The 220,466-nt window shown below is 72.0% G+C and carries 215 protein-coding genes, 1 pseudogene and 1 riboswitch (2 of these 217 only partly in view); of the genes and pseudogenes, 116 read left to right on the top strand and 100 right to left on the bottom strand.

Features of this window, described 5'->3' with window-relative positions:
* The 4 genes from ABUW04_RS05675 to ABUW04_RS05660 form a co-directional block, all read right to left on the bottom strand.
* Positions 1-101, bottom strand: partial view of a beta-ketoacyl-ACP synthase III gene (locus ABUW04_RS05675; RefSeq protein WP_380563294.1) — the 5' portion only. 967 nt of this gene lie to the left of the window's left edge; the window shows 101 of its 1,068 coding nt (coding positions 1-101); the start codon lies at positions 99-101; its stop codon lies off the left edge, out of view.
* 40 nt (positions 102-141) lie between these two features.
* Positions 142-1,302, bottom strand: coding sequence for an SDR family oxidoreductase (locus ABUW04_RS05670; RefSeq protein WP_380563292.1), 1,161 nt, complete (start codon positions 1,300-1,302; stop codon positions 142-144).
* Positions 1,299-7,913, bottom strand: coding sequence for an SDR family NAD(P)-dependent oxidoreductase (locus ABUW04_RS05665; protein ID WP_380563290.1), 6,615 nt, complete (start codon positions 7,911-7,913; stop codon positions 1,299-1,301). Before ABUW04_RS05665 ends, ABUW04_RS05670 begins: the two co-directional genes overlap by 4 nt.
* 222 nt (positions 7,914-8,135) lie before the next feature.
* On the bottom strand, positions 8,136-8,510 hold the full coding sequence (locus ABUW04_RS05660; RefSeq protein WP_380563288.1) for a MerR family transcriptional regulator: 375 nt from the start codon (positions 8,508-8,510) through the stop codon (positions 8,136-8,138).
* 54 nt (positions 8,511-8,564) lie between these two features.
* On the opposite strand from ABUW04_RS05660, the gene ABUW04_RS05655 reads away from it, so the two are divergent.
* On the top strand, positions 8,565-9,689 hold the full coding sequence (locus ABUW04_RS05655; protein WP_380563286.1) for an alkene reductase: 1,125 nt from the start codon (positions 8,565-8,567) through the stop codon (positions 9,687-9,689).
* An 11-nt stretch (positions 9,690-9,700) separates the two neighbouring features.
* On the opposite strand, the gene ABUW04_RS05650 is transcribed toward ABUW04_RS05655, so the two are convergent.
* A complete protein-coding gene (locus ABUW04_RS05650) occupies positions 9,701-10,822 on the bottom strand; it encodes an SRPBCC family protein (RefSeq protein WP_380563284.1) in 1,122 nt (373 codons plus the stop codon).
* A 124-nt stretch (positions 10,823-10,946) separates the two neighbouring features.
* On the opposite strand from ABUW04_RS05650, the gene ABUW04_RS05645 reads away from it, so the two are divergent.
* Together ABUW04_RS05645 and ABUW04_RS05640 are read left to right on the top strand one after the other, a co-directional pair.
* On the top strand, positions 10,947-11,621 hold the full coding sequence (locus ABUW04_RS05645) for a TetR/AcrR family transcriptional regulator (protein ID WP_380563282.1): 675 nt from the start codon (positions 10,947-10,949) through the stop codon (positions 11,619-11,621).
* A 2-nt stretch (positions 11,622-11,623) separates the two neighbouring features.
* The gene (locus ABUW04_RS05640) at positions 11,624-12,385 is read left to right on the top strand and encodes an SDR family NAD(P)-dependent oxidoreductase (RefSeq protein WP_380563280.1); all 762 of its coding nucleotides are present in this window, start codon (positions 11,624-11,626) and stop codon (positions 12,383-12,385) included.
* Between the two features lie 23 nt (positions 12,386-12,408).
* On the opposite strand, the gene ABUW04_RS05635 is transcribed toward ABUW04_RS05640, so the two are convergent.
* Genes ABUW04_RS05635 through ABUW04_RS05620 form a run of 4 tightly spaced genes read right to left on the bottom strand, consistent with a single transcriptional unit; the run spans position 12,409 to position 16,476 of the window.
* A complete protein-coding gene (locus ABUW04_RS05635; RefSeq protein ID WP_380563278.1) occupies positions 12,409-13,176 on the bottom strand; it encodes an enoyl-CoA hydratase/isomerase family protein in 768 nt (255 codons plus the stop codon).
* On the bottom strand, positions 13,176-14,447 hold the full coding sequence (locus tag ABUW04_RS05630; RefSeq protein WP_380563276.1) for an acetyl-CoA hydrolase/transferase family protein: 1,272 nt from the start codon (positions 14,445-14,447) through the stop codon (positions 13,176-13,178). Before ABUW04_RS05630 ends, ABUW04_RS05635 begins: the two co-directional genes overlap by 1 nt.
* Entirely contained in the window at positions 14,444-15,337 is an 894-nt protein-coding gene (locus tag ABUW04_RS05625) for an HpcH/HpaI aldolase/citrate lyase family protein (RefSeq protein ID WP_380563274.1), read from the bottom strand. The genes ABUW04_RS05630 and ABUW04_RS05625 overlap by 4 nt, the downstream gene beginning before the upstream one ends.
* Positions 15,334-16,476: a CaiB/BaiF CoA transferase family protein gene (locus ABUW04_RS05620; protein ID WP_380563272.1), complete on the bottom strand. Its 1,143-nt coding sequence runs from the start codon at positions 16,474-16,476 to the stop codon at positions 15,334-15,336. The genes ABUW04_RS05625 and ABUW04_RS05620 overlap by 4 nt, the downstream gene beginning before the upstream one ends.
* A gap of 70 nt (positions 16,477-16,546) precedes the next feature.
* Here ABUW04_RS05620 and ABUW04_RS05615 point away from each other — a divergent pair, with 70 nt between their 5' ends.
* The 3 genes from ABUW04_RS05615 to ABUW04_RS05605 are packed head-to-tail and all read left to right on the top strand — an operon-like array spanning position 16,547 to position 18,978.
* On the top strand, positions 16,547-17,722 hold the full coding sequence (locus tag ABUW04_RS05615) for an acyl-CoA dehydrogenase family protein (protein ID WP_380563270.1): 1,176 nt from the start codon (positions 16,547-16,549) through the stop codon (positions 17,720-17,722).
* Positions 17,712-18,680: an acyl-CoA dehydrogenase family protein gene (locus tag ABUW04_RS05610; RefSeq protein ID WP_380563268.1), complete on the top strand. Its 969-nt coding sequence runs from the start codon at positions 17,712-17,714 to the stop codon at positions 18,678-18,680. Before ABUW04_RS05615 ends, ABUW04_RS05610 begins: the two co-directional genes overlap by 11 nt.
* A gap of 31 nt (positions 18,681-18,711) precedes the next feature.
* The gene (locus ABUW04_RS05605) at positions 18,712-18,978 is read left to right on the top strand and encodes an XRE family transcriptional regulator (protein ID WP_380563266.1); all 267 of its coding nucleotides are present in this window, start codon (positions 18,712-18,714) and stop codon (positions 18,976-18,978) included.
* A 35-nt stretch (positions 18,979-19,013) separates the two neighbouring features.
* Here the strand turns inward: ABUW04_RS05605 and ABUW04_RS05600 are convergent, their stop codons facing one another.
* Genes ABUW04_RS05600 through ABUW04_RS05590 form a run of 3 tightly spaced genes read right to left on the bottom strand, consistent with a single transcriptional unit; the run spans position 19,014 to position 20,841 of the window.
* A complete protein-coding gene (locus ABUW04_RS05600; RefSeq protein WP_030253334.1) occupies positions 19,014-19,334 on the bottom strand; it encodes a DUF1330 domain-containing protein in 321 nt (106 codons plus the stop codon).
* A gap of 20 nt (positions 19,335-19,354) precedes the next feature.
* Positions 19,355-19,543: a ferredoxin gene (locus ABUW04_RS05595; protein ID WP_380563264.1), complete on the bottom strand. Its 189-nt coding sequence runs from the start codon at positions 19,541-19,543 to the stop codon at positions 19,355-19,357.
* A complete protein-coding gene (locus ABUW04_RS05590) occupies positions 19,540-20,841 on the bottom strand; it encodes a cytochrome P450 (RefSeq protein WP_380563262.1) in 1,302 nt (433 codons plus the stop codon). The genes ABUW04_RS05595 and ABUW04_RS05590 overlap by 4 nt, the downstream gene beginning before the upstream one ends.
* 155 nt (positions 20,842-20,996) lie before the next feature.
* Between ABUW04_RS05590 and ABUW04_RS05585 the strand changes: the two genes are divergently transcribed.
* Genes ABUW04_RS05585 through ABUW04_RS05575 form a run of 3 tightly spaced genes read left to right on the top strand, consistent with a single transcriptional unit; the run spans position 20,997 to position 24,170 of the window.
* Positions 20,997-22,493 carry a class I adenylate-forming enzyme family protein gene (locus ABUW04_RS05585; protein ID WP_380563260.1) on the top strand — a complete coding sequence of 499 codons (1,497 nt, stop codon included), beginning with the start codon at positions 20,997-20,999 and terminating at the stop codon, positions 22,491-22,493.
* Positions 22,494-22,528: 35 nt separating this feature from the next.
* Positions 22,529-23,338 carry a FadR/GntR family transcriptional regulator gene (locus tag ABUW04_RS05580; protein WP_380563258.1) on the top strand — a complete coding sequence of 270 codons (810 nt, stop codon included), beginning with the start codon at positions 22,529-22,531 and terminating at the stop codon, positions 23,336-23,338.
* Positions 23,339-23,393: 55 nt separating this feature from the next.
* Positions 23,394-24,170 (top strand): SDR family NAD(P)-dependent oxidoreductase, encoded by a 777-nt coding sequence (locus tag ABUW04_RS05575; protein ID WP_198037418.1) that lies wholly within the window; start codon positions 23,394-23,396, stop codon positions 24,168-24,170.
* Positions 24,171-24,314: 144 nt separating this feature from the next.
* Here the strand turns inward: ABUW04_RS05575 and ABUW04_RS05570 are convergent, their stop codons facing one another.
* Complete coding sequence (locus ABUW04_RS05570; protein WP_380563256.1) at positions 24,315-25,454, bottom strand: thiolase family protein; 1,140 nt, start codon at positions 25,452-25,454, stop codon at positions 24,315-24,317.
* Complete coding sequence (locus ABUW04_RS05565) at positions 25,447-26,859, bottom strand: class I adenylate-forming enzyme family protein (RefSeq protein ID WP_380563254.1); 1,413 nt, start codon at positions 26,857-26,859, stop codon at positions 25,447-25,449. Before ABUW04_RS05565 ends, ABUW04_RS05570 begins: the two co-directional genes overlap by 8 nt.
* A gap of 78 nt (positions 26,860-26,937) precedes the next feature.
* Between ABUW04_RS05565 and ABUW04_RS05560 the strand changes: the two genes are divergently transcribed.
* Entirely contained in the window at positions 26,938-27,702 is a 765-nt protein-coding gene (locus ABUW04_RS05560; RefSeq protein WP_380563252.1) for an SDR family oxidoreductase, read from the top strand.
* On the top strand, positions 27,699-28,475 hold the full coding sequence (locus ABUW04_RS05555; protein WP_380563250.1) for an SDR family NAD(P)-dependent oxidoreductase: 777 nt from the start codon (positions 27,699-27,701) through the stop codon (positions 28,473-28,475). Before ABUW04_RS05560 ends, ABUW04_RS05555 begins: the two co-directional genes overlap by 4 nt.
* Positions 28,476-28,524: 49 nt before the next feature.
* Here ABUW04_RS05555 and ABUW04_RS05550 read toward each other — a convergent pair whose 3' ends face one another.
* From ABUW04_RS05550 to ABUW04_RS05530, 5 genes are read right to left on the bottom strand one after another with little or no spacing between them, the layout of a single operon-like run.
* Positions 28,525-29,217, bottom strand: coding sequence for a GntR family transcriptional regulator (locus ABUW04_RS05550; protein WP_030253318.1), 693 nt, complete (start codon positions 29,215-29,217; stop codon positions 28,525-28,527).
* A gap of 54 nt (positions 29,218-29,271) precedes the next feature.
* Positions 29,272-30,234, bottom strand: coding sequence for a catechol 2,3-dioxygenase (locus ABUW04_RS05545; RefSeq protein ID WP_380563248.1), 963 nt, complete (start codon positions 30,232-30,234; stop codon positions 29,272-29,274).
* Positions 30,235-30,267: 33 nt separating this feature from the next.
* Positions 30,268-31,368 (bottom strand): 4-oxalomesaconate tautomerase, encoded by a 1,101-nt coding sequence (locus ABUW04_RS05540; RefSeq protein ID WP_380563246.1) that lies wholly within the window; start codon positions 31,366-31,368, stop codon positions 30,268-30,270.
* Between the two features lie 47 nt (positions 31,369-31,415).
* The gene (locus ABUW04_RS05535) at positions 31,416-32,147 is read right to left on the bottom strand and encodes a 4-carboxy-4-hydroxy-2-oxoadipate aldolase/oxaloacetate decarboxylase (RefSeq protein WP_030253312.1); all 732 of its coding nucleotides are present in this window, start codon (positions 32,145-32,147) and stop codon (positions 31,416-31,418) included.
* On the bottom strand, positions 32,144-32,905 hold the full coding sequence (locus ABUW04_RS05530; protein WP_380563244.1) for a PIG-L deacetylase family protein: 762 nt from the start codon (positions 32,903-32,905) through the stop codon (positions 32,144-32,146). Before ABUW04_RS05530 ends, ABUW04_RS05535 begins: the two co-directional genes overlap by 4 nt.
* A gap of 202 nt (positions 32,906-33,107) precedes the next feature.
* Here ABUW04_RS05530 and ABUW04_RS05525 point away from each other — a divergent pair, with 202 nt between their 5' ends.
* Together ABUW04_RS05525 and ABUW04_RS05520 are read left to right on the top strand one after the other, a co-directional pair.
* On the top strand, positions 33,108-34,718 hold the full coding sequence (locus ABUW04_RS05525; protein WP_380563242.1) for an MFS transporter: 1,611 nt from the start codon (positions 33,108-33,110) through the stop codon (positions 34,716-34,718).
* Between the two features lie 205 nt (positions 34,719-34,923).
* Positions 34,924-36,738 carry a tannase/feruloyl esterase family alpha/beta hydrolase gene (locus ABUW04_RS05520; RefSeq protein ID WP_380563240.1) on the top strand — a complete coding sequence of 605 codons (1,815 nt, stop codon included), beginning with the start codon at positions 34,924-34,926 and terminating at the stop codon, positions 36,736-36,738.
* Between the two features lie 151 nt (positions 36,739-36,889).
* On the opposite strand, the gene ABUW04_RS05515 is transcribed toward ABUW04_RS05520, so the two are convergent.
* Together ABUW04_RS05515 and ABUW04_RS05510 are read right to left on the bottom strand one after the other, a co-directional pair.
* Positions 36,890-37,810 (bottom strand): SGNH/GDSL hydrolase family protein, encoded by a 921-nt coding sequence (locus ABUW04_RS05515; protein WP_380563238.1) that lies wholly within the window; start codon positions 37,808-37,810, stop codon positions 36,890-36,892.
* Between the two features lie 151 nt (positions 37,811-37,961).
* Positions 37,962-38,624, bottom strand: coding sequence for a MerR family transcriptional regulator (locus tag ABUW04_RS05510; protein ID WP_380563235.1), 663 nt, complete (start codon positions 38,622-38,624; stop codon positions 37,962-37,964).
* 103 nt (positions 38,625-38,727) lie between these two features.
* Between ABUW04_RS05510 and ABUW04_RS05505 the strand changes: the two genes are divergently transcribed.
* The 9 genes from ABUW04_RS05505 (at position 38,728) to ABUW04_RS05465 (ending at position 43,436) form a co-directional block, all read left to right on the top strand.
* On the top strand, positions 38,728-39,246 hold the full coding sequence (locus tag ABUW04_RS05505) for a DUF4188 domain-containing protein (RefSeq protein ID WP_380563233.1): 519 nt from the start codon (positions 38,728-38,730) through the stop codon (positions 39,244-39,246).
* Between the two features lie 236 nt (positions 39,247-39,482).
* Positions 39,483-39,710: a hypothetical protein gene (locus ABUW04_RS05500; protein ID WP_380563231.1), complete on the top strand. Its 228-nt coding sequence runs from the start codon at positions 39,483-39,485 to the stop codon at positions 39,708-39,710.
* Positions 39,694-40,233: a DUF6879 family protein gene (locus ABUW04_RS05495; protein ID WP_380563229.1), complete on the top strand. Its 540-nt coding sequence runs from the start codon at positions 39,694-39,696 to the stop codon at positions 40,231-40,233. Before ABUW04_RS05500 ends, ABUW04_RS05495 begins: the two co-directional genes overlap by 17 nt.
* 3 nt (positions 40,234-40,236) lie before the next feature.
* Positions 40,237-41,085: a helix-turn-helix domain-containing protein gene (locus ABUW04_RS05490; RefSeq protein ID WP_380563227.1), complete on the top strand. Its 849-nt coding sequence runs from the start codon at positions 40,237-40,239 to the stop codon at positions 41,083-41,085.
* Between the two features lie 298 nt (positions 41,086-41,383).
* A complete protein-coding gene (locus ABUW04_RS05485; RefSeq protein WP_380563225.1) occupies positions 41,384-41,620 on the top strand; it encodes a hypothetical protein in 237 nt (78 codons plus the stop codon).
* Positions 41,617-41,865: a hypothetical protein gene (locus tag ABUW04_RS05480; RefSeq protein WP_380563223.1), complete on the top strand. Its 249-nt coding sequence runs from the start codon at positions 41,617-41,619 to the stop codon at positions 41,863-41,865. The genes ABUW04_RS05485 and ABUW04_RS05480 overlap by 4 nt, the downstream gene beginning before the upstream one ends.
* 157 nt (positions 41,866-42,022) lie before the next feature.
* On the top strand, positions 42,023-42,169 hold the full coding sequence (locus ABUW04_RS05475; RefSeq protein ID WP_380563221.1) for a hypothetical protein: 147 nt from the start codon (positions 42,023-42,025) through the stop codon (positions 42,167-42,169).
* The gene (locus ABUW04_RS05470) at positions 42,166-42,699 is read left to right on the top strand and encodes an AAA family ATPase (RefSeq protein ID WP_380563219.1); all 534 of its coding nucleotides are present in this window, start codon (positions 42,166-42,168) and stop codon (positions 42,697-42,699) included. Before ABUW04_RS05475 ends, ABUW04_RS05470 begins: the two co-directional genes overlap by 4 nt.
* An 86-nt stretch (positions 42,700-42,785) precedes the next feature.
* Entirely contained in the window at positions 42,786-43,436 is a 651-nt protein-coding gene (locus ABUW04_RS05465) for a class I SAM-dependent methyltransferase (RefSeq protein WP_380563217.1), read from the top strand.
* A gap of 32 nt (positions 43,437-43,468) precedes the next feature.
* Here the strand turns inward: ABUW04_RS05465 and ABUW04_RS05460 are convergent, their stop codons facing one another.
* Both ABUW04_RS05460 and ABUW04_RS05455 read right to left on the bottom strand, forming a co-directional pair.
* Entirely contained in the window at positions 43,469-44,335 is an 867-nt protein-coding gene (locus ABUW04_RS05460) for a hypothetical protein (protein WP_380563215.1), read from the bottom strand.
* A gap of 45 nt (positions 44,336-44,380) precedes the next feature.
* On the bottom strand, positions 44,381-46,687 hold the full coding sequence (locus ABUW04_RS05455) for an MMPL family transporter (RefSeq protein WP_380563213.1): 2,307 nt from the start codon (positions 46,685-46,687) through the stop codon (positions 44,381-44,383).
* Positions 46,688-46,902: 215 nt separating this feature from the next.
* On the opposite strand from ABUW04_RS05455, the gene ABUW04_RS05450 reads away from it, so the two are divergent.
* Positions 46,903-47,355, top strand: coding sequence for a MarR family winged helix-turn-helix transcriptional regulator (locus tag ABUW04_RS05450; RefSeq protein ID WP_030253291.1), 453 nt, complete (start codon positions 46,903-46,905; stop codon positions 47,353-47,355).
* A 35-nt stretch (positions 47,356-47,390) separates the two neighbouring features.
* Here ABUW04_RS05450 and ABUW04_RS05445 read toward each other — a convergent pair whose 3' ends face one another.
* The 5 genes from ABUW04_RS05445 to ABUW04_RS05425 all read right to left on the bottom strand — a co-directional run bounded on the left by ABUW04_RS05445 (position 47,391) and on the right by ABUW04_RS05425 (position 52,716).
* Complete coding sequence (locus ABUW04_RS05445) at positions 47,391-48,428, bottom strand: zinc-dependent alcohol dehydrogenase (protein WP_380563211.1); 1,038 nt, start codon at positions 48,426-48,428, stop codon at positions 47,391-47,393.
* A 143-nt stretch (positions 48,429-48,571) separates the two neighbouring features.
* Positions 48,572-49,846: a COG4705 family protein gene (locus ABUW04_RS05440; RefSeq protein ID WP_380563209.1), complete on the bottom strand. Its 1,275-nt coding sequence runs from the start codon at positions 49,844-49,846 to the stop codon at positions 48,572-48,574.
* 51 nt (positions 49,847-49,897) lie between these two features.
* Complete coding sequence (locus ABUW04_RS05435; protein ID WP_380563207.1) at positions 49,898-51,166, bottom strand: sensor histidine kinase; 1,269 nt, start codon at positions 51,164-51,166, stop codon at positions 49,898-49,900.
* Entirely contained in the window at positions 51,157-51,810 is a 654-nt protein-coding gene (locus ABUW04_RS05430; protein WP_380563205.1) for a response regulator transcription factor, read from the bottom strand. The genes ABUW04_RS05435 and ABUW04_RS05430 overlap by 10 nt, the downstream gene beginning before the upstream one ends.
* Before the next feature lie 138 nt (positions 51,811-51,948).
* Entirely contained in the window at positions 51,949-52,716 is a 768-nt protein-coding gene (locus tag ABUW04_RS05425; protein WP_380563203.1) for an SDR family NAD(P)-dependent oxidoreductase, read from the bottom strand.
* Between the two features lie 104 nt (positions 52,717-52,820).
* On the opposite strand from ABUW04_RS05425, the gene ABUW04_RS05420 reads away from it, so the two are divergent.
* The 3 genes and pseudogenes from ABUW04_RS05420 to ABUW04_RS05410 all read left to right on the top strand — a co-directional run bounded on the left by ABUW04_RS05420 (position 52,821) and on the right by ABUW04_RS05410 (position 55,082).
* Positions 52,821-53,447 carry a TetR/AcrR family transcriptional regulator gene (locus tag ABUW04_RS05420; RefSeq protein ID WP_030253280.1) on the top strand — a complete coding sequence of 209 codons (627 nt, stop codon included), beginning with the start codon at positions 52,821-52,823 and terminating at the stop codon, positions 53,445-53,447.
* 343 nt (positions 53,448-53,790) lie between these two features.
* A pseudogene (locus ABUW04_RS05415) lies at positions 53,791-53,988 on the top strand (MMPL family transporter); the annotation flags it as partial.
* On the top strand, positions 53,988-55,082 hold the full coding sequence (locus ABUW04_RS05410; RefSeq protein WP_084714015.1) for a PP2C family protein-serine/threonine phosphatase: 1,095 nt from the start codon (positions 53,988-53,990) through the stop codon (positions 55,080-55,082). The pseudogene ABUW04_RS05415 and the gene ABUW04_RS05410, both read left to right, overlap by 1 nt.
* A 30-nt stretch (positions 55,083-55,112) precedes the next feature.
* Here the strand turns inward: ABUW04_RS05410 and ABUW04_RS05405 are convergent, their stop codons facing one another.
* On the bottom strand, positions 55,113-55,955 hold the full coding sequence (locus ABUW04_RS05405) for a helix-turn-helix transcriptional regulator (protein ID WP_380563201.1): 843 nt from the start codon (positions 55,953-55,955) through the stop codon (positions 55,113-55,115).
* A gap of 26 nt (positions 55,956-55,981) precedes the next feature.
* On the opposite strand from ABUW04_RS05405, the gene ABUW04_RS05400 reads away from it, so the two are divergent.
* Complete coding sequence (locus ABUW04_RS05400) at positions 55,982-56,548, top strand: class I SAM-dependent methyltransferase (RefSeq protein WP_380563199.1); 567 nt, start codon at positions 55,982-55,984, stop codon at positions 56,546-56,548.
* Between the two features lie 103 nt (positions 56,549-56,651).
* Here ABUW04_RS05400 and ABUW04_RS05395 read toward each other — a convergent pair whose 3' ends face one another.
* The 5 genes from ABUW04_RS05395 to acuI form a co-directional block, all read right to left on the bottom strand.
* Positions 56,652-57,683: an SGNH/GDSL hydrolase family protein gene (locus ABUW04_RS05395; RefSeq protein ID WP_380563197.1), complete on the bottom strand. Its 1,032-nt coding sequence runs from the start codon at positions 57,681-57,683 to the stop codon at positions 56,652-56,654.
* 113 nt (positions 57,684-57,796) lie between these two features.
* Positions 57,797-58,735, bottom strand: coding sequence for an alpha/beta hydrolase fold domain-containing protein (locus tag ABUW04_RS05390; protein ID WP_380563195.1), 939 nt, complete (start codon positions 58,733-58,735; stop codon positions 57,797-57,799).
* Positions 58,736-58,759: 24 nt separating this feature from the next.
* Positions 58,760-60,454, bottom strand: a complete 1,695-nt coding sequence (locus tag ABUW04_RS05385; RefSeq protein WP_380563193.1) for a class I adenylate-forming enzyme family protein — start codon at positions 60,452-60,454, stop codon at positions 58,760-58,762.
* A gap of 48 nt (positions 60,455-60,502) precedes the next feature.
* Positions 60,503-61,681: a MaoC family dehydratase gene (locus ABUW04_RS05380; RefSeq protein WP_380563191.1), complete on the bottom strand. Its 1,179-nt coding sequence runs from the start codon at positions 61,679-61,681 to the stop codon at positions 60,503-60,505.
* Between the two features lie 12 nt (positions 61,682-61,693).
* Complete coding sequence (acuI, locus tag ABUW04_RS05375) at positions 61,694-62,677, bottom strand: acrylyl-CoA reductase (NADPH) (RefSeq protein ID WP_380563189.1); 984 nt, start codon at positions 62,675-62,677, stop codon at positions 61,694-61,696.
* A 404-nt stretch (positions 62,678-63,081) separates the two neighbouring features.
* Here acuI and ABUW04_RS05370 point away from each other — a divergent pair, with 404 nt between their 5' ends.
* From ABUW04_RS05370 to ABUW04_RS05340, 7 genes are all read left to right on the top strand, one after another.
* The gene (locus ABUW04_RS05370) at positions 63,082-65,595 is read left to right on the top strand and encodes a sensor histidine kinase (protein WP_380563187.1); all 2,514 of its coding nucleotides are present in this window, start codon (positions 63,082-63,084) and stop codon (positions 65,593-65,595) included.
* Positions 65,592-66,026 (top strand): roadblock/LC7 domain-containing protein, encoded by a 435-nt coding sequence (locus tag ABUW04_RS05365; protein WP_030253253.1) that lies wholly within the window; start codon positions 65,592-65,594, stop codon positions 66,024-66,026. The genes ABUW04_RS05370 and ABUW04_RS05365 overlap by 4 nt, the downstream gene beginning before the upstream one ends.
* Positions 66,023-66,412 carry a DUF742 domain-containing protein gene (locus tag ABUW04_RS05360; RefSeq protein ID WP_030253251.1) on the top strand — a complete coding sequence of 130 codons (390 nt, stop codon included), beginning with the start codon at positions 66,023-66,025 and terminating at the stop codon, positions 66,410-66,412. The genes ABUW04_RS05365 and ABUW04_RS05360 overlap by 4 nt, the downstream gene beginning before the upstream one ends.
* The gene (locus tag ABUW04_RS05355) at positions 66,393-66,992 is read left to right on the top strand and encodes a GTP-binding protein (RefSeq protein WP_030253249.1); all 600 of its coding nucleotides are present in this window, start codon (positions 66,393-66,395) and stop codon (positions 66,990-66,992) included. Before ABUW04_RS05360 ends, ABUW04_RS05355 begins: the two co-directional genes overlap by 20 nt.
* 169 nt (positions 66,993-67,161) lie before the next feature.
* A complete protein-coding gene (locus ABUW04_RS05350; RefSeq protein ID WP_380563185.1) occupies positions 67,162-68,328 on the top strand; it encodes a substrate-binding domain-containing protein in 1,167 nt (388 codons plus the stop codon).
* A gap of 20 nt (positions 68,329-68,348) precedes the next feature.
* Positions 68,349-69,335 (top strand): ABC transporter permease, encoded by a 987-nt coding sequence (locus ABUW04_RS05345; RefSeq protein ID WP_051725207.1) that lies wholly within the window; start codon positions 68,349-68,351, stop codon positions 69,333-69,335.
* Complete coding sequence (locus tag ABUW04_RS05340; protein WP_051725206.1) at positions 69,332-70,123, top strand: ATP-binding cassette domain-containing protein; 792 nt, start codon at positions 69,332-69,334, stop codon at positions 70,121-70,123. The genes ABUW04_RS05345 and ABUW04_RS05340 overlap by 4 nt, the downstream gene beginning before the upstream one ends.
* Before the next feature lie 27 nt (positions 70,124-70,150).
* On the opposite strand, the gene ABUW04_RS05335 is transcribed toward ABUW04_RS05340, so the two are convergent.
* Positions 70,151-71,371: a saccharopine dehydrogenase family protein gene (locus ABUW04_RS05335; protein ID WP_380563183.1), complete on the bottom strand. Its 1,221-nt coding sequence runs from the start codon at positions 71,369-71,371 to the stop codon at positions 70,151-70,153.
* 121 nt (positions 71,372-71,492) lie between these two features.
* On the opposite strand from ABUW04_RS05335, the gene ABUW04_RS05330 reads away from it, so the two are divergent.
* The gene (locus ABUW04_RS05330; protein ID WP_030253239.1) at positions 71,493-72,203 is read left to right on the top strand and encodes a TetR/AcrR family transcriptional regulator; all 711 of its coding nucleotides are present in this window, start codon (positions 71,493-71,495) and stop codon (positions 72,201-72,203) included.
* Positions 72,204-72,210: 7 nt separating this feature from the next.
* Here ABUW04_RS05330 and ABUW04_RS05325 read toward each other — a convergent pair whose 3' ends face one another.
* Complete coding sequence (locus ABUW04_RS05325) at positions 72,211-73,194, bottom strand: aromatase/cyclase (RefSeq protein ID WP_380563181.1); 984 nt, start codon at positions 73,192-73,194, stop codon at positions 72,211-72,213.
* A gap of 78 nt (positions 73,195-73,272) precedes the next feature.
* Complete coding sequence (locus ABUW04_RS05320) at positions 73,273-74,001, bottom strand: SDR family NAD(P)-dependent oxidoreductase (RefSeq protein ID WP_380563179.1); 729 nt, start codon at positions 73,999-74,001, stop codon at positions 73,273-73,275.
* A gap of 327 nt (positions 74,002-74,328) precedes the next feature.
* On the opposite strand from ABUW04_RS05320, the gene ABUW04_RS05315 reads away from it, so the two are divergent.
* Both ABUW04_RS05315 and ABUW04_RS05310 read left to right on the top strand, forming a co-directional pair.
* Positions 74,329-75,177, top strand: a complete 849-nt coding sequence (locus ABUW04_RS05315; protein WP_232242114.1) for an AfsR/SARP family transcriptional regulator — start codon at positions 74,329-74,331, stop codon at positions 75,175-75,177.
* Complete coding sequence (locus ABUW04_RS05310; RefSeq protein WP_380563177.1) at positions 75,174-76,022, top strand: SDR family oxidoreductase; 849 nt, start codon at positions 75,174-75,176, stop codon at positions 76,020-76,022. The genes ABUW04_RS05315 and ABUW04_RS05310 overlap by 4 nt, the downstream gene beginning before the upstream one ends.
* 70 nt (positions 76,023-76,092) lie before the next feature.
* On the opposite strand, the gene ABUW04_RS05305 is transcribed toward ABUW04_RS05310, so the two are convergent.
* From ABUW04_RS05305 to ABUW04_RS05290, 4 genes are all read right to left on the bottom strand, one after another.
* Positions 76,093-77,049, bottom strand: coding sequence for a glutathione S-transferase C-terminal domain-containing protein (locus ABUW04_RS05305; protein ID WP_380563175.1), 957 nt, complete (start codon positions 77,047-77,049; stop codon positions 76,093-76,095).
* A gap of 25 nt (positions 77,050-77,074) precedes the next feature.
* The gene (locus tag ABUW04_RS05300; protein WP_030253228.1) at positions 77,075-77,992 is read right to left on the bottom strand and encodes an ABC transporter permease; all 918 of its coding nucleotides are present in this window, start codon (positions 77,990-77,992) and stop codon (positions 77,075-77,077) included.
* Positions 77,968-78,957: an ABC transporter permease gene (locus tag ABUW04_RS05295; RefSeq protein ID WP_380563173.1), complete on the bottom strand. Its 990-nt coding sequence runs from the start codon at positions 78,955-78,957 to the stop codon at positions 77,968-77,970. Before ABUW04_RS05295 ends, ABUW04_RS05300 begins: the two co-directional genes overlap by 25 nt.
* Before the next feature lie 64 nt (positions 78,958-79,021).
* Positions 79,022-80,644, bottom strand: coding sequence for an ABC transporter substrate-binding protein (locus tag ABUW04_RS05290; protein ID WP_380563171.1), 1,623 nt, complete (start codon positions 80,642-80,644; stop codon positions 79,022-79,024).
* A gap of 514 nt (positions 80,645-81,158) precedes the next feature.
* Between ABUW04_RS05290 and ABUW04_RS05285 the strand changes: the two genes are divergently transcribed.
* A complete protein-coding gene (locus tag ABUW04_RS05285) occupies positions 81,159-82,334 on the top strand; it encodes a transposase domain-containing protein (RefSeq protein ID WP_380563169.1) in 1,176 nt (391 codons plus the stop codon).
* A 49-nt stretch (positions 82,335-82,383) separates the two neighbouring features.
* On the opposite strand, the gene ABUW04_RS05280 is transcribed toward ABUW04_RS05285, so the two are convergent.
* The 7 genes from ABUW04_RS05280 to ABUW04_RS05250 form a co-directional block, all read right to left on the bottom strand.
* Entirely contained in the window at positions 82,384-82,608 is a 225-nt protein-coding gene (locus tag ABUW04_RS05280) for a ferredoxin (protein WP_380563167.1), read from the bottom strand.
* A complete protein-coding gene (locus ABUW04_RS05275) occupies positions 82,605-83,810 on the bottom strand; it encodes a cytochrome P450 (protein WP_198037413.1) in 1,206 nt (401 codons plus the stop codon). The genes ABUW04_RS05280 and ABUW04_RS05275 overlap by 4 nt, the downstream gene beginning before the upstream one ends.
* 2 nt (positions 83,811-83,812) lie before the next feature.
* On the bottom strand, positions 83,813-84,772 hold the full coding sequence (locus tag ABUW04_RS05270) for an SRPBCC family protein (RefSeq protein ID WP_380563165.1): 960 nt from the start codon (positions 84,770-84,772) through the stop codon (positions 83,813-83,815).
* 127 nt (positions 84,773-84,899) lie between these two features.
* On the bottom strand, positions 84,900-86,462 hold the full coding sequence (locus ABUW04_RS05265; RefSeq protein ID WP_380563163.1) for an MFS transporter: 1,563 nt from the start codon (positions 86,460-86,462) through the stop codon (positions 84,900-84,902).
* Positions 86,459-86,929 (bottom strand): MarR family winged helix-turn-helix transcriptional regulator, encoded by a 471-nt coding sequence (locus ABUW04_RS05260; RefSeq protein WP_051725203.1) that lies wholly within the window; start codon positions 86,927-86,929, stop codon positions 86,459-86,461. The genes ABUW04_RS05265 and ABUW04_RS05260 overlap by 4 nt, the downstream gene beginning before the upstream one ends.
* 50 nt (positions 86,930-86,979) lie before the next feature.
* Positions 86,980-87,237: an acyl carrier protein gene (locus tag ABUW04_RS05255; RefSeq protein ID WP_030253210.1), complete on the bottom strand. Its 258-nt coding sequence runs from the start codon at positions 87,235-87,237 to the stop codon at positions 86,980-86,982.
* A gap of 32 nt (positions 87,238-87,269) precedes the next feature.
* Positions 87,270-88,382, bottom strand: a complete 1,113-nt coding sequence (locus tag ABUW04_RS05250; RefSeq protein WP_380563161.1) for an acyltransferase domain-containing protein — start codon at positions 88,380-88,382, stop codon at positions 87,270-87,272.
* A gap of 150 nt (positions 88,383-88,532) precedes the next feature.
* Here ABUW04_RS05250 and ABUW04_RS05245 point away from each other — a divergent pair, with 150 nt between their 5' ends.
* The 6 genes from ABUW04_RS05245 to ABUW04_RS05220 all read left to right on the top strand — a co-directional run bounded on the left by ABUW04_RS05245 (position 88,533) and on the right by ABUW04_RS05220 (position 96,112).
* Positions 88,533-89,540 (top strand): ketoacyl-ACP synthase III family protein, encoded by a 1,008-nt coding sequence (locus ABUW04_RS05245; protein ID WP_380563159.1) that lies wholly within the window; start codon positions 88,533-88,535, stop codon positions 89,538-89,540.
* A 36-nt stretch (positions 89,541-89,576) separates the two neighbouring features.
* A complete protein-coding gene (locus ABUW04_RS05240; RefSeq protein WP_380563158.1) occupies positions 89,577-91,226 on the top strand; it encodes an FAD-binding oxidoreductase in 1,650 nt (549 codons plus the stop codon).
* 147 nt (positions 91,227-91,373) lie between these two features.
* Positions 91,374-92,645, top strand: coding sequence for a beta-ketoacyl-[acyl-carrier-protein] synthase family protein (locus ABUW04_RS05235; protein WP_380563156.1), 1,272 nt, complete (start codon positions 91,374-91,376; stop codon positions 92,643-92,645).
* Positions 92,642-93,850, top strand: a complete 1,209-nt coding sequence (locus ABUW04_RS05230) for a ketosynthase chain-length factor (RefSeq protein WP_380563154.1) — start codon at positions 92,642-92,644, stop codon at positions 93,848-93,850. The genes ABUW04_RS05235 and ABUW04_RS05230 overlap by 4 nt, the downstream gene beginning before the upstream one ends.
* 79 nt (positions 93,851-93,929) lie before the next feature.
* Complete coding sequence (locus tag ABUW04_RS05225; protein ID WP_380563152.1) at positions 93,930-95,003, top strand: LLM class flavin-dependent oxidoreductase; 1,074 nt, start codon at positions 93,930-93,932, stop codon at positions 95,001-95,003.
* A complete protein-coding gene (locus ABUW04_RS05220) occupies positions 95,000-96,112 on the top strand; it encodes a Glu/Leu/Phe/Val family dehydrogenase (protein ID WP_380563150.1) in 1,113 nt (370 codons plus the stop codon). Before ABUW04_RS05225 ends, ABUW04_RS05220 begins: the two co-directional genes overlap by 4 nt.
* A gap of 82 nt (positions 96,113-96,194) precedes the next feature.
* On the opposite strand, the gene ABUW04_RS05215 is transcribed toward ABUW04_RS05220, so the two are convergent.
* Complete coding sequence (locus tag ABUW04_RS05215) at positions 96,195-96,995, bottom strand: SDR family NAD(P)-dependent oxidoreductase (protein WP_380563148.1); 801 nt, start codon at positions 96,993-96,995, stop codon at positions 96,195-96,197.
* A 222-nt stretch (positions 96,996-97,217) separates the two neighbouring features.
* Here ABUW04_RS05215 and ABUW04_RS05210 point away from each other — a divergent pair, with 222 nt between their 5' ends.
* Positions 97,218-98,894, top strand: coding sequence for a dipeptide ABC transporter ATP-binding protein (locus tag ABUW04_RS05210; protein WP_380563146.1), 1,677 nt, complete (start codon positions 97,218-97,220; stop codon positions 98,892-98,894).
* A 27-nt stretch (positions 98,895-98,921) separates the two neighbouring features.
* Here ABUW04_RS05210 and ABUW04_RS05205 read toward each other — a convergent pair whose 3' ends face one another.
* Entirely contained in the window at positions 98,922-99,371 is a 450-nt protein-coding gene (locus ABUW04_RS05205; protein WP_380563144.1) for a nuclear transport factor 2 family protein, read from the bottom strand.
* A gap of 211 nt (positions 99,372-99,582) precedes the next feature.
* On the opposite strand from ABUW04_RS05205, the gene ABUW04_RS05200 reads away from it, so the two are divergent.
* Positions 99,583-100,539, top strand: a complete 957-nt coding sequence (locus ABUW04_RS05200) for an MBL fold metallo-hydrolase (RefSeq protein WP_380563142.1) — start codon at positions 99,583-99,585, stop codon at positions 100,537-100,539.
* Between the two features lie 69 nt (positions 100,540-100,608).
* Entirely contained in the window at positions 100,609-101,574 is a 966-nt protein-coding gene (locus ABUW04_RS05195; protein WP_380563141.1) for a TauD/TfdA dioxygenase family protein, read from the top strand.
* Between the two features lie 83 nt (positions 101,575-101,657).
* Here ABUW04_RS05195 and ABUW04_RS05190 read toward each other — a convergent pair whose 3' ends face one another.
* The gene (locus ABUW04_RS05190) at positions 101,658-102,506 is read right to left on the bottom strand and encodes a patatin-like phospholipase family protein (protein WP_380563139.1); all 849 of its coding nucleotides are present in this window, start codon (positions 102,504-102,506) and stop codon (positions 101,658-101,660) included.
* 84 nt (positions 102,507-102,590) lie between these two features.
* Here ABUW04_RS05190 and ABUW04_RS05185 point away from each other — a divergent pair, with 84 nt between their 5' ends.
* The 5 genes from ABUW04_RS05185 (at position 102,591) to argG (ending at position 108,483) form a co-directional block, all read left to right on the top strand.
* Positions 102,591-103,151 carry a TetR/AcrR family transcriptional regulator gene (locus tag ABUW04_RS05185; protein ID WP_380563137.1) on the top strand — a complete coding sequence of 187 codons (561 nt, stop codon included), beginning with the start codon at positions 102,591-102,593 and terminating at the stop codon, positions 103,149-103,151.
* Positions 103,152-103,293: 142 nt separating this feature from the next.
* Positions 103,294-105,078, top strand: a complete 1,785-nt coding sequence (locus ABUW04_RS05180) for an IS200/IS605 family accessory protein TnpB-related protein (RefSeq protein WP_380563135.1) — start codon at positions 103,294-103,296, stop codon at positions 105,076-105,078.
* A gap of 51 nt (positions 105,079-105,129) precedes the next feature.
* Positions 105,130-106,029: a PhzF family phenazine biosynthesis protein gene (locus ABUW04_RS05175; protein ID WP_380563133.1), complete on the top strand. Its 900-nt coding sequence runs from the start codon at positions 105,130-105,132 to the stop codon at positions 106,027-106,029.
* Positions 106,030-106,073: 44 nt separating this feature from the next.
* A complete protein-coding gene (locus ABUW04_RS05170; RefSeq protein WP_030253184.1) occupies positions 106,074-106,982 on the top strand; it encodes an acetamidase/formamidase family protein in 909 nt (302 codons plus the stop codon).
* A gap of 55 nt (positions 106,983-107,037) precedes the next feature.
* Complete coding sequence (gene argG, locus ABUW04_RS05165; protein ID WP_380563131.1) at positions 107,038-108,483, top strand: argininosuccinate synthase; 1,446 nt, start codon at positions 107,038-107,040, stop codon at positions 108,481-108,483.
* 93 nt (positions 108,484-108,576) lie between these two features.
* On the opposite strand, the gene ABUW04_RS05160 is transcribed toward argG, so the two are convergent.
* A complete protein-coding gene (locus tag ABUW04_RS05160; protein WP_380563129.1) occupies positions 108,577-110,190 on the bottom strand; it encodes an APC family permease in 1,614 nt (537 codons plus the stop codon).
* Positions 110,191-110,426: 236 nt separating this feature from the next.
* Here ABUW04_RS05160 and ABUW04_RS05155 point away from each other — a divergent pair, with 236 nt between their 5' ends.
* From ABUW04_RS05155 to ABUW04_RS05140, 4 genes are all read left to right on the top strand, one after another.
* Positions 110,427-111,236, top strand: a complete 810-nt coding sequence (locus tag ABUW04_RS05155; RefSeq protein ID WP_380563127.1) for an NRDE family protein — start codon at positions 110,427-110,429, stop codon at positions 111,234-111,236.
* Between the two features lie 48 nt (positions 111,237-111,284).
* Positions 111,285-113,591 (top strand): protein kinase domain-containing protein, encoded by a 2,307-nt coding sequence (locus ABUW04_RS05150; RefSeq protein WP_380563125.1) that lies wholly within the window; start codon positions 111,285-111,287, stop codon positions 113,589-113,591.
* Between the two features lie 76 nt (positions 113,592-113,667).
* Complete coding sequence (locus ABUW04_RS05145) at positions 113,668-114,072, top strand: hypothetical protein (protein WP_380563123.1); 405 nt, start codon at positions 113,668-113,670, stop codon at positions 114,070-114,072.
* Positions 114,073-114,157: 85 nt separating this feature from the next.
* Positions 114,158-114,754, top strand: coding sequence for a TetR/AcrR family transcriptional regulator (locus ABUW04_RS05140; RefSeq protein WP_051725198.1), 597 nt, complete (start codon positions 114,158-114,160; stop codon positions 114,752-114,754).
* Between the two features lie 35 nt (positions 114,755-114,789).
* Here ABUW04_RS05140 and ABUW04_RS05135 read toward each other — a convergent pair whose 3' ends face one another.
* Positions 114,790-115,425 (bottom strand): FMN-dependent NADH-azoreductase, encoded by a 636-nt coding sequence (locus tag ABUW04_RS05135; RefSeq protein WP_380563121.1) that lies wholly within the window; start codon positions 115,423-115,425, stop codon positions 114,790-114,792.
* Between the two features lie 534 nt (positions 115,426-115,959).
* Here ABUW04_RS05135 and ABUW04_RS05130 point away from each other — a divergent pair.
* The 3 genes from ABUW04_RS05130 to ABUW04_RS05120 all read left to right on the top strand — a co-directional run bounded on the left by ABUW04_RS05130 (position 115,960) and on the right by ABUW04_RS05120 (position 118,613).
* A complete protein-coding gene (locus ABUW04_RS05130; protein WP_380563119.1) occupies positions 115,960-116,460 on the top strand; it encodes a hypothetical protein in 501 nt (166 codons plus the stop codon).
* 367 nt (positions 116,461-116,827) lie between these two features.
* Positions 116,828-117,655 carry an SAM-dependent methyltransferase gene (locus tag ABUW04_RS05125; RefSeq protein WP_380563462.1) on the top strand — a complete coding sequence of 276 codons (828 nt, stop codon included), beginning with the start codon at positions 116,828-116,830 and terminating at the stop codon, positions 117,653-117,655.
* Positions 117,656-117,713: 58 nt separating this feature from the next.
* Positions 117,714-118,613 carry an aminoglycoside phosphotransferase family protein gene (locus tag ABUW04_RS05120; RefSeq protein WP_380563117.1) on the top strand — a complete coding sequence of 300 codons (900 nt, stop codon included), beginning with the start codon at positions 117,714-117,716 and terminating at the stop codon, positions 118,611-118,613.
* Positions 118,614-118,776: 163 nt separating this feature from the next.
* On the opposite strand, the gene ABUW04_RS05115 is transcribed toward ABUW04_RS05120, so the two are convergent.
* Positions 118,777-119,301 (bottom strand): DUF6879 family protein, encoded by a 525-nt coding sequence (locus ABUW04_RS05115; RefSeq protein ID WP_380563115.1) that lies wholly within the window; start codon positions 119,299-119,301, stop codon positions 118,777-118,779.
* Between the two features lie 277 nt (positions 119,302-119,578).
* On the opposite strand from ABUW04_RS05115, the gene ABUW04_RS05110 reads away from it, so the two are divergent.
* The gene (locus tag ABUW04_RS05110) at positions 119,579-120,304 is read left to right on the top strand and encodes a hypothetical protein (RefSeq protein WP_380563113.1); all 726 of its coding nucleotides are present in this window, start codon (positions 119,579-119,581) and stop codon (positions 120,302-120,304) included.
* 59 nt (positions 120,305-120,363) lie between these two features.
* Here the strand turns inward: ABUW04_RS05110 and ABUW04_RS05105 are convergent, their stop codons facing one another.
* The 3 genes from ABUW04_RS05105 to ABUW04_RS05095 are packed head-to-tail and all read right to left on the bottom strand — an operon-like array spanning position 120,364 to position 121,066.
* Complete coding sequence (locus ABUW04_RS05105; protein WP_380563111.1) at positions 120,364-120,615, bottom strand: hypothetical protein; 252 nt, start codon at positions 120,613-120,615, stop codon at positions 120,364-120,366.
* Positions 120,612-120,827, bottom strand: a complete 216-nt coding sequence (locus tag ABUW04_RS05100; RefSeq protein ID WP_380563109.1) for a hypothetical protein — start codon at positions 120,825-120,827, stop codon at positions 120,612-120,614. Before ABUW04_RS05100 ends, ABUW04_RS05105 begins: the two co-directional genes overlap by 4 nt.
* Positions 120,824-121,066, bottom strand: a complete 243-nt coding sequence (locus tag ABUW04_RS05095) for a hypothetical protein (RefSeq protein WP_380563107.1) — start codon at positions 121,064-121,066, stop codon at positions 120,824-120,826. The genes ABUW04_RS05100 and ABUW04_RS05095 overlap by 4 nt, the downstream gene beginning before the upstream one ends.
* Before the next feature lie 93 nt (positions 121,067-121,159).
* On the opposite strand from ABUW04_RS05095, the gene ABUW04_RS05090 reads away from it, so the two are divergent.
* A complete protein-coding gene (locus ABUW04_RS05090; RefSeq protein WP_380563105.1) occupies positions 121,160-121,924 on the top strand; it encodes a GntR family transcriptional regulator in 765 nt (254 codons plus the stop codon).
* Positions 121,925-121,955: 31 nt separating this feature from the next.
* Here the strand turns inward: ABUW04_RS05090 and ABUW04_RS05085 are convergent, their stop codons facing one another.
* Positions 121,956-122,315 (bottom strand): antibiotic biosynthesis monooxygenase family protein, encoded by a 360-nt coding sequence (locus ABUW04_RS05085; RefSeq protein ID WP_380563103.1) that lies wholly within the window; start codon positions 122,313-122,315, stop codon positions 121,956-121,958.
* Between the two features lie 462 nt (positions 122,316-122,777).
* On the opposite strand from ABUW04_RS05085, the gene ABUW04_RS05080 reads away from it, so the two are divergent.
* The 5 genes from ABUW04_RS05080 (at position 122,778) to ABUW04_RS05060 (ending at position 129,653) form a co-directional block, all read left to right on the top strand.
* Positions 122,778-124,166 carry an MFS transporter gene (locus tag ABUW04_RS05080; RefSeq protein ID WP_380563101.1) on the top strand — a complete coding sequence of 463 codons (1,389 nt, stop codon included), beginning with the start codon at positions 122,778-122,780 and terminating at the stop codon, positions 124,164-124,166.
* A gap of 74 nt (positions 124,167-124,240) precedes the next feature.
* A complete protein-coding gene (locus tag ABUW04_RS05075) occupies positions 124,241-125,488 on the top strand; it encodes an ROK family protein (RefSeq protein WP_051725197.1) in 1,248 nt (415 codons plus the stop codon).
* Positions 125,485-126,672: an enolase C-terminal domain-like protein gene (locus tag ABUW04_RS05070; protein WP_380563099.1), complete on the top strand. Its 1,188-nt coding sequence runs from the start codon at positions 125,485-125,487 to the stop codon at positions 126,670-126,672. The genes ABUW04_RS05075 and ABUW04_RS05070 overlap by 4 nt, the downstream gene beginning before the upstream one ends.
* On the top strand, positions 126,648-127,442 hold the full coding sequence (locus ABUW04_RS05065; RefSeq protein WP_380563097.1) for an SDR family NAD(P)-dependent oxidoreductase: 795 nt from the start codon (positions 126,648-126,650) through the stop codon (positions 127,440-127,442). Before ABUW04_RS05070 ends, ABUW04_RS05065 begins: the two co-directional genes overlap by 25 nt.
* Before the next feature lie 39 nt (positions 127,443-127,481).
* Positions 127,482-129,653: a hypothetical protein gene (locus tag ABUW04_RS05060; protein WP_380563095.1), complete on the top strand. Its 2,172-nt coding sequence runs from the start codon at positions 127,482-127,484 to the stop codon at positions 129,651-129,653.
* 94 nt (positions 129,654-129,747) lie between these two features.
* Here ABUW04_RS05060 and ABUW04_RS05055 read toward each other — a convergent pair whose 3' ends face one another.
* Genes ABUW04_RS05055 through ABUW04_RS05045 form a run of 3 tightly spaced genes read right to left on the bottom strand, consistent with a single transcriptional unit; the run spans position 129,748 to position 132,703 of the window.
* The gene (locus ABUW04_RS05055; protein WP_380563093.1) at positions 129,748-130,425 is read right to left on the bottom strand and encodes a hypothetical protein; all 678 of its coding nucleotides are present in this window, start codon (positions 130,423-130,425) and stop codon (positions 129,748-129,750) included.
* The gene (locus ABUW04_RS05050; protein WP_380563091.1) at positions 130,422-131,963 is read right to left on the bottom strand and encodes a hypothetical protein; all 1,542 of its coding nucleotides are present in this window, start codon (positions 131,961-131,963) and stop codon (positions 130,422-130,424) included. Before ABUW04_RS05050 ends, ABUW04_RS05055 begins: the two co-directional genes overlap by 4 nt.
* Positions 131,960-132,703, bottom strand: a complete 744-nt coding sequence (locus ABUW04_RS05045; RefSeq protein ID WP_380563089.1) for an ABC transporter ATP-binding protein — start codon at positions 132,701-132,703, stop codon at positions 131,960-131,962. The genes ABUW04_RS05050 and ABUW04_RS05045 overlap by 4 nt, the downstream gene beginning before the upstream one ends.
* 193 nt (positions 132,704-132,896) lie before the next feature.
* Here ABUW04_RS05045 and ABUW04_RS05040 point away from each other — a divergent pair, with 193 nt between their 5' ends.
* The 6 genes from ABUW04_RS05040 (at position 132,897) to ABUW04_RS05015 (ending at position 141,070) form a co-directional block, all read left to right on the top strand.
* Positions 132,897-134,207: a sensor histidine kinase gene (locus ABUW04_RS05040; protein WP_380563087.1), complete on the top strand. Its 1,311-nt coding sequence runs from the start codon at positions 132,897-132,899 to the stop codon at positions 134,205-134,207.
* Complete coding sequence (locus tag ABUW04_RS05035; protein ID WP_380563085.1) at positions 134,204-134,908, top strand: response regulator; 705 nt, start codon at positions 134,204-134,206, stop codon at positions 134,906-134,908. The genes ABUW04_RS05040 and ABUW04_RS05035 overlap by 4 nt, the downstream gene beginning before the upstream one ends.
* A 296-nt stretch (positions 134,909-135,204) precedes the next feature.
* Positions 135,205-137,049 (top strand): peptide ABC transporter substrate-binding protein, encoded by a 1,845-nt coding sequence (locus ABUW04_RS05030; protein WP_380563083.1) that lies wholly within the window; start codon positions 135,205-135,207, stop codon positions 137,047-137,049.
* 10 nt (positions 137,050-137,059) lie between these two features.
* Complete coding sequence (locus tag ABUW04_RS05025) at positions 137,060-138,013, top strand: ABC transporter permease (RefSeq protein ID WP_030253154.1); 954 nt, start codon at positions 137,060-137,062, stop codon at positions 138,011-138,013.
* Entirely contained in the window at positions 138,000-138,920 is a 921-nt protein-coding gene (locus tag ABUW04_RS05020; protein WP_380563081.1) for an ABC transporter permease, read from the top strand. Before ABUW04_RS05025 ends, ABUW04_RS05020 begins: the two co-directional genes overlap by 14 nt.
* 68 nt (positions 138,921-138,988) lie before the next feature.
* A complete protein-coding gene (locus tag ABUW04_RS05015) occupies positions 138,989-141,070 on the top strand; it encodes an ABC transporter ATP-binding protein (RefSeq protein WP_380563079.1) in 2,082 nt (693 codons plus the stop codon).
* Here ABUW04_RS05015 and ABUW04_RS05010 read toward each other — a convergent pair.
* Positions 141,030-141,617, bottom strand: coding sequence for a TetR/AcrR family transcriptional regulator (locus ABUW04_RS05010; RefSeq protein ID WP_380563077.1), 588 nt, complete (start codon positions 141,615-141,617; stop codon positions 141,030-141,032). The two genes, ABUW04_RS05015 and ABUW04_RS05010, sit on opposite strands and share 41 nt — an antisense overlap.
* Positions 141,618-141,676: 59 nt before the next feature.
* On the opposite strand from ABUW04_RS05010, the gene ABUW04_RS05005 reads away from it, so the two are divergent.
* On the top strand, positions 141,677-142,198 hold the full coding sequence (locus tag ABUW04_RS05005) for a GNAT family N-acetyltransferase (RefSeq protein ID WP_380563075.1): 522 nt from the start codon (positions 141,677-141,679) through the stop codon (positions 142,196-142,198).
* Between the two features lie 10 nt (positions 142,199-142,208).
* Here the strand turns inward: ABUW04_RS05005 and ABUW04_RS05000 are convergent, their stop codons facing one another.
* Together ABUW04_RS05000 and ABUW04_RS04995 are read right to left on the bottom strand one after the other, a co-directional pair.
* Positions 142,209-142,508 carry a DUF4190 domain-containing protein gene (locus ABUW04_RS05000; RefSeq protein ID WP_380563073.1) on the bottom strand — a complete coding sequence of 100 codons (300 nt, stop codon included), beginning with the start codon at positions 142,506-142,508 and terminating at the stop codon, positions 142,209-142,211.
* Between the two features lie 3 nt (positions 142,509-142,511).
* The gene (locus tag ABUW04_RS04995; protein ID WP_380563071.1) at positions 142,512-142,685 is read right to left on the bottom strand and encodes a hypothetical protein; all 174 of its coding nucleotides are present in this window, start codon (positions 142,683-142,685) and stop codon (positions 142,512-142,514) included.
* Between the two features lie 105 nt (positions 142,686-142,790).
* On the opposite strand from ABUW04_RS04995, the gene ABUW04_RS04990 reads away from it, so the two are divergent.
* Positions 142,791-143,417: a TetR family transcriptional regulator gene (locus ABUW04_RS04990; protein ID WP_030253142.1), complete on the top strand. Its 627-nt coding sequence runs from the start codon at positions 142,791-142,793 to the stop codon at positions 143,415-143,417.
* A gap of 1 nt (position 143,418) precedes the next feature.
* Here ABUW04_RS04990 and ABUW04_RS04985 read toward each other — a convergent pair whose 3' ends face one another.
* Positions 143,419-144,459: a sigma-70 family RNA polymerase sigma factor gene (locus tag ABUW04_RS04985; protein WP_380563069.1), complete on the bottom strand. Its 1,041-nt coding sequence runs from the start codon at positions 144,457-144,459 to the stop codon at positions 143,419-143,421.
* A 67-nt stretch (positions 144,460-144,526) separates the two neighbouring features.
* On the bottom strand, positions 144,527-145,999 hold the full coding sequence (locus ABUW04_RS04980) for an MFS transporter (protein WP_380563067.1): 1,473 nt from the start codon (positions 145,997-145,999) through the stop codon (positions 144,527-144,529).
* 284 nt (positions 146,000-146,283) lie between these two features.
* Here ABUW04_RS04980 and ABUW04_RS04975 point away from each other — a divergent pair, with 284 nt between their 5' ends.
* Both ABUW04_RS04975 and ABUW04_RS04970 read left to right on the top strand, forming a co-directional pair.
* Positions 146,284-146,619, top strand: a complete 336-nt coding sequence (locus tag ABUW04_RS04975; protein WP_084713949.1) for an RNA polymerase-binding protein RbpA — start codon at positions 146,284-146,286, stop codon at positions 146,617-146,619.
* A gap of 150 nt (positions 146,620-146,769) precedes the next feature.
* The gene (locus tag ABUW04_RS04970; RefSeq protein ID WP_380563065.1) at positions 146,770-147,762 is read left to right on the top strand and encodes a sigma-70 family RNA polymerase sigma factor; all 993 of its coding nucleotides are present in this window, start codon (positions 146,770-146,772) and stop codon (positions 147,760-147,762) included.
* Here the strand turns inward: ABUW04_RS04970 and ABUW04_RS04965 are convergent.
* Both ABUW04_RS04965 and ABUW04_RS04960 read right to left on the bottom strand, forming a co-directional pair.
* Positions 147,749-149,620, bottom strand: a complete 1,872-nt coding sequence (locus ABUW04_RS04965; protein ID WP_380563461.1) for a protein kinase — start codon at positions 149,618-149,620, stop codon at positions 147,749-147,751. The two genes, ABUW04_RS04970 and ABUW04_RS04965, sit on opposite strands and share 14 nt — an antisense overlap.
* Positions 149,621-150,239: 619 nt before the next feature.
* A complete protein-coding gene (locus ABUW04_RS04960) occupies positions 150,240-151,034 on the bottom strand; it encodes a sigma 54 modulation/S30EA ribosomal C-terminal domain-containing protein (protein ID WP_380563063.1) in 795 nt (264 codons plus the stop codon).
* Between the two features lie 264 nt (positions 151,035-151,298).
* Between ABUW04_RS04960 and ABUW04_RS04955 the strand changes: the two genes are divergently transcribed.
* From ABUW04_RS04955 to efeB (ABUW04_RS04945), 3 genes are all read left to right on the top strand, one after another.
* Positions 151,299-151,880 carry an NADPH-dependent FMN reductase gene (locus ABUW04_RS04955; RefSeq protein WP_030253132.1) on the top strand — a complete coding sequence of 194 codons (582 nt, stop codon included), beginning with the start codon at positions 151,299-151,301 and terminating at the stop codon, positions 151,878-151,880.
* 145 nt (positions 151,881-152,025) lie between these two features.
* Positions 152,026-154,443, top strand: coding sequence for an iron uptake transporter permease EfeU (gene efeU, locus ABUW04_RS04950; RefSeq protein ID WP_380563061.1), 2,418 nt, complete (start codon positions 152,026-152,028; stop codon positions 154,441-154,443).
* The gene (gene efeB, locus ABUW04_RS04945) at positions 154,443-155,807 is read left to right on the top strand and encodes an iron uptake transporter deferrochelatase/peroxidase subunit (protein WP_380563059.1); all 1,365 of its coding nucleotides are present in this window, start codon (positions 154,443-154,445) and stop codon (positions 155,805-155,807) included. Before efeU (ABUW04_RS04950) ends, efeB (ABUW04_RS04945) begins: the two co-directional genes overlap by 1 nt.
* Positions 155,808-155,827: 20 nt before the next feature.
* Here the strand turns inward: efeB (ABUW04_RS04945) and ABUW04_RS04940 are convergent, their stop codons facing one another.
* Together ABUW04_RS04940 and ABUW04_RS04935 are read right to left on the bottom strand one after the other, a co-directional pair.
* Positions 155,828-157,252: an amidohydrolase family protein gene (locus ABUW04_RS04940; RefSeq protein ID WP_380563057.1), complete on the bottom strand. Its 1,425-nt coding sequence runs from the start codon at positions 157,250-157,252 to the stop codon at positions 155,828-155,830.
* Positions 157,249-158,478 carry a CoA transferase gene (locus ABUW04_RS04935; RefSeq protein WP_380563055.1) on the bottom strand — a complete coding sequence of 410 codons (1,230 nt, stop codon included), beginning with the start codon at positions 158,476-158,478 and terminating at the stop codon, positions 157,249-157,251. Before ABUW04_RS04935 ends, ABUW04_RS04940 begins: the two co-directional genes overlap by 4 nt.
* Before the next feature lie 85 nt (positions 158,479-158,563).
* On the opposite strand from ABUW04_RS04935, the gene ABUW04_RS04930 reads away from it, so the two are divergent.
* Positions 158,564-159,553 carry a phosphotransferase family protein gene (locus ABUW04_RS04930; RefSeq protein ID WP_380563053.1) on the top strand — a complete coding sequence of 330 codons (990 nt, stop codon included), beginning with the start codon at positions 158,564-158,566 and terminating at the stop codon, positions 159,551-159,553.
* Here ABUW04_RS04930 and ABUW04_RS04925 read toward each other — a convergent pair.
* Positions 159,535-160,443, bottom strand: coding sequence for a TauD/TfdA dioxygenase family protein (locus tag ABUW04_RS04925; protein WP_380563460.1), 909 nt, complete (start codon positions 160,441-160,443; stop codon positions 159,535-159,537). The two genes, ABUW04_RS04930 and ABUW04_RS04925, sit on opposite strands and share 19 nt — an antisense overlap.
* A 391-nt stretch (positions 160,444-160,834) precedes the next feature.
* Here ABUW04_RS04925 and ABUW04_RS04920 point away from each other — a divergent pair, with 391 nt between their 5' ends.
* From ABUW04_RS04920 to ABUW04_RS04910, 3 genes are read left to right on the top strand one after another with little or no spacing between them, the layout of a single operon-like run.
* Positions 160,835-161,296 carry an SRPBCC family protein gene (locus tag ABUW04_RS04920; RefSeq protein WP_380563051.1) on the top strand — a complete coding sequence of 154 codons (462 nt, stop codon included), beginning with the start codon at positions 160,835-160,837 and terminating at the stop codon, positions 161,294-161,296.
* A complete protein-coding gene (locus ABUW04_RS04915; RefSeq protein ID WP_380563049.1) occupies positions 161,293-161,652 on the top strand; it encodes an ArsR/SmtB family transcription factor in 360 nt (119 codons plus the stop codon). The genes ABUW04_RS04920 and ABUW04_RS04915 overlap by 4 nt, the downstream gene beginning before the upstream one ends.
* 56 nt (positions 161,653-161,708) lie before the next feature.
* Complete coding sequence (locus tag ABUW04_RS04910) at positions 161,709-162,158, top strand: SRPBCC family protein (RefSeq protein ID WP_380563047.1); 450 nt, start codon at positions 161,709-161,711, stop codon at positions 162,156-162,158.
* On the opposite strand, the gene ABUW04_RS04905 is transcribed toward ABUW04_RS04910, so the two are convergent.
* On the bottom strand, positions 162,142-163,446 hold the full coding sequence (locus ABUW04_RS04905; protein WP_380563045.1) for an MFS transporter: 1,305 nt from the start codon (positions 163,444-163,446) through the stop codon (positions 162,142-162,144). The two genes, ABUW04_RS04910 and ABUW04_RS04905, sit on opposite strands and share 17 nt — an antisense overlap.
* Positions 163,447-163,591: 145 nt before the next feature.
* Positions 163,592-165,388: an alkaline phosphatase family protein gene (locus ABUW04_RS04900; RefSeq protein ID WP_380563043.1), complete on the bottom strand. Its 1,797-nt coding sequence runs from the start codon at positions 165,386-165,388 to the stop codon at positions 163,592-163,594.
* 162 nt (positions 165,389-165,550) lie between these two features.
* Here ABUW04_RS04900 and ABUW04_RS04895 point away from each other — a divergent pair, with 162 nt between their 5' ends.
* Positions 165,551-166,516 (top strand): DUF1152 domain-containing protein, encoded by a 966-nt coding sequence (locus tag ABUW04_RS04895; RefSeq protein ID WP_380563041.1) that lies wholly within the window; start codon positions 165,551-165,553, stop codon positions 166,514-166,516.
* Between the two features lie 24 nt (positions 166,517-166,540).
* Here ABUW04_RS04895 and ABUW04_RS04890 read toward each other — a convergent pair whose 3' ends face one another.
* The 3 genes from ABUW04_RS04890 to ABUW04_RS04880 all read right to left on the bottom strand — a co-directional run bounded on the left by ABUW04_RS04890 (position 166,541) and on the right by ABUW04_RS04880 (position 168,219).
* Positions 166,541-167,083, bottom strand: a complete 543-nt coding sequence (locus tag ABUW04_RS04890; protein WP_380563459.1) for a sugar O-acetyltransferase — start codon at positions 167,081-167,083, stop codon at positions 166,541-166,543.
* 195 nt (positions 167,084-167,278) lie between these two features.
* On the bottom strand, positions 167,279-167,554 hold the full coding sequence (locus ABUW04_RS04885) for a DUF3303 family protein (RefSeq protein ID WP_232242109.1): 276 nt from the start codon (positions 167,552-167,554) through the stop codon (positions 167,279-167,281).
* Between the two features lie 164 nt (positions 167,555-167,718).
* A complete protein-coding gene (locus tag ABUW04_RS04880; protein ID WP_380563039.1) occupies positions 167,719-168,219 on the bottom strand; it encodes a MarR family winged helix-turn-helix transcriptional regulator in 501 nt (166 codons plus the stop codon).
* A gap of 100 nt (positions 168,220-168,319) precedes the next feature.
* On the opposite strand from ABUW04_RS04880, the gene ABUW04_RS04875 reads away from it, so the two are divergent.
* Both ABUW04_RS04875 and ABUW04_RS04870 read left to right on the top strand, forming a co-directional pair.
* On the top strand, positions 168,320-169,291 hold the full coding sequence (locus ABUW04_RS04875; protein WP_380563037.1) for a zinc-binding dehydrogenase: 972 nt from the start codon (positions 168,320-168,322) through the stop codon (positions 169,289-169,291).
* A gap of 99 nt (positions 169,292-169,390) precedes the next feature.
* The gene (locus tag ABUW04_RS04870; protein ID WP_380563035.1) at positions 169,391-169,627 is read left to right on the top strand and encodes a hypothetical protein; all 237 of its coding nucleotides are present in this window, start codon (positions 169,391-169,393) and stop codon (positions 169,625-169,627) included.
* Positions 169,628-169,669: 42 nt separating this feature from the next.
* Here the strand turns inward: ABUW04_RS04870 and ABUW04_RS04865 are convergent, their stop codons facing one another.
* The 5 genes from ABUW04_RS04865 to ABUW04_RS04845 form a co-directional block, all read right to left on the bottom strand.
* Positions 169,670-170,551 (bottom strand): hypothetical protein, encoded by an 882-nt coding sequence (locus tag ABUW04_RS04865; protein ID WP_380563033.1) that lies wholly within the window; start codon positions 170,549-170,551, stop codon positions 169,670-169,672.
* 151 nt (positions 170,552-170,702) lie between these two features.
* Entirely contained in the window at positions 170,703-171,743 is a 1,041-nt protein-coding gene (locus tag ABUW04_RS04860; protein ID WP_380563031.1) for an LLM class flavin-dependent oxidoreductase, read from the bottom strand.
* On the bottom strand, positions 171,743-172,663 hold the full coding sequence (locus tag ABUW04_RS04855) for an ATP-grasp domain-containing protein (RefSeq protein ID WP_380563029.1): 921 nt from the start codon (positions 172,661-172,663) through the stop codon (positions 171,743-171,745). The genes ABUW04_RS04860 and ABUW04_RS04855 overlap by 1 nt, the downstream gene beginning before the upstream one ends.
* Before the next feature lie 75 nt (positions 172,664-172,738).
* Positions 172,739-173,911, bottom strand: a complete 1,173-nt coding sequence (metX, locus tag ABUW04_RS04850; RefSeq protein WP_380563458.1) for a homoserine O-acetyltransferase MetX — start codon at positions 173,909-173,911, stop codon at positions 172,739-172,741.
* 68 nt (positions 173,912-173,979) lie between these two features.
* Positions 173,980-175,386: a bifunctional o-acetylhomoserine/o-acetylserine sulfhydrylase gene (locus tag ABUW04_RS04845; protein ID WP_380563457.1), complete on the bottom strand. Its 1,407-nt coding sequence runs from the start codon at positions 175,384-175,386 to the stop codon at positions 173,980-173,982.
* Positions 175,387-175,858: 472 nt separating this feature from the next.
* A riboswitch (SAM riboswitch) is annotated at positions 175,859-175,967 on the top strand.
* Between the two features lie 25 nt (positions 175,968-175,992).
* Between ABUW04_RS04845 and ABUW04_RS04840 the strand changes: the two genes are divergently transcribed.
* The 9 genes from ABUW04_RS04840 (at position 175,993) to ABUW04_RS04800 (ending at position 181,917) form a co-directional block, all read left to right on the top strand.
* A complete protein-coding gene (locus ABUW04_RS04840; protein ID WP_380563027.1) occupies positions 175,993-176,136 on the top strand; it encodes a putative leader peptide in 144 nt (47 codons plus the stop codon).
* Between the two features lie 180 nt (positions 176,137-176,316).
* Positions 176,317-177,486: an FAD-dependent oxidoreductase gene (locus tag ABUW04_RS04835; protein WP_380563025.1), complete on the top strand. Its 1,170-nt coding sequence runs from the start codon at positions 176,317-176,319 to the stop codon at positions 177,484-177,486.
* Positions 177,483-178,601, top strand: a complete 1,119-nt coding sequence (locus ABUW04_RS04830) for an LLM class flavin-dependent oxidoreductase (RefSeq protein WP_380563023.1) — start codon at positions 177,483-177,485, stop codon at positions 178,599-178,601. Before ABUW04_RS04835 ends, ABUW04_RS04830 begins: the two co-directional genes overlap by 4 nt.
* 52 nt (positions 178,602-178,653) lie before the next feature.
* Positions 178,654-178,914, top strand: coding sequence for a DUF6059 family protein (locus tag ABUW04_RS04825; protein ID WP_380563021.1), 261 nt, complete (start codon positions 178,654-178,656; stop codon positions 178,912-178,914).
* A gap of 48 nt (positions 178,915-178,962) precedes the next feature.
* Positions 178,963-180,102: an LLM class flavin-dependent oxidoreductase gene (locus tag ABUW04_RS04820; RefSeq protein ID WP_380563019.1), complete on the top strand. Its 1,140-nt coding sequence runs from the start codon at positions 178,963-178,965 to the stop codon at positions 180,100-180,102.
* Complete coding sequence (locus ABUW04_RS04815) at positions 180,099-180,686, top strand: GNAT family N-acetyltransferase (protein ID WP_380563017.1); 588 nt, start codon at positions 180,099-180,101, stop codon at positions 180,684-180,686. The genes ABUW04_RS04820 and ABUW04_RS04815 overlap by 4 nt, the downstream gene beginning before the upstream one ends.
* A 2-nt stretch (positions 180,687-180,688) precedes the next feature.
* Entirely contained in the window at positions 180,689-181,060 is a 372-nt protein-coding gene (locus ABUW04_RS04810) for a hypothetical protein (protein WP_380563015.1), read from the top strand.
* Positions 181,061-181,080: 20 nt separating this feature from the next.
* Positions 181,081-181,530 (top strand): TIGR03618 family F420-dependent PPOX class oxidoreductase, encoded by a 450-nt coding sequence (locus ABUW04_RS04805; RefSeq protein ID WP_380563013.1) that lies wholly within the window; start codon positions 181,081-181,083, stop codon positions 181,528-181,530.
* A gap of 132 nt (positions 181,531-181,662) precedes the next feature.
* The gene (locus tag ABUW04_RS04800) at positions 181,663-181,917 is read left to right on the top strand and encodes a Smr/MutS family protein (RefSeq protein ID WP_380563011.1); all 255 of its coding nucleotides are present in this window, start codon (positions 181,663-181,665) and stop codon (positions 181,915-181,917) included.
* 10 nt (positions 181,918-181,927) lie between these two features.
* Here ABUW04_RS04800 and ABUW04_RS04795 read toward each other — a convergent pair whose 3' ends face one another.
* A complete protein-coding gene (locus ABUW04_RS04795; RefSeq protein ID WP_380563009.1) occupies positions 181,928-182,440 on the bottom strand; it encodes an NADPH-dependent FMN reductase in 513 nt (170 codons plus the stop codon).
* A 147-nt stretch (positions 182,441-182,587) separates the two neighbouring features.
* On the bottom strand, positions 182,588-183,100 hold the full coding sequence (locus ABUW04_RS04790) for a nucleoside deaminase (RefSeq protein ID WP_380563007.1): 513 nt from the start codon (positions 183,098-183,100) through the stop codon (positions 182,588-182,590).
* Between the two features lie 288 nt (positions 183,101-183,388).
* Here ABUW04_RS04790 and ABUW04_RS04785 point away from each other — a divergent pair, with 288 nt between their 5' ends.
* The 3 genes from ABUW04_RS04785 to ABUW04_RS04775 all read left to right on the top strand — a co-directional run bounded on the left by ABUW04_RS04785 (position 183,389) and on the right by ABUW04_RS04775 (position 185,829).
* Complete coding sequence (locus ABUW04_RS04785) at positions 183,389-183,964, top strand: flavin reductase family protein (RefSeq protein ID WP_380563005.1); 576 nt, start codon at positions 183,389-183,391, stop codon at positions 183,962-183,964.
* Positions 183,961-185,307: an LLM class flavin-dependent oxidoreductase gene (locus ABUW04_RS04780; protein ID WP_380563003.1), complete on the top strand. Its 1,347-nt coding sequence runs from the start codon at positions 183,961-183,963 to the stop codon at positions 185,305-185,307. Before ABUW04_RS04785 ends, ABUW04_RS04780 begins: the two co-directional genes overlap by 4 nt.
* 66 nt (positions 185,308-185,373) lie before the next feature.
* Positions 185,374-185,829: a cupin domain-containing protein gene (locus tag ABUW04_RS04775; protein ID WP_380563001.1), complete on the top strand. Its 456-nt coding sequence runs from the start codon at positions 185,374-185,376 to the stop codon at positions 185,827-185,829.
* A 45-nt stretch (positions 185,830-185,874) separates the two neighbouring features.
* On the opposite strand, the gene ABUW04_RS04770 is transcribed toward ABUW04_RS04775, so the two are convergent.
* A complete protein-coding gene (locus tag ABUW04_RS04770) occupies positions 185,875-186,531 on the bottom strand; it encodes a hypothetical protein (protein WP_380562999.1) in 657 nt (218 codons plus the stop codon).
* A 217-nt stretch (positions 186,532-186,748) separates the two neighbouring features.
* On the opposite strand from ABUW04_RS04770, the gene ABUW04_RS04765 reads away from it, so the two are divergent.
* Positions 186,749-187,936, top strand: coding sequence for a UDP-N-acetylglucosamine--N-acetylmuramyl-(pentapeptide) pyrophosphoryl-undecaprenol N-acetylglucosamine transferase (locus ABUW04_RS04765; protein WP_380562997.1), 1,188 nt, complete (start codon positions 186,749-186,751; stop codon positions 187,934-187,936).
* A gap of 15 nt (positions 187,937-187,951) precedes the next feature.
* Here the strand turns inward: ABUW04_RS04765 and ABUW04_RS04760 are convergent, their stop codons facing one another.
* The 6 genes from ABUW04_RS04760 to ABUW04_RS04735 all read right to left on the bottom strand — a co-directional run bounded on the left by ABUW04_RS04760 (position 187,952) and on the right by ABUW04_RS04735 (position 193,143).
* Positions 187,952-188,593 (bottom strand): formyltransferase family protein, encoded by a 642-nt coding sequence (locus ABUW04_RS04760; RefSeq protein WP_380562995.1) that lies wholly within the window; start codon positions 188,591-188,593, stop codon positions 187,952-187,954.
* On the bottom strand, positions 188,590-189,726 hold the full coding sequence (locus ABUW04_RS04755; protein ID WP_380562993.1) for a DegT/DnrJ/EryC1/StrS family aminotransferase: 1,137 nt from the start codon (positions 189,724-189,726) through the stop codon (positions 188,590-188,592). Before ABUW04_RS04755 ends, ABUW04_RS04760 begins: the two co-directional genes overlap by 4 nt.
* Positions 189,727-189,752: 26 nt before the next feature.
* A complete protein-coding gene (rfbB, locus tag ABUW04_RS04750; RefSeq protein ID WP_380563455.1) occupies positions 189,753-190,793 on the bottom strand; it encodes a dTDP-glucose 4,6-dehydratase in 1,041 nt (346 codons plus the stop codon).
* 123 nt (positions 190,794-190,916) lie between these two features.
* Positions 190,917-191,657: a GntR family transcriptional regulator gene (locus tag ABUW04_RS04745; RefSeq protein ID WP_030253053.1), complete on the bottom strand. Its 741-nt coding sequence runs from the start codon at positions 191,655-191,657 to the stop codon at positions 190,917-190,919.
* Positions 191,658-191,934: 277 nt separating this feature from the next.
* Positions 191,935-192,399: a type II toxin-antitoxin system PemK/MazF family toxin gene (locus ABUW04_RS04740; protein WP_030253051.1), complete on the bottom strand. Its 465-nt coding sequence runs from the start codon at positions 192,397-192,399 to the stop codon at positions 191,935-191,937.
* A gap of 66 nt (positions 192,400-192,465) precedes the next feature.
* Positions 192,466-193,143, bottom strand: a complete 678-nt coding sequence (locus ABUW04_RS04735; protein WP_051725190.1) for a GntR family transcriptional regulator — start codon at positions 193,141-193,143, stop codon at positions 192,466-192,468.
* A gap of 130 nt (positions 193,144-193,273) precedes the next feature.
* On the opposite strand from ABUW04_RS04735, the gene ABUW04_RS04730 reads away from it, so the two are divergent.
* Entirely contained in the window at positions 193,274-194,389 is a 1,116-nt protein-coding gene (locus ABUW04_RS04730) for a bile acid:sodium symporter family protein (protein WP_380562991.1), read from the top strand.
* Between the two features lie 134 nt (positions 194,390-194,523).
* Here ABUW04_RS04730 and ABUW04_RS04725 read toward each other — a convergent pair whose 3' ends face one another.
* Both ABUW04_RS04725 and ABUW04_RS04720 read right to left on the bottom strand, forming a co-directional pair.
* Positions 194,524-195,438: a hypothetical protein gene (locus ABUW04_RS04725; RefSeq protein WP_380562989.1), complete on the bottom strand. Its 915-nt coding sequence runs from the start codon at positions 195,436-195,438 to the stop codon at positions 194,524-194,526.
* Positions 195,439-195,751: 313 nt separating this feature from the next.
* Positions 195,752-198,064, bottom strand: coding sequence for an FdhF/YdeP family oxidoreductase (locus tag ABUW04_RS04720; protein WP_380562987.1), 2,313 nt, complete (start codon positions 198,062-198,064; stop codon positions 195,752-195,754).
* 236 nt (positions 198,065-198,300) lie between these two features.
* Between ABUW04_RS04720 and ABUW04_RS04715 the strand changes: the two genes are divergently transcribed.
* Positions 198,301-198,591 carry a hypothetical protein gene (locus ABUW04_RS04715; RefSeq protein WP_380562984.1) on the top strand — a complete coding sequence of 97 codons (291 nt, stop codon included), beginning with the start codon at positions 198,301-198,303 and terminating at the stop codon, positions 198,589-198,591.
* Positions 198,592-198,614: 23 nt separating this feature from the next.
* Positions 198,615-199,109 (top strand): GreA/GreB family elongation factor, encoded by a 495-nt coding sequence (locus ABUW04_RS04710; protein WP_380562982.1) that lies wholly within the window; start codon positions 198,615-198,617, stop codon positions 199,107-199,109.
* A gap of 50 nt (positions 199,110-199,159) precedes the next feature.
* Here the strand turns inward: ABUW04_RS04710 and pip are convergent, their stop codons facing one another.
* Positions 199,160-200,119, bottom strand: coding sequence for a prolyl aminopeptidase (pip, locus tag ABUW04_RS04705; RefSeq protein ID WP_380562980.1), 960 nt, complete (start codon positions 200,117-200,119; stop codon positions 199,160-199,162).
* Between the two features lie 45 nt (positions 200,120-200,164).
* Between pip and ABUW04_RS04700 the strand changes: the two genes are divergently transcribed.
* The 8 genes from ABUW04_RS04700 (at position 200,165) to ABUW04_RS04665 (ending at position 209,916) form a co-directional block, all read left to right on the top strand.
* Entirely contained in the window at positions 200,165-200,641 is a 477-nt protein-coding gene (locus tag ABUW04_RS04700; protein WP_380562978.1) for a MarR family winged helix-turn-helix transcriptional regulator, read from the top strand.
* A 158-nt stretch (positions 200,642-200,799) separates the two neighbouring features.
* A complete protein-coding gene (gene efeU, locus ABUW04_RS04695; RefSeq protein WP_380562976.1) occupies positions 200,800-202,416 on the top strand; it encodes an iron uptake transporter permease EfeU in 1,617 nt (538 codons plus the stop codon).
* 78 nt (positions 202,417-202,494) lie between these two features.
* Positions 202,495-203,721 (top strand): iron uptake system protein EfeO, encoded by a 1,227-nt coding sequence (gene efeO, locus ABUW04_RS04690; protein ID WP_380562974.1) that lies wholly within the window; start codon positions 202,495-202,497, stop codon positions 203,719-203,721.
* 119 nt (positions 203,722-203,840) lie between these two features.
* Positions 203,841-205,130 carry an iron uptake transporter deferrochelatase/peroxidase subunit gene (gene efeB, locus ABUW04_RS04685; protein WP_380562972.1) on the top strand — a complete coding sequence of 430 codons (1,290 nt, stop codon included), beginning with the start codon at positions 203,841-203,843 and terminating at the stop codon, positions 205,128-205,130.
* Between the two features lie 113 nt (positions 205,131-205,243).
* On the top strand, positions 205,244-207,394 hold the full coding sequence (locus tag ABUW04_RS04680; protein ID WP_380562969.1) for a SpoIIE family protein phosphatase: 2,151 nt from the start codon (positions 205,244-205,246) through the stop codon (positions 207,392-207,394).
* 118 nt (positions 207,395-207,512) lie between these two features.
* Entirely contained in the window at positions 207,513-207,944 is a 432-nt protein-coding gene (locus tag ABUW04_RS04675) for a GntR family transcriptional regulator (RefSeq protein WP_030253019.1), read from the top strand.
* Positions 207,941-208,921 (top strand): ABC transporter ATP-binding protein, encoded by a 981-nt coding sequence (locus ABUW04_RS04670; RefSeq protein ID WP_380562967.1) that lies wholly within the window; start codon positions 207,941-207,943, stop codon positions 208,919-208,921. The genes ABUW04_RS04675 and ABUW04_RS04670 overlap by 4 nt, the downstream gene beginning before the upstream one ends.
* Positions 208,918-209,916: an ABC transporter gene (locus tag ABUW04_RS04665; RefSeq protein WP_380562965.1), complete on the top strand. Its 999-nt coding sequence runs from the start codon at positions 208,918-208,920 to the stop codon at positions 209,914-209,916. Before ABUW04_RS04670 ends, ABUW04_RS04665 begins: the two co-directional genes overlap by 4 nt.
* A gap of 74 nt (positions 209,917-209,990) precedes the next feature.
* Here the strand turns inward: ABUW04_RS04665 and ABUW04_RS04660 are convergent, their stop codons facing one another.
* Positions 209,991-210,938, bottom strand: a complete 948-nt coding sequence (locus ABUW04_RS04660; protein WP_380562963.1) for an SDR family NAD(P)-dependent oxidoreductase — start codon at positions 210,936-210,938, stop codon at positions 209,991-209,993.
* Between the two features lie 32 nt (positions 210,939-210,970).
* Positions 210,971-211,858 carry an SDR family NAD(P)-dependent oxidoreductase gene (locus ABUW04_RS04655; protein ID WP_380562961.1) on the bottom strand — a complete coding sequence of 296 codons (888 nt, stop codon included), beginning with the start codon at positions 211,856-211,858 and terminating at the stop codon, positions 210,971-210,973.
* Between the two features lie 71 nt (positions 211,859-211,929).
* Here ABUW04_RS04655 and ABUW04_RS04650 point away from each other — a divergent pair, with 71 nt between their 5' ends.
* The gene (locus ABUW04_RS04650; protein WP_380562959.1) at positions 211,930-212,853 is read left to right on the top strand and encodes a LysR family transcriptional regulator; all 924 of its coding nucleotides are present in this window, start codon (positions 211,930-211,932) and stop codon (positions 212,851-212,853) included.
* A 75-nt stretch (positions 212,854-212,928) separates the two neighbouring features.
* Positions 212,929-214,344, top strand: a complete 1,416-nt coding sequence (locus ABUW04_RS04645; RefSeq protein WP_380562957.1) for a hypothetical protein — start codon at positions 212,929-212,931, stop codon at positions 214,342-214,344.
* Here the strand turns inward: ABUW04_RS04645 and ABUW04_RS04640 are convergent.
* Together ABUW04_RS04640 and ABUW04_RS04635 are read right to left on the bottom strand one after the other, a co-directional pair.
* A complete protein-coding gene (locus ABUW04_RS04640; protein ID WP_380563453.1) occupies positions 214,271-214,990 on the bottom strand; it encodes an MFS transporter in 720 nt (239 codons plus the stop codon). The two genes, ABUW04_RS04645 and ABUW04_RS04640, sit on opposite strands and share 74 nt — an antisense overlap.
* Complete coding sequence (locus tag ABUW04_RS04635; protein ID WP_380562955.1) at positions 214,990-215,676, bottom strand: MFS transporter; 687 nt, start codon at positions 215,674-215,676, stop codon at positions 214,990-214,992. The genes ABUW04_RS04640 and ABUW04_RS04635 overlap by 1 nt, the downstream gene beginning before the upstream one ends.
* Positions 215,677-215,813: 137 nt before the next feature.
* Here ABUW04_RS04635 and ABUW04_RS04630 point away from each other — a divergent pair, with 137 nt between their 5' ends.
* Positions 215,814-216,182 (top strand): gamma-glutamylcyclotransferase family protein, encoded by a 369-nt coding sequence (locus ABUW04_RS04630; protein WP_380562952.1) that lies wholly within the window; start codon positions 215,814-215,816, stop codon positions 216,180-216,182.
* An 11-nt stretch (positions 216,183-216,193) separates the two neighbouring features.
* On the opposite strand, the gene ABUW04_RS04625 is transcribed toward ABUW04_RS04630, so the two are convergent.
* Both ABUW04_RS04625 and ABUW04_RS04620 read right to left on the bottom strand, forming a co-directional pair.
* Positions 216,194-217,015: a DUF1684 domain-containing protein gene (locus tag ABUW04_RS04625; RefSeq protein WP_380562950.1), complete on the bottom strand. Its 822-nt coding sequence runs from the start codon at positions 217,013-217,015 to the stop codon at positions 216,194-216,196.
* A 1-nt stretch (position 217,016) separates the two neighbouring features.
* Positions 217,017-217,865 carry a helix-turn-helix domain-containing protein gene (locus ABUW04_RS04620; RefSeq protein ID WP_380562948.1) on the bottom strand — a complete coding sequence of 283 codons (849 nt, stop codon included), beginning with the start codon at positions 217,863-217,865 and terminating at the stop codon, positions 217,017-217,019.
* 137 nt (positions 217,866-218,002) lie between these two features.
* Between ABUW04_RS04620 and ABUW04_RS04615 the strand changes: the two genes are divergently transcribed.
* From ABUW04_RS04615 to ABUW04_RS04605, 3 genes are all read left to right on the top strand, one after another.
* Positions 218,003-218,746, top strand: a complete 744-nt coding sequence (locus ABUW04_RS04615; RefSeq protein ID WP_380562946.1) for an SDR family oxidoreductase — start codon at positions 218,003-218,005, stop codon at positions 218,744-218,746.
* Between the two features lie 17 nt (positions 218,747-218,763).
* Complete coding sequence (locus tag ABUW04_RS04610) at positions 218,764-219,120, top strand: nuclear transport factor 2 family protein (RefSeq protein ID WP_380562944.1); 357 nt, start codon at positions 218,764-218,766, stop codon at positions 219,118-219,120.
* 78 nt (positions 219,121-219,198) lie between these two features.
* Entirely contained in the window at positions 219,199-220,284 is a 1,086-nt protein-coding gene (locus ABUW04_RS04605) for a medium chain dehydrogenase/reductase family protein (RefSeq protein WP_380562942.1), read from the top strand.
* 7 nt (positions 220,285-220,291) lie between these two features.
* Here the strand turns inward: ABUW04_RS04605 and ABUW04_RS04600 are convergent, their stop codons facing one another.
* On the bottom strand, positions 220,292-220,466 hold the 3' end of the coding sequence (locus tag ABUW04_RS04600) for a TetR/AcrR family transcriptional regulator (protein ID WP_380562940.1). The gene runs 533 nt beyond the window's last position; the window shows 175 of its 708 coding nt (coding positions 534-708); its start codon lies off the right edge, out of view; the stop codon is at positions 220,292-220,294.

The following is a 220,466-nucleotide window of genomic DNA, read 5'->3' as shown; positions in this document are numbered from 1 at the left end:
TCGTGGTTGGTGACCACGGGTTCGGGGAGGTGTCCGCCGAATCCGCACAGGACCGGGCTGGGCCCGCACGGCTCCACGATGCGAGGGGGGCTGGGCTGCACTGACCGTTCCTCTCCTGGTCGTTGTGGTGGGGGAGGGGCCTCAGGTCGCGGGCGGGGGCAGGGCCAGGCCGGTCACCAGGCGGTCGAGGAAGGTGTCGTCGAAGGGGATCGGCTCCATTCCGCAGGCGGCCAGTGTCCGCCAGGTGGCGCTGGAGTCGTAGCCGGGCGGGAGGTGCGAGTCGTCGACGGGGACGAGGTAGCGACCGACCCCGTGCAGTGCGGCCAGTGGGGCCACCCCGGGGTCGTCCGCGTGCTTTGTGACGCGGCGCCACCACTCGTCGGGCTGCACCGTTTCCAGGGCGTGTCCGGCTCGGCGGAGCGCGTCGAACAGTGCGTCCAGGCTGAGGGGTTGGGGGTGCGCGAGGTGGTGGGCGCGAGCCGTCCCGGGGACCGGGGCGTCCTGGTCCAGGAGGCGGACGAAGGCCCGGGCGACCACGTCCACCCGTTCCGCCGGAACACCGGGGCAGCCGGCGGGTGCGGCGCCGAGCGCCGTGGCGGCCCACAGGAGCGGGATGAACAGGTCCGAGGTGAAGGTGCGGCCGGTGCGGGAGTGGCCGGTGACGAAGGCAGGGCGGTGGATCGCGACGGGCAGTCCCAGTTCCGTGGCCGCGCGGGTCCAGGCGACCTCGGCCGCTGCCTTGCTGCGCGGGTAGCCGAGGGGGCCCGAGGTCTGCTCGCTGGCGCGGGTGTGCTCGTCGACCGTGGACAGCCCGAGGCGGCGGGCATCGAGCAGGGCGCCGGCTGTGGACATGTGGTGGACGACGGGTGGCCGACCCGTCAGTTGGATGCGGCGCCGGGCCAGGGCGATCAACTGCTGCACTCCGCCCACGTTGCTGGGGGCGAGAACGTCGTACGGTGCGGTGAGGTCGATGTGGGCGGCGAAGTGCACGATCACTTCCGCGTTCTCGGCGAGTGCGTCGAATTCAGGCCCGCTGAGGCCGAGACGGGGCCGGGTGACATCGGCCGGCAGTGCGGTGAGCCGTGCCCCGGTGTGCGGGGGCGGGTCGTCCAGGCGTGCGAGCCTGCGCACCGCCCGGGTTCGGGCCGCGACCTGGGTGTCGGCCCGCACCAGGCAGTGAACGGTGGCGGCGGTGTGCGTGAGCAGTTCGGCACAGGTGTGGCTGCCGAGGCTGCCGGTCACCCCGGTCAGGAGGACGGATCTGATGCCGTGCGGTCGGCCGGCCCCCGGGGTGCCGGTCATGCCGCCGGGTCCAGGGCAGTTGCAGTTCGGGCGGTGAGCTGCGCGGCCAGGGCGCGCAGCCCGTCCGCCTTGAGGAACTGCGGCACGGTGGCGGCGTATCCGAACTCCCTGCGCAACCTGGCTCCGAGTTCGGCGGCCAGCAGCGAGTCGACGCCGATCTGGTTGAGCGGGGTGTCGGGGTCCACCTCGGACTCGGGCAGGCCGAGGACCCGGGCCAACTGTCCCACCAGCCACGCCTCCAGGACGGCCGGTTCCGGGCCCCGGGGTGTGGCGGCGGCTTCGGGCCGGGGCTCCTCGTCCCTTGGACTCGGTACGGGTACGGGTACGTCGTGCGCCCGTACTGCCCGGGCGGTTCTGGCGTGTCCGGAGAGCAGTTCGCGCAGCAGCGGCGCCTCCGCATCCCGGGGGGAGGAGGCCACGTAGGCGTCCCAGTCCGCCGGGAAGTGCAGCAGGGGGCCGTCGGTGGCGTTCAGCATGCGGTCGAACAGGGCGGGGGCATCGGCGGGGCGCAGCGGCCGGAAGCTCTCCGGGCGCACGTCGTGGCCGGAGCGTTCGCTGAGCCGGTGGGCCATGCCGGTCTCGGACCAGTAGCCCCAGTTGACGACGGTGGCAGGCAGTCCGGCGCCGTTCCGGTGGGCGGCGAGGGCGTCCAGGAAGGCGTTCCCCGCGGCGTAGGCGCCGAGTCGGCTGCCGAGGCCGAGGCCGCTGAGCAGTGACATGGCGGACGAGAACAGGATGAAGAAGTCGAGGTCCCGGGCGCGGTCGGGGTCGGCGAACAGCCGGTGCAGGACCCATCCGCCGGCCACCTTCGGAGCCATGGCGCGGGCGAGGTCCTGTTCGGTCATGGTGAGCAGCGATGCCGGCTCCAGGACGAGCGCGGAGTGCACGACGCCCGCGATCGGCGGGGCGCCGCGCTCGGTCCGACGGTCCATCAGTTCGGTCATGGCCCGTTCGTCGGCGACGTCGACGGTCGCGTACTCCACCTGGGCGCCGGCCTGCCGCAGCCGGTCGAGGACCGCCTGCCGTTCGCTGCCGGGCCGGGCCGGGGTGCGGCCGGTGAGCAGCAGGTGGCGGGCGCCGCGGGCGATGAGCCAGCCGGCGACCAGCGCGCCGACGCCGGACAGGCCGCCGACGACCAGATAGCCGGCGTCGGAGCGGATGCCTGCGGGGCGCACCGGTGCCGCGAGGGGTGTGCCGGTGCTGTCCGCGGTGTCGGCAGTGTCCGCAGTGTCCGCGGATCGGGGAAGGGCGAGGACGAGCTTGCCCACATGCCCGGACCTGGCCATGAGCTCCATGGCCTGGGCGACGTCCTGCGCCGGGAACACCTGGACCCGTGGCGGTCCCAGCTCCCCGCGGTCCAGCAGGTCGACCACCTCGCGCAGCACGTTGCCCAGGTAGCCGGGGCTCTGCGCATGGGCGGCGTCGATGTTCACCTGGTGGTAGGAGCGGCAGGGAGCGAAGACGTCCATCGGCAGCGGACGGCCCTTGAGCACGTCGGTCACTGCGACGTCGACGTAGCGCCCGAATGCCGACAGGAGACGGAAGTTCGCCTCGACGGCCGCTCCGGCCAGGGTGTTCACGATGACGTCCACGCCTTCTCCGCCGGGCCCGCGGAGTTCTTCGGCGAAGGCGGTGGTACGTGAGTCGGCGACCTTCGTGGCGCCGAGCTTGAGCAGCAGATCCCGCTTGGCCTCGGTGCCTGCGGTGGCGTACACCGTGGCACCGCGCCACAGGGCGATCTCCAGGGCGGCGAGGCCGAAGCCGCCTGAAGCGGTGTGGATGAGTACGGTCTCGCCCGCCTCGATCCGGGCGGCGTGGACCAGCGCCAGGTACGCGGTGGCGTAGCCGGCACCGACGGCGGCGGCCTCGGCGCGGCTGAGCCCGGCGGGCCGGGGCACCACACAGCTCGCGGCGGTGACCACGGTCGAGCGCATGGCCGGCCGCGCGAAGGCGAGCACCTCGTCGCCCGGTGCCAGGCCGTGCACTTCCGATCCGACCCGGGTGATGGTGCCCGCGCAGTCTCCCAGCAGCGCCATGTCCTCCGCATCTGCAGCTGCCGGGTCCGCCTCCGGCGGGTCCAGCGCGCCCATCGTTCCGAGCACGTCGTGGAAGTTCAGGCTGGCGTGGCTCACCGCGATCTCCACCTCACCGGGGCCCGGCGCGGGCAGTGGCGGCACCGGTGCGAGCCGGGCCGAGCCGATGACGTCCCTGGCGATCACGGCGAACTGTGCCCTCAGGGGCGGCGTGGGCGCGGCGGGGACGGTGAGCCGGGGCGCGTAGCGGCGCCCCGCACGCAGGGCGATCCGGTCCTCCGGCCCCGGGGCCGGCAGCAGCGCGGACAGGTCCGCGGCCTGCGCGGCATCCGGGGCAGTGGAGTCCAGGTCCACCAGTACCAGCGGACAGCTTGCGACCTCCCGCCGCAGTGCGGGGGCCAACCCCCACAGGGCGGCCTGCCAGGGCGCGGGGACCGGCTCCGCCGCGTGCACCGCCTGGGCGCCCCGGGTCAGGGCGAACATCTTGGGTGTCACCGGAAGCTGCACGGCCTTCAGCGCCCGGGCCAGTGGCAGCAGCGCGGCGCAGGCATCGGCGGCGACCCACTGGATCTCGCGCGATGAGGCCCGGGTGTCGGTGCTGCTGCCAAGGGCTCCCAGGTGCACGATCCCTGCGAGCGGCGCGGTGCGCGAAGCCTCCTTCAGGACGCGGGTCAGCTGGTCCCCGTCGTTCAGGTCCGCGCGGAAACGACCTGGCCGCTCCAAGGCGTAGCCGGTGGCGGTGCGAACCGTGGACACGGTGGCACCGGCCTCGGACAGCCTGCGTTCCAGCGCGCGGTCCAGTGCCGTGCCGCCGTGCACGAGCAGCCAGTGCCCGGGAGCCGCCGGGCCCGGGACCGGCGGAACCCCGGCTTCCAGCTCCCGCCACACCAGGCTCAGCCCACGGTCGGCAGCTGCCCTGGGTTCGACTGCCGGGACGGCAGGCTCCAGGCGTGCCGCGCGTACCCCGTCCACCTCGGCGACGACCACGAGCTCGCCGCCCTCCGAACTGCGGGCCAGCAGGACGACGTCCGCGCACAGCGGGCCGTCGTGACGGTCCGTGGGGTCGGCGGACCGTGCCCAGGCCCAGAGTTCGCCCTGGGGTACCGGGCGCAGCAGGTGCAGGCGGTCGACACCGAGCAGCACGAAGCCGCGACCTGGCCGACCGTCGGACCGGTCGGCGGCGGCCGTCGCGGCCGCCAGTTGGAAACAGCCGTCCAGGGTGGCGGGGTGGATGGCGAAGCCGTCCGCCGCGGGGGAGGCGTGCAGCCGGGCCAGCACCTCACCGTCGCCGCGCCACAGTTCGGCCAGGCAGCGGAAGGCGCCTTGCCAGTCGTTGCCCGCCCGGCTGTGTTCGCGGTAGAAGGCAGAGCCCGCCTGCCAGTCGGGGCAGCGGTCCTGTACCTCCTGCAGTGACTTCGGAGCGGCGGTTCCGGGAGCGGAGGCCGGTGCCAGGTGCAGGTCGGCTGCGACGGTCCAGCCGCTCGCTCCGCCCGCCCGGCTCTCGATCTCCAGCCGGTCACCCGCTACCGCGGGCCGGGCCCGGAGCTGGAGATCCCAGGGGCCGTCGTCGTCGAGGACCAGCAGCTCCCGCAACTGCACATCGTGCAGGGCCCGACCTCCGGCGGTGGCGAGCGCGAGTTCGAGGAAGGCGGCTGCCGGAACCACGGGGCGGTCGGCGACCCGGTGGTCGAGCAGGAATCCGTAGCGTTCCTCGTCCAGCGGGACGGTCCGGACATCGGAGCCGGCGGTCACGTTCATGGCAGGTTCCTCCGTGGCGCTGGCGGCCTTCCGAGCAGCCTCGGGTTCGAGGGTTCGTGGTGCATCGGCGGGTGTCTCGCCCACCGGTGGCCACGGGTAGTCGGCGGCCTGGTGCCAGTGGTGGGACCGTTGCCACGGGTAGTGCGGCAGCGCGGGGCGCGGGCCGAGAGCCGCTCCGGTCACCCGCCCCCAGTCCGGGTCGTACCCGGCGGCGTACAGACTGCCCAACGACCGGTACAGATGCGTGAGTTCATCGCGGTCACGGCGCAGCGACCCCAGGACCAGGCGTCCCTCGGCCCGCAGGGCCTGGGCGAGCACCGGGTGCGCGGACACCTGCAGGAAGACCGTCCGGTCCGCCTGCTCGCCCCCGCCGAGGCAGGCCACTGCGGCCGACAGCCGCACGGGTTCACGCAGATTGCGCCACCAGTAGTCCCGGTCGAGGTCGGTGCCGGGCAGCGCTGTTGCGGTGACCGTGGAGACGAACGGGACCCGGGTCTCCGTAGGAGCCAGGTCGGCCAGCTCCTTCATGAGCGGCTTGCGCACCGGGTCGACGCTGGCGCTGTGGGCTGCGTACCCGACCGGAACCCGCAGACAGGAGATCCCCAGCCGCTCGCAGCCCGCCACGATCCGCTCGATCTGCGCCGGCCCGCCCGCCAGCACGCACGATCCGTCGCTCTCCTCGACTGCGACCTGCGCCCGGGCCCCCAGTTTCTCCAGCAGCCACGGCACGTCGGTGTGCGGCCGGGCGAGCCAGCACAGGGCGCCGGGCCGGGCCAGACCGTCGACGAGCCGGGCGCGTACGCAGCTGATCCGGCCCGACTGCTCCAGGGTCAGGGCCCCGGCGGCGTAGGCGGCGCACAGCTCGCCCTGACTCTGACCGAGTACCGCGTCGGGCTCGACGCCCCAGGAGCGCCACAACTCGGTGAGCGAGACACCCATCGCCCACAGAGCGGGCTGGACCTTCGTGGTCCGTGTCAGCCAACTGCCGTCCTCGTCGCGCAACGCGTCGAGCAGCGACCAGCCGCCGTGCTCACGGATGACCTGATGGCACGCCTCCAGGGTCTCGCCGAACACGGCCTCCTGCCCGAGGAGTCGGCGTCCCATGCCGGGCCACTGAGTGCCCTGGCCGGGAAAGACGAATGCGATGCGCGGCGCGGACCGGCTGCCGCCGGGTGGTGAGCAGAACGAACCCGGTGCCTCCTCCGCACTGTTGTCCTCGCCTTGCGCGTACCGGCGCAGGGCGGTGGCCAGACCGGTCGTCGAGGAGGCCGTCACGGCGAGCCGGTGCCGCCCGTGGTCGCGCCCGGTCGCAGCGGCAGCGCACACTTCGGCAGTCCCGGGTGCGTCGGACCCTTCGAGCGCCTGCGCGTAGCGCGCGGCCAGGTCGGTGACGGCCTGCTGCGAGCGGGCCGCCAGTGGCAGGAGGAACGGGCCCTGCTCCCGGTCGACCGTCGGTCCGTCCGGTGCGGGAGGGGCTTCGGCCAGCACCAGGTGGACGGTGGTGCCGGACACTCCGAAGCTGCTCACCCCCGCCAGGAGCGGCCGTTCCGTCCGGGCCGGGAGGGGCGTCGGGGAGGTGGGGATCAGCAGCGGACCGGAGGCCCAGTCGATCTCCGGATTCGGCTGGTCCAACCGCAGGACCCCGGGGAACATGCGCCGCTCCAGGCAGAGGACGGCCTTGATCAGGCCGACCACCCCGGCAGCGGCCTCGGCATGACCGACCCAGGTCTTCGCCGATCCGACCAGGCACCGCTCACGCTCACCTCGGCCCGGCCCCAACACCTTTTCCAGAGCCAGCAGTTCGATCGGATCGCCGACCAGGGTCCCGGTTCCGTGCGCCTCCACGAATGCCACGTCGGCGGGAGTGACTCCGGCCGCCCGGTAGGCGTTGCGCAGCATCGCCTCCTGGCTGTCCACGGTGGGGGTCGCCATGCCGGCCGCGCTGCTCAGCCCGCCGCTGCCCACCGCGCCGCCCAGGATCACCGCCCGCACCCGATCGCCGTCGGCCACGGCCCGGGCCAGTGGTTTCAGGAGTACGACGCCCACTGCTTCGGACCGGACGAATCCGTCGGCGTCCGCGTCACCGAACTTGCACCGCCCGTCCGGGCTCAGCGCGCCGGAGCGGCCGAAGGCGACCGAAGTGAACGGGGAGAGCAGAAGGTTGCTTCCGCCGGCGAAGGCACTGTCGCACTCGCCCAGACGCAGCGACTGGCAGGCGAGATGGATCGCGGCAAGCGAGGAGGCACAGGCCGCGTCCACGACCAGTGACGGTCCGCGCAGGTCGAAGGCGTAGCTGATCCTGCCGTGCGCCGCATAGTGCGCGGTGCCCAGTTCGGCGTGCAGGTCGAGGCTCTCCAGGTCCCGCTCCTGACGGAGCCGGTACTCGTTGTCGCTGGTGCTGACGAACACTCCGGTGCTGCTGCCCGCGAGCGTGCCCATCGGTACACCGGCGTCCTCTGCGGCCTCGTACGCGACCTCCAGGAGCAGCCGCTGCTGCGGGTCCATGCGCTGGGCCTCGCGTGGCGAGATGCCGAAGAACCGCGCGTCGAACAGGTCGATCCGGTCGAGGAACCCGCCCCGTCGGGTGGGGACCCTTCCCGGCGTCTGCGGCACCGGGTGGTGCAGTTCGCGCAGCCAGGGCCGGTCGGACGGCGCCTCGGTCACCGCGTCCCGGCCCTCGACGAGCAACTGCCAGAACCCGCTCACACCGAGGGCACCCGGGAATCGGCCACTCATGCCGATGACGGCGACGGCGGTGGCGGGGTAGTCGGTGCGGGGATGATGGAGAGGGGAGTCGGCAGTAGGGCGGGGGCTGTCCACGATGGGACTCCACTTCGTCGTACACCGGCGGAACCGGCCCAGTGCTGTGCAGGAGTGCCTGAGCCACCTCGACGTCCGTGCGTCCAGCTGAGGCGTTCCCGATCAGGCTGCCGCCCCAGGTCCTGACCTAGGCTCAGTTCACGCCGACACAACCCGTGTTCACTCCCGCGCGACCCCTGAGCACTCAGATACTGCCGCGGGGTTCTCCGTGAAACGCTGCGGTCAGCGCGAAGCTTCCAGGCCGGTCATCGCCGTGTCGATGACGTCACTCAGGACCTCTCGGGAGCGGATCAGGTCACCGATCATCCGGTCGATGCGGTCGCGCTCTGCGGCGAGCTCGTCCACCAGCTGAGCTGTGGCGATCTCGCTGGGGCCACCGTCGGCGTCGCGCATGCACGGAAGCAGGTGAGCGATCTTCTTGCTGTTCAGCCCTGCGGCGTACAGGGCTTGGATGCGGATGACCCGGTCCACGGCCCACTCGCCGAAGTCCCGCTGACCACCCGGAGTGCGTTCCGCGCGCAGCAGTCCCTGGGTCTCGTAGTAGCGCAGTGACCGCTCGCTGACTCCGCTGCGCCGGGCCAGTTCACCGATCCGCATCGCTCACCTCTCGGGCTTGAACTTCACACCTGTGTCAGGTTCTACCGTACCGGCATGACAAACACACCAGCGGAATCCCGACTCTTCGAGCCCACCTCCCTGGGCGCCCTGTACCTGCCCAACCGGCTGGTGATGGCGCCGATGACCCGCAACAGGGCCGACGTCGACGGCGTCCCGCAAGCGGTCATGGCAACCTACTACGCCCAGCGGGCCTCCGCAGGCCTGATCATCGCCGAGGCCTCCACGCCGAACGCGATCGGGCAGACCTACCCCAACATCACCGCGATCTACAACCAGGCTCATGTCGCCGGATGGCGGCGCGTCACCGACACGGTGTCTGCCGCGGGAGGCCGGATGTTCCTGCAGCTGCAACACGGTGGCCGGGTCGGCCACCCCGACACCAGCGGCCTGACGCCGGTCGCGCCCTCGCCCGTCCCATTGCCGGAAACCATCTTCACCCCGGCAGGACACCAGAACGCGGTCGTCCCGCGGGAGATGACGATCGACGAGATCCGCACCACCGTGGCCGACTTCGCCGCCGCCGCCCGTTACGCCGTCGACGCGGGCTTTGCCGGCGTCGAGGTGCACGCCGCCAACGGCTACCTCCTGCACCAGTTCCTGGCGCAGGGCACCAACCACCGCACCGACGCCTACGGCGGCTCCGCTGCCGACCGCATCCGGTTCCCGGTCGAGGTCGTCCAGGCCGTAGCCGACGCGATCGGCCCGGAGCGCGTCGGCGTGCGGATCGCGCCCGGGATCACCGTCAACGGCATCCAGGAAGGCGACACCGAGGAGATCTACCCCGCGCTCATTGCTGCCCTGACCGACGCTGGACTCGCTTACCTGCACGTGGTCTTCGCCGATCCGGACCTGCCCCTCTTCCAGGAGATCCGAAAGACCTGGTCGGGCACACTGATCGCCAACCCGGTCCTCGGCTGGGGCCAGCCCCTGCCCGCTGACGGCGGAAGGAGCGAAGGCGAGCGACTCCTCGCCGCAGGAGCCGACCTGATCTCCCTGGGCCGCTCCTTCCTTGCCAACCCCGACCTGGTGGAACGACTGCGCATCGGTGCGCCTGTCAACCAGGTCAGGGACGAAGGCCTGATGTACTCGGGCGGCGAGACCGGCTACACCGACTATCCGGCGCTGGCCCCAACTGAACACGCGGCACGGACGGCGTGAGCGGTCCTGCCTCAGGCGGGCGTGGCCGGCTGCCGGTCCGCGGAGGCGGCCACGTACCGGGCGGCGGTGCGGTGCAGGTGGCGGAGGAGGATCTCCTGGTCGTTGAGGGGGAAGTGGGTGACCACGCGTGACTGGAGCATGGTCTGGGTGGCTTCGAGGGTGTTGCAGTCCTGGAGGGCGAACTCCTTGAAGGTGACCGCGGCCAGCTCCTGGCGCACGCGGTCGCGGGCGGTGCGGGCCGGGACGAAGTAGAGGGTGCCCTCGAAGGTGTGGCGGTTGTAGGCGGTCGGCCAGTAGTGGTAGGTGAGGTACCAGCCGGGGGCCCAGACCACCATCATGAAGTTGGGGAAGAAGACGAACGAGTCGATGCCCCAGGCCTTGTGGCCGGAGGGGTTCAGCCCCGGCGGCAGCGGGTCGAGGCCGGGGATGTCGGGGCGGTCCCAGGGGCCGAAGTTGCCGCTGCGCAGGACCCGTTCGATGGGCTTGACCATGTTCAGGTCCTTCGGCGGTGCCATGCCGCCCCAGGACGACACCATGCCGTGCGGGCCGTCGAGTTGGTAGTGGAGGGCCTCGAATCCGTAGCTGGAGAGCTTGCGTGACTCATTGCCCACGTACTGCTTCGCGTGCAGCACGGGCGCGTGGTAGAACTCCGCGAAGGCGTCCATGTACAGCTTCCAGTTGCTGCCGATGTCGGCCCGGTACCGGAAGACCTCCGTCATCCGGTCGAACGGATAGCCCTCCAGGCCGGCGGCGAGCGTGCCGAGGTACGTGGCCAGGGGTTCGGCGTCGTCGTCGAGGTTGACGAAGACGAAGCCCTCCCAGACCTCGCAGCGGATCGGGACGGGGCCGGTCGGGCCGCCCCCGCGGAACGCGCGAAGTGTGCCGTCCGCCGCGTCGCGGAGGAGCTCCGCCGAGGTGCCGACGGCAGCGATCTCCTTGGTGAAGTGGCCGCCGCCCGGCTCCGGTACCTGCTCGACGCGGCCGACGTTCAGCCAGGTCCGCTCGAAGACCGCCTTGCGTTCGAGTTCGTAGTACTCGGGCGAGATGGAGTCCTCGTAGGACATCGGGGCTGTGCCGAGCTCGGGGTAGTGCTCGGTCCAGCTGCCCTCGGCAGGCTTCGCGAAATGAGGCATCGTCAAATCCCTTCTCCACCCGCTCTGATGGCTCATCAAAAACCATACGATGGCGTCTGGTTACGGTCAATCGGTCTGACCTGCTGTCTTGACCGGAACCAGACGGGACCGTACATTTTTGGGAATGGAGTCCAAGGCGGGCAGTGAGCGTTCCCGGGCCGGGCGACCGACGTCGGTGGAGGCCGCCCAACTGACCGAGCGGCTCCGACGGGCCGCCGTCGACACCTTCCTGCAGTACGGGTACGACGGCACCACCATGGAGGCGGTGGCGCAGGCCGCAGGCGTCACCAAGAGCACCCTGTACGGCCGTTACGCCGACAAGCGGACGCTCTTCCTGGCGGTGAGCGCCTGGGCGCTGACCCGCCAGGAGCGCGACGAGCGGGTGCTGGAGCCGTTGCCCGAGGACCTCGCCGGCAGCCTGACCGTGATCGCGCGGTCGATCCTGGCGCGCTCGGTCGACCCCGACATCGTGCGGCTGAGCCGGATGGCGATCGCCGAGTCGGAGCGCTTCCCCGAGTTCGCGGCGAGCTCACAGGCCGTCACCTGGTCCCCGCGGATCCAGGTGATCATGGATCTGCTGGACCGTCATGAGCGTGCAGGGGCAGTGGTCGTCGGCGACGTCGAGATGGCGGCCGAGCAGTTCTTCGCCATGGTCGGCGCCATGCCGGCCTGGCTGGCGGCCTACGGCATCTACCGCACGCCCGAGGTCGAGGAACAGCACATCCAGCATGCCGTCGGACTGTTCCTGAACGGCGTGCTGGCCCGGAAGGACTCGGACCGACGTCCGGAGAAGGGGTGAAGATGGCCGGGACACTGGTCGGCAGGGTCGCCGTGGTCACGGGCGGAGCATCGGGAATCGGGCGGGCCTGTGCGCAGCGCCTGGCCCGTGACGGTGCCGACGTGGCGGTACTGGACCTCGACGCGGACGCCGCCGAGGGTGTGGCCGCGGAGATCGTGGCCGAGGGCGGCTCGGCACTGGCCCTCGGCGTCGACGTGGCGGACCGTCAGAGCATCGACCGCGCGGTCAAGGAGGTGCACGAGCGGTTCGGCCCGGTCGCCGTGCTGGTGAACTCGGCGGGCAAGGAGGGCGCCAAGCGCTTCCTCGACATCACCGAGGAGGCCTGGAACAACCTGCTGGCGGTCAATCTGACCGGCACCTTCCACTGCTGCCAGGCGGTGGTGCCGGACATGGTCGAGGCGGGCTGGGGCCGGATCGTCAACATCTCCTCGTCCAGCGCGCACAGCGGCCAGCCGTTCATGACCCACTACGTCGCCTCCAAGGCGGGCGTCATCGGCTTCACCAAGGCCCTCGCGCTCGAACTCGGCCCGTCCGGCATCACCGTCAACACCATCCCGCCCGGCTTCGTCGACACACCGATGCTGCGCCGCAACGAGAAGCTGGGCCGTTTCGTCCAGAGCATGGACCACCACATCGCGCAGACCCCGGTGCGGCGGCCCGGCCGCCCCGAGGACATCGCCGCCGCCTGCGCCTTCCTCGCCTCGGAGGAGGCCGGCTACATCACCGGACAGGTCTTCGGAGTCAATGGCGGCCGCAACACCTGACGTATCGCCGAGTCGAGGGGCCGTCAGCGGCCCTTCCACTGCGGGGGGCGCTTCTCGGCGAAGGCCCTGGGACCCTCCTGGGCGTCCTCGCTGTTGTAGCAGAGCTCGGAGGCGTGCCTGGCCGCCTTCAGGGCCGCCGAGCGGCCCATCTCGGTGGCGAGCATCACCGTCTCCCGGGCGGCGCGCACCGACAGCGGTGCGCCCGCCAGGATGTCGCGAGCGAGGTCGAGGGCGGTGTCCATAAGTGTCTCCGGATCGGAGACACGATTGACCAGACCGATCTCGTAGGCCCGCTGGGCGGTGATCGGCCTACCGGTGAGCAGGATCTCCATCATGATCCGCTGCGGGATCATATGGATCAGCGGCGAGGCCCACGGTGAGCTCCGGCCGACCTTGACCTCGGAGACGGCGAAGGTCGCACTGGTGCTGGCCACGCACAGGTCGCAGGCCTGGGCCAGCATCCAGCCGCCGGCGAACGCGGCGCCGTTGACGGCCGCGATGGTGGGCTTGGACAACTCGACGGTGTCGTAGGGGAGCGGGAACATGTCGCGGGGCGGCTCGCGCAGTCCGGTCTCCACCATCTCCTTGAGATCCCCGCCGGCGCAGAACGCCCGGTCCCCCGCTCCGGTGAGGACGGCGACGCGCAGCCGGTCGTCGCGCTCGAAGCGGTCCCAGGCGGCGAACAGGCCCTCGCGGACGTCCCGGGCCAGGCAGTTGCGGGTCTCCGGCCGGTTCAGGGTGATGACGGCGATGCCGTCGTCACGGGCATCGAAGAGTACGGCGTCGCTCATCAGAAACCCCTCTGCTGAATGGTGTGGGCCTCGCGCGCCAACTCCTCCTGGAAGGCGGGGTGGGCGATGGAGATCAGCCGGCGGGTGCGCTCGGCCAGGGTCCGGCCCTTGAGCTCGGCCGAGCCGAACTCGGTGACGATGACGTCGACGTCACTGCGTGCGGTGGTGACCGGCCCCGACAGTCGGGCGGTGATCCGGCTGATCGTGCCGCCCTTGGCGGTGGCGGGCAGGGCGATGACGGCGTGCCCGCCCGGCGAGCGGGCGCCGGCGCGGACGAAGTCCACCTGGCCGCCGGTGCCGCCGAGGTAGGCCGAACCGCTCTGCTCGGCGTTCACCTGGCCGGTCAGGTCCACCTCCAGCGCCGAGTTGACGGTGACCAGGCGGTCCAGCTGCGCGAGCACAGCCGCGTCGTGGGTGTAGCCGGTGGTGCACATGCGCAGCTGCGGATTGCGGTGGGCGAAGTCGTACAGCCGCCTGGTGCCGATCAGGGCGCCGCTGATCGCGATCCCGGTGTCGATGCGTTTGCGGGCGTTGGTGACCACCCCGGCCCGGACCAGATCGACCAGGGCGTCGCCGACCATGCCCGAGTGCACGCCGAGGTCCCTGCGGTCGTGCAGGAGCCGGAGGACGGCGTCCGGCACCGCGCCGATCCCGGTCTGCAGGACCGAGCCGTCCTCGATGTAGGCCGCAACGTGCTTGGCTATCGCCTCGTCGGTCGCGCCGATCCTCGCGGGCGTCACCTCGGTCGGCGGGCGGGAGACCAGCACGGCGCAGTCGATCCTGGCCGCAGGCAGCAGTTCTCCGTAGGTGAAGGGCACTTGGTCGTTCACCTCGGCGACCACGACACGTGCCTTGGCGACGGCCGCCTGCACATGGTCGCTGGTGAGGCCGAAGCTGTGGTCGCCGTCCGCATTGGCCGGGCTGACCTGCACGAACGCCGCATCGCAGCCGAGCGTCCCGGCTTCGATCATCGGTCCGATCTGACTCACATGACAGGGGATCACCCCGAGCCGGTGCTCCTTGGCCAGTGCGCGCAACGCGCCGATCGCGCCCATGCTGTACACGCTGATGCCGTCCATGGCCGACGGGGTGAGCAGTCCGGAGAAGCTGGTGGCGATGAAGGCGGCGAGTCCGCCGATGTCGCGGCCCTGCTCGCTCAACGCCTGGACCAGCGTGGTCGGTTCACCGCAGGCCTGACCCATGACGATGCGGTCGCCGGGACGCAGGAACTCGCCGAGATCCAGGTCGCGGGCATCGGCGACGACCCTCATCCGCGTCCCGCCGATGCCAACAGCGCCTGGGCCCGGGCCAGATGGGGACGGTCGAGCATGGCGCCCCGGTGCCCGATAGCCCCGACGCCGGGATGGGCGGCGAAGAGATCGACGATCTCCTGGGCCGCGGCCAGTTCCTCCTCGTCGGGGGTGAAGGCCGCGTTGATCACGTCGACCTGGGCGGGGTGGATGGCCAGCATGCCGCGGAAGCCGTCGCGGCGTACCTTCTCGGCGCGCCGGCGCAGTCCCTCCAGATCCCGGAAGTCGCCTTGGATGGTGTCCACGGCCGCCACCCCGGCCGCTGCCGCACCCAACAGGCAGAGGGTTCGGGCCAGTTCGTAGGTGAAGCCGTAGCTGCCGTCGGCATTGCGGTTCTCGGCGGCACCCACGGCGTCGGCGAGGTCCTCCGCGCCCCAGGTCATGGCGACCACCCGGGGTGCACCCCGGTAGCTGCCGGTGGTGAACATGGCTTCGGCAGTCTCGGTGACCAGGACGACGACCTTGGTCGATCCCTGCTCGATGCCGGCGGAGACCTCCAGCGCGGAGAGGTAGTGGTCCAGGAGTTCGACGTCGGTGCGACCGCGTGACTTGGGGAGCATGATGCCCCCGGGGCGTGCCGGGATCACCGCTGCCAGGTCCGCCAGTGTGTGCGGGCCGTCCAGGGGATTGACCCGCACCCACAGCCGGCTTCGGTCGGCTGGCGGCTGCCCCGCGAGGAAGGCCGCGATCATCGCCCGGGCCTTGGGCTTCCCGTCCTCGGTCACCGCGTCCTCCAGGTCGAGGACGACGATGTCCGCCGTGCCTGCGGCGGCCTTCTCCATCTTCCGCTCGCTGTCGCCGGGGGCGAACAGCCAGGAGCGCGCACTGAAGGGCGCATTGGTGCTGGTCATCGTTGCTCCATCTCCGCCGCGATCTCCTCGGTGTGGGCGCCCAGTCCGGGTGCGGGGCCGGCGACCCGTCCGGGGGTGCGTGAGAACCAGGTCGGGATACCGGGGAAGCGCACCGGTCCGTTCGGGCTGTCGACCGTCTCGAAGAATCCGACGTCGTTCAGGTGCGGATTGTCGAACAGTTCGTCAAGTGTGCGGACCGGGGCGGCGGGTATGTCCAACGACCGCAGCAGGTCCAGCCAGTCCTTGGTCGTACGCTCCAGGAAGGTCTCCGCCAGCAGGGCGTAGACGGTGTCGATCCGGCGGGCCCGCAGTTCGAGGGTGGCGAAGTGCTCGCCGGCCCAGGCCGGTCGGACGGCGTCGACGAACGCGGTCCACTGCTTGTCGTTGTAGACCAGCGCGGCGACCAGACCGTCCTTGGTCCGGTAGGGCCTGCGGTTGGGCGCCACCGCGCGGGGGTAGACCGCGGGGCCCAGGGGCGGGCTGAACATCGCGCCGTTGGCGTGTTCGACCAGCATGAACGAGGCCATCGTCTCGAACATGGCGACCTCGACCTCCTGCCCCTCGCCGGTCCGCTCGCGGTGGAAGAGCGCCATCGCGGTGGCGTACACGGCCGTCAGTCCGGCCACCTTGTCCGCCATGATGGTGCCGACATAGCCGGGCTCACCGGTCAACTGCCGCTGTACGGAAGGCAGTCCGCACTCCGCCTGGATGGTGTCGTCGTAGGCGGTGAGGTCGGCGTCCCGGCCCCGGCGGCCGTAGCCGTAGCAGTTGGTGTAGACGACCGACGGGTTGACGGCGGCCACTTCGTCGTAGGCGAAGCCGAGTTCGGCGATCGCCCGGGCGCGCATGGAGTGGATGAAGACGTCGCAGCCCCTGATGAGTCCCCGCAGTGTCTCCTTGCCATCCTCGGAGCGCAGATCCAGGACGGCACTGCGCTTGCCCCGGTTCACATTGACGAAGACACCGCTCATGCCCGGTTCCGGCCCCACCGAGATGTGACGGGTGTTGTCGCCGGCCGGGGGCTCGATCTTGATCACGTCCGCCCCCATGTCGGCCAGGATCTGGGTGCAGTACGGACCCATGACCATGGCCGTCAGATCGACGACGCGCACCCCGGTGAGCGGACCTGTGTGTTCCATGCGGCTGGGCCTCTTGCTATCCTCTATATCTTAGTAATCTTTAGGATGACTATGCGAGGGGCGTGCGCCGATGTCAACGGCCCAGGCAGGTCCGGAAGTTGATCTCGATCTCGGTCCCGGGGCGGCCGCGCTCCGTATCCGCCTGCGTGCCCTGCTCGCCCAGGAGCTGCCCCCCGACTGGGTCGCGCCGTTCTCCCTCGCGCCGGACGTCCGGGCCGTCGTCGCCCGGGTCTGCCGGCGCCTCGCGGACGAGGGCCTGCTCACGCTGAGCTGGCCGGTCGAGTACGGCGGCGGGGGAGCGGACCTGTGGCAGCAGACCGTGCTGCGCGAGGAGATGTGGGCCCACTTCGAGCCGCGCGGTCCGCAGTACATGGGACTCAACTGGGTCGGCCCGGTGCTGATGGAGGTCGGCACCGCCGAGCAGCGCGCCAGGCACCTGCCCGGGATCTCCTCGGGCACGGCCGTCTGGTGCCAGGGGTTCAGCGAACCGGAGGCGGGCACCGACCTCGGCTCGCTGAAGCTCGCCGCACGCCGCGACGGCGAGGCGTGGGTGCTCGACGGCCAGAAGATCTGGACCTCCTACGCCGGCCTGGCGCAGTGGTGCTTTCTGGCCGCCAGGACGTCGCGGACGGAGAACAAGCACGACGGCATCACCATCTTCCTGGTGCCGATGGACAGTCCGGGGATCACCGTGGTCCCGATCGACTCGATGATGGGCGAACAGCACCTCAACGAGGTCTTCTTCGACTCCGTGCGGGTGGGCGACGAGGCGGTGCTCGGCGAGGTCGGGCGGGGCTGGGACGTGATGGGCCTGGTGCTCAAACACGAACGCATCGGCATCCCGAGATACGCGCGCGACGACCGGGTGCTCTGCGAACTGGCCGGCCATCAAGGGCTCGACGAAGCGACGGCCGCCGCCGAATACGTCCGCGCGCTGGTTCACACCCGGGTGGCCCGACTGCTCAGCTATCGCGCCGTCGCCCTCAGCGAGGCCGGCCGGCTGACCCAGCAGGTGGCCTCGCTGGCCCGGCTGGCCTCGATCCAACTGGACCAGGAGGTGGCCGAGTTGGCGGCCGACGTTTGCGGGGCCGAGGGGCTGACGCCCGATCCGGGACGGGGACTGCTCGGCCAGGTCGAGGACGTGCTGCGCTACTCGCGGTCGGCGACCATCGCGTCCGGAACGATCGAGGTGCAGCGCCTGGTGGTCGCTCGCGCCGCGCTGGAGGGGGCGGACCGTGCGTCGTGAGTGGCCGAAGAGCGCCAGGGCCTATGCGGAGACCGTGTCCGACGTGCTCGGCTCCCTGGGCGGGGTCGAGGCGGCCCGACGGGCCGAGGCCGAACCCACCTACCGGGTGGAGACGGTCCGCCCTCGGCTGGACGCTATCGGTGCGCTCGCGCTCGACCCCTGGGGGGACGAGGAGGAGTCGGCGGCCGCTGCCCTGGCCGTGCGCGAGGTCGGCCGGGTGGTCCTGCCCTGGCCGCTGGTGCACGTCCTGGCCGTGCCGCCGTCCGCCCGCGCGGACTGCGGCGGGGTCCACCTGGTGCTGGGGGAGTGCACCGCGCTGGACCATGCCGATGTGCTGCCGGACGCGATCGCCGTGGACCTGCGCGAACAGCGGGTGTTCTCGGTCACCGTGGAGCGGCGCAGGCAGGCCCCGCTCGACCCGTTCGGGTGCGAGGTACGCCTCGTCGACAGCGGGCTGGGCCCGTTGGCGACCGACGCGTCCGCAATGCACCTGCTGCTCGACGCGTTCTGGGTCGGCGGCGCCCTGGCCGGGGCCGCCGACCTGGCGCTGCGTCATGCCCGGGAGCGGCGCCAGTTCGGCGTGCCCATCGGACGGTTCGGCGAGATCCGCTGGCGGATCGCCGACCTGGTCCTGGCCCGGGACAGCCTGGACGAGCTGGCCCGCTACACCTGGTGGCTGCTGCGGGTCGGCCGCGCCGGCCCCGCCGACCTGCTGGCGCTGCGGCTGCAGATGCTGGAGTCGGCCCGGACCGTCCTCGCCAACGCCCACCAGATCCTCGGCGCGATGGGACTGTGCGAGGAACACGACCTCGCCGTCATCGACCGCCACCTGCAACCCACGCTGCGTCGACCGGTCGGACAACTCGGAACCACGACCCTGCTCGCCGACCGGATCCGACGCGACGGCTTCGACGCTCTGTTCCCGGTACCGCCGAGCCCGATCCGGCCGAGATGCTGACGGAGCGTTCGTGATGCGGAATGCTGGGGCCATGAGCGAAGACTCCGAGCGGCTGGCGAAAGCTCTTATCGAGCTCCGGGAGGCCGAGGGCCTCTCGGTGACGGAGCTCGCACTCCGCACCACGTTGAGCGTGGCGACCATCAAGGTCCACGAGAGTGACCTCGGACGCCTTCCCACCCCCTTTGCGGCCCGCCGTTTCGAGGAAGTCCTTGACTGGGCACCGGGCAGCATCCCAACCCTGCCGCAGGAGCCGACGGATCCCGAGCCTCCGCCGGACTCCGGCGCTGTCACGGGATAGACCACCGCGCCATCCCGGAAGACGGTCTTCCGAGGTCAGTCGCGCCGGGGCGGGCGTGGGGGCATCTCGAAGCCGGTGACGATGACGGCGTTGGTGTCGGCTGCGGCCTGCCGCAGTGGTCTGGCCTTCGCGTACTCGGGCGACTCGTACCAGGCGCGGGCCGCCTCCACCGAGTCGAATTCGAGGACGACCGTCCGGTCGCCGTGCCAGCTGCCTTCGAGCAGCTGGGGCTGTCCGTCGGCGGCCAGGACGGATGCGCCGCCGCTGGCCATGGAGGGTCCGGCGGCCCGTGCGTAGGCGTCGATGCCGGCCTGGTCCCTGACCGCTTCGGTCAGGATGACGTAACCCTTGGGCATGGATCTCCTCGGACGTGGTGTCAGTTCACGGTGATGGCGTGCTCGGGGCAGGTGCCCACGGCGCTGCGGACCGCCGCCTCGTGCTCGGCCGGGACCTCCGACGGCTGCACCACGGCGTAGCCGTCGTCGGAGAGGTCGAAGACCTCGGGGCAGATCGTCCAGCAGACCCCGTGGCCCCGGCAGCGGTCCTCGTCGACGGTGACCTTCATCGGGCGCTCTCCTCGGCGGGCGTGAAGTCCAGATTCAGATGGGTCAGGCCGCGGAGGATGAAGGTCGGGATGTACTGGTAGCGGCGGGCGTCGGCCGGGCCGTGCACCCGCTCCGAGATGCGGATGTCGGCGGTGCGGTCGAGCAGTCGCTCGATGCCCACCCGGCCCTCGGCCCGGGCCAGCGGCGCGCCGGGGCAGGCGTGGATTCCGCGTCCGAACGCCAGGTGCTGACGGGCGTTGGGGCGGGCGGGGTCGAAGGTGCCCGGGTCCTCGAAGCGGCGCGGATCGCGGTTCGCGGCACCGTTGACCACCATCAGCGTGGTGCCGGCCGGGACGTCGACGCCGCCCACCGTGGTCGGCACCCGGGACAGCCGGAAGTCGCCCTTGATCGGGCTCTCCATCCGCAGGGTCTCCTCGACGAAGTTGGGGATGCGGGTGCGGTCGTCGCGCAGCAGCCGCTGCAGGTCCGGGTCCTCGGCGATCAGCTTGAACGCGGAGCTGAGCAGCCGGACGGTGGTCTCCTGGCCCGCCGAGAAGAGGTTGGCGGCGACCCGCACCACGTCCCCGACCTCGGGCATCGAACCGTCGGGGAAGGTCGCGGTGGCCAGGCCGGTGAGCACGTCGCCGCGCGGCTCGCGGCGGCGGTCCTCGATGTAGGCGGCGAACCGCTCGTAGAGGAACTCCATCGGGGAGTGGGCCAGGGTGTCGTCGCCGGTGCTGCCGAGGCCGCCGGCCGACTGCGGTCGTTGCTGCATCCGCTCCAGGAACTCACCCAGGTCCTCCTCGGGCACGCCGAGCAGGTCGGCGATGACGAGCAGGGTGAAGGGGCCGGCGAAGCCGCTGATGAACTCGCCCTGGCCGTCGGCCAGGAAGCCGTCCAGTACGCGGTCGGCCAGCCGTCCCATGGCCTCCTCGTTCTCCTTGAGGCGCTTGGGTGTGATCAGCCGCATCAGCAGTGCGCGGTGGTCGGTGTGGGTGGGCGGGTCCATCGTGGGGAGCTGGTCGCTCATCGGGAGTTCGTCGCGGTGCTGCTCGATCAGCTCGGTCAGGTCGTCGCCCACGAGCGGGACCGGGAACCCGGGGAAGGGGCCGGTCACCGCGATGCAGGAGGAGAAGGTCTTGGCGTCGTGGAACACCTCGACGGCCTCGTCGTAGCCGGTGACCATCAGCACGTCGTGATGGGGTTCGCGCCGTACCGGGCACTGCTGGCGCAGGGCGTCCAGATAGGGGTACGGGTCCGCGACGAGCGCGTCGTCGCGGAAGTAGTCCATCGCCTCGAAGTCGTCCACTGTCGGCACACCTCTCCGTCACTGCCTTGCCGGAGCCTGTGAGAAGTTTATTCTCATATGCGAGGATCACATTTTCATGGCATGGCTGCGACGTCAACGGTCGGTGCGCGCACACTGCGGGCTATGCCTTTAATCCTTACAAGGATAGTGATATCAAGGATGCCATGAGCAGCGTCGCCCTCCCGGGCTCGATCGCGCAGGTGCTGGACGCCCAACTCGCCTCGCGCCCGGGCGCGGAGGCGGTCGAGGCGGCCTCCGGTGTCTGGTCCTACGCCGAGCTCGACGACCGGGCACGCCGGGCGGCCGGAGCGCTGTGGTCACTCGGCGTACGCCCCGGCGACCGGGTCGCGGCCTGCCTGCCCAACGATCTGGACATCGTTGCGGCCTTCCACGGCGCCCAGCGGATCGGCGCCGTCTGGGCGGGGATCGGTGAGGCGCTGTCGGCCGCGGAACAGCAGGAGCTGCGCGACGTCTGCGACCCCGCTGTGGTGCTGGCCGGCGCCCGCTATCGGCTCAGCTCCGCGGAGCGGGTCGAGCCCGATCGCTGGACGGAACTGACGGCCCGTGACGAACGGGCCCCCCGCGTCGACCTGGACCTGGACGGGCCGGCCGGGATCGCCTTCACCAGTGGGACCTCGGGCCGCCCCAAGGCGATCGTGCACAGCCAGCGCAACCTGCTGCTGCCCGGCGCCGTCCTGGTCGCCTCCCGGGGCTGGGGACCCGAGCTGCGCAAGGGCGACAGCTTCCCGCTGACCATTCTCAACCTCATGGTGCTGTCCACCCTGCTCACCGCGCAGGCCGGCGGATGTGCGGTGGTGATGGACCGGCGCGATGCCGAGGGGGTCGCCCAGTGGATCTCCTCGCGCCGGGTCACGGTGTGGAACGGTGCGCCCGCACAGCTCTACGACCTGGCCGGACGGCCGGACTTCGACCTCGGCCCGCTGCAGGAGGTGTGGAGCGGCGGCAGTGACACCCCGGACTCGCTGCGCCAGGCCTTCGCCGCCGCGCACGGCCTGGTGCCCCGGGTCACCTACGGACTGACCGAGGCGCCGACGGTGGTGTCCATCGACCCGCCGGGCGACGCCTGGCGCCCGGGTACCAGTGGGCAGGTGCTGCCGCACTACGACGTCGCCGCCTACGACGACGAGGGGCGCCGCCTCCCGGCCGGCGAGCTCGGCGAGCTGCGGCTGAGTGGGGCCGCAACCGGTTCGTGGGCGGGCAGTTGGCGGCCGATGCTCGGCGTCCGGGAGGACGGCGCCATCCGTCCGCCGGAACCGGGGCCGGTCAGCACCGGCGACATCGGCACCGTCGACGCCGACGGCTGGCTGACCGTGCTGGACCGCAAGAAGCTGGTCATCATCCGGGGAGGGGCCAATGTCTACCCGCTGGAGGTGGAACGGGTCATCGCGTCGCACCCGGACGTCGCCGTGGTCGCCGTGTACGCGGTGCCCGACGAGCGTCTGGGGCAGCGGGTGGCCGCCGTGGTCCAGAGCGCCGGCCCGCCGCTGGACTTCGAGGCCCTGAGCGAACTGTGCCGGCGCCAACTCGCCCCCTACAAGGTCCCGGAGACCTGGTCCCAGGTCGACGTCCTGCCGGTGAACGCGATGGGCAAGGTGCAGCGTGCCCGGCTGCCCGAGCTGCTCGCCGAACGCCTCGCCTGAGGGGGTGACGGACCATCACTGCTAACCTTGTAATCATGGAACGAACAGGGTCCGAGCACGTCAAGATCGGGCAGATGCGGATGGCGGAGCAGGTCGCCGCGGCGCTGCGCGACCGGATCCTGGCAGGCGGCATCGTCGACGGCTCGACGCTGCCCAAGCAGGAGGAGCTGGTCGCTGAGTTCGGCGTCAGCCATCCCTCGGTGCGCGAGGCGCTGCGGATCCTGGAGACCGAGGGCTTCATCACCGTGCTGCGCGGCAACCGCGGCGGCGCCACCGTGCACGCTCCCGACATCGGGACCGCCGGCTACGCCCTGGGCCTGACGCTGCAGGCGATGCAGGTCGGGGTGCCGGACCTCGGCGCCGCGTTGGCCACCCTGGAACCGCTGTGCGCGGCGCACTGCGCCCAGCGCTCGGACCGCGACCGCAAGCGGGTGCTGGTGCCGCGGCTGCGCGAGCTGCTGGCCGAGAGCGAGGGTTGCATCGAGGACGGTGCGGCGTTCACCCGGGCCTCGCGCGCCTTCCACGACACCGTGGTCGGATTCGATCCCAATGTCACGCTGCGCGTGGTGGTGAAGAGCCTGACCTCGCTCTGGTCGGTCCAGGAGGAGGCCTGGGCGGACGCCCAGGTGTCGCGCGGCTCCTACCCCTCGCGCGCCGACCGCGCCGTCGCCCAGCGGGCGCACCAACGCCTGGTCGAGAGCATCGAGCAGGGCGACGCCGACGAAGCCGCGAGGATCGCGGGCGAGCATCTGACGGCGACCCAGCGCTGGGTGTGCCGCACCCTCAAGGACCGGGTGATCGACGCCGCCTCCGCCCGGAGCCGGATGCGCTTCCGCCGCGGCTGACGGACCGTGCTGACGGACTGTACGACAGGAACCCTGCGGAGTCGGAGAGGCCCACGTGTCGGACCCGGATGCAGCAGCACTACGGATGTTCGGCCTCGACGGCCGGGTCGCGATCGTGACCGGTGCCTCCTCCGGGCTGGGGGCCTCGGTCGCCCGGGCCCTGGCCGCGTTCGGCGCCCGGGTCGCCGTGGTGGCGCGCCGTCAGGACCGGCTGGACGGGCTCGCCGAGGAGATCGGCGGGCTCGCCGTCGCCTGCGACCTGTCGGATTCCGATCGGATCGGCTCGGTCGTCCCCGCCGTGGTCGAGGGGCTGGGACCGCCGGAGATCCTGGTCAACGCCGCTGGCACGATGGTCAACAGCGAGCGCGCGGAGTCCGAGCCGCTGGAGGGCGTGCGCCGGACCCTGGACCTGAACCTGCTGGCTCCGCTGCTGCTCGCGCAGGCGGCCTTCCCGCACATGTGCGCCGTCGGCCGGGGGAGCGTCGTCAATGTCTCGTCCATCAGCGGCCGGGTCGGCATCCCCGGGATACCGCAGGCCTCCTACGCGGCGAGCAAGGCTGGCCTGTCCGGGCTGACCGCGGAGCTGGCGGTGCAGTGGGCGCGGCACTCGATCCGGGTGAACACGGTGGCCCCCGGCTTCTTCCGCAGCGAGATCACCGGCCCGCTGTACGCGAGCGAACGCGCCACCGAGTACCTGCGCCGCAACACCCCGCTGCCGCGGGAGGGCAGCCCCGACGACATCGTCGGCGCGGTGCTCTGGCTGGCCGGCGACGCCGGGAGCTATGTCACCGGTCAGACGGTCGTGGTCGACGGCGGCTGGACCGCGCGCTGATCCCCGACTGCGGACCGTAGCTGGCTTGTCGCGCAGTTCCCCGCGCCCCTAGGGGGCTGCAACTGGCTCAGTTGCACATGCTAGGGGCGCGGGGAACTGCGCTGCCAACCATGCAGAGGCCGCAGTCAAGAACGAACCGTCAAGTCACGGCGCCGGTACCTCCACCACCGTTGCCGAGCCCATCCCCCCGCCCGCGCACATCGCCGCAACCCCCACGCCACCCCCGCGCCGCCGCAACTCGTGCACCAGGGTGACCAGCATCCGCGCCCCCGTGGCGGCGATCGGGTGGCCCAGCGAGCAGCCGCTGCCGTTGACGTTCACCAGCTCCGGGTCGATGTCCAGCAGCCGGCAGGCCGCCACCGGCACCACCGCGAAGGCCTCGTTGATCTCGAACAGGTCGACGTCGGAGGCCGAAAGGCCCGCTCGGGCCAGTGCCTTGTTGATCGCCGGGACCGAGGCCAGACCGGTCTCGGCGGGGTCCACGCCGACCGAGGCCCAGGCCCGGACCGTGGCCAGCGAGGGCAGCCCCAACTGGTCGCTGGCCACGACCAGAGCGGCGGCGCCGTCGTTGACCCCGGCGGCGTTGCCGGCGGTGATGCTGAAGCCCTCGATCTCCGGGTGCAGCGGCTTCAGCGCGGCCAGCTTCTCGGCGCTGGTCTCCCGGCGCGGGTGCTCGTCGACCGAGAACAGCCCGTACGCGGTCTCGATCGGGACGATCTCCTCCTTGAAGTGGCCCGCGTCGATGGAGCGCACGGCGTTGCGGTGCGAGCGCAGCGCCCAGGCGTCCATCTTGGTGCGGGTGATCCCGGCGCGCACCGCGGTGTTCCAGCCCACGGTGATCGACATGTCCAGGTTGGGGGCGTCGGGACGGTCCGGGTGGGTGGGCGGGTTCCAGTCGACCAGCTCCCCGTCCACCTTGATCCGGGAACGGGGGCCAGTCGAGGAGGAGTTCACCCCGCCGGCGATGACCAGCCGGTCCATGCCCGCCCGGATGCTCGCGGCCGCGCTCTGGACCGAGGCCAGGCTCGCGGCGCAGTGCCGGTTGTGGGCCAGTCCGGGGACGGCGGTCAGGCCGGCGGTCAGCGCGGCGTGCCGGGCGATGACCCCGCCGCCGTACAGGCCCTCGGCCAGGATCACGTCGTCGATCAGGGCCGGGTCCAGGCCCTCCGCCGCGGCGCTGACGATGTGGTGGCCCAGGTCGAAGGCGTTGGTGTCGCGCAGGGTTCCCTTGAAGGAGGTGCCGACGGGGGTGCGCAGGGCGGACACGAGCACTGCTTCAGGCATGGGTGGTCTCCAGTTCGGCCAGTAGGGTGCGGCGCAGCAGTTTTCCGGTGTCGGTCTTGGGCAGTTCGGGGCGGAAGACGACGGCGTCGGGCGTCCTGGAGGACCGCAGCCGGTCCCTGACCCACTGTCGGATCTCCTCCGCGTCCCCGGTGCCGACCAGGACGGCGACGATCCGCTGTCCCCACTCGGGGTCGGGCACTCCGAGCACGGCCGCCTCGGTGATCCCGGGGAAGGAGAGCAGGACGTCCTCGATCTCGGCGGGGGCGATGTTCTCGCCGCCGCGGATGATGGTGTCGTCGGCCCGCCCCTCGATGAAGAGGTAGCCGTCGGTGTCCAGTCGGCCGCGGTCCCGGGTGGCGAACCAGCCCTCCGGGTCCAGGACGCTGCGTCCGCCGTACTCGCCGGAGATCTGGTCGCCGCGGACGAAGACCAGCCCGGTGGTCCCGTCCTCGGCCGGCTGGTCGTCCTCGGTGCGGATCTGGATCTCGATGCCGGGTAGCGCCCGGCCGACCGATCCGAGCCGGTCCCGTACCGCGGGGTCGTCGGAGGCCAGGGCCTCGCGGTGGTCCTCGGGGCCGAGCACCGCGATCGAGGAGGCGGTCTCGGTCAGTCCGTACGCGTTGGCGAAGCCGGTGCCGGGGAACTTGCGCAGGGCCTGCTCCACGACGGGCAGCGGGGCCCGGGCGCCGCCGTAGGCCAGGCTGCGCAGCGTGGGGGTGTCGGCGTCCTCCCCCTGGACCTGGGCGACGATGCGGGCGAGCATGGTCGGCACCACCATGGCATGGCTGACCCGCTCCTGACGGACCGTCCGCAGCCAGGCCTCCGGGTCGAAGGCGTCGAGGTAGACCACCCGGCGGCCGGAGTAGAGGTTGGTCATCAGGTTCATCAGCCCGGCGACATGGTAGGGCGGCACCGCCACCAGCGCGGCGTCCTCCTCGCCGGAGGACTGGAACTCCTGGGTGTTGAGCACATAGGCGAGCAGGTGCCGGTGGCGCAGCCCGGCGGCCTTGGGAGCCGCGGTGGTCCCGCTGGTGTAGAGCAGGACCGCGACGGCGTCCGCTTCTTCGGGCGTTGGGTCCACCGGGTCCGGCGAGGCCGGCTCGGGTGCGTCGAGCAGGGCGTCCAGGTCCGCCGGACGCAGCACCAGGGCGCCGGGGTGGCGGGACAGCAGGCTGATCAACTGCACGTCCCCGAGCCGGTAGTTGAGCGGGACGAAGGGGACGCCGGCCACGGCCGCGCCGAACAGGGCGACCGGGTAGGCGGCGTGGTTGGCACCCAGGTAGAGCACGGCTCTGTAGTGCCGGAACCGGTGGGCGGCGGCATGGGCGAGCCGCAGCAGTTCCGCGGCGGTCAGTGAACGGCCGCCTGCCGTCACCGCCGTCCGATCGCCTGCCGAAGCCGCCATCTCAAGGACCATGGTGATATTCATGAGAATGCTATTCTCCTACTTCAAGAGTACTGTTCGCAAGAGAGGGAAGCCTTCATGCAGATCAGTGGGAGTTCCGCGGTCGTGGTCGGCGGCGCGGGAGGCCTGGGCGAAGCCACCGTCCGTCGCCTGCACGCGGCGGGGGCCAAGGTGGTCGTCGCCGACCTCGCCGACGAGAAGGGCAAGGTGCTGGAGCAGGAGCTGGGCGTGCGCTACGTGCGCACCGACGCCACCTCCGAGGAGGACGTCAGGGCGGCGATGGAGGAGGCGGCGGCGCAGGGACCGCTGCGGATCTCGGTGGACGCCCACGGCGGACCGGCCAGCGGCGGACGGCTGGTCGGCAAGACCGGCGAACCCCTGGACCTCGCGGGCTTCCGGACCACCATCGAGGTCTACCTCACCGGCGTCTTCAACGTGCTGCGGCTGGCCGCGGCCGCCATCGCCAAGCAGGAGCCGGCCGACGGCGGCGACCGGGGCGTGATCGTCAACACCGCCTCGATCGCTGCCTACGAGGGCCAGATCGGCCAACTCCCCTACGCCGCAGCCAAGGGCGGCGTGGTGAGCATGACCCTGGTGGCCGCCCGCGACCTCTCCCCGCTCGGCATCCGGGTGGTCACCATCGCCCCGGGTACCTTCCTGACCCCGGCCTACGGCAAGGCCGGCGACCAGTTGGAGGCCTACTGGGGCCCCCAGGTGCCGCACCCCAAGCGGATGGGACAGTCGCCCGAGTACGCGGCGCTGGTCCAGCACATCTGCGAGAACGGCTACCTCAACGGCGAGGTCGTCCGCCTCGACGGCGGCCTCAGGTTCCCGCCCAAGTGACCGGCCCGGTGCAGGGGAAGCCGCCGGAGGGTAAGCCGCTGGCGGGCAAGGTCGCCTTCGTCGCCGGGGCCAGCCGCGGCATCGGCCGCACGGTCGCGCTGGCCCTTGCGGAGGCGGGGGCCTCGGTCGCCGTCGCCGCCCGCTCCGAGCAGGAGGGGCGGGTGCCCGGCACCATCCATGCGGTCGCCCAACGGATCACCGACGCGGGCGGCCGGGCTCTGGCGGTCCCCTGCGACGTCACCGCCGAGGAGTCGGTCGAGGCGGCCGTGGCCGCCACGGTCAAGGAGTTCGGCGGGATCGACATCCTGATCGCCAACGCCGGGGTGCTCTGGCTCGGCCCGGTCGAGTCCACACCGCTCAAGCGCTGGCAGCTGTGCCTGGACGTCAACCTGACCGGGGTGTTCCTGGTGACCCGGGCGGTGATCCCGCACCTCAGGGCGCGCGGCGGCGGCTCGCTGGTGGCGGTGACCACCGGCGGGGTGGGCATGACCGACCGGGGCGCCAACGCCTACTGGGTCTCCAAGGCGGCCGTCGAGCGGCTCTACCTGGGGCTCGCGGTCGATCTGAGGCCCGACAACATCGCGGTCAACTGCCTGGCCCCGTCCCGGGTGGTGCTCACCGAGGGCTGGGCCGCGAGCGGCGCCGGCCGGGAGATCCCGCCGGAGGCGGTGGAACCACCGGAAGCGATGGCCGCTGCCGCGGTCCTGCTGGCGGGGCAGGACGCGAGTGGCATCACCGGCACCGTCCAGCGCTCGGAGTCGATCGGCCGGTGAAGCGGTGTTGGGGCTTGACAGACCGTCAGGCCCCAACCCCACAAAGGGTTCAGGCTCCGGCAGGGGCCCTACGGGTGCGGTCCTTGTCGACCTCGGGCAGGGTCTCGATGACGCTGCGTAGATGGGTGCGCATGGCGGCCTCCGCGGCCTCGGCGTCGCCCGAGCACACCGCCTCGATCACGGCCAGGTGCTGCGGCAGCGAGACATTGGGCCGCCCGGGGTGCATGGCCAGCTTGAACTGGTGCCGGACGTTCTGCCCGTGCAGGCGTTCCAGCACGGCGCAGGCCGTGGTCTGGCCGCTGACGGACAGGATCCGGGCGTGCAGCTGCCGGTTGAGGTCGGAGTAGCCGAGCACGTCTCCGGTGGCCACGGCCGCCTGCATCAGGGAGCCGATCTCCCGCAGCCGCTCCCGGTCGGCCTCGGTGGCGTGCTCGGCCGCCTTGGCCGCGCACAGGCCCTCCAGGACCATGCGGACCTCGGTGATCTCGATGGCCTCGTCCAGGGAGACCGCGCGGACCCGGGCGCCGCGGTTCTGGATCCGCTCGACCAGGCCCTCGGTGGCCAGCTGCACCAGCGCGTTGCGCACCGCGGCCCGGCTGGTGTCGAACTGCTGCGACAGCTCGGCCTCCACCAGCCGCTGGTTGGGACCGAAGTCCCCGCTGATGATGGCCTCCCGGATCGCGTCGGCCGCGTTCAGCCGGAGCGGTTCGGTCGGTTCGGCCTTCTCAGCGGTTGCACCCATGCCCCACACCCCACACACATTGGCGACAATATTGTTCGTCCATGTTAGCCGGTGTCAGCCCTGTTCAGGCGACGGAACCGGCGGGGTGCCGTGGGTGTGGAAGGACTCGATCGTTTTCAGTCCCCAGGCCTGGCCCTTGGCGCGTTCGGCCTCGGTCCAGGTGATCGTCTTCCAGTCCGGCGCCAGCACCAGCCGGGTCAGCGGGTTGCACAGCTCGATCCGGTTGCCGCCGGGCTCGTAGACGTACAGGAAGAAGGTCTGCTGGATGGCGTGCTTGTGCGGGCCGGTCTCGATGTGGACGCCGTTCTCCAGGAAGATGTCGGCAGCCCGCAGGATGTCCTCGCGGGTGTCGGTGGCGAAGGCGAGATGGTGCAGCCGGCCCAGGCTGCCGGTCCAGTCCCGGGTGTAGACCAGGTCGTAGGACTTGTTGGTGAAGGTCAGCCAGCGTCCGCCGATGTTGCCGTTGTCCAGCAGGATCTGCTCGGTGGTGTGGGCGCCCAGCACGTCGCGGACGAACTCGGAGGAGGACTCGACCTCCGCGGCCAGGTAGTTGATGTGGTCCAGGCGGCGCACGCAGACCCCGCGGCCCGGGTAGGCCTGCGGCTGGTTCTTCAGCGCCGGGGCCAGCTCCGGCGGCGCCTGGTACCACTCGCTCTCCCAGTAGAGCTCGAACTCGTGGCCGTCCGGGTCGCGGAACAGGTAGGTCGGGCCCAGGCCCGGGTCGCCGTCCTGCCAGCCGATGCCCAGGCCCGCCTCGTCGATGGCCTTCACCCGGCGCTCCAGCGCCTCCTGGCTGCCGGCCCGCAGGCCGGTGCGGCGGATGCCGGAGGTGTGATGGGCCGTCAGCTTCAGCGAGTGGTGCTCGTAGTCGTCCCAGGTGCGCAGGTAGACCGAGTCGCCGTCGGAGCCGTTCTCGGTCAGGCCCATCACCCGGGTGAAGAAGTCCAGGCTCTTCTCGGGCTCGGGGGTGAGCAGCTCGGCGTGGGCGAGGTGGGCGATCTCGTGCTTGGGTGCCATGGCGGGGGCCTTCTTACTGGGGGCTACTGGGCTCTACGGGAGCGGGCGGGGAAAGACGGTGCCGTCGAACAGCTTGCGCGCGGTGCGCACCAGACTGGAGCGGCGCACCCGGGGCGGAGCGATACCGGTGTCCGGTTCGAGGTCCAGTTCGAGCTCGACCTCGACGTCCAGCCGGCCGGTGGGGTGCTCGATGCCCAGGGCGGTGCCGGGGGCGGGCAGCCGGGCCAGGTCGTGCCCGACGGCTCCCTCCAGCAGCACCGCGGTGGCCACGGTGACGGCGCCGAGCACGCCGATGGAGGCGTGCGGGCGCAGCGGTATGAAGGTTCGGGTGCTCACCGTACCCCCGTCCCTGGGCGGCGCGACCAGGGTGGTCTTCGGGACGGGGGCGTCGGTGACGTCGCCCAGACCCATCAGCTGGCCCGCCTTGAGGCGCAGCGACTGGATCCGTTCGACGAGCTCGGTGTCGGCGGCGAGTTCTGCGGGCGTCTCGTAGCCGGTGACGCCCAGGTCGCGGGCGGCCGCGACGACCACCGGCATGCCGTTGTCGATGCAGGTGACCTCGATGCCGTCGATCTGGTCGCGGAGCCTGCCGGTGGGCAGCAGGCCGTGGCCGGCCGAGCCCTCGGTGTCGGCGAAGTCCAGCAGGACGGCAGCCGCGGTGCCCGGGACCCCGCTGATGGCGGTGGTGCCCTCGTAGTCGACGGTGCCGCCGGGGGTGGGGAAGGTGGCGGTGGCCAGCGAGCCGGAGTTGACCATCCGGATCCGGACCCGGGTGTGCCCGTCGGCCGCGGCGACCAGGCCGCGCTCGACCGCGAAGGGCCCGACGCCGGCCAGCAGGTTTCCGCAGTTCTGCCGGTCCGAGACGGTCGGCGCCTCCACCCCCACCTGCAGGAACAGGTAGTCGACGTCGGCGTCGGGGTCGGCCGAGCGGGAGACCACCGCGACCTTGCTGGTGAGCGGGTGGGCCCCGCCGATGCCGTCGATCTGGCGCGGGTCGGGGGTGCCCATGACCCGCAGCAGCAGCCCGTCGCGCTGCTGCGGGTCGGCCGGCAGGTCCTCGGCCAGGAAGTAGGCGCCCTTGGAGGTGCCGCCACGCATCAGCATGCACGGCAGGCCGGTCGAGCTGGGAGGCATGACGCCGCCTTAGGGGTCTCAGGGGTCTCAGGAGCAGGGGTCAGGAGTCAGGAGTCGCCGCTGAGGCGGGCGTACTCGTCGGCGCTGAGGTACTCGATGCCCAGGGCCTTGACCTGCTCGCGCAGCCCGTAGCGGTCCAGGCCGAGCTGGCCCTCGCGGAAGGCGGCGCGGGTGGCGTCCTCCTTGTCGGTGCGGGCCCTGGCCGCGACCACGGCCGCTGCCGCGTCCAGCCGGGGGACGACCAGGACGCCGTCGTCGTCGGCGACGACCACGTCGCCGGGCCGGACGGTCTGCCCGCCGATGGTCACCGGTACGTTGACCGAGCCGGGGGTGGCCTTGACCGTGCCCTGGGCGCTGACCGCGGCGGACCACACCGGGAAGCCCATGGCGTGCAGGTCGGCGACGTCGCGCACCCCGGCGTTGATGACCAGGCCGCGCACGCCTCGGTGCTGCAGCGCGGTGGCGAACAGGTCGCCGAACATGCCGTCGGTGGACGGCGAGGTGGTGGTGACCACCAGGACGTCGCCGGGGCGGCACTGCTCGACCGCGACATGGATCATCAGGTTGTCGCCGGGCCAGGACAGCACCGTCACCGCGGTTCCGGCGATGCGGGAGCCGAGGTGCACCGGGCGCAGCCCGGGGCCGAGGTAGCCGGTGCGGCCCATCGCCTCGTGCACGGTGGCCACGCCGTACTCGGCCAGCGCGTCCACCTGCTCGGCGTCGGCCCGCGGCGGGTCGGTGACCACGACGTTCCTGGGGAGGTTCGTGGGGATGCTCATGCGAGGACTCCGGTGGTCTGCGGGTAGAGCCGGACGAAGGCCTCGGCCATGCAGGTGTGCGGCAGGCCGAGGTTGGGGCCGGCGTTGCGCTTGAGCTGCACGCCGCGGCGCTTGGCCAGGTCGGTGTAGTAGTCCCACATGTGCTGCTGGGCGGGCAGGCACTCCATGGCCTTGCGCTTGCGGTCGAAGACCGGGGTGATGTCCAGCAGGGTGTCGGGCTTGAAGTCGCACTGCTCCGGCTGGTGTGGTTCGAAGTGGAAGACCGGCGGTGCTCCGAGCGGTTCCCCGGGGGCGTCGTAGCCGATCGCCTGGGCCAGGATCCTGGCCTGGATCGCCATCCGCGCCGCGGCGGGGTGGTCGCCGTTGTAGGGGTCGGCCAGGGTGTGGGTGAGCACCACGGCGGGTTCGAACTCGCGGTAGACGTGCACCAGACGGTCCGTCAGCTCCTGGGTCTCCAGCAGTGGGTAGTCGCCGGCGTCGAGGAACTCGATCTCGGCGCCCAGCGCCTGCGCGGCCTGCTCGGCCTCGGCTCGGCGCTCGGCCTTGATCTCCTCCAGGTTCTTGCCCTCGCGCCAGGCGCGGGCGGACTCGCCGCGCTCGCCGTAGCTGAGGCACACCACCTTGGCGCGCTCCCCGGCGGCTGCGGTCAGCGCGATGGCCCCGCCGGCCCGCCAGACGAAGTCGCCCGCGTGGGCGCTGATCACCAGCAGCGGTCCCGTGGCCGACTGGGCGCCGGTGGTGGTGCTCGTTGTCTTCATAGTGCCTCTCCGCGTGCCAACTCCTGTGCGACTGACGGTTACGCTAAGAGATGGCAACAACATTGTCAACAATTTCTGTCGCAACTCTTGCGCCACTATCGGCCGCGGTCTACAGTCGCCGGAACGCGTCGCCGTTACCGCACCGCCCCGCACCGCCCCACCTGAGAAAACAACGAAGTTCTCCATGAACTAAGGGGTCATCTTGTCCATCCCGCTCTCCGCGTCGGGGGCCTCGAGCACCGAAACGCGCCGTTCGGTCTCGCACACCACGCTCAACACGGCCACCATCGTCGCCGTCGGGTTGGCGGTCTGTCTGGCCCAGATAGGTCTGGCCGTACCGGCCACTCTCAACGGGACCTTCCAGACCGTCCTGCATCCCACCGGAGCGTCCCAGCTCGACTGGATCTCCGACTGCACCCTGCTCCCGATCGCCGCACTGGAGCTCACCTTCGGCGTCCTCGGCGACCTGTTCGGCCGCAAGAAGCTGCTGGTCGGCGGCGCCGTGCTGCTGTTCATCGGCGAGATCATCTCCGGCTCCTCCACCGGCGTCGCGCAGATGTACGTCGGACAGTTCATCGCCGGCCTCGGCTCGGCGGCGCTGTTCCCGACCACCCTGGCGATCATCGCCTCCGGCAGCCACACCCACGCCGGCCGGGCCCGCATGATCGCGCTGTGGGCGGCGCTGCTCTCCACCGGCAACTTCATCGCCCCGATGCTCGGCGGTCTGACCGCCACCTACGGCAGCTGGCGCACCGCGTTCTGGATCATCTCGGCGCTCTCCGCCGCGGTGGCCGTGTTCTGCTGGTTCTTCACCACCGACTCGCGCTCCCCGGAAGGCCGTTCGCTGGACGTGCCCGGCCAGACCGCGGTCGGCCTGGGACTGTTCGCCCTGCTCTACGCGGTGATCGAGGGACCGACCGCCGGCTGGGGCAGCGCCACGGTCATCGGCTGCTTCATCGCCGCCGCGGTGCTGCTCATCGCCTTCGTGGTGATCGAGACCAGGGTCGAGAACCCGCTGCTGCGCATGGACCTGTTCCGCAACCGGGCATTCTCGCTGGCGGCCGCGGTGACGGTGCTGGGAATGTTCTCCTTCCTCGGCACCGCCTATTCCATCAGCATCCGGATGGAGGTCATCCAGCACCAGAGCGCGATGCGCTGCGCATTCGCCTTCATCCTGCTGAGCGGTCTGACCATCTTCCTGCTGCCGCTGACCTCCTTCATGATGGCCCGCTACCAGCCGCGCTGGATCCTCGGCGGCGGATTCCTGCTGATGGCCGTCGGACAGCTGCTGGCCTCCCAGCTGCCGATCACCGAGACCTCGCTGCCGTCGATCATCCTGCCGATGGGGCTGGTCGGCGTCGGCTTCTCCTTCGCGGTGTCCTCGGTCACCGCGACCGTGGTCAACACGGTGCCGAGCAAGCTGGCCGGCATGGCCGCTGCCACCACCAGCATGGTGCGCGACTTCGGCTTCGCCATGGGCCCGGCCCTGATCGGCGCCGTCGCCCTGAGCAAGGCGGCGACCAACTTCAACGCCGCGCTGGCGGGGGACTCCTCGCTCTCCGCGGTCAGGGCCGCGGCCGAGGGGGCCGGTGCGGTCGCGACCAACTCGGTCCCCGCCGACGTCCCGTTCAGCAAGGCCGCCCCGCTCGCGGTCAAGGCCCTGGACAGCGGCTACTCGCTCGGCTTCCTGATCTGCGCCATCGCCGCACTGGTCTGCTGCGTGGTGACGGTCGCCCTGCTGGGCGGCAAGAAGGAGCAGGAGGCGGAGATCGCGATGATCGAGGCGGAATCGGCGGAATCCGCCGCAGCCTGACCTCCGTTTCCTTTCCTTCCCCTCCCTTCCTTCCGGGTGTCCGGGTCGCACTTTCCGCGATCCGGGCACCCGGTTTTTTGTCATCCAAATCGTCAACAATTTATGCGAAGACTGTTGCGCCAATATGAGCGCCAAGATACGTTCTGGTCTGCACACGGCACACCCTCAGCTGCTCCCCACCCACCTGCCGATCAGGAGTCGCACCATGTCGCCGCATTTCTTGGAACGTTGGAGCCTCGAACGAAGGAGCCCCCGGCGCAGAAGCCGGTCGACGATCTCCACATCCGTCCTGGCCTTCGTCCTCGCCATCGGCCTGAGCCTGTCGGCCTCCGGCGGACAGGGCAGCGCGCAGGCCGCCACGGCCACCACCGCGACCACCGCGACTGCGGCGAGCGCGACCGTCCAGCCGGTCCTCAGCTGTGCGAGCGTCGCCGGCAACATCAACCTGCTGGCCCTCTCCGGCGCCAACACCTCGATCACCTCCGCGACTTCGGTCGCGGCCGCGTCCAACCCGGTGGGCAGCTGGGCCGCCTGCGAGGTGCAGGGCATCATCGCCCCGGAGACGCACTTCACCCTCTACCTGCCCACCAGCACCTACGCGGGGGAGTACCTGCAGGAGGGCTGCGGCGGCTACTGCGGCAACGTGAACGTCAACACGCCCACCGCCGCGGTCGGTTGCGCCCAGTCGACGGCCGGCAACTTCGCCGTGGCCGCGGACGACGAGGGCCACGAGGGCGGCGGCTTCACCGCCCCCGCCTTCCAGGACCCGGAGTTGAAGGCGGTGTTCGGCTACACCTCCGAGCACCAGCTCGCCCTGGTCTCCAAGGCGATCATCAAGGGCTTCTACGGCAGTGCCCCGGCGCAGTCCTACTTCGACGGCTGCTCGGACGGCGGCCGCGAGGCGCTGATCGAGGCCCAGCGCTACCCGACCGACTTCAACGGCATCATCGCCGGTTCGCCCGCCTCCATCCAGACCGAGTTGAACGCCTTCGAGGAGGCCTGGAACGCCCAGGCCAACACCGCCGCCGACGGCGTCAGCGCCGTGCTGACCAACGCCGACCTCACCCCGTTGCACAACGCGGTGCTGGCGGCCTGCGGCGGCACCGCGACCGGCTACCTGGCCGACCCGCTGGCCTGCACCTGGCAGCCGAGCAGCATCGCCTGCAAGGCCGGCCAGACCTCCACCGCCGCCGACTACTGCCTGACGCCGGCTCAGGTCACCACGGTGAACAAGCTCTACAACGGGGTGCGGGACGCCGACGGCAAGCTGCTCTACCCCGGCTACGAGACCCGCGGGTCCGAGCTCAACTGGTCCGGCTGGATCGTCCCCAGGAGCGGGACCGTGGAGGCCACCACCACCGACGCCGGGATCGGCACCGGTGCCTGGCAGAGCCTGGTCTCCCCGACCGGCACCTTCGACGGCACCGCGTCCTACATGGACGTCAAGTTCACCGCGGCCGAGTTCGCCAAGGTGACCAAGGCCAACGACGGTGAACTCGACGCCACCGACCCGGACCTGACGGCCTTCAAGGCGGCCGGCGGCAAGCTGATCCTCTGGGCCGGCTACGCCGACCCGGCGATCAACCCGGTCGGCACCATCTCCTACTACCAGGCCGTGCAGAAGTACATGGGCGGCGCCACCGCCACCGCCGACTTCGCCCGGCTGTTCCTGCTGCCGGGTGTCGCCCACTGCGGCGGCGGCCAGGGGCCGTCCAGCTTCGACGCGCTGACGGCGATCACCTCCTGGGTCACCGCGGACCAGGCCCCGTCCAGCCTGCTGGCCTCGACGCTCGACCCCACCGGCGCCACCACGGCCAGCCTGCCGATCTACGCCTACCCGAACATCGCCGTCGACACCACTGGCGGCCCGGTCACCGAGGCGAGCAGCTACACCCCGAAGGTCTCCACCGCGGAGAAGAACCTCCAGGTGACCTGGCTCGGCTCGTTCCACCCCGGCTACGAGACGGTCAGCAGCTGGATCAACGGCCAATGGGTCACCCGCCCGGCGACCAAGCACTGACCTAGCAAGCCTCCCCGCGCCCCCGGCGCGCAACTAGCCCTCACCGGCCCAGTTGCACTCACCCCAGGGGCGCGGGGCTGTGCTGATTTAACAGCGCGCGCGACAAGCCAACCACAGCCCGCAGCCGAACAACCGTCAGAACCATCGCTACTCACCCTTGGACGCTGCTCAGGACGGCCTCAGCCATCCCCCGTTCCCCCGCCGCATTGGGATGCACCGCCGCCGCCGGCGAAGCCGGCACCAGCGGCTCGATCCACCGGCTGGACGCCGCCGAGCAGGCATCGTGCCCCACCGATGGCTTGTAGGTGTCCACGTACCCCGCGCCGGCGGCCTTCGCCTCGCGCTGGAGCATGGTGTTGAGGTCCTGCTCCTTCTCCCGCAGATAGCTGACGTCGCCGGGCGCCAGCCCCATCGCCCGGAAGCAGTCCGTGTCTCCGTCCGGAAGGATCGCCGGGTAACCGACCACGTACACCCGGGCCTTGGGCGAGCGCTTCTTGATCTCGTCCAGCGCGGCGGACACCCGCGCCGCGGCGGCGTCGATCTTCTGCTGCACCTTGTCGGTTCCGCCGGTGACGTACTGGGTGCGGCAGGGGGTGTCGTCGCCGGTGTTCACCCCGAGCCGGATCGCGTAGTAGAGCACGCCGGTCTCCACGCAACGGGTGATCAACGAGCTGAAGCCGATGTCGTTGCCGCCGATGCCCAGGGTCACCAGCCGGGTGTCGGAGGTGAGCGCGGAGAACTGGGCCGGATTGGTGCCGTCCCCGGTGGACTGCTGCCCGCTGAGGTCCGCGGTGGTGGCGCCGCTGCAGGAGCGGTCGGTGATCTGGGCCGGCTGCAGCTTCAACGCCGCAGCGACCAGCGCCGGGTAGTTCTGGCTGGAGCGGTCGCAGCCCAGCGGCGTGCCGTTCTGGTCCGGTATGTCGGGGCCGGCGGTGTAGGAGTCACCGAGTGCGACATAGGGCCCCACCGGGGCCGTACCGCCGTCGTGGCCGTGCTGGGTCAGGCCGACCGCGGCCACCAGCACACCGCAGGCCAGCACGGCGACCGCCCCGGTCCTCAGGTGGTTCCTCATCTGCGACCTGCTTTCGGAGTCTGTCTCGGACACCTTTGAATGCTGTCCGAGCAGGCCCGGTGCCGTCGTCGTGCGGCTGCTGGCCGTCGGCTACTGAGACCGCAGTACCGCCGGGCCGCGGGCGCAGGGCGGACTGAGTACGGCCTCCGGGCTAGGACGCACCCCCGGCCCAGCCGAACCGCCGTGTGGTCTCCTCCTCCTGCGCGAGCCGGTGCAGCGCCAGCAAAGCCGGTTCGAACAGGACAGCTCCCAGCACCGCGACCTCGACCTGCTCCACCTCCGAGGGATGGGTCTCCATGAAGTCGAGGTCCAGGACCGCCCACCGGTGCATCGTCTCGGCGTACTGCGTCAGCAGCTCGACCCCCTCGCCGTAGCCGAGCCGTCGGAACGCGGCCAGTGCCACCACCAGCGAACGGTAGGACGGGGAGATGGTGCGCAGCGCCAGGGCGTTGGTCCAGCCGAGCTGCTCCAGGACCGAGTCCACCTCCTCTCGGACGCCGCGGAGGTGCTCGTCCTCCTCCTCTCCGTCCGGTTCCGGCACCTGCGGCAGCGCCCACAGGGCGGCGCCGAGCCGGATCGTGTGGCCCAGGGAGTCGTCGTCCACGTGCCCCAGCACCTCCCGGACGGTCGCCACCGGGATCCGGCCGATGTGGATCATCGCCCGTACCAGCCTCAGCCGGCGCAGGTGCTCCTCGTCGTACTCCGAGGTCCTGGCGTTGACCTGCCGGCCCGGCGGCAGCAGCCCTTCCCGCAGGTAGTACTTGATCGTTGCGGCGGACACCCCGCTGCGCTCGCTCAACTCCGCCAACCGCATCTCGCGCGCCCTTCCTGGAGCCTCTTGCGCCTTCCATTGGAAAGTGCCACTATCTAACCACTGCACAGGAGGATAGTGCCGCTATCCGAGAGGGGGGATCGCCGTGTTCGCCAAACCGACTCGCGGTCGCACGACCGCGGACGCTGAGGGTGATGTGGTGGTGCTGCTGATCGGGATGCGGGTGAACCACTTCTGGGCGGTGCACCAGTGGCTGCCGGTCATGCTGGCGATGCTGCGCATGCTCAGCGAGCTCGCCCGGGACAGCGGCCGGGGACTGCTCGGGCGGGTGCTGCTGACCGCCTCGCCGCGAACGTACTACGTGGTGCAGTACTGGGAGTCCAAGGAGCAGCTCTACGCCTACGCGACCTCGCCGGACATGTTCCACCACCGGGCCTGGGGGATCATCAACCGCAAGGAACACGCGGAGAAGGTACGCGGGCACGTCGGGCTGTGGCACGAGACCTACGTCGTCCCCGAGGGGTCCTACGAGTCGATCTACTTCGACATGCCGGCCTTCGGCCTGGCGGCGGCCCACGGACAGGTCCCACTGGAGCAGCGCGGCCGACGCGCGAAGGACCGCTTCGCGCACCGGCCGACGAAGACGGCCGAACAGGCCGGCTAGGGGGAACGGGGGATCGGGGGAGGAGCCTCGGCTCCTCCCCCGATGGCGGTGCAGCGAGCCACGGCGCATCCACGGCAGCGTCCACCGGCTCGCACCAGCGCTCGTCCCCGTCCCGGATCGGCATGTCCATCGACCAGCCGAATCGGTGCCGCAAGTTGCCGCATACTCATAGCGATCTCGACTCCGGAGCGTGCAAGCTCAGTCACAGAGCACCTCCGACCGAGAAAGGCACAGCTATGACACTGCACAAGCTCGGCAAGGACCCCGACAGCAAGGTCAACAACTCGCCGACCGTGTACTTCGACGACGTCAGCGGGAACTACCTGCTGCAGGGCTGGCGCGTGACCGATGCCGAGCGCCTGGCCCAGCTCGACATCCCCGACCACGAGACTGTGATCGAATTCCCCCGGCGGATGATGCAGTTCTTCCCGGAGGTGAACGGTGGCGGTGGAACCACGGATTGAGACCCTCACACCAGAGCGGTGGACCGACCTGTTCCAGACCGCCGAACGGCTGGTCGCACATCTGGAGATGCGGGACTCCTACGCCGTCGACGAGGCGGAGTTCGCCGACTGGAAAGCCGGCCGAGCAGTCGACCCGGGCGACCGCGAGGCCTGGTGGGAACCGTGGTGGCACGGTGCCATTGCTGCCGCAGTGGCCCGCGGGGTATCGGTCCGGCGGGCCCGGATCGTCTCCGAGCCGGTCACCGAGTACATCCGCTTCGAGCACGCGGTGACTTACACCAACGTCGAGGCCGGGGAGGAGGTCCGGTGGTTGCCGCGGCGCCTGGCGTCCGACCTGGTTCTGCCGGGCAATGACTTCTGGATCTTTGACGACCGCCTGGTCGTCTTCAACCACTTCACCGGTGACGGCGACGCCCTCGGCAACGAACTGCGCGACGAGGAGGCCGTTGTCGAGCTGTGCTCGGCAGCTTTCGCCCAGGTATGGGAGCGGGCCATGGCACACGAGAAGTACCGGCTCACCTGATCCATGACCACCTCGCCGTCGTCGAGCATGCAGCAGGCCCGGGACGCCCTGGGCCTGCGCCTGCGCGAGCTGCGCCTGGACGCTGGGCTGACGGCCCGGGAGCTTGCTCGGCGCTGTGGCTGGCACGAGTCGAAGTGCTCCCGGATCGAGCACGGCAGGATGACCCCGTCCGACGCGGACCTCAGAGCCTGGGCGGAGGAGTGCGACGCCCTGGACCAGGTGGTCGATCTCGTTGCTGTGGCACGGGGCATCGCGGGCATGTACATCGAGTGGCGGCGCAGCACCCGCAACGGGCTCCGGTACCTGCAGGAAGCCGGGATGCCGCTGTACGACCGCACCCGTCACTTCCAGGTCTACGAGCCCGGCACGATCCCTGGGCTGTTCCAGACTCGGGAGTACGCGAGCGCCTTGATGGGATCCGTGATCGCGTTCCACGGCATGCCGGATGATCTGGACGCGGCCGTCGCTGCCCGAATGGTCCGTCAGCGGGTGGTCAGCGAGGGCGACCACCGCATCGCCGTACTGCTGGAGGAATCCGCGCTGCGCGCCCGGATCGGCGGCGAGGCGGCCATGGTCGGGCAACTGGCGTACCTGCTCACCGTCGGCATGCTGACGCGCGTGAGTCTGGGCATCATCCCGGCCGCCGCCGACCGGACCATGTGGCCGACGGAAGGGTTCTGGATCTTCGACGACGAGCGGGTGTTGGTCGAGCTCGTCTCGGCCGAGATCACTGTGACCCAGCCGCGCGAGATCCTGCTCTACCAGCGGACGTTCGCGGAGCTCGCGCAGATCGCGGTCTATGGCGCACCCGCACGCCAGCTGATCACCGCAGCCATTGATGCGCTCGGGTGACTCGGCGCAAGTCGCAGCAAGTTCGTTGAGGTCGGTTCCCGGCCATCCCTAACGTCCATGACATGGCGAAACTCGCGGCTCTGGCGGTGCCGCAGCCTGAGGTTCGGCTGCTGCCTGTGGACGACGACACCTTGACCCGGCTGCACGCCCTGGCGTGCTTGCACTGCGGCGGCACCACCGGGCCGCTGGTTCCCGCTGGTCACGTCTACACCGGCGACGGGGAAGACGGGGGCCGGTACGGAGGGTCGGTCGTGGTCTGCCCCCGGCACCTCGGCGAGTCGGCACGTGCGGACCAGTCATGACCGCCACGTCCGCCGCCGGGACCACACCGCTGCCCCGGGTGCTGCCGCACCCCTGGGACCTGCACATCGATCAGTGCCGAGGCCTGCGCTGCGTGTGGTGCAGAACCACCCTCGGCGATGACTGGATGCCGGCCGGGGCCACGGAGAGTGTGCACCAGTACGGCACCTACCGGCGCGTGGTGACGTTCCGTCTCTTCTCCTGCCTGGCCTGCTCCGAGGAGCCAGCGCCATGAACGATCCGCACCCCGACGACGCGGCGTTCCTCGACACCATCACGTTCTCCTCAACGTACCTGCGCCGCTACTGCGACCGCTGCAAGAAGGAACGCCACACCGTCATCGTCGGCGGCATTGAGACCGGTACGGGCCCGGGCTGGGACATCCGCTTCTGCCGACCGTGCCTCACGCTGGTCCTCGCCAACACCCGCAAGCTGGCCGGCAACGGTGACCACGTCCCTGCGCTGCCCTCGTACTTCTGATTTCTTACTGGCTGGCCTCCACGGTGATGTTCAGTTGGGGACGTGAACGGGGTACAGGGACGGAACTGGCGCAGCGGTGGGGGAGTTGGGCCGGGGTTGGTGGGGAGTACGCTGCGGATGCTGCGCTGGTAGATGATCTCTTCGGAGAGGGGCGAGCATGGCGATGCAGCAGGACAAGGACGCGCGGTGTGACGCGCCGGTGGTCTCGCTGAGCAGAGGCGACACATGCGTGTTCCGGTTCGGGAACACCGAGACGCGCGGGGAGCCGTCGCGGTTCGTCAGCTACGGGGTGCCGAAGAGATGACGGTGATTCTGGTGACCGGGGTGATGGCCTCGGGGAAGTCGACCGTCGCGCAGGCGCTGGCGGAGCGGCTGCCGCGCAGTGTGCACCTGCGTGGGGACATTTTCCGCCGGATGGTGGTGAACGGGCGCGAGGTGGCTCGGCCGGGGGCGGGCGAGGAGGCGGGGCGGCAGCTCACCCTGCGGTACCGGGCCGCCGCGGCCACCGCTGACCTGTACGCGGCGGAGGGGTGGACCGTGGTGGTCCAGGACGTGGCGGTGGGTGAGAAGCTCGACGTCTTCCTCGGTCTGGTGCGGACCCGGCCGCTGCACGTGGTGGTGCTCGCGCCGAGGGCGGAGGTAGTCGCGGAGCGGGAGGCGGCGCGGGCGAAGAGCGCCTACGGGGGCGGGTGGACCGTCGAGGCGATGGACGCTGTCCTGCGCGAACAGACTCCCCGCCGCGGACTGTGGCTGGACAGCAGCGAGTTGACGGTGGCCCAGACCGTGGACCAGGTGCTCGCAGCCATGGCATCCGGTCAGACCGCGGTCGTCTGACAGGGGGTGTCTGAACCTGTCCCGATTTTCGGGACAGGTTCGCCGGGCGCGCCAGCGATGTCAGTGGCACCCGCTACATTCCCGGAATGGTCGAACTGGACTCCCTCCCCGCCACCCGTGACGCCTACGACGCCGTCGCAACTCGTTACGCACAGCAGTTCACCGACACCCTGCACGACCGGCCGCTGGAGCGTGCGCTGCTCGCCGCGTTCGCCGAGACGGTGCGCGCCGGTGGTGACGGCGAAGTCGCGGATCTGGGCTGCGGACCCGGGCACATCACCGCTCATCTGCGGCGGTTGGGGCTGCGTGCCTTCGGTGTGGACGCGTCGCCCGCGATGATCGGGCTGGCTCAGCAGGCCAACCCGGAACTGCGGTTCGAGGTGGGCTCCATGGCAGCGCTCGACATCGCGGACGGCGCGCTGGGCGGGGTGATCTCGCGGTTCTCGATCATCCACACCCCGCCGCAGAACCTCCCGGCCGTGGTCGCGGAGCTCGCCCGGGTTCTCGCCCCCGGCGGCCACCTGCTGATCAGCTGCTACGCCACCGACGACGCCGCGATCCCCACCCAGTCCTTCGACCACTCGGTGGTGACGGCCTACCGCTGGTCGCCCGACCACCTGGCGGGGCTGCTGTGCGACGTCGGCGTGAGCGAGGTCGCCCGGGTGCTGTGCCGGCCGAAGCCCACCGACAAGCGGCAGTTCCAGGAGCTGCAACTGCTGGCGGCCAAGAACGAGTGACCCGACCACGTGGCGCTGCCGCAGCCGCGCGCTTACGGAGACCGCAGTACGGCCAGGCCGTTGGCCCCGGCCGGATTGGTGATCCCGGTACGGGTGCCGGCGCGGGTGAGCAGGACGACCCCGTACGAGGCCAGTGCGGCGCCGACGGCGGCGAGGGCCGCGATGAGCGGGCCGCCGTGCAGGCGTTCGCCGAGGAGGGTGAGACCGATGGCCGCCGCGGCGACGGGATCGGCGAGGGTGAGCACGGCGAGCGGAGCGCCCAGGCCGCCCGTGTAGGCGGCCTGCGCCAGGAGCAGGCCGGCGACTGCCAGGACCAGGGTGAGCAGTGTGGTCAGCATCGATCCGGGGGAGAACAGGTCGTCCGCGTGCACCAGGGTCTGGGCGAGCGCCGATGCGGTCCCCGAGGTGACCCCTGAGGCGATCGCCAGGCCCAGCATGCGCGGCCGACCGCTGCGCAGCGCCAGGGCGACCGGGACGAACAGGCAGGCCACGGCCGCCACCGCCGTTGCACCGGCTGCGTCCGGGCCGCTGCCCGGCACCGAGGCGCTGGCGGTGACCGGCAGCAGCGCGGCGCAGCCGACCACGGTGAGGGCGGCACCCCGCCACTCGGCGCGGCCGACCGGCCGACCGGCGGTGCGGGCGCCCAGCGGGAGGGCGGCGACCAGGGTCAGTGCGCCCAGGGGTTCGACCAGGGTCAGCGGGCCGTACACCAGGGCGGCCACGTGGACGGCGGCCCCCAGTGCGTTCAGGGTGACGGCCAACCACCAGGCTCCCCGGGTCAGCAGGGAGAACGGTCCGGGGCGGGCCGGCGCGACGGCGATGCGGTGCTGCACCGCCGCCGCGCCGGCATAGGCGACGACCGAGGCGAGTGACAGTGCCACAGCAATCAGGGTGTTCACCGTGGCTCTCCTCTCGCGACGGGTGTGGACCGGACGGTGTTGTTGCTAGTGGATGCGCGCCGGACTCCCGTGGTCCGCGCGCTCCCCGTCCTCCCAGCCCTCCCCGTCCTCACGGCCCTTCCCGTCCTCAGAGGCGTCGCGGTGCTCCGCCGCGGCGGCGCGGCGGGCCAGGCCCTCGCCCTCGATGTCCACCTTGGGCAGCATCCGGTCCAGCCAGCGCGGGATCCACCAGGCCTTCTGTCCGAGCAGCGCGAAGGCGGCGGGGACGATGGCCAGCCGGACCACGAAGGCGTCGAACAGGACGGCGATGGCCAGCCCGAACCCGATCATCTTGATCATGGCTTCGTCGGCGCCGATGAAGCCCGAGAACACCGCGATCATGATCAGTGCGGCGGCGACCACCACCCGGGTGCTGGTGCGCAGTCCGGCGACCACCGCGTCCTTGGGCTGTGCGCCGTGGACGTACGCCTCGCGCATCCGGGAGACCAGGAAGACCTCGTAGTCCATGGCCAGTCCGAAGACGATGCCCACCATGAAGATCGGCATCAGGCTCATGATCGGCCCGGTCTGATGGACCCCCAGCAGCTCGGCCAGCCAGCCCCACTGGAAGACCGCGACCACGGAGCCGAGCGCGGCCAGCACCGAGAGCAGGAAGCCGAGCGCGGCCTTGAGCGGTACCAGTACGGACCGGAAGACGATCATCAGCAGCAGGAAGGCCAGGCCCACCACGATGCCGAGGTAGGGGATCAGCGCGCCCTGGACCTTCTGGGCGCTGTCGATGTTGATGGCGGTGGTCCCGGTGACCTGGTAGGTCGCGCCGGTGCCGGTGGTGATCGAGGAGCGCTCGTCGCGCAGGGTGTGCACCAGGTTGGTGGTCCTGGTGTCGTTGGGGGCGGTGGCCGGGACGGCGGAGAAGACCGCGGTGTCACCGGCCTTGTTGAACCGCGCCGCCGAGACGGAGACGACGCCGTCGGTGGCGCTGATCTTCTGGGTGATGCCGGTGACGGCGGCCTTGGGGTCGGCGGCGCCCTTGGCGTCGACGACGATGGTCAGCGGGCCGTTGAAGCCGGCCCCGAAGGCCTTGGCCAGGTCGTCGTAGGCGCGGCGTTCGGTGGTCGAGGTCGGCTTGGCCTCGTCCCCGGAGGTGCCCAGGTGCAGCTGGGTCACCGGCACGGCGATCACGCCCAGGCCGACGACCGCCAGCAGCAGCACCGGCAGCGGCCGGCGCAGCACGAACGCACCCCAGCGGGCGCCGCCGTTGCGCCGCTGGGCGGGGTTCGTCGCACTATGCGCCGCGGGCACGCCCCGGCGCTTGGCCTTGCGTTCGGCCTTGCGAACGGCGCGCGGCTGGACCGCACGCTGCCAGAATCCCAGCAGCGCCGGGACCAGCGTCAGCGCGACCAGCACCGCGATGATCACCGTACCGGCGGCGGCCAGGCCCATCTTGGTCAGCGTCGGCACGCCGACCACCGACAGTCCGGCCAGCCCGATGACGACCGTCAGCCCGGCGAAGACCACCGACGATCCGGCGGTACCGACCGCCCGGGCCGTCGCCTCCTGCGGGGTGTGTCCGTTGCCGCGCTCCTCGCGGTAGCGGGAGATGATCAGGACGGCGTAGTCGATGCCGACGGCCAGGCCCAGCATCATGGCCAGGGTGGTGGTCGTGCTGGCCAGACCCAGCGTGCTGCCCAGGGCGGTGATCGCGGCGACGCCGACGCCCACGCTCACGATCGCGGTCAGCAGCGGCAGCCCGGCGGCCGCGACCGAGCCGAAGGTGACCAGCAGCACCACGGCCGCGACCATGATGCCGATCCCCTCGCTGGCACCGCCCGCGGCGGGCTGCGTGGCCAGTGCGGTGCCGCCGATCTCCACCGTCAGCCCGGCGTTGCGGGCCTGCTGGGCGGCGTCGGTCAGGGTGTTCTTGGTGCTGTCGGTGAGGTTCTTGGCGACCGCCTGGTAGGACACGGTCGAGTACGCCGTGGTGCCGTCCTTGCTCACCGCCTTGGCCTGGAAGGGGTTCACCGCGGTGGCGACCTGCGTGCCGCCGGCCACCTCGGCCACGGCCTTCTCGACCGCCGCCTTGTTGGCGCTCGCGGTGACCTTCTGCCCGGACGGGGCGACGAAGACGACCATGGCCGACGCACCGTCAGCCGTCGTTCCCGGGTAGCGCTGCGCCAGCAGGTCGAAGGCCTTCTGGGACTCGGTTCCGGGCATGGAGAAGCTGCTGTCGGGTGCGGCCGGCGCCAGGGCCGCACCGGCGCCGACAGCGCCGAGAACGGCCACCCAGAGCAGTGCGACGCACCAGCGCCAGCGGAAGGCCAGCCGGCCCAGTAGGTACAGGAAGGACGCCATGACAGGGTCTCCACATCTCTCTCGGATACCCGTCAAGGCTTCCGGGGGAGCACCCCCGTCGTCGTCGTGCGGCTGCCGACTGTTAGGCGTGGTTTGAATGCAGTACGGCGGCGGGTCGGTGCGGTGCGTCCGCAGGTGTGCGGAAGTGCGACATACGGCAGCGAGGGTCCGCCGACCGGCTCGGCGGACCCTCGGGGACATGCATACTGGCGGCCATGGAAAAGCCCACGGACCTGGTCGAGTACGAGACGATGCTGATGGGACGGCACGTCCACATGAGCAACCGGTCCAAGACCACCAGTGCCAACCTGGACCGCAGCGCCTACATCCTGCTCAGCCGCCTCCACATGGAGGGCCCGATGAGCATCGGCCAACTGAGTGAGGCCTTCGGCCTGGACGCCTCCACGCTCAACCGGCAGACCGCGGCGATGCTGCGCAACGGCCTGGTGGAGCGCATCCCGGACGCGGACGGGGGCATCGCCCGCAAGTTCAAGGTCACCGAGGAGGGCGCGCTGCGGCTGGAACTGGCACGCACCGAACTGGTGAGCGGCCTGGAGAAGGTCCTTGAAGGCTGGTCAGCCGCTGACGTGGCCGAGTTCGCCGCCTTCCTGAAGCGGTTCAACACGGACATCGAACGCCTGGACGGCCGGGTCTGGCCCCGGCCCTGACGCGGCGGTCGGCTCGGTGACGGCAACGAGCCGGATCAGTCCTCGAAGGTCACCACCACCTTCTCCGCCGCCCCCGGCGTCATGGTGAGCCGGAAGGCCTCCTCGACCTCGGCGAAGGGCACGCGGTGGCTGATCAGCTGGGCGAAGCGGTCCTGGTGCGCCACGATCTCCGCGGTGACCTCGAAGATCTCGGTGGGATAGCCCTGGGAGGCGATCAGGGTCAGCTCGCTCCTGAGCATCCCGCCGAGGTCGATGTCGTCGGACTTCTTCTGGACGGCGACCATGACCAGCTTCGCCTTCCACTTGGCCGAGGCCAGCACGGTGTTGAAGACGGCGGCGGCGCCGGCCGCGTCGATGTAGACGTCGGTGCCCGGGCGGGGCTGGCCCAGCGCGTTGGCGCTCTGGCCGTGCAGCTCGGTCAGCCGGGCGGTGACGTCCTCCTGGGAGGAGTCGATGACGGCGTCCGCGCCCACCGCGAGCGCCGTCTTCAACCGGTCGGGGATCACGTCGACGACGGTCACCTGGGCGACGCCGCGCAGCTTCAGCCAGATGGTGGCGCCGAGACCGATCGGCCCGGCCCCGAAGACCACGACCTTGTCGGTGGGCAGCGCCTCGGAGCGGTTGACGCAGTGGCGGGCCACCGCCATCGGCTCGTTGAGCGCGGCCACGTCGAAGGGCAGCGTGTCCGGGAACACCGCGACGCTCTCGCCGACCTCGGCGTTCTCGATCAGCAGGTACTCGCTCATGCCGCCCAGCGCGCCGCCGCAGCCGATGATCCCGCTGGGGGCGCCCTGCGGGTTGACCACCACCCGGTCGCCCACCGCCAGCCCGGTGACCTCGGCACCCACCTCGACCACCTCGCCGGCCGGCTCGTGCCCCAGGTGCAGCGACCGCATCTCGCCGTCCTGACCCGTCGGCATGCCGCCCATATGCAGGAAGAAGACATCGGTGCCGCAGATCCCGCAGGCGCGGATCCGCACCAGCGCGTCCGCCGGGCCGGGCACGGGCCGCTCGATCTCGACGACCTCGACGGCGCCGGCTGCGGCGGTCTGAACGGACTTCATTGTCGGCATGCGCTGACTCTCCTTCTGGACTGCTGGGATCCGTTTCCGGATACGGACCAGTCTCACCCGACGGAGCGGCTTCGGCGTCGTGCACCCGCCGCTACTTCCGCTACTGCGCACGCAGTACGTCCGGGGCAGCGCTGCCCGGTCGGTCAGCCCAGGTCGGTCAGCAGGGTGGTGAGTGCGGCCTCCTGTTTGGCGGCGGGCAGCGGCTTGTTGGGGTGGTCGATGCCGAAGGTCTTCAGGACCTGGTCCATCTGGGCGTCCAGAGAGGTCCAGCCGGTGTCGTCCAGTGACTGCAGCATGGGCTGGTCGGCGTCCCACAGGTCGCGCAGCGACTGGGCGGCGGTGTGGGCGCCGGCCGCGTTGCCCGCCTGGGCGTCGTGCAGCGAGGTGGACGCGAGGGCCTTGAGTGCGTCGACCTTTGAACCCGGGAAGTCCTTGACCGCCTGTCCGGGCGCCAGCTGCACCGTGGTGGTGGTGTCGGCTTCCGGGGCGGGGCCGGTGTGCGGCTGGTTGTGCGCCCACACCAGCAGGACGGTGGTGGCGGCGGCCAGCAGGCCGAAGCCCCCCAGTGCGAGGCGCTGCCTGCACAGGCCGGCCGCGGTGTGCGGGGCGTGGGCGGCCTCGTAGGTCTCGGTGACGTCCGAGCGGGTGACGGTCAGGTAGATCACGGTGGCCAGGATCAGGCCGAGGAAGATCAGGCTGGTGACGAAGGTGCCCAGGTCCAGGCCGGTCGGGTCGCCGGGGTTCTGTGCGGTCTTCGGCGAGGCCAGCCAGTCGCCGATGTTGGCGCCCAGTGGGCGGGTCAGGATGTAGGCGAGCCAGAACGACAGCACCGGGTTGGCCCCGGCCTTCCACAGCAGCGTGATCGCCGCGATCAGGCCCAGCGGCAGCAGCACCGACGCCCCGGGGCTCCAGCCGGTCAGCTCCAGGGTCCAGTCGCCGGTCGCGGTGCCCAGCGCGAAGGTGACCAGCACCGTGAGCCAGTAGAAGGCCTCGCGCGAGGACGTGGTGACCGAGTGGATCGACAAGGTGCGCTCGCGCAACCACCACACGCCGAACACCACGGCCAGCAGCACCGAGAACACCGCGGAGCTGATCCAAAGGGGCACGTTCAGCTGGTCGGTCAGGATGTCGGTGTACAGCGTGCCGGTGACGCTGACGACGACCACGGTGAGCCAGTACGGCAGCGGCACGTACCGCTTGAGCCGCAGCTGCACGGCCAGCACCACGGCCAGGACCACGGTGAAGATCCAGGCGGTGTTCACCAGGCCGACGCCCAGCGTCATGTTGATCCAGTCGGCGAAGCTCTCGCCCACCGTCGTGCAGAGGATCTTGATCACCCAGAACCAGATGGTGACCTCGGGAACCTTGTTGAGCAGGAGGCGCCCGCTGCGCGTGCGGGTCGGAGTTGTCGTTGTCATGGCAGGAGACTGCTGGGGCGAACCTGCACACAACCTGACTACGTCACCTGACTACGTCGCGGCCCGGGGCGCGGGGAAGAGCACCTCGACCCGGCCGTGGCCGACCGCGACCGCGCGGATCTCCACCCCCGCCGAGGCCGCGACGCGACGCGCCACGGCCAGGCCCAGGCCGTGTCCCGTGCCTGCGCTGACACCCGCTTCAAAGACCCGTTCGACCTCCTCCGCCGCGAATCCCGGGCCGTCGTCGAGGACCTCGGCCAGCACCACCCCGGCCTCGGTGCGGGCGGTGACGCGCACTCTCGCTCTGGCATGGCGCAGTCCGTTGTCCAGCAGCGGCGCCAGTACCGCCGTCACCACCTCCGCGGGCACCGCGACCTCGACGCCGGCGGCGACGTCGAGCTCCACGCCGCGGCCCGCGATCACCGCCCGCGCCGCGGCTGCCAGGTCGCAGCGGTCCCCGCCGCCGACGCGACGGCGGGCCGCACCGAGGATGGTGGTGATGGCCGAGTTGAGGCGCTCGACCTCGCGCAGCACCGCACCGGGGGGCAGCTGCTGCCCGGACAGCTGTGCCAGCTGCGCCTCGCCGCGCAGCACCGTCAGCGGGGTCCGCAGCTCGTGGGCGATCTCGTCGCTCAGCCGACGCTCCTCCTCCAGGACGTGGTCTATGCGGTCGAGCAGGCGGTCCAGGGTGCCGCCCAGCTCGCCGAACTCGTCGCGCGGCACGCCGAGGTCGAACCGCCGCCCGGGCTCGTGGTCGCCCCAGTCGTCGGCGAGTGCGGCCATCTCGTGCACCACCCGCAGCGAACGGCGCACCGCGAAGTCCGCCACCAGAGCCGCGAGCAGCACCGCGAGGGCGCCCAGTATCAGCGACGCCGTCAGGCTGTGCCGCTCCGACGTCTCATAGGGCATCAGGTCCACTCCCACGACCACCGTCGTCCGGTGGCCCGCTGTCGGGACCGGCCGAGCCAGCAGCAGGTGGCCCTGGACCACGGCGGTCCGCTCGGCCGGGGAGCCGGACAGCGCCTGGACCTGGTCGAGGAGCGCGGTCGGCACGAACCCGTCGACCAGTTGCCCGTCGGCGTACACCCATGCCACCGAGTCCAGCGCCTCGCTGCCGTTCTCCGTCATCACCACCCGGCCGCCCTCGACCGCGATGTTGGCGGCGGCGGCCTCCGCGCGGGTGCGCGCCATCGCGTGCGCGTCCGCGTCGGTGACCCGGCTGAGCAGGACGTGGGAGAGCACCACCAGGACCGCGACCACCGTGGTGGCGACCAGCACGGTGAGCGCCACGACCCTGGAGCGGAAGCTGGTCACTGCCACCGGTAGCCCACCCCGCGCACCGTCGCCAGCCGCTGCTCGGCGTCCAGGGCCGCGAGCTTGGTCCGCAGCCGGCGCACGAAGGAGTCCAGGGTGTTGTCACTGACTTGTGCGCCGTGCGGCCAGCCGGCGGCGACCAGCGCGTGACGGCGGACCGCGTCGCCACGCGCGGCCATCAGCCTGCCGAGCAGCCGGAACTCGGTGGGGGTGAGGTCCTCGCTGCCGGCGCCGCAGGTCACGGTGTGCTTGGCGGGGTCCAGCACCACGTCCTCGGTCGCGGCCGCGGTGGTGGTGCGGCGCAGCAACGCGCGCACCCGGACCAGTAGTTCGGGCAGGTCGAACGGCTTGGTGAGGTAGTCGTCGGCGCCGGCCTCGAAGCCGCCGACCTTGTGGTGCATGCCGTCCAGGGCGGTGAGCATCAGCACCGGTGCGTCGACGCCGCGCGCCCGCAGTGCCAGGCAGACGTCGCGCCCGTCGGCGTCGGGCAGGCCGAGGTCCAGGACGATCAGGTGCGGCGCCGGGTCCAGCTGCCGCAGCAGGCTCTCGGCGGTGGCCGCGGCCGCGATGGTGTGGCCGTCGTGTTCCAGGGCCCGCCTGAGCAGGTCGCGGACCGCCGCGTCGTCCTCGCACACCGCAATGAGAGCCATCCGCACAGCGTAGGTACTCACGCGTCGGCGAACCCAATCGCCGCCCCGGGGGTCGCACCGGGAGTGCGGCCGGAGGCGGTGGTCCCGGGGTCCCGGGCAGGGCGGTCGTGCGCGGCCCGGCCCGGGATCCGGCTGCGGTCAGACCGCGGACCAGCCGTTGTCGACCGGGAGGATGACGCCGTTGATGTTGCTGGCGGCGTCCGAGGCGAGGAAGAGGATGGCGGCGGCCTGCTCGGCGGCGTCCGCCGGCCGGCCGACGTTGCCCATGTAGGAGCCGAGGACGGCCGGGCCCTGGGCGCCGGCCTCGACGTCGACCTGGATGTTGGTGATGGTCCCGCCGGGGGCGATGGCGTTGGCGCGGATGCCCTTGTCCCGGTACATCACGGCGAGGGACTTGGTCAGCCCGGCGACCGCGTGCTTGGACGCGGTGTAGGCGGCGCCCGCCGCGCTGCCGCGCAGCGACGCCTCGGACGCGGTGTTGACGATGGCACCCCGGCCCGCGGCGAGCATGTGCGGGAGCGCGGCGCGGGTCAGCAGGAACGGCGCGGTCAGGTTGATCCGGATCACCCGCTCCCACTCGGCGTCGCTGGTCTCGCCGGCCGCCGACATCCGGTCCATGATCCCCGCGTTGTTGACCAGGACGTCCAGGCCGCCGAAGGCCGAAACGGCGGTGGCGACCACCTCGTCCACCACGCTCTGCTCGCTCAGGTCGCCGACCACCGCGCGGGCGGTGCCGCCGGCGGCCTCGATCTCGCTGACGACGGCCTTGGCGCCCTCTGCGTTGAGGTCGGCCACCAGGACCGAGGCCCCCTCGGCGGCGAACTTCAGGGCGGTGGCGCGGCCGATGCCCGAGCCCGCGCCGGTGACGACGACGCTCTTGCCGGTGAGGCCGGTGGTGCTGCTCATGGGTGCTCCCTGCTTCCTTGCTGGTGTGCTGCCTGCGACGTTATAGCTTTATGGCAGAAAGTGCCAGAAAGTCATTGCGTGACGAAAACCGCTAAGCTGAGCGGATGGATCAGCAGCCGGAGAAGCCGGCGGTACGGATGGGTCGGCCGCCGCTGACCGAGCGGCGCAAGGCCGCCACCCGGCTGGAGATCGCCCAGGAGGCCGTGCGGCTGTTCACGGCGAAGGGCGTCGCGGCCACCTCCGCCGAGGAGATCGCCCAGGCCGTCGGCATCTCCCAGCGCACGCTGTGGCGCTACTTCCCCACCAAGGAGCAGTTCGTCCAGCCGCTGCTCGCGGCCGGAATCGAGCAGACGGCGCAGCGGCTGCGGGAGTGGCGCCCCGGCACCCCGGTGCTCACCGGCGCGGACGCCGAACGTGCGGCCACGGCCACGCCCGAAGCGACTGCCGCGCTGCGTGGCCTGGTGCGGCTGACCAGGCACGAGGACGGGCTGCGCGCCGTCTGGCTGCAGGTGCACCACCAGGCCGAGGCCGTGTTCGCCGAGGCCGTCGCCGAGCGCGCCGGCCGCAGTCCGCAGGACCTGGAGTCCCGGGTGCAGGCCGCGATGATCAACTCCGCGCTGCGGGTCGCGGTGGAGGACTGGGCCTGGAACGGAACCGACGCCGGCCCCGAGGCACTGGTCGAAGCGACCGAGCGGGCCGTGCGGGTGGCGGCAGCGGGCTTCCCGCGCTGATCGGCCCCGGGGCGCCCGCGCTGAGCGGACCGGTCCGCGCGCCCGCCCGCCCGCCGACTGCCGCCGGTCGGGAATCCGGATGGCCCAGCGCCGACGAACCGCGATCCTCCTCGAACGCGACCCCCTGCACCCGCACCTGCGAACCTCCGTCCGCCTGCGGGGGACCTCGCGGAGGGACATCTGCGCAGGCGACAGGCTCAGCCCTGAACTTACGGTGCTCTTGATCAGTCGGAGTGCCGCCAGGGGCATGACGACAGGGGCGGTGTCCTGACGGTCCTGGTGAGGTAACCGAGCTCGGACAGGAGCCCGCTGTGGCCACGTTCCTCTATCGACTGGGTTGTGGGCCGCGCTGGGCTGCGTGGTCGCCGTGTTCCAGAAGGGCTGGGGTGCCAGTCTGCTCGGGGTCACCACGACCGGTCCGATCATGAGCCTGATGCCGATCTTCCTGGTGGGGATCGTCTTCGGGCTCGCCATGGACTACGAGGTGTTCCTGGTCTCCCGGATCCGCGAGGCCTACGTCCAACCGGACCCGGACCGGGCATGACCGAACGCACAGGGAGTGTGTCCAACCGGGCCTCGTTGCTGTGGACGGCCGGGATCACCGTACTCGTCCTGGGCACGGGCCCGCTGCTGTCCAGCGCACCGGAGCTGGCGGGCTTCCTGGTGTTCCTCCCCGCGACGATCGCGGCCGTGGGCACGGTACGGCAGACCGTGTGGGTGTCCGCCTGGATCGTGCTGGCTACGGCAGGGGCACTCCTGCAGCAGCCGGCCTCGCATCTGGCCGTGGACATCGCGCTGGTGGTGTTCAGCGTCGCCTTCGGCGCCCTGGCCGTCTACCTCTGCCACTGGCGGATCTCGCGCACCGAGCAGACCACCAGGCTCCGGTCCGCCGCGACCGCGATGCAGCGGCAGCTGCTGCGGCCGCTTCCGCAGGTCACCCATGAGGTGCTGGTGGCCGGCGTCTACGATCCGCTCCAGGAGGAGAGCCTGGTCGGCGGTGACATCTACGACGTGATCGAGACCGCCTACGGCACCCGGGTGCTGCTGGCGGACGTGCAGGGCAAGGGCCTGCCCGCGTTGGGCACCGCCTTCGCCGTCATCGGTGCGTTCCGGGAGGCGGCACACCGCGAACCGACGCTCACCGGCGTCGTCGAAGCGCTGGAACACGCCGTCGTGCGGCAGAACCACTACGCCGGCGAGGCCGGCGAGCCCGAGCGCTTCGTCACGGCACTCGTCCTGGGCCTGGACGCGGATCCTGAGGCCCAGGTGGTCAACTGCGGCCACCCACTGCCCTACATCCTCGGCCCCCGAGGCGTCAGCCGCCTGCAACTGCAGGGCGCGCACGTTCCCTTGGGGCTGGGAGCGCTGGTTGCCGACGTGCGCACAGTGGACTGGTTCGACCTCGCCGCCGACGAGACACTCCTGCTCTACACCGACGGCCTGATCGAGAGCCGCGACCGGGAAGGATCCTTCTTCCCGCTGGAGGAACGACTACAGGAGATCGGTGAGGTGACCCCTAGTCAACTCGCCGACCTGCTACGGGTGCAGGTCCGAGCATTCACCGGAGGCCGGCAGCAGGACGACATCGCGGTGCTGGCACTGCGCCGGGCATCACTCGCACAACGAACCGCATGAGCAGACCGCAAGGACGGCCTGCGATCTCCCTTACACGCGATCGTGGCGGAAGGCGGTCGGCGTCTGTCCGGTGTAGGCGTGGAAGGCCCGACTGAATGCGCTGGCGCTGTCGAAGCCGACGGCTGTGGCGACCGCGAGGACGGTGCTGTCCTGCCGGACCAGCAGCGTCATGGCGTGCAACAGTCGGCTGTGCAGCAGGTACTGGCGCCACGTCATGCCGGTTGCGGCGCCGAAGCGGCGGCGCAGGGTGCGCTCGGAGGTGGCGACCGCGCGGCAGACCGCGGCGATCGAGACATCGGCCAGGTGGGTGTCGGTGTAGCGCATGACGTCCGTGATCAGCGGGTCGTGACTGACCGGCAGGTGGAACGGCAGCTCGCGGTCCAGCCGTTCCAGGACCAGGTCGGCCAGTGCGCCGAAGTAGGAGTCGGCCACGGCGTCGCTGTCCGGCCGGCCGATCGGCCAGCGCGCGGCGTAGATGATCATCTCGCGCAGGACCGGTTCCACCGGCAGGACCCGGACGCGGCTCGCGCTGTCGCGCACCAGGGCGGGATCGAAGAACACCGAGACGGTCCTCGCCCTGTCGAAGGTACTCACATGGGCCAGCCCGGCCGGGATCCACGCGGCCTGCAGCGACGGCAGCCGGTAGCGGGCCGCAGCGGTCCGTACCTCGACGACGCCCTCGAAGGCGTACTCGAGCTGGTGCAGGTCATGGCGGTGCCAAGGGGCGACCGGATGGGTGCCCTCATAGCTGTACGACCCGGCGACGATACCGGGCGCGCCCGCTCCGGGCACTCCCGCCTGGCCGCGCAGGACCACCATCCGGGCATTGGCCGCTGACGGCGGTTCATCGGCCGTTCGCGCAAAGCCGGTCATGCACAAGGACAGTACTAATGGGACCCATGAATCAGCCTCATCTGACCCATCTCGCCAGCCCTGCTTGGGCCCTGACGCTGCGTACCGAACTGCTGCCCTGGCTGGAGCAGGCGGCCGACCTCGGCGAGGACGTGCTGGAGATCGGCCCCGGCCCCGGACTCACCACGGACCTGCTGCTGGAACTGACCACCCGGGTCACCGCGATCGAGATCGATCCGGACCTGGCCGCCCAGCTGCGCACCCGACTGGCCGACAGCCGCGCCGAGGTCATCCACGGCGACGTCACCGCACTGGAGTTGGCAGCGAACCGGTTCTCCGCGGCGACCTGCTTCTCGATGCTGCACCATATGGACTCGCCGCAGGCGCAGGACCAGCTGTTCGCACGGTTGCACCACCTCCTCCGTCCTGGGGCGCCACTGCTGGGAATCGACTCGGTCGACAGTGAGCGGATCCGGCGCGCCCACATCGACGACACCTACGTCCTGGTGGACCCGGCCACCCTTGACCAGCGCCTGCGGACGGCGGGATTCACGGACATCACCGTGGCCGGGCACAACGACTACCTGTTCCGCTTCAGCGCGAGGAAGCCCTAGGGCTACTCGTCCGTCGGAAGACCGGTGAGCGCGGCGGATCGCTCCCACCGGCGGCGGGCCAGGTCGGGGTCGGTGTTCGGCGCGAACGGCCCGACCGCCGCTGTCAGCCGTCGACCGCGCGGAGGACGGCTTCGGCCATGCCGCGTTCGCCGCGCTCGTTGGGGTGGACCGGGGCGGCAGGGGCGAGCGGGAGGAAGGGCTCGATCCAGCGGCTCTTCGGTGCGGAGCAGGCGTCGTGGCCGACAGAGGGGGTGTAGGTGTCGACGTATCCGGCTCCGACGGCTTGTGCGCGCTGCTTGAGTGTGGTGTTGAGCTGCTGCACCTCCTGGTTCAGGAAGGTGACGTCGCCGGGGGCGAGGCCCATGTCGAGGCCGCAGTCGCTGCCCTGCGACGGCAGGATCGCCGGGTAGCCCACGATGTAGACCCGGGCCTGCGGGGCACGCTGCTTGACCTCCTTGAGCGCGTCGGCGAGCCGTGCGCCTGCGGTCAGGATCCGCTGCTGTATCTGGTCCGTGCCGCCCGAGACGTATTTTCCGCGGCAGGGTGCCTTACTCCCGGTGTACTTGCCGCTGCCGGTGGCGTAGTAGACGATCCCCGACTTGGTGCACTGCTCGACCAGATCGCTGAAGCCGATGTCGTTGCCGCCGATGCCGATGGTCACCAGGCGGGTGCCGGAGGACAGCGCGGACAGCTGCGCGGGGTTGGTCCCGTCGTCGGTGGACTGGGCGCCGGAGAGGTCGCCGATGGTGGCGCCGCTGCAGCTCATGTCGCGGAAGTCGGTGGCCTTGATGCCCAGGCTCTCAGCGACCAGCGACGGGTAGTTGCGGTCGGAGCGCTGGCATCCGGTGGGTGTGCCGGTCCGGTCGGGGATTCCCGGGCCGGACGTGTAGGAGTCGCCCAGCGCGACGTAGCCGCCCTTGGCGGACGGCGGGGCGGATGGACTGCCCACCGACCCGGCGGCCGCAGTCGCGTTGACGGTCACTGTCGTCGGGCTCGATGCATAGTCCCCGCCCCGCCCGCAGGCGACCGCGGTGACCAGGACGCCGCCTGCGGTCACCACGGCCAGGCCGGCTCGTGCGTAAGCCTTCAGGAAGAGGAACCGGAGCACGGGCCTGGACGAGGGCAGGGACTGCATGAGGGGTCATCCTTCTGACGGTGCGACGGGTATGGCGAACTTCCGAGGTCCACGATCCCTTCGCCCGCCCGCCGCCACGAGGTGGCCCACCCCCCGAACGGTGGTGTAGCTCGCTACACCACGCGCCCCGCGTCAGACGGTCCCGCCCCGGGGGCGATCCGCCGGAGTTGAGTGGCGATCAGGGTGTAGATCTCTCTGGCTCTCTCGTCGTTTCTGACGTCGTAGCCGTGGTCGGCTCCGGTCACGTTGTGGAGTTGGAGCAGTGCCCCGGCCGTGCGTAGGCGTTCGGCGTAGCGTTCGGCTTCCGGGCGGAGCAGGTCGAGTTCGGCGGTGATGACCAGGGCCGGGGCGATGCCGGTGAGGTCGGCGGTGTCTGTCGGGTGGGCGGGGGAGGCCAGGCGGTCGGTGCGGTGCTGCGGGTTCGGGATGTAGGAGTTGTTGAAGATCTCGGCCATCCACGGCCGCAGTTCGGAGCCCTTGATCGGTGTGCCCTTGTCCTTGAAGCCGGTGGCCAGGTCGAGCGGTGGGTAGTGCAGGACCTGGAGGGCGATGGCGGGGCCGCCCTGCTCCAGGGCCTGCCGGGCCACGGCCGCGGCGAGGCCGCCGCCCGCGCTCTGGCCGCCGATGGAGAGCCTGGCGCCGTCCCAGCCGTGCTCGGCACCGTGCTCGGCGACCCACCGCACCACCTCGAAGGCCTGGCGGGGCGGTGCGGGGAAGCGGTGCTGCGGGGCGAGCACGTAGTCGACATTGACCACGACGACTCCCGCCTCGGCGGCGAGGCAGCGGCAGAGCGGGTCGTCGAGCTGTGTCAGCGGCAGGACGTAGCCGCCGCCGTGGAAGTTGACGTGCACCGGGGGCAGCTCGTCGCCGTCCGCGGGGGAGTAGACCACGGCGCGCGCGGGTCCGATCGAGGTGGGGATCGTCAGCTCGCGGGTGTTGCCCGGGAACTCCGGGAAGCGCACCGGTGAGCTGCGGCGCTCGCTCAGCCGGACCAGACGCTGAAAGCCCTTCGCGGCCAGGGCGGCGACCGCGGGCCTTGCCAGAACGGACATACGGCGGCTCCCTCTTGCCTCTGCCTACTTCTTCAGGCGTTCCGCGGCCAGTTGCCGCAGCTCGCTGGACTTGATCTTGGCGTTTCCGGTGAGCGCTATCTCGTCCTCGCGGAAGAACAGGACGTGGCGGGGCACCTTGTAGCTCGCCAGCCGCTCCCGCAGGAAGGTACGGATCGTCTCGGCATCGAGGTCCACGCCCTGCTGCGGCACGATACAGGCGACCACGACCTCGCCGAGGGTCTCGTGCGGCACGCCGACGGTCTGCGCCACCCTGACCCCGGGACAGCCGGTCAGCGCCTCGTCCACCTCCAGCGGGGAGACGTTGGCGCCGCCGGTCTTGATGATGTCGGTGAGCCGGCCCTCCCAGTGCAGCAGGCCGCCGTCGTCGAGACGGCCGCCGTCACCCGTGCGGAAGAAGCCCTCGGCGTCGAGCGTCTCGTCCAGCGGGGTGCCGAGGTAGCCCAGCATCAGCGTGGGGCCCTTGACGCAGATCTCGCCGCGTTCGCCCCGTGGCAGGACGCTACCGGTGAGCGGGTCGACGATCTTGACGGTCACTCCCGGCAGCGCCTCGCCGCTGCTGCCGCGGTGCACCTCGGGCGGGGTGTTGGCGGGGAAGCAGGTGGTGATGGTGAAGGTCTCGGTGTTGCCGTAGGCGTGGCCGGGCTCGAACCACCTGGCCGACACCGTGGGGTGGCCCGCGATCGGGGTGTTGAAGTCCACGAACCGCATGCTGCTCAGATCCGTCTCGGACCACCGGGGCGAGCCTTCCAACTGCGCCCACTGGTGCGGCCAGGCGAACGGGAAGGTGACCCGTTCCGCCTGCATCAGCTCCAGTGCCCCGGCGGCGGCGAAGGTCGGTTGCAGGATTAGGGCGCCGCCGGCGGCGAGGGTCGCGCCGAGCGCCATGGCGAAGTTGCCGGACCAGAACAGGCCGTTGGCCGTCCAGCAGCGGACCCGGTCCTGCGGACCGAAGCCGTACATCCGCCGGCAGCGCCACATCTGGATGGTGACGCCACGGTGCGCGCTGAGGATGCCCTTGGGCCTGCTGGTGGAGCCGGAGGAGAAGAACAGCACGGCCGGGTCGCTGGGCCGCACCGCGGTCGCGGTCGCCTCGACCAGCTCGCGCGGCTCCTGCTGACCGTGCGTCAGGAAGCCGTCCCAGGGCTCCAGTGCGCCGCCGGGCACCGGCTCTCCGAGCACGGCGAGACGGCGCAGGAACGGGAAGCGCACCGACCGGAGCGTGCCGGGCGCGGACCGGCCGATCGCGGGCTCCAGCTCGGTCAGCACGGCGGCGAAGTCCTTGGTCAGCACTGTGCGCTCGAACAGCAGCACCGAGATGCCGGAGGCCTGCAGCATGTGGTCCAGCTCCGGGCCGGTGGAGAAGGTGCTGAGGGTGACCGCCACGCCTCCGGCGAGCGAGATCCCGAAGACCGCCGCGATCCATTCGGGCCGGTTGGTCATCAGCACGCCGACCCGGCCGCCCCGGTCAAGTCCGCCCGCGCGCAGCGCCCGGGCCACCTCGACCGAGCGCTCCCGGAGGTCGGCGTAGGTCCACCGGGTGACGCCGTCAGGCGTGCGCAGCACCACCGCCTCGCGCTCGCCGTAGAGCGCGGTGACCTGGTCCAGGAAGCCGGGCAGCGTCAGCGCGCCGAGGCCCGGTTCGGCGTCGAGCGGCGGGCCCGACACCAGTGAGAGGGAACGTTCGGATCCGGCGCCCATCGCCGACCACCTCCTTCGCGTCTCGCGGCCGGGGTGTCCCCGGCCGGGCTAGAGCGGCAGCTCGACCTCGGCCGCGCAGTCCACCACCACGTCGCCGTTCTGGTTGGTGAGCCGCAGCTTGACCTGGACCAGCGGCACGCCCCAGACCGACTCCCGCTCCTTGCCGACCACCTCGGCGTCGAAGTAGGTGGCGTCGCCCTCGAAGGCGGGCCCGCGGAAGCTGGACCTGGAGTGGCGCACCATGCCGTCGTGGCCGGCCCAGTAGGCGAGGTAGTCGGTGCACCAGGCGCCCATCGTGGCGCCGTAGCCGTAGGCGCGGGCCATGCCGACCTGGCCGGCCCTGGCCGCGTCGATGTGGCCGCGTGAGGGGCCGACGTACAGTCCGTCGCGCTTGCGCGGGTCGATCCTGGCGTCCTCCTCGTCGAAGGCGAAGCCCTCGGTCCAGCCCGGGTCCTGGTAGACCCAGGGATCCTCGACGCCGGGCGGGGAGACCCAGCGGAAGGTGCCCCAGATGTTGAAGACGAAGGCGCGGTACTCGGTGGTGAAGCTGGCGATGCTGTGCGGGCCGAGCACCCGCCGCGGCAGCCGGTCGCCGACCTTGACCTCGTCGAAGCGCGGCGAGACGCCGGTGCGGTTGGACATCAGCCAGTCGCGGCGCAGCTGCTCCAGCTCGACCAGTTCGGCCTCGGTCCACTGCTTCACGGCGCCGAGCTGGCTCTGGTACATCCCGCGCTTCTCGGCCTCGGCGGAGAGGTAGCGGATCGCGGTGGACCGCTCGCGCGCCACCAGGGTGCCGTGCTGGTTGGTGTGGGTGGTGTCGCCGCGCGCGAACATGGTGGGTCCGGCGAACTTGGTCTCGGTCACCTTGTAGTCGTGGAACCGCCGTTCCTGGAACAGCTGGTCGCCCACCCGCACCGGGCAGCCGTAGAACCACCACTCCTCGCCGCCGAAGATCAGGTGGCTGTCGGGGATGTGGCCGACGCAGGCGGGCGCGGCGCCGTGTCCGTAGTCCAGGCCCACCGCGATCGACTGCGGCGCGATCAGGCCGCCGAACCTGGAGTCTCGGGCGAACTCCTGGTCCCAGTGCAGCGGGTTGGGGTAGTCCATCGCCATCACCCAGCGGCGGATGTCGGTGGAGCTGCACGGGTCCCACAGCTGCCCGCCGCCGACCGGCTTGCCCACGCGGTGGTCGACGTCGGAGAGGTCGAGTTCGACAGACTTGCTCACAGGTGCTCCTGACTACCGGTTGACGTCGACGAGGATGCGGCCCCGCACCTTGCCGTCCATGAGTTGACCCGCTGCGGCCACGGCCTCGCCCAGGGCGACCTCCTGGGCGATCACCTCCAGGGCGATCGCGTCCAGATCGCGTGCCAGCCGGGCCCAGGCCGCCGTGCGCGGCCCGGCCGGCGCCATCACGCTGTCGATGCCCAGCAGCGACACCCCGCGCAGGATGAAGGGGGCCACCGACGCGGGGAAGTCCATGCCCTGGGCCAGGCCGCAGGCGGCGACCGCGCCGCCGTACCGGGTCTGGGCGCAGGCGTTCGCCAGGGTGTGGCTGCCAACGGCATCGACGACGCCGGCCCAGCGCTCCTTCTGCAGCGGCTTTCCGGCCCCGGCCAGCTCGGCGCGGTCCAGTACCGTCGCGGCGCCGAGCTGCTGGAGGTACTCGGCCTCGGCGGCCTTGCCGGTCGCCGCGGCCACCGTGAAGCCGGCCGCGGTCAGCAGGGTGATCGCGACGCTGCCGACGCCGCCGGTGGCTCCGGTCACCAGGATCTCGCCCTGGTCCGGGCGCACTCCGTGGTCCAGCAGGGAGTCCACGCACAGGGCCGCCGTGTAGCCGGCGGTGCCGATGGCCATCGCCTGACGGGCGGTGAAGTCGGCGGGCAGCGGCACCAGCCAGTCCCCGTTGACGCGGGCGCGCTGGGCCAGGCCGCCCCAGTGGCTCTCGCCGACGCCCCAGCCGTTGAGCACCACCCGGTCGCCCTGCCGCCAGGCCGGGTGGGTGCTGGCGGTGACCACCCCGGCGAGGTCGATGCCGGGCACCATCGGGAACCGGCGTACCACCGGGGAGGCGCCGGTGATGGCGAGGCCGTCCTTGTAATTGAGCGTCGAATAGGCGACGTCGATGCTGACGTCGCCGTCCGGAAGCTCGGCCTCGGCCAGGTTCGCGAGCGCAGCCGACTGCCCCGCCTCGCCTTTCTCGATCAGAATTGCCGAAAACATTCGGAGAGCCTGTCCCTTCTCGGCTTCGCGCATGGTAAGGGCAGTCTCGATCCTGGAGAGTCGGGGTATCCAGTTGATCTTCACAACCGAGCGCGGCCCGCATCTGCGGCAGTGGCGCCTCCCGCCGAGGGCATGATCACCGGCCGCCATTGGCACCGACGGGCCGTCAGATGTGGGAAGTAGCTCAATCTCGATATCAAGAATCACATTCTCTCTAGCGAGCATGATGCTTCCATAGGCGAGGACGGACCGTCAACCCACGTGTCACTACGGTGCTGGAGAACGATCGGTGCCGATCGGATAGCAAACCGTATTGAAAAGGGTTGATCTACTAGTAGGCTCCGCTGACACGGCGCGGACCCCAATCGGAGTAGTCCGCCATTGCTGACATGCCGGGGACTTCTGTGGCACTCCATGCAAGAGCGGCGACACGACAGGCCGAAGAGGATTCGACGGACGGGGCGGGGACCGGCGACGAAGCGCCGGCGGCCGCGGCGCCGCGGCGCGGGCCGGCCCGGCAGCTCTCGCTGCGGACCGTCCTGCTGATCCTGGCCCTGGTGCCCACCATCGCGGTCGTCGTCCTGTGGGCGATGAACTCGGTGCAGCTGTACGACAACTGGCACACCGCCAACGACCGCAACACGGTCGGCAAGGCCGGCGCCGCCCCGATCTACGCGGTCTTCTACAACCTGCAGGCGGAGCGGCAGCTGAGCGCCGCCGCGATCGCCGACCCGAACGCCTACCGGAAGCAGCTGGCGACCCAGCGGCAGGCCACCGACGCGGCCGTGGCCAGCGTGCAGGCCGTGTCCGCCACCAATCCCAGCAGCATGATCACCAACTTCCTGACGGCCAGTCCGGGGGTGAACCAACTGGCCGGATTCCGCAGCGCGATGGACAAGGGAACCGCCGGCCAGCAGCAGACCTTCGACAACTACACCGCGGTCATCGCCCACGACCTGGGGCTGTTCAACACCTACTTCGACGTGAACATCGCCGACCTGGCCACCATCGGCCGACCGGTGATGCCGGCCCAGTGGGCCCTGGAGATGATCTCCCGGGAGAGCGCGATCTTCACCGCCGGGACGGTGAGCGGCCACTTCTCCAGCAGCCAGCGCATCCAGATCGCCCAACTGGTCGGCGCCCAGCAGGACCTGTACAACAACCAGGTCATCCCGCTGCTGCCGGCCCAGTTCGCCACGCTGTACCAGGGCGTGCTGTCCGGGTCGGGCTGGAAGCAGAAGACCGCGGTGGAGAACGCGGTGCTGACCGCCCCGGTCGACGGCAGCGGACGCTCCGACGTGCCCGCCCAGATCGGCAAGCAGTGGCAGGCGGCCCTCGGCGGAGTAGCCCCCCGACTGAACGACCTCGGCAGCCAGTTCGGCGCCTACAACATCAGCATCTCCGCCAACCGGCTCGACGGCCTGCTGTCCACGCTGGTCACCAACAGCGCGGTCGGCGGCGGCGCCGTGCTCCTGGTGATGCTGATCTCCATCCGGCTCACCTGGGTGCTGCGCCGCCGGATCTTCGCGTTGCGCGACGCCGCCGGCGACATGCAGACCCGGCTGCCGGACCTGGTGGACCGGCTGGGCCGCGGCGAGACGGTGGACCTGGACGCCGAGCTGCCCGAGATCGACCACGGCAGCGACGAACTCGGCACCCTCGGCCAGGCCCTCAACCAGGCCAGGACCACCTCCCTGGAGACCGCGGTGCGCCAGGCCGAGCAGTACCGCGGCTTCGAACGACTGCTGCAACGCATCGCCCGGCGCACCCAGCTGCTGATCGGCATGCAGATGAAACGGCTCGGCGAGATGGAGCGGCGGCACGAGGACGCCGAGGTGCTGGAGGGCCTGTTCGACCTCGACCACCTGGCGGCCCGGCTGCGGCGCTACGAGGAGAACCTGGTGATCCTGGGCGGGGGGCAGCCGCAACGGCGCTGGCGCAAACCGGTGATGCTGCTCGACGTGCTGCGTTCGGCGCAGGGCGAGGTGCAGGACTACCGCCGGATCCGGATCGAGACCGAGGGCCAGTCGCTGCTGTCCGAGCGCGCGGTCGGACCGATGGTGCACGTGCTGGCCGAGCTGATGGAGAACGCCGTCACCTTCTCCAAGCCGCCCTCCCCGGTGGAGGTCTCCGCCGCCCGGGTGGGACGCGGTCTGGCCATCGAGATCGAGGACCGCGGCATGGGCATGGACCCCGAGCAGTACGCCGAGGCCAACCAGCTGATGGTGGCCCCGCCCCGGATGGACGTGATCTCCCGGGCCGACGACGCCCGGCTGGGCCTGTACGTGGTAGCCCGGCTCGCCGCCAACCTGGGCCTCAAGGTGGAGCTGCGGCCCTCCTCCTTCGGCGGCACCCGGGTGGTGGTGCTGATCCCGCCGGAGCTGATCGCCGAGGAGCGGCGCCCGGTCCAGGAGGCGCCGAACGGCTATCCGCCGCCCCCGGCCCAGCTCTCGGTGATCGAGGACCCCGGCTCCGGGCCCGCAGGCTCCGACTACCTGGACGACCCGTACGGCGGCCCCGGCTCCACCGGCCGCGGCGAACCCGTCGGTCCGCACGCCTACCCCGCCGAGCACGAGGAGGTGTTCGCCCGTCCGCTGATCGGCCCCTGGATCGAGCCGTCCGCCCCAGCGGCCGCGGCCGCGGCGCCCAAGCGGCTGGAGCCGCTGCCCAAACGGGTGCGTCAGGCCAGCCTGGCCGCCGGACTCCAGGAGCCGCCGCCCCGGTACGACGACGACGGACCCTACGCCGCGTCCGCCGCGCAGCCCCTGCCGCGGCGCGGCGAACCGCGCCGCTCCGGGGCCGCCGTCGGCGCCTTCCAGCGCCAGTCCCGGCTGGCCCGGCTGGCCACCGACCCCGACCACCACCCCACCCACCCCTCACCGGGTCACGACCGCACCCGGAAGGAAGACGGAAGATGACACAGCGCACCACAGCCACCAACGAGGACCTCGACTGGTTGCTCGACCGGCTGGTCGACCAGGTACCCGGCACCAGGAACGCCATCGTGCTGTCCGACGACGGACTGGTGGTCAGCCAGTCCGCCGGCGTCGCCCGCGCCGACGCCGAGCGGCTGGCCGCCATCGCCACCGGCCAGCAGAGCCTGGCCCGCGGGGTGGGCGAGGTGTTCGGCGGCGGACCGGTCCAGCAGGTCATCGTCGAACTCGCCGACCTCTGGCTGTTCATCAGCGCCGCCGGCCGGGGCACCCATCTGGCGGTGGTGGCCGGCCAGGAGGTCGACGCCGAAGTGATGGCCGTGGCCATGCACACCCTGGTGCTCCAGGTAGGACAGCGACTGGGCACCGAGGTACGGGTCACCGGGATGAACGCGGAGGGCGGTGTTCGTGGGTGAACCACTGGACCGAGGAGAACGACGACCAGGACCCGGAGCAGACCCTGGTCCGGCCGTACACCATCACCCATGGGCGGACGACCTCGGCACGCGACGACCTGACCCTGATCACGGTGATCGCCACCGTGCCCTGGCCGGCCGAGCAGCCGGTCACCCGGGGGCTGCAACCCGAGCACCGGCTGATCCTGCAGCAGTGCGGCAGGCCGGTGGCGCTGGCCGAGGTGGCAGCCGGACTCAACCTGCCGGTGGCGATCACCAAGATCCTCATCGCGGACCTGATCGAACTCGGCGGAGTGACCGCACGGCCGCCGTTGAAGATCGCCGTGGGCGCAGGTCCTGACATGACCCTTCTTCAGGCGGTGAGAGATGGCCTACTCAGACTCTGACAACCGGGTCTCCGCAGCGGAAGCACCCGCTGCGGTGAAGATCCTGATCGCCGGCGGCTTCGGCGTGGGCAAGACCACCATGGTGGGGGCGGTGAGCGAGGTGGCGCCGCTGCGCACCGAGGAGCACCTGACCGTCGCCGGCGTCGGTGTGGACGACATCGGCGGGGTGGAGCAGAAGACCACCACGACGGTGGCGCTGGACTTCGGCCGGATCACCGTCAGCCCGCAGCTGGTGGTGTACCTGTTCGGCACCCCGGGCCAGGAGCGGTTCTGGTTCATGTGGAACGACCTGGTGCACGGCGCGCTGGGCGCGGTGGTGCTCGCCGACACCCGGCGGCTGGAGAGCAGCTTCGGCTCCATCGACTTCTTCGAGAACCGCGGCATCCCCTTCGTGGTCGGCGTCAACTGCTTCGACGGCCGCCAGGACCGCACCCTGCCGGAGATCCGCGACGCGCTGGACCTGGACCCGAGGGTGCCGATCCTGATGGGCGACCTGCGCCGGCGCGACGTCAGCCGCGACCTGCTGCTGGCACTGGTGGAGCATCTGATGGCGGAGCAGCGGGCGGTCGCCACGTACTGATCCCCGTCGCCGCGCCTGATCCCTTGACGGGGCGTCAGAGCAGGCGGAGCATCTAGCGCATACCGAGCCGGGCAGATCCTGCCCGGCCTACCAATGTCCTTGTTAACGCTCACAGATGAGGGTGCATCAGGTCGAAGAGCCGACGATCCGAAGGATGCGGGGCGACATCATGAGTGCTGCGTACAACACCAACGAGAACGGGACCGAGACCGAGAACGGGGCCGGGGACGGGATCGGGTCGGGGCTGTCCCGGCGCAGGGCGTTACGGCTGACCGGGGCGGGCGGCGGGATGCTCGCCGCCTCCGCGCTGCTGGCGAGCTGCACCAGCAGCAGCAAGGGCTCGTCCGGCAGCGGGTCGGGCAGCGGCGGGGTCGGGGACTTCCCCTCGACGCCCAAGTGGAAGTTCGTCTTCGTCAACCACGTCACCACCAACTCCTTCTTCACCCCCACCCGTTACGGTCTGGCCGACGCGGCCTCGGTGCTGGGCCTGCCCACCCCGCAGTGGACCGGCTCGGAGACCGGCGACGTGTCACAGATGGTCAGCGCCATGGACACGGCCGTCACCAGCGGCGCCGACGGCATCGCGATCCCGCTGACCGACAACTCGGCGTTCATCACGCCCACGAAGAACGCGCTGGCCAAGGGCATCCCGGTGATCGCCTACAACGCCACCGCGCCCGGCAACTTCCCGCTCACCTACGTCGGCCAGGACCTCTACCAGTCCGGCTTCGAGATGGGGCAGCGGATCGCCCAGGACGTCACCTCCGGCGAGATCCTGGTCGGGATCTCCCAGCCGGGCGGCAACAACGTCCAGCCGCGGCTGGACGGGATCATCGCCGCACTCAAGGCCGGCGCGCCCTCGGTGAAGGTCACCTCGATCAACACCGGTGCCGCCCAGGCCGGCGAGCTCAACGCGATGACCGCCGCCTTCTCCGGGCACAGCGCCGCCAAGGGGTTGTACGCGGTGGACGCCGGCAGCACCGCGGCTGTGGCCCAGCTGATCACCCAGCGGGGGCTGAGCGGCAAGGTCCACGGGGGCGGCTTCGACACCCTGACCGACACCATCAACGGGGTGAAGTCCGGCGCCCTGGACTTCACCATCGACCAGTCCGCCTATCTGCAGGGCTTCCTGCCGGTGCTCTACCTCTACCTGTACCGCCTGTCCGGCACGCTGGTCGTGCCGCCCAGCACCGACACCGGGCTGACCTTCGTGACCAAGGCCAACGCGGGGCTCTATGTGAGCGCGAACAGCCGGTTCGAGGGCGGCCCCAACAAGAGCGTGATCACGATGCCCGGCTCCATCGCGCTGCCGCCGGCCACCACCGTCACCCTGTGACGGCACGGACGGAGGGACGCATGGACAGCAGGCTGGACGCGAGGAAGGTCGCGGCCGCCGTCGGCCGCGGCCTGGTCCGGCGCCGGGAGCTGAGCATCTTCGTGGTCTGCGTCGCCGCCGCGGTCTACTTCGCGATCACCGGCTCCGGATTCACCACCACCGAGAACTACCACACCATCGCCCAGTACGTGGCCCCGTGGATCATCATCGCGGCGGGCGAGGTGATGCTGCTGATCTGCGGTCAGATCGACCTGTCGGCCGGCTTCGTGTTCACCCTCGCCCCGTTCCTGCTGACCTCGTTCACCGGCGACGGGCTGCCGCTGCTGCTCGCGCTGGTCTGCGCGGTGGCCGTCAGCGGCCTGGTCGGGGTGGTCAACGGGCTGATCCACACGCTGTTCAACGTGGCCTCCTTCATCGTCACCCTCGGCATGGCCTTCTTCCTGGAGGGGATGTCGCTGATCGCCTCCAACGCCCAGCCGGAGGCGGCCCCCACCGGCGGCTGGGTGGCCCGGGCCTTCGGCCAGGCCCACTGGGCGGAGCTGATCTGGGCGCTGGTGATCGTCGCGGCGATGCAGATCCTGCTCTCCACCACCAGGTTCGGGGTGAACACCCAGGCGGTGGGCAGCAATCCGGTCGGCGCGGCGGAGGCGGGCATCAGGATCAACCGCATCAAGATCGTCAACTTCGCCCTCTGCAGCGCCCTGGCCGGGTTCGGCGGCATCCTGGACGGCATCAGGGTCGGCTCCTTCGACCCGACCAACGGCGGCAACGAGACCATGTTCCTGGCCGTGGCCTCGGCGGTGATCGGCGGCACCGCGCTGATGGGCGGCTCCGGGACGATCATCGGCGCACTGCTGGGGGCACTGCTGCTGGGCATCGTCTACGACGGGTTCAACCTCACCGGTGTGAACGCCAACGCCTTCGACGTGGTCCTCGGCATCGCGATCATCGCCGCCATGCTGCTGAACGTGTATCTCGGCATGCTGCGAAGGAAGGCCGACCGATGACGGCGCAGGAGGAGTCCGAGACGGCCCGGCAGACCCCCGAGCCCCCGGCGGTGATCCGGGCCGAGCACATCAGCAAGCGCTTCGGCGCGGTCGAGGCCCTCAAGGACGTCAACCTGCACGTCCGCCGGGGCGAGATCCTGGGACTGATCGGCGACAACGGCGCCGGCAAGTCGACGCTGATCAAGACCCTGACCGGGTTCCACCAACCGGACCGCGGACGGCTGCTGTTCGACGGGACGCCGACCGTGCTGCGCTCGGTGGTCCACGCCAGGTCGCTGGGGATCGACACGGTCTTCCAGGACCTGGCCATGATCAACGACCTGCCGGTCTACCTCAACCTCTTCCTCAACCGGGAGCTGACGCACGGTCCGCTGCCCTTCCTGCGCCGCTCCGAGATGCGCCGCCGGGCCCGCGAGGCGCTGGACTCCATCGGCATCAGCATCCCCTCGGTCGACACCGAGGTCGGCCGGCTCTCCGGCGGCCAGCGCCAGGCCATCGCCGTGGCCCGCTCGGTCTACGCGGACTCCACCCGGCTGCTGCTGCTGGACGAGCCGCTGGCCGCCATGGGCGCCAAGGAGGGCGGACAGATCCTGCGGCTGCTGCGCCGGCTGAAGGAGCGGCGCGACATCGCCATCATCCTGATCGCCCACAACTACGCCCAGATCGTCGACATCTGCGACCGGGTCAACCTGCTCCAGCACGGCGAGATCACCCTGGACCGGCCCACCGGGGAGACCTCGGTGAGCGAACTGCTGGAGCTGGTCCACGCCGAGTACAGCGTGGACTGAGCCCCGGCGCGGGTGGAGGCGACCCGGTCACTGCTCGCGCAGGCCCCAGGGGGAGCCGTACTCGACCAGCAGGTCCAGGAAGGGCTTGGGGGCGAAGGCCTCCGGGCCCAGGACGCCGGCGCCGGACCAGGCGCCGGAGGCCAGCAGCTCCAGGGCCACCACCGGGTTGATCGCGGTCTGCCAGACGACGGCCTGGGAGCCGTACTCCCGCATCGACCACTGGTTGTCGACCACGTGGTAGAGGTAGACCTCGCGCGGCCGGCCGTCCCTGGTGCCCTTGACCCAGGTGCCGGCGCAGGTCTTGCCGTGCATCCGGTCGCCCAGGCCGGCCGGGTCGGGCAGGGCGGCGGCGACCACGTCGCGGGGGGAGACCTTGACCGCGCCGTGGTCCGACCCCACCGTCAGCGGCTCGGTCCGGTCCAGGCCCAGGGCGTGCAGGGTCTTCAGCTTGGCGATGAAGTCGTCGCCCAGGCCGTACTTGAAGGTCACCCGCTTGGCGTCGATCCAGCGCGGGACCAGCAGCACCTCCTCGTGCTCCACGTTGACGCACTCCACCGGGCCGATGCCCTCGGGGAAGTCGAAGACCTCGGGTTCGCTGAACGGGGCGGTGGTGAACCAGCCCCGGTCGGCCTCGTAGACCACCGGCGGGTTGAGGCACTCCTCGATGGTGGTCCAGATGCTGAACGAGGGGGCGAAGTCATAGCCCTCGACAGTGATGTTCGCGCCGTCGCGGATGCCGATCTCCTCGATCTCGTCGAAGAGCTCGTCGGCGGCGTAGCGGGCGAAGACGTCGGACAGGCCGGGCTCGACCCCCATCCCGACCAGGGCGATCCGGCCGGACGACGCCCAGGCCTCGCCCTGCTCGAACTGGGCGTCGCCGAGCTTGACCCCGCACAGCTCGTGCGGGCGCTCCGGATGCGGGTGGGACAGCGACATCGCCATGTCCAGGTAGTGCGCACCACCGGCCAGCGCGGCCTGGAACAGCGGCATCACAAAGCGCGGGTCGGTGGCGTTCAGCAGTACGTCGCAGCGCTGCTCGGCGAGCAGGGCGGTGACGGCGGCCTGGTCCGAGGCGTCCACCCGGGCCGCGCTGAAGCGGCTGCCGCCCTCACCCAGCGCGGCCACGGCCGCCTCGGCGCGGGACAGGTCGTAGTCGGCGACGACCATGTGGTCGAGGAAGGGCCGCCGGGCCGCGATCCGGGTGATCGCGGTACCGACGCCGCCGGCGCCCACAAGCAGAACTCGCATGACGGTCATCTCTCCAGAAGTGCTGGCAACGGGGGACTGCACCTCGATGGAACCCCCGGACCCGGCTCAACGTCTATGGTGTTGGCATAAGAACCGGAACAATGCCTTCCAGGAGGGCCCGATGCCCAAGCAGGTCGTCCCCGACGCCGCCCGGCAGCGGCGTCGCCGCACCAAGCAGGGCACGGTGCTCAGCCACCGGCTGATCGTGGAGACCGCGCTGCGGATGCTGCGCGAGCACGGCTCGGCCGGGCTCAGCGCACGCCGGCTGGGCCTGGCGCTGGGCACCGACGCCAGCACCGTGTACCGCTACTTCCGGGGCATGGACGAACTGACCCTGGCCATCGCCGACGAGCTGATCAGCGCGGCGATGGCCGACTGGCGGGCGACCGGAGACTGGCTCGCCGACCTGCGCGACCTGGGGCTGCGGATCCACGCCGCCTACCTCACCCATCCGCAGGCCGCGGTGCTGACCGCGAACCGGGTCAGCGGCCGGGCCCACGAGGTGGCCTCGGACGAGGCCATCCTCGGGGCCCTGCGCACGGCCGGGTTCCCGGACCCGTCCGCCGCGCGGATCTACCACGCCTTCATCGACCAGACCCTCGCCTTCGCCGCCCTGGACGCCGCCTCGCTGGCGCTCCCCGCGGCGGCACGCGAGGCCGACGAAGGGGTCTGGCAGGCCACCTACGCCAAACTCCCGGCCGAGACCCACCCGCACATCGCCGCCACCGCCGACCTGCTGGTGGCCCGGATGAACCGCAGCGCCTACCCGGCCGCGCTGGACATGCTGCTGGCCAGCGCCCGGGCCGAACTGGCGGCCCTGCAAGGGGAGTGACGGACGGTCAGATGCTCGCCCCGGCGCCCTCCAGCAGCTCCTTGGCGCGGTTGAGGGTGGTCAGGCTGTTGGTCCCCAGCGCCGTGCGGACGGCCTCGCGTCCCTGCTCCAGGGTCTCCACCCCGGGCAGGGCCAGGATGTGCACCGGGTCCAGCCGGACCGTGTGCCGCGAGGTCGCCCGGGTGCCGCCGTCCCCGTCCGGGGCCAGGGTCCAGCGGCCGGAGTGCGCGGCGAACGCCGGGGGCAGCACGGTCTGCTTGTAGGCCAGGGTGTGCGGGGCCAGGCCGATCCGGACCGAGACGGTGGTGTGCGGGCTCCCGTCCGGGGAGACCGTGTCCATCTCCAGCAGCTGCTCGCCGGGCCGGTCCTCGGTCAGCCGGACCCGGGCCACGTGCGGCAGCCGCTGCGGCCACAGGTCGGCCCGGTACAGGAAGTCGTGGACCTCCTCCGGCGGCGCCTGGATCAGCACCGAGTCCTCGAAGGAGAACAGCAGCCGGTCCAGCGGGTCGGTGCCGGCGTCGGTGCCGGGGTCGGAGACCAGTCCTTCGGCGATGCCGCGGAGTGAGGCGAGCTCGCTGGTGCTGTTGCGGTCGGTGGTCTCCTCGATCCAGCGCAGCTGCTCCGGGTCGTCGTCGATGGCGGCGAAGCGGTGGCTGAGGATCACCCGGCTGCCGCCGTCCGACAGCGGGGTGATGTCCCAACTGCCGCTCATCGACGCCACCGGCGGGGCGCTGACGGTCTGTCGGAAGGTGATGTGCAGCCGCTGCTTCAACAGCCGCCGCTGCGAGGTCCAGGCCCGGACCTCGCCGCCGGCCAGCGCCCAGATCCGCAGCAGTTCGCGGTCCTCGCCCAGCGGCTCCCGCTCGACGTGCACGGTGGGCGGGAAGACGGCGGGCCAGCGGACCGCGTCCGCCAGCAGCCCGTGCACCACCTGGGGCGGTGCGGCGATGTCGACGGCGTGCTGGACGTTGCGCAGGACGTGCTCGGACACGTTCTCTCTCCTCTGGACCAGGGGACTTGGCGACTTCGGGACCTGGGCGCCGGGCGGCGGGCGTCGGGCGGCGGGGCCTCAGCGCAGGTGGGCGCCGCCGTCGGCGAGCAGGACGCTGCCCGTGGTGTACCGGGAGTCGATCAGGCCCAGCACCGCGGCCGCCACGTCGTCCACGGTGCCGATCCGCCGCAGCGGGGCCAGCGCCGCGACCTGCTCGCGCGGACCGGTCAGCGGCTCCGTCCAGGCGGTGTCGATCAGGCCCGGGGCGACGGCGTTGACCCGGATCTCCGGCCCCAGCGTCGAGGCGAGCAGCCGGGTCAGGTGCTCCAGCGCGGCCTTGCTGACCGCGTACGGGATCGAGCTGCCGGCCGGGCGCGATCCGGCGATGGAGGACACCGTGACCACCACGCCGTCCCCGGAGGCCCGCAGGTGCGGGACGGCGGCGACGGTGACCTGCCAGGTGCCGATCACATTGACGTCGAAAATCTCGCGCCACACCTTGGGGGTGGCCGCCGCCAGGTCGGCGTGCGGGATGAACCGGGTCGTCCCCGCGTTGTTGACCAGCACGTCCAGCCGGCCGTAGTGGTCGACGACCTGCTCGACCAGGTGCCCGGCGGCGTGCTCCTCGGCGATGTCGGCCTGGACGTAGAGGGCGTCGGGCAGGCTGCGGGCCAGCTCCAGCCCGGCCTCGGGCGAGCGGGCGGAGTTGACCGCCACCCGGTACCCGGCCCGGCTCAGGCGCCGGGCCACGGCTGCGCCGATGCCCGCCGAGGAGCCGGTCACCAGGGCCACACGCTGTTCAGTCATCACGCTCTCCCAGGGGCGGTCGGGGCGGTCGGGGTGGTAGCGGCGGTGGTCACAGTCGGCTGTGCCACGCTCCGGACCACCCTGGCCGGACCCGGTGGAGGACCACTGGAGGACCGGTCGGCACGGATATCAGGGAGCGGCCATTTCTTTCAGGAATGTTGCGCCAGGTAATCCGCCGTCAAAACCCGCCGGTACACGACTGGCCGGGTTCCGCCCCTGTCAATGGGTCCGGCAGAACCCATTCTGGACCTCAGGCTTTTCCGAGGCTACAGTCGGAGCGGTTGACGAAGAAATCAGGAGCCCTGACCCTCGGAAGGTGTTGGGCAGATGACGATGGAATTCGGGGTCCTCGGACCCCTGTCCCTTGAATCCGGCGGGTACAGCTTCCTGCCGAGCGCTCCCAAACCGAAGCAGCTGCTCGCGCTGCTGGTGCTGAACGCCAACCGGGTGATGTCGGCCGCCGCCTGTATCGAGGAGCTCTGGAACAGCGAACCACCGGTCACCGCCACCTCCACGCTGCAGACCTACGTGCTGCACATCCGCAAGGCGCTCAGCCTGGTCCCCGGCGTGGGCTCGCTGGCGGCCGCCCGGGCCGTGCTGACCACCCACGACTACGGCTACGCGCTGGAGGTGTGCCCCGACGCGGTGGACGCCATCCGCTTCGGGATGCTGGTCCGCGAGGCGGAGCGGGCCGAGGAGCGCGGACACGACCAGCGCGCCTCGGAGCTGCTGGCCCAGGCCCTGGAGGTGTGGCGCGGTGACGTGCTGGTCGACGTCCAGCTCGGCCCGCTGCTGGAGATGCACGCCAGAGGACTGGAGGAGGCCAGGCTGGGCGCCTGGGAGCGCCGGATGGAGTCCGAGCTGCGGCTCGGCCGGCACCACCTGCTGCTGGGCGAGCTCGCCAGCACCGCCGCCCGGCACCCGGTCAACGAGAACGTCCACGCCCAGCTGATGGTGGCGCTCTACCGCTCCGGCCGTACCGCCGACGCGCTGGGCGCCTTCCAGCGGCTGCGGCTGGTGCTGCGCCGGGAGCTGGGCCTGGACCCCTCGGCCCGGCTGCAGCGGCTCTACCACGCGGTGCTGCGGGCCGATCCGCTGCTCGACGTGCGGCCGGGCGCCCCCGGCGGCCACCGCGCCCTGTCGCTCGACCTGGCCGCGCAGGGAGCCGTCGGATGATCCTGGTGACCGGCGCGGCCGGTAACGCCGCAGGCCAGGTCGCAGCCGGGCTGCTGGCGGCGGGGCAGCGGGTACGGCTGCTGGTCCGCGGCGGGCCGCGCGACGGGCGGCCGTGGCCGCCGCAGGGCGCCGAGGTGGTGCACGGCGACCTGCGCGACCCGGCGGCGGTGGACCGGGCGCTGGACGGGGTGGACCGGGCACTGCTGCTGATCGCCGAGGACGGCGGCGCGGGCTTCGCCGCGGCGCCGCGCGCCGCCGGCCTGGAGCGGGTGGTGCTGCTGTCCTCCAAGGCGGTGTCCGACCAGGAGTTCGTCGGCTTCGACAATCCGCTGTACGGCAAGCACCTGCGCGGCGAGGAGGCGGTCCTGGGGCTCGGCGTCCCGTGGACCTTCCTGCGCCCCGGCGGCCTGGCCTCCAACGCGCTGCGCTGGGCCGTCTCGGTCCGCCGGGAGGGGGTGGTCAGGGCGCTGTTCCCGCAGCTCGCCGCCCCGCTGCTGCACCCCGCCGACCTGGCCGAGGTGGCCGTCGCCGCCCTGCTGGACCCCGGCCACCAGGGACGCACCCTCACCCTGACCGGGCCGGAGACCATCACCGTGCGCGAGCAGGTGGCGGTGCTGCGGGAGGTGAGCGGCCGGCCGATCCGGTTCGAGGAGGTGGCCGAGCAGGACGCGGCCGCGGTGCTCGGCCCGAGCCTGCCGCCGGGGTTCATCGAGGTCTACGTCCCGGTGCAGAAGCAGTACCTGACCACCACTCCGGTGGTGCTGCCCACCGTCACCGAGATCACCGGAAAGCCGGGAAGGAATTTCCGGCAGTGGGCCGTCGACCATGCGGATGCATTCCGCTGAAAGGCAGCCGGGAGCTCCCCGCCGGAATTCACCTGAATTCCGGCGGGGAGCTCCCGTTCCATTTGTCCGGCTACCCGGCGATCTCCCACTGCGATTCCGTCCAGCTCTGCAGTGATTGCGCCGGGACGACGCGTTCCGGGTGCAGCTGGTCGAAGTTGTCGGCGAAGTTCTGCCGTATCACCGCGAAATTGGTGGTCTCCCGGAACGCGGGCAGCCGGTAGAGGTCGCGGGCGTAGGCCCACAGCGCCGGGAAGCCCTCGGGCCGGTCCAGCGAGGTGGCCAGCAGCCCGGGGTAGGCGGTGTCGAGCCGGACCAGCGACAGCCACAGCCGCACGTCCGGCTCGGTCACCTCGGCGCCGAACAGGTAGCGGCTCCCGGTCAACCGGCGCTCCAGCTCGTCGAAGCGGTCGAACAGGATGCTGAAGAAGCGGGCGTGCTCCACCGGGTCGGCCTGGTGGCCCACCCGGTGCAGGCCGTTGTTGATGTCGTGGTGCAGCCAGGCGTTGAAGGCGTCGATCCGCGGGCGCAGCGGCTCCGGGTAGAGGTCGGCGCCGGTGCTGCTCCAGGCGTCGAACTGGGTGCTGAGGTCCAGGCTGATCCCGCCGGACTCATTGCTGACCAGGCGTCCGGTCACCCGGTCCCACAGCGCGGGCACCGACGCCCGGCCGGGCCAGTGCGGCACAGTCGCCTCGTAGGCCTCGCGCAGCCGGGAGAAGCCGTTGACCGGGTCGGGGCCCGAGGCACCGCCGAAGATCCAGCCCCGCTCGTCGGTGGAGTCGTCCACGTAGGACAGCGAGACCACCTCCTCCAGCCCCTTGAGCCTGCGCACCACCGCGGCCCGGCTGGACCAGGAGCAGCCCCAGGAGACGTAGACGTGGTAGCGGCCGGGCTCGGCCGGGTAGCCGCTGGAGCCGTCGGCGGTGATCCGGCCGCGCAGCTTCTCCACCTCCCGGGCCGGGGCGGCGCCGGCGCAGGACTCCGGCTGGGCCTCGCAGGCCCCGGCGTCGACCAGCTGATGCTCTGTCATGGATGCTCCCGATAGGTGGTGGTGGTCAGTGGGTACGGCGGTGGGTGACCGAGCGGGCGATCCGGTTCACCGACAGGGTGACCAGGGCGAGCGTGAGTCCGGGCAGCGTGGTGAACCACCAGTAGTCGCCGAGGTAGTCCCGCCCCTCGGAGACCATCGACCCCCACTCCGGGGTCGGCGGCTGGGCGCCGAAGCCGAGGAAGCCCAGCGCGGCCACCGCGAGCACGGCGGTGCCCAACTCCAGTGCGGCCAGGGACAGTACCGGCCCCCGGACGTTCGGCAGTACATGGGTGAGCAGCACCACGGGCCGGCGCACCCCGGAGGCGGTGGCCGCCTCCACATAGGGCTCGCCGAGCACCCGCAGCACCTGGGCCCGGGTGATCCGGGCGAAGCCCGGCAGGCTCGCCAGGCCGACCGCGACGGCCACGTGCACGGTGCCGAAGCCCAGGGCGGTCACCACCGCCAGCGACACCAGGATCCCGGGGATCGCCAGCAGCACGTCCACGGCGCGCATCAGCAGTGCGTCGACCCAGCCGCCCAGGGCCCCGGCGAGCAGGCCGACCGTGGTGCCGCTCACCAGGCCGAGGGCGACCGCGACCACCGGTGCGCGCAGCGACAGCGAGGCGCCGTGCACCACCCGCGAGTACAGGTCGCGCCCGAGGTAGTCGGTGCCGAACCAGGCGCCGGGGCCCGGGGGTTCGAAGATGTGCGCCGGATCGGCCCGCAGCGGGTCGCGCGGGGCGAACAGTCCCGGGGCGAGCGCCCAGGCGAGCACGGTGAGCAGCACCAGCACGGCCAGCACCAGTCCGGGCTGCCGCAGCCAGGACCGCAGTCGCCGCCGGGCCCCGGCCCGCAGCCGGGCGGCCCGGTCCGGGGACTGCTCCTGCTCGGCGGGCGCCGGCTCCGGGGTGCGCACGCTCAGGTCGATCGTGCTCTCAGCCATCGGCGGCTGCTCCTTTCCGGCGTCCGCCGGGCCCGCTGCGCGAGCCGCGGGTCCAGCAGCGGGTTGACCAGGTCGACGGCGAGGTTGACGGCGGCGAACACCACGGCGCCGACCACCACCGCCCCCTGCACCACCGGGATGTCCTTGGCGGCCACCGCCGCCGCGGTGATCCGTCCGAAGCCGTCGCGGGAGAAGACGGTCTCCACCACCACCGAGCCGGCCAGCAGGTTGCCGGCCACCAGTCCGCCCAGCGACAGCAGCGGCAGTGCCGCGTTGCGGGCGGCGTGCCGCAGCTGGACCCTGGCCCGTCCGGCGCCCTTGGCCCGCGCGGTGGTGACGTACGGCTCGTCCAGGGCGTCGGCCAGGCTCTGGGCGAAGACCTGGGCCAGCACCGAGGCGGTGGGCAGGGCCAGGGTCACCGCGGGCAGGATCAGCCCCAGCCCGGTGGGGTCGCCGAAGGCCGGCAGCAGCCGCCAGTGGAACGACAACAGTTGCAGCAGCACCAGCCCGACCGCGAACTGCGGCAGCGAGACCCCGACCGAGGGCGCCGTCAGCAGCAGCCGGGACAGCCGTGCCGAGCGGGTGGCGGTGGCAACCAGGGCCGTGCCCAGGCCCAGGACCGCGGCCAGCAGCAGCGCGGCTCCGGCCAGGGCCAGGGTCTGCGGAACGGCGGTGGCGAAGGTGTGCGCCACCGTGTCGCCGGTCTGCAGCGAGGTGCCGAAGTCGCCGTGCAGTGCCGCCCAGAGCCGGTCGGCGTACTGGGTGGGCACCGGCTTGTCGAAGCCGTACGCCGACCGCAGCGCCGCCACCTGGGCGGGGGAGGCGTCGCCCGACCCGCCGGCCCCGCCCAGCATGATGGTGACCGGGTCGCCGGGCAGCAGGTACAGCATCAGGAAGGACAGCGTGAAGGCGGCCCACACGGTCACCACCGCGTGCAGCAGCCGTACGGCCAGGTAGCGTGCCATCGGGCCCCCTTCGTCGGATGCGGATGCGGATGCGGATGCGGATGCGAATAGGTATGACGGGCCGTCAGTGCGAGCCGCTGATCCAGGTGTCGAAGAGCTCGGGCTGGGCCGAGCCGTCCAGGGCGGCGCCGTGCACGGTGGAGCCGAAGGCGGCGAACTGGACCTGCTCGTAGACCGGGATCGCATAGGCCTGGTCCACCAGCTGCTTCTGCGCCTCGGTCACCAGGGTCTGCCGCTGGGTCCGGTCCACCGTGGCGGCCTGCTTGCCGAGCAGCTGCTCCAGCGGGTTGCCGGCGGCCAGGTGGGCGCGGTTCTTGGCGGCGACCGAGTAGGAGGTGCGCAGGATGTCGGGGTCGGACCGGGTCAGTCCGAACCAGAGCAGGTCGTACTGGCCCGCGTTCTGCGCCGGGGCCAGCTGGTTCAGCGGCAGGCCGTCCAACTGGGCGTCGATGCCGACCGCCTTGAGCTGCTGCTGCACCAGCTGCAGCACGTTCCGGCTGGGGATGTCCACGCCCGGGTAGACCAGCTTCACCGTCAGCCGTACCCCGCCCTTGGTGCGGATGCCGTCGCTGCCGGGCTTCCAGCCGTCGGCGTCCAGCAGGCTGCGCGCGGTGCCCGGCGCGTACGCCAGATCGGCCGAGAGGTCGCTGTAGTAGGGGGTGGTGGAGCTGAGGATGCTGGTGGCCGGCTTGTAGTGGGAGGACAGCAGGCTGCTGACGATCTGCTGCCGGTTGATGCCGTCACTGATGGCCTTGCGGACGTTGACGTCGGACAGCAGCGGACGGGTGGTGTTGGGGGTGAGGTTGTAGTCGACGCCGGGCGTCGAGCGCACCAGCTCCGTCACCGAGCCGCCGGCCAGCAGCTTCTCGTCCTGCGGCTGGACCCCGATGATCCCGTCCACCTGCCCGGAGACCAGGCTCCCGGCCCGGACGCTGCCCTCGGGCACCACCTTGTAGTCGATCTCCGACAGGTAGGCGGCACCGGTGTGCTTCCACAGCGACGAACCCCAGGCGTACCCGGTGCGGCGGTCCAGCCTGATCTCCTGGCCGCCGGAGCTCTTGAGCACGAACGGGCCGGAGCCGGCCAGTCCGTGGCCCTGGCAGCGGTCCTCCGGGCTGCCGGTCAGCGAGGCGGGGGAGAGCAGGCCGAGTGCCGCGGTCGAGGTCGCCTGCAGGAACTGGGCGTTGGGCTGGGCGAAGGTCACCACGGCGGTGGAGCTGTCGACCACCCGGGTGGACTGATATCCCGTCAGATAGCTGGAGCCGACCGCGTCCACGGCCCCCAGCTTGACGATGCTGTCGAAGTTGGCCTTCACCGCGGCCGCGTCCACCGGTGCCCCGTCGCTGAAGGTCGCGCCGGAGCGCAGCGTGAAGGTGAACTGGGTCGCATCGGCGTTGACCTTGAACGAGGACGCCAGCCAGGGGTGGACCGCACCGGTGGCGGGGTCCTGGTCGGTGAGCGAGTCCACCAGCTGCCGGCTCACCGCGGTGTTGCCGTTGGAGTTGTTGTTCTGCGGGTCCAGGCACAGCGGCGCACTGGCGATGTCGATGCTGAGCGTCCCCCCGGAGACCGGATGTCCGGAGCCCGCACCGGCGTTGGCGCCGGTCGCCGATCCGGAGGCCGAGGAGCAGGCCGTCAGGCCGACGGCGAGGGCGAGTGCCAGTCCGGGAACGGCGGCTGCGGACATCCTCCTCCGCCGCCTGGCGGGCTGTCTGTCCGCGGGGCGGAGGGCCTCGGGCTGTACTGGCTGGGACATGCTGGACACAGGGGACTCCAGAGGTGACGGGTGCTCGGCTCGGGAAGGCTGCGCCGTGCGGGACGGCGGGTGCGACGGCATGCGGGCATGCCGGGGCACTCCGCGACCGCGGTTGACGGCGGGTCAGTGAGGGCACTGCGAAAGGGTGGTGGCGAACCGGCCGGGCGCACTGCGCCGACGGTGCCGGGGCAGGTCAGCTACAGAGCGCGCTCGCCTGGCGGCCCAGGTCGACGGCCAGCCGGCGCCTGAGGACTGCTGCTCCCGGAATCATGTCCTGGAGCCTACAGTGGGCCTTCCCGCCGTCGCCAGAAGCAGTGGACCGGGCGGCGCCGGCGCCGTTGACTTAAGCGGGGCCGTTGATCGCCGTCCGCCGCGGGGTAGCGTCGGAACAGCGCAGGAACACCGCAGCAACAGGGGGGCAGGGGAGATGGCACCGGAAGGATCCTTGAACGCACCGGGGTGCGGCGGTCTCCCCGACCGCATCGCCATCGGGCTGCTCACCTGGGCGTTCCCCGCTGAGCAGGTGGACCGGGTGCTCGCCGAGACCGGCCGGACCCAGGAGCGGACCCGGCTGCTGCCGGCCCGGGTGGTGGTCTACTTCGTGCTGGCCCTGTGCCTGTTCCCCGGCCTTAAGTACGAGCGGGTCGCGGAGCTGTTGTCTCAGGGACTGATATGGGGGCTGGGCCGGCCCACCCGCTGCCCGGTGCCGACCGCCGCCGCACTGTCCCGGGCCCGGGCCCGGCTCGGCCCCGAACCGCTGCGGGCGCTGTTCGCCGAGCGTGCGGCGGCCGTCGCGGCGTCAGCGGCACCGCAGGGCACAGCCGTTGAGGGATACCGAGGACTGCGGGTGCTGGTTCTGGACGCGGCGCGGTTCGAGGTCCCGGACTCCGAGGAGAACACCGAACGCTTCCCGGACGGCGGTACGGACGGCGATCCGGACAGGTTCCTGGTGCCCCGGGTGCAGGTGATGGCGCTGGCCGACCAGCGCAGCCGGACCGTGGTCGACGCCCGGCTCGGAGCCGGCCGCGACAACCCGGTCACCCTGGCCCGGCGCCTGCTGCGCACCGTCGGCGCGGGCGAGCTGCTGCTGGCGGACTTCGGCAGCGTCCGGGTCCGCCCCTGGTGCATCGCCCGCGAGGGCGGCGCCGAACTGCTGTGGTCGGTACCGGCGACGGCCCAGCTGTCCCGGCACGCGACGCTCCCGGACGGCTCGTTCCGCTCGGTCCTGGACGGCGCCGGCGAGTGCGGCGAGGGGGAGGCGGCGCTGGCGGTGCCGGTCCGGGTGCTGGACTGCGTCGTCGACGGCGAGCCGCTGCGCCTGGTGACCAGCCTGCTGGACCCGGCGGCGGCACCGGCCGCGGAACTGGTCGCGCTGTTCGCGGAACGCTGGCGCTTCCGCGACGCGCTCACCGAGCTGACCGGAGGCGGCCGCGCCGTGGTGCCGGTGCTCCGGGCCCGCTCGGCGCGCGGTGTGGAACAGGAGGTCTGGGGCCTGCTGCTGGTGCACCAGGCGCTCGGGGCGCTGCTGCGCCCGGGCACGGCGGCCCCGGCGGCGCTGCCCGCGGCCGCGGTGCCGGCGCCGGAGCGGACCGGACGGGTGTCGGTGCGGCAGATCGGCTGACCCGCCGTCGACACCGGCCCGGTCCCCGGCCGGGCTGCTGCGAGGGGCGTTACTGCGGGGCCGCGCCGCCGACCAGGATGGCACCGGACGGGCACAGCGCCGCGGCGTTGCGCGCCCCGGCGCGCAGCGCTTCCGGCGGGGCCGGGTCCAGCAGCCGCACCAGGCCGTCGTCGTCGCCCTGGTCGAAGACGGCGGGTGCGCTGAGCACGCACCGGCCCGAGCCGATGCAGCGCTCAGGGTCCACGGCCAGCCAGGGGGCCGGGGCTGTGCTCACCAGGCGACCGGGAGCCGGTGCAGCCCGTAGACGGCCTTCTCCGGCGCGTACTCGGCGCCGTCGGCCAGCCGCAGCCCGGGCAGCCGCCGCAGCAGCGTGGTGAGCGCGATCTCCAGCTCGACCCGGGCCAGCGGCTGGCCCAGGCACTGGTGGATGCCGAAGCCGAAGGCGATGTGCCGGCGGGCGTCGCGGTGGATGTCGAAGTCCTCGGGCGTGGCGAAGTGCTCCGGGTCCCAGTTGGCGGCCGGGATGGAGGCGATGACGCCCTCACCGGCCCTGACCGTCACTCCGGCGATCTCGATGTCCTCCAGGGCGACCCGGGGGACGCCGCTGTGCACCACCGACAGGAACCGCAGCAACTCCTCGACGGCGTTGCCGATCAGCGCCGGGTCGGCGCGCAGCGCGGCCAGCTGCTCGGGGTGGCCGAGCAGCGTGGCGACGCTGAGCGCGATCATGTTGGCGGTGGTCTCGTGCCCCGCCACCAGCAGCAGCAGGCCGGTGCTCTTGACGTCCTCGCGGTCCAGCTCGCCGGTGGCCTCGCGTTCGACGACCAGCCTGCTGAGCACGTCGTCGCCCGGGTCGGTGAGCCGCGACTCGGCCAGCCGGCCGATGTACTCGCGCAGGTCGACCACGGACTGCGCGCTCTCCTGCAGCGTGCTGTCCCGGCTGAGCATGCGCTGCCCCCGGCTCTGGAAGTACTCGTGGTCCTCGTACGGGACGCCGAGCAGCCGCGCGATCACCGCGGACGGGATCGGCAGCGCGAACTCCCGTACCAGGTCAGCCGGCTGGGGCTGGGCCAGCAGGTTCTCCAGGAAGCCGTCGACGATCTGCTGGATCTGCGGGCGCAGCGCCTCGATGTTCTTCACCATGAAGTCGCGGGTGAGCATCCGCCGGATCCGGTCGTGGTCGGGCGGGTCCATCCGGAAGAAGGGGGTGCGTCCGCCCACGCTGGCGCGCACGGCGGGCGAGACGAACGGGAATCCGTCCCGCCGGGCGTCGGCGCTGAAGCGCAGGTCGGTGAGGACGCTGCGGACGTCCTCGTAGCGGGTCAGCAGCCAGGCCTGGCTGCCGTCGTAGAGGGTGATCCGGCTGGCGGGCCGCTCCTGGCGCAGCAGTTGGTACTCCTGCGGCGGGGCCAGCGGTTCCGGGCGGTCCAGCGGGAAGTCGGGGGAGTGGGCGATGGTGCCGGCGGGCTGGGACATCGTCATCCTCGGGGAGCGGAGGCGGCAGGGACGGCGGGCGTGAGACGGGACTCGGCGTGGGCGCGGGCGGCGTCCAGCGTGGCCAGGCTGTGCGCGCCGAGCGCGGCGCGGACCCGGCTGCGGGCGTCGGCGGGGGTGGTGCCGGGGCCGAAGGCGGCGGCGATGCGGGTGGGCGCGAGGGCGACCGTGTGGCGTCCGGTGACCGAGGTCAGGCCGTCGGAGCCGGTGGCGACGATCCACTCGCCCAGGTGGGCGGTGGCGAACGGGGGCACGGTCAGCGGGGTGTAGACGATGCGGTCCCGAAGGCGCACCCGCACCGAGGGGATCGCGGTCACCGAGCCGTCCGGCGCCCGCACCGAGGTGGTGACCTGCTGGACGCCGGGAGCTGGCTCCTCCAGCGTCACCGCCGCGACATGGGAGACCGCGCCGGGCCAGCCCTGCACCCGGTACAGGAAGGCGTGCACGTCCTCGGGGCTGCCGTGGCTGCGCAGGGTGTCCTCGAAGGTGAAGACCAGGGCGTCCAGTTCGGCGCCGAGTTCGGCGTGCCGCCGCAGCACGGGGAGCTGCTCGGCGAAGAGCCGCTCCCACACCGACCGTGCCCGACGGCTCTCATGATGCAGCGTCACCCGGGTGGTCCCGGGGTCCAGCGGCTCCAGCGTCCAACGGCCGGAGACCGCCGTGGCGGGGTGGCCGACGGCGGTGTAGCGGAAGTCCAGTCGCAGCCCGTGCGGGTCGAGCCGGTGGGTGCCGGACCAGTGCACGATCCGGTCGTCGTGACGGGTCCACAGCTCCAACTCCGGCTCCGGGCCCGGGTTCAGGCCCGGGTTCGGGTTCGGGGCGGCGTAGACCACCGGTTCGAAGAGCACCGGCCAGCGCTCGGTGCGGGTGATCAGGCGGCGCAGGACGTCGGCCGGGGCCTGGATGGTGACGGTGTGTTCGGTGCGTGCTGTCTTCGCCTTCACGTTGTCCTCTGCGAGCCGGGGGTCGGGGCCGGGGCGGCGTCCGTCCCGGCCCGGACCCCGCGCTCCCTGTCCCCGAACCTCCCATCCGCCCGTAGAGGCGGGCTGGAACCCGGTTGGAACCCGCCCTTCAGCCCGCTTCGGAGGCTGCGCTGCTCGTCGGCGCCCCGGCCTGGTCCTCGGCCCCGTCCTCGGGCGCCTCTTCCGCCGCCTCGCTCGCCTGCGCCGGGACGGCCGCCGGCCGGGGCCTGGGCAGGGTGAGGGTGACCAGGACGCACAGCGCCAGGATGCCCGCGGCGCAGTAGAAGGCGCGGTCGTAGCCGGATACCAGCGCGCTGTCGGCCGCCGTCGCGCCCCCGCCCCCGTCCCGGCCGGCCAGCAGGTCCCTGGTGTACGCGGCGGCGATGCCGGTCAGCGCCACCAGGCCGAAGGAGCCGCCGATCTGGCGCGAGGCGTTGGCCAGGCCCGAGGCGATACCGGCGTCGGCGCCGGGCACCCCGGAGGTCGCCGTCATCGCCACCGGGGTGAGCGCCAGCCCGATCCCCAGGAAGATCACCGTGCCGGGCAGGATGACCCCGGTCACCAGGTTGGTGTGGGTGCCCAGTTGGGCCTGCCAGAGGAAGCCGGCGGCGGAGACCAGCAGTCCGGTGAGGATCAGCAGCGGGGCCCGGCGTCCGGCGGCCAGCAGCCGGGCCGCGGACTTGGCGCCCACCACGGTGGCCACCGCGTGCGGGACGAACACCAGCCCGGCCTCGACCGGGCTGTAGTGGCGCACGTTCTGCAGGTAGAGCGAGACGAAGTAGAGCACCGAGAAGAACCCGGCCCCGAGCAGGAACATCACCACGTTGGCCCCCGAGAGCTGCCAGGACCGCAGCAGTCGCAGCGGCAGCAGCGGCTGTCCCGCGATCCGCGCCTCGATCAGCACGAACAGGCCCAGCAGCAGCACCCCGGCCACCAGCGGCAGCAGCGTCCCGGTGCGGCCCCAACCGTCCTTGCCGGCCTGGACGATGCCGTAGACGACCGCAGTCAGGCCCAGCGAGACCGCCGCCGCGCCGGGGACGTCCAGCCGGCGGCCGCCGCCGCTGCCCCGGTCGTCCGCCAGCCAGAGCCGGGAGCCGATCACCACGAAGACCCCGACCGGCAGGTTGACCAGCAGGATCCAGCGCCAGGAGAGGTAGTCGGTGAGCAGCCCGCCCAGGATCGCCCCGGCGGCGCCGCCGACCGCGCCGACGATGCTCCAGGTGGCGATGGCCCGGGTGCGCCGGGCGCCCTCGGCGAAGGCCGTGGTGAGGATGGTCAGCGTGCACGGCGCCAGCACGGCGCCGCCCAGGCCCTGGACGGCGCGGGCCGCCACCAGCACCCCGGCCGAGGGCGCCAGCCCGCCGAGCAGGCTGGCCAGGGTGAACACGGTGACCCCGGCGACGAAGGTGCGCCGGCGCCCGTAGAGGTCGGCGGCGCGGCCGCCGAGCAGCATGAACCCGGCGAAGGCCAGCGCGTAGGCGTTGACCACCCAGGGCAGGTCGGCGGCGGAGAAGCCCAGCGAGCCGCGGATGGCGGGCAGCGCGACGTTCACGATCGAGACGTCCAGGACCACCATGAACTGGCCCAGGCAGGCCAGGGCGACGACTAAGCCGTCGGGCACGGTGCGGACCGGTCCGGACGGGGCGGCGGCGGGTGCGGCGGGGGCGCTCATGCGGCCGCCTCCTTGTGGACCCGGGAGCCGATGCTGCCGGCGAGGGCGATCAGACTGTCCGTCAGCCGGGCCGCGTCGTCGGAGTCCCAGCCGTCCAGGAGCGAGGCCAGCGCTCGCGACCGCGCCGCCCAGAGCCGCACCAGCAGCTCCTGGCCGTGCGCGGTGACCTGGACCAGCTGGGCCCGGTGGTCCAGGTCGTCGGCGACGCGCACGATCAGGCCGGCCTCCTCCAGCCGCTTGGTCTGCGGCGTCAGCGACGAGCGGTCGACCTCCAGCCGTTCGGCCACGGTGGACAGCCGGACCGGCTGCCAGCGGTCGATCTGGGTGAGCAGGGTGTAGTCGCCGGCCGGGAGGGTCAGCCCGGCCTCGGCGGCGATGCGGCGCTTGGTCGCCGGGGAGAGCAGCCAGCAGCCCACGGTGTTGAGGGCCACCGCCGCTGCGGTGATGGACCCGTCGTCTGTCGTCATGGCTGGATGCTAGCGCAGTTGGTTTTGCTCAACCAACTGTCGATCGAGGGTCAGGCGGCGGCGGACAGAACCGAGTTCACCTCGTCCAGCAGCGCCTGCGGGGTCGCGATGTCGTCGAACAGGTCGTCGGTCAGGGTGACCCCGTAGCGGCGGCTGATCACCGCGGCGGTCTCCAGCAGGGCCAGCGAGTCGTAGCCGAGGTCGGTGAAGGGGGTCTCCGCGATGTCCCCGTCCAGGCCGACCGACTCGTCCTCACCGGCTGCGGCCCGCAGGATCTCCTTGAGGTCGTCGATGGTCAGTGCGCTCATGGCGGTGTCCTCGGATTCGGTGGTGCGCGGCGTCAGGGGGCGCCGCGGGTGCCGGTGGAGCCTCCGACGCTCGCAGCCGCCGCTGGAACCGTGCTGGAAAGGCCCTGAAGCCGTCCCTGCTCGGCCAGTGCGCGCCACACCGCCCGCACCGCGTCCGGCTCCGCGTCCCCGTCCGCGGGACGGGCCGGCAGCATCGCCACTGCCGCGGACCGGCCGGAGGCCACCGCCGGGTGGCGCTTGGCCAGCATGGTCAGCCCCTGTGCCGGTCCCGCCTCCACCAGCAGCAGCGGACCCGCCGTCAGCAGCCGGTCCAGGGCCGGGCCGAACAGCACCGGCGCGGCCGGCTGGCCGGCCCAGAACGTCGGGTCGACGGCCTGATCATCCGTCAGCAGACCTGCGGTGTAGCCGGAGTGGAGCGGCAGGTGGGGCGGCCGCAGCAGGGTGGTCTGCAGCGCCGACAGGCTGAGCGCGGCGGCGCGGGCCACCACCGGGCTGTGGAAGGCGCTGACGGTGCGGGCGCGCCGGCAGGACAGGCCGCGCCGGCGCAGCTCCGCCTCGGTGGCCGCCAGCGGCGCCTCCGCCCCGGCCAGCACCACCTGGCGCGGGCCGTTGACTGCGCCGACCACCACGTCCGGCCCCAGCAGCGGCTCCAGTTCGGCCACCGGGGCGGCCACCGCCAGCATTCCGCCGGGGGGCGCCGCCGCCAGGTGCCGGACCCGGTCGGCCATCAGCGCGGCCGCGTCCTCCAGGGTCAGCACGCCGGCCAGCACCGCGGCGGCCACCTCGCCGACGCTGTGCCCGAGCAGTGCGTCCGGGCGCACGCCCCAGTCCAGGACGGTGCGGCCGAGCGCCCAGTCGACCGCGAACAGCAGCGGCTGGGCGCGCCGCAGGTCGTCCAGCGGGATCCGGGGCGCGTCAGAGAGCCAGTCGCGGCGGATCGCCCGGCCCTCGGCGCCCCACAGCGCCAGCACCCGGTCCACCCGGGCGGCGAACGAGGGGTCGGCGCGGTAGAGGCCCACCGCCATCCGCGGCTGCTGGGCCCCCTGGCCGGGGAAGAGCAGGGCGACCCCCCTGGGCCGCTCGGGCCGCTCGGTGTCCTCGGGCCGCTCGGGCCGCTCGGTGTGCTGGTCCTGACGTGTGCTCATGGCCGCCTCCTTCGCGGTGTGACGGAGCGTCCGGGTCGGCGCCCCGTCCATCCGCCGACCCTGGCAGCCCCCGCTGGACTCGCTCTGGACGTCGCGTCCAGCGGGCCGTCCCACGATGGCCGGGTTCGGTGCCCAGCCGGGAGGACGGCCATGAGATACGACAGCCTCTACATCGCCGCGGCGGCCAGCCGACTGCCCGGACGGGTCCGCGTCGCCGACGCGGTGGCCCAGGGTCTGTGCGACGCCCGGCTGGCCCGCAGCACCGACCTGGTCGAGGTCTCCGTCGCCGAGGGGGAGCCGCCGGCCGAGATGGCGGCGCAGGCCGCCCGGGCCGCGCTGCGGGCCTCCGGCCACGACCCCGGCGAGATCGACCTGCTGCTGCACGCCGACGTCTACTACCAGGGCCAGGACCTCTGGGCCCCGGCCTCCTACGTGCAGCGGGTCGCGCTGGGCAACCGCTGCCCGGCCGTCGAGGTGCGGCAGATGTCCAACGGCGGCATGGCCTCGATCGAACTCGCCGCCGGCTACCTGGCCGGCACCGGCGGCACCGCCGCCCTGCTGACCACCGGGGACTGGTTCGGCGCCCCGGGCTTCGACCGCTGGAACAGCGACCCCGGCACGGTCTACGCGGACGGCGGCACCGCCCTGGTGCTCTCCCGGCACACCGGGGTAGCGGCGGTGCGGAGCCTGGCCACCGTCTCCGACGCCGACCTGGAGGGCATGCACCGGGGCGACGACCCCTTCGGCGCGGCCCCCTTCAGCCACCGGCCCCGGGTCGACTTGGAGGCGCACAAACGCGACTTCCTGGCTGCCAACGGTCTGTCGCACAGCGTGGACCGGATCTCGGCGGGCCAGGACGAGGCGCTCAAGCGCGCCCTGGCCGACGCGGACTGCGCGCTGGCCGACATCGACTGGTTCGTGCTGCCGCACTTCGGACTGCGCCGGCTCACCGGCGCCTACCTGCGCCGCTGGGGCGTCGGCCCGCAGGCCACCACCTGGCCCTGGGCCCGCACCGTGGGCCATCTGGGCGCGGGCGACCAGTACGCGGGCCTGGCCCACCTGCTGGAGTCGGGCAGGGCCCGACCGGGCCGGCTCGCCCTGCTGGCCGGCGTCGGCGCCGGCTTCACCTGGTCCTTCGCCGTCATCGAGTTCCGCTGACCGCCTTCCCGCTGTCCACCGACCCTGGGAGAGTCCATGTCCGTCGATCCGAGCAGACGGCGGGTGCTGGGCGCCGCCGCCCTCACCGCCACCGCGGCCGTCGTCGCCCCGGCCGTCCTCGCCCCGGCCGGCCGCGCCGAAGCCGCCGCCCCGGCGACCCCGCCGCTGGCCGAACCGCGCCGGCTGGCCACTGTCACCCCCGACGACCCCCGCTACGAGGAACTGGTCACCGGGGTCAACCAGCGCTGGGTCGGCACCCCCGGGCAGGTCTACGTACCCGGCTCCACCGCCGACGTGGTCGCCGCAGTGCGCGAGACGGTCCGGTCCGGACGCCGGCTCTCGATCCGCAGCGGCGGCCACTGCCTGGCCGACCTGGTCTTCAACGCCGAGGTCGAGTCGGTGGTCGACCTGTCCACGATGACCGCGGTCTCCTACGATCCGACCCTCCGGGCCTTCGAGGTGGAGGCCGGGGCCACCCTGCTCAACGTCTACGACGCCCTCTACAAGGGCTGGGGCGTGACCATCCCCGGCGGCCTGTGCTACTCGGTCGGCATCGGCGGGCATGTCTCCGGCGGCGGCTTCGGGCTGCTCTCGCGCAGCCACGGCCTGACCGTGGACCACCTGTACGGCATCGAGGTGGTCGTCGTCGACGCGCAGGGCGAGGTCCGGGTGGTCACCGCCACCCGTGAAGCAGACGACCCCAACCGCGACCTGTGGTGGGGCTACTCCGGGGGCGGCGGCGGCAACTTCGGCGTGATCACCCGCTACTGGTTCCGCAGCCCCGACGCGACCGGCACCGATCCGGGCCGGCAGCTGGTCACGCCGCCCGAGGCGGTGCTGATCAGCGCGGTGCGGATCCCCTGGACCACGCTCACCGAGGACCGCTTCGCCGCGCTGCTGCGCAACACCGGTGCCTGGTTCGAGGCCAACAGCGCCCCCGACTCCCGGTACACCGCGCTCAGCGGCTCCTTCTCGCTGACCCACCGCTCCAGCGGCGGCGTCACCGTGGTCACCCAGATCGACGCCGGACTGCCCGACGCCGTGCAGCTGCTGGACTCCTACCTGACGGCGATCCTGGACGGCGTCGGCGTGGACCCGGCCGCGCTGCCCGCGCCGCTGCGGCTGCCCTGGCTGCGCGCCACCCGCTACCTGGGCACGGCCTCGGCCATCGGCGACAACCCGGCGGTGCGCAGCGACAACCACTCCGCCTACCTGCTCAAGGGCTTCACCGAGGAGCAGGCGGCGGTGGTGTACCGGTACCTGACCAGTGATCAGATCAGCAACCCCAACGCGATGGTGGTCATCAACCTGGTCGGCGGCCGGATCGGCGCCGTGGCCCCGCAGGACACCGCCGTCGCCCAGCGCGCGGCCGTCCTCAAGGTCCTCTACCAGAGCCTGTGGACCGACCCGGCCGACGACGACGCCAACACCGCCTGGGCCACCGGCCTGTACCGCGAGGTGTACGCCGGCACCGGCGGGGTGCCGGTGCCGGACGGACGCACCGACGGCTGCTACATCAACTACCCCGACACCGCGCTGGACGGAGCGGCCTCCAACACCTCCGGTGTCCCCTGGTCGGTGCTCTACCACGGGCTGAACTACCCCCGGCTGCAGCAGGTCAAGGCGCGCTGGGACCCCACCGACTTCTTCCGCCACCCGCTCTCGGTCCGGCTGCCTGGCCAGTGAGCCGACCGACAGTGAGCGGACCGTCAGTGAACCGACCCGCCCTCCACGTCGGCTGGACCGGCCGTGGACCGCCGGTTGCCAGGGTGGGGGGACAGTGACCGCCGGCGCTGCGCCGGACCGACGAACAGCTAGGACATAGGACATCGTGTGGACGGTCGTGTAGTCATCACCGGCATCGGCACCGTGGTGCCCGGAGCAACCGGTGTCAAGAACTTCTGGGACCTGCTGACCTCGGGGCGGACCGCCACCCGCAGGATCACCTTCTTCGACCCCTCCCCGTTCCGCTCGCAGAGCGCGGGGGAGTGCGACTTCGACCCGGCGCTGCACGGCCTGACGGCCCGTGAGATCCGGCGCACCGACCGCTCCTCCCAACTGGCCGTGGTCGCGGCCCGGGAGGCGGTCGCCGACAGCGGCCTGGACACCGCCGCCATCGACCCGGACCGGCTCGGCGTCAGCATCGGCAGCGCCGTCGGCGCCACCATGGCGCTGGAGGACGAGTACCTGGTGCTCAGCGACACCGGCCGGAAGTGGGTGCTGGACAGCGACCACGCCACCCCGCACCTGTACGGCCACCTGGTGCCCAGCGCCATCGCCACCGAAGTCGCCTGGAGCGTGGGCGCCGAGGGACCGGCCGTGGTCGTCTCCTCCGGCTGCACCTCGGGCCTGGACGCGGTCGGCCACGCCCGCGACCTGATCCTGGACGGCGCCGCAGACGTGGTGGTCACCGGCGGCACCGACGCCCCGATCTCCCCGCTCGCGGTCGCCTGCTTCGACGCCATCAAGGCCACCAGCCCCCGCAACGACGACCCCGAGCACGCCTCCCGGCCCTTCGACCGCACCCGCAACGGCTTCGTGGTCGCCGAGGGCGCCGCGGTCCTGGTCCTGGAGGAACTGGGCCACGCGCTGCGCCGGGGAGCACACATCTACGCCGAGATCACCGGCCACGCCGGCCGCTGCAACGCCTACCACATGACCGGACTGCGCCCCGACGGACGCGAGATGGCGCACGCCATCACCGCCGCCCTGAACGAGGGACGCACCCCGCCCGAGGCGGTGGACTACGTCAACGCCCACGGCTCCGGCACCAAGCAGAACGACCGGCACGAGACCGCCGCCTTCAAGCAGGCCCTGGGGCAGCACGCCTACCGCACCCCGGTCAGCTCCATCAAATCCATGATCGGCCACTCGCTGGGCGCCATCGGCGCCATCGAGATCGCCGCCTGCGCCCTGGCGATCGAACACGGAGTGGTGCCGCCGACCGCCAACCTGCACCATCCCGACCCCGAACTCGACCTGGACTACGTCCCGCTGACGGCCCGTGAGCACCGGGTGGATGTCGCCCTGACCGTCGGCAGCGGCTTCGGCGGCTTCCAGAGCGCCATGGTGCTGCGCCGGCCCCTGCTGGGGAGGGCGGCATGAGCGGCGCGGTGGTCACCGGCCTGGCCGTGGTCGCCCCCAACGGGCTCGGCACCGAGGCCTACTGGTCCGCGACCCTGGCCGGGCGCAGCGGCATCGCCCCGATCGACCGCTACGACGCCTCCTCCTACCCCACCCGCTTCGCCGGGCAGGTCCGCGGCTTCGAAGCGGCCGAACACCTGCCGGGACGGCTGATCCCGCAGACCGACCCGGTCACCCGGTTCGCCGTCGCCGCCGCCGACTGGGCCCTGGCCGACGCCGGGGTCGACCCGGCGGCCTTCGACCAGTACGACATCGGCGTGGTCACCGCCAACGCCTCGGGCGGCTTCGAGTTCACCCAGCACGAGGTCGAGAAGCTGTGGACGCTCGGTCCGCAGCACGTCAGCGCCTACCAGTGCTTCGCCTGGTTCTACGCGGTGAACACCGGTCAGATCTCCATCAAGAACGACCTCCGCGGCTCCGGCGGCGCCCTGGTCGCCGAGCAGGCGGCCGGACTGGACGCCCTCGGCCAGGCCCGCAGGCTGCTCCGCAAGGGGCTCAGGGCGGTGGTCGCCGGCGGCCTGGAGGCCCCGCTCAACCCCTACGCGGTGGTCTCCCAGATCGCCAACGGCAGGCTCAGTCGGGCCGACCGCGCCGACCGCGCCTACCTGCCCTTCGACCCGCAGGCCGGGGGGTACGTCCCCGGCGAGGGCGGTGCGCTGCTGATCGTCGAGGACGCCGACTCGGCCGCCGGCCGCGGCGCCGGGCACCGCTACGGCGAGATCGCCGGCTACGCCGCCACCTTCGACCCGCGCCCCGGCTCCGACCGGCCGCCGGCCCTGCGCCGCGCGATCGAGCACGCCCTGGCCGACGCCGGGCTGCGGCCCGACGAGATCGACGTGGTGTTCGCGGACGCGGCCGGCGTCCCGGCCCTGGACCGCACCGAGGCGCAGGCCCTCGCCGAGGTCTTCGGCCCCCGCGCGGTCCCGGTCACGGCCCCCAAGACCATGACCGGACGGCTGCTGGCCGGCGGACCCCCGGTGGACGTCGCCGCGGCCCTGCTGTCCCTGCGCGACCAGGTCGTCCCGCCGACCCTGCACGTCACTCCCGCCGACGACCTGCCCATCGACCTGGTCCTGGACACCCCCCGCGAGGCCCGGCTGCGCACCGCGTTGGTGCTGGCCCGCGGCTCGGGGGGCTTCAACTCGCCCCGGGTGGTGCGCGCGTGACCCGCGCGCCGACCGGGCCGTCCGACACCGACACCGAAACCGGCACGACACCGAAACCGACACCCAGCTAGGGGCGACCATGAGATTCGGCATCACCTTCTTCCCGACCGTCGGTCCGGAGCACAAGTCCGCCGCCGACTACTACGACGAGGCCGTCGCGCTGGCGGTGCTCGCCGACGAACTGGGCTACCAGCACGTCAAGACCGTCGAGCACTACTTCTTCGCCTACGGCGGCTACAGCCCCGACCCGGTGCCGCTGCTGACCGCGATCGCCCGCAGCACCAGCCGGATCCGGGTCGCCACCGGAGCCGTCATCCCCGCCTTCAACCATCCGGTGCAACTCGCCGCCCGGCTCGCGGTACTGGACAACCTCAGCCGCGGCCGGCTCGACGTCGGCTTCGGACGCGCCTTCCTGCCGGACGAGTTCGCCGCCTTCGAGGTCCCGCTGGACGAGAGCCGGGCCCGCTTCGAGGAGGGCGTGCGCGCCGTCGAACTGCTCTGGTCCCAGCAGGACGTGCAGTGGGACGGGACCTTCCACCGCTTCGGCCCGGTCACCCTGCTGCCCCGCCCGTTCCAGCAGCCGCACCCGCCGGTCTTCGTCGCCGCCGCGACCAGCCCCGCCTCCGCCGAGGCCGCCGGACGCGCCGGACGCGGACTGCAGGGCGTGCCGGCCATCTCCGGCCGTCAGGGCTTCCAGGACATCCTCGCCGCCTACCGCAAGGGCTGGGTCGACGGCGGCCGGCAGGCCGGACAGGAGCAGATCCAGATCAGCTTCGCGCTGTTCCTGCATGAGGACGGCGAGGAGGCCCGCCGGCTCGGCCGCTACGACGAGGAGACCTACAGCGAGCGCATCGCCGAGGCCACCCGGGCCTGGGGCAAGGCCCGCAGCGCCGACTACCCCGGCTACGAGCGGCTGGAGGAGGCCGGCAAGCTGCTGCACTTCGACCGCCGGCTGAAGGAGAACCAGATCCTGGCCGGCGACCCGCAGGAGGTCACCGCCCAGCTGGAGGAGATCGTCGACTGGTACGGCGACGACGTCACCCTCAGCTTCACCGTCCACTCCGGCAACCTGCCCGCCGAGGTGTCCGAGCGGACGCTGCGGCTGTTCGCCGAGCGGGTCGCCCCCGCCTTCTCCGAACGCGGGCAGCGATGAGCACCGGGTCCGAGCCGGCCCGCAGGCCGGGAGCGGAACTGCTGCACCGGGGCTCCGAGCACGAGCAGGTGGTCTTCTGCCAGGACCGGGCCAGCGGGCTGCGGGCGATCATCGCGATCCACTCCACCGCACTGGGCCCGGCGCTGGGCGGCACCCGGTTCCGCGACTACCCCGACGAGGAGAGCGCACTGCAGGACGTGCTGCGGCTGTCCCGGGGGATGTCCTACAAGAACGCACTGGCCGGACTGGACCTGGGCGGCGGAAAGGCGGTGATCCTCGGCGACCCCGCCAAGGACGCCTCGGAGGCGCTGCTGCGCGCCTTCGGCCGCTTCGTCGAGTCGCTGTCCGGCCGCTACATCACCGCCTGCGACGTGGGCACCACCAGCGCGGACATGGACGTCGTGGCCCGGGAGACCCGGCACGTCACCGGCCGCTCGGCCGAGCACGGCGGCGCCGGCGACTCCGGCGTGCTCACCGCGCTGGGCGTGCTGCAGGGGATCCTGGCGTCGGCGGAGTCGGCGTGGGGCAGCGACGACCTGACCGGGCGTCGGATCGGCGTCGAGGGCGCCGGCAAGGTGGGCCGACGCCTGGTCAGGCACCTGGTGGAGCACGGCGCGACCGTGGTGGTCCACGACGTGGACCCCCGCGCCGCCGCCCGGGCCCGCGGCCTGGTCCGCGGCGGCGGGGTGGAGCTGGCACCGGACCGCGAGGCCTTCCTCGGCGCGGACCTGGACGTCTACGCGCCCTGCGCGCTGGGCGGCACGCTCACTGCGGAGCTGGCCGCCACGCTGTCCGCCGAGATCGTCTGCGGCGGCGCCAACAACCAGTTGGCCGAGCCGGGGGTGGAGCGGATCCTCGCCGACCGGGGCATCCTCTACGCGCCCGACTACCTGGTCAACGCCGGCGGGGTGATCCAGGTCGCGGACGAGCTCGCCGGCTACGACAGTGCCCGGGCCCGGGCCCGGGCGCTGGGCATCCGCGACACCGCCCGGGTGGTCTACCGGACCGCCGCCGAACAGGGCATCACCCCGGGAGCTGCCGCGGACCTGCTGGCCGAGCGGAGGATGGCCAGCATCGGCGCGCTGCACCGGATCCACCTGGCGGGCTGACCGCCCGCAGCACACACCCGAACGCGGTGATGCGAACGCCCCGGCCGAAGCGGCCGGGGCGTTCGCATCGGTGCTCCGGCGCTCAGAAGTTGCCCAACCCGCCGCAGACGTTGATCGCCTGGGCGGTGATGGCCGCCGCGGCGTCGGTGACCAGGTAGCCGACCAGCCCGGCGACCTCCTCCGGGGTGGTGTAGCGGCCCAGCGGGATCTTGGCCTCGAAGGTCTCCAGCACCGACTCCTCCGTCGTCCCCCACAGCTCCGCGTACCCCTGGCGGACCCGTCCCGCCATCGGGGTCTCCACGAAGCCGGGGCACACCGCGTTCACGGTCACCCCGCTGCGGGCCAGCTCCAGCCCCAGGGCCTTGGTGAAGCCGACCACACCGTGCTTGGACGCCGAGTAGGGGGCGGCCAGCACCACGCCCTGCTTCCCGGCCGTGGAGGCGATGTTGACGATCCGTCCCCACGGACGCCCGGCCAGGCCGCCGGCGGACAGCACCTCCCGGGTGACCCGGAAGACGCTGTGCAGATTGGTGTCCACGACGTCGAACCACACCTCGTCGCTGAGTGTCGCGGTCGGACCGCCCCCGCTCCGGCCCGCGTTGTTGACCAGGACGTCGATCGGACCGAACCGCTCGGTCGCGGCCGCCACCAGCCGGGTCACGTCCTCGGCGGAACGGACGTCGGCGGCGGTCCCGTCCACCTCCAGCCCCGGACCCTCCGGTCCCAGGCCGCGGAGCTCCTTGACGGTGCGCTCCACGTCCGCCTCGGTCCTGGCGCTCAGGAAGACCCGGTGGCCCTCTTCCGCCAGCTGCCTGACGATCGCCAGTCCGATGCCGCTGGTGGCACCGGTCACCAGGGCGTTCCTTGTCTGATGTGCAGTCACCTCGGGCTGTCCTTCCGCTGTCTGACCAGGGACGCGGGCGCCCGCGAGGACGCACCTCCGCAGCAGGCAGACTCGCAGTCGCGGCTGGAGGCACGGTCCAGAACCGCTGGTGGCGCACCGCGCGGGGCTCCCGGCGGCGGCTCCGCCGCTGTTACCGTCGTCCCCGCCGGAGCACCGGCGCCACAGCGAGCGAGCGAGCGATCGAGCGGGGGCGGGGCAGGGATGGCGCAGGAACCGGACCGGGGAACGCTGTTGGAGGTCCGCGGGCTGCGGGTGGACTACACCGGCACCGGCGGTGCGGTCACCGCCGTGGACGGGGTCGACCTCACCGTGGCCCGGGGCGAGACGGTCGCCGTGGTGGGGGAGTCCGGCTCGGGCAAGAGCACCACGGCCCTGGCGGTCACCCGGCTGCTCCCGCACACCGCACGGATCGCCGGCGGACGGGTGCTGTTCCGCGGCCAGGACCTGGCCGCGCTCGGCGACGGCGCGCTGCGGCCGCTGCGCGGACGCGCCATCGGCTTCGTCCCGCAGGACCCCGGGGTCGCGCTCAACCCGGTGCAGCGGGTCGGCGACCAGATCGCCGAGGTGCTCAGGATCCACCGCATCGCCCGGGGCCGGGAGGCGCACGCCGAGGCCGTCGAGGCACTGGCCAGCGCGGGGGTGCCCGAACCGGCCGCCCGCGCCCTGCAGTACCCGCACCAGCTCTCCGGCGGAATGCGGCAGCGGGTGCTGATCGCCATGGCCCTGGTCGCCGGACCCGACCTGGTGGTCGCGGACGAGCCGACCAGCGGCCTGGACGTCACCGTGCAGCGCCGGGTGCTGGACCACCTGGAGGCGCTGACCCGGGACCGGGGCATCGCCCTGCTGCTGATCACCCACGACCTGGGGGTGGCGGCCGACCGGGCCGACCGGGTGGTGGTGATGTCCGAGGGACAGGTGGTCGAGACCGGCGCCACCGCACAGGTCCTGGACCGGCCGGTGCACCCGTACACCCGCCGACTGATGGCCGCAGCCCCGCGCTGGAGCCCGAGTGCCGGTACCGGCATCGGCACGGCTCCGGCTGACGCCGCCAAGGCCGCCGCCACCACAGCGGACCGAACCGACGGCGCGGCCCCGCCGCTGCTCGAAGTCTCGGGCCTGACCCGGGACTTCGACCTGCCCAGGAGCTCGGGCCGGGGCCGGACCCTGCGTGCGGTCGACGGTCTGGACTTCACCCTCGCCCGCGGCGAGGCACTCGCGCTGGTCGGCGAATCCGGCTCGGGCAAGTCCACCACGGCCCGCCTGGTACTCCGGCTGGACCGCCCCACCGCGGGCACGGTCCGCCTCGACGGCGTCGACCTGGCCTCGCTGACTTCCCGTCAACTAAGGGACAGTCGACGCCGGATGCAACTGGTCTACCAGAACCCGTTCGCCTCGCTGGACCCCCGCTTCACCGTCCGCAGGATCGTCGAGGAGCCGCTGCGCGCCTTCCGGATCGGCGACCGCGCCGAGCGCCGCGCCGAGGCCGCCCGGCTGCTGGACCTGGTGGCGCTGCCCGCACGGTTCCTGGAACGGCGCCCGGCCGAGCTCTCCGGCGGCCAGCGCCAACGGGTGGCCATCGCCCGGGCACTGGCGCTCCGCCCCGACCTGCTGGTCTGCGACGAGCCGGTGTCCGCGCTGGACGTCTCGGTGCAGGCGCAGATCCTGGAACTGCTGGCCGAACTGCGCTCAGAGCTCGGCCTGGGCTACCTCTTCATCACCCACGACCTGGCCGTCGCCCGCCAACTCTGCGACCGGGTGGCGGTGCTGAGGGACGGACGGCTGGTGGAGACCGGCCCGACCGAACGGGTCTTCGCCGAGCCGGTCCATGAGTACACCCGTGAACTGCTGGCCGCGGTACCGGGCGGGCGCCGGCACTGACCGGCTTTCTCAGGCCCGGCGTCGGCCTCAGCGCAGCAGCAGGTCGTCCCTGCGGACGATCCGGTGGCTGGTCAGCCACTCGCCGTCGCGACGCACCAGCACGTCCTCGACCACGCAGCTCGGATCCCAGGTCACCGCGCCGGCGGCGTCGGTGACGCTGACGATGGCGTAGTACCAGGCGCGGACGGTGCCCGGATCGACCGTGGTCTCGACCCGCAGCTGGCTGAACCAGTGCCGGTACACCGCACCCTGACGGGCCGTCGCAGTGCGGCCCAGTGCTGCGGCGATGGCGGCCCGGCCCTCCAGCACCTCACCGCTGGAGACATGTGCGAACGACGCGTCCTCGGTGAACGTCGCCACGAAGGCGTCCGCCTCGGCGCCGTCCAACTGCCAGGCCTGGCGGGCGTACAGGGCCTGCAGCTCGGCGTAGGTCTCGGCGGTGGCCGGCGCTCCGGCCGCGTGCAGGGTCGGTGGCATGGGCGTCCTCCGTACGGGGCCGCGAGCCGCCGGGCGCGGGCCGCGAATGCCTCCGACCGTTCCAGAGCGGGCTGGAGACTGGGTCCAACCGGCCTGCAGAGCAGCGGTGGACCGGCCCTCCAGCCCGCTTGAACCGGCCCCCGGCACGCTGGACCCCGTCCCGGACCCGGACCCGGCTCCGGACCCAGCCCCGCCAGGGAGGCCGACCACCATGGTGACCATCCGTCCGACCGGACCGACCCGAGCCGAGGCGGACCGCCCCGAACCGGCCCACCCCAGGCTGGAGGAGGTCGCCGAAGGCGTCTTCGCCCACATCCAGCCGGACGGTGGCTGGTGCCTCAACAACGCCGGCATCCTGGTGGACGAGGGCCGCGCCGCACTGGTCGACACCGCGGCCACCGAACGGCGCACCCTGCTGCTGCGCCAGGCGCTCGCCACCGTCGCGCCGCAGGAGCCCGAGGTGCTGGTGAACACCCATCACCACAGCGACCACACCTTCGGCAACTCGCTGTTCGGACCCGGCACCACCGTCGTCGCCCACGAGCGGACCCGGCAGGAGAGCGCCGAGGCCGGGCTGGGACTGCAGGGCCTGTGGCCCGGCGTCGACTGGGGCGCGGTGTCGGTCCGGCTGCCGGCCCTCACCTTCCGCGACACGCTCACGCTTCACCTGGGCGGGCTCCGGGTCGAGCTGATCCACGTGGGCCCGGCGCACACCACCAACGACACCGTGGTCTGGATCCCGGACCGGGGCGTGCTGTTCACCGGGGACGTGGTGATGTCCGGGGTGACCCCGTACGCGCTGATGGGCTCGGTCGAAGGCTCGCTGCGCGCCCTGGACCAGCTCGCCGAACTGCACCCGCGGGTGGTCGTGCCGGGGCACGGCGCGGTGGGCGGACCGGGACTCATCGCGGCCAACCGGGCCTACTTCGCCTGGATCCAGCAGCTCGACACCGAGGCGAGGGCCGCCGGACTGACCCCGCTCCAGGCGGCGAAGGACGCCGATCTGGGCGGCTTCGCCGACCTGTTGGACCCCGAGCGGCTGGTGTCCAACCTGCACCGCGCCCGGCTGGAGGCGGAGGGTGGCGTACCGGGCGCTCCGATCGACATCCTCGGCTCCTTCCGGGAGATGGTCGAGTACCACGGCGGGCTGCCCACCTGCCACGCCTGACCGCGGCCTGACGCCCTGCCAGACTGATCATCAGTCGAACGAACAGGGCACCGACCGCGAGGAGGGCGAGTGAGCACGCACCGCACAGGGGAACTGGACGTACGCCCGGCCGCAGGCCACATCGGGGCGGAGGTCGCCGGCGTCGACCTGGCCGGACCGCTGGACGCCGAGACCGTCGCCGGGGTCACCTCGGCGCTGCACCGGTGGAAGGTGCTGTTCTTCCGGGACCAGAGACTGGACCACGCCGCGCACATCGCCTTCGCCCGCCGCTTCGGCGCCCTGGTCTCCCCGCAGTCGCGGGGCAGCGCCTCGCCCGCGGACTTCCCATACATCGAGACCACCGCGGACCGCAGGGAGTTGGCCGGACGCTTCGGTCAGGAGCGCGCCGACTGGCTGGACCGGCGCCGGCACACCGCGCTGCGCGGCTGGCACAGCGACCTCACCGCCAGGATCGACCCGCCGGCCGCGACCATCCTGCGCGCCGAGGACGTACCGCCCTACGGCGGCGACACCACCTGGTCCAACCTGGCCGCCGCCTACGCGGGCATGTCCGAACCGCTGCGCCGGTTCGCCGACGGCCTGTGGGCCGAGCACCGGCACGGCGTGGGCTACCTGCCGCTCCCGGGCAAGGACCCCTACCTGCAGAAACTGCAGGACCGCCCGGTGGTGTCGGTCCATCCGCTGGTGCGGGTGCATCCGCAGACCGGCGAGCGCCTGCTCTTCGTCAACGGCTACTACGTCGAGCGGATCGCGGGGGTGTCCCGGATCGAGAGCCGCCCGCTGCTGGAACTGTTCCTGGAGCAGGCCACCCGGCCCGAGTACACCGTCCGCTTCCGCTGGGAACCGGGCAGCGTCGCGTTCTGGGACAACCGCGCCACCATCCACCTGGCCCCCGCCGACACCGAGCACCTCGACGCCCCGCGCATCATGCACCGGGTACTGCTCGCCGGTGAGGTCCCGGTCGGCGTGGACGGAAACCGCTCACGCCAGGTGGCCGGCGACCCGCCGGCCCAGGGACAGGAGTCAGCGGAGTGACCCTTCCACCATGATTGACCGAACCGGTCTGGCGGCAATGTGGCGCCGGGTTGGCTGAGCGGTGGGCCTGAGCTGAGTGGTGGTCAGGTCGCGCCGGCCTCTGTCCTCCACGCGGAGCGGAACTGCCCGACGAGGCTGCCGGCCTGGCTAAGACCCGCCCGGTATGCTGGTTCCCAGGCAATGAGTGCAGCCATGTCGGAGCCGAAAGCGCGCACCGAGGCCGGGTCCGGGCCCACGGTCATCACGGTGTCCGCCCCCATGGCCGCCAACTGCTGGTTGAGCTGCTCACGGGGAAACAGGTGGGCCATCGGCTCGACCACGAGCAACGTTCGGGCTCCGGTCGCGAGATCGGCGTTGGTTCCCGACCGCAGTGCACCGTCCATGTACCGCCGGCCGTCGATGGCGACCGGCGGCGCGGCCCCGGGGAAGGCACTGCTCGCCGCCACCGCGTGCACCAATGGCACGCCGCTGTTGCGGTCCCACACCACGGGCTCACCGGTGGCCACGTCCACAGCAGTGATCATGAGCCGTCGCTCGGGCCACGCGTCCGCGCCGATCAAGGCGGCGCGCCCCGCCAGCAGCGACTCCTCGGCCCCGGGGTCGGTGGTTTCGAGCGCGAGCTGGCCGACCCGGCGCCTGGCCTCGCCGGGTTCCAGGCCGCGGTCGCCGAGCAAGGCGAACACCTTGGTTATCCGCGCTGGGTCCGCGTTGAGCCGGTGAGCGGCCGGGCGATCCGCACTTGCCAGCCGCCCCGGGTCCTGCCCGGTGGCAAGCAGCGCTCCGACGATCGCGCCGGCCGACGTGCCGACGATCAGGTCGGCCTCGCCCAGATCCACGCCATCGCGGCGCAACCCGTAGGCCAGCCCGGCCATCCAGGCAGTGCCGACGTGACTCCCGGGACCCAGGACGAGCGCCCGTTCAAAGGTTTGCATGGCAGCCTCCCTCGTTATTGAAACAGTCGTATCATAAACTCGCCGACGCTGTTCCGGTTCCGAATTGCTGCGAGGAGATCCACCGTGGGGCGACCCCCAGATCCCGCCCGGCGCGCGCGCACGCTGGCACGGGCGACCGACTACGTGCTGGCGCACGGCTTGGCCGGGCTGAGCCTGCGACCGCTGGCCGCAGCCCTCGACACCAGCCCACGGATGCTGACCTACGACTTCGGCAGCAAACAGGAGTTGATCACCGCGGTCCTCGCCGAGGCGCGTCGCCGAGGAGCGACGCGGCTGGCCGAGCACCTTCCGCCAAAGACGGGCTCCGCGCAGGAGCGACTTCGTGGCATCTGGGCGTGGATCAGCGCGGACGAACGCGCGCCGTTCGTCCGGCTTTTCTTCGAGGTGCATGCCGACGGTCTGGTCCACCCTGAGAACCACCCCGACCAGGGCCGGGCGATCACGGACTGGTTCGTTGTACTTGGCGCGGCCTTCCGCGACGTCTCCACCGGCCCGGACGACACCGTCACGCCGACGTTGGTCATGGCCGTTGTCCGGGGTCTGCTGTTCGACCTCACCACCACTGGCGATCGCAAGCGCACCGATCGGGCACTGGAACGCTTCGCCGAACTCCTGAACCAGTGAACACACGAGAGGCCGGGGCAACGCCCGAACGGTACAGCCCGGGCGAGGGATGGAATCCGGTCCGCGTGGCGCTGGCGGCCGCTGTGGGGTGGGGAACGAAGGTTCTTGAGGGGAAGTGGGGGACCTTCGGCGAGGTGCGTCGTTGAACCATTCGACGGACTCGGATTCGACGGACTGGTGGGGGTGGGTGCCGGTGGCGGTGGTGCGTTCTGTGTCGGGATTGCGGATGTTGGCTCCGCCACGGCTGGCGGACTCCTCGGGAGCGCTGACGGTGCGCACCCGGTTGCACCTCTCGCCCCGGGATGCGGAGGTCCTGCTTGAACTGGGAGGATTTCTCACGCACTTGGCGGCCAGGGATCTGGCCGAGCGCGTACGCCTGGGCGAGGAGCATACGCGTGAGGACTTCGCCCGGCGCAAACGCGCGCTCACAGCCGTGACGTCTTCTCGGTGGGCGGGCACGATCACCCGGGGCAACAACGAGCAGTGGGCTCTGGCCCGCCGTACTCAGGCCGCGCACCTGGCGCAGCTGCACGCAGCTATCGCCACGCTGCGATCTCGCCTGGCGGTGCCGATCGCCGCATGCGAGGTCATCAGCCGAACCCTGGGCTATCCGAGCGCTGGGGTCCGGGCGAGTAAGCAGCGCAGATTGGCAAAGTTGGAGGCGGTCGCCGCTTCGGTAGGGGCGGATGCGCTCGCCGGGCGGGTACATGTGGTGCGCGGCGGCCGCGCGTTGCTGCATACCCGGCTGCATCTGGAGCAGGCGGGTATGGTGGTCCAGGAGTGGGAGCGACGCTGGTTCGAGGCGCGGTGTCGGATCGAGGCCGACGGCGAGAGCGGTAAACGCCACGGAAACGAGACAATCAGCATCACCCCGGGCGGCACCGTCACGGTCAAGCTGCCGCCAGCGGTAGCCTCCCGGTTTGCTGCGCACTGTGACCGGCGCGGACGTTACACCCTTGAGGCGAGCTGCTCCTTCTCCTTCCGCAGCATCGAATGGCGCGGCCAGGTCGAGGCGAACCGAGCGGTGAGCTACACCATTCGCTTCAAGGAGGGCCGTTGCTATCTGAGCGCGGCCTTCACCTCGCCGCGCCCCGTCCTGCCCGAGGGAATGGACGACGAGCAGTTGATGGGCGCCGCCCGCGCGGGCGGGATCCTCGGTGTCGACCACAACGCTGATCACCTGGCGGCTTGGCGGCTGGATGCGCATGGCAATCCAGTGGGGCGTCCGGAGCGGATCGAGGTCGACTACCGGGGCAGTTCCGCGCGCCGGGACGCTCAGGTGCGCCTGGCCTGTTCGGAGTTGATCCGGTGCGCAAAGGCCGCTGGCGCGACCGCCCTGGTGATCGAGGATCTCGGCTTCGACACCTCCCGGGAGGCCTGCGGCTGGGCGGGGGCGTCCGGACGGGCGTTTCGCAAGATGGTGGCGGGGATGCCGACGGCGAAGTTTGCAGTCCGGCTGGTTGCGATGGCCCACCGGGCCAATCTGGCGGTGATCGTGGTCGATCCGGCCTATTCGAGCCGCTGGGGCGCCGCCTATTGGCAGAGGGCCACCAGTACAGCAGCACACAAGACGTCCCGTCATGACGCCGCGGCGATCGTGATCGGGAGGCGCGGCCAGGGACTGGGCGCGCGGCGCAGGGCAGAGAAGACCGTACCCCGCAAGACGACGGAAGCCACCGCTACCCGCAAGGGAGGGCCGCGTGCGACGACGCGCGGCCGGGTCGTTACGGAAGACCATCGCCCCACTGCCGCACAGACACCCACCCGGCCCGGCCGCGCACCCAGAACCCGCGCCTGCCCCGAGGATCGTGCACACGATGCACGCCACCGAAGACCGCAGGCAACGGTCCAGCCCGCCGAAGACCGTTCGCGGCAGGCCACTGAGGTGCAGTCCTGGACGCAGGATGCACTACAGCTCAGTGAATAGGAACGGTAGGCTCGCCGGCGTGACCGACACCGCACCCCTGCGCGGCTGCTGATGGACCGGGACCACCTGCCGCCGGTCAGCGTCGTGAACGCCTGCCTGCGCGACGGGCGCGGCGGCAGCCCGACCGCGGTCCTGGACGACGCCCCGCTCAGCGAGGAGCAGCGCCGGCGGGTGCCGGTGGCGCTGGGGACCTCGCACGCCGTCTTCGTCACCACCGGCGAGGACGGTCGCGGCCGTCCCACCGCCTCGCTGCGCTTCTTCACCGCTGAGGGGGAGTTGCCGGCCTGCGGCCACGGCACCGTCGCGGCCCTCGCCCTGCTCGCCGAGCGCAGCGGGGCCGAGGAGTACCGGGTCTCCCTGAGCGCCTCGGGACGGGCCTTCGACGGCCGCGCCGTCCGGGAGGGCGGGGACAGGGAGGGCGGGGCCCGGTACCGGGCCGACTTCGACCCGGGCCCGGTCCAACTCCGCCGACCCGCAGCCGAGGAGACCGCCCAGGTCCTGGACGCCCTGGGCGTCACCCCGGACCTGCTCGGCGACGGTGCCTGCACCATCGCCTCGGTGGGCCGCCCGCGGCTGCTGGTCCCGCTGCGCACCCGGTCCGCGCTGGCCGCGCTGGTCCCCGACACCGACCGGCTGCGGGCGGCCTGCGACCGGCTCGGCCTGCTGGGCTGCTATGTCCACTCGGTGCCGACCGCCGAGGGCCGGGCCTCGGCCCGGATGTTCGCGCCCTCGATCGGGGTCCCGGAGGACATCGCCAACGCCAACAGCACCGCCTGCCTGATGGCGCACCTGGCGACCGGGCAGGGCGCCGACTCCGTCACCGTCGACATGGGCGACACCCTCGGTGCCCCCGCCACCATCACTGCCAGCATCACCGCCGGTGCGGGGCCAGGGCCGTCGGGTCCGCTGGTCCGCGTCGGCGGCACCGCGGTACTCGCCCACGTCCGCTGACTCAACCGAATCGTCCGTCGAACCGGCCATGGAGGACCGCTGCCATGCACTTCGAGCGCACCCGCACCCACACCAGCTGGGACCGGAACCTGCCCCCGCTGGCCGAACTGACGCCAGGTGAGGAGCTGGTGGTGGACACCGCCGAGGCCAGCGGCGGGCAGCTCAACCCCGGCTCGGCGCCCCGGGACCTCGAAGCGCTCGACTTCAGCCGGCTCAACCCGGTCACCGGGCCCTTCGCCGTCGCCTCGGCCCGGCCCGGCGACGCCCTGGTGGTGGACATCCTGGACATCGCCGTCGGCAGCTGGGGCTGGACCGCCTGCATTCCGGGGTTCGGACTGCTGGCGGACGACTTCACCGCGCCGCACCTGCGGATCTCCAAGATCACCGAAGGCTCCGCCGAACTGCTCCCGGGCCTGACGATCCCGCTCGCCCCGATGCTGGGCACCATCGGGGTCGCCCCGCCGGAACCGGGCCCGCACGGCATGATCCCGCCGCGCCGCTGGGGCGGGAACATGGACATCCGCCACCTCGGCCCCGGTTCGCGGCTGATCCTGCCGGTCGGCGTGGAGGGCGCGCTGCTCTCGCTGGGCGACGCCCATGCCGCGATGGGCGACGGAGAGGTCGCCGGAACCGGCATCGAGACGGACGCCACGGTGCGGATCCGGGTCGACCTGCTCCGAGACGCGGCCCCACGCACTCCGGTGGTCGAGACCGACGCCCGCTCCCACCGCACCGGCCGCGCCCTGGCGACCACCGGCATCGGACCGGACCTGATGCGGGCCTCCCGGGACGCGACCAGGGCGCTGGTCGACCTGGTGGTCGCCCGCAGCGGGCTCGCCCCGGAGGACGCCTACCTGCTGGCCAGCGTCAGCGGCGACCTCAAGATCTCCGAAATCGTGGACACCCCGAACTGGGTGGTCACCGCCCACCTGCCGCTCGACGTGCTGGGCTGACGCCGTCCGGGTGAACCTCGTTGCATGACCATGCGCGTTTATGCATAATATTCCTATGTCTAAGGTCCTCACTTCCCTTCCCGTCGGCGAGCGCGTCGGCATCGCCTTCTCCGGTGGCCTCGACACCTCGGTCGCGGTCGCTTGGATGCGCGACAAGGGTGCCGTCCCGTGCAGCTACACCGCCGACATCGGCCAGTACGACGAGCCCGACATCGCCTCGGTGCCCGGCCGTGCGAAGGCCTACGGTGCCGAGATCGCCCGTGTGGTGGACTGCCGCGCGGCGCTGGTCGAGGAGGGGCTGGCCGCGCTCAGCTGCGGGGCGTTCCACATCCGCTCGGGCGGGCGCGCCTACTTCAACACCACCCCGCTCGGCCGCGCCGTCACCGGCACCCTGCTGGTACGGGCGATGCTCGGGGACGGCGTGCAGATCTGGGGCGACGGCTCGACCTTCAAGGGCAACGACATCGAGCGGTTCTACCGCTACGGCCTGCTGGCCAACCCCCACCTGCGGATCTACAAGCCCTGGCTGGACGCGGACTTCGTGACCGAGCTCGGCGGCCGCAAGGAGATGTCGGAGTGGCTGCTGGCCCACGACCTGCCCTACCGCGACAGCACCGAGAAGGCCTACTCCACCGACGCCAACATCTGGGGCGCCACCCACGAGGCGAAGACCCTGGAGCAGCTGGACACCGGCGTTGAGACGGTCGAGCCGATCATGGGCGTCCGGTTCTGGGACCCCTCGGTCGAGATCGCCACCGAGGACGTGGCGATCGGCTTCGAGCAGGGCCGCCCGGTGACCGTCAACGGGGAGACCTTCGCCTCCCCGGTCGACCTGGTGATGGCGGCCAACGCCATCGGCGGCCGGCACGGCCTGGGCATGTCCGACCAGATCGAGAACCGGATCATCGAGGCCAAGAGCCGCGGCATCTACGAGGCGCCGGGCATGGCCCTGCTGCACTCGGCCTACGAGCGGCTGGTCAACGCGATCCACAACGAGGACACCGTCGCCCAGTACCACAACGAGGGACGCCGCCTGGGCCGGCTGATGTACGAGGGCCGCTGGCTGGACCCGCAGGCGCTGATGGTGCGCGAGTCGCTGCAGCGCTGGGTCGGCGCGGCCATCACCGGCGAGGTCACCCTGCGGCTGCGGCGCGGCGAGGACTACTCGATCCTCGACACCACCGGCCCGGCCTTCAGCTACCACCCGGACAAGCTCTCCATGGAGCGCACCGAGGACGCGGCCTTCGGCCCGGTGGACCGGATCGGCCAGCTCACCATGCGCAACCTGGACATCGCCGACTCGCGCGCCAAGCTGGAGCAGTACGCCGGCCTCGGCCTGATCGGCACCGCCAACCCCGCCGTCGGCGCCGCCCAGGCGGCCGCGACCGGGCTGATCGGCGCCATGCCGCAGGGCGGCGCCGAGGCCATCGCCGCCGGCGGCGAGGGGTCCGGCGACGACGAGGCGCTGAACCGCGCCGCGATGGAGTCCGGCACGGACTGACCGCACGGACTGACCGCACCGACTGACCGCACTGACGGAGGGGCGCGGCGCCATGGACGTGGCGCCGGGCCCCTCCGTCGGTGCAGGACGGGCTCAGGGCGGCGGCAGGCGCCGTCCGGCCCGTACCGCCCAGACGAACACCGCCGCCGCCACCAGCGCGACGATGATCGAGTCATAGGGCGCGGAGATGTGGCCGGAGCCCTTGAACGAGCCCAGCCAGGACAGCAGCGTCAACGCCAGCAGGTACACCACCAGCCAGGAGCCGCTGAGCAGTTCACTGCCCAGCGAGGGCCCGGTGCGGTGCCCGGGGCTCCGTCCGGCCTCCTGCTGGGGCCGCAGCAGCAGGAAGACCAGCAGCCCGGCCAGCACCAGCGGCAGCGCCAACCGCAGATCGTGCCAGCCGGACCAGTACACGAACTCGCTGGCCACCACGAAGCTCAGCGGCGCGATCCAGGTCAGCCCGGGCACCCAGCCGCGCAACCGCCCGTCCGGGCGGCCCTGGAAGACGGCGACCGCCACCGCTGACGCGGCGTAGATCAGCAGGTACATGTCGCCCATCACGCTGACGATCTGCTGCCAGCCGCTGAACGGCAGCAGGAACACCACGATCACCGCGAGGTTGAGCAGCAGCGCCCGGTGCGGGATCCCGTGCTGCCCGCTGACCCGCATGAAGTACCGAGGCAGGGTGCCGTTCTTGGCCAGCGCGTAGGTGTGCCGGGCGTCGATGGCCACCCCGACGTAGGCCGAGCCGCCGGGGGAGACCACCGCGTCCACGTAGAGCAGGCTGGACACCCACTGCAGGTTGAGGATCAGCGCCAGCTGACCGAACGGCGAGTCGAAGCTCACCCCCGACCAGCCGTGGCCCAGCAACCGCTCCGGGACGGTGAACAGGAAGGCGAACTGGAGCGCCAGATAGAGCACCAGGGCCAGCCCGATGCCGCCCAGCACCGAGCCGGGCATGGTGCGGCGGGGGTTGCGGGCCTCGCCGGAGAAGTCCAGCGGGGCCTGGAAGCCGTTGAGCGAGTAGACGATGCCGCCGCCGGCCAGCGCGCTGAGCACAGCCGGGTAGCCGTAGGGCGCGAAGCCGCCGTGGGCGGCGTCGGTCAGCCGTCCGGACTGGAAGCCGGAGGCGAACAGCGCGATCACGGTGAGCACCGGCACGACGACCTTGAAGACCGACACCAGGTTGTTGAACCGGGCGAAGAGCCTGACCCCGAACCAGTTGAGCGCGGTGAGCACCACGCTCAGCCCCAGCGCCACGGCCAGCCCCCGGCCGGTGAGGTTCCCGTCGTGGTAGACCCAGGGGAGGTAGTGCCCGGCGTACTGCATGATCGCGCTGATCTCGGCGGCGGTCCCGCCCACGGACAGCAGCGTGGACCAGCCGATCAGCGTCCCCACCAGCCGTCCGCTGGCGAACAGCGGCCAGCGCACCGTGCCGCCGCCCTCCGGCCGGGACACCCCCAGCTCCACCATCACCAGGGCGACCAGCATGCACAGCACCCCGGCCGCCAGCCAGGCCAGGATCGACGCGGGACCGGCGGTCTGCGCCGCGTACATCGCGGCGAACAGCCAGCCCGAGCCGATGATGTTGGAGAACCCGATCGCCGTCAGGCCCCAGAAGCCCAGATCGCGCCGGAGCCTGCGCTCCTCGGTGAGCGCGTCCGAGGCCGCCGACGCCGCCGGCAGGGCGTCCTGACTGTCCGACACTCGTCCCTCGATCCTCTCGTCCCGCTCCCGCCCCGACGCTACGGCCGGCGGCGCCCGAAGCCCCGGGCCGACCTGACGTTCAACCCCGACGGGTGTACCCGTCTGCTCCATACGGTCCGCTCCCGGCCTGCTCCGGTCCGCTCCCGGCCCGCTGCGGTCCGCTCCGGCCTGCTCCGGTCCGCTCCGTGTCGTACCCCGAACAGCTCTGCTGCACGACACAGTGCTGAAATGGCGTCATGTGCACTGCGGTGATCAGCATCGACCCGGCGGCCCCGTTCCCGATCCTGCTGGCGGGCGTCCGCGACGAGTTCCACGACCGGAAGTCGGTGCCGCCCGGGCACCACTGGCCGGACCGCCCCCAACTGGTCGGCGGCCAGGACCTGCTCGCGGGCGGGACCTGGCTGGCGGTGGACCCCGGCGTGCCCCGGGCGGGCTGCGTGCTCAACGGCTTCGGGCGACCGGCCCCGGAGCAGGACCGGCTCTCGCGCGGCGACCTGCCGCTGCGGTTCGCGGCCGACGGCAGCCTCGGTGAGCTCGACACCGCCCGCTACGACCCGTTCCACCTCATCTGCGCGACCCTGGACGAGGTCCGGCTGCTCAGCTGGGACGGTACGACGTTCGCCGACCGCCCGCTGGGACCGGGGCTGCACATGGTGACCAACCTCGGGCTGGCAGGACTGGAGCCGCCGCTGCCGGCGGGACCGGGCCCCGACGCCGGCGCCATCCGGGCGAGGATCGCCCACTTCGTGCCGCTGCTGGCCGCGGCCCCGCGTCCCGCGCCGGGGTCCGGCTCCACGGCGCAGGCCTGGGGCGCCTGGCTCCCGCTGATCGACGGCGACGGCCTGGACCCGCACGACCCGCGCGCCCTGGTGGTCCGTCAGGAGGTCGGCGGCCGCGTCGCCGGAACGGTCTCCACCACCCTGCTCGCACTGGGCCACGGCACCGTGCGCTACGACTTCACCAGCACCCCCGGCGCCACCGAAGGGTGGTGGAACGTCATGCCCGGCCGGTCCGCTCCGACATCGGCCGGAGCCGCCGTGGACTAATCTACGGCGATCGGCAGTGCGCATCGATCACCACGGGGAGCCACCTTCATGCAACCGCTCGGCAGCACAGACCCGCAGCAGGTGGGCCCGTACCGACTGCTGGGGCGGCTCGGCGACGGCGGCATGGGCTCCGTCTACCTGGGGCGTTCGGCGGGCGGCCGCACGGTCGCGGTGAAGGTGGTGCGCCGGGAGTTCACCGCCGACGAGGAGTTCCGGGCCCGGTTCCGCCGCGAGGTGCAGGCCGCCCGTGCGGTCTCCGGCCCCTTCACCGCCCAGCTCGTCGACGCCGACCCGGATGCCGAACTGCCGTGGCTGGCAACGGCGTTCGTCGCCGGTGTGGCGCTCAGCGCGGCCGTGCGCAGACATGGACCGCTGCCCGAGCAGGTGCTCCGGGTGCTCGGCACCGGCCTCGCCGAGGCGCTCCAGGACATCCACCGGGCCGGGGTGATCCACCGCGACCTCAAGCCCAGCAACGTCATGCTCGCCGCCGACGGCCCGCACGTCATCGACTTCGGCATCAGCCGCTCGACCGAGACCAGCGCCCTCACCTCCGCCGGCCTCGTGGTCGGTTCCCCCGGCTTCCTCTCCCCGGAGCAGGCCACCGGCGCGACGGTGGTCCCCGCCACCGACGTCTTCGCGCTGGGCGCGACCCTGGCCTTCGCGGGCCTGGGCACCGGCCCGTTCGGCGCCGGTCCCACCCCGGCCCTGCTCTACCGGGTCGTCAGCCAGGAACCGGAACTCGCCGGGCTGCCCGACGCGCTCCGCGAGATCGTCCACGCCTGCCTGGCCAAGGAGCCGTCCGGGCGGCCGTCCCCGGACCAGTTGGTCTCCCTGCTCGCCGCCGACCCCGCGGATGTGGCCGGGGCCTGGCTGCCGGCCGATGTGATGGCCGACATCGTGGCGGAGTCGGGGGTGCTCACCGGCAGCAGGCAGTTCGAGGCACCGGCGACGGCGGTGACGGTCCCGGCGGCGTCCGTCCCGGCGGCGTCCGGCGTCGACCCGCGGCTGGGCTTCGGGTCGGCCGGTGCCCCGGCCGCACCCGCCGGACCGACTCCGACGCAGCAGTCGGCAACGCTGCCGACGGCCCCTTCGCCCGCGCCCGCCGCGACACTCGCGCCGCAGCCGCGGGGCCTCCCGCGCCGGGCAGTACTCGGCCTGCTCGGGGGCGCCGTCGTGGCGGGCGGGGGCGCCGTCGCCTACGTGCTGTCGAGCGACGGCAAGAAGTCCGGCAGCAGCGACTCGGCGAAGGGCTCCGGCACGCCGTCCGCGTCCCGGAGCCGGAGCGTCGTCGTCCCCCTCGCCGATGCTCCGCAGCGCAAGGCGCTGTGGCACACGACGTTCGCCGGCCTGACCGGCAGCGTCGCGGCGGGCTCCGGCACCGTCGTGGTCGGCCTGTCCGGCAACGGCTACCGGGCGCTGGCCCCGGCCGACGGCACCCGACTGTGGGCGCACGACGTCGCCCTCAGCGCCGACGGTGGCTCGGGAGTCCCGTACTTCGACGGCCGCACCGTCTACCTCACCGGCTCGACGGGCAGCGGGAGCCCGGAGCTCCAGGCCATCGACACGGACAACGGCTCGCTGCGCTGGAAGGTGGCCGCGAGCGATTCCGATCAGGCCCTGGCAGGCGTGCAGGGCAAGCAGGCCGGCGTCCTCTACGTCTCCGGTTTCGACAGCAGGGGCCAGCGGGGCAGCCTGATCTGGGCGGTGGACGTCGGCACCCACAGCACCAGCTCGGTCCGGTGGAGCCCGGACTACGGAGCGATCCTGCCCGGCGACTCCGACTCCGTGGTGATCGCCGTGGGCGGTCGCGACGCCCTGCGGATCGGCGCCTACGCCGCAGGCGCCAAGAAGTGGCAGCGCACCCTGGCGGGCCTGGCCCCGATGGGCGAACGGACGACCATGTACGCGGCGGCGGGCTCGAAGCTCTACGTCGTGGCCAACGGCCTGCACGTCCTGGACCGCGCCACCGGCAAGGACCTGGTCGCGACCGTTCCCCTGGGCCAGAGCGGCCCCGGCCGGGTGCTGGCCTCCGGCACCGGCCGCCTCTTCGCGGCCGCAGGCAACGCCCTCTACGGCATCCGGCCCAGTGACGGCGGCGTGCAGTGGACCGTCAAGGGCGAGCAGCCGTTCGTGCAGATCGACGGCGGGGACACCGGCACGGCCTCGGCGACCATGGCCGCGAGCGCGAACACCCTGTACGCCCTCGACGCCCGGAACACCCTCTACGCCCTGGACGCCGCCACCGGCTCCTGCACCTGGCGCTTCGCCGCCCCCCAATCCGCCACCTGCTACCTCGCCGCCTACGGCGAGTACGCCTTCCTCACCGCCGACAGCACCCTGTACACCCTCACGTAGTCGCACACCCTCACGTAGTCCACTTCGCCCCGAACCGACTAGCCTGATGCCGGGGAACCGAACCGGAGAACTGACCATGGCCGCCAAGACCGTCGCAGAGAAGCTCGTCATCAAGCCGGGCAACGCCGTATGGGTGTCGCACCCCGACCGCGCCGGCCTCCTGGGCGCACTGCCCGAGGGCGCCGAGGTGACGGAGTCACCGGGGGAGGCGGACGCAGCCGTGGTGTTCGCGGACGACGCGGCCTCGGTGCGCGCGGCGTTCGTCAAGGACGAGAAGGCGCTCACCACCCGGGCCGTGCTCTGGGTGGCCTACCCGAAGGCGAACCGCACCGACGTCAACCGCGACAGCCTGTGGCCCATCCTCGCCGACTTCGGCCTGCGCCCGGTCAGCCAGGTCGCCGTCGACGAGGTGTGGTCCGCGCTGCGCTTCCGCCCGCTGAAGGCGGGCGAGGAGTTCGGCGGCGCCAAGGCCAAGGCGTAATTCGACGCGTAGCGGGGGCCCGGCGGGCGTATAAGCTGAAGGCATCGTCAACTTAGCCGTCCTCGACCCGGGAGAGGTGAGCGCTGTGCCCGAGGCACCCCAGTCGCCGCCGCTGCGCGCCGACGCCCGCCGCAACGTCGAGAAGCTGCGCCAGGCCGCGGCGGACGCCTTCTCCGAGCACGGGCTCGACGCGCCGTTGGAGACGATCGCGAAGCGGGCCGGGGTGAGCATCGGCACGATCTACAACCGCTTCGGCAGCCGCGACGCCCTGCTGGACCAGGTCGTCAACGAACTCGCCGACCGGCGGGTGCGCGCGGCGATGGCCACCGCGGACGGCACGGCCGGCGGCGCGTGGGAGAAGCTGCTGGCCTACGTCGGGTCGATCTGCCAGGGACAGGCCGACGACCCGGCGTTCAACGACGCGTTCTCCCGCCTCTACCCCAACGCCCCCGCGTTGAAGGCGGTCTGCGACCGGTCCCTGGCCTTCGCCACCGAGCTGGCCGCCGGCGCCCGCGCGGAGGGGGCCCTGCGCCAGGACGTCCTGATGGACGACATCGCCCGCTTCTTCCAGGTCAACGGCGACCTCGTCCGCGCCGGGGACGACGCCGGCCGCCGCCGCGTCCTCGCGCTGCTCTTCGAGGGCCTGCGCGCCCGCCCCGACAACCACCCGCTGGCCGGCTGAGCACCCGCCGGTGCCGTCGCCCCTCGCGTGCCTCGCTACGCGGCGCGGGCCGCCTTCTCGGCGGCCTCGAAGGCGTCGGCCCGCGACTGCTCGCCCAGCGGTACCAGGTGCTGCAGGTCCGGGATGTCGGCGGCCAGCGTCAGGTCCGCGACGATGAAGGTCGGCTCCATCGCGAGGATCACCGTCAGCGCCGACTCCAGGTAGTTGAGCACATGCTCGTGCGGCGCCCGCGGCGTGCCGGGGGCGTAGGAGCCGCCGCGGCTGGTCACCACCGTCACCGGTGTGCCCGCCACCTTCGACTCCGGCGATCCGGCGGTGCGGCCCATCAGGATCACCTGGTCCAGCCAGGCCTTGAGGGTGGAGGGCACCGCGAAGTTGTACATCGGCGCGCCGATGACCACCGCGTCGGCCGCCTCCAACTCCGCTATCAGGGCCAGGCGTTCGGCGAAGGCCCGAGCCTGCTCCGCGGTGTGCTGCGCCGGGTCGAGCGACCCGGCGGTGTGGGCGTCCGCGGTGATGTGCGGGACCGGCACGGCGGCCAGGTCCCGGTAGATCACCTCGCCGCCCGGGTTCTCCTTCAGCCAGGCGCGCCGGAAGGCCCCGGTGACGGCCCGAGAGGTGGACGCCTGGCCCGCGAACGCGGACGAGTCGATGTGCAGCAGTGTCGCCATGACGCAACTCCGTAAAGGGGTTTGGGCGTGCGCACCCTCCCGCCGTGGAGGCGGGACGGCCGCAGCAGATAACTTGAAACTGCCCTCAACTTTAAGCATAAGTTGAGGGCAGTTTCAAGTTTCTGGGGCGCATGCGCTCCCGCGCGGACGAAGGGCCACGGTCTGTTTCATAAGTGGATCAAGGTCAGTCATGATCCATTCGTGGGGCGTGGAGATCTGACGAGCGAGCAATGGGCCAGGCTGGAGCCGCTGTTGCCGGTGGGCAAGAAGCCGAGGTGGCCTCCGGTGGCGCGGCCGGGCCGCCCCTGGGTCCAGGGCCGGATCCACCGGCGATGGCGTGAAATCGCTGCCGCCGATGGTCAATCACAACCAGAGGGGCGAGGTGTACGTCGCATCACCGCCCGAGGGAAACTACTGGAAGACGGACACTGGGAGGCCCACTGTCTTTGCCAGGGAGGTCCAGCGGCTTCTCGCCGCTGGCTACGCATGGAGGGGCGACTACCTCGTCCCGCCTTCCTGACGAAGGGCCGCACTATGAGCTTCAGCAACCGGCTGATGGACAAGCGCTTCAACGGCTACCGCATGATGCCCATACCCAACGAACTGGACAAGATCGTCCAATCTGTTGTCCACGCCTACCGGAACGGCACGCCGCACGAACGCGAGATCATGATCGGACAAATCAAGGCCAGATCAGCAATGCGGCTCGCCATCTATGGCGAACGGATGGCTGCTGTGGCCGTACGTACGACTACCGTCGCACCCCTGCGCGACGGTCTGACGGCGCTCGCCCTGGCTGTCACCAGAATCGAGGACTTCCGCGAGTTCCTCCTCCTGCTTACCCCAGTGGGCCATGCTGCCGACACAATCGGCGTCGCTCCGCTGTCTCTTGTGGAGGATCTGAAGCCCCTCTTCCCCGAATCGGCACTGCAGCTCATGCACGACTTCCTCGCAAAGGCCCCACAGGACAGATCTTTGAAGAGCATGGGCCTGAAAACGCGCGGGACAGGGAATGACTTCCGCTACTTCGGCTAGCACTCCAGTTGCGCTTCTCAATCGGTACGGGTCAGCGGCCTGTCTCCACGGCACCTGTAGATTGTGGTCTTCGGGTTCATGGGGGTTCGAGCACTGCGGGGGCGGGCCCGACTGTGGGGCATGCCTGCGATATCCAGCCATTCCTGAAGATCCGTCAGGCTGGGCGGCGGATCCGAACCGACCGCTTCTCCAACGTCGTGGCTGTGGGGTTCCTGACCCTGCTGACGTGCTTGGCAAGACTAGTGACTGACGGTCCGTCAGCTGTGAGCCCGAGGAATCCCCGTTCCTTTCGCCGTCGATCGTTCTAGGGTGGTTCCCGACGTATAGATGACCGCTTGGAGACTCCGTGGCGCGCGAGACCGACTGGATGAAGGGCACCGGAGAACCCGGTCCGTTGCCGTCCGCCGATCTGCAGATGGACATTCCGCACCCGAGCCGGATGTACGACTACTACTTGGGCGGAAAGGACAACTTCCCGGCCGACCGTGAGGCCGCGGAGCGGGCCGTCGCCGCCAACCCCGAGTTCCGCAGCACCGCCCGCGCCAACCGGAGCTTCCTGCAGCGCGCGGTGCGCTTCGCCGCGGAGCAGGGCATCGACCAGTTCCTGGACATCGGCACCGGGATCCCAACCGCCGGCAACACCCACCAGATCGCGCAACAGGTCACCCCCTCCGCGCGGGTCGCCTACGTCGACAACGACCCCATCGTGCTGGCGCATGCCCGCGCACTGATGGCGGACCTGGGAAACGGCCCCACCACCGTCCTTCAGGCCGACCTGCGCGACCCGGCGGCGATCCTGGCCGACCCCAGGCTCCTGGCCCACCTGGACTTCGACCGCCCGGTCGCGCTGGTCCTGGTCGCGGTGCTGCACTTCCTGCGCGACGAGGACAAGCCGCACGCCGTGGTCGCCGAACTGCTGAGCGCGCTGGTCCCCGGCAGCCTGCTGATCCTCTCCCACGGCACCGCCGACTTCGTGTCACCGGAGGTCCGCGACAGCATCATCAGCGTCTACGACAAGGCCACCGCCCCGCTGGTCGGCCGCCCCCGCGCCGAGGTCACCCGCTTCTTCGACGGCCTGGACATGGTCGACCCCGGCGTGGTCACCGTCCCGCTCTGGAGGCCCACCGAGACCCCGGACGAGGGCGCGGACCGCGTCGGCATCTACTGCGGCGTCGCCCGAAAGCCCGTCAACTGACCTTCCAAGCGCCGCCACTCGTCGCCGCCTCCGCCTGCCTCGGGTACTGTGACTGCGCATGATCGAATCCGGGATTGATATCGGCGAGGATCTGGTGCGCGAGCTGCTGCAGGAGCAGCATCCGGACCTGGCGGCGCTGCCCATCCGCGAGGTGGCGGGCGGTTGGGGCAACCAGATGTGGCGCCTCGGCGAGGAGTTGGCGGTCCGGGTGCAGCGGATGGACACCAGCCCGGAACCACAGCTCAAGGAGCGCCGGTGGCTGCCGACCCTGGCCCCGCGCCTGCCGTTGCCGATCCCGGTCCCGGTGCGGGACGGTGCGCCGTCCGAGCGCTTCCCCAAGATCTGGACCGTCATGACCTGGGTCGAGGGCACACCGTTGGATCACGCCTCGATCACCCGCGGCGACCACGCAGCCGACGTCCTGGCGGCCTTCCTCACGGCGCTGCACGTGGAGGCACCCGCCGAAGCCCCGGACGCCCTGGACCGCGGCGGTCATCCCAGGACGTGCACGGAGGGCTTCGAGAACTTCCTGCGGGCCGTGGACCTGGGCCCTGTCGTCGCCGACGACATCCGGGCGGTGTGGGACGACGCGGTCGCGGCCCCCGAGTGGCAGGGCCCGCGGGTCTGGGTGCACGGCGACCTGCATCCCGCGAACGTCGTCGTCGCGGACGGGACACTGGCAGGCATCATCGACTTCGGCGACGTCTTCGCCGGCGACCCGGCCTGGGACCTCGCCGCCGCCTGGCTGCTGCTCCCCGCGGGCGGTGCCGCACGGTTCTTCGACAGCTACGGACAGGCGGACGAGGCAACGATCCGACGGGCGCGCGGACTGGCCGCCATGAAGGGCCTGTTCCTGCTGCTCATGGGCCAGAACGGCGACCGCGGCCTACCCGGTGGCAAACCGAACTGGGGCCCCGCAGGCCGCGCCGCCCTCGACCGCGTCCTGAAGGACCTCTGACGCCGGTCGACATCGATCAGCTGGCCTTCCGTGCCTCCGTCCACGTGTTGACTGAGTCGGAACCGCGGCGGTCGGACCCCGCCCGGCCGCGCCACGACCGTAGGGGCCTGCTCGGGCGGGGAGGGGGGAGGTGGCCAAAGCGGGAGCGGGTCTCAGGTCGGCGTCAGCGGATCTTGTATTCCTCGTGCGGGACAGCGCGGTCCCACACGGTTTCGAACGCCGCGCGGACCAGGTCGATGACCTCCGGCTCGGTGCGCCACTCCCGCTCCACGACCTCGCCGTCACCGGAGAAGAAAGTGAACTCGACCGCGGCGTCGTCGAACATCCACAGGTCGGTCCCGGGCAGCGCGATGTCGGCTGCGCGACGCCGGGGCAGCCACCGGACCAACTCGCCCGCGTTGAGGTTGGCCGCGGTGCCGGCGTGCTCGTAGCGGATGTACTCGGTGACCGGCTCGGAGACGATCCGGGCCCGGCGCACGGCGATGCCACGGGACACCATGTTCCGGACCGTCGTCATCCATCCCGCTCGGGCTGCAGCGTCCCGTTCGGAATTCCGCCGACCGGTCTTCTGCCACAGGGCGAACCGCTCGGCCTCACCGGCGACGCCGTAGATGTCCCGCATCTCCAGGTGTATCGCGGAACTGCGGGCCGTCTGGAACGGATCAGCCGTCCAGTCCTTCTGCGACATCACACGCCTTTCGGAGGACCGGCGCCATGCGGGGCGGGGATTCGGATCACGTCTTCGTGCTCCGGGACACCAGGCGCGTGGCGAGGCGCGGGGCTGTCATACACCCTCTGCCGCAGTTCCTCGCTGGCCTTCCACCCGGGATGACGGTATCCCGGGTGCCTGGGTCAACTCACGTCGTGGGCGAGTCCCGGTCAGGAACCGGCCGCCGATTGCCAGAGCGGATGGCATGATCGTCTCTCGGTCGCAGCAGCGAATGCCGGGGGCAACCAGAGTGACCATGATGTTGATCTACGGGACAGTGCAGGGACTGGAGCAGGCGGAACGCTTCGCGGTCGAACGCTTCGGGCTCAGTGGCCGGCTTCCCCGATGCCCCCGCGCTCGCTGGGAGGATCGTCGGCTTCCGATCCATCAGGGGCCGCAGTTGGCCCGGTTCCTGGCTGGCGAACTGGAGGCGATCGACTTCGACGGTCATGTGGTGAATGTCGACGAGGAGCCACAGGACCACTGCGAGCGGCTGCGCTACGTGGACCTCTACCGCAACGACGACGGGGCTGCGGTCTGCGTTGGCATCGGAGGTGACGTTCCTCTTGTGCCCGGGACCCGCGTCGTCGCCCGTTGGATCACAGTGGAAGAGCGGTACCGGCAGTTCATCGAGGTCTGGGCGGATCTGAATGAGTTTGAGAACCCGATCGTGACCAGGGAACAGCTAATGCCGCCCATGTACCTGAAGCAGCAGAGGAGGGTGCTGGGCACGATCTTCATCGAGTCCGTAGACATGCCGTGGTGGCGTGGCTGCTTCCGCCCCAGTACGGCCTTTGACTCGGTCCGCCCTCTGTTCGACGCCTGGACCCTCAGCGTCGAGGACGGCAGAGAGGAACTGGCCGTGTCTGCGCTCGCCGCCCTGGATGACCTGGGTCTCACACTCGAACCGATCGACGGCTCGAAGACGCTGACGGACTTCTTGCTCCACATTGAGGGCAGCAATGTCCGGTTGCGGTTTTAACGCTTGGTCTCTGCGGGATGCGCATGCCGCTGGCCTGCGGCACCACCGCGGGGGCAAGGTCAGAAGTACGACGGCAGGGCCGGGAGGTGGTCGCTGTTGTCGGCCAATCTGCGGGTGTTGGCGAGGACTGATGTGAGGCACGGGCGGCAGAAGCGGATGTCCCAGCCTGGGCCGGTGCCGGCTTCGATGCCGCCGACGATGGTGGTGTGGCGCTCGAACTTGCAGCGGTCGCAGTACCGGCGCAGGTAGGTGGAGGTGAACGCGATGCTGTTGAGGAACGCGGCGTCGTCGGGGTGTGGGTCCTCGTTCATGGCGTGGGCTCCGCGGGGCAGTCCGGGCAGGAGAAGAGACGGAACGTCACCACACGTCGGTAGCTGCCGTGTTGGTGGATGCTCTCGGCGGTGCCGGCCGGCATCCGGTCGCCGCTGAGAGTCGTCTTGCACCACACGCAGCGCAGGCCGCGGCACTGGTCGATGTGCAGGTCCCACGGATGCGGCAGCACTCTGGAAGCCGGAATGGTCATGGCTGTTCCGTCTCGTGGATCTCGGACCAGACCAGGACCGTGCCGGAGACGCTGGTGGTGCCCCAGTCGTCGCCGCGGCGCACGACGTCCAACGTGCGCCCCCACTGGGCTGGCGTGGTGTGGGATTTGATCGGGGCGGTGATCCGCACGCTCGTACCGACGCGGGTCACCTGCGCCGGGCTGTCGGTGGCGGCCTCGACTGCCTCGCGCAGTTCGGATGCGCGCGTACTGAGCTCCATGAGCACCCCTGCTAGCACAGTATTACTGTGCCAATACAGTAGCCGCGACCTGGATACTCTGTCACTACCGCTCAACCGTGCTAGGGAGTGAATGTGACCGACACCGACGCGACGCCGCCATACCTGCAGGTCGCCGAGGCACTCCGGGTCCGGATCGCCACCGGCGCACTCGAAGCCGGCGCGCGCCTCCCCTCCCTCACCCAGATCACCGCCGAGTTCGGGTACTCCGGCACCGTCGGGCAGCGCGCCTACGCCGTACTCGTCGATGAGGGCCTTGTCATCTCCCGGCCCGGCGCCGGGCACTATGTACGCTCGCAGGAGCCGCCGGTGACGATCTTCCGCCGTCAGCGCGTCCCCGCCGGGATGGGCTCACCGGTCGCGCAGTTGCTCGCCGAGCAGGGCGTCGTCGGGCATTGGGATGCCTCGTCCGCGACGGCCAGGGCCGGCGAGACCACCGCGGCCCGACTGGAGATTGCGGTCGGCGAGGGCGTGATGCACACCTCGTACACCTATCTGGCGGACGGTGAGCCGGTGCAACTCGCCGAGTCCTGGGAACCCCTGGCCGTCACGGGCGAGTCGCTGATCGTGATGCCCGAGGCGGGTCCGCACGCCGGAATCGGCGTGGCCGACCGGATGGCCGTGATCGGGATCGACGTCGGCGTGCCCGTCGAGCAGGTGCGCGCCCGGGCAGCGACCCGTGCCGAGGCCCAGCGGCTCGGCTGCCCACCCGCGGCCCCCGTAATGGCCATCACGCGCACCTACTACGACCAGAGCAACAGTCGACCGGTGGAGACCGCCGACATCGTCTTGCTCGGGTCCCGCTGGGTCAGTGAGTACGGCCACAGACCTCAGGCATGACGAAAACCCCCAGGTGCTGTGAGGCCACGGGTCATCGACCGGCTCGCGTGAACCCGTGGCTCCGCTCCACTTTCGCCACATGCAGCTTGTAGTTCTGGTACCACTCGGCTCGCCCGCGCTTTTGCGCCGCGCGGTGCTCGGCGTTGCTCCGCCACTCCGTGAGCGCGTCGGCATCGCGGAAGTACCCGACAGTGATGCCCAGCCCGCCCGGAGTCTGCGCGTGGTCCATCCCCAAGTACCCAGGGACGTCCTTCACCAGGTCTTCCATGCGTGCGTTGGTCTCGCTGTAGCCGCTCTGGTCTGCGGTTCGAACCGCAGTGAAGACAGCAACGTAGTAGGGGGGTTCATAGGCCGCGACAGGCGCGACAGGCGCCTCGGAGTGATCGCTCATGGCGCCACTGTACGGACGCGGGCGGGTGCCGGTACGGCTACCCGGCACCCCGCCTCATCGGCAAGCTGACCGGTTACTCCGCGACCTGAGGTCGGAGTCGTGGGTCCCCGCTCACGTCGAGCACCCGGCCGGACGCCAGGGCGCGGCCCTCCAGTGCCGCTCGGTGAGTCGCAGCACCCCCGCGAACGACCGGTCGCGGAACGGCGCAAGGGGCGGCGGGTGGAACCACTCGTCCGCTCGTCCGCCCCGGGTGCTGGCGGCCTGGCAGCGCCGGATCGCCGCGCTCTTCGGTCAGGAGTCGCCGTGAGCGGTGCCGTGCCCGGAGCTTTGCGGGAGTGTTGCGCCGCGTGAATCTTCCTGCGGAGGAGGGTCCGAGGGTCCCGGAGGTCTTGTCCGCGCTGCCGCGCCTGGCTAACTTTCGGTACGAAATTAACCCCGTGCCCTTCCCTGCCAGGAGCGTTCATGACTTCCCCGGTCCCGACCTCGCGGGTCTCCGCCCGCACCGTGCGCAGACTCGCGCCTCCACTGGTGGCCTTCGGCGAGTTCGTCGACGGCTACGACCTGCTCGTGATGAGCACTGCTCTGGTCTTCCTGACGCCGGCGTTCGCCCTCACCGCCACCGACAAGGGGGTGCTGGGCGCGGCGAGCTTCATCGGCGCGGCTATAGGCGCGCTGGTCTTCGGCGATCTGACGGACCGTTTCGGACGGCGTGCCATCTTCGTCATCAATCTGGTCCTGTTCGTGGTGTTCGCCCTGGCGTCGGCCTTTGTCACCAATGTGCCGGAGCTGGTGGTGGCCCGGCTGTTCATCGGCATCGGCGTGGGGATGGACATCCCCACCAGCTCCTCCTTCCTGGCCGAGGTCGCCCCGGCCAAGCGCCGCGGTCGCTTCGCCGGCTCGCTGCCCAACGCGATGTGGCTGCTCGGCGCGATCACCTCGGCGGCGGTCGCCATCGGGCTGCAGGGGAACCCGGACGCCTGGCGCTGGCTCTTCGGCCTCGCCGCCGTCCCCGCCCTGCTGGTGCTGGTCGCCCGCCAGTTGTTGCCGGAGTCCCCGCGCTGGCTGCAGGCCCAGGGGCGGCAGGCTGAGGCCGACGCCGTCTACGCCCGGCTAGGCCTGGAGAAGCCCGCTCACATCGCCCCCGCGACGGGTCCCCGCGGCTACCGAGCGCTGCTCGCCCGCCCGTACCGCACCCGCGCGCTCGCCTTCGGGCTGTTCTTCGCCGCCAACGGACTGGGCGGGGGCGTCAGCACCATCGCCGGGCCGCTGTTCCTGACCGCGGCCGGCCTGGACAAGTCCCAGGCCATGCAGTTCACCCTGTACGGATTCCTGGTGGGCCTGGGCGCGGTCGCCCTCGGGTCGCTCGTCGTCGACCGGGTCGACCGCCGCTGGTTCGGCGTCGCCACCGCCCTGGGCGCGCTCGCCTTCACCCAACTGCTGGCCTGGGGCGGTACCGGGAACCACACGGTGGTCTTCGTCAGCTGGCTGGCCTTCACCTTCTTCACCTGGATCGGTCCGGGCACGCTGGCCTGGATCTGGTCCACCGAGCTCTTCCCGACCGCGCTGCGCGGCGTGGGAACCGGCTTCACCCAGGCCTCGGGACGGCTCGCGATCGCCGTCACCGCGGGCTTCGGACCCACCGTGATCAGTGCCTGGAGCCTGCACTCGGTGGCGCTGTTCTCGCTGGCCTACCTGGTGTGCGCGGTGGTCCTGCTGGCCTTCCCCTTCTTCGCCACCACCGGTGCGGACCTGGAGCGGACCGCCGACGAGCAGCGGGAGCAGGCCGTCGTGACCGGGGGTTCCACCTCACGACCCGTCAGCGAGGTCGGTGGGACGGCTCTGGAATCCTGAGCGTCCTCAACCGCGATCCTGATCGTGATCCCGATCCTGATCGTGATCCACCCCCGTACCGCAAGGAGCGAGCGATGACAGCGCGGCCCGCCACCGGAGAACCGGCGCCCCGGACTGCCACAGCAGCCCAACCCCGCGATGTCGGCCGTCGCAATGTCGCCTCGATCATGCGGACGGTGCTGGCGCACGGCCCCCAGCCGCGCACCCGGATCGCCGAGCTCACCGGCCTGTCCGCGGGAACCGTCACCCGGCTGACGGCCCGTCTGACCTCGGCCGGAATGCTCGACGAGCTGCCCGGGGTGCTCGGCCCGGCCGAGAGCGGGCGCCCACGGGTCCCGCTGGACCTGCCGACGGCGCGCAACGCCGTGGTGGGCGTGCACATCGGGCTGCTCCGCACCACCGTCGGCCTGGTCGATCCGCGCGGCAGCGTGCTCGGCCAGGCCGTGCACCAGCACCACTCGCACGAGCCGGCGCAGCTGGTCGCCCAGGCGGCCCTCGGCGTCGAGCAGTTGATCGGGGAGCTGGGCGGTGGGCGCCGGGTGCTCGGCGTGGGGGTCGGCGTCGGCGGCTGGGTGGACACCGACCACGGCACGGTCGTGGAGCACCAGCCGCTGGGCTGGCGCGACGTGCCGCTGGGCACCCTGCTCACCGCGGCGCTGGACCTGCCGCTGCGCCTGGAGGGGACGGTGCGGGCGATGGCGCTGGCCGAGTCCTGGTACGGCGCGGCGACGCGGGTCGACAGCGCGATAGAGCTGTTCATCGGCAATGTCGTCGGCAGCGCCCTGGTGCTGGACCGGCAGATCCACCGGGGTCCGCGTTCCGCGGCCGGCACCCTGACACACCTGCCGGTGGCCGGCGCGCGGGGGGTGCGCTGCGACTGCGGGCGCACCGACTGCCTGCAGGCGGTGGCCACCGACAGCGCGGTGCTGGGCCTGGCCCGGGCCGCCGGTGCCGCGACCGAGGGCGAGGAGATCGAGGACCTGGTCCGACGGGCCGGCGAGGGCGACCACGCGGTCGCCACCCTGCTGCGCCGCCGGGCCCGCTATGTCGGCCGGGCCGCCGCGACCCTGCTGGACCTGGTCAATCCGGAGCTGGTGGTGCTGGCCGGGGGCCCGCTGCTGACCCCGGAGTTCCTGCCCGACGCCCGGCGCGAACTGGCCCGGCACAGCCAGCTCGGCGAACAGGCTCCGCAGCGGCTGGTGCACTCGGGCCTGGGCCCGCACTCGCTGGTGCTGGCCACCGCGGCGCCGTTCCTGGACGCCTACTTCAGCGATCCGCTCAGCTTCGAACGCGGGGCCGAGCACCTGGTGATCGGCGCATGAGCGAGACGCCGCAGCTCCGGCTGCACCGAGCGGCGGTCTCCTGGCGCACGACCTGGTGGGTCGTCACACTCACCGCCTCCGACGGCTGCACCGGACTGGGGGAGTCCTCGGACGCCGGCCCTGGCGCCCGACGGGTCTGGGCCGAGGTGGACGCGTTGCTGCGCGAGGGGGCGACGGTCGAGGAGACGATCGCGCTGCTGGGGGAGGGCCGGAGCGACGGCGATCCGGCCACCGATGCGGACGGCGACGACCCCCAGCGCGCTTCCAACCCCGACCGCGCCCCCGCCCCCGCCCCCGCCCTCGCCCGCGCCACTGTGCGCGGTGCGCTGGAGCAGGCCCTGACGGACCTTCGGGCCCGCCGGCTGGGCCGTCCGCTGTGGCAGGTCCTCGGCGCGGAGGAGGCCCGGCCGGTGCACCGCTACGCCAACATCAACCGGGCCCTGCGGACCCGTACCCCGGACGACTTCGCCCGGACCGCCGCGGCGGCCGAGGCGGCCGGCTACACGGCGGTCAAGTGCGCACCCTTCGACGGGCTGCCACCCGCACTCCGGCTGCGCGAGGGCCTGGCCAGGGCCCGCGCGGTCCGGCGGGCCCTGCGGCCCTCGACCGCGCTGATGGTCGACGCGCATCTGCTGCTCGGCGTGGACGAGGTGCTGACCGCCGCCCCGGCACTGGCCGCGCTCGACCTGCGCTGGCTGGAGGACGCCGTCGCCCTGGACGACGCGGAGGGACTGGCGGCCGTGCACGCCGCCGGGATCGCACCGCTCGCGGGCGGCGAGTTCGCGACGGGCCCCGCCCAGGTCCGCGCGGCGCTCCGCAGCGGGCACCTGGGCTGGCTGCTGCCCGACGTCAAGCACAGCGGCGGCTACGCGGCCGCGCTGCGCCTCGCCGACGAGGCCCGCGCCGCCGGCGTGCACGTCTCGCTGCACAACCCCAGCGGACCGGTCGCCACCGCGGCCGGCCTGCACCTGGCCGCCGCCTGCGGCCCGGACGCCGAGACCGAGTTCGCCTTCGGGGAGGCGAGTTGGCGCGGGCGCAGCGTCACGCCCGCCGAGCCGGCGGACGGGGCCTGGATGACGCCCCCTCAGGGCGCGGGCCTCGGCATCGACCTGGACCACCACTGGCAGCCGCACCCGCTGCCGCACCTGGACGGAGCAGCATGGCGACTCGACCTCGTGATCTGATCGGACGGACCGCCGTGGTCACCGGCGGGGCCCAGGGCATCGGGGCCGCCGTGGTCACCGAACTGCTGGCCCGTGGCGCGGCGGTGGTCTCCGTCGACCTGGCCGAGCCGTCCCGGGCCGACGGGGACGGTTTCGTGGCGGTGCGCGGCGACGTCACCGACCAGGCCGTCCTCGACGCCGCGTTCGAGGCGGCGGGCGAGCTGGGCGAGTTGGGCGGGCACCGCGGCGCCCGGATCCTGGTGCAGTCCGCGTTCGGCGGCGCACCGGCCCCGCTGGACGGGCAGCCCGAACCGGAGTGGGAGCGGATGCTGCAGGTGGTGCTGACTGCCGCGCGCCGCTTCGACGCCGCGTTCGTCCGCCAGGTCGAGGGGGCCGGCGCGGGGGACGGCCCCGACGCCGGCGCCATCGTCCACATCGCCTCCCCGCACGCCTTCGGCGCGGTGCCCGGGTACTCCGCCTACGCCGCGGCCAAGGCGGGTCTGCTCGCGCTGACCCGGGCCGCCGCGGTCGAGTTCGGCCCGCGCGGGGTGCGCTGCAACGCGGTCGCCCCCGGCTTCGTGCCGGTCGAGCGCAACCGCCACGTCTGGAGCGATCCGGGGCAGGCCGCCCGGATGCTGCGCGCCTCGCCGCTGGGGCGGTTCGCCGAACCGGCCGACATTGCCCGTGCCGTGGGCTTCCTCGCCTCACCCGAGTCGTCCTTCGTCAACGGCGCCTGCCTGGCCGTCGACGGCGGGATGACCGCCATGCTTCCCGAAGCGCTGCTGCGCTGAGGGCCGGAAGGAGCCACCCGCCATGAAGGAGGACCCCTGTTGTCGCCCTCGAAGCCGTCGCCCTCGATCCGAAAGCGGCGGGCGCTGCTCGCATTCGCCGCCACGCTCGCCACCGCCCTCTGCGCCGCCGTGCTGCCGCTCAATCCGGCCCCCGCCGCCGCTGCCACGACCGGCACCAGTACCGGTACCGCCTACTACGTCGACTGCGCCGCCTCCAGCGACGGCGGCGGCAGTCAGACGGCCCCCTTCAACTCCCTGGCCGACGTCAACGCGCTCGCCCTCCAGCCGGGTGACTCCGTCCTGTTCGACCGGGGCACCACCTGCCTGGGCAGCTTCACCCCGCACGGCTCCGGCACCGCCGCGGCCCCGATCCTGGTCGACGCCTACGGCAGCGGCGCGCTGCCGGCCATCGACGCCGACGGAGCCACGCAGGCCGTGCTGCTCTCCGACGAGTCCTACCTGCACCTGCGCAACCTCTCGCTGTCGGCCCCCGGCGACAACACCACGGCTCGGCGCGGCGTCTACGTCTACGCGGCGGACGCGGGCACCCTGCCCGGGATCGTGCTGCAGGACCTGGACATCCACGACGTCCGCGGCGCGCTGCCGGCGAAGACGACCACCGGCAACGGGACCGGGAAGTACGCCAACGCCTCCGGCGGCATCGTCGTCGAGGCCCAGGGCAGCACCACCCCCACCGCCTTCGCCGGACTGCAGATCCTGGACAACCGCATCCACGCGGTGGACCGCCAGGGGATCTACACCTGGTCCAACTGGTGCCAGAGCTCCCGTCTGGCCGCCTTCTGGGACACCCTGTGCACGGCAGCCTGGACCCCCTACACCGACCTGGTCGTCAGCGGGAACCTCCTCTGGGACATCGGCGGTGACGGCATCGCGCCGATGACCGGTCAGGACACCCTGGTCCAGCACAACACCCTGCGCGGCTTCAACGAGCGCTCCGGCTCGCCCAACGCCGGGATGTGGACCGCCAACAGCGTGGACGCCACCTTCCAGTACAACGACACCTCCGGCGGCAACAGCACCTCCGACGGGATGGCCTACGACGTGGACCACTCCACCGACGGCGTGGTCTTCCAGTACAACGTCTCGCACGACAACCAGGGCGGCTTCTTCCTGCTCTGCCCCTACAACACGCCCACCAGCGACTTCGTCATCCGCGACAACATCTCCGTCAACGACGGCGCGCGCGGGTTCCAGGTCTGCGACGGGGCGCTGAAGAACGGTCAGATCTACCACAACACCCTCTACCTGGCCGGCGGCATCAGCCAACAGATCGTCACCGAGTCGACCAGTTCGACCCTGGACGTGAAGTTCACCGACAACGCCGTTGTCCGGCACGGGAGTTCCGGCACCGTCGGCTGGACGCTCAGCGACCCGGCCTGGGTCATCGACCACAACCTCTTCTACGACGTGCCGGTCCCGTCCGGGGCGACCAACTCCGTGACCGGCGCGCCGCTGCTCAACGGCCGCGAGCTCGCCGACCCCTACGGCTACCAACTCGCCACCGGGTCCGCCGCCCTGTCCGCCGGCGTGCAGGTCGCCTCGGACGGGGGGCTGGACTACTTCGGCAACGCGGTTCCGTCGACGGGAGCGGTCGACATCGGCGCCTACCAGGGCGCGGCCGTCTGCACGCCGCCGATCGCCGACACCTTCAACACGGACACCAGCGGTGCGGCCCCCACCGGCTGGACCGTCACCGGAACCGCGTCCGGAGCCCTGGTCGGCGCCGACCCGGCCACGGGGGAGTACGGGTCATCGCTCCGACTCACCGGCCAGAGCAGCGATCTGACGGTGGCCCAGTCCTTCGCGGCGCCCTCCGGTGACGTCCGCGTGGACGCGCGGCTGTGGGCGGGGCAGACGGGTGCGGCCGTGGGCCTCCATCTCCTGGACGCCTCGGGCAACCCGGTGGCGCAGTTCAGCCTGGCCGCCGACGGCAATGCCGCCTACACCGACAGCGGCGTCTGGACCGACAGCTCCTTCGCCTACCCGGCCTCGGTCTGGCTGCCGGTCTCCCTGGTCCTGCACCCGTCCGCCGGTACCTATGACGTCTACGTCAACGGCATCCGACTGGCCACTGCCCACCTGACCACCGGTGCGGGGGCGGCCGCACAGGTCCGGCTGCGGGTGCCGGGAGGCAGCGCCGGCTCGTCCTTCGCCGCGGACGACTTGCTGGTCCAGCCGCTGAGCTGCTGACGACTCGACCCCGACCCCGGACCCCGGCCGGCGCTGCCCGGCCGGGGTCCGGGCGGGCAGCGCCGGGCGAGTTGGTGGGCAGGTGGTCAGGTCGTCAGGTCGCGGCGGGGCTGCCGGGGCGGTCGCGGGCTCCGCGGGGGGTGATGGCGGCGAGGCCGCAGGCGAAGACCAGGGCGGCGCAGAGGGCGGCGCCCAGGTCGTGCGGTGGGCGGGCCGGCCAGAGCCAGGGGGTGGTCAGCGCCGGTGGGTGCCACTGGGTGTAGAGCGCGTACACCGCGGCGACCAGGTAGGCCGTCGGTCCGGTCCAGGACAGCGCGCCGTCGATCGCGGCGGCGCACAGCAGGCCGATGCCGGTGAACCCGGCGACGTTGCGCAGCACGTCCAGTGTGCCGCCGGTGAGGTGTCCGCCGGTTCCGGCGGCGGCTAGCAGCCCGACCGCCGCCGCGGTCAGTGCGACCGTGACGGCAGGCCGCAGGAACGGCAGCCAGCGGCCGGTCACGCGTTCCGGTTCGCCGAACGGGCCGGCCACGGTGGCCGCGATGCTCACCGCGACGGCGGCCTCGAAGATCAGCGGCAGTTGCAGTGCGCCGTAGGCGTCCCAGTGCCCGAGCAGGGTGAGCCGCAGCCCGATGGCGCAGACCACCGTCGCCAGCAGCGCCCACGGGACCCTGCGGCCCACGGCGTACAGCCGCACCAGCCGGAGGGTGGGCAGCCAGGCGCCGGTCCGCTGCCGGCCGCTCGGTCGCGGGTCGGTCCGCTGTGCGCCGGTCACGGGAGCTGCGCCAGGGTGATCCGGCCGGCGCGCAGCGCCGCCAGGTGCTGCACCAGCCAGGCGTGCCGGGTGGAGGCCGGCAGTGCGGCGAAGCGTTCGGCCGCCGCGTAGGCCGGCGTCCCCGGGGCCAGGTCCGGCCACAGGTTGGGGTCCGCCCGGTCCGGTCCGCTGGACGGCGCCTGGGCCCCGGGCAGGCCCGCCGCCAGCAGCAGCCCCTTGGCCACCGCGTCCTGGGCCGGGGATTCGCCGGGCTGGTAGTCGACCAGGCGGGCGACCAGGTTGGGGCCGTAGGACTGCGCCAGCTGGTCCTGCAGCTGGCTTGCCAACCCCTTGGCGGTCATCGAGGGGCCCGGCAGTTCATCGGGGAGCACCAGCGGGAACACGTGCGCGGTACCGCTGGCGCGCGGGGCGGCAGGTCGGGCGGAGACGCCGTTGCTGGCCTGCTGGAGGACCACGCCCGTCTGCAGGATCCGGGTCGGCGCGCCGGGCAGGCCGGCGAGCTGGTCGAGCAGCGGTGTCAGGGTGTCGGTCACCAGGTGCAGCTCGGCGGCGTAGGCGGGATTGAGGCAGACCGGGATGGCGGTGTCGCTGCAGACCGGGGTGAACCGGAGCGGCTGGTCGTCGGCGGTGTTGTGCAGCGCCGGGATGTCGATCATGCCCTGTGTGTCCATGGTGCCGGTCCCGGCCAGCGCGACCGCGGTCCCGGCCGCCAGCAGACCGGCCGTCGTGAGGCCGGTCGCGGCCACCCGCACCGACCGGCCGGCCCAGCCGGCGGGCAGTGCGAGCAGGGCGAGCAGTGCGGCGGTGACCCCGGCGAGGAACATCACCTGGGCGATGGGCAGGTCGGGGACGAAGGGGTAGAAGGTCGCCGAGACCGCCTGCGGACCCAGGTCCCAGGGTCCGGTGACGATGGGTGAGATCTGCCAGGCGGATTGGCTGCCGTGGATCGGCTGGGTGGTGAGTGCGAGCAGGAAGAAGGCGGCGATGGCCGCCAGCGGCGCGGTGAAGCGGCTGGGCAGGAAGGTGCCGACGGCGAAGCCGAGGGCCGAGAACGCGGGCAGGCTCGCGGCGCCGACCGCGGCCGGCCACCACAGCGGGCCGCCCCAGCCCACCTGATGTTCCGTCACCCCGTACAGCACGGCCGCGCAGCCCAGGTAGGCCACCAGGGCCCAGATGGTGGTGGCGGCCCAGGGGGCGAGCAGCCGGGCCCACCGCGGCCGGGCGGTGACGGTCACCTGGTCGGTGAGCCGGCGGCGGGCCTCCCGTGACGCGGTCCAGGCCGCGGCGCCGGTCACCGGGACGGCGAAGTCGAGCACCGCGCCGCTCTGCAGCCCGGCCGCGCGCAGGTTCCACAGCGGCAGTTGGGCCATGTCCTTGCGGTAGGTGGTGAGCCAGAACAGTCCGATCGCGATCGGCAGCAGCCACGCCATCGCGTTGTGGCGCAGTTCCAGCCGCAGCAGTCGCAGCACCACCAGGTCCGCCCGGGTGGCGGCCGGTCGCTGGTCGGCCGCCGCCGGGGCGGACGTCGCCGCGCTCATGACCGTGCCTGTGCGAGGACGGCGCTGTAGCCGCGCTCGATCGGGGTGTCCCCGGCGGCCTGGCCGTCGCCGCTGGCGGCGAGGCCGTCCGGGGTGCCGTGGAAGACGATCCGGCCGCGGTCCATCAGGGCGACCCGGGCGCAGGCGGCCGCGACGTCCTCGACCAGATGGGTGCTCACCACCACGGTCGCGCGCTGCCCCAGGTCCCGCAGCAGCGAACGGAACGTCACCCGCTGCTCCGGGTCCAGGCCCGCGGTCGGCTCGTCGAGCAGCAGCAGCTCCGGTTCGTTGACGATGGCCTGGGCGATGCCGACCCGGCGCAGCATGCCGCCGGACAGGGTGCGCAGCCTGGCCTTCCGGCGGTCGCCGAGTTCGACCCTGTCGATCGCGGTGGCGACCGCGGCGCGGGTGCGGGCCGGCGGCACCTCCTTCAGCAGCGCGAAGTACTCGACGTACTCCGCCACGGTGAACCCCGGGTAGTAGCCGGGGTTCTGCGGCAGGTAGCCGAGTCTGCGCCGGATCTCGCGGCGCGGACCGTAGCGGCCCGGATCGCGGTCGAGCAGCCGCAGCCGGCCCGAGGAGGGCGGCACCGCCGTTGCCATCATCCGCAGCAGCGAGGTCTTGCCCGCGCCGTTCGGCCCCAGCAGCCCGAAGACCCCAGGACCCACCTGCAGGTCCACCCCGGCCACCGCCTGGACCGCGCCGAAGCGCCGGGTCAGGTCGGTGATCTCGATGTTCATCGTGTTGCCCCCTAGTGGATCGTTGACTGACTCCCAAGGCTGCCCGTCGGGCCGGGACGGATCGTCACCCCAGGGAGCCCGATCCGCGGTGCTACCACCGGGGGCGTTCCGGGCCCGGCGCGGGCGGAGTCATACCTGGGTATGACCATCCGGGTGTGATGATCGGACGGCTGCGGCGCCCTACGCTGGGACCGTGAATCAGCTGCCAGGGATCGTGTCGGCGGCCTGGCACGCCCTGGTCCAAGTGCTCATCGGCTCCGATCCGGCTCCGGCCGGGAGCCCGCGCACCGCGCAGGGCCGCCGGGCCGAGTTCGCCGTGTCGGCGGTGGCGACTGCGCTGCTGTGCCTGCTCAATGCGGCGCAGGTGAACGGGCCGGCCTCGGACGGTGGCGGGTCGCCGGCCGGCGTCGGGCAGAGGGTGCTCGCGGTCGTGGTGGTGCTGCCGCTGCTGCTCGCGGTGCGGTATCCGATGGCGGCCTGGCGGATCGGATGGCTCGCGCTGCTGCTGGCGCCGTGGCTGCCGGCCGCGTGGTGGGGCGGCTGGCCCTGGGGGCCGCCGCAGCTGCTGGCGATGCTCGCGGTGTTCTGCCTGGCGGCGGTGCGGCAGCGGCGGGCGGCGGTGTGCTGGATGTGGGCACTCAGCCTGGTCCCCTGGGGGTGGTGGCTGGTCATGGAAATGCCGAACCTGAACGGCCCGGCCAGTGCCACGGTGATGTTCACCGCCGCTGCGGTCGCGGTGGACAGTCTCGGCTCCCGGCTGCGCACCCAGCGCGAGCTGGCCACGCAGACCGTGCACACCGACACCGAACGGGCCCGGCGCGCGGTGCTGGAGGAGCGCACCCGGATCGCCAGGGAACTGCACGATGTGGTGGCCCATCACCTGTCGCTGATCGCGGTCCGGGCCGAGACGGCACCCTTCCGGCTGGACGAGTTGTCGGATCCGGCCCGGGCCGAATTCGGGGCGCTGAGCGAGGTGGCCCGCGAGGCGCTGACGGAGATGCGGCGGCTGCTCGGCGTGCTGCGCCAGGACCGGGCGGCTGGGCTCGAGCCGCAGCCGCAGCTGGCCGAGGTGCCGGCGCTGGTCGACGCCGCCCGGCGGGCGGGCGTGGAGGTCAGCCTGTCGGTGCGCGCGGAGCTCGGCCGGGTGCCGGCCGGAGTGGGGGTGTGCGCCTACCGGATCGTGCAGGAGTCGTTGTCCAACGCGAGCCGGCACGCCCCGGGCGCGGCGGTGACGGTGTCGGTGGACCACGAAGCGGGCGCCGTCCAGCTCCGGGTGGCCAATGGCCCGGCCGGCTCCAACGCCCGCTCGGGGCACGGGAACGGGAACGGGCACCAGAACGAGCGCAGGCACGGGCACGAGGACGGGCACGAGCACGGAAGCGGTCACGGGCTGACCGGGATGCACGAGCGGGTGGCGCTGCTCGGCGGATCGCTGTCGGCCGGGCCGACGCCGGTCGGCGGGTTCGTGGTGTCCGCGGTGCTGCCGCTCGGGGACGCGTCATGAGCGCGGCCGGGCCGGTCCGGACCCGCTGTCTGATCGCGGACGACCAGGCCATGGTGCGTGAGGGCTTCGCCGCGGTCCTCGCCGCCCAGCGCGACCTGCAGGTCGTGGGCCAGGCGGCGGACGGCGCCGAGGCGGTGTCGCTGGCCCGGGAGCTGTCGCCCGACCTGGTGCTGATGGACGTGCGGATGCCGGTGATGGACGGACTCCGGGCGACCAGGGAGATCCTGCGCGGCAGCGTGGAGCAGGAGCGGCCGCGGGTGCTGATGCTGACCACCTTCGACCTGGACGACTACGTCTACGAGGCGCTGCGGGCCGGGGCCAGCGGATTCCTGCTCAAGGACGCCACCGCCGCCGAACTGGTGCACGCGGTCCAGGTGGTGGCCGCGGGGGAGGCGCTGCTGGCGCCGACGGTGACCAGGCGTCTGATCGCCGACTTCGCCCGGCTCCCGCGCCAGGACGCGCCGCCCGCGCCGGCGCTCGACGTGCTCACCCGGCGTGAGACCGAGGTGCTGCGACTGATCGCCCGCGGCCTGTCCAACGCCGAGATCAGCGACGACCTGGTCATCGCCGAGCAGACCACCAAGACCTATGTCGGCCGGATCCTGGCCAAGCTCGGGCTGCGGGACAGGGCCCAGGCCGTGGTGGTCGCCTACGAGAGCGGTCTGGTGACGCCCGGTCCCGGTTGGCCGGGACGGGCGTAGCCGCCCGCCGGAGCGGCCTGGCGAGATTTCGCAATGCTGCAACATTCGGAGCGTTGTGAGTGGCCGTCGGCCGGGCTAAGAATGAACCATGATCACCCCGGGAAGCCTGTCCGAGGCCGTCCTCCGGAGTGCCGTGACCGTCGTGTAGGCATCAGTCGCGGACCGATCGTTTGGTCGGGACGGGTATGAACCTGGTGGGGCTGGGGTAGTCCCATGCAACAACTGGTGTCATGCGCATGCCAGATATTGACCGATTTAAGCAGAGTACGAAGCGAATGAGGGAGACGGGGGCACCTATGCGCGCTGTCCAACGACTGAGAGTCGCCGCCTGCGCGACGGCTCTGGCGGTCCTTGCTGTCGGCTGCTCGGGCGGCGGGGGTGGCGGCCACGGGGCGATCAGCAACGGCGAGAGCGCCAGCGCGACGAAGCTCCCGGTCAAGAAGGGCGGGACGGTCACCATCGCGGAGGTGGGCGCGCAGCCGGACTTCATCTTCCCGCTGGTTCCGGCGACCAACCAGAACGGTTACAACGCCAACCTCACCCAGCCGCTGTGGCCGTACCTGGTCTACGCGGGCGACGGCGCCAACTCGGTGGTGAACAAGGACAAGAGCCTGTTCAGCTCCCTGGACTACTCCAACGGCGACAAGCGGATCACCATCAAGCTCAAGAGCTGGAACTGGTCCGACGGACAGCCGGTGACCAGCCGGGACTTCACCTTCGTCTACAACCTGCTGAAGGCGAACGCCTCCAACTGGAGCGCCCACCTGGTCGGGCTCTTCCCCGAGGACGTCGCCAAGGTGTCCACCCCGGACGCCCACACCGTGGTGCTGGACCTCACCCAGGCGTACAACCCGGACTTCTACACCGACGACGTCCTCAGCACCATCCCGCTGCTGCCCCAGCACGCCTGGGACAAGACCTCCGCGACCGCGGCGGTCGGTGACGCCGACACCACGACCGCCGGCGCCAAGGCCGTCTACGCCTACCTGCAGAAGGAGGGCGCCAAGACCACCGGCTTCACCACCAACCCGCTGTGGCAGGTCGTCGACGGACCCTGGAAGCTGTCCGAGTTCCGGAGCAACGGCTACTACAGTTACGTGCCCAACCCGCAGTACTCCGGCACCGCCAAGGCCAACCTCGACAAGGTCGTCTTCTCGCCCTTCACCTCGGACACCCCCGAGATCAACGCCCTGCGCTCGGGCAGTGCCCTGGACATCGCCTCGCTGCCGCTGACCGACGTCAAGCAGGCGCAGGCGCTGGAGTCGAGCGGGTACTCGATCGCCAGCGTGCCGATCCCGGGTGTGGCCGAGATCGAACCCAACCTGTACAACTCCGCGGTCGGCGCCGTGCTCCGGCAGCTGTACGTCCGTCAGGCGATGGAGTCCCTGATCGACCGCAACCAGATCGTCTCCAAGGTCTACAACGGCTATGCCGACCCGGGCAACGGGCCGGTGCCGGTCAAGGCCAGCGGGGCCTGGGCCTCGCCGCTGGAGAAGTCCGGCGGCCCCTACCCGTACGACCCGGCCAAGGCCAAGGCGCTGCTGCAGGCGCACGGCTGGAAGGTGGTGCCGGGCGGGACGACCACGTGCGCGAGCCCGGGGACCGGCGCCGCGCAGTGCGGGGCGGGCATCACCGCGGGCCAGCCGTTGACGTTCAACCTGGTCTACTCCTCCGGCCGGGCCACCACGGACGAGCAGAACGCGGCCATCAAGTCCTCCGAGGCCCAGGCGGGCATCACCGTCAACCTCAAGTCGGAGCCGTTCAACACGCTGATCAGCACGATCGGCACCTGCACCGCGGCCTCCCACCCGTCCTCCGGCTGCGGCTGGCAGCTGGCCGAGTTCGGCTACGACCCGTACCCGCTCTACCCCAACGGCACCGGGTTCTTTGACACCGGCGGCTCCAGCAACTCCGGCGGCTACTCCGACCCGAAGATGGACCAGCTGATCAAGGCCACCGAGTACGGCTCCTCGACCCAGGCGTTCAGCGAGTACGAGGACTACGCGGCCCAGCAGCTCCCCTGGCTGTGGCTCCCCTTGCGGGAGAGCCTGCTGGTCTACCGGAAGAACCTGCAGGGCGTCGTCCCGCTCAACCCGTTCTCGGCCGCCCAGGACTTCGAGGACTGGGGCTACAGCTCGTGACGGGGACGCTGTGACCACCTACCTCATCCGGCGCACCGGCGAGGCGATCGTGGTGGTGATCGGCGTCATGGTGCTGACGTTCGTCATGATCCACCTGGTGCCGGGCAGCGCCGCCCGGGCCACCCTGGGGACCCGGGCCACGGCCGAGCGGATCGCGGTGTTCAACGCTGCCAACGGTCTTGACCGGCCGTTGGCGGCGCAGTTCGTGACCTTCGTGAAGCAGGCCGCCGAGGGCAACTTCGGCACCTCCTACTCGCTGAACCAGCCGGTGTCCACGCTGCTGGCGCAGCGGCTGCCGCGTGACGCCGTGCTGCTCGGGCTGTCCACGCTGCTGGCGCTCGCGGTGGCGCTGCCGATGGGGATCTTCCAGGCGGTGCGCCGGGGCCGGGTCGCCGACCACGTCTTCACCGTGGTCTCCTTCGTGCTGTACTCGATGCCGGACTTCTTCTTCGCCCTGCTGCTGATCGCGGTCTTCTCGGTGCAGCTGCACCTGCTGCCCTCCGAGGCACCGCAGGCGGAGTCCGTGGCCGGGATCCTGGCCGACCCGCGCGCCCTGGTGCTGCCGGTGGTCACGCTGACCCTGGTCAGCGTGGCCGGCTTCAGCCGGTACATGCGGTCCTCGGCGATCGGCACCCTAGCCCAGGAGTACGTCCAGGTGGCCCGGGCCAAGGGACTGCCGGAACGGCTGGTGCTGCGGCGGCACGTGCTGCGCAACTCGCTGCTGCCGGTGATCACCGTGCTGGGGCTGTCGGCCCCGGGGGTGGTGGCCGGCGCGGTGATCGCCGAGTCGGTCTTCAACTACCCGGGCATGGGGCTGCTCTTCTACCAGGCCGCCACCAGCAAGGACTACCCGATCATGCTCGGCTCGACGCTGGTGGTCGGTGTGGCCACTGTCGTCGGCAGCCTGTTCGCCGACATCGCCTACAGCCTCCTCGACCCCCGGATCCGCTATGTCGACGCTTGAACCCATCGAACCCCTGGAGCCCCTGGACCTGCCGCAGCCGGTGGACGCCCCGACCGTGCCGCGCGGCTCCGGACGGCTGTGGGCGGAGGCGTTCGTCCGCAACCGGCGCGCCCTGGTCGGACTGGGCATGGTCGCGGTGATCGCCGCGTTCTGCTTCATCGGACCGCTGCTGTACCGGACCGACCAGGTCACCGTCCAGCTGGACCTCGCCGACCTGCCGCCCGGCAGCGGGAATCCGCTGGGCACCGACGCCTCCGGGTACGACGTGCTGGGGCGGCTGATGGAGGGCGGCCGGTCCTCGCTCGAACTCGGCTTCGCGGTGGCCCTCACCACGACCGTCATCGGCACCCTGTACGGCGCCATGGCCGGCTACCTCGGCGGCATCGTCGATGCGGTGATGATGCGGGTGATCGACACCTTCCTCGCCATCCCCGGCATCGTGCTGCTGCTGATCATGGTCAGCGTGTTCACGCCCACGTTGTGGGGGATCATCCTGCTGCTCTCGCTGCTGTCCTGGCTCGGGGCCGCGCGGCTGGTCAGGGGCGAGGTACTGTCCCTGCGGACCAGGGAGTTCGTCCAGGCGGCGCGGATGATGGGCGGCACCGGCGGGCGCATCGTGCTGCGCCACCTGGTCCCCAACGCCGCGGGTGTGATCATCGTCAGCGGCACCTTCACCATCGCCGACTCGATCCTCACCCTGTCGGCCCTCAGCTTCCTCGGACTGGGGCTGCCGCCGCCGCACGCCGACTGGGGCACCATGCTCTCGGCCGGCCTCAACTCCCTGTACGACGGCTACTGGTGGCTGGTCTACCCGCCCGCGGCGATCCTGATCGTCACCGTGGTGGCCTTCAACCTGATCGGCGACGCCGTCCACGACGCCCTGGACGTCCGGCTGCAACGCCCCTGACCCGAGGCCCCCAGAGCTCCTGAACGCCGCAGCTCCTGAACGCCGCAACTGATCCGAGGACAACGCGCATGCCCCTGCTCGAGGTCAGCAACCTCACCACCCACATCAGGACCCGTCGCGGGGTCGTCCGGGCCGTGGACGACGTCTCCTTCACCCTGGAGGCCGGCGAGACCCTGGGCCTGGTCGGTGAGTCCGGCTGCGGCAAGTCCATGACCGGACTCTCCCTCATGGGTCTGCTGCCGCCCGGCGGCGCGGTCGTCGGCGACTCCTCGGTGCTGCTGGACGGGCGCGAGCTGGTGGGACTGCCCGACCGCGAGCTGCGCCGGGTGCGCGGCAACGACATCGCCATGGTCTTCCAGGACCCGATGACCTCCCTGGACCCCACCAAGACCATCGGCCACCAGGTCGCCGAGTCCGTGCTGCTGCACCGCGGCTGCACCCGGGCCGAGGCGACCGAGCGGGCCGCCGAGGTCCTCGGCCTGGTCGGCCTGCCGCACCCGCGCGAGCGCCTGAAGGACTATCCGCACCAGCTGTCCGGCGGCCTGCGGCAGCGGGTGCTGATCGCCATGGCGCTCGCCAACGAGCCCCGGGTGCTGATCGCCGACGAGCCCACCACGGCCCTGGACGTCACCATCCAGGCCCAGATCCTGGCCCTGCTGGCCGACCTGCGCACCCGGCTGGGCATGGCGATGATCCTGATCACCCATGACATGGGGGTCACCGCCGGTCACACCGACCGGGTCAACGTCATGTACGCGGGCCGCATCGCCGAGAGCACCGGCACCGACCGGCTGTTCCGCGGCATGCGCCACCCCTACACCCAGAGCCTGCTGGCCTCGGTGCCCCGGCTGGACCAGGACCCGTCGGTGCAGCTGCCCACCATCCCGGGCCGGCCGCCGGACCTGACCGCGCCGCCCGGCGGATGCCGCTTCGCCGAGCGCTGCCGCTACGCCACCGACCGCTGCCGCACCGAGGAGCCGCAGCTGACCGGTGCGGACGATCACCGCTACGCCTGCTGGCACCCCACCAGCGGCCCGCTGCCCGCCGGCACCACCGCCGCGGTGCCGCGCCCTGACGGCCCGTCACCATCACCGTCACCGGCCGACCGGCCGCTGCTGGAAGCACGGGACCTGGTACGGGAGTTCCCGGTCCACGGGAACCGGCTGCCGGGACGCGTCCGCCGCGTGGTGCACGCCCTCTCCGGAGTCTCCCTCGAACTGGGACCCGGCGAGACCTTCGGCCTGGTCGGCGAGTCCGGCTGCGGCAAGACCACGCTGGGCCGGCTGCTGGTCGGCCTGGACCGCCCGGACACCGGCACGGTCACCCTGGACGGGACCGACCTCGGCCGGCTTCGCGGCCGCGAGCTGCGCGAGCGCCGCCGCGACCTGCAGATGATGTTCCAGGACCCGTACTCCTCGCTGGACCCCCGGATGCGGGTCGGCAGCATCCTGCGCGAACCGCTGCAGATCCAGGGCATCGGCACGTCCCGCCAGCAGAAGGCCCGGGTCGCCGAACTGCTCACCGAGGTCGGCCTGCCCGAGCGCGGCGCGGAGCTGTACCCGCACGAGTTCTCCGGCGGCCAGCGCCAGCGCATCGGCCTGGCCCGGGCGCTGGCGCTGACCCCGAAGCTGATCGTCGCCGACGAGCCGGTGTCCGCGCTGGACGTGTCGGTGCGGGCCCAGGTGCTCAACCTGATGAACCGTCTGCAGGCGGCGCACGGACTGTCGTACGTCGTCATCTCGCACGACCTGGCGGTGGTCCGCTACCTCGCCGACCGGATCGGGGTGATGTACCTGGGCCGGATGGTCGAGGTCGGCAGCGCCGACGACATCCAGCTGCGCGCCGCCCACCCCTACACCGCCGGGCTGCTGAAGGCCGTTCCGGTGCCCGATCCGGAGCTGGAGCGGGCCAAGCGCGGTACCGGCATCAGCGGCGAACTGCCCAGCCCGGTCGACCCGCCCTCGGGCTGCCGCTTCCGCACCCGCTGCCCGCTGGCCCGGGAACGCTGCGCGGAGGAGCAGCCGGTGATGCGCGCGTTCGGCCCGGAGCACACCGCGGCCTGCCACTTCCCGCTGTCGACCCCGCTGGCCGACGCCGCGGCGGGCCGGCTCAGCGGCGGGGGTGTGCCAGGCTCCGCAGGTGGGCGCTGACGGCCGCGGTGGTGCGGGCGGTGTCCCCGGTGGCGAGCAGGTCGAGCAGCGCGCCGCGGAGCACCGAGAGCAGCAGGGTGCGTTCGCTCAGGCCCTGCGCGGTGGCGCGGTGGGTTGGGTCCTGGGCGGCGGCGAAGACCTCAAGCCAGTCGGTGACGGTCTCCCGGGCGAAGCCGGCCCACGGTCCCGAGTCGTCGACCAGCGAGCGGGTGTAGGCCTCGGCCCACAGGGTGGGCATCCGGCGGTGCCGCGGATCGGCCAGCCAGCCCCAGACCGCCTCGCCGACGTGGGCCAGGTCGTACTGGCGCGGTGTCAGCCGCAGCGTCTCCAGCATCTGCAGCTCGTCCTCGCGGGCGCGCGCGATCAGGGCCTGCACCAGCCCGTCCTTGCTGCCGAACAGGAACAGCAGCACCCGCGGGCTGCTGCCGATCGCCTCGGCGAGCGGGCGCAGCGACATCCCCGCGAGTCCGTGGTCCAGGACGTGGGTGTAGGCCAGTTCGAGGAGTTGCCGTTTGCGGAGCGAATCCGCCGGAGCCGAGGCGTTCACCCTGGCCATTATGCTTTACTGAAACAGTCGTTTCAGTCCGACTGCCGGGGAGGGTTCCGATGGGTGAGGCGCGAGCGGTGATCAGGCCGGCCGACCGGCCGGGAGATCTGGGCTGGGTGGTGATGGCCCACGGCGAGCAGTACGTGGCGGAGTTCGGCTGGGACGGCAGCTTCGAGGCGCTGGTGGCCCGGATCGTCGCGGACTTCGCGGCCGGCCCCGATCCGGCCCGGGAGGCCGCCTGGGTCGCCGAGCTGGACGGCCGCCGGGTGGGCTGCGTGTTCTGCGTGGCCGGCGCGGAGCCCGGCACCGCCCAGCTGAGGCTGCTGCTGGTCGACGCGGCCGCCCGGGGGCACCGTCTCGGCACCCGGCTGGTGGCCGAGTGCGTGGAGTTCGCGCGCGAGGCCGGGTACCGGCGGATGCAGCTGTGGACCAACCACCCGCTGGCGGCGGCCCGCAGCATCTACCTCGCCGCGGGGTTCCGGCTGCTGAAGGAGGAGCCGCACCGCAGTTTCGGGGCCGATCTGATCGGCCAGACCTACGAACTGGAGCTGACCCCGGCGGGTCACCCCGCCGGGGTCTGAGGGCGCCGGCTCAGATGCCGAGGTGCAGGACGATGCCGCCGGTGTGGGTGGTCATCAGTACGCCGAGCACGACCAGGTCCGCCGCGCCCAGGGCGAGGCCGAGCAGGGCGCGCCCGCGGCGCCGGGTCCCGCGCGCCAGCGAGACGGCGGCCAGGGCCAGCGCCAGCGGGCCCAGGACCACGTTGAGGATGAACAGGCCCAGCAGTCCGATGATGAAGGACGCGACCGCGGTGTCGTTGCCCGCTGCGGTGCTGCTGAGCGGGGAGGCGGGCTGGGGGACGGGCTGGGAAGTGGGCTGGGAGGTGGCCATCGGTCAGTTCCCCTGTGCGGCGCGGCGGCGGGCCCGGGCGGCCCGCTCGCGGAGGGCGAAGACGATCAGCCAGCCGCCGACGAAGACGGCGGCGACGGCCTGGGCGGAGGGGCTGAGGTAGGAGGAGGCGCCCCACAGCAGCGAGCTGAGGGCGAGGAGTCCGATCAGGAGTGCCATGACGCTTCCGTTCGGCAATTGAGAGTACATCTGTTCACTGACTTCGTTCAGACTACCCCCGGCCCGCCCTCGCCAGGTCGGGAGAACAGTTGTTTACTGTATGACGTGAGCCACACCCTCGGAACCCGGCAGGCCCAGAAGCAGCAGACCCGGCAGTCCCTCCTGGACGCCGGCCTGCGGCTGCTCGAACACCAGAGCCTGAGCAGCGTCGGCCTGCGCGAGGTCACCCGCGAGGTGGGCATCACGCCCAGCGCCTTCTACCGGCACTTCCGCGACCTGTCCGAGCTGGGCGTGGCGCTGGTGGACGAGTCCTTCGGCAGCCTGCGGGTGATGGTCAGGACCATCCGCTCCGAACGGGCCGCCCCGGACGAGGTGATCGACCGCACCGTCGACGTGATAGCCGAGTACGTGCGGCTGCACCGCGCCCACTTCCGCTTCCTGGCCCGCGAGCGCCACGGCGGCGTGCAGCCGGTGCGCGACGCGATCGACGCCCGCTTCCGGCAGTTCGCCGACGACCTGGCCCGCGACCTGGCCGCGCAGCCGGAGTCCGAGGGCTGGGACCCGCAGGACGTCAGGATGCTGGCCGACCTCTACGTGGACCACACCGTCAGCACCGCCGCCGCCCTGCTGGACGCGGACGGCGACGCCGCCGCGGAACAGCGCATCACCGCCACCGCCCGCCGCCAGCTGCGCCTGATCAGCCTGGGACGCCGGCACTGGCTGCGCGGCTAGGTCACTGTTCCTCCGCCGAGCCCCCTGCCGAGCCCGCCGCCGAACCGCAGCGCACCGGAGCCAGTCGCGCCGGCAGCCCGAACCAGGCGAACAGCTCCGGCTGGTTGAACGACACGATGCTCGCGATCCGGCCCTCCCTGACCGTGAGCACCTGGATCGCGTGCGCGTGGTGGTCCCCGTCGGGTCCGCGCAGGTAACCCGCCACGGAGGGCTGGCCGTTGGCCCTGACCGGCAGCATGCGGAACACGCCCGGCCCGGACAGCACCCGGTCGGCCAGGAAGCGCCCGACCAGGTCACGACCGGCGAACCAGGTGGCGCCCGGCGGCATCTCCAGGGTGACGTCCGCATGGAGCAGCTTCACCAGGGTGTCGACGTCCGCGTTCTCGAAGGCCGCCGTGTACCGGTCCAGCAGCGCACGGTGGTCGGCCCGGTCCGGCTCGGACGACGCCTCCAAGGTCGGTGCCACGTCCCGCAGTTGGACCCGGGCGCGATGCAGCGCGCTGTTGACGGCGGGGACGGTGGTGTCCAGCAGGTCGGCCACTTCGCCGGCCCGCCAGGCCAGCACGTCGCGCAGGATCAGCACCACCCGCTGCCTGGCCGGCAGGTGCTGCAGCGCGGCGGCCAGTGCGAGCCGGACGCTGCTGCGCGCGGCGACGATCGCCGCCGGGTCCCCGTCCGGTGCGCCGCCCGCCAGGCCGGCCAGGGCGTCGGGCAGCGGCTGCACCCAGGCGGTCCCGGGCAGATGGGTCAGCGGCCGGTCGGCGGTCGGCTCGGCCGCGCCCAGACCGGAGGGCAGCAGCCGGCGGCTGCGGTGCTCCAGGGCGGTCAGACAGGCGCTGGTGGCGATCCGGTAGAGCCAGACGCGCAGCGAGGAGCGGCCCTCGAAGCCGTCGTAGAAGCGCCAGGCGCGCAGATAGGTCTCCTGCACCAGGTCCTCGGCGTCCTGCGCGGAACCGAGGATGCGGTAGCAGTGGACCAGCAGCTCGCGCCGGAACGGCGCGGTGAGCCGGACGAACTCCTGGCTGTCGGCCATCAAGGCCACCCCTTCCCGCGCCCGCCGTGCACGGTCACCCGAACCGCCACCGTAACCGCCACCCGAACCCGTCGTCCTAGTCTGCGACATGGGCCCCGCGACCGGCGGCCTCGGCGGGCTCCGGCGGTTCAACCGGGACCGGTCCTGCCTGCCCGGCCCCCGCCAGCGCCTCGGCCCGGGACGGACCGAGCAGCGCGGGGACCACCCCGGCCAGCGCCACCGCGGCGGCGACCAGCAGCGCGAACCTGATCCCGTGCATGAACGCCGTCGGCGAGGCGTAGCTGCCGTTGGCGGTGAAGACGGCGGCGAGCACCGCCACCCCGAAGAGTCCGCCGGTCTCCCGCAGCGTGTTGTTGGAGCCGGCCGCAACCCCCGAGTCGGCGAGCGGCACCGAGCCCACCGCGGCGTTCGCCAGTGTCGGGAAGACGAAGGAGATGCCGATCCCGGCCACGACGAACGGCAGCACCAGCGAGCCGTAACCGACCCCGGCCCGCATCAGTAGCCCGAGCCAGACGAACCCGCCACCCATCATCAGCAGCCCGCCGACCATGAACGGACGGTTGCCGACCCGGTCGGAGCCGATGCCGCCGAGCGGGGCGAAGACCATCGGCATCATGGTGAACACCAGCATGCGCACCCCCGACGCCAGCGGGGAGTAGCCCATCCCGACCTGGAGCATCTGCGCGATCCAGAACACCGACCCGATCAGCGCGAACGAGAACAGCAGGGCCACCCCGCCGGCGGAGGAGAACGAGCGTCGGCGGAAGTAGTCCAGCGGCAGCATCGGCAGCGCGGCCCGGCTCTGCCGGACCAGGAAGAGCGCGATCAGGACCGCGCCCAGGGCCAGCGCACCCGTCACCTCGCCGCTGCCCCAGCCGACGGAGGGCGCCCGGACCGGTGCCCAGACCAGCGCCAGCAGCCCCAGCGCGATCAGCGGCAGACCCAGCAGGTCGAGCCGCGGGCGCGGGCCCCGGCTCTCGGTGAGCAGGAACGCGGAGGCGACCGCGGCGACCACGCCGACCGGGACGTTGATCCAGAAGATCCACTCCCAGCCGAGGCCCTGGATCACCGCACCGCCCAGCAGCGGTGCGGTGGCGACGCCGAGACCGGTGATCCCGCCCCAGACGCCGATGGCGGTACCGCGCTTCTCCAGCGGGAACGCCTCACTGATCAGGGTGAGCGAGAGCGGCAGCACGACGGCCGCGCCCGCGCCCTGCACGGCCCGCGACGCGATCAGCGCACCCGCGCTGCCGGCCGTCGCGCAGGCGATGGACGACGCGGTGAACACCACGAGTCCGATGACGTAGAGCCTCCTGCGCCCGAACCGGTCGCCGAGCGCGGCGCCGGTGAGCATCAGCGAGGCGAACGCCAGGTTGTACGCGTTGATGGTCCACTCGAGGTCGGACAGGCCGGCGCTGAAACGGCTCCGCAGCACCGGCAGTGCGGTCGAGACGACCACGACGTCGAGGGAGGTGACGAAGGCTCCGACCGACGCCAGGACCAGCGTCGCCGCGTTCCGGGGCCGGGTGGCGGGGACGGCCTCACTCATCGCGGCCACCCCGGATGCCGCCCGGCAGATCTGACATGTGCAACAAGACAGGGTCTCCGATTCGGTCGTACGGGGACTGCGACGCCGTTCCTTCGCGGCGCCACCAATAGAGACCGGATCGGCGCCGGGAACTGTGCGCGGCGGCCCCGACCGCGGGCCGGAACCGGCACGGATCAGGCCTCCGGTCGGGCTTCGGTGCCGTGCCACCCGGCGCGGGGCCGTAGGCTTGGCGACCGCCGCAGGTACGGCTTGGGGCGTGGGAGTCTGAACGAGGAGTGGTGGGCGTGGCGGGACGCGGCGGTATCAGGGGCAGTCAGGTCGGGGCGGGACCGATGGGGGAGAACGAGCGCGGTGAGCTGGCCCCGCGCACCGTGGTCTCGTTCTGGTGCGGCAACGGGCACGAGGTGCGCATCGGCTTCGCCCTCGGTGCCGACCACCCCGACGTCTGGGACTGCCCCAAGTGCGGTCTGGTAGCGGGCCGGGACCGGGACAACCTGCCGGTCCCGGCGGGAACCGCCCCGTACATGACGCACCTGGGGTACCTGCGCCAGCGCCGTTCGCAGGAGGAGGGCGACATCCTGCTCGAGGAGGCGCTGGCCAAGCTGCGCGGATCCATCTGATCCGACGGTGCGGTGGCCGGCGGTGCGGTCGGCGGTCCGGCGGCCCGGGAATTCGTCGCCCGTGCGGCGATGAGTTCCGGGGGTCCGGCCGGTAGGTACGGGTGGGCATCAGGGCCGGACCGGACGCGCGATGGAGGCAGGGTGGAGCACGTGGGGGACAGGCCGGCGGCAGCGACCGGTGAGGGCTTCGCGGAGGAGTTCACGGTCCGCACCGATCCGTTCCGGCGGGAGCTGCTCGCGCACTGCTACCGGATGCTCGGGTCGGTGCACGACGCCGAGGACCTGCTGCAGGAGACCCTGCTGCGGGCCTGGCGGGCGTACGACCGCTACGACCCGGGCCGGGCGTCGCTGCGCACCTGGCTCTACCGGATCGCCACCAACGCCTGCCTGACCGCGCTCGACCAGCGCAGCCGCCGCCCGCTACCGTCCGGACTCGGCGCGCCGGGCACCGACCCGGACGAGCCGCTGATCCGCGGCGAGGAGGTGCCCTGGCTGCAGCCGATCCCGGACGCGATGCTGGGGGACCCGGCGGGCGTGCTGCTGGCGCGCGGGTCGCTGCGGCTGGCCTTCGTCGCCGCGATGCAGTTCCTGCCGGCCCGTCAGCGCGCCGTGCTGATCCTGCGCGAGGTGCTGGACTGGCCCGCCGCCGAGGTGGCCGCGGCGCTGGACATGTCGACCGCCGCGGTGAACAGCGCGCTGCAGCGGGCCAGGGGCCGGCTCGGCGAGGCCGGTCTGGGCGAGGACCAGATCCACGAGTCCGCCGACCCCGGCCACCGCGCCCAGGTCGAGCGCTATGTGGTCGCCTTCGAGAGCGCCGACCTGACGGCGCTGGCCAAGCTGCTGACCGAGGACGCCGTCATGGAGATGCCGCCGTTCCTCAACTGGTACCGCGGCCGCGACGAGTACATCCGGTTCATCGCCCGCATCTACACGCTCTACGGCACGGACTGGCGGATGCTGCCGGCCCACGCCAACGGGCAGCCCGCCCTGGCCGTCTACGCCCGCGCGGCGGACGGCGGGTACACCCTGGGCACGCTCCAGGTCTTCACCGTCACGGAGTCCGGCATCAGTCGCACCACCGTCTTCATCGAACCGGAGGTGTTCGCCTGCTTCGGCCTGCCGCTGCGGATCACCGACGCCTAGAACGGCCGCCCGGCGGCTGGGCCGGCGGGCGCTGGTCCCCGGAGAAGCCGCCGGACACCTCCATCCGGCGGCCGGCCGCGACCGCGACGATGCTGTAGCTGTCCGCGCCGGTGTCCCGGTAGCCCTGGGCGTGGTCGTACTGGGCGGCGAACTCGTAGCTGCCCGGGGCCATGGTGACGCCGGCGTCCAGGACGAACTCGTAGACCAGCCAGCCGTCCTGGCGGGTGACGGTGGTGACCATGGACTCGTCCGGGACCGTGGACCAGGCGCCGGTGTAGGACAGCTGCGGGGTGACGGCGATGCGGACCCGGACGTCCAGGGCGGTGACGGCCAGATCGTTCCTGAGCACCAGGTCGCTCTGGGCCCAGCTGTCGATGCTGTAGTGGTCGATCCAGCCGTCCGACCAGAGGAATATCTGCTGGGACCAGCCGGCCGAGGTCGCGCTCGGTGTCACCGACGCGACGGGGGACGCGTGAACGTGCGACGCCGACGGCACCGGTGCGGGCGCGGCGACTGCGGTGGCCGTGGCTGCCGTGGTGCTGGCCGCGGCGACCTTCGACGCCGACATCAGCGCCGTCGCGGTGCCGACGACTGCCTGGGAGGGCTGCTGACTGGGCGCTGCGGGGGGCTGAGGAGGCTGCGAGGTCTTCGGCGCCGGGGAGTCGTCGCCGGAGAGCGCGATCGCGGTCACCCCGACGATCACCACCGCCAGCATGGCCGCGTAGAGGATCGCGGCGCGGATCCAGGTCCGGTCCGCAGCGCCCGGATGCTTCGGGCCGTGCTGTTCGGCGCGGCGGGTCGGACGCGCGCGGGCGCGCCGGCCGGCTGCCGGGCTTCCTGGGTCGCCGCCTGGGTCGCCGCCCGGGCCGGGGCCGCTGCCGGGGTCCGGGGGTGGTTGCCGGTTCCAGCGGAGGCGGACCCGGTCGCGGAAGCGGGCCGGTGCCTGCAGGCTCTCCTGGACCAGGGCGGCCAGCTGCTCGCGACTGCGTTCGTCCCAGCCGGGGTCGAAGGACCTGGTCGCCGAGGTGAACGCGGCCAGCAGTTCGGCGGCGGTGCTCGGCCCGTTGGACCGCGGCTCCTTCGCCCCGGCCAGTACGGCGCTGAGCCGGTCCGGCTCGGCGGTGGGCAGAGCATTGGGCACGGCATTGGGCCAGGGGTTGGGCACGGCGCCGGGCGTTCCGTCCGGCGCCGGGGCGTCTCCCGGCAGCGGCAGTAATGCGGCGGCCGGACGGTCGGGGGTGAGACAGTCGGCGAACAGGTCCGCTGCCGCGACGAGGTCGTCGGCCATGGCGGCCAGCCGCTCCCGGGCGCTGGCCTCCTCAAGTTCCGTGCTGCCCTGATCGGGTGAGGCTATGTCAGGCGACCAGGGCCGGGCCGACAGTCCGGCGTCCACCAGGACGCACACTCCGTCCGCACCGACCAGCACCTGCTCCGCGCCCACGCCGCGGTGCGGCACCCCCTGGTGGTGCAGCGCGCACAGTGCGGTCAGCACGTCGCCGACCACGACGGCTGCTGTCTGCGCGTCCAGCCCCCGGGGGTGCCCGGCCAACAGCCCGTCCAGCGGGGCACTTTCAAAGAACCTGCGGACCACCGAGACGATCCGTCCGGTGGCATCGACGACATAGCGCTCGGGTGCGGCGATGCGGGGTTCCTCCAGTCCCGCCATCGCCGCCGCCTCGCCCGGGAACGCGGACTGGAAGCCCGGATCCCAGACGACGGCGGCACCGAGGCGGCGGATGACCCCCAGCGTTCCGTCCCCGTTCTGCAGCAGATACGAAGTCCCGGTATCCCGTTGGGATATCCGTCCACCGTTCCGGCCGACGGTACCGGTCGGTCGTGAAGCACTCCGGGGTGCCATCCCAGCGGTCACGTAAGCCCTCCCACGCAGCGTGCTGGCAACGCCACGCCCTATCGAGTCGTCAGGTACCGGTCAGTAATTCACTCACCCGGGTTAATTGTCAACGGTTGACGCGAAGTGGACGGTGCGCGACAGTCGATTACGCATCCTTTACAGGAAGTACACAGGAGTTGATTGAACGTCCGATCCGCGACCATCGCACCGTGCGGCCGCTGTCGCAGATGGGCCGTGCTCCCGCTCCGCACAGGCCGTTTGGGCCCGCGCCTGGGTCAGCATTGACATGCTCGCGGCAGGAGGCGAATAATGCCGGGTGCGGCGCCGCTCTGGTAAATGGCGCGCATTCCCGGAGAATTTCTTTCGGCAACGTCGGCGCGGCGTGGGCGAGTTCATGGAAGGTGCCACCGGACACTGGCAGCGAATAGCTGCCGGCATTCAGTGGCACCTCGGTCCTCGTCGACGCGGGCGTGCGCCGATTCCGCCGATGGAATTCCGTACACAGCCGGAAGGGCCGCGCAGCGGGCGGCCCTTCCGTGCCGGACCACGGGGACGTCACATGGTCGGCTGATACCTCGTCGCCGGACCCCGGTCGCCGGACTGTTCCGGCGACGGGGGTCCGGGGCTATGTCTGGGGGAGGAGCAGGCCGTAGTGGCCGTCGTAGCGTTCGTAGAGCATGGCGCCGCGCGCGGTGGCGGGCGCCGCGGTGTTCGCGAAGAACAGGAAGGGCAGCGTGGTGAGGTGCAGCCGGGCCAATGCCTGATTGGGCGTCAGGCGCGGTGCCGGTCGCGGGCGGACAGTGACCGGGAGGTGGCGCCGGCGCGGCGGTCCGCTCTTGGCCGACAGCTGGGCCAGGCTGTAGCCGGTGGGGCCGGAGCGGAAGACCATGCTGTCCTGGCCGGTGTCGGCGTCGGTGAACAGATGGCAGTCGTAGTCCATGGTGTCCATGCGGAAGGCCGCCTCGTCCACCGTCTCGCAGCGCAGCAGCACGGTCTTGCGGCGGGTGATGCGGTGCCGGACAACAGGGGGCAGGTCGAGGTCGGCGTGCTGGTGCCGGCTGTGCCGGTACGGCGACTCCCGCGGCGTGCCGACCGCTTCGTCCGGGTAGGGGGCGCCGCTGCGGAGCAGCCGCATCAACTGCTCCCGGAGTCGGTCCCGCAGCAGGTAGATGGCCTCGTGCACGCTGTGCGCCGAGGTCTGGGCCCGCAGCGGGATGCCGCCGATGTCCAGGTTCCCCTGTACGACGGCGGGGAGCCGCAGGGTCTGGTCGGCGAGCCGGGTCAGTTTGATCCGCGCCCGCATGATCAGCAGATCGGCGTCGTGGTCCAGTTGCTCGATGCTGTCACGGGCCAGGCGGCGGGCGTCATCCGGGATCTCTCCGCGGGTCTCGACGGTCACGGGGAAGGCGGCTGCGCTCATGGTGTGCTCGTGCCTCCTGCTCGTCGCGTGAGTAGGGCCGATCGGTGGAATGTGACCGTACCGTGTCCTTGCCCCGCCCCGGACCGTTACGTCCGTCACTACAACCACCCTGATATTCACCGGCGGTGATGGTCGGTCAAATGTGGTTCCCAGGTGAGCGATAGCCGGACGGCGGTGCCCGGACGGAGGGTTTTCGAACCGTGGGCGGAGGGCGCGCGTAGGTTTCCGACCGTAGACAGCCGCGGAAGGAAGCCGGAGGCAACCATGAAACCGTTGATCGTAGGGGTCGGGGGGACGCTGAGGCCGGGGTCGTCCTCGGAGACCGCGTTGCAGCTCGCGCTGGAGGCGGCCCGCAAGAGCGGTGCCGAGACCGTCTCCTTCGCGGCCCGGGACCTGCAACTCCCGTACTACGACCCCTCCGTGCATGAGCGGACCAAGGGTCAGCAGCGCCTGGTCGACGCCTTCCGCCGGGCGGACGGGGTCCTGATCGCCAGTCCCGGGTACCACGGCGCCGTGTCCGGGCTGATCAAGAACGCGATCGACCATGTCGAGGACCTCGCCGGGGACCGTCGGGTGTACTTCTCCGACATCCCGGTCGGCTGCATCGGCGTCGCCTACGGATCCCAGGCGGCGACCAGCGTGCTGCACAACCTGCGCACCATCGCCCACGCCCTGCGGGGTGTGCCGACTCCCTACGGGGCCGCGATCGTGGTCGGCGAGTCCAGCTACATCCACGGTCGCTGGGTCGATCCGGCGACCAGGGAACGCCTGGCCCTGGTCGGCACCCAGGTCACGGCCCTCGCCACCGCACTGGCACCGCGGTTGCGGCGCAGCCGGAGTGCCTGACCGCAGTGAATGCGAATGACACTTCCTCGGCGGCGTCGAGTCACCCGTGAACGGATTCTGACCGACGGCAGCGGAAGTCTGGTTGGGCCTCCTCCGCATAACTAAGGTAAGCCTTCGCTTATCCGTTCATCGGAGGAGTTCGCTTATGTGGAAAGACCTGTTTCCCAGTTTCCTGATCGGAACCAGGGAGGGGCTCGAGGCAGGGCTGGTCGTCTCGATCCTCGTCGCCACCCTGGTCCGTTCCGACCAGAAATCCCGTCTACCGCAGGTCTGGACCGGCGTTCTGGCCGCCGTCACCCTGTCGCTCAGTTTCGGTGCCGTACTGACCTTCACCGCCGCCAATCTGTCCGCCACGGCGCAGGAGGCATTCGGCGGGACGCTCAGCGTCATCGCGGTCGCCTTCGTCACGGCGATGGTCTTCTGGATGCGGCGCAACGCCCGCACCCTCTCCGGTGAGATCCGCAGCAAGGTCGACGCGGCACTGGCGGTCGGGTCGGGCATGCTGGTCGCCACCAGCTTCCTCGCGGTCGGCCGCGAAGGCCTGGAGACGGCGCTGTTCATCTGGACCACCGCGCAGTCCGCGACGGAGTCCACCGGCCCGCTGGTCGGCGCGGCCGTCGGGCTGGTACTGGCCGCAGTACTGTGCTGGGCGCTGTACCGGCGGGTGCTGACGATCAATCTGGCGAAGTTCTTCACCTGGACCGGCATCGGACTGATCGTCGTCGCCGCCGGGGTGCTCGCCTACGGGCTGCGGGACCTCCAGGAGGGCGGCGTACTGCCCGGCGGGAGCAGCTTCGCGGTGGACCTGTCCGGCAGCATCGACGCCAACTCCTGGTACGCGACCTTGATACAGGGCGTGTTCAATCTGACGACCCGGATGACCTGGCTGCAGGCGGTCGCCTACCTGGTCTACCTCGGGATCGTGATGACGCTGTTCGTCCGGGGCGTGCGAGCCCCCAGGGCCGTGGCGGTCCCGAAGGACGCACCGGTGCCCACCGCTGCCGCCGCTGCCTCGGAGACCGTCCTCCCCGAGGCCGTCGCCCCCGAGGCCGTCGCCCCGGAGGTCGCGGTCCGGGCCGGCGCCTCCGGCTCGGACGCCGTGGTCGCCGCGGCCGAGGCCGTCGTCTCCGCCGCGGAGGCCGTGGTCTCGGCCGCCGCGGCCGCCGGCGCAGCGGCAGCCGCCGCCCAGGCCGCTGCGGCCTCCACCCTCGTCCCTGCCTCCGTCGTCGCCGGGGGCAGGGACACCGCCGACGCACCGGCGGCCGCACCGGTGGCTGCGGCGGTGCGCAAGGACCGGCTCGGGCTGAGGCGGCTGATCCCCTCCGCCGCCCCACCGGTCACGGCGTCCACGACCGCGACGGGGACCGCGAACGCGACCGCACCGGAGCCGGATTCGGAGCACCGGGGACGGCCCCGCTGGCTGGTGCCCACCGCGGCCGTCGCGGTACCGGCGGTCATCGCGAGCGTGATCATCGGTGCCAGCGGCGGCAAGCCCGCCGCGGCTGCGACGGTCACCGTCTCGCAGAGCGCCTGCGGTCAGGGATTCGCCTCGCCCAAGCCGGGTCAGCAGGTGTTCCAGATGCGGAACACCGGCAACCAGACCTCGGAGGTCTACCTGGTCGACCCGACGACCAACGCCGTCTACGGCGAGGTGGAGGGCATCGCGCCGGGCACGACCCGGGCGCTCACGGCCACCCTCGGCAGCGGGGACTACGCCTGGCGGTGCGTGTCCACCTCGGGCAGCGCGGTCACCTCGGCGACCGTCCATGTCAGCGGCGGAACCACGGTCGCGGCCGTGCTGCCGCTGGCGGCGACGGACCTGGACGCACCACTGGCGCAGTACAAGGCCTACGTCGGAGCGGGACTGGCGGCGCTGCTCCCGGCCACCCGGAGGATCGCCACCGATCTGCACGCCGGGAAGCTCTCCGAGGCCCGCACCGACTGGCTCACCGCGCACCTGCAGTACGCCGCACTCGGCGCCGCCTACGGGACCTTCGGCGACTTCGACGCCAAGATCAACGGCCGCGCCGACGGACTGCCCCTCGGCGTCAAGGACCCCGGTTTCACCGGCTTCCGCCGGCTCGAGTACGGCCTGTGGCACGGAGAGTCCGCCGCCGGCCTGGCCGTCGTCGCCAACACCCTGGTCACCGATGTGGCAGGGCTGGGCAAGGCCTTCCCCGGCCAGGACTTCGACCCCACCGACCTGCCGCTGCGCACCCACGAGATCCTGGAGAACACCCTCCAGTTCGAACTCACCACCGACACCGACGAGGGCAGCGGCACCAACCTCGCCACCGCCGCGGCCAACCTCACCGGCACCCGCGAACTCCTCACCGTGCTGCGGCCACTGATCTCCCGGCGCGCCCCGGCGCTGCTGACGACCGTGGACGGCGACCTGGGCCGGGTGACCGCCCTGCTGGCCGCGCAGCACACCGCCACCGGCTGGACGCCGCTGGAACAGCTCGACACCACCACCCGCCAGTCCATCGACGGCGCGGTCGGCCAACTCCTGGAAGACCTCTCGCCCGTTCCCGACCTGCTCGAGATCCGGAAGTCCGCCTGATGACCGATCACATCCAGCCTGCCACCGGCTCCTGCCCCTTCGGCTTCGACCGCCCCAGCGCCACCGCGACTGCCGGCACCACCACCGCCTCCGAGCCCGATCCCGATCCCGCCCCCGCCCCCGGAACATCGCGGCGCGCGGTCATGCGTACCGCGCTCGGCGCGGGCGCCCTGGGGGCGGCGATGGCCGGCGGCGCCGGAACGGTACTGGGCCTGGGGGCACCGGCGGCAGCCGCCGCCGACGGTCCGTCCGCCGCGGGTGCGGTGGCCTTCTACGGCGAGCACCAGGCCGGGATCACCAACCCGACCCCGGCCTACGCGATCTTCCTGTCCCTGGACGTCATCGCCGCCGATCGGGCGGGTCTGCAGGCACTGCTGCAGACCCTCACCGCCCGGATCGCCTTTCTGACCTCCGGCGGAACGCCACCCGATCTGGGCGTCGGCGCGCCCCCGTCCGACAACGGCATCCTCGGCCCCACCGTGCCCGCCGACCAACTGACCGTCACCGTCGGCGTCGGAGCCTCGCTGTTCGACCAGCGGTTCGGGCTGGCCGCACTCAAGCCCCGCAGCCTCACCCCGATGCGGACCTTCCCCAACGACAACCTGAAGGCGGCGGAGTCGCACGGCGACCTGTCGCTGCAGATCTGCGCCGGCCACCAGGACACGGTGCTGCACGCGATGCGTGACATCGCCAAGCACACCCGCGGTCAGATGCAGGTCAAGTGGCGGATCGACGGCTTCCAGAACACCCCGCGTCCCAGCGGCGCGCAGCGCAACCTGCTGGGCTTCAAGGACGGCATCGCCAACCCCGACACCACCTCGGCCCGGGCGATGGACCAGCTGGTCTGGGTCACCGCCGGTGGCGCCGAGCCGGCCTGGGCGACGGGTGGCAGCTACCAGGTGATCCGGATCATCCGGATGCTGGTGGAGTTCTGGGACCGGGTCTCGCTCAACGAGCAGGAGTTGATGTTCGGTCGGCGCAAGGACACCGGCGCCCCGCTGGACGGCGCCAACGAGACCGATATCCCCGACTACGCCAAGGATCCGCAGGGCAACGCGATCCCGGTGGACGCCCATATCCGACTGGCCAATCCGCGTACCGCCAAGACCGACGACTCCCGGATCCTGCGCCGCGGCTACAACTACGACCGCGGCATCGACGCGGTGGGCAACCTGGACATGGGGCTCGCCTTCTGCTGCTACCAGCAGGACGTCAAGCGGCAGTTCGAGGCGGTCCAGACCCGGTTGATCGACGAACCCCTGGTCGACTACATCTCGCCCACCGGCGGCGGCTACTTCTTCGCCCTGCCCGGGGTGCGCAGTTCAAGCGACTGGCTCGGGCGGGCCCTGCTCACCGCGGTCTGACGTACCGTCACCACCGGGGCTCAGGCTGTCGGGGCCGCCGGTTCGCCGGCGGCCAGGCAGAGCCGGACCAGCTCGGCATCCGGGTGGACCAGCGCCTCGCGCAGCGGGGTGTGCAGCAGCACCAGGTCGGCCGGGGTGCCCGGACGGACGATGCGGGTCGGGGAGCCGGGCAGCTGCGGTGGCGAGAGGTAGCCGTCCAGGGCCTGGGCGGCGTCGAGCCGTTCGCGACGGCCGGCGACGACCCCCGCCGGGGTGAGCCGGGAGACCGCGGCCCGCTGGACCGCCCACGGGTCCAGCGGGCCGTAGGGGGCGTCACTGGACAGCGCCAGCGGGACCGAGCCGGCCAGCAGCGAGGCGCAGCGGTACAGGTCGCGGTGCTCGTCCGCGGGGACGCCGAGCAGGAAGTCGTCGCCCCGGTCGGCCAGGAACCCCGGTTGGGTCACCACCCGCAAGCCCAGCCGGCGCAGCGTGGGGATCAGCTCCTGCGGCACCAGCGCGGCATGTTCGAGACGGTCACCGGGCCTGCTCCCGGCCTGCTCCAGCGCGACCAACAGCAGCACCAGTGCCTCGCGGGTCACGCAGTGCACCGCGACGGGCCGTCCGGCCCGGTGCGCTGCGCCGATCTCCTCGACGAGCTCGTCGTAGCGGGGGAGTCCGGAGTCGGCGAGGACGATCTTCCAGGGCCCGGCCACTGGCCCGCGCTGACGGTCCGTCGGCTGCCGGCGGACGTCGCTGCGGAGCGGCGCGCCGAGCAGCTGCACCTGCTGGGGCAGTGCACCGTCGGTCATGGCGGCGGTGATCGCGTCGACGGTGCCGGAGTCCAGGGCCGGGCTCGCGTCGGTCACCGAGGTGATGCCGTATCCGGCGAGCAGCCGGCCGAGCGCGGCCAGCGAGGGGGGACGGCCGCGCGGCAGCCGGTCGCGCAGCCAGTCGTCGGCGCGCCACAGCCGTCCGGTTGGATGCCCCTGAGGGTCGCGCTCGATGCCGGGGTGATCCGCCCGGTCCAGCCCGATCGCGGTCGCGGCAAGGGAGTTGAGCATCCAGAGGGCGCCGCTGCGGTGCTGGATCCGGATCGGGACGTCGTCACGCAGCAGGTCGAGGGCGGCGGCGTCCAACTCTCCCGCGACGGACTCGTGGTAGCGCACCCCGCGGATCCAGCCGTGCTCGTCGGGCCCGGCCCGGTGCAGCAGGTCGCGCAGCCCGGCCGCGTCGCGGGCAGTGGTCGGGTCGCAGGCAGTCGAGGCGAGGTCGGCGGCGGTCGCGAAGAGGTGGATGTGGTGGTCCGTCAGACCCGGCAGCAGGGCCCCGCCCCGTCCGTCCTTCACCTGCTCGTCCGGCCCCTGGCGGAGCAGGGCGTGGCCGATCTCCAGCACCCGTCCCTCTCCCACCCGGACGTCGCACAGCACCCCGCCGACCTCGGCCCGGCGGATCAGCCGGCCGCTCATGGGACGCCGATCCCGAGCCGGCCCAGCACCTCCGCGGTGTCCGCGCCCATCGCGCGCGCGGGGCCCGCGGGGGTCCGGGCGGTGGGGCGTGCCATCGGGAGGTGTTCGGCTGCGGTACCGATGTCCCCCTCCGGTTGCCGCAGGGTGGCCGCGACCACGTCGGCCATCGCCACCTCGCGGAGCACGCCGTGGCCGCCCCCGGGATCGGTCAGCGCAAGGACGGCGGCGGCCAGGCCGGTGAGCGGGTCGGCGATGGCGTCGCCGCAGAACACCGGCAGCCCCTGGGCGTCGAAGCCGAGCAGCCCGTTGGCGGCGGCCACGTCGTCCCCGAAGCCGACCCGGGGGGAGGAGCGTCCGTAGGCGGTGATCGACACCCAGGTGCAGCCGCGTTCCACCTCGGCCGCGGCGTCCAGGCCGAACCTGGCCAGGGCGCGGGGGCGGGACGCCTCGATGACGATGTCGGCGCGGCGCACCAGCGCGTGCAGGGCGCTGCGTCCGTCCCGGTCGGCGGGGTCCAGGGCGACCGACCGGTGCCCGGCGTGCAGCAGACGGTAGAAGTCCGGATTGCCGAGCCGGGCCCCGTCCGGACGGGTGGGGACCTCCACCTTGACCACCTGGGCCCCGGCCAGGCCGAGCAGGTGCGCGCACAGCGGTCCGGCCCACAGCGCACTGAAGTCCACCACCAGCAGTTCCTGCACCGAGCGGAACGGTCCCGGCGGAGCCACGGCGTCGGGGTCGCCCACCGGGCGCGGCTTCCGGACGGCTCCGGCCGCGAGGCCGAGCAGGGCGCTCCGCTCGTCGAGCTCGGCTCCGGTGTGTCCGGACAGCCAGTCGGCCAACCGCTCCGGCAGCCGCTCGTCCGCCTGGTGCCCGATCAGCGCCCCCAGCAGCGACGGATCGTCAGGACGGGCGCAGGACACCGCGGCCCAGCCGTCCGCCGTCGGCAGCAGCCGGCAGCTGCCGCCGGGGGAGGTCCGCCCCTGCCGGGTGTGCCCGGTGAAGGCGGCGCGCTCGGCCAGCAGCCGGGCGCCGTCGACCAGGACCGGGCGGCGGGTCTGCCGGGTGGCCTCCGCGATGCGGTCGGACATCCTGGTCGCCCAGCCGGCCGCGTCCCCGACCGGCAGGACCGGCGCCGCGCCGCGGTGACCGGTCAGCGCCATGACCCCGCTGCGCGCCCAGTGGCGCGCTACCTCAGCGGGGGAGGAGCCGGACGACCCAGTGACCATGGGGGGATGGTAGGCCACATCCCATCAGGTGGCCTCGGTGGAAAACCAGGGGCGGTCGCGCGGGCAGGTGGTTAGGGTGCCGCCCATGCCTGATGCCGAGGTAACCGCGTTGAGCCTGCGTTCGGCCGAGGCGATCGTGCGACGGGTCCATCCCGGGGCCTCGGTCACCGAGGTGCTGACCCGCACCGGAGGCGAGCTGAGCACGGTCGTCGAGATCCGCTGCGCCCCGCCGGTCCCACCCGTGATCGTCAAGTTCTATGCCGAGGAGTGGCGTTGGAAGCAGGAGAAGGAGGTCCACGTCTACCACCTGCTGGAACAGCACGGCATCCGATCGGTTCCGACCGTGCTCCACACCGAGGCGGCTGACGGACCGTCGGGTCGTGCCCACACCGTGATGACCCGGGTCGAGGGGCAGCCGCTGTCGGCCGTCGCTGCGAGCCTCGACGCCGCCGCCATCGGCGGGATCTACGAGCAGATGGGCGCGCTGCTGGCCCAGGTGCACCGGATCCCGCAGGAGTCCTACGGGTACCTCACCACCCACATCCTCGAACCGGAGTCCGGCAACGCCGACTACATGCAGCGTCAGTTCGCGAAGAAGCTGGGCGAGTTCGCCCAACTGGGTGGGGACCCGTCGTTGGGCGACGCCATCGCGGCGAAGGTCCGAGACGGCTCCGGCCTCTTCGACCGCTGCTCCCAGCCGATGCTGTGTCACAACGACTTCCACGAGGGCAATGTGCTGGTGCGCAGGAGAACCGACGGCTGGGAGGTCACCGGGTTCATCGACGTGGAGAACGCGGTCGCCGCCGACCCCCTGATCGACCTGGCCAAGACCGAGTACTACTCCATCCGCGGCGACCGGCTCAAGGGCGCCGCCCTGCGCCGCGGCTACGGCGCCCTCCCCGCCGACTGGGCCGAACGGACCGAGCTCTACCGGCTCTACCACGCCCTCGAACTGTGGGACTGGTTCGCCTCGATCGGCCGGACCGACCCGCTCCCCGGCATCGCCGAGGACCTGGTGCGGATGACGGCCCGGCCGGATCCTCAGGCCCAGGATCCTCAGGCCACCGGGGTGTAGTGCGAGGCGTCGCCCTTGACCGAGCGGCTGGTGGTGCCGTCGATGCCGACCGGGATGTCGCCGGCGACCGTCACCCGGTTCAGGCGACGCGGCTGGTCGTCGTAGTTGTCGACGGCGTAGTGCTGGGTGATCCGGTTGTCGAACAGCACCAGCTGGTTCGGGGCCCAGCGCCAGCGCAGCACGTTCTCGGGGCGGGTCACGTACGACTGGAGCAGTCGCAGGACGTCCCGCGACTCGCCGCTGGACAGGCCCACGATGCGCTGGGCGAAGCCGCCGATGTACAGGCCGCGCTCGCCGGTGAGCGGGTGCACCCGCACCACCGGGTGCACCGTCTCGTAGGTGACCGAGGTGAACACCGAGCGGCGCTCCCGCGCCTCCTGGTCCAGGCTCTCCGGGGGCACGGCGTAGTCGTAGTCGTTGGTGTGCACGGCCTGCAGCGTGTCGGCGAAGGCACGCAGCGGGGCGGGCAGGTCGCGGTAGGCCGTGGCGGAGTTGGCGATCAGCGTCTCGCCGCCGTAGGGCGGGATGACGATGCTGCGCAGGGTGCTGAGCTGCGGCGGGTTGAGGACGAAGGTCACGTCGGTGTGCCACTGGTTCGCCCGGCCGTCCTCGCTGTCGACCGGGAGCACGTTCGGGGCGCCCGGCTGCGAGGGGACGGTGGGGTGGGCGGTGGTGAGCGGCCCGAAGTGGGCGGCGAAGCGCTGCTGCCCGGCGTCGTCCAGGTCCACGTCGCGGAAGACCAGGGCCTTGTGCTCGTTGACCGCGGCCCGCAGCGCGGTCACGGTGGCCGGGTCCAGCTCCCGGTTCAGGTCGACGCCGGTGACCTCGGCGCCGATGCGGGCGGTGACCTTGCGGACGGTTATCGCGGTGGTGGTGTCGGTGGCGGTGATGACGGTCCTCCTCGATCAGGGGTGGATGCAGCGGTGGGGCGTACGGGCTGCGGCGTACGGCGGCGCGCGAATCGGCCCGTGCGGCGGCAGCACGGGGAGACGCCGGGCGGCGGCGTCGCAGGCAGCGTTCGGGCAGGTGGGGACGGGGCTGGTTCAGCCGGAGACGACGGGCCGACAGCGTCGGCTACATCGCGGTGCACCGAGGCAGGCGCACCGCACCTGCTCGTCAAGGTGCCGCATCGATCTCATGGCAGGAGCCTAATGAGCGCCCGCTGCGGGCGGCAATGATTGTTCCAGCGCTGGAAGAAACTCAAGGACGTGCAACTGATGGTTGCACCATGCCCGGCCGTCGACTAAGCTGATGTGCAACCGAACGTTGCAGGAGGACGGCATGGAGTACGGAACCATCGAGCGCGAGGTCTTCGTCGAGGCAGCGCCCGACGTCGTCTTCGAGGTGGTGAGCAGCCCCGACCACCTCAAGCATTGGTGGCCGGACGACGCCCGCTATGAGCCGACACCCGGGGCGACGGGCGAGATCGTCTTCGGCGATTGCGACGCGGGCGGGATGGCGGTGGCCTTCACCGTCGTCGACGCGCGGCCGCCGCACTCGTTCTCGTTCCGCTGGACGCATCCGGCCGAGGAGGCCGCGGCCGAGGGCAACTCGCTGCTGGTCACCTTCGACCTGACCCCCAAGGGCGACGGGACGCTGCTGCGGATGACCGAGACCGGGTTCCGCGAGATGGGCTGGGAGATCGCCGTTCTGGAGGAGCAGTACCGGGACCACGTCACCGGCTGGGACTTCTACCTGCCCCGGCTGGTGCCGTACGCGGTCGGTCTGGGCGCGCGGCGATGACCGCGCCCGCCCCGACGATCGACGACGACCTCTGGTCCGCGATCGGGGACCCGACCCGGCGCCGGATGCTGGACCTGCTGCTGGTCGAGGGCGACGGCACCGCGACCACGCTGGGCCGGCAGCTCCCGGTCACCCGGCAGGCGGTGGCCAAGCACCTCGCCGTCCTGGAGCGGGTCGGCCTGGTCAGCGGCACGCCCGCGGGCCGCGAGCGGCGGTACCGGGTGGACGACGCCCAACTCGCCCGCGCGGTGGCCCAGTTGGCCTCGGTCGGCTCGGCCTGGGACGCCCGACTGCAGCGGATCAAGCGCATCGCCGAGACGATCCAGCGCACCCGGCAGGACCGACCCCAGGACTGACCACAGAACTGACCACAGAACTGACTGCAACTCAGAGACGATGAAGGAGGAGCGACATGGTGGACATCCTGCACCGGGTGGGAGTCAAGACCCCCACCCCCGAGAAGGTCTACGAGGCGCTGACGACCGTCGAGGGCCTGGCCGGCTGGTGGACCGTCGACACCAAGGGCGAAGGCGGCGAGGCCGGCGGCGCCCTGCAGTTCCGGTTCCCCCCGGTCGGCGGCTTCGACATGGAGGTCGTCGAGACCCGGCCGGGCGAGCGGGTGCTGTGGCGGGTGGTCGACGGCCCCGAGGAGTGGGTCGGCACCACCGTCGACTGGGAGCTGCACCAGAGCGGCGAGTACACGATCGTGCTGTTCAAGCACCAGGGCTGGCGGGAGCCGGTGGAGTTCATGCACCACTGCAGCACCAAGTGGGGCTCGTTCCTGATGAGCCTGAAGTCCCTGGTCGAGACCGGCGAGGGCGCCCCGGCCCCGCGGGACGTGCAGATCAGCGACTGGCACTGAACGACGCGAGGTCGGTGCCGGGGTCCGTCGCCCCCCGCAGCCGCGCGGACTCGGCCAGGGCGGCGTCGATGCGGCTGTTGCTGGTCAGCCTGGCCGCGAGGCACGCCATCAGCACGAGGATCCCGGCTCCGGCCAGGAACGGTGCGCGCAGTCCGGCGAAGTGCGCCAGCCAGCCGCCGGACAGTGCGCCGATCGGCCCGGCGCTCATCGCGATGAGCCGCGCCGCCGCCCCGACCCGGCCCATCAGCTCGTCCGGCACGATCGCCTGACGGACCGAGGGGCCGAGCGTCGTGGTCACGGTCATCGCCGCACCCAGCACGGCGAACCCGGCGCCGGCGAGGTACGCGTTCGACGACACCCCGACGCCGAGCAGCGCCACGGCCTCGACGACTGCGGTCAGGGTCAGGGCACCGCCGGTGCCCAGTCGGGCGCCCAGCCACCCGCCGACGAAGGTACCGCCCAGGCCGCCGACGGCTTCGGTGGTGAGGAACGCGCCGTAGCCGGCCGTGCCCAGGTGCAGCGTGTCGTGGGCGAAGAGCGCGAGTACCGCGCCGGTGCCGCAGAACGCGAAGTTGCCGACCGCAGGCCGCAGCGACAGGCCGAGCAGCAGCCGGTGGTGGAGGAGGTAGGCGGCACCGACCCGGGCGTCCGCCAGGATCGAGGTCTCGGGTTTGGCGGCCTTCCTCGGGCGCGCCGGCAGTGTACGGATGGTCAGCGAGCTGAAGAGGAAGGAGACCGCGTCGGCCGCGAACGGTACGGTGCGGCTGAGCGAGAACAGCAGGCTGCCGGTCGGTGGGCCGACGAAGCCGTCCAGGGCGCGCTGCGCGCCCTGGAGGCGGGAGTTGGCGCGTTGCAGCGACTGCGGGTCCCGGTCCAGGAGCTCCGGGAGGTAGGCCATCGACGCGGTGTCGAACAGGACGCCACCAGCCCCGAGCAGGAAGCCGACGGCGATCAGCACGGGGATGTTGAGCAGGCCCTCGGCGACGGCGACCGTGGCGGCCACCAGCAGGGCGCAGCGGCACAGGTCGGCGCTCACCATCGTCCGGCGCCGGTCCCAGCGGTCCACCAGTGCGCCGCCGATCAGCCCGAAGACCAGCCAGGGCAGGAGCGTGACGGCTTCCATCATCCCGAAGACGGTGGAGTCGCGGGTCAGGGTGAGAGCGAGCAGGGGGAGCGCCGAGTAGTAGATGCCGTCACCGAGTGAGGAGACTGCCGAGGCGGCCCAGATGCGATGGAACGCGGCGGGCAACCCGGTCCGTTCGGTGCGGCTCCACCTCCTGATGACCATCGGTCAATTCTATGGTGCGCCGCCGCCCACCCGCCGGCTGATTCGGCAGGTGGGCGGCGGGATCGTCCCGGTCGGCCGGGGCGCGGCCGGGCGCGGCCGGGGAGCGGCCGGGTGTGGCCGGGTGTGGCCGGGTGTGGCCGGTGGGTCAGTGCAGGGTGAGGGTGAGCGGGCCGGCGAGCGGGGTGTAGCCGTCGTTGGACAGGAGCCAGACGCCGTAGCTGCCGGCGCCCTTGAGCGCGCTGGTGGCGAAGGTCAGGCTGCTGCTCGCGTTGGGCGCGTACTGCCAGGTGAGCGAGGACTGGCTGCCGGGGGTGACCCCGGCCGGGTAGATGCCGATCCAGTTCTTGGCGCTGAGGTCCGCGGCCGGGACCGAGTACTGGAAGGTGACGTTCGCCCCGGTGGCGACGGAGGGGGTGGTCGTGGTGAGGGTCGGTCCCGAGGCGGCCGCGGTCGGGAAGAAGGCGTCGTTGAGCGGCACGGCGTAGGCGTCGTTGACGGTCATGGCCGGCAGGCCGAGCGCCGCCTCGATGGTGCGTCCGGTGCTGTAGTGGTCGTAGCGGGAGGAACTGGTGGTCCCGGCCGGGACGGTGCCCTGCGAGCCCAGCACGATGGTGGCGATGTGGTTGCCGGCCTCGGTGCTGTCCTCGTCCCAGGTGACCACCAGCAGCGAGCGCTGCGTGGTCCAGGCGGGGGAGGCCAGCACCGGGGCGAGGGTCTGCTGCAGCCAGCCGTCCTGGGTCTTCAGGCTGGTGGCGCTGCCGTTGCCGGACGCCTCGCCGTCGTAGTAGTCGTCGGCCGCCAGCCAGGAGAAGTTGGGCGTGGTCGCCGCGCTCTTCAGATCCGTCGTCAGCTGGGTGGTGTCGGCCAGGTGCGCCTGGCAGCGGGTCTGGTTGCCGCTGATGTCGGTGTAGTTGATGAACGGCGCGTCGTCGGGCTCGTAGTACTTGTCGTAGCCGGTGGTGGTGTTGCAGGGCGTGCCCATGCCCTGCTCGTAGGCCTTCCAGGTCTTGCCGGCCGACTCCAGCTCGTCACCCAGGTTGGTGTGCGGGTCGTTGATGTTCGGCCAGTAGGTCGCGCCCTTGGCGTAGGTGTCGCCGCCCGCGATCGCCAGGTAGTTCTCGTCGCTGGGGTGGTACTGGGCGTGGAAGTTGGTCATGGTCGCGCCCTGGGTCATCAGCGAGTGCAGATAGGGCGTGTCGGTGGGGTCGCCCATGATCTCGTTGTAGTCGGTGTTCTCCATCATCACCGTGAACACGTGGTCGTATCCGGGGACCTTGGACACCGGCCGGGTCAGCACCGGCGCGGTGACCGGCGTGTTCAGGGTCAGCGAGAGGTTGTCCAGGTAGCCGGACTCGCCGGAGCTCTGCACGAAGGCCACGGTGGCCAGGATCGAACGGGTGCCGGAGGGCACCGTGCCGGTGGCGCTGCGGGCCAGGAAGGCGTTGGCGTTGCCCCGGTCGGCGGCCGACACGGTGGGCAGCGCGGTGGTGCCGCCCAGCTGCTTGCCGGAGGCGTCCCGGAACTGCAGGGTGACCGCGGCGTAGCCGGCGAAGGAGCCCCAGCCGCCCAGCAGCCCGCTGAGGTTGTAGCCGACGCCCCCGCCGTCGATCGCGGCCGAGGCCGAGGACACGTCCACGCTCTGCGTCATCGAGCCGTCGCCCTCGTTGCCGGGCGAGAAGAACGCGGTACCGGGCACCGCGCCGGCGGGCAGGCTGTAGCTGCCGGTCGAGTAGCACACGACGCCGGGGCTGCCACTGACGATCTGCCAGCCGGGGACGGTGGTCGCGGCGTTCCAGTCGGTGGTGCAGTAGCCGCTCTCGGCGTCACCGTCCACGATCAGGTTCCCGCTGCTCGTCGTCGCAGCCTGGGCGTTCGGCTGTGCGCCCAGCAGCGCACACGCCATCAGCAGCGCCGCACCGAACGCTCTCCACAACTTCCTCATGGGCAGTCCCCGTTCCGGATTCCAAGGATCATGATCATTCGCCATGAACTCCTCATGAATAGCGTTCCAGGCTGACGCCGGGGCGAACAGAACGCACACGCTCGACGTCCACCAGGCGGCGCGGCCCCGTGGGGCCCGGCGGGGTGTCGCTAACGTGTCCGCATGTTCTCCCTCCTCGAACCGCCGCTGTTCACCAGGCTCCGCGACGCCCGGCGCATCCTGATCGCCGGCGCGGGCGGCGGGTTCGACATCTACGCCGGGCTGCCGCTGGCCCTGGCGCTGCAGGGCGCCGGCAAGGACGTGCACCTGGCGAACCTGTCCTTCGCCGACCTGTACGGGCTCGATCCGGACGTGTGGCTGGAGCCGGACGTGGCAGCGATCCGTCCGGACACCGCCGCGCGCGGCGACTACTTCCCCGAGCGCTCACTGGCCCGCTGGCTCGCCCTGCAAGGGCTGCCCGACACCGTGTACGCCTTCAACCGCTCCGGGGTGCAGCCGCTGCGCGCCGCCTACCGCGCACTGATCGGCCATCTCGGCGGGGTGGACGCGATCGTGCTGGTCGACGGCGGTACCGACATCCTGATGACCGGCGACGAGCACGGCCTGGGCACCCCCGAGGAGGACATGGCCAGCCTGGCCGCCGTCCACGGCCTGAGCGGGATCGAGCACCGGCTGGTCGTCTGCCTGGGCTTCGGCGTCGACGCCTACCACGGCGTCAACCACACCCTGGTCCTGGAGAACCTGGCCGCGCTGGAGCGCGAGGGCGGCTACCTGGGGGCCTTCTCGCTGCCGCGCGACAGCCGGGAGGGCGCGCTGTACCTCGACGCCGTGGCCCATGCACGCAGCGAGACGCCGACCCACCCCAGCATCGTCAACGGCTCGATCGCCGCAGCGGTGCGCGGAGACTTCGGCAACGTCCAGTTCACCGAGCGCACCAAGGGCAGCGAGTTGTTCGTCAATCCGCTGATGACGCTCTACTTCACCGTCGACGCCGCCGCCCTGGCCGTACGCAACCTCTACCTGGACCGCCTGGAGGGCACCCAGCTCACCCGCCAGATCAGCTCGATCATCGAGGAGTTCCGCGAGGAACTCCCGCGCCAGCGCGCGCCGCGGATGTTCCCCCACTGACAGACAGGCGGGGCTCCGACCCTGTCACCACTGCCGGTGCACGGTTGCCTTGCCGCCGACCACCAGGCTTGCCGGCGGAACGTCGTCAGCCACGACCGCGCCGGCGGCGATGACGGCGTCTCGGCCGATGGTGACGCCGGGCAGGATCGTGGCCCCCGCGCCGATCCACACGTTCTCCGCGACGTCGATGGGTGCGCCGGTGAGGTACAGCCGCCGCTCCTCGGGATCGACCGGATGGCCGCTGGTGATGAACGTGACCTTCGGGCCGATCATCGTGCGCTCGCCGATCCGGATGCCGGCGTAGTCCAGGAACGTGCAGTTCTGGTTGATGAACACACGCTCGGCGAGGTCGAGGTGGAGGCCGTGGTCCGTGTAGAAGGGCGGATAGATCGTGACCCTCGGCGGCAGTTGCTTCCCGAGGATCTGTTCGAGCAGTTCCGCCTTTCCGGCTTCGTCCTCGAAGGGCAGGACGTTCAGGCGGGAGGTGAGCTCGGTGACGCGCAGCACCCTCTCGGCCATGGCCTGGAACTCGGCGCTCTTGATGCGCATGAGACGGTCGCTGGACAGAGTCACGATCTCTCCCTGGTCGTGCCACGGCGCTCGGGGAGCGGGTCGCGTGAAGCCTAGCGTGGGCGGGCGCACGTCGATCGGAAGCGGTCGACCGTCCAGGAGCCCGGTCGGAGCGGGGTTCGGAGCGGGGTATGGAGACGGTCTCCCTCCGGGGAAAGGAAGGAGACCGTTCGGGGGGTCCGGCGAGCCTGCTCAGGCTCGCTGCAGGCCTGCCTGGACGTCCTCGAAGGACATCACGGGGGTGAAGGACACCTTGGCCCCGAGCCCCTGGAAGAACGGCTCGGCCACGGAGGGGATGTCGGACGGGTCCTTCAGGTCGAAGACGAAGAATCCGGTGCGCAGGCCGTCCGCCGCTCCGAAGTACACGGCTTCGGGTTTGAGGCCCTCCAGCGCCGACTTCATGATCGTCGGTAGTGAGTTGTCCTTGATCGCCTTGTTCCCCGCCTCGGTGTCCATCTGAACCGTCATGAGCATCCTCATGGCTTCGTCCCTCGCTCTCCGTCCTGGGCCGGTGCTGACGCACCGCGCTCTCTGCGTTGATGGTCGTCGCGGTCCGGGACTCCCGCACCCGGAGGCGGACGGCGGGTCGCTGAGCGTCGCCGAGGGTGTCCGGGCGGGCCGAGGGTGGCGGGTCAGCGGTCGGTGGTGGTGCGCAGGTCGATGCCGCGGTGGTGGGCGTCGGCGGAGACGATCCGGGCCGCCAGTTGGGAGAGCAGCCGGCGCTCGGCGCCGGACAGCGGTGCGACGGCGCTCTCGATCTGCTCGGCGAACTGGGTGGAGGCCTGTTCGACCAGGTGCCGCCCGGCTTCGGTGATCGAGACCTGCACCGAGCGGCGGTCGGTCGCGCTGGCGGTGCGGACGACCAGGCCGCGGCGCTGGGCCCGGTCGACCAGTCCGCTGATCGAGGACTTGTCCAGGCCGAGGAGCCGTCCGAGCTGCTGCATGGTGGGTTCGCGGTCCCGGAGCACCCCGAGCAGCCGGGTCTGGATGATCGAGAGGTCGTGTCGGCCGGAGATCTCGGCCAGCGTGTTGTGGACCAGGAACGACAGCTGGGCCAGGGCGTCGACCAGGTCGTGCGGGCCGCCGCCGGGAAGCGGTGCCGCCGGGGACGGGGTCTCGTTGCGCGACGTCATGCCCCGATCCTACTTGCAAAGGTACGTGCCACGCACTAATTTAGTCCGTGGCACGTACCAATCTGGTGCGTGCCGGCAGCACCAGCCTGGAGGAGGCCCCATGAACATCCACGCCGCCGTGGTCAGCTCGTTCGACCACCCGCCCCGCTATGAGCCGTTCCACCTGCCCGACCCCGACCCCGCCGACAGCGACCGGCAACTGGTGGACGTCCTCGCCGTGGGCCTGCACCCGCGGGTGCGCAGCGGCGCCTCCGGCAGCCACTACACCAGCGACGGCAAGCTGCCGCTGGTCCCCGGCGTCGACGGCGTCGGCCGGCGCCGGGACGGCACCGCGGTCTACTTCGCCGCCGCCGATGACCTGGTCGGCCCCATGGCGACCCGCACCGTCATCGACACCCGCCGCAGCGTCGAGCTGCCCGACGGCGCCGACCCGGTGCGGATCGCCGCGGCCATGAATCCGGCGATGTCGGCCTGGGTGGCGCTGCGCCGCCGGGTCCCGCTGCAGGCCGGGCAGTCGGTGCTGGTCCTCGGCGCGACCGGCAACGCCGGCCGGATGGCCGTCCAGATCGCCAAGCGCCTGGGCGCGGGACGGGTCGTCGGCGCCGGCCGCGACCTGGACCGCCTGGCCGCACTGCCGGGACTCGGCGCCGACGCCACCGTGGCGCTCACCGCAGACGCCGACGCCACCGCGGCGGCGCTGGCCGACGCGGCCGCCGAGGTCGACGTGGTGGTCGACTACCTGTGGGGCAGGCCCGCCGCCGAGGCGATGCTGGCCGTACTGCGCGCCCGGGCCGACCGCAGCCGCGCCCTGGACTGGATCCAGATCGGCTCCATGGCCGGCCCCACCATCGAACTGCCCTCGGCCGCGCTGCGCTCGGCCAACCTGCGCCTGCAGGGCAACGGCCAGGGGGCGGTCTCCACCAGGGCCTACGTGGCCGAACTGCCCTCCCTGGTCGAGGAGATCGGGAACGGCGGCCTGGCGATCGCCACCCGGGCCGTCCCCCTCGCCGACGTCGAGACGGTGTGGACCGAACCCGAGGTGCCCGGGGTGCGCACCGTCCTGGTGCCCTGACCGTGCAGCACCCGGCGGGGGACCGGGCCCTCGCCCGGCCGGGGGACCGGGACCGCCGTCCGGGATGCCGACCGACCCGACCGGACGTAGCGTTCCGGCATGGAGTTCTGGTTCGTCGCGACCGTCGCCGACGGTGAGTGGACGCTGCAGCTGCTCGCGGAGCGCGGCGACGTCCTGTTGGAGCTGCCCTTCGCCGGCCGGGCCGACTGCGAGCAGGCCATCGCGACGATCCGCGAGGCCCCGGTCCGGTACGTGCGGGCGACGACGCCGGCCGTCTCCGGCAGCGCCAGGTCCGAACTGCCCACCGACCCCCCACCGGACACCGGCGCCACCTGACCCGCCGACCGACCGGCCGGCCGCCGACCCGCCGACGGTGCGTCAGGAGCGGTGGTAGGTGTAGACCGTGGTCGCGACCTCGCAGACGCCGGGCTGGATGATCTCCACGCGCACGGTCGCGGTGCTGGGGTCGTAGTCGATGCCCTCGCCCTCGAAGGTGCCCGAGCAGATGCTCTGCTGCGGGATCGAGCCGACCTCGGTGACATGGGCGGTGGTGTCCATCCCGGTCAGCTGCGAGGGCAGGTCGACCTCCAGGATCGGCTTCTGGTCCGGGAACAGCGACCGCGAGTCGTCGTCGGAGACGCAGAGCAGCTGGGTGGCGGTGGTGAAGTCGCAGCCCTGGATGTCGTTGACGGCGTGGTCCAGGTGGATCAGCCCCGACAGCGGCAGGTTGCCGCCGGTGCGCGGGGTCGCCGGGTTGAGCAGCGGGGTGGGGTAGATCTGCAGGTGGTCCATGGTGCCCCACTCGCCGGCGACCATCCACTGGGTGTCCGGCGAGACCGCGTCGAAGGAGTTGTTGTAGAGCTCGCCGGCGACCAGGGTGTGGGTGTACTGGTAGGTGGCCCCGGACGGGGTGGTGACCCGGAACATCTTGCTGGTGGGGCTGGAGGCGCCGCTCTGGTAGGCGTCGAACACGTACCCGGCGGCCGAGTCCGGGTCGCCGATGTGGCTCCAGTTCGCGACCAGCAGCGACAGCGGGATCGAGGCGACGCCGCGGTAGAGCACGGTGTCGCTGCCGTTGCTCGCATGGACGGTGGTGACGCCCTCGCCGGCGCCGAGGGTGCCCTGCGTCGAGCTGCCGGTCAGGGTCAGTACGGAGGTGTCGGCGTGCGCCTGGCCGGCGACGGCGGTCATGGCGAGGCAGGCCGTGGCGGACAGGGCGAGGACGCGCGCGAGGGACCGGGGGCGGACCGACAGCGACATGGCGGGCTCCAGCAAGTCGATATTGACGCGGACAGAGCAATGGTGGTCGCCCTCCCGGCGGACACGCCAGGACCCGCCGATGGCGAAAGTCTGTCGGTCCCCCGACCCGAAGGAGAACTCCGGGGGCGGTCACCCCGCGCGTCCTGGTCCGTCACGTCGCCGAGGCTGAGGCGGCCCTCGCCGGGGCGATCACGTCGTTGCCGAAGCGTTCCATCTCGCGGTGCTGGGGCGAGAACTGGAGCAGCATCAGGTCGACGCCGGCGCGTTCGTAGGCGTCGATGCGGGCGGTGATCTGCTCGGGGGTGCCGACCAGTCCGGCGCGCAGGCCGCGGTTGGAGACGCTGTACTCCTGCAGCGAGACCTCCGACTCCAGGTGCGAGCCCTCCACGAAGTCCCGGTAGGAGGCATAGGCCTCGGGGGAGGAGCGGACGTTCAGGATGCGGCGCAGCTCGTCCTGGGCCTCCTGTTCGGTGTCGCGGCAGATCACATAGCCGGAGACGCCGAAGGTGAGCGGCGGGAGGCCGCGGGCCGCCCGGCGTCCGCGCATGTCGGCGATCTTCGCGGCGATGGTCTCCGGCGGGTCGCCGTGCATGACGTAGGCGTCGCCGCGGGCGGAAATCAGGTCCTTGGCGGTGGGGGACTCGCCGCCCATGTAGACGGTGGGCCGACGGCTCGGCTTGGGTTCCAGCACGGCGCCCTGGAGGTCGTAGAGGGCGCCCTGGTGGGTGACGGTCTCCTCGGTGAACAGCCGGTGCAGCACGTCGAGCCATTCGGCGGTGCGGGCGTACCGGGCGTCGTGCACGTCGAAGGGGACGCCGTACTGGGCGGCCTCGTCCTTCCACCAGGAGGAGACGACGTTCAGGCTCAGCCGGCCCGGGGCGATGGTGTCGAGGGTGGACAGCGCCTTGGCGGTGAGCGCGGGCTGGTGGTAGTTGGGCCGCACCGCGAGCATCAGTTCCAGCTGCGCGGTGACCGCGGCGATCGCCGGGGCCAGGGTCCAGGCGTCGATGCTGGGGGCGCGGTGCCCCTTGATGTCGTTGAGGTTGAGTTCGGCGATCAGGGTGAGGTCGAAGCCCTGCCGCTCGCTCGCGACGGCCAGGTCGCGCAGGTAGGGCCAGTCGATGGACATCTCCTCGTCGGGGACGTTGCGCAGCCAGCCGCCGAAGATCGGCATCCAGTACCCGTAGCGCATCAGGAGTTCTCCTCTTCGGCGATCAGCCGCTTCAGCAGCCGGGCGATCTGCCGTGGCCCGGAGCGCGGGGCCGCAGCCTCGACCTCGGGGTTGTAGTTGGTGTTGGTGTTGACGTCATAGGTGACCAGGCGTCCGTCGGTGGTCTCGACGAACTCGAAGCCGGCCACCTCGATCCGGTGCCGGCGGGCGAAGTCCAGGTACTGCTTGAGCACCGGGTGGTCGAAGCCCTCGCGCAGGGCGAACAGGCTCGGCGCCGCCGGGCCGCCGTCGACGGCGCAGGCGTCGGCCGGACAGAGCTCGAAGCCGCCGCGGGCGGTGTCGGCGGTGAGTGCGTAGACGACCTCGCCGTCCACGACCTCGACGCGGGTGATCCGTGGCTCGGTAGCCCGCAGGTACTCCTGGAGCAGGGTGATCCCGTCCACGGGCGGCTGGTGGTCCGGGTCGGCGAGGTGCCCGGCGAAGGCGTCCACGCTGTCGAAGAGGGCGACGCCGAGCCCCTTGCCGCCCTGGTTGTGCTTGGCGATGAAGGGCGTCGGCAGGGTGGCAGCGGCCTGCAACAGGGCGTCCGGGCCGACCACGGCCAGGGTGCGCGGCACCTCGATGCCGGCCGCCCGCAACGCGGTGAGCTGGTCGACCTTGCTCATCTCCAGTTCCAGCACCCGGCGACCGTTGACCACCCGGCGGCCGTGCGCCTCCAACCAGCTGAGCACCGATCGGGTGTGGTCCTTGGCCAGTCCGTGGCCGCGGGTGTGGGCCGAGGCGCTCATCCGGGACCAGAACACGCCGCGCGGCGGCTCGGCGTCCAGGTCGAGCACGCCGGTGCCCAGCAGCCAGGGCTCGTGGTCCACGCCCTCGGCCTCAAAGGCCGCCGCGAACGGCGGGTACCAGTCCGGGTTCTCATGGATCACATAGGCCTTCACCCGGTGTACCGCCCTTCGCCGTTCCGATCGCAGCCCGAGGCTATCGCACAGGTTTTCGTGATGGCCGCCGCGTGCTCAGGACCGGTTCAGCAATGAGGCCACGTGCGGGGCGAGTTGGTCGAGCTCGATCAGGAAGGCGTCGTGCCCGTAGGGCGACTCGACCACCCGGAGCCGGTCGGCCCCCGGGATCGAGGCGGCGAGCTGCCGCTGCAGGGGCAGCGGGTAGAGCCGGTCCGAGTCGATGCCCACGACCACGGTGGGCGTCGCGATCCGGCGCAGTGCCGCGTCGCTGCCGCCGCGTCCGCGTCCCACGTCGTGGCTGTTCATCGCCTCGGTCAGGACCACATAGCTGCCGGCGTCGAAGCGGTGCGCCAGCTTGGCCGCGTGGTGGTCCAGATAGGAGCCGACGGCGTAGCGGCCGCCGTGCCAGGGGTCCTCGCCCGGCTGGGCCGCCGAGCCGAACCGGGTGTCCAGCTCGGCCGGCGCCCGGTAGGTCAGATGGGCGATCCGGCGGGCCGTGCCGAGACCCAGGTGCGGGCCGCGCCCCGGTCCGGCGTCGTGGTAGTCGCCGCCGCACCAGCCGGGATCGGCGCGGACGGCTGCCAGCTGGGCGTGGGCCCAGCCGATCTGCTCGCCGCCGGAGGCCGCCGGGCAGGCGGCCAGCAGCAGCGCACCGACCCGGTCCGGGCGGCCGACCGCCCACTCCAGCGCTCGCATGCCGCCCATGGACCCGCCGAGCACCAGCGCCCAGCGGTCGATCCCCAGCGCATCCGCGACCGCAGCCTCGGCCTCGACCTGGTCACGGACCGTCAGATAGGGGAAGGCGGAGCCCCAGCGGCCGCCGTCGGGGCGTACCGAGGACGGTCCGGTGCTGCCCTGGCAGCCGCCGAGGACGTTGGGCGCCACCACGAACCAGCGGTCGGTGTCCACCGCCCGGCCCGGACCGATCAGCCCGTCCCACCAGCCCGGGGTCGGATGCCCCGGCCCGGCCCGGCCGGCGGCGTGGCTGTCGCCGGTCAGCGCGTGCAGGACCAGGACGGCGTTGGAGCGGTCGGGCGCGAGCCGCCCCCAGGTCTCGTAGGCGATCCTGACCTGCGGAAGCGTCCCGCCCGCCTCCAGTTCGAGCGGTTTCGGCAGTTCGACCCACTGCCGCCGACCCACCGGGTCGCCCGGCTGCCAGGCCCCGCTGGCCGGCGGCTGCGTGCCGGACGACCCGGTGCCGGTGGCCCCGGTGCCGGACGACTGCATGCCGGACGGCTCGTTGGCGGCCGGCTCCGCGCCGCCCGCCACCGGGGCCACCGGCCGCGCCCCCACGGTCAATCGCCCGCCACCTGGGCCGTCGCGTCGGTCGACTGCGCCGCCTCGGCCGTCCCTGCCGCCTTGGCCGCGCGGAACCCGGCCTCCAGGTCGGCCTTGAGGTCGGCCAGGTTCTCGATGCCGACCGAGAGCCGGACCAGGCCCGGGGTCGCCCCGGTCGCGGCCAGCTCCTCCTCGCCGAGCTGGCTGTGGGTGGTGGAGGCGGGGTGGATGATCAGGCTGCGCACATCGCCGATGTTGGCCAGGTGGCTGAACAGGCTGACCCCGTCCACGAACCGCTTGCCGGCCTCGATGCCGTCCCGCAGTTCGAACGCCAGCACCGCACCGGCCCCGCGCGGCAGATAGCGCTGCCCGGCCTGGTACCAGCGGCTGGACGGCAGACCCGGGTAGTGCACCGCGGTCACCTCGTCGCGGCTCTCCAGCCACTCGGCGATGGCCTGGGCGTTGGCGGTGTGGCGCTCGATCCGCAGCGACAGCGTCTCCAGGCCCTGGAGCACCAGGAAGGAGTTGAGCGGCGCGATGGCCGGACCGAGGTCGCGCAGCAGCTGCACCCGCAGCTTGACGGCGAAGGCCGGTGCGCCCAGGTCGGGCCAGTAGCGCAGCCCGTGGTAGGACGGGTCGGGCTCGTTGAAGCCGGGGAAGCGGTCCGCGTGCGCCCCGTAGTCGAAGGTGCCGCCGTCCACCACGGCACCGGCGATGGCCGTCCCGTGACCGCCCAGGAACTTGGTCGCCGAGTGCACCACGATGTCCGCGCCGTGCTCGATCGGGCGCAGCAGGTACGGCGTGGGGACGGTGTTGTCCACGATCAGCGGCACTCCGGCGGCGTGCGCCACATCGGCGACCCCGCGCACGTCCAGCACGTTCCCGCGCGGATTGCCCAGGGTCTCGGCGAACAGCGCCTTGGTGTTCGGACGGATCGCCGCCCGCCAGGCGTCCAGGTCGTCAGGGTCGTCGACGAAGGAGACCTCGATGCCGAAGCGCGGCAGCGTGTGCCGGAACAGGTTGTAGGTGCCGCCGTAGAGCGAGGTGCTGGAGACGATGTGGTCGCCCGCGCCCGCCAGGGTCAGGATCGCCAGCGTCTCGGCGGCCTGGCCGGAGGCGGTCGCCACGGCGGCGACACCGCCCTCCAGTGCGGCGATGCGCTGCTCCAGGACGTCCTGGGTGGGGTTGTGGATGCGGGTGTAGATGTTGCCCTCCTCGGCGAGCGCGAACAGCCCGGCCGCGTGGGCGGTGTCGCGGAAGACGAAGGAGGTGGTCTGGTAGATCGGGACCGCCCGGGCACCGGTGGTCGGGTCGGGCACGGCTCCGGCGTGCACCTGCTTGGTCTCGAAGGACCAGCCGGCGGTGTCGGCGGTCGCCTCGGCCGAGGCGACCGCAAGGTCGAGCTCGGCGCCGGCGGGGTCGATGGAAGGGCTCACGTGGACGGCTCCATTCACGGGGTGGCGCGCACGGGCCCGGCACCTGCTTCCGGCCGACGGTTCGGCAACGGGAGGTGTGCGGGCACGGCGGCGCGCCGAAGAAGGTTCTCTTGCGCCAGGGGCGGGGACCGCGCGCCGCAGGGGGGCGAGCGGTGCGGATGAACGGGGCTTCCGGGGGCGGTCACCGGAGCGGGCGCGGCGGTCGCCGCCCGCGGTCGAGTCAGCTGGGGCGGCTACACCTGGTGCTGGTGCTGCGCCCGTAGTCCACGTGGCGGCGGCTGACAAGAACGGTCATGGCGGTGAGGATAGTCCGGTTCGTGGCCTCCCGGCCAGTCTTCTGCCGCGCTGTCACCTGCGGCAATGCGCGGTATCACGCCGTTCACAATCGCCTGGCGGGCGCCGGTGGAGCGGGCGATCGACGGCATTGTCCAAGTCGCGGCGAGCGGTTAACGTGGCTTCTGGTTATGAGCGTCAGTGTCAAGCCCTGGCTTGCTGACCGGCAACCCTCGTCCGCGGTGGGGTGCTCCAGGTGACGACCCGACAGGACGCCCGTCCTGTAAGCGCGAGACCCCCTGCGGGGCCGAGGAGTGCGAGGTGATTCCCGTGCAGATCCGTCGTTCCGGCAGCAGCAGTGCGCCGCGCCCGCAGGGGTTCCGTCAGCTCCGGGCCGCCAGGCGCCACGTGGACCTGCTCCGGGTGAGCAGCGCACTGTGTCCGGGGACCTCCCCGGCCTGTTGACGCCAAGGGTCGGCCGACCGCGCGCCGCCCGGCTCCGACCGACAGCGGCAGACCCGCGCCGGTCCTGACCACGCTGCTTCCCAGCGGCCTTACCCGTGGCCCCCGCCGCGCGTTCGATCGCGGCGCTGCCTGCCTCCGGGCTGCCCTGCACTCCACCGACCCGAGAAGGACGACAGAACTGTGGCACACGTCGTAGTAGTGGGTGGCGGGGTCATGGGCTCCGCCGCAGCCTGGCAGCTCGCCTCGCGCGGCTTCGCGGTGACCCTGCTGGAGCGGGGTGCAGCCGGGCACACCGAGGGCAGCTCGCACGGCAGCTCCCGGATCTTCCGGCTCGCCTACCCCGACGCCTTCTATGTCTCGCTGGCCGCGCGGGCGCTCCCGCTGTGGCGTCGGCTGGAAGCGGAGTCCGGCATCGAGGTGCTCAGCCTCACCGGCGCGGTGGACCACGGCCCGCCCGCCGCGATCGAGGCGCTGCACGGCGAGCTCCGCGCGGGCGGGCACGCCGCCAGGGTGCTCGGCCCCGAGCAGGCGGCCGAACGCTGGCCGGGGCTGCGCTTCGACACCAGCGTGCTGTTCCACGCCGCCGCCGGACGGCTGCACGCGGACCGGGCCGTCCTGGCGTTCCAGCAGGCCGCCGCAGCCAAGGGTGCGGTGGTCCGGCACGGGGTCCGGGTCGCGAAACTGCTCCGGCACGGCGCCGACAAGGTCGAGGTGATCACCACCGGGGGAGAGGCGGTCACGGCGGACGCCGCCGTGGTCGCGGTCGGCGGCTGGGCCCCCGGCCTGGCGGCCCGGTCGGTCTCCGGCCTGCCGCCGCTGCGGGTCACCCAGGAGCAGCCGGTCCACTTCCCGGCCCCGGACGCGCTGGACTGGCCGAGCTTCATCCACCACGGCGGAGCGGCGCTGGCTGAGGACTCCGGTGTGTACGGACTGGGCAGCGAGGACGGCGTCAAGGCCGGCTTCCACGCGGTCGGCCCGGTGGTGGACCCGGACCAGCGCGACCGCAGCATCGACCCGCTGGCGCTGCGTCAGGTCCAGGAGTACGCCGAACGCTGGCTCCCCGGCGTAGACGCCTCCGCGCCCACCGCCACCACCTGCCTCTACACCCTCACCCCGGACCATGACTTCGTAGTGGACCGCGACGGCCCGGTCACCGTACTGGCCGGGTTCTCCGGCCACGGCTTCAAGTTCGCCTCGGTCATCGGCGAACTCGCCGCCGACCTGGTGACCGGCCGGCCAGGCGCCCGCCGCTTCTCGCTGGGACGCACCGACCCGGCACGCGCTGACCCGGAACGCGCTGACCTTGGACGCACCGACCCGGCACGCACCGACGGAGGGAAGACCGCATGACCGCGACACCGGCAGGCAGCAGCACCTCCTTCCACTGGTTCCTGCCGACCGGCGGGGACGGCCGGCAGCTCGGCGGCTCGGTCCACGGCGTCGGCATCGGCGCGGACGGGAGCAGCAGCGCGCCCCGCCGCACCGGGGGAGAGCGTCCGGCCACCCTGGCCTACCTCTCCCAACTCGCCGAGGCCGCCGACGACCTCGGCTACGAGGGGGTGCTGACGCCCACCGGTGCGCACTGCGAGGACGCCTGGATCGTCACCGCCGCGCTGATCGCCAGGACCCGGCGGCTGAAGTTCATGGTCGCCTTCCGCCCCGGGCTGGTCGAACCAGCGCTGGCGGCGCAGACCGCGGCCACCTTCCAGCGCCTGTCGCAGGGACGGCTGCTGCTGAACGTGGTGGCCGGCGGCAGCGACGCCGAACAGCGCGGCTACGGCGACCGGTTGGGCCACGACGAGCGCTACGCCCGCGCCGAGGAGTTCCTGGACGTGGTCCGGGCCTCCTGGACCGGCGACCGCTTCGACCACAAGGGCGAGCACTACCAGCTGGAGGGCGCCCAGCTGCGCCGTCCCCCGGAGCCGGCCCCGCGGATCTATTTCGGCGGCTCCTCCGACCCCGCGATCACGTTGGCGGCCCGGCACGCCGACACCTATCTGACCTGGGGAGAACCGGCTCCGCTGGTCGCCGAGAAGATCGCCCGGGTCCGCGAGCGGGCCGAGGCCGAGGGCCGCACGCTGCGGTTCGGACTGCGGATCCACGTGCTCAGCCGGGACACCGCGGCCCAGGCCTGGCAGGCCGCCGACGCGCTGATCGCGGGCCTGGACGACACGGCGATCGCGGCCGGCCAACAGCGGCTGCGCGCCCTGGAGTCCGAGGGCCAGCGCCGGATGCTGGAACTCCACGGCGGCTCCCGGGACCGGCTGCTGGTGGCGCCCAACCTCTGGGCCGGCATCGGCCTGGTCCGCGGCGGCGCGGGGACCGCGCTGGTCGGCAGCCACGAGGAGGTCGCCGAACGCATCGACGAGTACCGCGCGGCCGGCGTCGACGAGTTCGTCCTCTCCGGTTACCCGCACCTGGAGGAGGCCTACACCTTCGCCGAGTGCGTCCGCCCGCTGCTCTGACACCCCGTCAATCAATCAACCACGCCGACGAACCGACCGGAGGAATGCGCTGATGACCGACGACCGACGTCGCCGGGCGCGACGTCCGCCCCGGTGGTGGTGGCTGCTCCTGCTGGACCGCTGGACGCCGGGGCTGATCGCCTTCGGCTGCTCCCTCTGGGGCATCTGCACGCCCTGGCCCTGGCCCGAGGCCCGGCAGCGGACGGGTCCGGCCGACCACCCGCCGCCCGGCCATCCCGAACGCCTCTGCGTCCACATCCCACCGACCGAGGTGGAGCGTGACCTCTGGTCCCGCCTCGGCCTGCCCACCTGACCTCTTGACTGTCCGTCAACTCAGCTCACCTGCATGAAAGGCCCTGCCATGCCCATCGAGTTCCTCGGTATCGCCGCCACCAACGACGGCTCGGAGACCAACCCCCGCAGCGGGGCCTCGTTCGACAAGGAGTACACGCTCAGGCTGGCCCGGGCCCATGAGGACCACGGCTGGGACCGGGTGCTGTTCGCCTACGGCTCCGGCTCGCCGGAACCGGGCACCTCCGCCGCGTACATCGCGGCCAACACCAGCCGGCTGCAGATCCTGCTGGCGCACCGGCCCAACGTCTCCTACCCGACGTTCGCGGCCAAGGAGTTCGCCACCCTGGACCGGATCAGCGACGGCCGGCTCACGGTCCACTTCATCACCGGCGGCAACGACCACGAGCAGCAGCGCGAGGGCGACTTCCTGACCAAGGACCAGCGCTACGCCCGCACCCGCGAGTACATCGAGATCGTCAAGCGGGCCTGGACCGAGCATGAGCCCTTCGACCACCAGGGCCAGTACTACCGCTTCAACGACTTCGCCGCCGACGTCTTCCCGGTGCAGCAGCCCCGCCCGGACGTCTCCTTCGGCGGCTCCTCGCCCGCCGCCTACGCCGCGGGCGGCGCCGTCGCGGACATCTACGCGCTGTGGGGCGAACCGCTGGAAGAGACCGCCAAGCAGATCGAGGCGGTGAAGGCGGCGGCCCGGGCGGCCGGACGCACCGACCCGCCCCGGATCCAGGTGGCCTTCCGGCCGATCATCGCCCCCACCGAGGAACTCGCCTGGGAGAAGGCCCACCGCACCGTCGCGGCCATCAAGTCCCGTCGTGAGTCCGGCGCCTGGAGCCGCAGGGCCGGTGTGGCCAACCCGCAGAACACCGGTTCGCAGCGGCTGATCGCCATCGCCGAGCAGGGCGAGCGCTACGACCGCGCCCTGTGGACCCCCACCGCCGCCGCGACCGGCGGCGCCGGCAACTCCAACGCCCTGGTCGGCACCCCCGAGACCGTCGCCGAGGCGCTGCTCGACTACTACGACCTCGGCGTCGACATCCTCTCCGCCCGCGGCTACGACCTGCTCGGCGACGCCATCGACTTCGGCCGCCACGTCATCCCGCTGGTCCGCGAGGGCGTCGCCCGCCGCGACGCCGAGCGCGCCCGCACCGCCGCGGAGACCGTCACCACCCCTGAGGGAGCGCTCCGTTGACCACCACCGTCCCGCAGTACGAGGTCCGCGCCACGGTCCTGGCGGATCCGCTGGTGCAGCCGCTGCTGACCGAGCTGGAGCACGAGTACACCACCCGCTACCCCTCGCTGGCCGGCACCAGCAGGGAGCTGTCCCGCTACCCGGCCGAGGAGTTCGAGCCGGACCACGGCGGCCTGCTGCTCCTGCTGCTGCAGGACGGCGAACCGGTCGCCGGCGGCGCCTACCGCCGCTACGACGAGCACACCGCCGAGCTGAAGCGCATCTGGACCCACAGCGCGCACCGCCGCCGCGGCCTGGCCCGCCGCGTCGTCCACGAGCTGGAGCAGGCCGCAGCCGCCGCCGGCTACCAGCAGGTCTACCTCACCACGGGCCCGCGCCAGCCGGAGGCCAAGGGCCTCTACCTGGTCACCGGCTACACCGCCCTGTTCGACCTGACCGCCGACCCGGAAACCCTCGGCGGCCCACTCCCCTTCGCCAAGCGCCTGACCGGCACCCACCCGCTCCGCTCGGAGGACTTCCCCCCGACCCCACGGGTGGACTTCGGGGCCGCCACACCCACCAGTCACTCCGGGCCGGGGGAGTGAAGGTGGCGACCGGATGCGTCATCGGCGAGAGCCTCCGCCCCGGAGCGGTCTTCGAACCGCCAGGGCTGAGGATCCGTCGGATCACCCGGCTGGACCTGTCGGACACGGTCGGTCCGCACCAGCCGCCGCTGTGGACGGTCGTCGACTTCGAGGTCGACGACCGGGAGGCCGACGGTGTCGCCGAGGCGCTGGCTGGCTGCCTCCGTGCGGAAGGCGGCTGGTACGCCGATCTGCGGGTCGGCGACCAGCGTGTGATCGTCTTCGCCGGCACGGTGTACCGCTACGCTCGCGGGGACACGGCCGTTCGCGCCCAGGCCCGCGCCCACGGCCGCTCGGTGGGCGTGCCCGAGCACCAACTCGACTGGCAGGACTGACGGACCGGAGGGAAGCACCGATGACCACGCTGCAGGAAGCCAGTGACCTGGGGCAGCAGGAGAGCGGGCTCGCGGTGGTGTCGACGCTGCGGGCGGATGCCACGGTGCAGGCCTCGGTCGTGAACGCCGGGCTGCTGCCGCATCCGGCCACCGGAGTCCCGGTCCTGGCCTTCGTCACCTACGGGCGGGTGAAGCTGGCCAACCTGCGGGCCCGGCCGCAGCTCACCGCGACCTTCCGGCACGGGTGGCAGTGGGCGACCGTCGAGGGCCGGGCCCAGCTGGCCGGCCCCGACGACCCCCAGCCCTGGCTGGACCCCGAGGGCCTGCGCCTGCTGCTGCGCGCGGTCTTCACGGCGGCGGGCGGGGTGCACGAGGACTGGGCCGAGTACGACCGGGTGATGGCCGAGCAGCGACGCACCGTGGTCCTGGTCGAGCCGTCCCGAGTCTACGGAAACGCCCCCACCGCCTGAGCGCGACCCGGGATCCGGCCCCGGGACCCGGGCGCCGGGCGCCGGCTTCCTGGTGCGGGCGGCGGAACGGGACTAGGGTGCGAACGTGATCGCCGAGGAGCAGTCCACCGCGCCATCGGACGGTGTTGCGGCATGTTGAGCCTGGATCTGCACCCGATCTACCGCAACAACCGCGACATCGAACTCGCCATGCGCCAGTTCCTCTTCACGGCCGCCCGCTCCGGCGAGCCCGCCGTCGAGATCATCCCCGGGAAGGGGACCGGCCAGCTGAAGCGGCGCGTGCTGGCGTTCCTCGACCAGAAGCACATCAAGAAGCTGTACCTGCGTCACGAGTCGCCGCCCGGCAACGAGGGGCGTGTGATCGTCCACTTCCGCGAAGCCGGGTAGTCGGCCAGGGTCAGGACGCCACCCGGGCCCGCTCGGCGTCCACAGTCGCGGCCACCTGGCCGCGTGCCGAGGTCAGCCACTTCTCCAGCTCCTCCGACGCGGTGTAGTCCGAGTCCAGCAGGAACAGGCCCCGCACCGGGACGGTCGCGCCCAGCTCCACCAGGACCGGCTTCAGCAGCAGGTCCGCGGCCAGCGAATGGCGCCAGTGCGCGCCGAGCAGCAACGGCACCGCCGTGGTGCCCGCGAGCGAGCCCGAGCCGAGCCGGTCCAGGAAGAGCTTCAGCAGACCGGTGTAGCTGGCCTTGTAGGTGGGGCTGGCGGCGATCAGCAGGTCGGCGCCCTCGACGGCGGCGATGGCCTCGGCCACCCGCTGGTCCTCGGGGTCGAACAGCGCGGCCCCCAGGTCGGCGAGGTCGATGCTGTGGTCGGCCTGAGCCCCCGTCAGCCGCTCGGCGACAAGGTGCGCCGCCTCGTAGGTACGGGATCGTGGTCTCGGGTTGCCGACGAGGACGACGACGCTCACGGCGCTCTCCTGACTGACTAACTGGCTCACTGACAAACGGACTGACTGGCTGGCTGACGGTGGGTGGCCGCGGGGCCTTGAGCCGCCCCCACCATCTTCGACGGGGAGTGTTAACCGAGTACTGCCGCAGTGTGTCGCGATTCCGGCTCAGGCCTGCCCGCGGGACCTCCGGTGCAGGTCGTGCACCTCCTCGTCGAGGCCGGGTACCGGTCCCCGCACGGGGAGCCCAGGTACGACATCCGTGATCGGGATCGCGCGGACGGCCGAGGGCGCGACGCCGAGCTCCTTGTACCAGGAAGCAGTCTGCTCGGCCGAGCTCACATAGACGATGCGGCCCAGCCCGACCCAGCCGTGGGCCGCCGAACACATCGGGCAGTGCTCGCCGGAGGTGTAGACGGTCGCCGCCGCCCGGGCCTCCGGGGTCAGCTCGGTGGCGGCCCAGCGGGCCAGCTCGAACTCGGGATGGCGGGTCGGATCGCCCAGGCTCACCTCCCGGTTGCGGTCCTCGGCGAGCACCGTCCCGTCCCCGCCCACCAGCACCGACCCGAACGGCCAGTCACCGGCCTCCAGAGCCTCGGCCGCCAGCTCCACGCACCGGCGCAGATGGCCCAGGTCGGCGTCGGACAGTGGGGCGTCCAAAGGGATCTCGTCCTGCGTCATGTCGTCTCTTCCCTGTTCCGTTCTCCACGCCGGGTGTCCCGGCCTCGGGTTTCTTCCACCGCTGGAACAAACATTGTCCGGACTCTCAGCCCCTGGCTATGGTCGTTTCACGAGATCGATGCGGCGCGACGCAGCAGCCCGCAGCATCGCGGCCGCCCGCGCCCGGGCCTGACGCCCCGTCCGCGTTCCATCCCGCCGTCCGACGTTTCCACGGCGTTCGCAGTGCCCAGTGTCGCGTTCCCTCCCTCCTCTCGTGATGCCGCCGCGCGGTTCTGAAATGGAGACATCATGACCAGCACCCTGACCACCGAGGCCGGTCCGGTCTCGCCGGCGCAGTACAAGGAGGTGTTCCGGCGACACCCGGCAGGCGTCGTGGTGATCACCGCCGACGCCGGCCGCGGTCCCGCCGGGTTCACCGCGACCTCGCTGACCTCGCTGTCGCTGGAGCCCGCGCTGGTGTCCTTCGGCATCTCCTCGACCGCGTCCAGCTGGCCGCACGTCAAGGACGCCGACACCGCCGTGGTGAACTTCCTCGGCGCCGAACAGGAGCCGCTGGCCCGGCGGTTCGCCACCAGCGGGATCGACCGCTTCGCCGAGCCGACCCGCTGGAGCCGCCTGCCCGGCGGCGAACCGGTGCTGGACGAAGCGCCCGGGTGGCTGCAGGTGCGGATCGAGGACCTGGTGACGGCGGGCGACCACCGCATCGTGATCGCCCGGGTCGAGGCCTCCTGGCTGTCCGGGGCCGAGCCGCACCGACCGCTGGTCCACCACAACGGCCGCTACCACTCGTTCGACCACAGCCTCGACCACTCCCTCGACCACACCCCGCACCCGGACCTTCTCCTTGGAGCCGACCCCGCATGAGCCGCCCCGAGCAGCGCAGTCTGCACTTCAACCTGTTCATCCACGACACCGGCCACCACGAGGCCTCCTGGCGGCTGCCCGAGTCCGAGCCGCTGGCCCACATCGACGTCGCCTACCACCAGCGGCTGGCCCGGATCGCGGAGGACGCCAAGTTCGACTCGCTGTTCCTGGCGGACAGCCCCGCGCTGTGGGGCGACCCGGGCCGGCGCCCGAGCGGGCGCCTGGAACCGACCGTGCTGCTGACCGCTCTGGCCGTGTCCACCAGCCGGATCGGGCTCATCGCCACCGCGTCCACCAGCTACAACGAGCCCTACAACCTGGCCCGCCGGTTCGCCTCGCTGGACCACGTCTCCGGCGGCCGGGCCGGATGGAACATCGTCACCACCGCCGGCGACGCCGCGGCCCGCAACTTCGGCCTGGAGGGCCAGCCGACCCACGCCGAGCGCTACGACCGGGCGGCGGAGTTCATCGAGGTGTCCACCAAGCTCTGGGACAGCTGGGAGGACGACGCGGTGGTGGCCGACAAGGACCGCGGGGTGCACGCCGAGGCGGACCGGGTGCACCGGTTCGGCCACGTCGGCAGGCACTTCCGGGTGGACGGTCCGCTGAACGTGCCGCGCTCGCCGCAGGCCCATCCGCTGCTGGTGCAGGCCGGCTCCAGCGAGGACGGCAAGGACTTCGCGGCCCGCTACGCCGAGGCGGTCTTCACGGCCCAGCCGACCCTGGAGGAGGGCCAGGCCTTCTACGCCGACGTCAAGCGACGGGCCGTGGCCGCCGGTCGCGACCCTGAGGGCGTGAAGATCCTGCCCGGCATCGTCCCGGTGATCGGCGACACCGAGGCCGAGGCCCGGGAGCTGGACGCGGAGCTGGACCGGCTGATCCAGCCGGAGTACGCCAAACTCCAGCTGGCGACCCTGCTGGGGCTGGACCCCGACCGGTTCGCCCTGGACGAGGAGCTGCCGTCGGACCTTCCCGAGGAGGACGAGATCGAGGGCTCCAAGAGCCGCTACACGCTGATCGTCCAACTGGCCCGGCGGGAGCGGCTGACGGTCCGGCAGCTGATCGGCCGCCTCGGCGGGGGCCGCGGACACCGCACCTTCACCGGCACGCCGGTGCAGGTCGCCGACACCATCCAGCACTGGTTCGAGCACGGGGCGGCCGACGGCTTCAACATCATGCCGGCCGTGCTCCCCTCCGGGCTGGAGGTGTTCGTGCAGCGGGTGGTGCCGATCCTGCAGGAGCGCGGCCTGTTCCGCACCGAGTACACCGGCCGCACCCTGCGCGAGCACTACGGCCTGCCCCGTCCCGCCAACCGCTTCGCCTCGACCCTGGTGGGCGCCTGACGACTTGTCGGTTCCCGGCGGCGCTGCGCCGCAGGTCCTGACGGCGACGCAGCATACGATCGGCCCATGACCGACACCTCCCCGCTGGTGGCCCTCCTCGGCCTGGAACCCCACGTCGAGGGCGGCTGGTTCCGCGAGACCTGGAAGACCTCCGGCGAGACCGTGCCGGAGGGTTACCCGGGCCCGCGAGCCTTCGCCACCGGCATCTACTTCCTGCTGCACCCGGGCGAGGCCTCGCGCTGGCACCGGGTGCGCTCGGACGAGCTGTGGCTCTGGCACCGAGGCGGCCCGCTCCGCCTGCGGCTGGGCGGCACCGGCGAGGCCCCGGACGAGACCGCCGCGACGGAGGGCGTACTCGGCCCGCAGGTGGAGCAGGGCGAGCGCCCGCAACTCCTGGTACCCGCCGGCACCTGGCAGTCCGCCGAGCCCGCAGCCGACCAGGCAGTTCTGGTCAGCTGCATCGTCGCCCCCGGCTTCGACTACGCCGACTTCACCCTGGAAGAACCAGCCGACGGGACCTGAGGACTCCTAGACCATGGGCAACCTGCCAGTGCCGGATTCCCAGTGCTACTCACGTTCTGTGGTGAACCGCCGCCAGACGGGTGCTGCGAAGAGGTCCGGGGTGGGGTTGTCATCGGGTTCCACACCGAGGAAGCGCCAGAAGTCGCGGACCGCGTAGGCATCCAGTCGCCCGCACCGGTCGCCTGCGCGTACCGGGGAGTTTCTCGGGTCGTTGTCAGACCAGTAGAAATCCTCGAACGAGTCGTCGTCGATGCTGACACTGGTGAGGTAGCCCCGGGCGTGCTCCAGGTTCAGTCCGAGGTCCGGGAACTGGGCCACGAGCAGGTCCGGGCGTCCGGTGCGCGGGCGATCGTGGAAGAAGCCATGCCCGGCTTCGGTCCATTGGACGAAGTGGTCCACTTCTCTGCCGTGGTGGAAGAGCTCGTAACCCCACAGGTCGCCGTCGTAGACGAAGGTCAGCAGTCCGGGGCAGGCGTAGGTCCGCGAGACATGGAGCTGGGCGCGGCGACGCAGATCCCAGCCGCGCGTCCATTCCAACACGGTCCAACCGTTGTCGTGCTGGTGGAGCGTGTAGCAGTCCTTCACCGAGGAGTCAGCGCCGGCGAGTCGGTACTGCTGGCTCTGCCAGAACTCGTCCAGTGCGTCGTACACCTGTTGGTGATCGACGTCGTAGAACAGGTTGCACCGCAGGAAACCGCCCATGCATCACTCCGTGCGGGGGAACTCGGCGAGGGGAACGGGAACGCGCCCGTAGTGTCTCAGGCTGTCGATCGCCCCCATATACCGGCCGGGTGATTCGCCAGGACGTACCGCCGCCCACCAACGTATTCGGATCAGTGCACGGGGAACTGCTAGCGTCCGGAACGCCCTGCTTGCTCCACCCCGGGCTGAAAGCCCGCCAGATCGGGAGTCCCTGCTCATGAATGTCGACGGCGAGCGCCGGCCCGCAGAGCGGCCGTTCCGGTTGATCGTCTCGGGTGGCGGCACCGGCGGGCACACCTACCCGGCGCTGACCACGGTGCGGGCGATGAGGAACAGGCTGGCTGCCGAGGGCCGGTCACTGGACGTCCTGTGGGTGGGCACGGCCAGCAGCCTGGAAGAGCGGGTCGCCATGGGTGAGGGCATCGCTTTCGCACCGGTCGCGACGGGGAAGGTTCGCCGCTCCAGCAACCCGCTCAAGATGGTGTCGGCGGCGAACATGCGGGACATGGGACGGGTGCCCCTGGGCGTCGCGCAGGCCCGGACGATCGTGGCGCGGTTCGGGCCGGACGTGGTGCTGACCACCGGCGGCTACGCCTGCGTCCCGGTAGGCCTGGCCGCGAAGATGTGCCGCCGTCCCCTGGTGGTCCACGAGCAGACCGTCCGGTTGGGGCTGGCGAACCGGTCTCTGGCCAGGACCGCCACGCGCGTCGCGGTCTCCTCGGCCTCCACCCTGCCGCTGCTGCCTCAACCGGTGCGCGAGACTGCGGTGGTGACGGGTAACCCGGTACGCCCCGAGGTACTGACCGGCCAGGCGGACAAGGCCGTCGAAGCCTTGGGGCTGCACTCCTTCGACCGCCGCCTGCCTACCGTCTACGTCACCGGCGGCGCCCAGGGTTCCGCCCAGATCAACGGGCTGGTACGCGACCTCCTGCCCTGGTTGCTGTCGCGGGCCAACGTCGTCCACCAGTGCGGCCCCGACAACCTCACCGAACTGCAGTCCACCCTCGCGCCGCTGCCGGCGGATCTCCGCGCGCGCTACCTGCTGACCGGCTACGTCGGCCCGGAGCTGCCGGACGTCCTGGCGCTGGCTGGCGTGGTGATCTCGCGCAGCGGGGCGGGCACGATCGCGGAACTCACAGCGCTGGGCAAAGCGTCGATCCTGGTGCCGCTGGCCAGCTCGGCCGGTGGCGAGCAGACCCACAATGCCCGCCACCTGCACGACGCCGGCGCGGCCGCCGCCCTGCTGGGGGAGGCGACCGCGCCAGCGCTGCGCGGACTGCTTGAGCCGCTGCTCGATGATCCTGAGCAGCGGGTCGCGATGGCAGAGCGGGCCCGGTCGCTGGGACGTCCGGACGCCGCCGAGCAGTTGGTCGACCTCCTGCTGACCGTCGCCGGAGAGCACTGAGTATTCCGGTACGGGTCAGGGGCGGGGGGACAGCTTTCTGGTCCAGTCGCGGCGGTCACCGAGCAGGTGGCTGTCGCGCCGGTAGTGGGTGACTGCCCGGTCGTGGTCCTGGGGGCGCGGGCTGATGAGGTCCAGGCGCGGCAGGGTGTCGGTGATCAGGAGCCGGCCGTGCTCCATGGCGCGGTTCCATACGTCGCGGACCTCGTCCACCTCGGGCCAGATCGAGAAGTGGGCCTCGCCGAGGATCGGACCGGAGTCGATTCCGGTGTCGATGGCGTGGATGGTGATGCCATGCCGGTGCTCGCCGTTGAGTAACGCCCAGTTGACGGGGTTCGCTCCCCGGTAATCGGGGAGCGGGCCGGGGTGGCAGTTGACGATCTGACGGGTGGCATTGATCAGTTCGGGGCCGATGATCCTGTCGTAGAGGACGCTGACGACAAGGTCGCAGTGACCCGGCTCCAGGTCCCGCCAGTCGCCGGAGCGCACGACCCGGGTCCCGGGCCAGTGGTCGGCGACGTAGTCCGACAGACGGATGTCCCACATCGGCTCGTCGGAGTTGGGCACCACGGTGTCCAGGACGGTATCGGGCAGAGCCCTGACGACCTCGCAGGCGTGGACCGCCAGCGACCCCTTGCCGAGCACGGCGGCCCGCCTCACCGCGGCCGTCCCACCGGGAGAGCCCGAGCAAGGGCGGTGGCGACGTACTGGATCTCGTCCGCGCCCAGGTGCTGGTGGAAGGGCAAGGTCAGGATCTGCCGGCCCACGCGTTCGGTGACCGGAAGCTCGCGCCGCCAGGGGGCGAACGCGGCTTGCAGGTGGTTGGGCGGGTAATGGACGCCGACTCCGATCCCCTGGTCGTGGAGTCGGCGGAAGACGGCGTCGCGGTCAGGCACGAGAACCGCGCACAGGTGCGGCACCGAGCGGTCCACGTCGACGTCCACCAGCGCCGCCCCGGGCACTTCCTGAAGAGCCTCCTGGTAGGTGCGCCACAGCTGTTGGCGCGCTGCGGCAGTCTCGGAGAAGCGGTCGAGCTGGGCCAGGCCGATGGCCGCGTTGATCGAGGACATCTGGTAGCGCAGGCCGAAGCCGTCCACCCGGTAGGTCGTAGCTGTTCTGCGTTCGGCCTGGGACTGAGTGACGCCCAGCATTCGGAAGCCTCGGGCCTGTTGGGCCTCCTCCGGGCTGCGTGGGATGACCATGCCACCCTGACCGCACGTCAGATTCTTGATCGGTCCGAAGCTGAAGCAGGTCAGCGCCCCGGTCGCGCCGACCGCCTGGGTGCCGGCCATGGACCCGAAGGCCTGGGCGGCATCCTCAACCACGGTGATGCCGCGCTCCTCCAGGTCCGGCCGGACAGTGGACAAGTCGACGGCCCGGCCGCCGTACAGAACGGGCAGCACCGCCTTGGTGGCCGGGTTTAGGGCGTCCAGGACACTGCCCGGTTCCAGGCAGACGGTGGTCGGATCGATGTCGGCAAAGCGAGGAGTGGCACCACAGGCCAGGACGGCCTGGACGGTGGCGCAGAATGTGAGGGACGGCAGGATCACCTCGTCGCCGGGGCCGACCCCGGCGACGAGGAGGGCAGTGTGCAGGGCGGCAGTGCCGGAGCTGACGGCCACCGCCTCGGGCACGCCGAGGAACCGGGCGATCCGGTCCTCGAATTCCTCGGTGACCTCGGTGTGCCCGTACTGACCGCCGGCCAGGACGCGGGCAACCGCGTCGGCTTCGGTCCCGTACAGGAAGGGGCTGGAATTGCGGCTGCTGCCGCGCATGGTGATGGTGTTGGACATCTCGGCCTCCTGCGCAGAGCGGCGGATCAGACGGGGTGGTGCATGGGCCGCGCATCGCCGGCCCGCACATGGGGCGCCCAGCGGTCGGGGTTCCGGCGATACCAATCGACCGTGGCGGCCAGGCCCCCGGTCAGGTCCCAGGTGGGCCGGTAGCCGAGCTGGTTGGCGATCTTCGACCAGTCCATGGCGTATCGAAGGTCGTTGCAGGTCCGGTCGGGGATGTGCTGGACGCGATCCCAGCCGGCGCCGAACAGTTCCAGCAGCATGCCGGTCAGCTGAGCGCTGGTCAGGTCGGTGCCGCCGCCGATGTTGTAGACCTCGCCAGGAGTCCCCCCGCGTAACACCAGGTCGATGCCCTGGCAGTTGTCCTCCACGTGGAGCCAGTTGCGCACGTGTTCTCCGCGGCCGTGCAGGGTGACGGGTTCGCCCTTGAGGAGGCGTGTCACGAACAGCGGGATGATCTTCTCGGGGTGTTGGGCGGGCCCGTAGTTGTTGGAGGAGCGGGTCACGCACACCGGCACCCCGTAGGTGCAGTGGTAGGACAGGGCGACCATGTCGGAGGCCGCTTTGGAGGCGGCGTAGGGGACGGTGGGCCGCAGCGGCGCGGACTCGTCCGCACAGCCGAAGGCCAGAGGTCCGTAGACCTCGTCGGTGGACACGTGGACGAACCGGCCGGTGCCGAATCGGCGGACCGCGTCCAGCAGGGTGTAGGTGCCGAGCACGTTCGTTCGCAGGAACGCGCCCGCCTCGAAGAAGGAGCGGTCGACGTGGGACTCGGCGGCGAAGTGAACCACCGCGGTGTGCTGCTGCACGAGTTCGTCGACCAGGTGGGCGTTCAGAATGCTGCCCTGGACGAACTCCAGCTTCGGGTCGGTCAGGGCTTCGCCGAGGTTTTCGCGGTGTCCGGCGTAGGTGAGCGCGTCCAGGACGGTGATCTGGTCGACGTCATCGGCTGCCAGGAGTCGGCGGACGAAGTGGGAGCCGATGAAGCCGGCTCCACCGGTCACCAGGATCCGGGCGGTCACAGTGGGAGTTGGGGTGAGGTCGGTTGGGGCGGGGTTCCGCAGTGCGGTCACGGGCGGCCTCCAAGAGGACGGCGCACCTGAAGGGCGCGCAGGTTCCTTAGGGAACTTTCCCGCTAGTTCCCTAAGGAAGTCAACACCCCGGTGCCGCCGGCCCAACCACTCACGTCACGCTGGAAACTCCCACTCCATCAGATAACGGGAGGCATCCAGCGTCATCTCGTTAACCTCCACCGGGACGCCGTCGCGCGCGAACGCGAACCGCACGATCAGCACCACCGGGCTGCCCGCCCCCAGTTGCAGAGCCTCCGCCTCCTCCGGCAGCGGCATCCGCGCCCGGACCTGCTCACGGAACGCGACCGGCGCCCAGCCCAGCTCCGCCAGCCGCGCATAGGTGCCGCCGGGCCCGCTGTCCGGCCGGGTGATAGCCGAGCCGGCCACCAAGCCCGCTGGCAGATAGGAGGTCGCAAGCATCACGGGCACGCCCTCCACCAGGTAGCGCCGGTCTCGCACCCACACCGCGGCCCCTTCCTCCAGGCCCAGCGATTCGGCGATGCGGGCGGGGCAGGGCTGCTCGGCAACGGTCGCACGATCTACGGTCATGGGCCGCTGGTCCAGGTCCGCCTGCCAGATCGAGCGCCCGCTACCCCATTGCTCTGCCGCCAAGCGCTTGCCGGCCTGCCGCAGGATCGGCCGGAAGGACCGCACTCGCGTCCCCGAACCGCGGCGCGCTTCCGTCAGCCCCTCCGCCGCGAGTACCGCCAGTGCACGTCGCGCCGTTTCGGCGGCGACGCCGTACTGCTCCACCAAGGCGTTCTCACTCGGCACGACCGCCCCGGGCGGCAGATCCCCGTCGAGGATGCGGCGGCGCAGGTCATCGGCGATCTGGCGGTACGGCGGGGTCGGCACGGCTCCTCCAAAGGATCAGTTCCTTAGGGAAGCACCGTAGAGCACTCTGAGCTCCGGGGCACCGTGGGTGGCACCATCGGTAAGGTCGCTCAAAGGGATTGGTGAACCCCGGACCACGGCCACGTCGCTGAGGAAGACCGGGTGCTTCCCATGGCGGGCCAAGGGACCCCCGCGGACGCGGCACAGGGCCCACGCCGGAACGACTGGTAGGACGCCCCAAGCGTTGGGCCCATCACGGGAGATGACAGCCGGACACCGCCTCACCGCGGGATGGGGCTCAGCTCCAGCCGTAGCGTTCCTTGAGGCGGTTGGTGACCAGGTTGAAGCGGCCGCGGTCCAGGGCGCAGGCCTCGCGGCGCATGCCCTGTTCGTGCAGGCGGAGCACCCGGTCGATGGAGATCCAGGAGTCGCGGCCCTCGCGGTCCCAGGGGCCCTCGCCGATGGCCACCCAGTCGGCGTCGCGGTCGTGCTGCTTGCTGGAGAGCTGGACGGCGAGCAGCGTGCCGTGCTCCTCGCGGGCGACCACGAGCACCGGGCGGTCCTTGCCGCGGCCGTCGTTCTCCTCGAACGGGACCCAGGTCCAGACGATCTCGCCGGGGTCGGGGTCGCCGTCATGGGCCGGCGCGTACTCGGTGCGGACCGGGCCGACGCGGTGGGCGTCGGCCTCGGTGGTGGCGCTGGGTCCGCTGCGGCCCGGGAACTCGTACTCGGCGCTGTCGGAGGGAGTTGAGAAGGTCGTCATGGCAGAGACGCTAGGGCCAGCGGTGATCGACATCCGCACCGGGGTGGGTGCCGGCGCGCCGTTGATTCAAGAGTCGTATACAACGTTGGTCCGACGGCGGTAGGCCGAGCGGGCCCGGTCGATGTGACGGGCCACCAGTGAGCGGGCCAGCTCCTCGTCCCCGAGTTCCAGCGCGCGGACGATCTCGGCGTGCTCGCTCCAGGAGTCGGCGGCGCGGCGCGGGAGTTGGACCGAGTAGACCCAGGCGATCTTCTGGCTGAGCTGGGTCACCAGCTGGGTGAGCGTCCGGCTGCCGGAGGCCTCGGCGATCACCTCGTGGAAGCGGCTGTTGAGCCGGGCCACCTCGGCCAGCCGGTCGCCCGCCACCGCGTCCTGCCCCAGCGCCACCAGCTCCTTGAGGCGTCCCAGCTGTTCCGGGGTGCGCCGCAGCGCGGCCCGCGCCGCGCCCAACGGCTCCAGCAGCGCGCGGACCTCCAGCAGGTCCTCGGCCTCGCCGTCGTCCAGCTCGACCACGGCGATGCCCGCGTAGGGGCGCGAGTGCAGGAAGCCCTCGGCCTCCAGGGTGCGCAGCGCCTCGCGCACCGGCACCCGGGACACCCCGTACCGCGCCGCCATGGCCTCCTCGGTGAGCCGCTGGCCGGGCCGGTGCACGCCGTTGATCACGTCATCGCGGATCGCCCGGCTCACCGCCTGGGCGGACATCCGCCCGCGCGGTTCCGGTTGCGGGGACCCCTGCTCGGACATGGCTCACCTCGATTGAATACAATCGTCGCACCGATCGTGGAAGGATGGATGTGGCGAACGTACTACAGCAGGGCCACGGCCCTGGAACGCACCGGCGTCCGCACCCCTCCGGCGAGCGGCTCGGTGCCCGGTGAGCGCGCTGCGCTCCACCGTGAGCGGCACCCTGGCCCGCTTCGGGGTGGACCCCTATGTCCTGGCCATCCTGGCCACCGTCGGCACCGCCGCGCTGATCCCGGCCCGCGGCCAGGCGGCGCGCGGCCTCGGCGACCTGACCACCGCCGCCATCGCGCTGTTGTTCTTCCTCTACGGCGCCAGGCTCTCGCCCCGCGCCGCGCTGGACGGCGCCCGGCACTGGCGGCTGCACCTCACCATCCTGGCCGCCAGTTTCATCGTGTTCCCCGCACTGGGACTGGCCGCCCAGGCGCTGACCACCCCGCTGCTGGGACCGGAGCTCGCCAAGGGCGTGCTGTTCCTGTGCCTGCTGCCGTCCACCGTGCAGTCGTCCATCGCCTTCACCTCCATCGCCCGGGGCAACATCGCCGGCGCGGTCTGCGCGGCTTCCTTCTCCAGCCTGCTGGGGATCGTGGTCACCCCACTGCTGGCCTCCGCGCTGCTCGGCGGTGGCGGGACGGTCAGGATCGACGGCGGCTCGGTGCTCAGCCTGCTGCTGCAACTGCTGCTGCCCTTCCTGCTGGGCCAGGCGAGCCGGCGCTGGACCATCGGCTGGCTGACCGCCCACAAGCCGGCGATGACCGTGGTCGACCGGGGCTCCATCCTGCTGGTGGTCTACGCGGCCTTCAGCGAGGGCATGGTCGCCGGGGTCTGGCACTCCCTGTCGTTCGCCCGGCTGCTGGTCCTGATCGCGGTGTGCGCGGCGGTGCTGGCGGTCGCGCTGCTGCTCACCGCCGCGGCCGGACGCAGGCTCGGCTTCGACCGGGCCGACCGGATCACCATCGTCTTCTGCGGCTCCAAGAAGAGCCTGGCCAGTGGTCTGCCGATGGCGGCGGTGCTGTTCGCGGGCCACGACGTCAGCGTGATGGTGCTGCCGCTGATGCTGTTCCACCAGATCCAGCTGATGGTCTGCACGGTGCTGGCACGCCGGTGGAGCAGGTCCGGGGCGGACGGGGACCGGCAGCCCGAAGCCGCACTGCCCGCGCCCCGGCCGCAACCGGTCCGAACCGCCCGCGCCGACCGACTCGACCTCGAACGAGGCGGCATGGCCGAGGATCTGCCGGGCAGGCGGTAGTCGTGGTGCTCAGCAATGCCACCTGTCTCGGCCCTCCGCGGCTCACCTCTCCCTGACGCGGAGGGCCGACCGGCACCGTGCGGTCGGCACCCTGCGCTCGGCACCTTGCGGTCGGCACCCTGTGGCCCGGAAGCTCACCTGCGGTAGTGGCCCGCGGTCGGGAACACCTTTCCGGTGTCGTCGGCCTCGGCGGCGTGGGTGAGGTAGGCCAGTCCCTGCACCAGCGTCCGGCGCGGAGCGGGCTTCAACTGCTCGGCCCAGGCCGGCTCCCGGTTCTCGCCGCGCAGGCGGCAGCAGCAGGCCAGGGCGTAGGCGAGATCGCTCTGGGAGAGGTAGCCGTGGGTCATGATCCAGCCGGGTTCCGGACGGTCCGCTGCGGGACCCCGGTGGTGCGAGGTGAGCGCGGCATTGGCGGTGAAGACGCCCATGCCCAGGTAGACCGTGGCCAGGTCGGTGAGCTGCTCGTGGTCCTTGCGGGCGGTGGTGATGCGGTCCTCGCCGAGCAGTCGGACATGGCCGAGCTCATGGGCGATGGTGGCCGCGAGCACGGCCGGTGCGGCGGCGTCCATGCGGTCCAGGCTGATGACCGAGAAGTCCCAGGCCCTCAGGTACAGGCCGACCGCGAAACGCCGCGCCTCACCGCTGCTGAGCTCCTCGGTGTCCGGGCCGTCGAAGAGCCTCATCCAGATGAACAGCGGATCCACCTGCATCACCTTGCAGACCCGCGTGAGCAGCGCCCTGATCTCGCGCCGTTCGCCGCAGAAGGGCACCGGGAAGAAGTCCGGGGTCGGCAGCGCGACCGGGCGCCGGACCGTGTCCAGACCGAACTGCTTGACCAGCCACAGCATCGACGACTCGATCCAGACCTGGCGCTCGCGGGACACCGGGCAGGCCGGCGGGGCGGGGGCCACCGGGCGCCGGCGCGGGGCGGCCGGCGCGGCGGCGGAGGCCGTGCGGGGCCCGCGCCGTTCGCTGTCGTGCATCGCCGCGTACCCGAGGCAGGCAGCGAGCGGCACCATCAGGCCCAGGAACGCCAGCAGGTAGATCATCGGAAGCCCCCCAACTCCCACGCGTCCGGCCGGAACCCACCCCCGCCGCACGCACCCGTCCCACGGGGAGAGTCTGCCCCCGGCACCCGCGAGTCAGGGCCGGAACCCGGCATCCGCGATCGTGATCAGGCCGCTCCGGCGCCCCGGCGTTGGTGAGCGCCCCGGGACGGGGGGACAATGGAGATCCCAGCCGGGAGGTCACCGTGCCCTTCCACACCGAACGCGGCGCCCCGCACAGCCACTACGGGCAGACGTGGATGCTGCTCGCCCTGCTCGGGGTCGCCATGATCATCGTCTTCACCCTGGTGGGCCGCTAGACGGTCCGTCCCGCACGCGCGACGGTCACCTTGAGGTGTTTCATGATCGGCTGGTCGCTCTGGGTGCTGCGGTCCACCAGTGCGCACAGCACGTTCATCTCGGGCATGTAGCCGGCCGCGCAGCCGCGGGGGATGTCGTAGGGGACGGCGAGGTAGCCGCGCAGCGAGCGGGTGCTGCCGTCGCGGGCGGTGCTGGTGACGTCGACCGGGTCGAACTCGGCGATGTCGCGCTCGCGCATGTCGTCGGGGTTCATGAAGACCAGCGTGCGCAGGTTCTTGACGCCGCGGTAGCGGTCGTTGTCGGAGTAGATCGTGGTGTTCCACTGGTCGTGGGAGCGCATGGTGCCCAGGGCCAGGGTGCCGGGCGCCGGCACCACGTCCGGCAGCGGCGCGGCGGAGAACTCGGCGCGGCCGGAGGGGGTGAGGAAGACCAGTTCGCGGGCCGGCTGCTTGATCCTGAACCCGAGCGGCAGCCGCACCCGGCGGTTGAAGTCCTCGAAGCCGTCCAGGACCCGGGCCATGGTGTCCCTGACCCGGTCGTAGTCCTCGACGTACCACTGCCAGGGGGTCGCGCTTTCGGGGAGGGCGGCCTGGGCGATGCCGGCGATGATGGCGGGTTCGGAGAGCAGGTGCGGGGAGGCGGGGCGCTTCATGCCGACGGAGAGGTGGACCATGCTCATCGAGTCCTCGACGGAGGTGCCCTGGACGCCCTGGCGCTGGTGGTCCTTCTCGGTGCGTCCGATGCAGGGCAGGATCAACGCCTGGCGTCCGTGCACCACATGACTGCGGTTCAGCTTGGTGCTCACCTGCACGGTGAGCTCGCAGCCGCGCAGTCCGGCGTAGGTGTACGGGGTGTCCGGGGCGGCCAGCGCGAAGTTGCCGCCCATGCCGACGAAGACCTTCAACTCGCCCCGGTGCATCGCCTCGATGGTGGCGACGGTGTCCATCCCGTGCTCGCGCGGCGGCTCGATCCCGCACACCTCGGCCAGGCGGTCCAGGAACTCCGGCTTGGGGCGGTGGTCGATGCCGCAGGTGCGGTTGCCCTGGACGTTGCTGTGGCCGCGCACCGGTGAGGGGCCGGCGCCCTCCCGTCCCAGGTTCCCGCGCAGTAGCAGGACGTTGACGATCTCGCGGACCGTGTCCACGCCGTGCTCGTGCTGGGTCACCCCCAGGCACCAGCTGAAGATGGACCGGTCGGCCTCGCGGTAGACCCGCGCCGCGGCGAGGATGTCGGCCCGGCGAAGACCGGACTGGAGCTCGATCTCCTCCCACGGGGTGGCCTGGCACAGGGCGCGGTACTCCGCGAAGCCGGTGGTGTGGCGGTCGATGAACTCCTGGTCCAGCGCCTTGGGGTCCTCCGCGGCCTGGTCGAGGACCGCCTTGGCCATGCCGCGCAGCAGTGCCATGTCGCCGCCGATGCGCGGCTGCAGGTTCAGGGTGCTGGTGCGGGTCGACTTGAACAGGGCCATGTCCACGAACTCGTGCGGCACGATGGTGCGCGTGGCAGCCGCCTCCACCAGCGGGTTGACGTGCACGATCTGCGCGCCGCGACGGTAGGCGTCGGCCAGCGCGGTGAGCATCCTGGGGGCGTTGGAGGCGGCGTTGACGCCCAGGATGAACAGGGCGTCGGTGGCCTCCCAGTCCTTGAGGTCGGCCGTGCCCTTTCCGGTGCCCAGTGCGGCCTGCAGGGCGCGTCCGCTGGCCTCGTGGCACATGTTGGAGCAGTCCGGCAGGTTGTTGGTGCCGAGTTCGCGGGCCAGCAGCTGGTAGAGGAAGGTGGCCTCGTTGCCGAGCCGCCCGGAAGTGTAGAAGGCGGCCTGGTTCGGGTCTTCGAGTTCGCGCAGGGTGCGGCCGACCAGCTCGAAGGCGTCCTGCCAGCTGATGGGGGTGTAGTGGTCGGTGGCGGCGTCGTACACCATCGGCCCGGTGAGCCGGCCCTGGTCCTCCAGGGCGAAGTCGCTCCAGCCCTCCAGTTCGGTGACGGTGTGGGCGGCGAAGAACTCGGGACCGACCCGCTTGCCGGTCATCTCCCAGGTGACGTGCTTGATGCCGTTCTCGCAGATGTCCAGGTGCGGGCCCTTGGTGTCGTCCGGCCAGGCGCACCCGGGGCAGTCGAAGCCGCCGTTCTCGTGGTTCATCCGCATGATCGCCCGCGGCCCCTCCACCAGGCTGCGCTCGCTCACCAGGAACCGGGTCACGCTCCTGGCGGCGCCCCACCCGGCGGCGGGATGGTGGTAGGGCTTGAACTGCGGAGGCTCCTCGGGAGCGGCTCCCACCGAGGGTTCCAGCGGGTCATCAGAGGCGTTCACGACACTTCCGCCGTTCGCTCGTGGATCGACAGTCGGCTCGCGCCCCACACTATTGCGCGGCGGGTCACGACGCAGGACGGGCCGTGCGGGTCCGGCGTTGCGGGGCTATGGCTATGGCGTTTGAATTGTTGGCGTCCGTCCGTTGCGCTCTGTCGCCGAACCTCCGCATGCGTGTGCCGACCGGCTTCCGGAAGGTGACCGGAGGGTGCGCCTCGGTGCCTTCTCGAGGAGGAGACATGGCCCACCACAAGTCGAACAAGGCAGTCGAGGGGAACCCCGACACCGGACACGGAGGTGGCCTGACCCGGCGCCCCGACGAGGAGGAACTGGACGAGCGGACGGAGGCGGACCGGGAACTGGTCGGCCTGGCTCCGGGGGACTCCGGCTCCGAGGTGGATCCCGCGGAACAGCACGCGGACGAGGAGGCCGAGGTCGACCGCCAGGTCGCGCACGGTGACATCGCCACCGACGCCGGGCTCCCCCGCAGCGAACGCGACCCGTTCCCCCCGACCGGCTACGAGGACTGAGGCGCACGGCAGAGGAGATTCCCATGGCGAAGGAAGCCGGTATGAGGGGAGCGGGTGTGGACGGAGAAGCCGAACCGATCAGCGACACCGCTCGTCGGGCGCTGGAGCGGGACCTGGCGGAGCTGCGTGCCGAACGTCAGAAGGTCGCCGCCACCCTGGGGGACGCGGACGAAGCCGGCGACTCGGCCGACCAGGCCGACGAGTTGCAGCGCGCCGACGATCTGACCGCCCTGGACGACCGCATCGCCGAACTCGAGACCCGGCTCCGCCAGTCCGCTCTGGCCGGGCCGCCCCGTACGGACGTGGTGGGCGTCGGAAGCACGGCCACCGTGCGTTTCGGTGACGACTCGACACAGGCGATCCAGATCGGCGAGGTCGCCGAGGAGTTGGACGAGACCCTGGTCACCGCCGACAGCCCGCTCGGCCGCGCGCTGCTCGGGCACCGCGTCGGCGAGACGGTGGCGTACGCGACGCCCCGGGGGCAGGACACCGCGACGGTGCTGACCATCGGGGGCTGAGCGACCGGCGCGCCGCGCGGACGGTTCCGATCGGACCCGCGGGGCCCCGCTCAGGTCGGCGGGCGGAAGCGGTCGGTGGCGGCGAGCACGGCTGCGGTGGTGTCCGTGGACAGTCCGTGTCCCTCCGCGTCGATGAGGACGAGTTCGGCGTCCGGCCAGGCCTGGGCCAGGTGCCAGGCGACGTCCGGGGGGCCGCTGATGTCCAGACGTCCGTGGACCATCACGCCGGGGATGCCGGCCAGCTTCCCGGCGTCGCGCAGCAGCGCGCCGTCCTCCAGGAAGGCGGCGTGCCGCCAGTAGTGGGTGACCAGGCGGGCGAAGCGCATGCGGAAGCGCGGGTCCTGGTAGCGGGGGTCGGGCCGGTGGCCCGGGTGGGTGGACACGTGCACGTCCTCCCAGCGGCACCACTCCCGGGCCGCCCGCTCGCGCACCGCCGGGTCGGGGGAGGCGAGCATCCGGGCGTAGGCCTGCACCAGGCTGCCGTCCCGCTGCTTGGTCGGTACGGCGTCGCGGAACCGGGCCCACTCCTCGGGGAAGATCCGCCCCATCTCCCGGGTCACCCACTCGACTTCGCGGCGGGTGGTGTTGGTGACGCTGAAGAGCACCAGTTCGCTGACGCGTCCGGGGTGCTGCTCGGCGTAGGCCAGGGCGAGGGTCACGCCCCAGGAGCCGCCGAGGACCAGCCAGGCGTCGATGCCGAGGTGCCGCCGCAACTGCTCGATGTCGGCCAGCAGGTGCCCGGTGGTGTTGGCGGCGAGCGAGGTCTGCGGATCGGCGGCGTCCGGGGTGCTGCGTCCGCAGCCGCGCTGGTCCAGCAGGACGATGCGGTAGGCCGCCGGGTCGAACAGCCGGCGCCAGAACGGCCCCGCGCCGGAGCCCGGTCCGCCGTGCAGCACCAGGGCGGGCTTGCCCGCGGGATTCCCGCAGGTCTCCCAGTACACCCGGTTGCCGTCGCCGACGTCGAGCATGCCGTGGTCGTACGGCTCGACGGGTGGGTAGAGCTCGGTCATGGGACGTCCCCTCCTGATATCTAACAGTGCTGTTAGATTAACGCCATGAGGAACCTCCCGGACCCGGTCGCCGTCGGTACCCTGCTCCGTCATGTGCTCGAACTGCTCGACGGGGACGTGGCCAAGGTCTACGAGGAGCAGGGTCTGACGGAGTACCGGCCGCGCTTCTCCCCGGTCGTCCGGGCGCTGCTGGCCGAGGGCCCGCTCGCGGTCCGCGAGCTGGCGGCGGCGGTGGGCGTCACCCACTCCGCCGCCAGCCAGACCGCCGCGCAGATGGCCCGGGCCGGCCTGGTCACCCACACCCCGGACCCGCAGGACGCGCGCCGCCGGCTGATCGGGCTCACCCCGAAGGCCCGGGCGCTGCTGCCGCAGATCCAGGCGGAGTGGGACGCCACGGTGGCGGCCATGGCGGAACTGGACGCCGAGCTCTCGATGCCGCTGGCGGAGCTGCTGACCGAGGTGGCGGAGGCGGTGGGGCGCCGACCGTTCCGGCAGCGGATCGCGGCGGCCCACCGGCCCTGAGGGCCCGTCACCGCAGCGCCGACTAGGCGGAAGGCCGGGGAAGATCGGGGCGGGACGGCTGGGAGGGGTCGGCCGGGGTAGGGGTCTGGCGGGCAAGCTAAGGTGTGCCTAACCTAATGGAGTCGGACTCCCCTCGTCGGACGGAGCTGGTCGGTCAGATGCTGCCTACGTTTGTGATCGGCCTGCGCGAGGGCCTGGAGGCGGCCCTCATCGTCGGCATCATCGCCGCCTTCCTCAAGCAGCAGGGCCGGCGCGACCTGCTGCGCTGGGTCTACGGCGGGGTCGGCGCGGCCGTGCTGCTCTGCCTCGGGGTCGGCATCGCCCTCAAGGTGGTCTCCTCCAACCTGCCGCAGAAGCAGCAGGAGGGGCTGGAGACCGTGGTCGGGGTGCTGGCCGTCGGCATGGTGACCTACATGGTCGTCTGGATGCGGCGTCACTCCCGGGAGCTGAAGGCCGATCTGGAGGGTCTGGCCGCCGCCGCGATCGGGGACGGCGGCAGCCGGGCCGGTCGGGCGATGGTGCTGATGGCCTTCCTCGCGGTGCTGCGCGAGGGCTTCGAGACGGTGGTCTTCCTGCTCGCCGCATTCAACGAGAGCGGCAACACCGCCGACGCGGCCGGCGGCGCACTGGCCGGCATAGCCGTGGCCGTGGTGCTCGGCTGGCTGATCTACCGGGGCGGCGTCCGGCTCAACCTGTCGAAGTTCTTCCGGGCCACCGGCCTGGTGCTGGTCCTGGTCGCGGCTGGGCTGGTGGTCAACGCCCTGCACACCGCGCACGAGGCCGGATGGCTGAACGCGGGTCAGGGCACCACGGTGGACCTGACCTGGCTGGTGCAGCCCGGCTCGGTGCAGTCCGCGCTGCTGACCGGGATGCTCGGCATCCAGCAGCATCCGGTGGTGGTCGAGGTGGCCGGCTGGCTCGCCTACCTGGTGCCGGTCGGGCTGTACGTGGCCTGGCCGCCGAGCCGTCCGGTCTCGCGCCGCACCATGCTGCGGGTCTGGTCGGCGGTGGCCGCCGCCGCGCTGGTCGCCGTGGCGGCCCTGGCCGTCACGCTGCCGGGCCACCCGGTCCGCAATCCGGTGACCTCGGCCGGGGCGCTGACCGCCGGCCTCACCGGTACGCGCGGGGCGACCGCCACCGTGCGCACCACCCCGGTCAGCCCGGCCGCGGCGGTGGGCGGCACCGGCTCCGTGCAGTCGTCGACGACGCTGACCTTGCACCGCACCGGCTCGGCGCAGCGTGACGGGGTGTCCGTCGACGTCTACACCGGCACCCACCCCGGCACCGCGGCCGCCGGGCGGCCGGCCATGCTCACCTTCGAGCAGGCCGCCGCGTCGAACGGGGGCCGGCTGCCGCTCGGGGTGGTCCCGCAGGGCGCCTCGGCCGCGAGCGGCTCGGTGCGGGTCCAGTACGCCGACACCGACGAACTGACGGTCTGGGTGGAGCCGGGAACCGGCCGGGTGCTCGACCTGAACTGGACCGAGACGGTCCGGGCGACCCTGGTCGGCACCCAGGTCGGCGCGGTGCCGCTGGACAGTCCGGTGGCCAGTGGCAAGCAGGCCTTCCCGGCGGCGACGGTGGCCGCGGCCGCCGCTGCGGCCCGGCACGACCTGCAGCAGCGGACCGACCGCTCGGACCGGCTCACCGACCTCTGGCTGGCCGCGATCGTCGCCGTGGTGGCGCTGGCCGGCGCGGGCCTGACGGCCGCCGCCGCGCGGCAGCAGCGGGAGGCGGCCTCGGTACAGACCCCCACCCCCCTCCCCACAGTCGGATAGGTTAGGCTAACCTAAACGTCCGTGCGGGGTTCCTTGCGTCCCAGCCGTCCATGCCAGTTTCCCTGCCAGGAGCCTGAGTTGTCCCTTTTCTCCGCCGTGAACCGCCGACGCGGAACGGCCGCCGCCGCCACGACCGTCACCGTGCTCGCGCTCGCGGGCGGACTCACCGCCTGCGGCAGCTCCAGCGGCAGCAAGTCCGCTGACGCCGCGTCCCCCGCCGGCTCAGCCTCCGCCACGGCCGCCGCCGACCCGCACAAGGCGGACGTCACCATCACCGCGGCGGACGGCTGCTCGGTGAACCAGAAGGCCTTCGCGGCCGGCGCGATCACCTTCTCCATCAGCAACAAGGACGCCGCCGCCGTCAGCGAGGTCGAACTCCTCAGCGGCCAGCGGATCGTGGGCGAGAAGGAGAACCTGCCGCCCGGCTTCTCCGGCACCTTCGCCGTCAGCGTGGACGCCGGCAGCTACACCCTCTACTGCCCCGGCGCCGCGAACGAGAACACCACGCTGACCGTCACCGGCAAGGCCGCCACCTCCGGCGACGGCAGCGTGGACGCCCTGCTGGCCCAGGGCACCAAGGAGTACGCGGCCTACGTCACCAACCAGGTCGGCTACCTGGTGCAGAGCAGCGAGGCGCTGCAGAAGGCGCTCCAGGGCACCGATCTGGCGGCGGCTCAGCAGGCGTACATGAAGGCCCGTCCGTACTACGAGAAGATCGAGCCGGTCGCCGAGTCCTTCACCGTCGGCAAGGACAACCTGGACGCCGACATCGACGCCCGCACCGGCGACGTCCCCGCCGCGCAGTGGGAGGGCTTCCACCGGATCGAGCAGGGGCTGTTCCAGACCAAGAGCCTGAAGGGTCTCAGCAGCTACGCCGACGGACTGGTCGCCAACGTCAAGAAGCTCCAGACGCTGACCACCGGCCTCAGCTACAAGCCCTTCGAGCTGGCCAACGGCGCCCAGGAGCTGCTGGACGAGGTCGCCAGCAGCAAGATCACCGGCGAGGAGGAGCGCTACTCGCACATCGACCTGCTGGACTTCCAGGCCAACGACGAGGGCGCCGAGCAGGCCTTCGCCTCGCTGCAGCCCGCGCTGTCGAAGATCGACCCGGCGCTGACCACCTCCATCTCCAGCGCCTTCACCGCGCTGGACAAGCTGGTGGACACCTACCGCACCGGCGCCAACGCCTCCGGCTTCCAGCTCTACACGGCACTGACCAACGCCGACAAGCAGAAACTCGCGGCCGCGGTGAAGGCCGTGCAGGAGCCGCTGTCGCAGGTGGCCAGCAAGGTCGCCGGCAGCTGACCCGGCGTCAACGCCGCTGCACCGCAGTACCGCAGTAGGCAGCACCGCAGTACGCAGCACAGTCCCAGCAGAGCCAGAAACCGACACCGGACACAGAGAACGCCGCCGAGGGTGAACCGATGAGTGAGAAGCCAGTGACCAGCCGACGGAACCTGCTCGGCGGCGCGCTCACCGCCGCGGGCGCAGTGGCGGCCGGAGGGGTCGGTTTCGGCATCGCGCACGCGACCGACTCCCCGTCCTCCGACCCGGACGCCACCAAGGCCAAGGCCACCGCGGCCAAGGCGGCCTCGGACCAGGTGCCGTTCTTCGGCGCGCACCAGGCCGGCATAGCCACCCCCGCCCAGGACCGGCTCGCCTTCGCCGCCTTCGACATCACCAGCACCGACGCGCAGGCGGTGCAGGTGATGCTCGGCACCTGGGCCGCGGCCGCCGCGCAGATGTCCAAGGGCCTGCTGATCGGTCCGGTCGAGAACACCCCCTCCGCGCCGCCGATCGACACCGGCGAGGCGTACGGGCTGGGCGCGGCCAACCTGACGGTGACCGTAGGCTTCGGGCCGAGCTTCTTCGACGACCGCTTCGGCCTGGCCAAGTTCCGGCCCGCCGCGCTGGCCGACCTGCCCACCCTGCCCGGCGACGGCTCGATCGACCCGACGCGCAGCGGCGGCGACCTGTGCGTGCAGGCCTGCGCCGACGACCCCACCGTGGCCTTCCACGTGATCCGCAACTTCGCCCGGCTGGCGCGCGGCACCGCCGTCATGAAGTGGTCCCAGCTCGGCTTCGGCCGCACCTCCTCCACCTCCACCGAGCAGCAGACCGAGCGCAACCTGATGGGCTTCAAGGACGGCACCCGCAACATCAAGGCGCAGAGCACGCCCGACCTGGACGACTACGTCTGGGTCGGCGAGGAGACCGACCAGAGCTGGATGAAGGGCGGCAGCTACCTGGTCGCCCGGCGGATCCGGATGCTGGTCGAGTCCTGGGACACCGACTACCTCACCGACCAGGAGAACGTGTTCGGCCGCTACAAGACCAGCGGCGCACCGCTGGGCGGCAAGGACGAGTTCGACACCCCGGACCTGGCCGCCAAGGACCCGCAGGGCCAGCCGGTGATCCCGCTCAACGCCCACATCCGGCTGGCCGCCCCGGAGACCAACAACGGCCAGAAGATCCTGCGGCGCGGCTACTCCTACACCGACGGCATCGACTCGACCACCGGGCTGCTGGACGCCGGCCTGTTCTTCATCGCCTACCAGAAGGACCCGCGCAAGCAGTTCGTGCCGATCCAGACCCGGCTGGGCCAGCAGGACAACCTCAACGAGTACATCCGGCACACCAGCAGCGCGCTGTTCGCCGTCCCGCCGGGTCTGACCGCCTCCGGCGACTGGTGGGGCAAGCCGCTGTTCGGCTGAGGCCGGGCCGTCCCGCGGTTCCGGGCGACGCCCGGAGCCCGGCTTGATAACGTGCGGCCCGTGCACCACCCTGACAGGGGGTGGTGCGAGCCGACAGGAGCTGGTGAACCGGGATGGACGCCGAGAGGCCCGATGCCGGTTCGCGCGGGGCGGGTGAGGCGGACGACGCCGACCGCAGGGTGGTGGAGTGGGCCTTCGCCCAGTCGCCGGTCACCATGACGGTCTTTGACACCCAGCTGCGCTACTGGCGCGTCAACGAGGCCTCGGGCGACATCATCGGCGTCGGCGAGGCGGAGGTCAGGGGCCTTCCCTTCATCGCCTCGGTGCCCGAGAACGAGGCGTCCGAGGGGTACCTGCAGCATCTGCGCCAGGTGGTCGAGACGGGCGTTCCGGTCAGCTACGAGACCGTCATCAAGCTGCGCTCCGCGCCTCGGGAGTACGCGCGGACCAGCTGGATGTGGCCGGTGCGCGACCCCTCCGGGGCGGTCTGCGCCGTCGCCATCGCCGCCTTCGACAGCAGCGAGCAGCACTGGGCCCGGCAGCGGCTGGCCCTGCTCAACGAGGCCGGCACCTCCCTCGGCACCTCGCTGGACGTGGAACTGACCGGTGTCGAGCTCGCCCGTTTGGCGGTGCCCCGCTTCGCCGACTTCGTCACCGTGGACCTGCTGGAGGACGTGCTCAGAGGGGCGGAACCGGTTCCGGGCGCGGTCCAGGGCCAGGTGGCGCTGCGCCGGGTCGCGCACGAGTCGGTGGACGCCGGGGTCCCGGAGGCCGTCGTCGAGCTGGGCACGGTCGACACCTACCCGCCGTTCGCCCCGGCGGCGCGGGCGCTGGCCGGCGGCCGTCCGGTGCTCGGCGGACCGGGGGAGCCGGACCACGAGCGCTGGCTGGCCCAGGACGAGGTCCGCTCCGCCACCGCGCGGCGGTTCAAGCTGCGCTGGTTCCTGGCCGTCCCGCTGCGCGCCCGCGGACTCACCCTCGGCGTGGTGGTCTTCATCCGCCGCGAGTCGCACGACCCGTTCGACGCCGAGGAGGTGCTGCTGGCCGAGGAGCTGGCGACCCGTGCCGCGCTGTGCGTGGACAACGCCCGCCGGTACACCCGCGAGCACGCCACGGCGCTGGCGCTGCAGCGCAATCTGCTGCCGTCCGGGCTGCCGGCGCAGGCCGCGGTGGAGGTCACCTCCCGCTACCTGCCCGCCGACGCCAGCGCCGGGGTCGGCGGCGACTGGTTCGACGTGATCGCGCTGTCCGGGACCCGGGTGGCGCTGGTGGTCGGGGACGTGGTCGGGCACGGGATCAACGCCTCGGCCACCATGGGGCGGCTGCGCACCGCCGTGCGCACCCTGGCCGACGTCGACCTGCCCCCCGACGAACTGCTGGTCCACCTGGACGACCTGGTGGCGCACCTCGGCGCGGAGGAGGACTCCCCGTGGACCGAGGCCGGCGGCGGCCAGGAGCAGAGCGGCACCGCGGTGACCGGCGCCACCTGCCTGTACGCGGTATACGATCCGGTCTCCGGCCGCTGCACGGTGGCCAGCGCCGGGCATCCGGCGCCGGTGCTGCTGAGGCCCGGCGGCACCGCCGAGGTGGTCCGGATCTCGCCCGGGCCGCCGCTGGGCGTCGGCGGCCTGCCCTTCGAGGCCACCGAGCTGGACCTGCCCGAGGGAAGCCTGCTGGCGCTGTACACCGACGGGCTGGTGGAGTCCCGCCGGCGCGACCTGGACGCCGGCGTGGAGGTGATGTGCCGCGCCCTGGCGGCTCCGTCCCGCTCGCTGGACGCCACCTGCGACACCATCTTCACCGGCCTGCTCGACGAGCACCCCGCCGACGACGCGGCGCTGCTGGTCGCCCGCACCCGGCTGCTGGGCGCCGGCCGGGTGGCGACGCTGGACGTCGCGCACGACCCGGCGCAGGTCGCCGAGGCCCGCAAGTGGGCCGGGGCGACGCTCGCCGGATGGGGCCTGGACGACGCGGCCTTCGTCACCGAACTGGTCGTCAGCGAGCTGGTCACCAACGCCATCCGCTACGGCCAGGGGCCGGTGCAGCTGCGGCTGATCCGCGACCGCACGCTGATCTGCGAGGTCTCCGACGCCAGCAACACCGCCCCGCACCTGCGCCGCGCCCGCACCCTGGACGAGGGCGGCCGCGGCCTGCTGCTGGTCGCCCAGCTGACGCAGGGCTGGGGCACCCGGCAGACCGCGCTGGGCAAGACCATCTGGGCGGAGCAGCAGCTGCCCGCCGGTGCGTCGCCGACCGCCGACTGAGCCGACCGCCGACCGCCGACCGCCGACTGAGCGGCTCGAAGGAATCCTTTGACAGGGCTGTGCCCTGTCCTCCATCATCATTCCACTAACTGAGTAGCTAAAGGGTGGTGATGAGCGCGTGGAGTTCCGCATCGACCGGCGGAGCGGGATCGCCGCCTACCAGCAGATCGTGCAGCAGACCAGACAGGCGCTGCGGCTGGGCGTGCTGCTGCCGGGCGACCGGCTGCCGACGGCCAAGGAGGTCGCGGAGACCTGCGCGGTCAACCCGAACACGACCCTCAAGGCGTACCGGGAGCTGGAGCGGGAGGGCCTGGTCGAACCGCGACCGGGCCTGGGCACCTTCGTGCTGCGCTCGCTGGCCCGCCCCCAGGCGGCGGCCGACGGGCCGCTGCGCGGGGAGCTGGACGCGTGGGTGACCAGGGCGCGTGAGGCCGGCCTGGAGCGGGAGGACGTGGCCGCACTGGTCGCGTCGGTGCTGGAGGAGCGGTTCACCGGAACCACGGTGGCCGCCGCACAAGGAGAGGCGCTGGACATGAGGGGACAGGGATGAACGGCAACGGGGCGGGATACGGGGATCCGGGCGAACCGGGGGAACCGGGGGACGACACCGCGATAGCGGCGTACGGGATCGGCAAGAAGTACCGGCGCGGTTGGGCGCTGCGGGACTGCTCCTTCCGGCTGCCGGCCGGCCGGATCTGCGGACTGGTCGGCCCCAACGGCGCCGGAAAGACCACGCTGCTGGGGATCGCCGGCAATCTGCTGGAGCCGACCACCGGCACCCTGCGGGTGTTCGGCGAGGCCCCGGAGTCCGAGGGGGCCAACCGCCGCACCGCGTTCCTGGCCCAGGAGAAGCCGCTGTTCCGCCGCTTCACCGTCGAGGAGACGCTGCGCCTGGGCCGCGAGCTCAACCCCGGCTGGGACCAGCGGGCCGCCGAGGACATCGTCCGGGCCGGCAACGTGCCGATGGCGGCGCGGATCGGCACGCTCTCCGGCGGCCAGCGCACCCGGGTCGCCTTCGCGCTGGCCTTCGGCAAGCGCCCCGACCTGCTGATCCTGGACGAGCCGATGTCCGACCTGGACCCGCTGGTGCGCCACGAGATGATGGGCACCCTGCTGGCCGAGGCCACCGAGCACGGCACCACCGTGCTGATGTCCACCCACATGCTCTCCGAGCTGGAGAACGTCTGCGACTACCTGGTGGTCATCGCCGAGGGCGGACTGCGGCTGGCCGGCGAGGTCGACGACCTGCTGGAGTCCCACGCCCTGCTCACCGGCGCCCACGTCGACGGGCAGCTGCCGGCCAACCTGGCCCACCACACCGTGGTCGAGACCCGCACCAGCGGACGGCAGTTCACCGCCCTGGTGCGCCCGGGGCCCGACGGCCTGGACGGCCTGGACGGCGGTGCCTGGCAGGCCGAGACCCCCAACCTGGAGGAACTCCTGCTCGGCTACCTGCGCTCGCCGCAAGCCGCACCGCTGCTCACCCCGAGCGCCCGGATCGACGACGTCCAGGCGGTGGCGGCATGAGCACCCTGACCAGCGTCCCGGCCCCGACCGGCGCCGCCGGGCCCGCCCGCGGGCTGCGGCTCGGCGGCATGAACTGGCTCGTCTGGCGCCAGCACCGGGCCGCCTTCTGGACCCTGCTGGCCGCCACCGTGGCGGGCGTCCTGCTGATCGCCTACGAGCGCACGCAGTTGATGAGCTACCTGGACACCCAGGGCTGGCCCCACCTCAAGGACGGCTGGGACCAGCACCTCGACACCAGCGCGATGGACCGGATCAGCATCGCGCTGGGGCTGGCCCCCGTGGTCATCGGCGTCTTCCTGGGTGCGCCGCTGCTCGCCAACGACCTGGAGACCGGCACCGCCAAACTGGTCAACACCCAGTCCAGCAGCCGGGTCCGATGGCTCGTCACCAAACTGGGCATCACCGTGGCGGTGACCGTGCTCTGCACCACCGCGCTCTCGCTGGCCTTCGGCTGGTGGTGGGCACCGCTCAAGCACCTGACCTCGGGGCCCAGTTGGGACAGCAGCACGGTCTTCGACAACACCGGCCCGGTGCCGGTGGCGCTGACCCTGTTCACCGTGGTCGGCGGAGTGGCGGTCGGCATGCTGCTGCGCCGGACCCTGATGGCGATGGTGGTCACCTTCGGCTTCGGCGTCGCGACCCAGATCGCCTGGGCCTACGAGCGGATGTCGCTCGGCCACATCCAGGTCGCCACCAGCCACAACGGCGTGCTCGCCGACAACTCCTTCCCGGTGCTGCCCGGCAGCGCCCACATGATCGACCAGTTCTACCTCACCGCCTCCGGCGACTACATCGGCTACGGCAACTGCCACGAGATGACGGCGTCGGCGACCAACGCCTGCCTGGACCAGAAGCACGTCGTCGGCTGGGCGGTCACCTACCTCAACCAGAGCCAGATGCCCGCCATGCAGTGGCTCGGCGCAGGAATCCTGTTCGCGCTGACCGCCGCTCTCGCGGCCTTCATCCTGCTCTGGGGGCGCAAGCGCCTGGTCTGAGGGGAGCGAGGCCGCGACGGCGCGGGGGCGCGACGGCGCGACGGCGCGGGGGCGCCGGCAGGGGAGGCTGCGGTTCAGCCCGCGGCGGCCAGCAGGTCCTCGGACAGCGTCCACAACCGCCGGGCGCCGTCCGGGTCCAGGGCGTAGCGGGCCACGCCCTGGAGGTTGCCGGTGCGCCGGTCGACGGTGGCGGCCTCGTTGCAGTCGACGAAGTAGCGTCCGCCGATGCCGTCGAGCAGGGGCGAGGTGGCCAGCAGGACGGAGGTGGCCGCGCCCTGCTCGACGGTCTTGATGAGTTCGGCGGGGACCCTGCCGCTGCCGCGGCCGCCGGTGTGCCGCTGGAGGTTGGTGTAGATGGCGCCGGGCATCAGGGCGTTGGCGGTGACGCCGTCGGCCTGCCAGCGGCGGGTGGCCTCCACCGCGAACAGGATGCCGGCGGTCTTGGACTGGCCGTAGGCGAGCCAGGGGTCGTAGGGCCGGAAGGCGAAGTTGACGTCGTCGAAGACCACCGGGGAGATCTGGTGGCCGCTGGAGCTGACGACCACGATCCGGGCGCCGCCGCCCGCCGCGGTCAGGGCCGGGTGCAGGGCGGTGGTCAGGGCGAAGTGGCCGAGGTGGTTGGTGGCGAACTGCAGCTCCCAGCCCTGCCGGGTGTACTGCTCGGGGCTGGCCATCACCCCGGCGTTGTTCACCAGGATGTGCAGCGGGCCCTGCCAGGAGGGCCCGAACGCGGCGGCCGACGCCGGGTCGGTGAGGTCCAGCGGGGCGACGTGCACGTGCGGGTTGCCGGTGCTCGCGACGATGTCCTTGGCCGCGGCCTCGCCCGCGTCGGTGTCGCGGACGGCCAGGGTGACCTCGGCGCCGGTACCCGCCAGGGCCCGGGCGGTCTCGGTGCCGAGGCCGGAGGACGCGCCGGTGACTACGGCCCGACGGCCGGTCAGGTCGATGCCCGCGGCGACCTCGGCGGCGGTGCTGGCGAAGCCGAACGGTGTGGTGACGGCGGGCGTGGTGGCGATGGTCATGCGGGACTCCTTTTTGCGGTGGAACGGACGGTTCAGGGGATGAGCAGTCGGTCCTGCGCGGTCGGGGGCGTGCCGTCGGGCCAGGGCAGGACCTTGCCGGAGCGGACCAGTTCGCCGTACAGCTCGGGGTCGGCGCCCTCGGCGAGCACCAGGTCGAGCACGGCGCGGGCGGCCTCGGCCGGGGTCCGGGCCCGGCTGTAGTCCGCGAACCAGGGCCGGGAGGTGGCGGTGTCGACCATGCCCGGGCAGACCGCCGCGACCAGCGTCCCGGCGGCGAGGTCGCGGTCGCGGCGCTCGGCCGCCACCGCGCGTACGGCGGCGACCTGGGCCACCTTGGAGGGCACGTTCAGCCAGAGCGGCCAGCCCTGCTCCTGCGCGGTGCCGGCGTGCACGGCGCTGCGCCAGGACTCCACCGCGTACTCGACCTGGTCCAGGGAGGCGCCGTCGAAGCGCGGACGCAGCCTTGCGTCCAGGTGGCCGAGCGTTCCCAGGGAGCTGGCGACCACGATCAGCCGGCCGCCGGGCCGCAGCACCGGCCCGAACGAGCGCAGCACCGCGTGGGTGCCGCCGTTGGCGACGTCGATGAACTCGTCGGCCTGGGCGGCCTGCGAGCGGTCCGGGAGGAGCCGGGCGACCGCGTTGGAGATCACCACGTCGACCCCGCCATGACGCAGCATCAGCTCCGCGGCCAGCGCGGCCACCGCCTCGGCGTCGGCGACGTCGAGCACCCGTCCCTCCACCCGGCTGCGGGTGCCGGGCTCGCGCGCGACCTCGGCGGCGGCCCGGTCGACCCGCCCGGCGTCACGGCCGGTGAGCAGGACCAGGTCCTGCGGACCCGACCGGGCGGCCAGACCTTCGACCAGCGCGCGGCCCAACCCCTGGTTGGCCCCGGTCACCAGGGCAATGCGTGGAATGTTCATGATCCCCACGCTAGGGACATTCCAGGCATGAGACCAGCGAAAGTTAGGCACACCTGGTATGCGTATACGTCATGGACTTCACCGATGTCACGCTGACCGCCCTGCGGGTCTTCCGCGCGGTGGCCGAACGCGGGACGCTCACCGCCGCCGCGAGCCAGCTCGGCTACACCCAGTCCGCCGTCTCCCGCCAGATCGCCTCCCTGGAACGGGTCACCGGCGCCACCCTGCTGGAGCGGCGCCACGACGGAGTCCGCCTCACCGCCCCCGGCCGGCTGGTGCTGCGCCGAGCCACCGCGGTCCTCGACGAGATCGACGCCGGCGCCCGCGAACTCGCCGGCCTGCCCGCGCAGGCCGGCACCGTGCACGTCGGCTGGTTCCCCAGCGCGGGCGCCGCCCTGCTGCCCGCAGCCGTCACCGCACTGCGCGAGACTGACCCGGAGATCACCGTGATCAGTCGCGAGGGCAGCACCCCCGCCCTGGTCCGGGCGCTGCGCACCGGCAGCCTGGACCTGGCCCTGCTCGGTTCGGCGCCGCCGTTCCGACCCCCGGACGCCGAATCGCCCGCGCTGGTGCTGCAGACCCTGACCGAACGCGCCCTGCACATCGCCGTGCCCGCCGCCTATCCGCTGGCCCGCCGCGACTTCGTTGACGTCGCCGACCTGCGCGGCCAGCGCTGGATCGCCGGCCCGCCCTCCGGCGAGGACCGGCTGATGGGCGTCTGCCCCGGCCTGGACGAGAAGCCCGACATCGTCCACACCGCCCGCGACTGGCTGGCCAAACTGCACCTGGTCGCCGCCGGCTGCGGCCTGACCACCGTGCCCGCCGCCCTCGCCCCCGCCGCACCCCCCGGCGTCCGCATCCTGCCGGTACGCGGCGGCCCCCAGGAGCAACGCCGCCTGCTCCTGGCCCGCCTCCCCACCCCACCCACCGAAGCAGCCACCCGCGTCGCCGCCGCCCTCCACACCGCAGCCCTCGACGCGGACACCCCGTCGTAGCGTCATGGGCCGGTCGGCTCATCTCGTGTGGCCCGGGCAGCACGCTCGTGAGAGCGTTGGCGACGAAGGAGGATCATGACTGACTACGCACACCGGATTCGACGACTGAGCGGGCTCGGACCTAGATACTCCGGAAACGACGCCCATCGCACCCTGATCGAGGACGTGGCGAGCGAACTCTCCGCGCTCGGATACACCGTTGAACGCGATACCCATTCCTTTGAGCGATGGGACGTCACGGATGGCGGAAGCGCCCTCAGGATCGGCCAGAAGAACATCACCGTCTCCTCGGCCTGGCCGTACTCCGGCGAGACCGGCCCCCGGGGAGTCACAGCGCCGCTGACACTCGTCACCGGTCTACAGAAGAACTGGGATGCGGCCGCTGGGAAAATCGCCGTCATCGACGTGCACAACCTCGACGTGCCGTCGGAGCTCCTGTTCGACACCTGGTCGGACGAGCTCCCCTTCGAGACCGTGGCCAACCCCGTTGTCGGATCCGAGTTCGCTGGAACCGACCTGACGAAAGCCCGCGAGGCCGGAGTCGTGGGAGTCATCGCGGTCTGGAACGGGCTCGCGGACGATGCGGCACGGGGGCAGTACCTGCCCTTCACCCGCGACTACCAGGGCATACCCGCCGTCTGGATACCGGAATCCGAACGCGACATCGCTCTCACCGCCGCCAAGCACGGTGACCTGGCCACCCTGACCCTGGACGCGGCCAAGACCCCGGACGCCTCCATGGACACCCTGTGGGCGGTATCTGCCGGATCCGGGCCGGACGCTGACGAAGCAGTCCTCGTTGTCACGCACAGCGATGGCGGCAACGCCGTCGAAGAGAACGGACACCTCGGACTCCTCGCGCTCGCGCGCGACGCAGCGACAACCGATCACAACCGGACCATCGTCTTCGTCTACACCGCCGGGCATCTGCGCATCCCCGCTGTCACCGAGCACGGACAGGCAACGACCGCGTGGCTCAACGCCCACCCCGGGCTCTGGTCCCCCGACGCCGACGGCCTTACGGCCGTCGCCGGACTGGCCATCGAACACCTCGGCGCCAAGCACTTCGGGATCAGTCCCGTTTCCGGGCGCTACGAACCCGATGGCACTCTCGAGCCGGAGATCCTTTACGCGACGACAGGCGAACTGGCAGAACTGACCCGCGCGACGTGGAGTGGTGTCTCCATCGACTCCTCCACTCCCCTGAAGCCGGGAGCACTCGTTCACCTGGGTGAGGGCGAGCCGCTCCATGACCAACGCATCCCTGCTGTTGCGCTGGTCACCGGCCCCCTCTACCTCCTCGCGGAACTCGAGGGAGACCTCGTCGACATCGACGCCCTCACCCGCCAGATCGACAGCTTCCGCCGCCTGCTGACCCACTTGGCAGGACCCGCAGAAAGCTCGTCATTCGGCACGGTCAAGCTGCCGACGAAAGAGGAGAAGGCCCTCGCCGGCGAACGAGTCCTTCGTTTCGTCGAGTCCCTGCACTAGGGCGCGATACGCGCGCTAGGCGGCGGGGCGTTGCGAGTGCGGGTCCGGCGGGCCGGCCGGTCCGCGGGACCGGGGCCGCAGGTCCCGTCGCAGCCGCGGGTGTCTCCCGCAGTGAGCGCAGCGGTGAGCGGAGGGCGACGGCCGCCCCGAGCAGCATGACGACGCTGCTGACCACCAGGGTCAGCCGCAGGTCCACGGAGCCGAGCAGGCCGCCGAGCAGCGCGCCCACGGGCTGCAGCCCGTACACCAGGAAGCGCCAGGTCGCATTGGTGCGCGACAGCAGTTCGGGCTGCACCAGCGTCTGACGGAGCGTCTGCTGGTTGACGCCGTAGAGGGAGGGTCCGGCTCCGCGCAGTACCTGGGCCAGGGCGACCACGGCGAGCACGACCGGCCGCGGGCCGGCGGCCAGGGCGAGTACGAGGCCGGCCGACGCGGAGACCAGCATGCCCGCGATGAAGGCCGGCCCCGGCCCGAGCCTGCGGCTCACCCGCGTGGACGCGACCGCGGACAGCACGCCTGAGACACCGACGACCGTGATGGCCAGTCCGGTGAACCCTGCCGACAGCTTCAGCCCCTGCACGAGGAAGAGGACCAGCACGACACTCTGCATCTGACCGGCGAGCGCGCCGAGCGCCGCGGCCGACATCACCGCTCGGAGGGTGGGCCGGGTGAGCACGGCGCGTAGGCCGACCGCGATCTCGGCCCCCAGGCGCTGCCGCCCGACGGTGCCCGAACCGGTCCCGTGGAGCTGATCCGGGCCTTGCAGGCGCCGGCCACGGCGAAGGAGACGGCGTCCAGCGCGAGCGCGAACGGCGCCGCGAAGAGGGTGACCAGTGCGCTTCCCATGGCGGAGCCGGTGGTGCTGACGGTGGCACTTCCGGCCATCAACGCGCTGTTGGCCGAGGCCAGTTGCTCCCTGGGGAGCAGGCTCGGCGTGAAGGACTGCGCGGTCACGTTCTCGAACAGGCTCGCCACGCCGGCCAGGGTGACGACCAGATAGAGCTGCCACAGGCTCAGTGCGTGGAGCAGAGCGAGCACCGGCACCGCTCCGATGAGCACGGCCTGCGCGATGTCCGCGCCCACCAGGATGCGCCGGTACGGCAGCCGGTCCACCCAGACCCCCGCCGGCAGCCCCAGGACGAAGTGCGGCGCCAGGGCTGCCGCACCGAGCAGCCCCATCTGGAAGGGCGAGGCGTGCACGTAGACCACCGCGGACAGCGGCAGCGCCACGGTGGTCACGCTGGAGCCCAGCTGAGAGACCGAGTTGCCGATGAACAGCCTGCGGAAGTCGGCATACCGCACCAGCACATGCGCGGAACGCTCACGGCGCACAGCGGTGCTCCCCTCCTCGGAACGCCGAGTTCCATCGGCAGCGGCAGGGAAGCCTAACCCGATCCACCGTTCGATAGGTTGGGGGCGGCGGATGATCACTGACGCCCGACAGAGCCGAGACGAGGACGTACCCGATCATGAGCGCACCGGCCGACCAGATGTTGTTCTCCTACGGAACGCTGCAGTTCCGAGAGGTCCAACTGTCGCAGTTCGGCAGGATCCTGGAGGGCCGGCCGGACACCTTGCCGGGGCACCGGTTGACCATGATTGCGATCACCGACCCCGAGGTGATCGCGGCCAGCGGCACCGATCGGCATCCGCTGGTCGCGCCCTCCGAGGACCCGGGTGACAGTGTCGAGGGGGTCGTCTTCGCGATCACCGACGCCGAACTGGCCGCGGCCGACGCCTACGAGGTGGACGACTACGCCCGGGTCCGGGTCACTCTGGGTTCGGGCACCACGGCGTGGGTCTACCTCGATGCCGCCACCTCGGGGAACGAGGAGTAGTAGGGCGGCGCTCAGTCGGCGAGGCGCTCCAGGGGGATCTTCTGGCCGGCCTCGATCGCCACCGGCAGCCGGTTCTCGGCCGGCGGCAGCGGGCAGGTCGCCAGGTCGGTGTAGGCGCAGGGGAGGTTGGCGGCCCGGTTGAAGTCGAGCAGTACGGTGCCCTCGTCGTCAGGGGCGGCCACCGCGAGGCTGCGGTTGGCGGCGTAGGTGGTCACGCCCGAGGTGGCGTCGGTGAAGAGCACCAGCAGGCTGCCGGGCTCCCGGCCGTTGAAGGCAGTGAGCCGGTGGACCGCCCCGTCGAGCTGGAACTCGATCTGCCCGGGGGAGTCGTAGACGTGCTGCAGCCCCTCGACCGCTGCTCCCACGGTCGTCGGCCTGGGCGTCTCGAACGGCAGGTAGCGGCCGGTCACGGCCCACTTCGGGTCGGGCCGGTAGGCCGGGGTGCCGGTGAACGCGGTGCGCAGGGCGTTCTCCGGGTGGCGCGGGCGGATGATGTCGTGGCCACCGCGCTTGGCGACCTCGATCACCGCGTCGCCGATGGCGGGGTAGATGCTGGCCCGCTCGGCGATGACGCCGAAACTGTGCCGTCCGGTGATCGTGACGCCGTCGAGGGTGAGTTGTTCGCCCTCGTCCAGGTCGACCACCACCCCCTCGTCGGAGGTGGACCAGGCGCCGGGTGCGTCCTCGAACCGGGTGGGCTGCCGGTCCAGCCAGTGCAGGCCGGTGATGGCGAGGAAGCCGTGCGGGTCGGCGAGGACCCGCGCGTGGGTGGTGCTCCACTCCTCCCACTGCTGGGTGAAGGCGGTGGGGTCGATCTCCTGAATGGTCGTCATGTCAACCATTCTCCTGCCCGATTGTGAACGGTGTACTGCGGCAGTGTGTGCGGAGCAGCGCCAGGCCGCGGGCGTCGGGGCCGCCGGGCTCGGCGGTGCCGACCAGGAGGTGCTGGCCGGGGGCGTGCTGGACCTCGAAGGTCTGGTAGCTGAGGGTCAGTCGTCCGGCCTGGGGGTGGTTGAAGGTCTTGGTTCTGCTGCCCAGCCGGCCGACGTCCTGGCGTTGCCACAGCGCCGCGAAGTCCTCGCTGTCGGCGAGCAGTCCGTTGATCAGGGCGGCGGTGCGCGGGTCGTGCGGCTCATGGCCGTGGGCCAGCCGCAGGGCGGCGGCGGTGTCCCTGGCCACCGAGTCCCAGTCGGCGAACAGCGCCCGGGCCGCCGGGTCGCAGAACAGCGAACGGGCCATGCCGCGCCGGTCCGCCAGCGGGGACAGCAGGGCGTCGGCGAGGGCGTTCGCGGCCAGCACGTCCAGGCGACGGTTGATCACATAGGCCACGGCCGCCGGAAAGGCGTCCATCAGCCGGAGCAGTTCCGGGGCGACCCGTTCCGCGGCGGGGGAGGGGGCTTCGGGCTTGGGTACGAGTCCGGCCAGCCGGTAGGCGTGCCAGCAGGCGTCGGCGTCCAGGTGCAGGGCGCGGGCGAGGGCGTCGACCACCTGGCCGGAGGGATGCCGCTCGCGGCCCTGCTCCAGCCGGGCGTAGTAGTCGGCGCTGACTCCGGCCAGGACCGCGACCTCCTCGCGCCGCAGCCCACTGACCCGGCGGTCCCGTGAGCGGGGGAAGCCCACGTCGGCGGGGCTGACGCGGGAGCGTCGCGCCAGGAGGAATTGCCCCAGTTCGTTACCGCTCATGTCGTGATCGTACGCCGCGGCTTCCTAGGAGCGGTGCACCCAGGAAGACCGGTCCTGCCCCCTGCCCGCGATCGGCCACATGCTGGCGGGGCCGGCCGGTGCACCGCCGCGCCGTCGACATTGCGAAAGGGCAGGTCATGACCACTCCATCCACCGAGGCCGTTCCGAAGGTGGTCCTGATCACCGGGGCCGGCAGCGGGATCGGCGAGGCCACCGCCCGTAGGCTCGCCGCCGCGGGCCACCGGGTGGTGCTCGGCGCCCGCCGCACCGACCGCCTGGCCGTCCTGGCCGAGGAGATCCAGGCCCAGGGCGGCAGCGCCCTGCCGCACCGGCTGGACGTGACCGACCCGGCCGCGATGCGGTCCTTCGTCCGCGCCGCGCAGGACCGGTACGGGCGGGTCGACGTCCTGGTCAACAACGCCGGGGTGATGCCGCTGTCGCGGTTGGACGCACTGCGGGTCGACGAGTGGAACCGCATGATCGACGTGAACCTGCGCGGGGTGCTGCACGGCATCGCGGCCGTCCTGCCGGTCATGGCGGCCCAGCGGGCCGGGCACATCGTGAACATCGCCTCGGTCTCCGGGCTGAGGGTCGATCCGACCGCGGCCGTCTACAGCGCCACCAAGCACGCCGTCCGGGCCTTGTCCGAGGGCCTGCGCCAGGAGAGCCGGGAGCTGCGGGTCACGGTGATCAGCCCGGGGCTGACCCGCAGCGAGCTGACCGGGTCCATTGGCGACGGGGGCATCAAGGACGCGGTGGAGGCGCAGATGGGCATCGCGATCCCCGCCGCCGCGATCGGCGAGGCCGTCCACTACGCGATCAGCCAGCCGGCCGGGGTGGACGTCAACGAGCTGGTGGTCCGGCCCACCGCCCAGGGATGAGCGGGAAGGCGGCACCGATGGTGACCGAGCAGCAGGTGCGGGCCTGGGTGGAGGGCTATCTGCGGGCCTGGAGCAGCAACGGCAGGAAGGACATCGCCGCGCTGTTCACCCCGCAGGCCGAGTACCACGAGCGCCCCTACGAGACCGACTGGATCGGCCGTGAGGCGATCGTCGACGGCTGGATCGGCCGGGCGGGCTGGCAGGAGGGCGGCTGGGACTTCGACTGGTCGCTCCTCGTCATCAACGGGGACACCGCGGCGATCGAGGGCACCGGTCGCTACAAGGAACTGGGGACCTTCGCCAACCTCTGGACGGTCACCTTCGAGAGGAACGGCAGGTGCAGCGTCTTCCGCATGTGGAACAACCAGATCTGATCGATTGCGATGGGTCGTAGCATAAGTTACAGTCTATAACTGAGACGGTCGGTGAGTGGCTGAGAAGGAGAGACGACCATGAGTACTGCACCCCGGGGCATCGACGACCCGATGGCGACGGAGACGGAGATCGCGACGGAGGTCGTGCTGCCCGGTGTCGTGGAGCCGGCCGGTCTGATCGTGCGTCAGCGCGCGCTCGGTCGTCCCGGGCCCGGTCAGGCCCGGGTCCGGGTGGAGGCGAGCGGGGTGTCCTTCGCCGAGCAGCAGATGCGGCGCGGCAAGTACTACGACCAGCCGCCCTTCCCGTTCGTCCCGGGCTACGACTGCGTGGGTGTGGTCACCGCGGTGGGCGAAGGGGTGGACGCCGGGCTGGTCGGCCGTCGGGTCGCCGCGCTGACCAAGGTCGGCGGCTGGAGCAGCGCCGTCCTGCTGGACGCCGCTGACCTGGTGCCGGTGCCCGAGGGGGTCGACCCGGCCGAGGCCGAGACGGTCGTGGTGAACGGGATCACCGCCTGGGCGATGCTGCACCGCACGGCCAAGGTCCGGCGCGGGCAGACGGTGCTGGTGCTCGGCGCCAACGGCGGTGTCGGCAGCACCCTGGTGCAGCTCGCCCGGCACGCCGGGATCCGGGTGATCGGCACCTGCTCCCCGCGCAACGCCGACGCGGTCCGCGCGCTCGGGGCCGAGCCCTTGGACTACCGCGCCCCCGACCTCTACCAGCAGGTCCGCGCGCTCGCGCCGGAAGGCGTGGACGCGGTCTTCGACCACGTCGGCGGCGCCGGCATCGTCGACTCCTGGCGCCTGCTGGCCCCCGGCGGCTCGCTGGTCTCCTACGGCACCGCCTCGACCCGGGACGCGGCGGGCTCGTCCAGGCTGCCGGTCCTCAAGCTCTTCGCCCGGCTGATGCTGTGGAACCTCGCGCCCAACGGTCGGCACGCCTCGTTCTTCAACATCTGGGCCGGGCTGCGGCGCAGGGACGCCTTCCGTGCGCGGCTGCGTCAGGAGCTGACCGCGGTCCTGGAGCTGCTGGCCAAGGGTGTGCTCACCGCGCAGGTCGCGGCGCGCGTGCCGCTGGCGGAGGCCGGGGCGGCGATGGAACTCGCCGAGTCGGGCACCGTGGTCGGCAAGGTGGTGCTGGTGCCGTCCGGGCCCGACGGCGACTGACCCGGGGTCAGGCCAGCTGGAAGGCGTCGGCCAGGATGTCGATCTGGACGGCGAGCAGGGTGGCCGGCCGGTGTCCCATGCCGGTGAACTGACCGGCCGTCTCCAGGCTGACGGTGCCGTGGATCTGCGGCCAGGCGGTGATGGCGCCGGTCAGCGCGACGGCGGCGGCGGGATCGTCGGCG

Origin of the sequence: Streptacidiphilus jeojiensis (genome assembly GCF_042510965.1) — a bacterium.
Taxonomy (GTDB): domain Bacteria; phylum Actinomycetota; class Actinomycetes; order Streptomycetales; family Streptomycetaceae; genus Streptacidiphilus; species Streptacidiphilus jeojiensis.
Note: the sequence above shows the minus strand (reverse complement) of the source record. Positions and strands in the feature narration are given on the sequence as shown.

What these genes read in the sequence shown, in the direction of transcription:
- ABUW04_RS05070 (WP_380563099.1), top strand. Translation starts at nt 125,485, where the DNA reads ATGAGCGAGACGCCGCAGCTCCGGCTGCACCGAGCGGCGGTCTCCTGG.
- ABUW04_RS05205 (WP_380563144.1), bottom strand. Translation starts at nt 99,371, where the DNA reads ATGCCACCGACCCTGCACGCGGCCGGAGCGCCGGCCACCGCCGAGACC.
- ABUW04_RS05210 (WP_380563146.1), top strand. Translation starts at nt 97,218, where the DNA reads ATGGCGCAGGAACCGGACCGGGGAACGCTGTTGGAGGTCCGCGGGCTG.
- ABUW04_RS05660 (WP_380563288.1), bottom strand. Translation starts at nt 8,510, where the DNA reads ATGCGGATCGGTGAACTGGCCCGGCGCAGCGGAGTCAGCGAGCGGTCA.
- ABUW04_RS05310 (WP_380563177.1), top strand. Translation starts at nt 75,174, where the DNA reads ATGATCCTGGTGACCGGCGCGGCCGGTAACGCCGCAGGCCAGGTCGCA.
- ABUW04_RS04615 (WP_380562946.1), top strand. Translation starts at nt 218,003, where the DNA reads ATGACCACTCCATCCACCGAGGCCGTTCCGAAGGTGGTCCTGATCACC.
- ABUW04_RS04775 (WP_380563001.1), top strand. Translation starts at nt 185,374, where the DNA reads ATGACCGACACCTCCCCGCTGGTGGCCCTCCTCGGCCTGGAACCCCAC.
- ABUW04_RS04820 (WP_380563019.1), top strand. Translation starts at nt 178,963, where the DNA reads ATGCCCATCGAGTTCCTCGGTATCGCCGCCACCAACGACGGCTCGGAG.
- ABUW04_RS04605 (WP_380562942.1), top strand. Translation starts at nt 219,199, where the DNA reads ATGAGTACTGCACCCCGGGGCATCGACGACCCGATGGCGACGGAGACG.
- ABUW04_RS05595 (WP_380563264.1), bottom strand. Translation starts at nt 19,543, where the DNA reads ATGAAGGTCACCGTCGACGAGGACCGCTGCCGGGGCCACGGGGTCTGC.
- ABUW04_RS05245 (WP_380563159.1), top strand. Translation starts at nt 88,533, where the DNA reads ATGAGATACGACAGCCTCTACATCGCCGCGGCGGCCAGCCGACTGCCC.
- ABUW04_RS05345 (WP_051725207.1), top strand. Translation starts at nt 68,349, where the DNA reads ATGGACAGCAGGCTGGACGCGAGGAAGGTCGCGGCCGCCGTCGGCCGC.
- ABUW04_RS05455 (WP_380563213.1), bottom strand. Translation starts at nt 46,687, where the DNA reads ATGGCGTCCTTCCTGTACCTACTGGGCCGGCTGGCCTTCCGCTGGCGC.
- ABUW04_RS05080 (WP_380563101.1), top strand. Translation starts at nt 122,778, where the DNA reads ATGACTTCCCCGGTCCCGACCTCGCGGGTCTCCGCCCGCACCGTGCGC.
- ABUW04_RS05670 (WP_380563292.1), bottom strand. Translation starts at nt 1,302, where the DNA reads ATGACCGGCACCCCGGGGGCCGGCCGACCGCACGGCATCAGATCCGTC.
- ABUW04_RS05240 (WP_380563158.1), top strand. Translation starts at nt 89,577, where the DNA reads ATGTCCGTCGATCCGAGCAGACGGCGGGTGCTGGGCGCCGCCGCCCTC.
- ABUW04_RS05550 (WP_030253318.1), bottom strand. Translation starts at nt 29,217, where the DNA reads ATGGGTGCAACCGCTGAGAAGGCCGAACCGACCGAACCGCTCCGGCTG.
- ABUW04_RS05480 (WP_380563223.1), top strand. Translation starts at nt 41,617, where the DNA reads ATGAACGATCCGCACCCCGACGACGCGGCGTTCCTCGACACCATCACG.
- ABUW04_RS04860 (WP_380563031.1), bottom strand. Translation starts at nt 171,743, where the DNA reads ATGCGCTACGGGTACTGGATGCCGATCTTCGGCGGCTGGCTGCGCAAC.
- ABUW04_RS05405 (WP_380563201.1), bottom strand. Translation starts at nt 55,955, where the DNA reads ATGACCGGCTTTGCGCGAACGGCCGATGAACCGCCGTCAGCGGCCAAT.
- ABUW04_RS04735 (WP_051725190.1), bottom strand. Translation starts at nt 193,143, where the DNA reads ATGTCCGAGCAGGGGTCCCCGCAACCGGAACCGCGCGGGCGGATGTCC.
- ABUW04_RS04880 (WP_380563039.1), bottom strand. Translation starts at nt 168,219, where the DNA reads ATGACGTCGCGCAACGAGACCCCGTCCCCGGCGGCACCGCTTCCCGGC.
- ABUW04_RS04790 (WP_380563007.1), bottom strand. Translation starts at nt 183,100, where the DNA reads ATGACGCAGGACGAGATCCCTTTGGACGCCCCACTGTCCGACGCCGAC.
- ABUW04_RS05565 (WP_380563254.1), bottom strand. Translation starts at nt 26,859, where the DNA reads ATGGCGGCTTCGGCAGGCGATCGGACGGCGGTGACGGCAGGCGGCCGT.
- ABUW04_RS05230 (WP_380563154.1), top strand. Translation starts at nt 92,642, where the DNA reads ATGAGCGGCGCGGTGGTCACCGGCCTGGCCGTGGTCGCCCCCAACGGG.
- ABUW04_RS05030 (WP_380563083.1), top strand. Translation starts at nt 135,205, where the DNA reads ATGCGCGCTGTCCAACGACTGAGAGTCGCCGCCTGCGCGACGGCTCTG.
- efeU (WP_380563061.1), top strand. Translation starts at nt 152,026, where the DNA reads ATGTGGAAAGACCTGTTTCCCAGTTTCCTGATCGGAACCAGGGAGGGG.
- ABUW04_RS05005 (WP_380563075.1), top strand. Translation starts at nt 141,677, where the DNA reads ATGGGTGAGGCGCGAGCGGTGATCAGGCCGGCCGACCGGCCGGGAGAT.
- ABUW04_RS04785 (WP_380563005.1), top strand. Translation starts at nt 183,389, where the DNA reads ATGACCAGCACCCTGACCACCGAGGCCGGTCCGGTCTCGCCGGCGCAG.
- ABUW04_RS05105 (WP_380563111.1), bottom strand. Translation starts at nt 120,615, where the DNA reads ATGAACGAGGACCCACACCCCGACGACGCCGCGTTCCTCAACAGCATC.
- ABUW04_RS04915 (WP_380563049.1), top strand. Translation starts at nt 161,293, where the DNA reads ATGACCGCGCCCGCCCCGACGATCGACGACGACCTCTGGTCCGCGATC.
- ABUW04_RS04805 (WP_380563013.1), top strand. Translation starts at nt 181,081, where the DNA reads ATGACCACGCTGCAGGAAGCCAGTGACCTGGGGCAGCAGGAGAGCGGG.
- acuI (WP_380563189.1), bottom strand. Translation starts at nt 62,677, where the DNA reads ATGTTTTCGGCAATTCTGATCGAGAAAGGCGAGGCGGGGCAGTCGGCT.
- ABUW04_RS05430 (WP_380563205.1), bottom strand. Translation starts at nt 51,810, where the DNA reads ATGGCTCTCATTGCGGTGTGCGAGGACGACGCGGCGGTCCGCGACCTG.
- ABUW04_RS05100 (WP_380563109.1), bottom strand. Translation starts at nt 120,827, where the DNA reads ATGACCATTCCGGCTTCCAGAGTGCTGCCGCATCCGTGGGACCTGCAC.
- ABUW04_RS05650 (WP_380563284.1), bottom strand. Translation starts at nt 10,822, where the DNA reads ATGCCTCATTTCGCGAAGCCTGCCGAGGGCAGCTGGACCGAGCACTAC.
- ABUW04_RS04715 (WP_380562984.1), top strand. Translation starts at nt 198,301, where the DNA reads ATGGCCCACCACAAGTCGAACAAGGCAGTCGAGGGGAACCCCGACACC.
- ABUW04_RS04620 (WP_380562948.1), bottom strand. Translation starts at nt 217,865, where the DNA reads ATGAGCGGTAACGAACTGGGGCAATTCCTCCTGGCGCGACGCTCCCGC.
- ABUW04_RS05395 (WP_380563197.1), bottom strand. Translation starts at nt 57,683, where the DNA reads ATGCAGTCCCTGCCCTCGTCCAGGCCCGTGCTCCGGTTCCTCTTCCTG.
- efeU (WP_380562976.1), top strand. Translation starts at nt 200,800, where the DNA reads ATGCTGCCTACGTTTGTGATCGGCCTGCGCGAGGGCCTGGAGGCGGCC.
- ABUW04_RS05305 (WP_380563175.1), bottom strand. Translation starts at nt 77,049, where the DNA reads ATGACAGAGCATCAGCTGGTCGACGCCGGGGCCTGCGAGGCCCAGCCG.
- ABUW04_RS05300 (WP_030253228.1), bottom strand. Translation starts at nt 77,992, where the DNA reads ATGGCTGAGAGCACGATCGACCTGAGCGTGCGCACCCCGGAGCCGGCG.
- ABUW04_RS05640 (WP_380563280.1), top strand. Translation starts at nt 11,624, where the DNA reads ATGGCCGGGACACTGGTCGGCAGGGTCGCCGTGGTCACGGGCGGAGCA.
- ABUW04_RS04910 (WP_380563047.1), top strand. Translation starts at nt 161,709, where the DNA reads ATGGTGGACATCCTGCACCGGGTGGGAGTCAAGACCCCCACCCCCGAG.
- ABUW04_RS05330 (WP_030253239.1), top strand. Translation starts at nt 71,493, where the DNA reads ATGCCCAAGCAGGTCGTCCCCGACGCCGCCCGGCAGCGGCGTCGCCGC.
- ABUW04_RS05490 (WP_380563227.1), top strand. Translation starts at nt 40,237, where the DNA reads ATGACCACCTCGCCGTCGTCGAGCATGCAGCAGGCCCGGGACGCCCTG.
- ABUW04_RS05520 (WP_380563240.1), top strand. Translation starts at nt 34,924, where the DNA reads ATGTCGCCGCATTTCTTGGAACGTTGGAGCCTCGAACGAAGGAGCCCC.
- ABUW04_RS04665 (WP_380562965.1), top strand. Translation starts at nt 208,918, where the DNA reads ATGAGCACCCTGACCAGCGTCCCGGCCCCGACCGGCGCCGCCGGGCCC.
- ABUW04_RS05385 (WP_380563193.1), bottom strand. Translation starts at nt 60,454, where the DNA reads ATGGGCGCCGGATCCGAACGTTCCCTCTCACTGGTGTCGGGCCCGCCG.
- ABUW04_RS05440 (WP_380563209.1), bottom strand. Translation starts at nt 49,846, where the DNA reads ATGACAACGACAACTCCGACCCGCACGCGCAGCGGGCGCCTCCTGCTC.
- ABUW04_RS05120 (WP_380563117.1), top strand. Translation starts at nt 117,714, where the DNA reads ATGATCGAATCCGGGATTGATATCGGCGAGGATCTGGTGCGCGAGCTG.
- ABUW04_RS05585 (WP_380563260.1), top strand. Translation starts at nt 20,997, where the DNA reads ATGAGCAGCGTCGCCCTCCCGGGCTCGATCGCGCAGGTGCTGGACGCC.
- ABUW04_RS05290 (WP_380563171.1), bottom strand. Translation starts at nt 80,644, where the DNA reads ATGTCCGCAGCCGCCGTTCCCGGACTGGCACTCGCCCTCGCCGTCGGC.
- ABUW04_RS05450 (WP_030253291.1), top strand. Translation starts at nt 46,903, where the DNA reads ATGGAAAAGCCCACGGACCTGGTCGAGTACGAGACGATGCTGATGGGA.
- ABUW04_RS05015 (WP_380563079.1), top strand. Translation starts at nt 138,989, where the DNA reads ATGCCCCTGCTCGAGGTCAGCAACCTCACCACCCACATCAGGACCCGT.
- ABUW04_RS04660 (WP_380562963.1), bottom strand. Translation starts at nt 210,938, where the DNA reads ATGACCATCGCCACCACGCCCGCCGTCACCACACCGTTCGGCTTCGCC.
- ABUW04_RS04625 (WP_380562950.1), bottom strand. Translation starts at nt 217,015, where the DNA reads ATGACGACCATTCAGGAGATCGACCCCACCGCCTTCACCCAGCAGTGG.
- ABUW04_RS04995 (WP_380563071.1), bottom strand. Translation starts at nt 142,685, where the DNA reads ATGGCACTCCTGATCGGACTCCTCGCCCTCAGCTCGCTGCTGTGGGGC.
- ABUW04_RS05530 (WP_380563244.1), bottom strand. Translation starts at nt 32,905, where the DNA reads ATGAAGACAACGAGCACCACCACCGGCGCCCAGTCGGCCACGGGACCG.
- ABUW04_RS05150 (WP_380563125.1), top strand. Translation starts at nt 111,285, where the DNA reads ATGCAACCGCTCGGCAGCACAGACCCGCAGCAGGTGGGCCCGTACCGA.
- ABUW04_RS05175 (WP_380563133.1), top strand. Translation starts at nt 105,130, where the DNA reads ATGGACCGGGACCACCTGCCGCCGGTCAGCGTCGTGAACGCCTGCCTG.
- ABUW04_RS04905 (WP_380563045.1), bottom strand. Translation starts at nt 163,446, where the DNA reads ATGGTCATCAGGAGGTGGAGCCGCACCGAACGGACCGGGTTGCCCGCC.
- ABUW04_RS05065 (WP_380563097.1), top strand. Translation starts at nt 126,648, where the DNA reads ATGGCGACTCGACCTCGTGATCTGATCGGACGGACCGCCGTGGTCACC.
- ABUW04_RS04680 (WP_380562969.1), top strand. Translation starts at nt 205,244, where the DNA reads ATGGACGCCGAGAGGCCCGATGCCGGTTCGCGCGGGGCGGGTGAGGCG.
- ABUW04_RS05170 (WP_030253184.1), top strand. Translation starts at nt 106,074, where the DNA reads ATGCACTTCGAGCGCACCCGCACCCACACCAGCTGGGACCGGAACCTG.
- ABUW04_RS05335 (WP_380563183.1), bottom strand. Translation starts at nt 71,371, where the DNA reads ATGCGAGTTCTGCTTGTGGGCGCCGGCGGCGTCGGTACCGCGATCACC.
- ABUW04_RS05635 (WP_380563278.1), bottom strand. Translation starts at nt 13,176, where the DNA reads ATGAGCGACGCCGTACTCTTCGATGCCCGTGACGACGGCATCGCCGTC.
- ABUW04_RS05135 (WP_380563121.1), bottom strand. Translation starts at nt 115,425, where the DNA reads ATGGCGACACTGCTGCACATCGACTCGTCCGCGTTCGCGGGCCAGGCG.
- ABUW04_RS05630 (WP_380563276.1), bottom strand. Translation starts at nt 14,447, where the DNA reads ATGAGGGTCGTCGCCGATGCCCGCGACCTGGATCTCGGCGAGTTCCTG.
- ABUW04_RS04755 (WP_380562993.1), bottom strand. Translation starts at nt 189,726, where the DNA reads ATGTCCAACACCATCACCATGCGCGGCAGCAGCCGCAATTCCAGCCCC.
- ABUW04_RS05145 (WP_380563123.1), top strand. Translation starts at nt 113,668, where the DNA reads ATGGCCGCCAAGACCGTCGCAGAGAAGCTCGTCATCAAGCCGGGCAAC.
- ABUW04_RS05200 (WP_380563142.1), top strand. Translation starts at nt 99,583, where the DNA reads ATGGTGACCATCCGTCCGACCGGACCGACCCGAGCCGAGGCGGACCGC.
- ABUW04_RS05485 (WP_380563225.1), top strand. Translation starts at nt 41,384, where the DNA reads ATGACCGCCACGTCCGCCGCCGGGACCACACCGCTGCCCCGGGTGCTG.
- ABUW04_RS05190 (WP_380563139.1), bottom strand. Translation starts at nt 102,506, where the DNA reads ATGCAAACCTTTGAACGGGCGCTCGTCCTGGGTCCCGGGAGTCACGTC.
- ABUW04_RS04630 (WP_380562952.1), top strand. Translation starts at nt 215,814, where the DNA reads ATGAGCGCACCGGCCGACCAGATGTTGTTCTCCTACGGAACGCTGCAG.
- ABUW04_RS04900 (WP_380563043.1), bottom strand. Translation starts at nt 165,388, where the DNA reads ATGAGGAAGTTGTGGAGAGCGTTCGGTGCGGCGCTGCTGATGGCGTGT.
- ABUW04_RS05390 (WP_380563195.1), bottom strand. Translation starts at nt 58,735, where the DNA reads ATGTCCGTTCTGGCAAGGCCCGCGGTCGCCGCCCTGGCCGCGAAGGGC.
- ABUW04_RS05085 (WP_380563103.1), bottom strand. Translation starts at nt 122,315, where the DNA reads ATGAGCGATCACTCCGAGGCGCCTGTCGCGCCTGTCGCGGCCTATGAA.
- ABUW04_RS05400 (WP_380563199.1), top strand. Translation starts at nt 55,982, where the DNA reads ATGAATCAGCCTCATCTGACCCATCTCGCCAGCCCTGCTTGGGCCCTG.
- ABUW04_RS05605 (WP_380563266.1), top strand. Translation starts at nt 18,712, where the DNA reads ATGAGCGAAGACTCCGAGCGGCTGGCGAAAGCTCTTATCGAGCTCCGG.
- ABUW04_RS04865 (WP_380563033.1), bottom strand. Translation starts at nt 170,551, where the DNA reads ATGTCGCTGTCGGTCCGCCCCCGGTCCCTCGCGCGCGTCCTCGCCCTG.
- ABUW04_RS05470 (WP_380563219.1), top strand. Translation starts at nt 42,166, where the DNA reads ATGACGGTGATTCTGGTGACCGGGGTGATGGCCTCGGGGAAGTCGACC.
- ABUW04_RS05425 (WP_380563203.1), bottom strand. Translation starts at nt 52,716, where the DNA reads ATGAGCAGCACCACCGGCCTCACCGGCAAGAGCGTCGTCGTCACCGGC.
- ABUW04_RS05580 (WP_380563258.1), top strand. Translation starts at nt 22,529, where the DNA reads ATGGAACGAACAGGGTCCGAGCACGTCAAGATCGGGCAGATGCGGATG.
- ABUW04_RS05545 (WP_380563248.1), bottom strand. Translation starts at nt 30,234, where the DNA reads ATGGCACCCAAGCACGAGATCGCCCACCTCGCCCACGCCGAGCTGCTC.
- ABUW04_RS05095 (WP_380563107.1), bottom strand. Translation starts at nt 121,066, where the DNA reads ATGGAGCTCAGTACGCGCGCATCCGAACTGCGCGAGGCAGTCGAGGCC.
- ABUW04_RS05500 (WP_380563231.1), top strand. Translation starts at nt 39,483, where the DNA reads ATGACACTGCACAAGCTCGGCAAGGACCCCGACAGCAAGGTCAACAAC.
- ABUW04_RS05515 (WP_380563238.1), bottom strand. Translation starts at nt 37,810, where the DNA reads ATGAGGAACCACCTGAGGACCGGGGCGGTCGCCGTGCTGGCCTGCGGT.
- ABUW04_RS04725 (WP_380562989.1), bottom strand. Translation starts at nt 195,438, where the DNA reads ATGATCTACCTGCTGGCGTTCCTGGGCCTGATGGTGCCGCTCGCTGCC.
- ABUW04_RS05255 (WP_030253210.1), bottom strand. Translation starts at nt 87,237, where the DNA reads ATGAGCGCACTGACCATCGACGACCTCAAGGAGATCCTGCGGGCCGCA.
- ABUW04_RS04895 (WP_380563041.1), top strand. Translation starts at nt 165,551, where the DNA reads ATGTTCTCCCTCCTCGAACCGCCGCTGTTCACCAGGCTCCGCGACGCC.
- ABUW04_RS04655 (WP_380562961.1), bottom strand. Translation starts at nt 211,858, where the DNA reads ATGAACATTCCACGCATTGCCCTGGTGACCGGGGCCAACCAGGGGTTG.
- ABUW04_RS04770 (WP_380562999.1), bottom strand. Translation starts at nt 186,531, where the DNA reads ATGGGCGGTTTCCTGCGGTGCAACCTGTTCTACGACGTCGATCACCAA.
- ABUW04_RS04875 (WP_380563037.1), top strand. Translation starts at nt 168,320, where the DNA reads ATGAACATCCACGCCGCCGTGGTCAGCTCGTTCGACCACCCGCCCCGC.
- ABUW04_RS05510 (WP_380563235.1), bottom strand. Translation starts at nt 38,624, where the DNA reads ATGCGGTTGGCGGAGTTGAGCGAGCGCAGCGGGGTGTCCGCCGCAACG.
- ABUW04_RS05410 (WP_084714015.1), top strand. Translation starts at nt 53,988, where the DNA reads ATGACCGAACGCACAGGGAGTGTGTCCAACCGGGCCTCGTTGCTGTGG.
- ABUW04_RS04740 (WP_030253051.1), bottom strand. Translation starts at nt 192,399, where the DNA reads ATGACGACCTTCTCAACTCCCTCCGACAGCGCCGAGTACGAGTTCCCG.
- ABUW04_RS04965 (WP_380563461.1), bottom strand. Translation starts at nt 149,620, where the DNA reads ATGGCACCCCGGAGTGCTTCACGACCGACCGGTACCGTCGGCCGGAAC.
- ABUW04_RS04935 (WP_380563055.1), bottom strand. Translation starts at nt 158,478, where the DNA reads ATGGTCACTGGGTCGTCCGGCTCCTCCCCCGCTGAGGTAGCGCGCCAC.
- metX (WP_380563458.1), bottom strand. Translation starts at nt 173,911, where the DNA reads ATGCAGTCGTCCGGCACCGGGGCCACCGGCACCGGGTCGTCCGGCACG.
- ABUW04_RS05130 (WP_380563119.1), top strand. Translation starts at nt 115,960, where the DNA reads ATGAGCTTCAGCAACCGGCTGATGGACAAGCGCTTCAACGGCTACCGC.
- ABUW04_RS04610 (WP_380562944.1), top strand. Translation starts at nt 218,764, where the DNA reads ATGGTGACCGAGCAGCAGGTGCGGGCCTGGGTGGAGGGCTATCTGCGG.
- ABUW04_RS04650 (WP_380562959.1), top strand. Translation starts at nt 211,930, where the DNA reads ATGGACTTCACCGATGTCACGCTGACCGCCCTGCGGGTCTTCCGCGCG.
- ABUW04_RS05465 (WP_380563217.1), top strand. Translation starts at nt 42,786, where the DNA reads ATGGTCGAACTGGACTCCCTCCCCGCCACCCGTGACGCCTACGACGCC.
- ABUW04_RS05020 (WP_380563081.1), top strand. Translation starts at nt 138,000, where the DNA reads ATGTCGACGCTTGAACCCATCGAACCCCTGGAGCCCCTGGACCTGCCG.
- ABUW04_RS05315 (WP_232242114.1), top strand. Translation starts at nt 74,329, where the DNA reads ATGACGATGGAATTCGGGGTCCTCGGACCCCTGTCCCTTGAATCCGGC.
- pip (WP_380562980.1), bottom strand. Translation starts at nt 200,119, where the DNA reads ATGACCGAGCTCTACCCACCCGTCGAGCCGTACGACCACGGCATGCTC.
- ABUW04_RS04830 (WP_380563023.1), top strand. Translation starts at nt 177,483, where the DNA reads ATGACCGCGACACCGGCAGGCAGCAGCACCTCCTTCCACTGGTTCCTG.
- ABUW04_RS04955 (WP_030253132.1), top strand. Translation starts at nt 151,299, where the DNA reads ATGAAACCGTTGATCGTAGGGGTCGGGGGGACGCTGAGGCCGGGGTCG.
- ABUW04_RS04825 (WP_380563021.1), top strand. Translation starts at nt 178,654, where the DNA reads ATGACCGACGACCGACGTCGCCGGGCGCGACGTCCGCCCCGGTGGTGG.
- ABUW04_RS05110 (WP_380563113.1), top strand. Translation starts at nt 119,579, where the DNA reads ATGATGTTGATCTACGGGACAGTGCAGGGACTGGAGCAGGCGGAACGC.
- ABUW04_RS05620 (WP_380563272.1), bottom strand. Translation starts at nt 16,476, where the DNA reads ATGGAACACACAGGTCCGCTCACCGGGGTGCGCGTCGTCGATCTGACG.
- ABUW04_RS05260 (WP_051725203.1), bottom strand. Translation starts at nt 86,929, where the DNA reads ATGACGACAGACGACGGGTCCATCACCGCAGCGGCGGTGGCCCTCAAC.
- ABUW04_RS05600 (WP_030253334.1), bottom strand. Translation starts at nt 19,334, where the DNA reads ATGCCCAAGGGTTACGTCATCCTGACCGAAGCGGTCAGGGACCAGGCC.
- ABUW04_RS05295 (WP_380563173.1), bottom strand. Translation starts at nt 78,957, where the DNA reads ATGGCACGCTACCTGGCCGTACGGCTGCTGCACGCGGTGGTGACCGTG.
- ABUW04_RS05115 (WP_380563115.1), bottom strand. Translation starts at nt 119,301, where the DNA reads ATGTCGCAGAAGGACTGGACGGCTGATCCGTTCCAGACGGCCCGCAGT.
- ABUW04_RS05365 (WP_030253253.1), top strand. Translation starts at nt 65,592, where the DNA reads ATGACACAGCGCACCACAGCCACCAACGAGGACCTCGACTGGTTGCTC.
- argG (WP_380563131.1), top strand. Translation starts at nt 107,038, where the DNA reads ATGTCTAAGGTCCTCACTTCCCTTCCCGTCGGCGAGCGCGTCGGCATC.
- ABUW04_RS05560 (WP_380563252.1), top strand. Translation starts at nt 26,938, where the DNA reads ATGCAGATCAGTGGGAGTTCCGCGGTCGTGGTCGGCGGCGCGGGAGGC.
- ABUW04_RS05475 (WP_380563221.1), top strand. Translation starts at nt 42,023, where the DNA reads ATGGCGATGCAGCAGGACAAGGACGCGCGGTGTGACGCGCCGGTGGTC.
- ABUW04_RS05535 (WP_030253312.1), bottom strand. Translation starts at nt 32,147, where the DNA reads ATGAGCATCCCCACGAACCTCCCCAGGAACGTCGTGGTCACCGACCCG.
- ABUW04_RS05045 (WP_380563089.1), bottom strand. Translation starts at nt 132,703, where the DNA reads ATGAACATCGAGATCACCGACCTGACCCGGCGCTTCGGCGCGGTCCAG.
- efeB (WP_380563059.1), top strand. Translation starts at nt 154,443, where the DNA reads ATGACCGATCACATCCAGCCTGCCACCGGCTCCTGCCCCTTCGGCTTC.
- ABUW04_RS05250 (WP_380563161.1), bottom strand. Translation starts at nt 88,382, where the DNA reads ATGAGCACACGTCAGGACCAGCACACCGAGCGGCCCGAGCGGCCCGAG.
- ABUW04_RS04700 (WP_380562978.1), top strand. Translation starts at nt 200,165, where the DNA reads ATGAGGAACCTCCCGGACCCGGTCGCCGTCGGTACCCTGCTCCGTCAT.
- ABUW04_RS05355 (WP_030253249.1), top strand. Translation starts at nt 66,393, where the DNA reads ATGGCCTACTCAGACTCTGACAACCGGGTCTCCGCAGCGGAAGCACCC.
- ABUW04_RS05265 (WP_380563163.1), bottom strand. Translation starts at nt 86,462, where the DNA reads ATGAGCGCCCCCGCCGCACCCGCCGCCGCCCCGTCCGGACCGGTCCGC.
- ABUW04_RS04640 (WP_380563453.1), bottom strand. Translation starts at nt 214,990, where the DNA reads ATGTCGGCCGCGGCGCTCGGCGCGCTCGCCGGTCAGATGCAGAGTGTC.
- ABUW04_RS05655 (WP_380563286.1), top strand. Translation starts at nt 8,565, where the DNA reads ATGACAAACACACCAGCGGAATCCCGACTCTTCGAGCCCACCTCCCTG.
- ABUW04_RS05540 (WP_380563246.1), bottom strand. Translation starts at nt 31,368, where the DNA reads ATGCCTCCCAGCTCGACCGGCCTGCCGTGCATGCTGATGCGTGGCGGC.
- ABUW04_RS05615 (WP_380563270.1), top strand. Translation starts at nt 16,547, where the DNA reads ATGTCAACGGCCCAGGCAGGTCCGGAAGTTGATCTCGATCTCGGTCCC.
- ABUW04_RS05420 (WP_030253280.1), top strand. Translation starts at nt 52,821, where the DNA reads ATGGATCAGCAGCCGGAGAAGCCGGCGGTACGGATGGGTCGGCCGCCG.
- ABUW04_RS05035 (WP_380563085.1), top strand. Translation starts at nt 134,204, where the DNA reads ATGAGCGCGGCCGGGCCGGTCCGGACCCGCTGTCTGATCGCGGACGAC.
- ABUW04_RS05340 (WP_051725206.1), top strand. Translation starts at nt 69,332, where the DNA reads ATGACGGCGCAGGAGGAGTCCGAGACGGCCCGGCAGACCCCCGAGCCC.
- ABUW04_RS04930 (WP_380563053.1), top strand. Translation starts at nt 158,564, where the DNA reads ATGCCTGATGCCGAGGTAACCGCGTTGAGCCTGCGTTCGGCCGAGGCG.
- ABUW04_RS05155 (WP_380563127.1), top strand. Translation starts at nt 110,427, where the DNA reads ATGTGCACTGCGGTGATCAGCATCGACCCGGCGGCCCCGTTCCCGATC.
- ABUW04_RS04940 (WP_380563057.1), bottom strand. Translation starts at nt 157,252, where the DNA reads ATGAGCGGCCGGCTGATCCGCCGGGCCGAGGTCGGCGGGGTGCTGTGC.
- ABUW04_RS04980 (WP_380563067.1), bottom strand. Translation starts at nt 145,999, where the DNA reads ATGAGTGAGGCCGTCCCCGCCACCCGGCCCCGGAACGCGGCGACGCTG.
- ABUW04_RS04960 (WP_380563063.1), bottom strand. Translation starts at nt 151,034, where the DNA reads ATGAGCGCAGCCGCCTTCCCCGTGACCGTCGAGACCCGCGGAGAGATC.
- ABUW04_RS04800 (WP_380563011.1), top strand. Translation starts at nt 181,663, where the DNA reads ATGTTGAGCCTGGATCTGCACCCGATCTACCGCAACAACCGCGACATC.
- ABUW04_RS05220 (WP_380563150.1), top strand. Translation starts at nt 95,000, where the DNA reads ATGAGCACCGGGTCCGAGCCGGCCCGCAGGCCGGGAGCGGAACTGCTG.
- ABUW04_RS04885 (WP_232242109.1), bottom strand. Translation starts at nt 167,554, where the DNA reads ATGACGGTTCAGATGGACACCGAGGCGGGGAACAAGGCGATCAAGGAC.
- ABUW04_RS04870 (WP_380563035.1), top strand. Translation starts at nt 169,391, where the DNA reads ATGGAGTTCTGGTTCGTCGCGACCGTCGCCGACGGTGAGTGGACGCTG.
- ABUW04_RS05275 (WP_198037413.1), bottom strand. Translation starts at nt 83,810, where the DNA reads ATGTCCCAGCCCGCCGGCACCATCGCCCACTCCCCCGACTTCCCGCTG.
- ABUW04_RS05445 (WP_380563211.1), bottom strand. Translation starts at nt 48,428, where the DNA reads ATGCCGACAATGAAGTCCGTTCAGACCGCCGCAGCCGGCGCCGTCGAG.
- ABUW04_RS05320 (WP_380563179.1), bottom strand. Translation starts at nt 74,001, where the DNA reads ATGACTGAACAGCGTGTGGCCCTGGTGACCGGCTCCTCGGCGGGCATC.
- efeB (WP_380562972.1), top strand. Translation starts at nt 203,841, where the DNA reads ATGAGTGAGAAGCCAGTGACCAGCCGACGGAACCTGCTCGGCGGCGCG.
- ABUW04_RS05075 (WP_051725197.1), top strand. Translation starts at nt 124,241, where the DNA reads ATGACAGCGCGGCCCGCCACCGGAGAACCGGCGCCCCGGACTGCCACA.
- ABUW04_RS05350 (WP_380563185.1), top strand. Translation starts at nt 67,162, where the DNA reads ATGAGTGCTGCGTACAACACCAACGAGAACGGGACCGAGACCGAGAAC.
- ABUW04_RS04710 (WP_380562982.1), top strand. Translation starts at nt 198,615, where the DNA reads ATGGCGAAGGAAGCCGGTATGAGGGGAGCGGGTGTGGACGGAGAAGCC.
- ABUW04_RS05570 (WP_380563256.1), bottom strand. Translation starts at nt 25,454, where the DNA reads ATGCCTGAAGCAGTGCTCGTGTCCGCCCTGCGCACCCCCGTCGGCACC.
- ABUW04_RS05225 (WP_380563152.1), top strand. Translation starts at nt 93,930, where the DNA reads ATGAGATTCGGCATCACCTTCTTCCCGACCGTCGGTCCGGAGCACAAG.
- ABUW04_RS05125 (WP_380563462.1), top strand. Translation starts at nt 116,828, where the DNA reads ATGAAGGGCACCGGAGAACCCGGTCCGTTGCCGTCCGCCGATCTGCAG.
- ABUW04_RS05000 (WP_380563073.1), bottom strand. Translation starts at nt 142,508, where the DNA reads ATGGCCACCTCCCAGCCCACTTCCCAGCCCGTCCCCCAGCCCGCCTCC.
- ABUW04_RS05050 (WP_380563091.1), bottom strand. Translation starts at nt 131,963, where the DNA reads ATGAGCGCGGCGACGTCCGCCCCGGCGGCGGCCGACCAGCGACCGGCC.
- ABUW04_RS04670 (WP_380562967.1), top strand. Translation starts at nt 207,941, where the DNA reads ATGAACGGCAACGGGGCGGGATACGGGGATCCGGGCGAACCGGGGGAA.
- ABUW04_RS04645 (WP_380562957.1), top strand. Translation starts at nt 212,929, where the DNA reads ATGACTGACTACGCACACCGGATTCGACGACTGAGCGGGCTCGGACCT.
- ABUW04_RS05645 (WP_380563282.1), top strand. Translation starts at nt 10,947, where the DNA reads ATGGAGTCCAAGGCGGGCAGTGAGCGTTCCCGGGCCGGGCGACCGACG.
- ABUW04_RS04920 (WP_380563051.1), top strand. Translation starts at nt 160,835, where the DNA reads ATGGAGTACGGAACCATCGAGCGCGAGGTCTTCGTCGAGGCAGCGCCC.
- ABUW04_RS04765 (WP_380562997.1), top strand. Translation starts at nt 186,749, where the DNA reads ATGAATGTCGACGGCGAGCGCCGGCCCGCAGAGCGGCCGTTCCGGTTG.
- ABUW04_RS05625 (WP_380563274.1), bottom strand. Translation starts at nt 15,337, where the DNA reads ATGACCAGCACCAATGCGCCCTTCAGTGCGCGCTCCTGGCTGTTCGCC.
- ABUW04_RS04780 (WP_380563003.1), top strand. Translation starts at nt 183,961, where the DNA reads ATGAGCCGCCCCGAGCAGCGCAGTCTGCACTTCAACCTGTTCATCCAC.